The 230,686-nt window shown below is 46.7% G+C and carries 207 protein-coding genes, 4 tRNA genes and 1 other RNA gene (2 of these 212 only partly in view); 98 read left to right on the forward strand and 114 right to left on the reverse strand.

The annotated features are described in order from the left end of the window. The 3 genes in view from hisF to hisH are tightly spaced (at most 1 nt apart) and all read right to left on the reverse strand, a layout consistent with a single transcriptional unit that may run on beyond the window. Positions 1 to 650: the 5' portion of an imidazole glycerol phosphate synthase subunit HisF gene (hisF, locus tag J0M30_11180; GenBank protein ID MBN8668057.1), read on the reverse strand. Its footprint begins 142 nt before the window's first position; only the first 650 of its 792 coding nucleotides appear in the window; the start codon lies at positions 648 to 650; the stop codon falls past the left edge of the window. Then, positions 650 to 1,363, reverse strand: a complete 714-nt coding sequence (gene hisA, locus J0M30_11185) for a 1-(5-phosphoribosyl)-5-[(5-phosphoribosylamino)methylideneamino]imidazole-4-carboxamide isomerase (protein ID MBN8668058.1) — start codon at positions 1,361 to 1,363, stop codon at positions 650 to 652. Before hisA ends, hisF begins: the two co-directional genes overlap by 1 nt. Before the next feature lies 1 nt (position 1,364). Continuing rightward, positions 1,365 to 1,958, reverse strand: coding sequence for an imidazole glycerol phosphate synthase subunit HisH (gene hisH, locus J0M30_11190; protein ID MBN8668059.1), 594 nt, complete (start codon positions 1,956 to 1,958; stop codon positions 1,365 to 1,367). A 21-nt stretch (positions 1,959 to 1,979) separates the two neighbouring features. Here hisH and J0M30_11195 point away from each other — a divergent pair. Beyond that, positions 1,980 to 2,052 (forward strand) — tRNA-Gly (locus J0M30_11195). Positions 2,053 to 2,115: 63 nt separating this feature from the next. Here J0M30_11195 and J0M30_11200 read toward each other — a convergent pair. From J0M30_11200 to J0M30_11255, 12 genes are all read right to left on the reverse strand, one after another. Continuing rightward, positions 2,116 to 2,898, reverse strand: coding sequence for a tryptophan synthase subunit alpha (locus J0M30_11200; protein ID MBN8668060.1), 783 nt, complete (start codon positions 2,896 to 2,898; stop codon positions 2,116 to 2,118). A gap of 12 nt (positions 2,899 to 2,910) precedes the next feature. Beyond that, positions 2,911 to 3,273, reverse strand: coding sequence for a hypothetical protein (locus tag J0M30_11205; protein MBN8668061.1), 363 nt, complete (start codon positions 3,271 to 3,273; stop codon positions 2,911 to 2,913). 41 nt (positions 3,274 to 3,314) lie between these two features. Further along, positions 3,315 to 4,502, reverse strand: a complete 1,188-nt coding sequence (gene trpB / locus J0M30_11210; GenBank protein MBN8668062.1) for a tryptophan synthase subunit beta — start codon at positions 4,500 to 4,502, stop codon at positions 3,315 to 3,317. Continuing rightward, positions 4,489 to 5,184 (reverse strand): phosphoribosylanthranilate isomerase, encoded by a 696-nt coding sequence (locus J0M30_11215; GenBank protein ID MBN8668063.1) that lies wholly within the window; start codon positions 5,182 to 5,184, stop codon positions 4,489 to 4,491. Before J0M30_11215 ends, trpB begins: the two co-directional genes overlap by 14 nt. Positions 5,185 to 5,265: 81 nt before the next feature. Then, a complete protein-coding gene (gene trpC / locus J0M30_11220; GenBank protein ID MBN8668064.1) occupies positions 5,266 to 6,072 on the reverse strand; it encodes an indole-3-glycerol phosphate synthase TrpC in 807 nt (268 codons plus the stop codon). 60 nt (positions 6,073 to 6,132) lie between these two features. Further along, positions 6,133 to 7,128 (reverse strand): anthranilate phosphoribosyltransferase, encoded by a 996-nt coding sequence (gene trpD / locus J0M30_11225; GenBank protein ID MBN8668065.1) that lies wholly within the window; start codon positions 7,126 to 7,128, stop codon positions 6,133 to 6,135. Positions 7,129 to 7,186: 58 nt separating this feature from the next. After that, entirely contained in the window at positions 7,187 to 7,759 is a 573-nt protein-coding gene (locus J0M30_11230; GenBank protein ID MBN8668066.1) for an aminodeoxychorismate/anthranilate synthase component II, read from the reverse strand. A gap of 2 nt (positions 7,760 to 7,761) precedes the next feature. After that, positions 7,762 to 9,180: an anthranilate synthase component I family protein gene (locus J0M30_11235; GenBank protein MBN8668067.1), complete on the reverse strand. Its 1,419-nt coding sequence runs from the start codon at positions 9,178 to 9,180 to the stop codon at positions 7,762 to 7,764. Positions 9,181 to 9,404: 224 nt separating this feature from the next. After that, a complete protein-coding gene (gene hisB / locus J0M30_11240) occupies positions 9,405 to 10,547 on the reverse strand; it encodes a bifunctional histidinol-phosphatase/imidazoleglycerol-phosphate dehydratase HisB (GenBank protein MBN8668068.1) in 1,143 nt (380 codons plus the stop codon). Between the two features lie 13 nt (positions 10,548 to 10,560). Further along, a complete protein-coding gene (hisC, locus tag J0M30_11245) occupies positions 10,561 to 11,613 on the reverse strand; it encodes a histidinol-phosphate transaminase (protein ID MBN8668069.1) in 1,053 nt (350 codons plus the stop codon). A 110-nt stretch (positions 11,614 to 11,723) separates the two neighbouring features. Then, on the reverse strand, positions 11,724 to 13,004 hold the full coding sequence (gene hisD / locus J0M30_11250; protein ID MBN8668070.1) for a histidinol dehydrogenase: 1,281 nt from the start codon (positions 13,002 to 13,004) through the stop codon (positions 11,724 to 11,726). Positions 13,005 to 13,015: 11 nt separating this feature from the next. Continuing rightward, a complete protein-coding gene (locus J0M30_11255; GenBank protein ID MBN8668071.1) occupies positions 13,016 to 13,906 on the reverse strand; it encodes an ATP phosphoribosyltransferase in 891 nt (296 codons plus the stop codon). A 212-nt stretch (positions 13,907 to 14,118) separates the two neighbouring features. On the opposite strand from J0M30_11255, the gene J0M30_11260 reads away from it, so the two are divergent. The 4 genes from J0M30_11260 to J0M30_11275 all read left to right on the forward strand — a co-directional run bounded on the left by J0M30_11260 (position 14,119) and on the right by J0M30_11275 (position 17,244). After that, positions 14,119 to 14,901 carry a glycoside hydrolase family 16 protein gene (locus J0M30_11260; GenBank protein MBN8668072.1) on the forward strand — a complete coding sequence of 261 codons (783 nt, stop codon included), beginning with the start codon at positions 14,119 to 14,121 and terminating at the stop codon, positions 14,899 to 14,901. A 270-nt stretch (positions 14,902 to 15,171) separates the two neighbouring features. Continuing rightward, positions 15,172 to 15,435 (forward strand): hypothetical protein, encoded by a 264-nt coding sequence (locus J0M30_11265; protein MBN8668073.1) that lies wholly within the window; start codon positions 15,172 to 15,174, stop codon positions 15,433 to 15,435. A gap of 60 nt (positions 15,436 to 15,495) precedes the next feature. Next, on the forward strand, positions 15,496 to 16,191 hold the full coding sequence (locus tag J0M30_11270; GenBank protein ID MBN8668074.1) for a DUF953 domain-containing protein: 696 nt from the start codon (positions 15,496 to 15,498) through the stop codon (positions 16,189 to 16,191). Between the two features lie 3 nt (positions 16,192 to 16,194). Next, a complete protein-coding gene (locus J0M30_11275) occupies positions 16,195 to 17,244 on the forward strand; it encodes an oxidoreductase (GenBank protein ID MBN8668075.1) in 1,050 nt (349 codons plus the stop codon). 235 nt (positions 17,245 to 17,479) lie between these two features. On the opposite strand, the gene J0M30_11280 is transcribed toward J0M30_11275, so the two are convergent. Next, a complete protein-coding gene (locus J0M30_11280) occupies positions 17,480 to 18,064 on the reverse strand; it encodes an AhpC/TSA family protein (GenBank protein ID MBN8668076.1) in 585 nt (194 codons plus the stop codon). Positions 18,065 to 18,171: 107 nt separating this feature from the next. Here J0M30_11280 and J0M30_11285 point away from each other — a divergent pair, with 107 nt between their 5' ends. Continuing rightward, positions 18,172 to 18,423: a hypothetical protein gene (locus J0M30_11285; GenBank protein ID MBN8668077.1), complete on the forward strand. Its 252-nt coding sequence runs from the start codon at positions 18,172 to 18,174 to the stop codon at positions 18,421 to 18,423. Positions 18,424 to 18,425: 2 nt separating this feature from the next. Here the strand turns inward: J0M30_11285 and smc are convergent, their stop codons facing one another. Next, positions 18,426 to 21,956 carry a chromosome segregation protein SMC gene (gene smc, locus J0M30_11290; protein ID MBN8668078.1) on the reverse strand — a complete coding sequence of 1,177 codons (3,531 nt, stop codon included), beginning with the start codon at positions 21,954 to 21,956 and terminating at the stop codon, positions 18,426 to 18,428. 203 nt (positions 21,957 to 22,159) lie between these two features. Here smc and J0M30_11295 point away from each other — a divergent pair, with 203 nt between their 5' ends. The 3 genes from J0M30_11295 to J0M30_11305 all read left to right on the forward strand — a co-directional run bounded on the left by J0M30_11295 (position 22,160) and on the right by J0M30_11305 (position 25,851). Beyond that, positions 22,160 to 23,605: an amidinotransferase gene (locus J0M30_11295; GenBank protein ID MBN8668079.1), complete on the forward strand. Its 1,446-nt coding sequence runs from the start codon at positions 22,160 to 22,162 to the stop codon at positions 23,603 to 23,605. A gap of 3 nt (positions 23,606 to 23,608) precedes the next feature. Beyond that, on the forward strand, positions 23,609 to 24,529 hold the full coding sequence (locus J0M30_11300; GenBank protein MBN8668080.1) for an amidinotransferase: 921 nt from the start codon (positions 23,609 to 23,611) through the stop codon (positions 24,527 to 24,529). 173 nt (positions 24,530 to 24,702) lie between these two features. After that, positions 24,703 to 25,851, forward strand: coding sequence for a T9SS type A sorting domain-containing protein (locus J0M30_11305; GenBank protein ID MBN8668081.1), 1,149 nt, complete (start codon positions 24,703 to 24,705; stop codon positions 25,849 to 25,851). Positions 25,852 to 25,902: 51 nt separating this feature from the next. On the opposite strand, the gene J0M30_11310 is transcribed toward J0M30_11305, so the two are convergent. From J0M30_11310 to J0M30_11320, 3 genes are read right to left on the reverse strand one after another with little or no spacing between them, the layout of a single operon-like run. Beyond that, positions 25,903 to 27,207, reverse strand: a complete 1,305-nt coding sequence (locus tag J0M30_11310; GenBank protein ID MBN8668082.1) for a hypothetical protein — start codon at positions 27,205 to 27,207, stop codon at positions 25,903 to 25,905. A gap of 56 nt (positions 27,208 to 27,263) precedes the next feature. Then, the gene (locus tag J0M30_11315; GenBank protein MBN8668083.1) at positions 27,264 to 27,791 is read right to left on the reverse strand and encodes a DUF4331 family protein; all 528 of its coding nucleotides are present in this window, start codon (positions 27,789 to 27,791) and stop codon (positions 27,264 to 27,266) included. Between the two features lie 19 nt (positions 27,792 to 27,810). Then, positions 27,811 to 28,479 (reverse strand): DUF4331 family protein, encoded by a 669-nt coding sequence (locus J0M30_11320; protein ID MBN8668084.1) that lies wholly within the window; start codon positions 28,477 to 28,479, stop codon positions 27,811 to 27,813. 183 nt (positions 28,480 to 28,662) lie between these two features. On the opposite strand from J0M30_11320, the gene J0M30_11325 reads away from it, so the two are divergent. Next, positions 28,663 to 30,924, forward strand: coding sequence for a TonB-dependent receptor (locus J0M30_11325; GenBank protein ID MBN8668085.1), 2,262 nt, complete (start codon positions 28,663 to 28,665; stop codon positions 30,922 to 30,924). Here J0M30_11325 and rfbD read toward each other — a convergent pair whose 3' ends face one another. Further along, positions 30,925 to 31,824: a dTDP-4-dehydrorhamnose reductase gene (gene rfbD, locus J0M30_11330; GenBank protein MBN8668086.1), complete on the reverse strand. Its 900-nt coding sequence runs from the start codon at positions 31,822 to 31,824 to the stop codon at positions 30,925 to 30,927. 205 nt (positions 31,825 to 32,029) lie between these two features. Between rfbD and pfkA the strand changes: the two genes are divergently transcribed. Both pfkA and pyk read left to right on the forward strand, forming a co-directional pair. After that, the gene (gene pfkA, locus J0M30_11335; protein MBN8668087.1) at positions 32,030 to 33,013 is read left to right on the forward strand and encodes a 6-phosphofructokinase; all 984 of its coding nucleotides are present in this window, start codon (positions 32,030 to 32,032) and stop codon (positions 33,011 to 33,013) included. 24 nt (positions 33,014 to 33,037) lie between these two features. Then, positions 33,038 to 34,528, forward strand: coding sequence for a pyruvate kinase (pyk, locus tag J0M30_11340; protein MBN8668088.1), 1,491 nt, complete (start codon positions 33,038 to 33,040; stop codon positions 34,526 to 34,528). A 415-nt stretch (positions 34,529 to 34,943) separates the two neighbouring features. Here pyk and J0M30_11345 read toward each other — a convergent pair whose 3' ends face one another. From J0M30_11345 to J0M30_11360, 4 genes are all read right to left on the reverse strand, one after another. Next, the gene (locus J0M30_11345) at positions 34,944 to 35,714 is read right to left on the reverse strand and encodes a DUF1080 domain-containing protein (protein MBN8668089.1); all 771 of its coding nucleotides are present in this window, start codon (positions 35,712 to 35,714) and stop codon (positions 34,944 to 34,946) included. A 1-nt stretch (position 35,715) separates the two neighbouring features. Continuing rightward, complete coding sequence (locus J0M30_11350; protein ID MBN8668090.1) at positions 35,716 to 36,111, reverse strand: c-type cytochrome; 396 nt, start codon at positions 36,109 to 36,111, stop codon at positions 35,716 to 35,718. A 36-nt stretch (positions 36,112 to 36,147) separates the two neighbouring features. Next, positions 36,148 to 37,203, reverse strand: coding sequence for a sugar phosphate isomerase/epimerase (locus tag J0M30_11355; GenBank protein ID MBN8668091.1), 1,056 nt, complete (start codon positions 37,201 to 37,203; stop codon positions 36,148 to 36,150). Between the two features lie 82 nt (positions 37,204 to 37,285). Beyond that, positions 37,286 to 38,452, reverse strand: coding sequence for a Gfo/Idh/MocA family oxidoreductase (locus J0M30_11360; GenBank protein MBN8668092.1), 1,167 nt, complete (start codon positions 38,450 to 38,452; stop codon positions 37,286 to 37,288). A gap of 108 nt (positions 38,453 to 38,560) precedes the next feature. Here J0M30_11360 and J0M30_11365 point away from each other — a divergent pair, with 108 nt between their 5' ends. Genes J0M30_11365 through J0M30_11380 form a run of 4 tightly spaced genes read left to right on the forward strand, consistent with a single transcriptional unit; the run spans position 38,561 to position 42,719 of the window. Then, positions 38,561 to 39,451: a TIM barrel protein gene (locus J0M30_11365; GenBank protein ID MBN8668093.1), complete on the forward strand. Its 891-nt coding sequence runs from the start codon at positions 38,561 to 38,563 to the stop codon at positions 39,449 to 39,451. Positions 39,452 to 39,487: 36 nt separating this feature from the next. Next, on the forward strand, positions 39,488 to 41,167 hold the full coding sequence (locus tag J0M30_11370; protein ID MBN8668094.1) for a GMC family oxidoreductase: 1,680 nt from the start codon (positions 39,488 to 39,490) through the stop codon (positions 41,165 to 41,167). 17 nt (positions 41,168 to 41,184) lie between these two features. After that, the gene (locus tag J0M30_11375; GenBank protein ID MBN8668095.1) at positions 41,185 to 41,757 is read left to right on the forward strand and encodes a gluconate 2-dehydrogenase subunit 3 family protein; all 573 of its coding nucleotides are present in this window, start codon (positions 41,185 to 41,187) and stop codon (positions 41,755 to 41,757) included. Positions 41,758 to 41,789: 32 nt separating this feature from the next. After that, positions 41,790 to 42,719, forward strand: a complete 930-nt coding sequence (locus tag J0M30_11380) for a sugar phosphate isomerase/epimerase (GenBank protein ID MBN8668096.1) — start codon at positions 41,790 to 41,792, stop codon at positions 42,717 to 42,719. An 87-nt stretch (positions 42,720 to 42,806) separates the two neighbouring features. Here J0M30_11380 and J0M30_11385 read toward each other — a convergent pair whose 3' ends face one another. The 3 genes from J0M30_11385 to J0M30_11395 all read right to left on the reverse strand — a co-directional run bounded on the left by J0M30_11385 (position 42,807) and on the right by J0M30_11395 (position 45,229). Further along, positions 42,807 to 43,535: a copper homeostasis protein CutC gene (locus tag J0M30_11385; GenBank protein MBN8668097.1), complete on the reverse strand. Its 729-nt coding sequence runs from the start codon at positions 43,533 to 43,535 to the stop codon at positions 42,807 to 42,809. A gap of 112 nt (positions 43,536 to 43,647) precedes the next feature. After that, positions 43,648 to 44,667 carry a N(4)-(beta-N-acetylglucosaminyl)-L-asparaginase gene (locus tag J0M30_11390; protein MBN8668098.1) on the reverse strand — a complete coding sequence of 340 codons (1,020 nt, stop codon included), beginning with the start codon at positions 44,665 to 44,667 and terminating at the stop codon, positions 43,648 to 43,650. 97 nt (positions 44,668 to 44,764) lie between these two features. After that, complete coding sequence (locus J0M30_11395; GenBank protein ID MBN8668099.1) at positions 44,765 to 45,229, reverse strand: nuclear transport factor 2 family protein; 465 nt, start codon at positions 45,227 to 45,229, stop codon at positions 44,765 to 44,767. Positions 45,230 to 45,380: 151 nt separating this feature from the next. On the opposite strand from J0M30_11395, the gene J0M30_11400 reads away from it, so the two are divergent. From J0M30_11400 to nagB, 4 genes are all read left to right on the forward strand, one after another. Then, positions 45,381 to 45,944, forward strand: coding sequence for an NAD(P)H-dependent oxidoreductase (locus J0M30_11400; protein MBN8668100.1), 564 nt, complete (start codon positions 45,381 to 45,383; stop codon positions 45,942 to 45,944). A 38-nt stretch (positions 45,945 to 45,982) separates the two neighbouring features. Beyond that, positions 45,983 to 46,693, forward strand: coding sequence for a pirin family protein (locus tag J0M30_11405; GenBank protein MBN8668101.1), 711 nt, complete (start codon positions 45,983 to 45,985; stop codon positions 46,691 to 46,693). A gap of 65 nt (positions 46,694 to 46,758) precedes the next feature. Further along, on the forward strand, positions 46,759 to 47,637 hold the full coding sequence (locus J0M30_11410; GenBank protein ID MBN8668102.1) for a pirin family protein: 879 nt from the start codon (positions 46,759 to 46,761) through the stop codon (positions 47,635 to 47,637). Between the two features lie 33 nt (positions 47,638 to 47,670). Continuing rightward, complete coding sequence (gene nagB / locus J0M30_11415) at positions 47,671 to 49,581, forward strand: glucosamine-6-phosphate deaminase (GenBank protein MBN8668103.1); 1,911 nt, start codon at positions 47,671 to 47,673, stop codon at positions 49,579 to 49,581. Between the two features lie 309 nt (positions 49,582 to 49,890). Here the strand turns inward: nagB and J0M30_11420 are convergent, their stop codons facing one another. The 5 genes from J0M30_11420 to J0M30_11440 all read right to left on the reverse strand — a co-directional run bounded on the left by J0M30_11420 (position 49,891) and on the right by J0M30_11440 (position 56,061). Then, a complete protein-coding gene (locus J0M30_11420; protein MBN8668104.1) occupies positions 49,891 to 50,517 on the reverse strand; it encodes a response regulator transcription factor in 627 nt (208 codons plus the stop codon). Continuing rightward, positions 50,517 to 54,383, reverse strand: a complete 3,867-nt coding sequence (locus J0M30_11425; GenBank protein MBN8668105.1) for a PAS domain S-box protein — start codon at positions 54,381 to 54,383, stop codon at positions 50,517 to 50,519. The genes J0M30_11420 and J0M30_11425 overlap by 1 nt, the downstream gene beginning before the upstream one ends. 52 nt (positions 54,384 to 54,435) lie before the next feature. After that, positions 54,436 to 55,068, reverse strand: coding sequence for a response regulator transcription factor (locus J0M30_11430; protein MBN8668106.1), 633 nt, complete (start codon positions 55,066 to 55,068; stop codon positions 54,436 to 54,438). A 113-nt stretch (positions 55,069 to 55,181) separates the two neighbouring features. Then, positions 55,182 to 55,631 (reverse strand): SRPBCC family protein, encoded by a 450-nt coding sequence (locus tag J0M30_11435; protein MBN8668107.1) that lies wholly within the window; start codon positions 55,629 to 55,631, stop codon positions 55,182 to 55,184. A gap of 25 nt (positions 55,632 to 55,656) precedes the next feature. Further along, positions 55,657 to 56,061, reverse strand: coding sequence for a glyoxalase/bleomycin resistance/extradiol dioxygenase family protein (locus J0M30_11440; protein ID MBN8668108.1), 405 nt, complete (start codon positions 56,059 to 56,061; stop codon positions 55,657 to 55,659). A 142-nt stretch (positions 56,062 to 56,203) separates the two neighbouring features. On the opposite strand from J0M30_11440, the gene J0M30_11445 reads away from it, so the two are divergent. After that, positions 56,204 to 57,181, forward strand: coding sequence for a helix-turn-helix domain-containing protein (locus J0M30_11445; GenBank protein MBN8668109.1), 978 nt, complete (start codon positions 56,204 to 56,206; stop codon positions 57,179 to 57,181). A gap of 58 nt (positions 57,182 to 57,239) precedes the next feature. On the opposite strand, the gene J0M30_11450 is transcribed toward J0M30_11445, so the two are convergent. Next, positions 57,240 to 57,313, reverse strand: a tRNA-Arg gene (locus J0M30_11450). Positions 57,314 to 57,384: 71 nt separating this feature from the next. On the opposite strand from J0M30_11450, the gene J0M30_11455 reads away from it, so the two are divergent. Together J0M30_11455 and J0M30_11460 are read left to right on the forward strand one after the other, a co-directional pair. Next, entirely contained in the window at positions 57,385 to 57,858 is a 474-nt protein-coding gene (locus J0M30_11455; GenBank protein MBN8668110.1) for a 23S rRNA (pseudouridine(1915)-N(3))-methyltransferase RlmH, read from the forward strand. Between the two features lie 30 nt (positions 57,859 to 57,888). Further along, on the forward strand, positions 57,889 to 58,503 hold the full coding sequence (locus J0M30_11460; protein MBN8668111.1) for a rhomboid family intramembrane serine protease: 615 nt from the start codon (positions 57,889 to 57,891) through the stop codon (positions 58,501 to 58,503). Positions 58,504 to 58,523: 20 nt separating this feature from the next. Here the strand turns inward: J0M30_11460 and tilS are convergent, their stop codons facing one another. Further along, the gene (gene tilS / locus J0M30_11465) at positions 58,524 to 59,816 is read right to left on the reverse strand and encodes a tRNA lysidine(34) synthetase TilS (protein MBN8668112.1); all 1,293 of its coding nucleotides are present in this window, start codon (positions 59,814 to 59,816) and stop codon (positions 58,524 to 58,526) included. Between the two features lie 109 nt (positions 59,817 to 59,925). Continuing rightward, on the reverse strand, positions 59,926 to 60,243 hold the full coding sequence (locus tag J0M30_11470; protein MBN8668113.1) for a tetratricopeptide repeat protein: 318 nt from the start codon (positions 60,241 to 60,243) through the stop codon (positions 59,926 to 59,928). 95 nt (positions 60,244 to 60,338) lie between these two features. Here J0M30_11470 and J0M30_11475 point away from each other — a divergent pair, with 95 nt between their 5' ends. The 5 genes from J0M30_11475 to rocD all read left to right on the forward strand — a co-directional run bounded on the left by J0M30_11475 (position 60,339) and on the right by rocD (position 64,993). Then, positions 60,339 to 61,082: an electron transfer flavoprotein subunit beta/FixA family protein gene (locus J0M30_11475; GenBank protein MBN8668114.1), complete on the forward strand. Its 744-nt coding sequence runs from the start codon at positions 60,339 to 60,341 to the stop codon at positions 61,080 to 61,082. Positions 61,083 to 61,113: 31 nt separating this feature from the next. Then, complete coding sequence (locus tag J0M30_11480; protein MBN8668115.1) at positions 61,114 to 62,073, forward strand: electron transfer flavoprotein subunit alpha/FixB family protein; 960 nt, start codon at positions 61,114 to 61,116, stop codon at positions 62,071 to 62,073. Positions 62,074 to 62,167: 94 nt separating this feature from the next. Next, positions 62,168 to 62,767, forward strand: coding sequence for a bifunctional nuclease family protein (locus J0M30_11485; protein ID MBN8668116.1), 600 nt, complete (start codon positions 62,168 to 62,170; stop codon positions 62,765 to 62,767). Continuing rightward, entirely contained in the window at positions 62,764 to 63,591 is an 828-nt protein-coding gene (locus tag J0M30_11490; GenBank protein MBN8668117.1) for a 4-(cytidine 5'-diphospho)-2-C-methyl-D-erythritol kinase, read from the forward strand. The genes J0M30_11485 and J0M30_11490 overlap by 4 nt, the downstream gene beginning before the upstream one ends. A gap of 175 nt (positions 63,592 to 63,766) precedes the next feature. Then, the gene (rocD, locus tag J0M30_11495; protein MBN8668118.1) at positions 63,767 to 64,993 is read left to right on the forward strand and encodes an ornithine--oxo-acid transaminase; all 1,227 of its coding nucleotides are present in this window, start codon (positions 63,767 to 63,769) and stop codon (positions 64,991 to 64,993) included. A gap of 21 nt (positions 64,994 to 65,014) precedes the next feature. On the opposite strand, the gene J0M30_11500 is transcribed toward rocD, so the two are convergent. The 5 genes from J0M30_11500 to J0M30_11520 all read right to left on the reverse strand — a co-directional run bounded on the left by J0M30_11500 (position 65,015) and on the right by J0M30_11520 (position 70,710). Then, positions 65,015 to 65,413: a hypothetical protein gene (locus J0M30_11500; protein MBN8668119.1), complete on the reverse strand. Its 399-nt coding sequence runs from the start codon at positions 65,411 to 65,413 to the stop codon at positions 65,015 to 65,017. Positions 65,414 to 65,540: 127 nt separating this feature from the next. Then, on the reverse strand, positions 65,541 to 66,881 hold the full coding sequence (locus J0M30_11505; protein ID MBN8668120.1) for a chloride channel protein: 1,341 nt from the start codon (positions 66,879 to 66,881) through the stop codon (positions 65,541 to 65,543). A 77-nt stretch (positions 66,882 to 66,958) separates the two neighbouring features. Then, on the reverse strand, positions 66,959 to 68,371 hold the full coding sequence (locus J0M30_11510) for an amino acid permease (protein MBN8668121.1): 1,413 nt from the start codon (positions 68,369 to 68,371) through the stop codon (positions 66,959 to 66,961). A gap of 308 nt (positions 68,372 to 68,679) precedes the next feature. Beyond that, entirely contained in the window at positions 68,680 to 70,314 is a 1,635-nt protein-coding gene (gene groL, locus J0M30_11515) for a chaperonin GroEL (protein MBN8668122.1), read from the reverse strand. A 114-nt stretch (positions 70,315 to 70,428) separates the two neighbouring features. Then, on the reverse strand, positions 70,429 to 70,710 hold the full coding sequence (locus J0M30_11520) for a co-chaperone GroES (GenBank protein ID MBN8668123.1): 282 nt from the start codon (positions 70,708 to 70,710) through the stop codon (positions 70,429 to 70,431). A gap of 273 nt (positions 70,711 to 70,983) precedes the next feature. Between J0M30_11520 and nusB the strand changes: the two genes are divergently transcribed. The 5 genes from nusB to J0M30_11545 all read left to right on the forward strand — a co-directional run bounded on the left by nusB (position 70,984) and on the right by J0M30_11545 (position 74,460). Then, on the forward strand, positions 70,984 to 71,907 hold the full coding sequence (gene nusB, locus J0M30_11525) for a transcription antitermination factor NusB (protein MBN8668124.1): 924 nt from the start codon (positions 70,984 to 70,986) through the stop codon (positions 71,905 to 71,907). A 414-nt stretch (positions 71,908 to 72,321) separates the two neighbouring features. After that, positions 72,322 to 72,783 carry a DUF1573 domain-containing protein gene (locus tag J0M30_11530; GenBank protein MBN8668125.1) on the forward strand — a complete coding sequence of 154 codons (462 nt, stop codon included), beginning with the start codon at positions 72,322 to 72,324 and terminating at the stop codon, positions 72,781 to 72,783. 28 nt (positions 72,784 to 72,811) lie between these two features. Beyond that, the gene (yajC, locus tag J0M30_11535) at positions 72,812 to 73,147 is read left to right on the forward strand and encodes a preprotein translocase subunit YajC (GenBank protein ID MBN8668126.1); all 336 of its coding nucleotides are present in this window, start codon (positions 72,812 to 72,814) and stop codon (positions 73,145 to 73,147) included. Between the two features lie 7 nt (positions 73,148 to 73,154). Continuing rightward, positions 73,155 to 73,751, forward strand: coding sequence for a dephospho-CoA kinase (locus J0M30_11540; protein ID MBN8668127.1), 597 nt, complete (start codon positions 73,155 to 73,157; stop codon positions 73,749 to 73,751). Beyond that, positions 73,744 to 74,460 carry a CPBP family intramembrane metalloprotease gene (locus J0M30_11545; protein ID MBN8668128.1) on the forward strand — a complete coding sequence of 239 codons (717 nt, stop codon included), beginning with the start codon at positions 73,744 to 73,746 and terminating at the stop codon, positions 74,458 to 74,460. Before J0M30_11540 ends, J0M30_11545 begins: the two co-directional genes overlap by 8 nt. 16 nt (positions 74,461 to 74,476) lie before the next feature. Here J0M30_11545 and J0M30_11550 read toward each other — a convergent pair whose 3' ends face one another. Further along, positions 74,477 to 75,616: a pyridoxal phosphate-dependent aminotransferase gene (locus tag J0M30_11550; GenBank protein MBN8668129.1), complete on the reverse strand. Its 1,140-nt coding sequence runs from the start codon at positions 75,614 to 75,616 to the stop codon at positions 74,477 to 74,479. 308 nt (positions 75,617 to 75,924) lie between these two features. On the opposite strand from J0M30_11550, the gene secDF reads away from it, so the two are divergent. After that, the gene (gene secDF / locus J0M30_11555; protein ID MBN8668130.1) at positions 75,925 to 78,984 is read left to right on the forward strand and encodes a protein translocase subunit SecDF; all 3,060 of its coding nucleotides are present in this window, start codon (positions 75,925 to 75,927) and stop codon (positions 78,982 to 78,984) included. Between the two features lie 87 nt (positions 78,985 to 79,071). Here secDF and J0M30_11560 read toward each other — a convergent pair whose 3' ends face one another. Then, entirely contained in the window at positions 79,072 to 79,416 is a 345-nt protein-coding gene (locus tag J0M30_11560; GenBank protein MBN8668131.1) for an iron-sulfur cluster assembly accessory protein, read from the reverse strand. 56 nt (positions 79,417 to 79,472) lie between these two features. Between J0M30_11560 and J0M30_11565 the strand changes: the two genes are divergently transcribed. The 4 genes from J0M30_11565 (at position 79,473) to J0M30_11580 (ending at position 85,172) form a co-directional block, all read left to right on the forward strand. Next, positions 79,473 to 79,988: a hypothetical protein gene (locus tag J0M30_11565; protein ID MBN8668132.1), complete on the forward strand. Its 516-nt coding sequence runs from the start codon at positions 79,473 to 79,475 to the stop codon at positions 79,986 to 79,988. A gap of 76 nt (positions 79,989 to 80,064) precedes the next feature. Next, positions 80,065 to 81,627, forward strand: coding sequence for a methylmalonyl-CoA mutase (locus J0M30_11570; protein MBN8668133.1), 1,563 nt, complete (start codon positions 80,065 to 80,067; stop codon positions 81,625 to 81,627). 43 nt (positions 81,628 to 81,670) lie between these two features. Next, positions 81,671 to 83,632 carry a glycoside hydrolase family 97 protein gene (locus J0M30_11575; GenBank protein MBN8668134.1) on the forward strand — a complete coding sequence of 654 codons (1,962 nt, stop codon included), beginning with the start codon at positions 81,671 to 81,673 and terminating at the stop codon, positions 83,630 to 83,632. A gap of 22 nt (positions 83,633 to 83,654) precedes the next feature. Beyond that, complete coding sequence (locus J0M30_11580) at positions 83,655 to 85,172, forward strand: serine hydrolase (protein ID MBN8668135.1); 1,518 nt, start codon at positions 83,655 to 83,657, stop codon at positions 85,170 to 85,172. 59 nt (positions 85,173 to 85,231) lie between these two features. On the opposite strand, the gene J0M30_11585 is transcribed toward J0M30_11580, so the two are convergent. Beyond that, positions 85,232 to 85,612, reverse strand: coding sequence for a hypothetical protein (locus tag J0M30_11585; protein MBN8668136.1), 381 nt, complete (start codon positions 85,610 to 85,612; stop codon positions 85,232 to 85,234). A 119-nt stretch (positions 85,613 to 85,731) separates the two neighbouring features. Then, positions 85,732 to 87,411, reverse strand: coding sequence for a glutamine--tRNA ligase/YqeY domain fusion protein (locus J0M30_11590; protein ID MBN8668137.1), 1,680 nt, complete (start codon positions 87,409 to 87,411; stop codon positions 85,732 to 85,734). Positions 87,412 to 87,515: 104 nt separating this feature from the next. Here J0M30_11590 and J0M30_11595 point away from each other — a divergent pair, with 104 nt between their 5' ends. From J0M30_11595 to J0M30_11610, 4 genes are all read left to right on the forward strand, one after another. Next, the gene (locus J0M30_11595; protein MBN8668138.1) at positions 87,516 to 87,917 is read left to right on the forward strand and encodes a hypothetical protein; all 402 of its coding nucleotides are present in this window, start codon (positions 87,516 to 87,518) and stop codon (positions 87,915 to 87,917) included. Between the two features lie 46 nt (positions 87,918 to 87,963). Further along, positions 87,964 to 88,845, forward strand: a complete 882-nt coding sequence (locus tag J0M30_11600; protein MBN8668139.1) for a hypothetical protein — start codon at positions 87,964 to 87,966, stop codon at positions 88,843 to 88,845. 155 nt (positions 88,846 to 89,000) lie between these two features. Beyond that, positions 89,001 to 89,453, forward strand: coding sequence for a hypothetical protein (locus J0M30_11605; protein ID MBN8668140.1), 453 nt, complete (start codon positions 89,001 to 89,003; stop codon positions 89,451 to 89,453). 34 nt (positions 89,454 to 89,487) lie between these two features. Next, the gene (locus J0M30_11610) at positions 89,488 to 90,717 is read left to right on the forward strand and encodes a TCR/Tet family MFS transporter (protein MBN8668141.1); all 1,230 of its coding nucleotides are present in this window, start codon (positions 89,488 to 89,490) and stop codon (positions 90,715 to 90,717) included. A 12-nt stretch (positions 90,718 to 90,729) separates the two neighbouring features. On the opposite strand, the gene J0M30_11615 is transcribed toward J0M30_11610, so the two are convergent. The 6 genes from J0M30_11615 to J0M30_11640 all read right to left on the reverse strand — a co-directional run bounded on the left by J0M30_11615 (position 90,730) and on the right by J0M30_11640 (position 96,309). Then, positions 90,730 to 91,263 (reverse strand): hypothetical protein, encoded by a 534-nt coding sequence (locus J0M30_11615; protein MBN8668142.1) that lies wholly within the window; start codon positions 91,261 to 91,263, stop codon positions 90,730 to 90,732. Between the two features lie 48 nt (positions 91,264 to 91,311). Then, on the reverse strand, positions 91,312 to 92,064 hold the full coding sequence (locus J0M30_11620) for a response regulator transcription factor (GenBank protein MBN8668143.1): 753 nt from the start codon (positions 92,062 to 92,064) through the stop codon (positions 91,312 to 91,314). After that, entirely contained in the window at positions 92,048 to 93,139 is a 1,092-nt protein-coding gene (locus J0M30_11625; GenBank protein ID MBN8668144.1) for a histidine kinase, read from the reverse strand. Before J0M30_11625 ends, J0M30_11620 begins: the two co-directional genes overlap by 17 nt. 59 nt (positions 93,140 to 93,198) lie before the next feature. Further along, entirely contained in the window at positions 93,199 to 93,849 is a 651-nt protein-coding gene (locus J0M30_11630) for a YggS family pyridoxal phosphate-dependent enzyme (GenBank protein ID MBN8668145.1), read from the reverse strand. 96 nt (positions 93,850 to 93,945) lie between these two features. Continuing rightward, positions 93,946 to 95,100, reverse strand: coding sequence for an acyl-CoA dehydrogenase family protein (locus J0M30_11635; protein MBN8668146.1), 1,155 nt, complete (start codon positions 95,098 to 95,100; stop codon positions 93,946 to 93,948). 87 nt (positions 95,101 to 95,187) lie between these two features. After that, positions 95,188 to 96,309 carry a hypothetical protein gene (locus tag J0M30_11640; protein MBN8668147.1) on the reverse strand — a complete coding sequence of 374 codons (1,122 nt, stop codon included), beginning with the start codon at positions 96,307 to 96,309 and terminating at the stop codon, positions 95,188 to 95,190. A 113-nt stretch (positions 96,310 to 96,422) separates the two neighbouring features. Between J0M30_11640 and J0M30_11645 the strand changes: the two genes are divergently transcribed. Further along, positions 96,423 to 97,691, forward strand: a complete 1,269-nt coding sequence (locus tag J0M30_11645; GenBank protein ID MBN8668148.1) for a HAMP domain-containing histidine kinase — start codon at positions 96,423 to 96,425, stop codon at positions 97,689 to 97,691. 14 nt (positions 97,692 to 97,705) lie between these two features. Beyond that, positions 97,706 to 98,392 carry a response regulator transcription factor gene (locus J0M30_11650; protein MBN8668149.1) on the forward strand — a complete coding sequence of 229 codons (687 nt, stop codon included), beginning with the start codon at positions 97,706 to 97,708 and terminating at the stop codon, positions 98,390 to 98,392. A 1-nt stretch (position 98,393) separates the two neighbouring features. Here J0M30_11650 and J0M30_11655 read toward each other — a convergent pair whose 3' ends face one another. Further along, positions 98,394 to 99,131, reverse strand: coding sequence for a hypothetical protein (locus J0M30_11655; protein MBN8668150.1), 738 nt, complete (start codon positions 99,129 to 99,131; stop codon positions 98,394 to 98,396). 167 nt (positions 99,132 to 99,298) lie between these two features. Between J0M30_11655 and J0M30_11660 the strand changes: the two genes are divergently transcribed. Next, complete coding sequence (locus tag J0M30_11660) at positions 99,299 to 100,444, forward strand: phospholipase (GenBank protein ID MBN8668151.1); 1,146 nt, start codon at positions 99,299 to 99,301, stop codon at positions 100,442 to 100,444. 213 nt (positions 100,445 to 100,657) lie between these two features. On the opposite strand, the gene J0M30_11665 is transcribed toward J0M30_11660, so the two are convergent. Together J0M30_11665 and J0M30_11670 are read right to left on the reverse strand one after the other, a co-directional pair. Continuing rightward, the gene (locus tag J0M30_11665) at positions 100,658 to 101,674 is read right to left on the reverse strand and encodes a metal-dependent hydrolase (GenBank protein MBN8668152.1); all 1,017 of its coding nucleotides are present in this window, start codon (positions 101,672 to 101,674) and stop codon (positions 100,658 to 100,660) included. A gap of 17 nt (positions 101,675 to 101,691) precedes the next feature. Beyond that, a complete protein-coding gene (locus J0M30_11670; protein ID MBN8668153.1) occupies positions 101,692 to 102,420 on the reverse strand; it encodes a hypothetical protein in 729 nt (242 codons plus the stop codon). Between the two features lie 138 nt (positions 102,421 to 102,558). On the opposite strand from J0M30_11670, the gene J0M30_11675 reads away from it, so the two are divergent. The 6 genes from J0M30_11675 (at position 102,559) to rnhA (ending at position 107,663) form a co-directional block, all read left to right on the forward strand. After that, positions 102,559 to 103,056, forward strand: a complete 498-nt coding sequence (locus J0M30_11675) for a dCMP deaminase family protein (protein MBN8668154.1) — start codon at positions 102,559 to 102,561, stop codon at positions 103,054 to 103,056. Between the two features lie 65 nt (positions 103,057 to 103,121). Continuing rightward, the gene (locus J0M30_11680) at positions 103,122 to 104,747 is read left to right on the forward strand and encodes an acyl-CoA carboxylase subunit beta (protein MBN8668155.1); all 1,626 of its coding nucleotides are present in this window, start codon (positions 103,122 to 103,124) and stop codon (positions 104,745 to 104,747) included. 99 nt (positions 104,748 to 104,846) lie between these two features. After that, a complete protein-coding gene (locus tag J0M30_11685) occupies positions 104,847 to 105,608 on the forward strand; it encodes a choice-of-anchor J domain-containing protein (GenBank protein ID MBN8668156.1) in 762 nt (253 codons plus the stop codon). 30 nt (positions 105,609 to 105,638) lie between these two features. Continuing rightward, positions 105,639 to 106,367: a choice-of-anchor J domain-containing protein gene (locus J0M30_11690; GenBank protein MBN8668157.1), complete on the forward strand. Its 729-nt coding sequence runs from the start codon at positions 105,639 to 105,641 to the stop codon at positions 106,365 to 106,367. A 67-nt stretch (positions 106,368 to 106,434) separates the two neighbouring features. Then, complete coding sequence (locus J0M30_11695) at positions 106,435 to 107,199, forward strand: hypothetical protein (GenBank protein ID MBN8668158.1); 765 nt, start codon at positions 106,435 to 106,437, stop codon at positions 107,197 to 107,199. Positions 107,200 to 107,201: 2 nt separating this feature from the next. Further along, positions 107,202 to 107,663, forward strand: a complete 462-nt coding sequence (rnhA, locus tag J0M30_11700) for a ribonuclease HI (GenBank protein ID MBN8668159.1) — start codon at positions 107,202 to 107,204, stop codon at positions 107,661 to 107,663. Positions 107,664 to 107,743: 80 nt separating this feature from the next. Here the strand turns inward: rnhA and J0M30_11705 are convergent, their stop codons facing one another. Together J0M30_11705 and manA are read right to left on the reverse strand one after the other, a co-directional pair. Next, complete coding sequence (locus J0M30_11705) at positions 107,744 to 108,313, reverse strand: hypothetical protein (protein ID MBN8668160.1); 570 nt, start codon at positions 108,311 to 108,313, stop codon at positions 107,744 to 107,746. 54 nt (positions 108,314 to 108,367) lie between these two features. After that, positions 108,368 to 109,549 carry a mannose-6-phosphate isomerase, class I gene (manA, locus tag J0M30_11710; protein MBN8668161.1) on the reverse strand — a complete coding sequence of 394 codons (1,182 nt, stop codon included), beginning with the start codon at positions 109,547 to 109,549 and terminating at the stop codon, positions 108,368 to 108,370. Positions 109,550 to 109,580: 31 nt separating this feature from the next. Here manA and J0M30_11715 point away from each other — a divergent pair, with 31 nt between their 5' ends. Beyond that, positions 109,581 to 109,937, forward strand: coding sequence for a YraN family protein (locus tag J0M30_11715; GenBank protein ID MBN8668162.1), 357 nt, complete (start codon positions 109,581 to 109,583; stop codon positions 109,935 to 109,937). Here the strand turns inward: J0M30_11715 and J0M30_11720 are convergent. Further along, positions 109,912 to 110,427, reverse strand: coding sequence for a YkgJ family cysteine cluster protein (locus J0M30_11720; GenBank protein MBN8668163.1), 516 nt, complete (start codon positions 110,425 to 110,427; stop codon positions 109,912 to 109,914). The two genes, J0M30_11715 and J0M30_11720, sit on opposite strands and share 26 nt — an antisense overlap. Before the next feature lie 93 nt (positions 110,428 to 110,520). On the opposite strand from J0M30_11720, the gene J0M30_11725 reads away from it, so the two are divergent. From J0M30_11725 to J0M30_11745, 5 genes are all read left to right on the forward strand, one after another. Further along, a complete protein-coding gene (locus J0M30_11725; GenBank protein MBN8668164.1) occupies positions 110,521 to 111,168 on the forward strand; it encodes a hypothetical protein in 648 nt (215 codons plus the stop codon). Positions 111,169 to 111,239: 71 nt separating this feature from the next. Beyond that, a complete protein-coding gene (gene xerD, locus J0M30_11730; GenBank protein MBN8668165.1) occupies positions 111,240 to 112,139 on the forward strand; it encodes a site-specific tyrosine recombinase XerD in 900 nt (299 codons plus the stop codon). Positions 112,140 to 112,407: 268 nt separating this feature from the next. Continuing rightward, positions 112,408 to 112,980, forward strand: coding sequence for a sigma-70 family RNA polymerase sigma factor (locus tag J0M30_11735; GenBank protein MBN8668166.1), 573 nt, complete (start codon positions 112,408 to 112,410; stop codon positions 112,978 to 112,980). Positions 112,981 to 113,131: 151 nt separating this feature from the next. Next, the gene (locus J0M30_11740) at positions 113,132 to 114,445 is read left to right on the forward strand and encodes an energy transducer TonB (GenBank protein ID MBN8668167.1); all 1,314 of its coding nucleotides are present in this window, start codon (positions 113,132 to 113,134) and stop codon (positions 114,443 to 114,445) included. Between the two features lie 38 nt (positions 114,446 to 114,483). Next, the gene (locus J0M30_11745; GenBank protein ID MBN8668168.1) at positions 114,484 to 115,320 is read left to right on the forward strand and encodes a DUF2911 domain-containing protein; all 837 of its coding nucleotides are present in this window, start codon (positions 114,484 to 114,486) and stop codon (positions 115,318 to 115,320) included. Positions 115,321 to 115,367: 47 nt separating this feature from the next. On the opposite strand, the gene J0M30_11750 is transcribed toward J0M30_11745, so the two are convergent. The 4 genes from J0M30_11750 to J0M30_11765 all read right to left on the reverse strand — a co-directional run bounded on the left by J0M30_11750 (position 115,368) and on the right by J0M30_11765 (position 122,526). After that, positions 115,368 to 117,068 carry a sodium:solute symporter gene (locus J0M30_11750; protein ID MBN8668169.1) on the reverse strand — a complete coding sequence of 567 codons (1,701 nt, stop codon included), beginning with the start codon at positions 117,066 to 117,068 and terminating at the stop codon, positions 115,368 to 115,370. Between the two features lie 124 nt (positions 117,069 to 117,192). Further along, positions 117,193 to 117,354 (reverse strand): hypothetical protein, encoded by a 162-nt coding sequence (locus tag J0M30_11755; protein MBN8668170.1) that lies wholly within the window; start codon positions 117,352 to 117,354, stop codon positions 117,193 to 117,195. An 81-nt stretch (positions 117,355 to 117,435) separates the two neighbouring features. Then, positions 117,436 to 119,934 carry a PIG-L family deacetylase gene (locus J0M30_11760; GenBank protein ID MBN8668171.1) on the reverse strand — a complete coding sequence of 833 codons (2,499 nt, stop codon included), beginning with the start codon at positions 119,932 to 119,934 and terminating at the stop codon, positions 117,436 to 117,438. Between the two features lie 78 nt (positions 119,935 to 120,012). Further along, the gene (locus tag J0M30_11765; protein ID MBN8668172.1) at positions 120,013 to 122,526 is read right to left on the reverse strand and encodes a zinc carboxypeptidase; all 2,514 of its coding nucleotides are present in this window, start codon (positions 122,524 to 122,526) and stop codon (positions 120,013 to 120,015) included. Between the two features lie 91 nt (positions 122,527 to 122,617). Between J0M30_11765 and ggt the strand changes: the two genes are divergently transcribed. Both ggt and J0M30_11775 read left to right on the forward strand, forming a co-directional pair. Beyond that, on the forward strand, positions 122,618 to 124,336 hold the full coding sequence (gene ggt / locus J0M30_11770; GenBank protein ID MBN8668173.1) for a gamma-glutamyltransferase: 1,719 nt from the start codon (positions 122,618 to 122,620) through the stop codon (positions 124,334 to 124,336). 56 nt (positions 124,337 to 124,392) lie between these two features. Next, positions 124,393 to 125,034 (forward strand): PorT family protein, encoded by a 642-nt coding sequence (locus J0M30_11775; protein MBN8668174.1) that lies wholly within the window; start codon positions 124,393 to 124,395, stop codon positions 125,032 to 125,034. Positions 125,035 to 125,097: 63 nt separating this feature from the next. Here J0M30_11775 and bshB1 read toward each other — a convergent pair whose 3' ends face one another. The 4 genes from bshB1 to J0M30_11795 all read right to left on the reverse strand — a co-directional run bounded on the left by bshB1 (position 125,098) and on the right by J0M30_11795 (position 129,609). After that, complete coding sequence (gene bshB1, locus J0M30_11780) at positions 125,098 to 125,835, reverse strand: bacillithiol biosynthesis deacetylase BshB1 (GenBank protein MBN8668175.1); 738 nt, start codon at positions 125,833 to 125,835, stop codon at positions 125,098 to 125,100. Between the two features lie 50 nt (positions 125,836 to 125,885). Continuing rightward, complete coding sequence (locus J0M30_11785; GenBank protein MBN8668176.1) at positions 125,886 to 126,392, reverse strand: DUF4294 domain-containing protein; 507 nt, start codon at positions 126,390 to 126,392, stop codon at positions 125,886 to 125,888. 256 nt (positions 126,393 to 126,648) lie between these two features. Further along, on the reverse strand, positions 126,649 to 129,192 hold the full coding sequence (gene ccsA / locus J0M30_11790) for a cytochrome c biogenesis protein CcsA (protein MBN8668177.1): 2,544 nt from the start codon (positions 129,190 to 129,192) through the stop codon (positions 126,649 to 126,651). After that, positions 129,193 to 129,609: a cytochrome c maturation protein CcmE gene (locus tag J0M30_11795; GenBank protein MBN8668178.1), complete on the reverse strand. Its 417-nt coding sequence runs from the start codon at positions 129,607 to 129,609 to the stop codon at positions 129,193 to 129,195. A 94-nt stretch (positions 129,610 to 129,703) separates the two neighbouring features. Between J0M30_11795 and J0M30_11800 the strand changes: the two genes are divergently transcribed. The 6 genes from J0M30_11800 (at position 129,704) to J0M30_11825 (ending at position 136,213) form a co-directional block, all read left to right on the forward strand. Further along, positions 129,704 to 130,747 carry an agmatinase family protein gene (locus J0M30_11800; protein ID MBN8668179.1) on the forward strand — a complete coding sequence of 348 codons (1,044 nt, stop codon included), beginning with the start codon at positions 129,704 to 129,706 and terminating at the stop codon, positions 130,745 to 130,747. A gap of 214 nt (positions 130,748 to 130,961) precedes the next feature. Next, positions 130,962 to 131,513 carry a hypothetical protein gene (locus J0M30_11805; GenBank protein MBN8668180.1) on the forward strand — a complete coding sequence of 184 codons (552 nt, stop codon included), beginning with the start codon at positions 130,962 to 130,964 and terminating at the stop codon, positions 131,511 to 131,513. Between the two features lie 19 nt (positions 131,514 to 131,532). Beyond that, positions 131,533 to 132,837 (forward strand): radical SAM protein, encoded by a 1,305-nt coding sequence (locus J0M30_11810; GenBank protein MBN8668181.1) that lies wholly within the window; start codon positions 131,533 to 131,535, stop codon positions 132,835 to 132,837. 89 nt (positions 132,838 to 132,926) lie between these two features. Further along, a complete protein-coding gene (locus J0M30_11815) occupies positions 132,927 to 133,859 on the forward strand; it encodes a DMT family transporter (GenBank protein MBN8668182.1) in 933 nt (310 codons plus the stop codon). A gap of 113 nt (positions 133,860 to 133,972) precedes the next feature. Beyond that, complete coding sequence (locus J0M30_11820; protein ID MBN8668183.1) at positions 133,973 to 134,878, forward strand: hypothetical protein; 906 nt, start codon at positions 133,973 to 133,975, stop codon at positions 134,876 to 134,878. Between the two features lie 30 nt (positions 134,879 to 134,908). Further along, positions 134,909 to 136,213, forward strand: a complete 1,305-nt coding sequence (locus J0M30_11825) for a bifunctional folylpolyglutamate synthase/dihydrofolate synthase (protein ID MBN8668184.1) — start codon at positions 134,909 to 134,911, stop codon at positions 136,211 to 136,213. 223 nt (positions 136,214 to 136,436) lie between these two features. On the opposite strand, the gene J0M30_11830 is transcribed toward J0M30_11825, so the two are convergent. The 5 genes from J0M30_11830 to fbp all read right to left on the reverse strand — a co-directional run bounded on the left by J0M30_11830 (position 136,437) and on the right by fbp (position 139,859). Next, positions 136,437 to 136,982 (reverse strand): NUDIX hydrolase, encoded by a 546-nt coding sequence (locus J0M30_11830; protein MBN8668185.1) that lies wholly within the window; start codon positions 136,980 to 136,982, stop codon positions 136,437 to 136,439. Positions 136,983 to 137,094: 112 nt separating this feature from the next. Then, positions 137,095 to 137,634: a putative metal-dependent hydrolase gene (locus J0M30_11835; protein MBN8668186.1), complete on the reverse strand. Its 540-nt coding sequence runs from the start codon at positions 137,632 to 137,634 to the stop codon at positions 137,095 to 137,097. Positions 137,635 to 137,639: 5 nt separating this feature from the next. Further along, entirely contained in the window at positions 137,640 to 138,077 is a 438-nt protein-coding gene (locus J0M30_11840; protein MBN8668187.1) for an FKBP-type peptidyl-prolyl cis-trans isomerase, read from the reverse strand. An 11-nt stretch (positions 138,078 to 138,088) separates the two neighbouring features. Then, positions 138,089 to 138,847 (reverse strand): ABC transporter ATP-binding protein, encoded by a 759-nt coding sequence (locus J0M30_11845; protein ID MBN8668188.1) that lies wholly within the window; start codon positions 138,845 to 138,847, stop codon positions 138,089 to 138,091. A gap of 1 nt (position 138,848) precedes the next feature. After that, a complete protein-coding gene (fbp, locus tag J0M30_11850; GenBank protein MBN8668189.1) occupies positions 138,849 to 139,859 on the reverse strand; it encodes a class 1 fructose-bisphosphatase in 1,011 nt (336 codons plus the stop codon). 156 nt (positions 139,860 to 140,015) lie between these two features. On the opposite strand from fbp, the gene J0M30_11855 reads away from it, so the two are divergent. Continuing rightward, positions 140,016 to 141,287, forward strand: a complete 1,272-nt coding sequence (locus tag J0M30_11855; GenBank protein MBN8668190.1) for an aspartate kinase — start codon at positions 140,016 to 140,018, stop codon at positions 141,285 to 141,287. A 20-nt stretch (positions 141,288 to 141,307) separates the two neighbouring features. Here the strand turns inward: J0M30_11855 and J0M30_11860 are convergent, their stop codons facing one another. From J0M30_11860 to hppD, 3 genes are all read right to left on the reverse strand, one after another. After that, on the reverse strand, positions 141,308 to 141,979 hold the full coding sequence (locus J0M30_11860) for an alpha/beta hydrolase (protein MBN8668191.1): 672 nt from the start codon (positions 141,977 to 141,979) through the stop codon (positions 141,308 to 141,310). 5 nt (positions 141,980 to 141,984) lie between these two features. Next, a complete protein-coding gene (locus J0M30_11865; GenBank protein ID MBN8668192.1) occupies positions 141,985 to 143,166 on the reverse strand; it encodes a hypothetical protein in 1,182 nt (393 codons plus the stop codon). Positions 143,167 to 143,275: 109 nt separating this feature from the next. Then, positions 143,276 to 144,409 carry a 4-hydroxyphenylpyruvate dioxygenase gene (hppD, locus tag J0M30_11870; protein MBN8668193.1) on the reverse strand — a complete coding sequence of 378 codons (1,134 nt, stop codon included), beginning with the start codon at positions 144,407 to 144,409 and terminating at the stop codon, positions 143,276 to 143,278. A 481-nt stretch (positions 144,410 to 144,890) separates the two neighbouring features. Between hppD and J0M30_11875 the strand changes: the two genes are divergently transcribed. From J0M30_11875 to purE, 5 genes are all read left to right on the forward strand, one after another. Then, positions 144,891 to 146,009: a 5-(carboxyamino)imidazole ribonucleotide synthase gene (locus J0M30_11875; protein ID MBN8668194.1), complete on the forward strand. Its 1,119-nt coding sequence runs from the start codon at positions 144,891 to 144,893 to the stop codon at positions 146,007 to 146,009. 265 nt (positions 146,010 to 146,274) lie between these two features. Further along, positions 146,275 to 147,219, forward strand: coding sequence for an efflux RND transporter periplasmic adaptor subunit (locus tag J0M30_11880; protein ID MBN8668195.1), 945 nt, complete (start codon positions 146,275 to 146,277; stop codon positions 147,217 to 147,219). Between the two features lie 20 nt (positions 147,220 to 147,239). After that, positions 147,240 to 150,368, forward strand: a complete 3,129-nt coding sequence (locus J0M30_11885; GenBank protein ID MBN8668196.1) for an efflux RND transporter permease subunit — start codon at positions 147,240 to 147,242, stop codon at positions 150,366 to 150,368. A 16-nt stretch (positions 150,369 to 150,384) separates the two neighbouring features. Then, on the forward strand, positions 150,385 to 151,701 hold the full coding sequence (locus tag J0M30_11890; GenBank protein MBN8668197.1) for a TolC family protein: 1,317 nt from the start codon (positions 150,385 to 150,387) through the stop codon (positions 151,699 to 151,701). A 50-nt stretch (positions 151,702 to 151,751) separates the two neighbouring features. Next, positions 151,752 to 152,279 (forward strand): 5-(carboxyamino)imidazole ribonucleotide mutase, encoded by a 528-nt coding sequence (gene purE, locus J0M30_11895; GenBank protein ID MBN8668198.1) that lies wholly within the window; start codon positions 151,752 to 151,754, stop codon positions 152,277 to 152,279. Here purE and J0M30_11900 read toward each other — a convergent pair. Next, positions 152,276 to 153,757 carry a glycosyl hydrolase family 32 gene (locus tag J0M30_11900; GenBank protein MBN8668199.1) on the reverse strand — a complete coding sequence of 494 codons (1,482 nt, stop codon included), beginning with the start codon at positions 153,755 to 153,757 and terminating at the stop codon, positions 152,276 to 152,278. The two genes, purE and J0M30_11900, sit on opposite strands and share 4 nt — an antisense overlap. A gap of 102 nt (positions 153,758 to 153,859) precedes the next feature. On the opposite strand from J0M30_11900, the gene J0M30_11905 reads away from it, so the two are divergent. Then, the gene (locus J0M30_11905) at positions 153,860 to 156,022 is read left to right on the forward strand and encodes an HAD-IIB family hydrolase (GenBank protein MBN8668200.1); all 2,163 of its coding nucleotides are present in this window, start codon (positions 153,860 to 153,862) and stop codon (positions 156,020 to 156,022) included. A 31-nt stretch (positions 156,023 to 156,053) separates the two neighbouring features. Here the strand turns inward: J0M30_11905 and bshC are convergent, their stop codons facing one another. The 4 genes from bshC to J0M30_11925 are packed head-to-tail and all read right to left on the reverse strand — an operon-like array spanning position 156,054 to position 160,851. Next, the gene (gene bshC, locus J0M30_11910; GenBank protein MBN8668201.1) at positions 156,054 to 157,652 is read right to left on the reverse strand and encodes a bacillithiol biosynthesis cysteine-adding enzyme BshC; all 1,599 of its coding nucleotides are present in this window, start codon (positions 157,650 to 157,652) and stop codon (positions 156,054 to 156,056) included. A 35-nt stretch (positions 157,653 to 157,687) separates the two neighbouring features. Beyond that, on the reverse strand, positions 157,688 to 158,506 hold the full coding sequence (locus tag J0M30_11915; protein ID MBN8668202.1) for an ATP/GTP-binding protein: 819 nt from the start codon (positions 158,504 to 158,506) through the stop codon (positions 157,688 to 157,690). Between the two features lie 36 nt (positions 158,507 to 158,542). Continuing rightward, on the reverse strand, positions 158,543 to 159,796 hold the full coding sequence (locus J0M30_11920) for an FAD-dependent oxidoreductase (GenBank protein MBN8668203.1): 1,254 nt from the start codon (positions 159,794 to 159,796) through the stop codon (positions 158,543 to 158,545). 11 nt (positions 159,797 to 159,807) lie between these two features. Then, positions 159,808 to 160,851 carry a 4-hydroxyproline epimerase gene (locus tag J0M30_11925; GenBank protein ID MBN8668204.1) on the reverse strand — a complete coding sequence of 348 codons (1,044 nt, stop codon included), beginning with the start codon at positions 160,849 to 160,851 and terminating at the stop codon, positions 159,808 to 159,810. A gap of 56 nt (positions 160,852 to 160,907) precedes the next feature. Here J0M30_11925 and J0M30_11930 point away from each other — a divergent pair, with 56 nt between their 5' ends. Beyond that, positions 160,908 to 162,173: a sterol desaturase family protein gene (locus J0M30_11930; GenBank protein ID MBN8668205.1), complete on the forward strand. Its 1,266-nt coding sequence runs from the start codon at positions 160,908 to 160,910 to the stop codon at positions 162,171 to 162,173. Positions 162,174 to 162,280: 107 nt separating this feature from the next. On the opposite strand, the gene J0M30_11935 is transcribed toward J0M30_11930, so the two are convergent. The 3 genes from J0M30_11935 to J0M30_11945 all read right to left on the reverse strand — a co-directional run bounded on the left by J0M30_11935 (position 162,281) and on the right by J0M30_11945 (position 165,193). Then, entirely contained in the window at positions 162,281 to 163,765 is a 1,485-nt protein-coding gene (locus J0M30_11935) for an aldehyde dehydrogenase (NADP(+)) (protein ID MBN8668206.1), read from the reverse strand. 76 nt (positions 163,766 to 163,841) lie between these two features. Continuing rightward, the gene (locus tag J0M30_11940; GenBank protein ID MBN8668207.1) at positions 163,842 to 164,732 is read right to left on the reverse strand and encodes a dihydrodipicolinate synthase family protein; all 891 of its coding nucleotides are present in this window, start codon (positions 164,730 to 164,732) and stop codon (positions 163,842 to 163,844) included. A gap of 119 nt (positions 164,733 to 164,851) precedes the next feature. Then, positions 164,852 to 165,193 (reverse strand): hypothetical protein, encoded by a 342-nt coding sequence (locus J0M30_11945; GenBank protein ID MBN8668208.1) that lies wholly within the window; start codon positions 165,191 to 165,193, stop codon positions 164,852 to 164,854. A 149-nt stretch (positions 165,194 to 165,342) separates the two neighbouring features. Here J0M30_11945 and J0M30_11950 point away from each other — a divergent pair, with 149 nt between their 5' ends. Further along, on the forward strand, positions 165,343 to 166,134 hold the full coding sequence (locus J0M30_11950) for a S1/P1 nuclease (GenBank protein ID MBN8668209.1): 792 nt from the start codon (positions 165,343 to 165,345) through the stop codon (positions 166,132 to 166,134). 285 nt (positions 166,135 to 166,419) lie between these two features. On the opposite strand, the gene rimO is transcribed toward J0M30_11950, so the two are convergent. The 5 genes from rimO to rpmB form a co-directional block, all read right to left on the reverse strand. Next, positions 166,420 to 167,727 carry a 30S ribosomal protein S12 methylthiotransferase RimO gene (gene rimO / locus J0M30_11955; protein ID MBN8668210.1) on the reverse strand — a complete coding sequence of 436 codons (1,308 nt, stop codon included), beginning with the start codon at positions 167,725 to 167,727 and terminating at the stop codon, positions 166,420 to 166,422. Between the two features lie 19 nt (positions 167,728 to 167,746). Next, positions 167,747 to 168,709, reverse strand: coding sequence for a signal recognition particle-docking protein FtsY (gene ftsY / locus J0M30_11960; protein ID MBN8668211.1), 963 nt, complete (start codon positions 168,707 to 168,709; stop codon positions 167,747 to 167,749). Between the two features lie 86 nt (positions 168,710 to 168,795). Then, complete coding sequence (locus tag J0M30_11965) at positions 168,796 to 168,969, reverse strand: DUF4295 family protein (protein MBN8668212.1); 174 nt, start codon at positions 168,967 to 168,969, stop codon at positions 168,796 to 168,798. Positions 168,970 to 168,990: 21 nt separating this feature from the next. Continuing rightward, positions 168,991 to 169,173 carry a 50S ribosomal protein L33 gene (gene rpmG / locus J0M30_11970; protein ID MBN8668213.1) on the reverse strand — a complete coding sequence of 61 codons (183 nt, stop codon included), beginning with the start codon at positions 169,171 to 169,173 and terminating at the stop codon, positions 168,991 to 168,993. Between the two features lie 21 nt (positions 169,174 to 169,194). Continuing rightward, on the reverse strand, positions 169,195 to 169,431 hold the full coding sequence (rpmB, locus tag J0M30_11975) for a 50S ribosomal protein L28 (protein MBN8668214.1): 237 nt from the start codon (positions 169,429 to 169,431) through the stop codon (positions 169,195 to 169,197). Between the two features lie 301 nt (positions 169,432 to 169,732). On the opposite strand from rpmB, the gene lpdA reads away from it, so the two are divergent. Further along, a complete protein-coding gene (gene lpdA / locus J0M30_11980; GenBank protein MBN8668215.1) occupies positions 169,733 to 171,136 on the forward strand; it encodes a dihydrolipoyl dehydrogenase in 1,404 nt (467 codons plus the stop codon). Positions 171,137 to 171,312: 176 nt separating this feature from the next. Here the strand turns inward: lpdA and J0M30_11985 are convergent, their stop codons facing one another. Then, entirely contained in the window at positions 171,313 to 172,341 is a 1,029-nt protein-coding gene (locus J0M30_11985; protein MBN8668216.1) for a T9SS type A sorting domain-containing protein, read from the reverse strand. Here J0M30_11985 and J0M30_11990 point away from each other — a divergent pair. Continuing rightward, a complete protein-coding gene (locus J0M30_11990; protein ID MBN8668217.1) occupies positions 172,336 to 172,593 on the forward strand; it encodes a hypothetical protein in 258 nt (85 codons plus the stop codon). The two genes, J0M30_11985 and J0M30_11990, sit on opposite strands and share 6 nt — an antisense overlap. A gap of 274 nt (positions 172,594 to 172,867) precedes the next feature. Further along, positions 172,868 to 173,668, forward strand: coding sequence for a glutaminyl-peptide cyclotransferase (locus J0M30_11995; protein ID MBN8668218.1), 801 nt, complete (start codon positions 172,868 to 172,870; stop codon positions 173,666 to 173,668). A 13-nt stretch (positions 173,669 to 173,681) separates the two neighbouring features. Here the strand turns inward: J0M30_11995 and J0M30_12000 are convergent, their stop codons facing one another. The 4 genes from J0M30_12000 to J0M30_12015 are packed head-to-tail and all read right to left on the reverse strand — an operon-like array spanning position 173,682 to position 180,012. Then, positions 173,682 to 174,590 (reverse strand): class I SAM-dependent methyltransferase, encoded by a 909-nt coding sequence (locus J0M30_12000; GenBank protein MBN8668219.1) that lies wholly within the window; start codon positions 174,588 to 174,590, stop codon positions 173,682 to 173,684. A 30-nt stretch (positions 174,591 to 174,620) separates the two neighbouring features. Further along, positions 174,621 to 175,244: a hypothetical protein gene (locus J0M30_12005; GenBank protein MBN8668220.1), complete on the reverse strand. Its 624-nt coding sequence runs from the start codon at positions 175,242 to 175,244 to the stop codon at positions 174,621 to 174,623. Positions 175,245 to 175,302: 58 nt separating this feature from the next. Continuing rightward, entirely contained in the window at positions 175,303 to 176,949 is a 1,647-nt protein-coding gene (locus J0M30_12010; protein ID MBN8668221.1) for a hypothetical protein, read from the reverse strand. Between the two features lie 30 nt (positions 176,950 to 176,979). Continuing rightward, positions 176,980 to 180,012 (reverse strand): tetratricopeptide repeat protein, encoded by a 3,033-nt coding sequence (locus J0M30_12015; protein ID MBN8668222.1) that lies wholly within the window; start codon positions 180,010 to 180,012, stop codon positions 176,980 to 176,982. Positions 180,013 to 180,168: 156 nt separating this feature from the next. On the opposite strand from J0M30_12015, the gene J0M30_12020 reads away from it, so the two are divergent. The 3 genes from J0M30_12020 to J0M30_12030 are packed head-to-tail and all read left to right on the forward strand — an operon-like array spanning position 180,169 to position 182,002. Then, a complete protein-coding gene (locus J0M30_12020) occupies positions 180,169 to 180,579 on the forward strand; it encodes a DoxX family protein (protein ID MBN8668223.1) in 411 nt (136 codons plus the stop codon). After that, positions 180,579 to 180,989, forward strand: a complete 411-nt coding sequence (locus J0M30_12025; GenBank protein MBN8668224.1) for an acyl-CoA thioesterase — start codon at positions 180,579 to 180,581, stop codon at positions 180,987 to 180,989. The genes J0M30_12020 and J0M30_12025 overlap by 1 nt, the downstream gene beginning before the upstream one ends. After that, positions 180,986 to 182,002 (forward strand): hypothetical protein, encoded by a 1,017-nt coding sequence (locus J0M30_12030; protein MBN8668225.1) that lies wholly within the window; start codon positions 180,986 to 180,988, stop codon positions 182,000 to 182,002. The genes J0M30_12025 and J0M30_12030 overlap by 4 nt, the downstream gene beginning before the upstream one ends. Here the strand turns inward: J0M30_12030 and dacB are convergent, their stop codons facing one another. Next, positions 182,003 to 183,406 carry a D-alanyl-D-alanine carboxypeptidase/D-alanyl-D-alanine-endopeptidase gene (gene dacB, locus J0M30_12035; protein ID MBN8668226.1) on the reverse strand — a complete coding sequence of 468 codons (1,404 nt, stop codon included), beginning with the start codon at positions 183,404 to 183,406 and terminating at the stop codon, positions 182,003 to 182,005. Positions 183,407 to 183,467: 61 nt separating this feature from the next. On the opposite strand from dacB, the gene J0M30_12040 reads away from it, so the two are divergent. Both J0M30_12040 and J0M30_12045 read left to right on the forward strand, forming a co-directional pair. Continuing rightward, a complete protein-coding gene (locus J0M30_12040; GenBank protein ID MBN8668227.1) occupies positions 183,468 to 184,715 on the forward strand; it encodes a competence/damage-inducible protein A in 1,248 nt (415 codons plus the stop codon). 156 nt (positions 184,716 to 184,871) lie between these two features. Further along, complete coding sequence (locus J0M30_12045) at positions 184,872 to 186,212, forward strand: 2-oxo acid dehydrogenase subunit E2 (GenBank protein MBN8668228.1); 1,341 nt, start codon at positions 184,872 to 184,874, stop codon at positions 186,210 to 186,212. A 112-nt stretch (positions 186,213 to 186,324) separates the two neighbouring features. Here J0M30_12045 and J0M30_12050 read toward each other — a convergent pair whose 3' ends face one another. The 6 genes from J0M30_12050 to J0M30_12075 form a co-directional block, all read right to left on the reverse strand. Next, the gene (locus J0M30_12050) at positions 186,325 to 186,816 is read right to left on the reverse strand and encodes a histidine phosphatase family protein (GenBank protein MBN8668229.1); all 492 of its coding nucleotides are present in this window, start codon (positions 186,814 to 186,816) and stop codon (positions 186,325 to 186,327) included. A 3-nt stretch (positions 186,817 to 186,819) separates the two neighbouring features. Continuing rightward, positions 186,820 to 187,335: a hypothetical protein gene (locus J0M30_12055; protein MBN8668230.1), complete on the reverse strand. Its 516-nt coding sequence runs from the start codon at positions 187,333 to 187,335 to the stop codon at positions 186,820 to 186,822. Between the two features lie 68 nt (positions 187,336 to 187,403). Beyond that, the gene (locus J0M30_12060) at positions 187,404 to 190,160 is read right to left on the reverse strand and encodes a S9 family peptidase (GenBank protein MBN8668231.1); all 2,757 of its coding nucleotides are present in this window, start codon (positions 190,158 to 190,160) and stop codon (positions 187,404 to 187,406) included. Between the two features lie 47 nt (positions 190,161 to 190,207). Next, positions 190,208 to 191,086 carry a DMT family transporter gene (locus J0M30_12065; protein ID MBN8668232.1) on the reverse strand — a complete coding sequence of 293 codons (879 nt, stop codon included), beginning with the start codon at positions 191,084 to 191,086 and terminating at the stop codon, positions 190,208 to 190,210. A 173-nt stretch (positions 191,087 to 191,259) separates the two neighbouring features. Next, positions 191,260 to 192,024 carry a polyprenol monophosphomannose synthase gene (locus J0M30_12070; GenBank protein ID MBN8668233.1) on the reverse strand — a complete coding sequence of 255 codons (765 nt, stop codon included), beginning with the start codon at positions 192,022 to 192,024 and terminating at the stop codon, positions 191,260 to 191,262. A 69-nt stretch (positions 192,025 to 192,093) separates the two neighbouring features. Beyond that, complete coding sequence (locus tag J0M30_12075) at positions 192,094 to 192,861, reverse strand: 3'-5' exonuclease (GenBank protein MBN8668234.1); 768 nt, start codon at positions 192,859 to 192,861, stop codon at positions 192,094 to 192,096. Positions 192,862 to 193,151: 290 nt separating this feature from the next. On the opposite strand from J0M30_12075, the gene ytxJ reads away from it, so the two are divergent. Next, positions 193,152 to 193,493, forward strand: coding sequence for a bacillithiol system redox-active protein YtxJ (ytxJ, locus tag J0M30_12080; GenBank protein MBN8668235.1), 342 nt, complete (start codon positions 193,152 to 193,154; stop codon positions 193,491 to 193,493). Positions 193,494 to 193,497: 4 nt separating this feature from the next. Here the strand turns inward: ytxJ and J0M30_12085 are convergent, their stop codons facing one another. From J0M30_12085 to J0M30_12105, 5 genes are read right to left on the reverse strand one after another with little or no spacing between them, the layout of a single operon-like run. Further along, positions 193,498 to 194,520: a glycoside hydrolase family 43 protein gene (locus J0M30_12085; protein MBN8668236.1), complete on the reverse strand. Its 1,023-nt coding sequence runs from the start codon at positions 194,518 to 194,520 to the stop codon at positions 193,498 to 193,500. A 10-nt stretch (positions 194,521 to 194,530) separates the two neighbouring features. Beyond that, entirely contained in the window at positions 194,531 to 196,000 is a 1,470-nt protein-coding gene (locus J0M30_12090) for an MFS transporter (protein ID MBN8668237.1), read from the reverse strand. 37 nt (positions 196,001 to 196,037) lie between these two features. Continuing rightward, a complete protein-coding gene (locus J0M30_12095) occupies positions 196,038 to 196,781 on the reverse strand; it encodes an SDR family oxidoreductase (GenBank protein MBN8668238.1) in 744 nt (247 codons plus the stop codon). Positions 196,782 to 196,805: 24 nt separating this feature from the next. Continuing rightward, a complete protein-coding gene (locus J0M30_12100; GenBank protein MBN8668239.1) occupies positions 196,806 to 198,935 on the reverse strand; it encodes an alpha-glucuronidase in 2,130 nt (709 codons plus the stop codon). After that, positions 198,935 to 199,957 (reverse strand): LacI family DNA-binding transcriptional regulator, encoded by a 1,023-nt coding sequence (locus J0M30_12105; protein MBN8668240.1) that lies wholly within the window; start codon positions 199,955 to 199,957, stop codon positions 198,935 to 198,937. Before J0M30_12105 ends, J0M30_12100 begins: the two co-directional genes overlap by 1 nt. A gap of 499 nt (positions 199,958 to 200,456) precedes the next feature. Between J0M30_12105 and J0M30_12110 the strand changes: the two genes are divergently transcribed. From J0M30_12110 to J0M30_12155, 10 genes are all read left to right on the forward strand, one after another. Beyond that, complete coding sequence (locus tag J0M30_12110; GenBank protein MBN8668241.1) at positions 200,457 to 201,971, forward strand: carbohydrate kinase; 1,515 nt, start codon at positions 200,457 to 200,459, stop codon at positions 201,969 to 201,971. A gap of 29 nt (positions 201,972 to 202,000) precedes the next feature. Next, a complete protein-coding gene (gene xylA / locus J0M30_12115) occupies positions 202,001 to 203,329 on the forward strand; it encodes a xylose isomerase (GenBank protein ID MBN8668242.1) in 1,329 nt (442 codons plus the stop codon). A 65-nt stretch (positions 203,330 to 203,394) separates the two neighbouring features. After that, on the forward strand, positions 203,395 to 205,023 hold the full coding sequence (locus tag J0M30_12120; protein ID MBN8668243.1) for a sodium:solute symporter: 1,629 nt from the start codon (positions 203,395 to 203,397) through the stop codon (positions 205,021 to 205,023). Positions 205,024 to 205,048: 25 nt separating this feature from the next. Then, complete coding sequence (gene uxuA, locus J0M30_12125) at positions 205,049 to 206,209, forward strand: mannonate dehydratase (GenBank protein ID MBN8668244.1); 1,161 nt, start codon at positions 205,049 to 205,051, stop codon at positions 206,207 to 206,209. A gap of 27 nt (positions 206,210 to 206,236) precedes the next feature. Then, complete coding sequence (locus tag J0M30_12130; GenBank protein ID MBN8668245.1) at positions 206,237 to 208,855, forward strand: glycoside hydrolase family 3 C-terminal domain-containing protein; 2,619 nt, start codon at positions 206,237 to 206,239, stop codon at positions 208,853 to 208,855. Positions 208,856 to 208,870: 15 nt separating this feature from the next. After that, the gene (locus J0M30_12135; GenBank protein ID MBN8668246.1) at positions 208,871 to 209,923 is read left to right on the forward strand and encodes an NAD(P)-dependent alcohol dehydrogenase; all 1,053 of its coding nucleotides are present in this window, start codon (positions 208,871 to 208,873) and stop codon (positions 209,921 to 209,923) included. Positions 209,924 to 209,933: 10 nt separating this feature from the next. Beyond that, positions 209,934 to 211,478, forward strand: a complete 1,545-nt coding sequence (locus J0M30_12140; GenBank protein MBN8668247.1) for an alpha-N-arabinofuranosidase — start codon at positions 209,934 to 209,936, stop codon at positions 211,476 to 211,478. A 79-nt stretch (positions 211,479 to 211,557) separates the two neighbouring features. Next, complete coding sequence (locus J0M30_12145) at positions 211,558 to 212,607, forward strand: AI-2E family transporter (protein ID MBN8668248.1); 1,050 nt, start codon at positions 211,558 to 211,560, stop codon at positions 212,605 to 212,607. Positions 212,608 to 212,618: 11 nt separating this feature from the next. Next, positions 212,619 to 212,984, forward strand: coding sequence for a phage holin family protein (locus J0M30_12150; GenBank protein MBN8668249.1), 366 nt, complete (start codon positions 212,619 to 212,621; stop codon positions 212,982 to 212,984). After that, entirely contained in the window at positions 212,971 to 213,222 is a 252-nt protein-coding gene (locus tag J0M30_12155; GenBank protein MBN8668250.1) for a hypothetical protein, read from the forward strand. The genes J0M30_12150 and J0M30_12155 overlap by 14 nt, the downstream gene beginning before the upstream one ends. Positions 213,223 to 213,415: 193 nt before the next feature. Here J0M30_12155 and ssrA read toward each other — a convergent pair. Further along, positions 213,416 to 213,791: a transfer-messenger RNA gene (gene ssrA / locus J0M30_12160) on the reverse strand. 107 nt (positions 213,792 to 213,898) lie between these two features. On the opposite strand from ssrA, the gene J0M30_12165 reads away from it, so the two are divergent. Continuing rightward, entirely contained in the window at positions 213,899 to 215,701 is a 1,803-nt protein-coding gene (locus tag J0M30_12165; GenBank protein ID MBN8668251.1) for a hypothetical protein, read from the forward strand. A gap of 79 nt (positions 215,702 to 215,780) precedes the next feature. On the opposite strand, the gene rseP is transcribed toward J0M30_12165, so the two are convergent. From rseP to J0M30_12180, 3 genes are read right to left on the reverse strand one after another with little or no spacing between them, the layout of a single operon-like run. Continuing rightward, positions 215,781 to 217,133, reverse strand: a complete 1,353-nt coding sequence (gene rseP, locus J0M30_12170) for an RIP metalloprotease RseP (protein ID MBN8668252.1) — start codon at positions 217,131 to 217,133, stop codon at positions 215,781 to 215,783. 55 nt (positions 217,134 to 217,188) lie between these two features. Then, positions 217,189 to 218,358: a 1-deoxy-D-xylulose-5-phosphate reductoisomerase gene (locus J0M30_12175; protein ID MBN8668253.1), complete on the reverse strand. Its 1,170-nt coding sequence runs from the start codon at positions 218,356 to 218,358 to the stop codon at positions 217,189 to 217,191. A gap of 9 nt (positions 218,359 to 218,367) precedes the next feature. Further along, entirely contained in the window at positions 218,368 to 219,864 is a 1,497-nt protein-coding gene (locus J0M30_12180; GenBank protein MBN8668254.1) for a GH3 auxin-responsive promoter family protein, read from the reverse strand. 164 nt (positions 219,865 to 220,028) lie between these two features. Between J0M30_12180 and rplU the strand changes: the two genes are divergently transcribed. The 3 genes from rplU (at position 220,029) to J0M30_12195 (ending at position 222,611) form a co-directional block, all read left to right on the forward strand. Then, a complete protein-coding gene (gene rplU / locus J0M30_12185; protein ID MBN8668255.1) occupies positions 220,029 to 220,331 on the forward strand; it encodes a 50S ribosomal protein L21 in 303 nt (100 codons plus the stop codon). Between the two features lie 34 nt (positions 220,332 to 220,365). Beyond that, positions 220,366 to 220,629 carry a 50S ribosomal protein L27 gene (rpmA, locus tag J0M30_12190; GenBank protein ID MBN8668256.1) on the forward strand — a complete coding sequence of 88 codons (264 nt, stop codon included), beginning with the start codon at positions 220,366 to 220,368 and terminating at the stop codon, positions 220,627 to 220,629. Between the two features lie 302 nt (positions 220,630 to 220,931). Further along, positions 220,932 to 222,611: a DNA polymerase/3'-5' exonuclease PolX gene (locus J0M30_12195; GenBank protein MBN8668257.1), complete on the forward strand. Its 1,680-nt coding sequence runs from the start codon at positions 220,932 to 220,934 to the stop codon at positions 222,609 to 222,611. Between the two features lie 34 nt (positions 222,612 to 222,645). On the opposite strand, the gene J0M30_12200 is transcribed toward J0M30_12195, so the two are convergent. From J0M30_12200 to J0M30_12210, 3 genes are read right to left on the reverse strand one after another with little or no spacing between them, the layout of a single operon-like run. After that, positions 222,646 to 226,392 carry a HAMP domain-containing histidine kinase gene (locus tag J0M30_12200; protein ID MBN8668258.1) on the reverse strand — a complete coding sequence of 1,249 codons (3,747 nt, stop codon included), beginning with the start codon at positions 226,390 to 226,392 and terminating at the stop codon, positions 222,646 to 222,648. A 1-nt stretch (position 226,393) separates the two neighbouring features. After that, complete coding sequence (gene mazG / locus J0M30_12205) at positions 226,394 to 227,167, reverse strand: nucleoside triphosphate pyrophosphohydrolase (protein MBN8668259.1); 774 nt, start codon at positions 227,165 to 227,167, stop codon at positions 226,394 to 226,396. A 9-nt stretch (positions 227,168 to 227,176) separates the two neighbouring features. Further along, a complete protein-coding gene (locus J0M30_12210) occupies positions 227,177 to 228,253 on the reverse strand; it encodes a DUF3667 domain-containing protein (GenBank protein MBN8668260.1) in 1,077 nt (358 codons plus the stop codon). A 90-nt stretch (positions 228,254 to 228,343) separates the two neighbouring features. Between J0M30_12210 and J0M30_12215 the strand changes: the two genes are divergently transcribed. Then, positions 228,344 to 229,192 (forward strand): hypothetical protein, encoded by an 849-nt coding sequence (locus J0M30_12215; protein ID MBN8668261.1) that lies wholly within the window; start codon positions 228,344 to 228,346, stop codon positions 229,190 to 229,192. Positions 229,193 to 229,271: 79 nt separating this feature from the next. Here J0M30_12215 and J0M30_12220 read toward each other — a convergent pair. From J0M30_12220 to J0M30_12235, 4 genes are all read right to left on the reverse strand, one after another. Next, positions 229,272 to 229,357: transfer RNA gene (locus tag J0M30_12220), tRNA-Leu, on the reverse strand. 52 nt (positions 229,358 to 229,409) lie between these two features. Further along, a tRNA-Gly gene (locus J0M30_12225) sits at positions 229,410 to 229,482 on the reverse strand. A 105-nt stretch (positions 229,483 to 229,587) separates the two neighbouring features. Further along, positions 229,588 to 229,806 carry a hypothetical protein gene (locus J0M30_12230; GenBank protein MBN8668262.1) on the reverse strand — a complete coding sequence of 73 codons (219 nt, stop codon included), beginning with the start codon at positions 229,804 to 229,806 and terminating at the stop codon, positions 229,588 to 229,590. A gap of 40 nt (positions 229,807 to 229,846) precedes the next feature. Continuing rightward, positions 229,847 to 230,686 carry the 3' portion of a glycosyltransferase family 2 protein gene (locus J0M30_12235; GenBank protein ID MBN8668263.1) on the reverse strand. 219 nt of this gene lie beyond the right edge of the window, so 840 of the gene's 1,059 nt are visible here — the last part of the coding sequence; its start codon lies beyond the right edge, outside the window; its stop codon occupies positions 229,847 to 229,849.

Here is a 230,686-nt window from a genome sequence, read left to right on the forward strand (position 1 = left end):
CCTCCTCCCGAGGCGATCACCGGAACCGGAAGTGTGGTGGAAAGTTGACGGGTAATATCCAGTGCAAACCCCGATTTGGTTCCGTCATGGTTCATCGAGGTAAGCAATATTTCTCCTACACCCCGGTCGACGGCTTCTCTGGCCCAATCAACACATCGAATTAGCGTACGTGTTCTGCCCCCGTGCAGGTACACATACCATTCCCCATCCTCTTCCTTTCGGGTGTCAATGGCCAGAACGACAAACTGGCTACCAAATTCCCGGGCAAGATCACCAATGAGAGCGGGGTCGTTAACGGCCGCTGTATTGATCGATACCTTATCGGCCCCATTATCCAACAAAAGAGAGGCATCTTCCACCGAACGTACACCACCACCCACCGTAAAGGGAATATTGACATGTACCGCAATTTGTCGCACCAATGCACTCAGGGTTTTGCGTTTTTCCACGGTAGCAGTGATATCCAGAAATACCAGCTCATCCGCCCCTTCCCGTGCATAGAGGGCACCCAATTCTACCGGATCACCGGCATCGCGGAGGTCAACAAAATTGGTACCCTTTACGGTTCGTCCATCGCGGATATCCAGACAGGGTATGATCCTTTTGGTGAGCCCGGATACAGGGGTTGTTATTGTATTTTGAATGGTCATTAGAATCTTTTTAGGTCCTCCAGGGTGATCCGGTTTTCATAGATCGCCTTTCCCACAATCGCGGCCCGGCATCCTGCTTCCTGCAGGGCATCCAGGTCGGCCATGGAGCTCACTCCACCACTGGCGATAAAATACAGCGATGGAAATTTTGATACGATATTTTTATATAGTTCCACAGCTGGTCCTTCCAGCCGTCCATCCTTGCTTACATCAGTACAAAATAGTTGAGAGATGCCTTTCTGTATATATTTTTCAATCAGGTCGTACACCCAGATCTCCGTAGTTTCCAACCAACCTCCGATCGCAATTTTTTCATTCTTCACATCCGCACCCAATAAAAATTTATCGGCGCCAAACTGAGTTAACCAACCTGAGAATATATCCTCTCCTTTTACAGCCAGGCTTCCTACCGTTGCCCATTGAGCGCCTGAATTAAAAACGATCCGTACATCTTCTTCCTTTTTCAATCCTCCGCCAAAATCTATTTGCAGCTTTGTCTTTCCGGCCAGTTGCTCCAGTACCTTCCAGTTCTTTACTGCACCCGCCTTTGCCCCATCCAAATCCACAAGGTGCAAACGTGTGAGCCCGGCATCTTCAAAACGAAGGGCCACTTCCAATGGGTTTTCATTGTACACTTTTTTTTGGGCATAATCTCCTTCCGTTAACCGGACACATTTGCCTTCAATGATATCAATGGCAGGTATGATCTCCATACTATAAGGCTATAAAATTCTTTAAAATAAGTTCACCGACCTCCGCGCTTTTTTCCGGGTGAAACTGTACACCGTAAAAATTATCCCTTGCCAGGGCCGAACTATAGGGGGTAACATAATCGGTTGAAGAAATGGTATGTTCTCCCAGGTCGGCATAAAACCCATGTACAAAATAACAATAGGAATGCTCCGGCACCTGATGAAACAACTTTGATTTCAATCCGTAAATTTTATTCCACCCCATTTGAGGAATCTTGATGGATTGATCCGGGGAGGGGGCAAATCTTTTTACGCTTTCCTCAAAAATACCCAGACAGGGCGTATCGTTTTCCTCCGAGTACCGGCACATGAGTTGCATACCAAGACAGATACCCAATACAGGTTGTTTAAGTCCGATGATCAGTTGGTCAAGACCTCTTTCCTTCAGGTACCGCATGGCTGAACTGGCCTCACCTACCCCCGGGAAAATGACCTTATCGGCCTGCCGGATCTGATCGGGATCATCGGTTACCACAGCCTCCACACCAATTCGCTCCAGGGCAAAAAGTACACTGCGGATATTTCCAGCGTTATATTTTATAATTACTAAATTCATGTCCTATTTTTGTTGCCCTAAGCGGAAGTAGCTCACCTGGTAGAGCGACAGCTTCCCAAGCTGTAGGTAGCCGGTTCGAGTCCGGTCTTCCGCTCGCTTTTCTTCCAAAAGTTTCTCGCAGCGTCCGCAGCGCTTCTTTGCGAGCGCGGCGAGAAACCTAATAAATAATTCCCTCTATAAATTCTTCTGCTTTTGTAAGGCCTTTTTCCACCTGTTGAATATAGGCTGTTCCAATTATAGCCCCTGCCGCATGGCTGGCAGCACGTTCAAAACTCGCTTTGTCCTTGATTCCAAAGCCAACCAGGATGGGATTTTTCAATGACATTTTATTCAATCTTGCCAGATAATCTTCTACCGGTGACATTTCCTTGTCCGATCCTGTGGTGGAGGAAGAAGAAACAGCATAGAGGAAACCGCTGCTCAGTTCATCCAGTTCGCGGATCCTTTCTTCACTGGTTTCCGGCGTAACCAGAAATATAAAATCAAGTCCATACTTTCTGATCACTGACCCATATTCCGACTTGAACTCAAAAGCAGGAAGGTCGGGAAGAATAAGACCATCGATTCCCACGGCCGCAGCATCGGCACAAAACCGCTCAAACCCATATTGAAGCACCGGGTTCATATACCCCATCAAAACCACCGGCATTTCATGCCCGATACCACCTTGGTCCGGGGAGTGTCGCAATACTTTCAATTGATCAAATAATAACTGAATCGTCATTCCATTGGCCAAGGCCCTGGCACTGCTTTGCTGAATGACGGGTCCATCGGCCAGGGGATCGCTATAAGGCATTCCCAATTCCACCAGGTCCACCCCAATGGCGTGCAATGACCGTATCACCTCAAGGGTGCTGTCGCGTTCCGGAAACCCAGCGGTGCAATAGACATTGAGCACCTTATTTTTCTTTCGCTTGAATAATGCATCTAATCGGCTCATGAGTGCTGCTTACTAATTGGTGGTAGGAATAATGGAAAAGGTCTCCCCGTCAATGGTGAGAAAATTATACCGGGGATAACTGTCCACATCAATAATCAGATCAAACAGGGCCTGTTGCTTACCAGCTGTACGGGTAAATTTCAAGATCACCGTATCGCCCTGGCGAATAGAGGACAATTGCCCTTCGTTAAAATCGGTATCCAGACAGCGTTGAAACTCATACCGCTCTCCGTTGAGGTTTGAATTCATTTTAAAGGCAGCACTCATTCCCTGGCAATCTTCTTTCACTTTGGAAAATTTCATTTCATGTTTGGTATAGGGTTTGGTTTCACAACTCAACACCCCAAACAATAAAAAAACGAGAAGATATTTCATATGTTAGTGTTTAAATAATTCATTTAACTGCTCTTCTGCGATCAGCCTAACCCATGTTTCATATAGGTCCCCAGGTCCTTATCCCCTCTTCCACTCAGGCAAACCACGACAATATCTGATTTATTCCATTGAATTTGTGCCAATGCGGATAAAGCATGAGCCGTTTCGAGAGCCGGGATAATGCCTTCAAGCCTGGCGAGTTGAAGAGCGGCTTCAAGGGCCTCTTCATCTGTGGCAGATAAAAACCTTGCCCGTCCGGAATCAAACAGATGGGCATGCAGGGGGCCGATTCCCGGGTAATCCAATCCGGCCGAAATGCTATGAGGTTCCACTACCTGACCATCGGCCGTTTGCATCACCAGGCTTTTACTCCCGTGCAGAATTCCCATGGTTCCCAATTGGGTGGTAGCGGCCGAATGTCCGGATTGCACCCCCATACCGGCTGCTTCTACCGCGACCAGGTTTACAGCGGCCTCTTCCAGGAAATGATAAAAGGCACCAGCTGCATTGCTTCCCCCACCTACACAGGCCACCACATGCGTAGGTAATTCACTGCCGGTCTTTTCCTTCAATTGCTTTCTGATCTCCTCACTGATCACACTTTGAAACCGGGACACCATATCCGGATAGGGATGTGGCCCTACCACACTGCCAATAATGTAATGCGTATCATCGGGGTGGTTGATCCAATCGCGAATGGCTTCATTGGTCGCATCTTTAAGGGTTTTGCTTCCCGAGGTAGCAGGAACCACAGTGGCGCCAAGCATTTTCATTCTGGCCACATTCGGAGCCTGTCTTTCGATATCTTTCTCCCCCATATACACAATACACTCTATTCCTTTAAGGGCACAGACCGTTGCGGTTGCCACTCCATGCTGTCCAGCTCCTGTTTCGGCGATGATGCGTTTCTTTCCTAATCGTTGCGCCAGCAATATTTGTCCAATGGTATTATTGATCTTATGTGCTCCTGTATGACAAAGGTCTTCGCGCTTGAGATAAATTTGCGCACCGAAACGGGCGCTTAACCGTTCAGCCAGGTATAAAGGCGTAGGTCTTCCAACGTAGTCACGCAAGAGTGCCTGAAATTCCTGTTGAAAATCCGCCTCGCCCATGATAGTCAGGTATCGTTCTCTCAGTTCCTCCACATTGCGGTGAAGCATCTCTGGTATATAGGCGCCGCCAAATTTTCCATAGTACCCTTGTTCTGTCGGCTGTTTATACATTACCATCTCTTAGATTATTGATAAATGAACTTATTTTTTCCATATTCTTTACCCCGGCACTGATCTCAAACCTGCTGTTGATGTCCACCGCAAACAGTTTTTTACCTAATTGACCGGCAGCAAAGTCCTTTAATTTTTCTTCATCCCCGGGTTCGATCCCTCCACTGAGAAAAAAGATCTTGTCGATCTGTTTATCGGCCAATAGGCCCCAGTCAAATTTCTTGCCTGTTCCGCCATATCCGGCACCGAGTGTATCAAACATATACATATCGCAACACTCATCATAAGCCCTGACCATCCATTCAATAGGATCATTTTCACCTAAGCGAAAGGCTTTGACAACGGTGACATAATTCGCCACCTTTTCACAAAACCGCTCCGACTCATCCCCATGCAATTGTACCATATCCAGCCGGTAATCTTCCACCGTACGTAACAAGGTTTCATAATCCTCATTGACAAAGACCCCTACCTTTCCGATTCGCCCTCCCGTTTTTTTCATTTTCTCGGGCGATATCTTGTTCCGCACATAACGGGGTGACTTGGGGTAAAAAATAAAACCCGCAAGTTCTACCCCCAATTCCTCCAGCGCATTGACCTGGTCGGGAAGGGTCATACCACATACTTTGACGCGAAAGGGTGCGCGTCGCGATGTGGCGGGGTTATCAGTCTTGTGGAGCTCGTTCATATTGCTGCATTTTAAGTGTGTTCACTCCGCAAGCATCGTTTTTTTGGCTGCTTTCCTTTAAAAGCTAATGGGTAATAGCCATTAGCTTTTAGCTATTAGTTCCTTTGTTTGTACCCATTCGCTGCTAAACCGCGCAAAAGCTTCAACGGGGTCATGCTCCTTCATAAAGTTCTCCCCGATCAGAAATCCACGAAACCCATGTTTATAAAATAATTTCAATGTGTCTACCTGACTTATCCCGCTTTCAGCCACTTTAACAGCGTCATTGGGAAGTTGTTCGGCCATCCGCAGGCTTCGGTCGAGGTCTACGGAAAATGTCTTTAGGTCACGGTTGTTTATACCAATGATCCGCGTTGCATCACCTGCATGTCCAAGTTCTTCCTCATCATGCAACTCAAGTAAAACCTCCAGTTCCAATTGTCGGGCCTGTTGTGCAAGTTGTTTTACTTCCTGCGGACTTAAGCAGGCAGCGATCAGCAGGATCACGTCTGCTCCGAGGCTCCTGGCTTCGATCAATTGGTATTCATCTACAATAAAATCCTTTCGCAGGATCGGTATCGGATTTATACGGGCTTGTATCAGGTCGTCATAACTACCTCCAAAAAATTCGGTATCGGTCAAAACGGAAAGACATGCAGCTCCATGCCGGGTGTATCCCTTCGTTACTTCTACCACATCCGCCTCACCATTGATGATCCCTTTTGATGGCGACTTACGTTTAAATTCAGCTATGATGCCAGAACTACTTTTTTTCATCAATGAATCATATAAGGATATCCGCTCCCGGTTGAAAAGCGGACTTCTTTCCAATTCCTGAATGGATATTGCAGTCTTGCGTTGCGCAACCTCTTCCTTTTTTCTTGCTATGATTGTATCCAGAATCGTCATTTATTTATTTTATATTCTCTAACCTACCCGGTTATAACCGCTGCGTAAGCTGTAAGAGATTCAAACTTGTAACGAAATCAACCTGGTCAAACTATCGTACGCCTTTCCGCTATCCAGACTCTCCACAGCGGCAGCATAGGCCTCCTGGTAATTGGCATATTTCCCGGTGGAGGACAGCGCCATGGCCGCATTGGCCAATACCACAGCATTTTGGGCAAAGCTACCCTCCCCTTTCAGAATACGGATAAATAGTCTGGCCGCCTCTTCCACCGATACCCCACCATAAATATCCGAAGCCTGTACCATTCGTTTTCCCAGTTCCACAGGTGTCATTACCTGTTCCCCCTGTGGAGTGATCACCCGGGCATCTGCCGTAAGGGAAATCTCATCATATCCATCCAGGGTATGTACAATGGTAAATGGAATATCTGATCCCTGCATCAGGTAGTTATATATCCTCGCCATTTCCAGATTATAAACACCAATGAGTTGAAAGGCAGGGCGCGCAGGATTGACCAGTGGGCCAAGCATATTAAAAAAAGTACGCATCCCCAGGTTGCGCCGGATAGGGCCAACCGTTTTCAACGCCGGGTGAAATAAGGGGGCATGCAGGAAACAGATCCCGGCTTCCTCCACTTCCTTTTTCAATGACCCACTATCCGGTTTGAACTTATAACCCAGTTGTTCCATCACATTCGAGGCCCCACTTACCGAGGATGCTCCATAGTTGCCATGTTTAGACACTTTCTGCCCGGTGCCTGCCACAATAAAACAACTAAGTGTGGAAATATTGAAGGTATTCTTTCCATCTCCGCCCGTTCCCACGATATCGATCGTGGCATGGCCATTCAGGTCAACCGGTACACAGAGTTCCAGCAAGGCATCTCTAAATCCTTCCAATTCCTCAATGGTAACACTTCGCATGAGATAGACGGTCATAAAGGCCGTGATCTCATGTTCATTATAAACCCCCTTCCCAATATTCACCAGTACCTCTTTGGCCGTAGACCGGTCGAGGGATTTGTGTTCGAAGAGGTACTGTAAGATTTTTTTCATTTTTATCGAAGTTATTTTTTTCAACAGCTAATCGCTTTTAGCTGGTAGTTTTTTGCTTTTATAACTGCACCCAGTTTCTCATTAGTTCTTCGCCGATTGGTGTCAACACGCTTTCGGGGTGGAATTGGACACCTTGCACATCAAATTGGCGGTGTTGCAGCGCCATGATCAGTCCGTTCTCATCGCGGGCTGTTATTTCCAAATCAGCAGGGAATCCCTCTTCACTTACTACCCAGGAATGGTACCTGCCAACTTCCAGGGTTTTTGGCAATCCTTTAAAAAGTGGGCTCCTGGGTTGGGTAACCGTAATGGGTGTGGCAACACCATGGTACACGGTAGATAGGTTGATCAGCTTTCCGCCAAATGCCTGTCCGATGGCCTGATGACCCAGGCATACCCCCAGGATGGATTTAGTGGCCGCATACTCACGGATCAAAGGCAGAAGCAAACCCGCTTCTTCCGGAATACCAGGGCCGGGAGATAAAATGATCTTATCATAGGCTTTTACCTTTTCCAGTGGCAACTGATCATTCCGAAACACATCCACTTTTCCGTGAATGATCTTCTGTACCAGGTGAACCAGGTTATAGGTGAATGAATCGTAGTTATCAAAAACGAGTATGGATGCCATCCTTATTGTTTATGTAGGTTTTCGGCCAATTCAACCGCCTTCTTCAGGGCGCCGAGTTTATTATTTACTTCCTGCAATTCCATTTCTGGTTGACTCGCGGCTACTACCCCTGCACCAGCCTGACAGATCAGGGTATTATGCCGGCTTAAAAATGTACGGATCATGATGGCATGATTACAGGACCCATCAAATCCCAGAAATCCCAGGGCCCCACCGTAATACCCTCTTGCCGATGGTTCATACTGATCGATCAGTTCCATGGCTTTTACCTTGGGTGCGCCGCTCAGGGTACCGGCCGGAAAGGTATTGGCGAGGAGTTCATAAGGTTGGATCCCCTCTCTCACCTTACCCACCACTTCGCTGACCAGATGAATGACGTGGGAATAATATTGCACCTGGCGGTAATGCGCAACGCCCACCTCATCACAAACCCGGCTCAGGTCATTTCGTGCCAGATCAACCAGCATCACATGCTCGGCATTCTCTTTGGCATCCTTGAGCAACCGCTCTGTCTCCTGCTGATCATACGCATCATCTCCTGTACGGCGAAACGTTCCGGCAATAGGATGTACGATCGCTTTTTGTTGTTGTACGATCAATTGGGATTCAGGGGAAGAACCAAAGAGTTTATAATCTCCATAGTCAAAAAAGAACAGATAAGGAGAAGGGTTCACACTGCGCAATGCCCGATACACATTGAACTCATCACCCTGAAAGGATTGTTCAAAACGACGGCTCAATACGATCTGAAAAACATCACCACGATGACAGCTCCGGATGCCCTTTTCCACCATGTCCTTGTATTCTTCATCGGTCATATTTGACGATTCGGCACCGCGGGTCTTAAAAGGAAAAGCCGGCACGTCCCGGTTACGGATCAGGGATTCGATCAATCCGACTTCCGATTCCAATCCGGCCACCCGGTTCTCGCAAAGGATCAATTCATCCCGGAAATGATTAAACGCGATCACATACTGGTAAAGACGATAACGAAGAAGTCCTACCCCTGCGGAAGGTGCATGCGTGAGTTTAACGGATTCAAAAAACTGGACCGCATCAAAGGAAGTATATCCATAAAGCCCCTGGGCAAACCGGCCTTCCCTGACCTGTGGTGTGGCCGCATCAAACCGGTCGGTGAATTCACCGATAATGCCGGGAACTTCCAGTGGGTCTTTGATGGACTTTGTTTCGGGTGGAAGCCCCGGCAATTTGAATTCAAGCCGGTGGGCATCGAGCACTTCGATACCCGCTATCGCATTGATACAGATAAACGAATAACTGTTCTCTGCCGCATGATGATCGGTGCTTTCCAACAGAATGGTATCCCTGAACCGGTCGCGCAGACGCAGGTAGATCCCCACCGGCGTGTATACATCCGCCAGCAGTCGCTTACCCGTTGTTTCTATCCTGATCTTCTTCATTTGAATAAAATAAAAAGCCCCGCAAATTTGCGGGGCCCAGTTATGTTATGACAAACACAGTTATGACATTACATGACCCCGGAAGAGTTTGTATGCCACCACCACTGTTTGTTATTGACTTGTTGCATATTGCAAATATGGTGATGGTTAATCATAAAAACAAATTTTATTTGGGAAGTCCGGGGTCGGGGGACCGGAATCCGGACCTCTGACTACCAGCACATCTACAGCACCCCCTTTGTACTAGGCAGATAGTTACTCATGGGGTCGCGCTTAACAGCCATCCGAATGGCCTTGGCAAAGGCCTTAAAAATGGCTTCGATCTTGTGGTGTTCATTATCCCCCTGGCATTCAATATGGAGGTTGCATCGGGCTGCATCGGAGAATGATTTAAAGAAATGAAAGAACATCTCCGTTGGCATTTCTCCGATCTTCTCCCGTTTGAATTCGGCCTTCCACACGATCCAGTTCCGCCCTCCAAAATCGATCAACACTTTGGCATCTGCCTCATCCATTGGAAGTGCAAACCCGTATCGCTCCATACCACGTTTATCAGTAAGCAAACGGCCCATCAGTTCCCCCAGGGCAATGCCTGTATCCTCTATGGTGTGGTGTTCATCAATATGCAGGTCGCCCTGTACTTTTATATCCAGGTCTATCTTTCCATGCCGGGCCACCTGATCAAGCATATGGTCAAAGAAACCAATACCGGTGGAAATAGAGGACCTGCCGGAGCCTTCGAGGTTCATGTCGATCATGATCTTTGTTTCACTGGTATTGCGTTCATGTACCCCCTGCCGGGTGCCCAATTTCAGAAAGGCATATATCTCGCTCCACTCCGTGGTTTCAAGCGCCACCGTACTGCCTCGCAATTCCTCGGCTTTGTCTTTTATCTCTCCTTGTCCCAGGCTGGGGTCCAGATTGAGCCAAATACCCTTGCACCCAAGGTTTTTGGCCAGTTGTATATCGGTAATGCGGTCGCCGATCACATAAGAATTGGCTATATCATAATCCGGATTGTCCAGGTAGTCTGTCAGCATCCCGGTTCCGGGTTTACGTGTGGGTTTGTTCTCCTCTGGAAAGGTCCGGTCAATGAATACTTTGGAAAAATGAATTCCCTCCCCTTCCAGACTTTTCATAACCAGTTCATGCAAGGGCCAGAAGGTATTTTCGGGAAAGGAATCTGTACCAAGCCCATCCTGATTGGTCACCATGACCAGTTCATAATCCAACTCCTGTGCTATACGGCGCATGTATTCGAACATGTGCGGATAAAATTGAAGCTTTTCAAATGCATCCAGCTGATAAGTGGGCGGGGCCTCCATAATCAGCGTGCCATCGCGGTCAATGAATAATACTTTTTTCATTCCTGTTTGATCTTTATGGTTCAAACCGGGATATTTCCCGGATCAATTCCTGGTTTTCCTTTTCCGTTCCCACTGTGATACGCAGACATCCTTCACAAAGGGTGACCTTACTCCGGTCGCGTACCACAATGCCTTTGGTCAGCAAATATTGGTAGATGGCTTCCGGATCGGTTACACGTACAAGGATGAAATTCGCATCGGAGGGAAAGATATGCAATACCTGGGGCAGCGGTTCCAATGCCGATACCAGCAGATCCCGCTGTTGTACAATTTCCAGGATCATGTCATTTACCTGCCCCACTTCCTCCAGGGCCTGTAATGCTAACTCCTGAGACGCCAGGTTGATATTGTAAGGTGGTTTGATCCGGTTCATGATCTGAATGATCCCTTCGCCGGCAAATCCCAATCCAATGCGTAAGGCAGCCAATCCCCAGGCTTTTGACAAGGTTTGCAAAACCACCAGTTGCGGGTAATCCTGCAATTCAGCGATCGCCGAACGTTGCCGGGAAAAATTGATATACGCTTCATCCACCACCACCAAACCAAAGTAATTATTAAGCAATACCTCAATATCTGCCGGATCCAACGAATTTCCAGTGGGGTTATTGGGAGAACATAAAAAGATCATTTTGGTATGATCGTCAATGGCCTGTTCGATTGCTTCAAGGTCCAATTGAAAGGCCGGTGTGAGTGGCACTTTCCGGGCTTCCACATTATTGATCCCCGCGCTTACCTCATACATGCCATAGGTGGGCGGACAAATGATCACATTATCAATTCCGGGTTCACAAAAGGCCCGAAAGAGAATATCGATACATTCATCGCTTCCATTGCCCACAAAAATGTTTTCCATCGCCACCCCCTTGATCGCCCCGATCTTTTCCTTTAACCGCTCCTGTAACGGATCAGGATAGCGGTTGTACCAGCGGGTAAGAGGTGAACCCAGACTGTTCTCATTGGCATCGAGAAATATCCGTGCCTCCCCTTTGAATTCATCCCGGGCGGAGGAATAGGGTTTTAGTTTTTTTATATTTTCCCGTATCAGGTTGTCCAGATCGAACGACATGCTTTATCTTTTTTCTAAAATTTATTGAAACCACATTTAATTGTTTCTCGCAGCGACCGCGACGTTCTTTGCGGTCGCTGCGAGAAACCTAATTTTGAAAAACTTTTATTTTATTTTTCTATCAATCTTACTTTAACCGCTTCCGCATGGGCTTGCAGGCCCTCGGCTTCCGCCATGGCGATCACCGCATTGCCAATATGCTCCAATCCATCTTTACTCAGTTGTTGGAAGGTGATCTTTTTGACAAAGCTATCCACACTCACCCCACTATAGGCCTTTGCATAACCATTTGTGGGTAAGGTGTGATTGGCTCCACTGGCATAATCACCAGCGCTCTCTGGAGAATAATGCCCAAGAAAAACGGAACCCGCCTGTAGAACCCGGGTGGCCATCTCTTCGGCACCGGTACAAGCCAGGATCAGGTGTTCAGCGGCATATTGGTTTATAAAAGCAAGCGATTCTTCGCGGTCTTTGAACACAAGTATCCGGCTGTTATCAAGTGCTTTTTCAGCCAGTTCTTTCCTGGGTAAATTTTCCAATTGCTTTGCAAGGGCGGTGGTGACCTTTTTAGGCAATTGTTTATCAGTAGTCACCAGTATGGCCTGGCTGTCTATGCCATGCTCGGCCTGACTTAATAAATCGGCAGCAATAAAGGAAGCATCTGCCGTTTCATCGGCAAACACCATTACCTCGCTTGGACCGGCCGGCATATCAATGGCCATGCCTTCCTGCTGAACCAGCTTTTTTGCGGCTGTGACATATTGGTTACCCGGGCCAAAAATTTTATTTACGGCAGGAACTGATTCTGTGCCATAGGCCATGGCGCCAATGGCCTGAATACCCCCGAGTTTGTATACAGCGGTCACCCCAGCCAGCATGGCGGTGTACAGAATAGCAGGATGAAGTTTCCCTTCTTCATTGGGAGGGGAGCAAAGTATGATCTCTTTGCAACCGGCCAGGGAAGCAGGTACGGCGAGCATGAGGATGGTGCTGAACAAGGGTGCAGTTCCTCCCGGAATATAGATCCCGACTTTTTCTATCGCCCTGTTTTCGCGCCAGCAGCGGACACCCGGCATGGTCTCCACCGGTTTTGGTGTCTCTATCTGGGTTTGGTGAAACCGTTCAATATTGAAGCGCGCCAGTTGAATAGCCGCTTTGAGTTCTTCCGATACCTTGTTATCCGCAGTGGCGAATTCTTTGGCTGTAACCTTAAACTTCTTTATCCGGGCTCCATCAAATTCACGGGTATAACGACGCAACGCCCGGTCTCCCTTGCGACGCACGGCATCCAGCACCCGACTCACTTTTTTGTCCAGCGAGGCTGCATCCATAACCGGTCTTGCCAGTAAAGCAGGCCATTCAGCAGGCTCGGGTTGATTAAATATTTTCATACATGACTATTTTAAATGACCATTTTTTCAATGGGCACTACGAGAATACCCTGTGCGCCCGCTTCTTTAAGTTGTTCGATCTTATCCCAAAATTCATCCTCACTCAATACCGTATGCACACTGCTCCAACCAGTCTCGGCCAGGGGCAATACAGTTGGGCTTTTCATCCCCGGTAGCAGAGCTATGATCTCCTTTAATTTTTCATTGGGGGCATTGAGCAAAATATATTTATTGCGTTTGGCCTTTTTGACCGCATTGATCCGGAAAAGCAGTTTCTGTAACAGTTTACCTTTTTCCCCATTGAAACTGCGGTTGCGGATAAGCACCGCTTGTGAAGAAAGGATTGTTTCCACTTCTTTGAGCCCGTTCAATAACAGGGTGGAACCGCTGCTGACCAGGTCACATACCAGGTCGGACAGACCGATACCCGGAGCAATTTCAACAGAACCACTGATCTCGTGTATCTCCGCCTCAATTCCTTTTTCTTTCAGGTATTGACCAACCAATCTTGGGTAGGTGGTGGCGATCCGTTTACCCTGAATACTCTCCGGTCCTTTAAATTCATGATTTCGAGGAACGGCAAAAGACAAACGGCATTTTCCAAATCCCAGTTGCTCCACGATATCCACTTCCTTTCCCTTTTCATATAAAACATTCTCTCCCACAATACCAATATCCGCTACCCCATCCGATACGTATTGCGGAATATCATCGTCCCGCAGGAACAGAACTTCCAGTGGAAACGTATCACTCGTGGTCTTCAACCGGTCCTTTACATTGCGTAATTCAATGCCACATTCTTTTAGCAGCTGGACCGAATCTTCGTAAAGTCGCCCGCTTTTCTGAATGGCAATTCGCAATCTTGTATTTACTTCTTCCTTGTTTTGTTGTGTCTCTTTCATGACGGTTCAAATGATTGAAAAAAATAAGGGCTTACCAGTGGTAAGCCCTCAAGAATTTATGTTTTAGCACATAACACCATCGGCTCACCCCGCGAGGTAAGAGGTATGATGATGGATATGCAGGTTGATCTTCATGACAGGGCAAAAATAGAAGGGTTACCGGGAAAAACCAAATTCACTTTCCCCTATATTTACAAAAACCGTTGCGTGTCATGAGAAATTACCTGGGATTTGCTGTCCTCACCTTTATTTTATTCTCTTGTACTGATCAGGGAAAACCCTCACGTAAATTGATCTGGAGTGATGAGTTTGACAAGGCCGGTTTACCCGACACAACCAGGTGGGCCTATGACCAGGGAGGCCATGGTTGGGGAAATAATGAATTACAATTCTATACCACAGCAAGGGCTGAAAATGCCCGGATAGAAGATGGTCATTTGATCATTGAAGCCCATCGTGAACCCTGGGAAGGGAAGGAATATACCTCCGCCCGTTTGGTGACCCGGGGAAAAGCGGAATGGCAATACGGAAGGATCGAAGTAAGGGCCCGCATACCTGAGGGTTTGGGTACCTGGCCGGCCATCTGGACCCTGGGAGCTACAAAACCTTTTGTTTGGCCAGACGATGGAGAAATCGATATCATGGAACATGTGGGGTTAAATCCTGGTTTTGTCCATGGCTCCATACACTGCAAGAAATACTACCATAGTATCGGAACCCAGAAGACCGATACCCTATTTGTACCCGATTTCTCCAAGGCTTTTCATGTGTACGCGGTGGAATGGACCCGTGATTCCATTTCCACTGAAATCGACGGGAATACCTATTTCCGTTTTGCCAATGAAAAAGCAGGATATGAGTCATGGCCATTTGATAATAAAATGTATCTGATCCTCAACCTGGCCGTGGGTGGTAATTGGGGAGGAATGAAAGGGGTGGATACAACCATCTGGCCCCGAAGAATGGAAGTGGACTATGTGCGGGTTTATGAATAGAAAAGTTGTTAAATTATTAATTATTGATTATTGATTATTAATCAGTTAGGAAATTATAACCGGCCAAAATATTACCTGCGTTTTCCTAAATAATTAATAATCAATAATAAATAATCCCACCCCCCTTCCGTGGTAAATACGCCCTGAAAACCCCTGCCCTTACTCCCCGACGAAAAGTGTAAATTTGCAGTCCTTACTGACCGTACCCATTAAATTCTTCACTGCCCATTACCAGCCGATATTGTTTGATCTAAAAAAGAGGAGAAGGTTATGTATACGTATGCATTACTTGAGCCGGGTTGTTATTACCTGGTACAGGAGAAGATCAATAGTCCCATCACCCTGATCAAGGCCTCGGTGGAAACCGACCATTGTCTGTTTGTGACCCGTTATGAAGAGCCGTTGGTGACGGAATGGAAACGAAAGAATGACCCCATTCACGATATTATTGAATGTCTGAGCGATGAAACCGCCAGTGAGTGGCAAAAATTCTATTATAACGAGGATGCCTATCATGAAGAGGATGATGAGTAGCCCTTGTATCATTTGTCACTAATCCATTTCCTGAATCTATTATTTTTACGCAAAAAGCACATGAGGATCCCTTTATTTGTCCTTACCCTGTCTTTATTCATGGTTGCCTGTACGGCACAACAAGGGAGCATGGGCAGGCTATCGGCCGATGAATTTGAAAAAGCCGTGACCATGGGTAAGCAGCAGGTATTGGATGTCAGAACGGCTGGGGAATTTGCCAATGGCCATATACCGGGTTCCATGCAAGCGGATTGGACCAACCGGTCGCAATTTGCCGACCGGGTGCAACACCTCGATAAATCAAGACCAGTTTATATCTATTGTGCCAGTGGCCCCCGGAGTACATCGGCTGCCATATGGTTAAGGGCTAACGGTTACCAGTCAGTCATTGAACTGGAAGGTGGATATATCAGTTGGAAAAGAGCCCGCAAACCCGTGGAGGCAACACAGGCCCAGCGACCCATGAGTTTGGAAGAATATAAAATGACCATACCGGCCACTGGTACAGTTTTGGTTGATTTTGGTGCGGAGTGGTGCCCTCCCTGTGTAAAAATGGAGCCGGTATTAAAGGAACTCATGGGTGAATTGGCCGGATCGGTACAATTGATCAAAGTGGATGTAGGTATTCATACTTCGATCCTGGAGCCACTTCAAATCAATAGTTATCCTACCTTTATTGTTTATAAAAATGGTCAGGAAACCTGGCGCCAGAGTGGTATAGTGGAAAAATCCACCCTGCTGGCCCAATTGAAATAAATCATGAATCAATTTCAACTTCGTGTAACCGCAATTTTATCCCTTTTCTTTTCCCTGTTTTTTACGTCGTCCCAGGCTCAACGAAATTTTCCAGAGGTCAGGATGCTGGACTCGGGTACAAAAACGAGTCTGCGTGGCCTTAGTGTAGTAAACGACAATATCATCTGGGCCAGTGGCAGCAATGGCATGGTGGCCCGGTCGAACAATGGGGGGAAAAACTGGAAATGGATGACGGTGACCGGATTTGAAAAAACAGAATTCAGGGATATCGAAGCCTTTGATGCCAGTACGGCTATCATCATGGGGATCGGCGATCCGGCCTATATCCTCAAAACCACCGACGGAGGCAATTCCTGGAAGATCGTATATGAGAATACCACCAAGGGCATGTTCCTGGATGCCCTGGACTTTAGCGACCCGAAGAATGGGGTCGTGATCGGTGACCCAGTGGACGGTCATTTCTTTATGGCAAAAACAACAGATGGTGGGGATAGCTGGCAAGCGTTGGATATCAGCAAACGCCCTTTGGCCGATAGTGGAGAAGCATTTTTTGCCGCCAGTGGCACCAATCTCGCGCGGTTGTATTTCCATGACCTGTACATGGTCAGTGGCGGAATGGAATCCAGGTTATTTATCAACGGCGAAGCCTTTGATCTTCCGATCCTGAAGGGGAAGGAAACAACTGGCGCCAATTCACTGACGGTTTGGGATGAATACACGCACAATACCGGGAAACATATTGTGGTGGTTGGTGGAGATTTCAATAACCCGGATAGCTCGAATATGAACTGCCTGATATCCCATAATAAAGGCCGATCCTGGCAAACACCCAATACTCCCCCGCATGGTTACCGGAGTTGTGTAGAATACCTGTCAAAGAGTAACCTGGTAACTTGTGGATTGACCGGCGTGGATTATTCCATTGATGGAGGAAAGAACTGGAAATGGATCAGCAAAACCGGATTCCATACCTGTCAGTTCGCCAAATTTGGCACTTCTGTTTTTCTCGTGGGGAATAATGGACGGATTGCGAAGTTGTATTGGGAGAGGTGAGGCGTGAGACGTGAGGCGTGAGGCGTGAGGCGTGAGATGTGAGACGTGAGTTTCGTGAGGCGTGAATGGTGAATAGTGAATAGTGAAACTTAAAAACTTTAACTTACAACCCAAAACTTTTTCTCACGTCTCACGTCTCACGTCTCACGTCTCACATCTCACGTCTCACGTCTCACGTCTCACGTCTCACGTCTCACGTCTCACGTCTCACGTCTCACGTCTCACGTCTCACGTCTCACAAATTGTCAACAATCTCCTTCACCGAAGGCCGCTTCTTATAATCTGCATCAAAATACCGATAGGTGATCGTGCCCTCTTTATTAATGATATAAATGGCCGGAACCGGAAGGAAAGCTCCATTATCGCCATTATTGCCCTCAATATCTATATCAAAACTCTTGTATCGCTTGATCGTTTTTTCATCAAGGGCAAAGGAGACATCATAGGCCTTCATGATTTTTTGCTTCTCGTCAGAGAGGATCGTAAAGGTGGCCCCGGTCTTTTCGCGAGTCTTACTGACAGATTCCGATTTTTCAGGTGTAATGGCAATCAATTGCGCGCCTTTCTCTGTGATCAACGAAAGCGAGTCCTGAAGACGGCGAAGGTGTTTATTGCAATAAGGACACCATTCTCCTCTATAGAATACCAGAACCACCGACCCTTTTTTTAGCTGGTCTTTTAACCGTACCTCTTTTCCATCCTGGTCCTTTCCCTTGAAATCAGGCGCCTTGGAATTGATGAATAGACCTTCAGGTTTTTCCTGCGCGTAAATCGTCAGGGAAAGAAATAAACCAAGAATACTAAGTAAGGCCTTATTCATGTGTTTGATTTGAAGGATAAAATTAAAAAATATCCCCCGCAAAAAAGCCCCGGGTACAAGATTAACAATACATTGATTATCCTTACATTTATCGAAATTTATAACCCATGGCCAGCAACCATTACGACCAATGGATCTTTAAGTCCATCCTGGGATTCACCCTTATCATTGCCTCCGTCTTCCTCACCTTTTATTCGATTGCTTACCTGAAAGATACTTCCCGCTGGGTTCTTTATGCCGTATTAGTCTCCGTTACCCTTGGCATAGGTGTCTCCTCCGTTTGCAGTGCTTTTGTGCATAAAATGAAACACGATATCCGCCATCGGCAGAAGGCGCATGATCATCAGAAAGAAAGCTGACCTTAATTCTGACTGAGGTTCCTAAAATCCACCGACACCAGCTTACTCACACCAGGCTCCTGCATGGTCACCCCATAGATCACATCTACGGTGCTCATGGTTGTCTTGTTGTGGGTAACAATGATAAATTGGGAGTTCTCGCTAAAGTTGCGGATCATATTGGTAAACTTACCCACGTTGGCATCATCAAGCGGTGCATCCACCTCGTCAAGGATACAGAAGGGGGCTGGTTTAATCAAATAGATCGCAAAGAGCAGGGCCGTTGCCGTAAGTGTGCGCTCTCCCCCACTCAATTGGGTGAGTGAAGTGGGACGTTTACCCTTGGGTTTGGCAATTACATCAATGCCGGTTTCGGCAAGGTTCTCGGGGTTCTCGAGTATAAGGTCACACTGGTCATCTTCGGTAAACAGGGTCTTAAAGACCTTATGGAAGTTCTCCCGTACTGCATGAAAGGTTTCCAGAAATTTCTGGTTGGCGGTCGCTTCCACTTCCTGGATCGTTTGCATCAGGCTCTCCTTGGCAGACACCAGGTCATTCTTTTGCTCCAGGATGAAATCATACCGCTTTTTCATTTCCTGAAAGGCCTCAATGGCGGTAGGGTTTACTTCACCCAGGTTCTCAAGCCGGCGTTTCATCTTGTCCACTTTTTCCTGGAGTTCCTCAACAGGTGTTTCACCGGTTCGGGCTTCGTCCAGTATATCTTCCAGGTTGATCCTGAATTCCACGCTCAAACGCTCTTTCATACCGGCCAACTGAAGTTTCACTTCATTCAGGCGGTCTTTGATCTCATTGAGCAGGTGTTCAACCTGTTCTTTCTCCTTGGTCTTATGTCTTAGTTCACTTTCTTTTTCGGAAAGTTGGTTCCGCCAGTTATAATAAGCTTGGTCGGCCTCATTGAGTTTTCTCTCTTCTTCGTCTTTTTGCCTGATCAGGGTCAGCAGCTCTTCATCCAATGCGGTCAGTCGCGCCTGTGATTCGGCGATCTCAGTCGTGGTGGCTTCCAGTTGGGCTCGGTTGCCTTCCACCTGTTGCAGGAGTTCGTTGAGCTGGTTGGTTTTGAATTCTCTTTCCTGTTTCAAGGCGGCGATCTTGCTCTGCTGTTTGGTCACCTGCAGGTTGAATTCATTATAACGGGCCAGGGTATCGTTGAACAAACCTTCTTCTTCTTTATATAATTCCTCTGCCCGGCTCAGGGATACCGCGCTTTCATTCAACTGTTCCACAAAACCGGCTAGTTCTACCCGTACCGATTCCAGTGATTGCTGGGATTGTTGCAATTGCTGGTTCAATTCACCCAGGCGTGCCTCGCTTTGTTGTTGCATGGCCTGCAGGTTCTCCAGTTTGTTTTGGAGGGAGAAAACGGTATTGGTAAGCTGTTGAATCTCTCTTTCTGTTTCCCGGATGGCATTCTCACGCAGGTCTTCATTAAAAGCGATCACTTCATTGTGTCGTTGCTGGATCGTTTCACGGAGGGCATTCACCACAATGGCCTGTGCATCGATCTGCTCGGCCAGTTTTTCGAGATTCTTGGCCCGTCCGATCTTCTTTCCTTCAAAGAGACCCACACTACCACCGGTCAGGGAATATTTCCCTTTTACATAGCGGCCCTCTTTTTCAATCACCACGAATCCGTTGGAATTATTTAGCGCTTCCTCATTATCCGCAATGAAGACATTACCCAGGAGGTGTTCCGCCAGTTTACGGTAACGGCCTTCCACTTCCACCACCTGAAGAGCCGGAATGGCATGTGAGAGTGTATGATCAGAAACAGTGGCTGCTTTATCTTCAAACTTATCCAGCAGGAAGAAATTAGCCTTCCCTTTTTTGTTGGCATCCAGCAGGTGAACGGCTTTCAAACCATCCTGCAGATTATTTACCACATAATAACTGAGGTAAGGTTCCAGTACATTCTCGAGGGCAGTACGGTATTCTTCCTTCACATACAGGATATCCGACAGAATGGGGGCTGTATAACCCAGTTCAGGGTTATTATGCAGGTACTTCACGCTTTCAGGATAGCCTTCCATGGTATCGATCAGGCTCTTCAGCAGGTCGTACTCATTTTTGCGTGAATCCAGTTTGCGGTTTTCTTCCGCGAGTTCGCTCCGCAGCCCTTCAAGGACTGACTGGGTTTGTAATATCTGTTCTTTAGTATAATCGTGGTGCTGCTGAAGTTGCTCCAGATCGGTCTTCTTGATTTGAAGCTCTTTCTCCTTCACCTGTACTTCCTCTGAGAGCTGGTGCCGCTGGTCCTCCCGTCTGGCCTTTTCCTCTTCAACCTGGGAGAGCGCGCGTTGAATATTCTGAATGGATGTTTCAGAAACCGCAGCCTTTTTCTCTGATTCAAATTGTTGCCGCTGGGTTTGCTGGTGAGCAGAACGGAGCAGGTCAAGATTATTCCGCTTTTCCCCGAGCTGACCACGTTGCTGGTCCACTTGCTCGGAAACCAGGGAAAATTCATTGTTCAGTGTTTCAAATCCTCCTTCTTCCTCATTCACCTGTAATTCGGTAAAAGAAATGCTTTCTTCAATGCCTTTGATCTGTCCATCGGCGCGTTGAAGAAAATCCTGTAACCCTTTTTCTTTTTCCTGGAGGTATTGCAGTTTCTGTGCCGCCAGGTTCTTGTCATTCTCCCGGGTCCGCACATTTTGTTGTAATTGGTTAAAGGCATGCTGCATGGACTGGAGCTCCTTCTCCTTTTCCACAAAACCCGACTTCTCTCCTTCCAGGGAGGCTTCCTCTGTTGCGATCACAGCTTCCAGTTGCAGGCGTTTATCCGTTTCTACCTGGTGTTGTTCATTCAGTTCTTTAAACGTGATATTGAAGCCTTCGAGAGCGGCCTTGGCCAGCTCAATGCTGACTTCCCGGTACTCTTTTTTAACCTCGAAATATTTCTCGGCTTTACGGGCCTGGCTTTCGAGGCTTTTCAACTGGTTGTTGATCTCGAACAGGAGGTCCTCAATACGGGCCAGATCCTGTTCGGTCGCATCCAGTTTAAGTTTTGCCTCTTTCTTTCTGGTTTTGTAAATGGATATCCCAGCAGCCTGCTCAAGCATACGGCGGCGGCTATTGTCCTTGTCTTTGATCAGGTCATCCACCATGCCCAATTCGATGATGGCATAGCTGTCGGTGGAGACACCGGTATCCATGAAAAGGTTTTGGATATCTTTTAACCGGCACTGCACATCATTCAACCGGTATTCACTCTCGCCACTTTTATAAAATTTCCGCGTGATCGTAACCGTATTAAATTCGGTGGGGAGCAGGTTCTTGGTATTCTCAAAAGTGAGGCTGACCTCTGCCAGACCACTGGCACTTCTGGATTTGGAGCCATTAAAGACAAGGCTCTCCAGGTTCTCTGATCGCAGGTGGCTGATCTTTTGTTCGCCGATCACCCACCGGATGCTATCCACAATATTGGATTTTCCACATCCATTTGGTCCCACGATTCCGGTGATACTCTCATCAAAATTGATCAGGGTCTTGTCCGCAAAACTCTTGAAACCCTTGATCTCTAAACTTTTTAAACGCACGTTTCCTCCTGTTTTATAGCGGCGAATATAGGTGATTGATGGTACATAAAAGGATTGGTAATAAACGATTTATTCACATCTGTTGGGATAAAATTTTAAGGACATTTGTCGATTTTGACAGGATTGGAAAAGAGCGGGTTGGCCGCAATGTGCTAATTTTGCTTACAACTGTTCATATTCCCTTGCGGAAAAATCCAGCGATCATGAGTAAAAACAAATCTAAGATCCAGGTCGGTTCAGAAATAGGCCGGTTACGACGTCTTCTTGTGCATAGTCCAGACAGCGGTTTGGGAAAAGTGGTCCCTTCCAAGGCTCAGGACTGGCTTTTTGAGGATATCGTACACCTGGAAACGATCCGCAGAAAGGAGTACGATTATTATACCAAACTTTTGCTCTATTTCCTTGACCCGGAAAAGATCAAAGGGCGGTTAACCGAGATCGATGCGCTGGACAACAGACGGGTATTTTATAAACCGGATAATGAAAATTTCTTTCGGTCCGACAAGGTAATCGAGATCCAATGGCTTTTAAGTGAAATTTTAGAAGATCGCGAGATTCGATTGAAACTCATAGCTTCTGTGTGTGCAGTAGAAGGCTGTTCTTATGAAACACAAACTGGTCTGACCGGACTCAGTCCTACCCAACTGGCCAAGGCCTTTATCAGTGGTACGCTGAACGAAAAGGAAATGATCTTTGCCCCCATCCCCAATTTTATCTTTACCCGGGATATCGGGATCGTCATCAACCAATTCATCTTACTCAACAAACCCGCCAAAAAAGCCAGGGTGCGTGAGGCCCTGTTGATGAAATACATCTTTTTTAATCACCCCCTGTTTAAGGATTACCATGACAAGGTGATCGAACTTCCGGACACCAGTTACCATTTTCTGATGCCCCGGGACGCCGACGATAAGAAAGTGACCCTGGAGGGAGGGGATGTGATGGTTGTAACCCCTGACCATTTATTGATCGGGGTCAGCGAACGGACCTCAATGGAAGCTGCCCACCAGGCCATCAACCTGTTGTTTGAAAAAGGCGTGGTCAAAAAGATCACGGTGGTACGTATTCCCCGCAAACGGGATTATATGCATATCGATACGGTCTTTACCCAGGTAAAAAGAAATGTATGGGTCATGCTCGGCATTTTCTCCAAAAAATCCATCCGGAAGGAGGATGCCGACCCGGTACAGAAAGTTCTGGATATGCCCCGGAAAGAAGAAAAGATCAAAATAATTCAGTTTCGGAAAAAGGACATTGCCAATCCGGTTCCATTTGAGAGCCTGGAGGAACTGCTGATCGATATCAGCAAGAATGACCTGAAGTGCAGCGACAAGGTGCGGTTCATCTATTCAGGTAATAATGAATTTCCTTTTGATGCACGGGAACAATGGACAGACTCCTGTAACCTTCTGGCCTTGAAAGAGGGGGTGGTTTTAGGATACGACAGGAATGATAAGACCGTGGAAGCCTTCCGCGAAAATGGATTTAATATCCGCGAAGCTGCGGAGTTGATCCAGGATTTTGAGTCTGGTGCCCTGAAACCCGATGACCTGGAAGACACCCTGATCCTGATGCCATCGGCTGAATTGTCAAGGGCCAGAGGTGGTTTCCACTGTATGAGTATGCCTATTTTACGCGATGAAATCTAAGCCATGCAAACAACATCCCACATATTGATGATCCGACCGGTGCGTTTTGGGTATAACCCCGAAACAGCCGTGAACAATGCGTTTCAACAAGCCCCCAACGAAGAAGCCGCGGTGATTCAGCAAAAAGCACTGGTGGAATTTGATGGCTTTGTGGACCTCCTCCGAAAAAATGGCGTGGACGTAACCGTGGTACAGGATACCGATACACCCCATACTCCCGATTCAATATTCCCCAATAACTGGGTGTCTTTTCATGCGGATGGATCGATCTATCTCTATCCCATGTTTGCCCTCAACCGGAGACAGGAGAGAAAACCAACCGTGCTGGAGGCGATCGGGAAAAAGTTTGAAGTAAAAACCAAACATGACCTGACTGGGTATGAGAATGAATCTGGTTTCCTCGAAGGAACGGGAAGCATGGTACTCGATCGCGAAAACAAGATCGCGTATGCCTGTCTTTCTGAAAGAACCCATCCCGAAGTCCTCCAATCGTTCTGCGAGATCAGTGGATACCGACCTGTCGCCTTTTATGCTTTAGACCAGGAGGGAAAACCCATTTACCATACCAATGTGATGATGTGTGTGGCAGATAAATACGTGGTGATCTGTTTGGATGCCCTACCCGATCCAACCGAAAAAGAACTGGTCCGTTCCGTGATCCTGGCCTCTGGAAAAGAGATCCTGGAAATTGACCTCAACCAAATGAACCATTTCGCCGGAAATATGCTACAGATAGCCAATCAGGATGGTGAAAAATTACTTGTCATGTCCTCCCAGGCTTTCCATTCCCTGCATCCGGCCCAGGTCGAAAAACTAAGTAGTTATAACCGGATCCTCCATGCCCCCCTCGACAGTATTGAGGCGAACGGAGGCGGCAGCGCCCGCTGTATGATGGCAGAAATTCACAATCCTACCCTACAGTAATTCTTTAAATTACAAATTTAATTTTTTATTCAATCGACTGGTTTTCAGTTGATTGGGAATAAAGAGATATTCTTCTCTTTTTATTGGATGAAATAAGTGCATACACTTATCGTTATTTGTTTGCATTTACTAGGTTAACTAAGTATTTTCACCTATTAAATATCCAATACCCCATGATGAGAATTGTACCCCTATTCCTCCTTTATTTACTTGTCAATTCCCATTTGGCACTGGCTCAATGCAGTGCAAGCGGAAATTTTGTAGGCTCTACCAGCCTGGTCACCGGCCAGGGTGACGGCACTCCGGCAAATCCATATCGTCCAGGTTCTGTGGTCAGAGTAACCGCCACGATCAGTGGTACATATAGCCGTTCCGGTTCAAACTGGTGGCATGGTATTCAGATCAACCTCGGAAGTAATTTCAGTTTTGCCACTCCTTTGAATTTCACGCGTACCGGTTTTCCTGGAAATGCCCGATGGATTTGGAGTAATGGCCATGCTGGATCCGGTCCTGGTACTGCTGGCCCCGGCATATATTATGACGACGACTCAAATGGTGATCCCTCCGATGGATATGGACGAAACACCGGTTCTCTTGCAGGAACCTTTTCCTTTAATATTGTAGTAGGCAATAACGCGACCACTTCCGCCACCATTTCTGCCAATATTTTACCGGATGGATTTTCCGGAAACTTTAGCAGTTCTACCTGTGACAGTGATGCGAGCCCCGCTGCCGCAAAAACTATCTTCAACAATGTTGCCCTTCCAGCCACATTGATTTCGTTCCGTGCACAGAAGACAAATGACAAGGATATTCAACTTATATGGCAAACAGCTACTGAACAGAATGTATCGCATTTTGAAATTCAGTATAGCGCTGATAGCCGCACCTGGTCAACCATCGATTCTAAACCAGCCGTTGGAAATTCAAATACTGTTCAAACCTATACCTATACCCATACCCAGGCGATAAGTGAGGACAACCTGTATCGTATCCGCGTTGTAGACCGGGACAACAGAGTGGAATACTCTCGTGTAGTATCCATTAAAAAAGATTTCAAAGCTACCTTTACCATGCAGAAACCCTACCCCAATCCAGTGACGGATAAGGTGAGTTTCCGGTTGATAGCACCCGAACAAGGCCAGGGAGAGATCGGGGTTTATAATACTGCTGGTAATCTGGTAACTAAAATGACTGTAGACGTGGAAAAGGGATTGAATGAGTTTTCGCTCAATGCCAGTTCCTGGCCTGCGGGAGTTTACCTGGTGCGGTTTAGCAACACCTCTACGGTGCTTTCGGAAAAATTCTTAAAAAACAATTAGTAGCCATACACGGATAACGCATCCCTGCCAGCGTACTGGCAGGGATTTTTTTTATATCCGTTTATTCAATTTTTCCCATTCAGCCTGTTTCAGGGGCCCCCACTCCCATTCGGCTCCATTGCATTGGGCCAGGATATCTTTCGCTTTCTTTTCCTGTCCGTCCTCTGCATAGATCATGGCCATTTGCAACAGTACATGCGGTTCAAAGGTCATTCCTTCTACCTGGCTCTTAAGCAGATCGACCGCTTCTTTGGTATTATTCTTTTTAAAATAACACCAGGCCAGCCAGGATGCTGTTTCGGGCGTCGCCCGGTTCTTTCGTTCAGTAAGCGCCATTTCAAGGGCAACATCAAGTGTCGATGAATCTTCCGCAAAACAATCGATCAGGTATTTGGCATACATGGGACGTTGAAATGAGTCATCCACCTTTTTAATAAACATGGAACGGAAAACCTGGGCTGAATCATGTTCCCCTTGCCAGTCTTTGATTTCCGCAAGCTCCAGATAGAGCTCGGGCATAGTATATTGCTGCTGCAGGTAACGGAGAATCGATTCTGCGGCTTTTGCATTTTTATCATGAGAAAATGCGACCCAGGCCAATCCACGAAGTGCATGGATATATTTTCCATCCTGGCGCAGTACTTCCTTATACCCTTTCACCGCTTTATTGGGATATCCATTGTGCAAATACATATCCGACAGATTTGACAAGCCCCACAGGTGAAGAGCTGTAAGTGCCCTTCCCTTTGCCCAGTCCACCGCTTTTTCCATCCATTCAATGGCTTCATCTCCATTCCCCCGATGATCTTCCCATCGTGACCGCCGGATAAAATAGTCAAAGGACTCCTTATCGGCGATCCGGTCCAAGGAGGCATTGGCTTCCTTGAATTGTCCCAATTCCATTTGGGTGTCAAAGGAAACCAGGTTCACCAGGTGTCCTGCCCCACCGGTCATTCGGGCCTGATCCAATAAATAGGAGGCCTGGTTAAACCGATGACAGGTAATCGCCTGCTGAGAAAGCAGGACAAGAAATTCTGGATCATCCTTTCCTAAAAAAGCAAAGACCCGATTGAGCAATGAATCCGCCCTTTGCAAATAGGCCATCTCCCCTGTTAGCTGAAATAGACGGTTCCAGCGGTTGGCCAATTGCATTTGATCGATGTAGTTTCCTGTATCCCGCTGAAGCCTGTTTGCCCAAAACTGAATATCGGTCTCCATTTCCGCAATAGCCTTCTTTACCGGCTCATCCTGTTGAATAAGGTGTAAATAATCCTGCTCCTGAACGAGTTTCTCATCTTGACGGCAGCCAATCAAAAGAATAACCGAAAGCAAACTGAAAATAATTGCATTTTTCATAACCTGTATAAAAAATACACCGCATCATGGATGCGGTGTATATGATTAAAATGGGATTAGAAAGGAGAAGCCAAATAGGGGAAGGTCCCACTAAAGGCCTTATCATTGGCCCCAACATTATCCGAGGTAAGTCCAGGATTGGATGCTCCTGTGGCACCGCCAAAGATGAGCAGTAATTCCACATCGATCACATCATCCGCCAGAGCTCTTCCGGTCAGTACATTGGTACCATCGAAAAAGGTGGTGGTGCCGCTCGTTTTTACATTAAGCACATCCGTAGCCAGCAAACCGGCAAAGGTGGCCTTATCCTGACCCAACGCATTTTGCATATACCCAAATCCGGTCAATACAGACTGAAATTGCGTATTGAAGGCGGCATTTTGTAAGGCAGGAGTAGTTGTATTGAACTCGTCTTTCCGGGCAGAATTGACAAATACGGTATTGACTGCCGGACGAGCCATTTGGTCCTTTTGAACATAGGTACCAGAGGTATCAAAGTTATCTTCGTTTTCGTCCTTATCACAACCTGCGAGCAATAGCGCTCCGAGGGAGAACAATAAAACTCCTTTATTCAAATATTTCATGATCTTATTATTTAATTGGTTATTTAGTTTTTGATTCGGCCCATACGTTCAGGGTAGCCGCTGAACCCAGCAGGTTCTTCGGAACTTCGACCACGATCGACATTACATTCGTACCGGCAAAAGCATCTACACCCGGGCTGCGAAAACCTGTTTGTGTACCAGCCAATATTTCCTGAAAGCGTACGAGGTCAAAGAAGAATGGATCATCACGGGGACCGGCAAAAACACGGATACCATTGTTAGTTCCCACATTCAATGTAGACGCGCCATAGGCAGTCACATCGGTTTCGGTCATTGTGCCATTGGTCATCACCATGCTATTGAGACCAGGAGCTGAAGGGGCAACGGGTCCATATACCCGAAGCTTATTGTTCTTGACAAGACACTGAATCACGAGATCTTCCACATTATCACCGGAGTTGTCGATGTTCATTTCATACATGACATTGGATGGAAAACTGGCCGAAGAAGTGGCAGTTGGAGAAAGCAGACCCTGGGTATTGATCACAAATACCATCTTGCTATTGTCAGCAGGGCTTTGAAAAGCATAGATGTCCGTAATATCAGTACCCAGACTTGCGCTGGATGGGCCGGTTACGGCGGGTGCGTCGATATGATCCGCGGCAAATAGAATACCGCCTGCTGCCAGCAACCCAAGGAAACCAGTCCATAGGAATTTCTTTTTCATAAATTGAGGGGTTTGATTTGTTCAGAAAATGTTCTGATAAATAGAATTACAAGTTGATATACGGAGTTGGAGAAAGAATGGATTTATACCATCCAAATAAATAGCGTCAACCACTCAACATATTTAATATAGGAGAATAGAGAACTGAATTTAGTTTTATCTCGTATTTACCAAAAAGACCGTATGGCAACTGCTTTAAGGACCATTTTATCAATACTTATTCTCACCATCTATTGCACCTCCTTTGCGCAGACAGGCGAGATCGTAGGATGGATCAGGGACAATGAATCCAAAGAAGCCCTGTCGGGTGCAAGCATTGCCTTAGCAGATGGTCGTAATGAACATACAGATGACCTCGGAAGATTCAGGATCAACACGGTTGCCACCGGAAAATACGAAATGGTGATTTCCTATATTGGTTACCGTACGACCATTGTTCCGGTAGAAGTGAGGGAAAAAGAGAAAACAGAAGTATTGATCGATCTGTTTCGCGCAAATCTTGATCTGCGGGAGATACGGGTCAATAGTCGTAAGCAAAGTGCATTGCAAACCATCAGTGCCGTGGATATCATGTTGCGTCCCGTTAATACTTCACAGGATGTATTACGTATCGTACCCGGGCTCTTTCTGGCACAACATGCCGGAGGAGGTAAAGCAGAACAGATATTCCTGCGTGGATTTGATATAGACCACGGTACGGATATACGACTCTCGGTAGATGGCATACCGGTGAATATGGTGTCTCATGCGCATGGACAGGGCTATGCCGATCTGCATTTCCTGATTCCCGAAACGATCGAAAAACTGCAATTTGATAAGGGGCCTTATCAATCTGATCAGGGTAATCAGGCCACTGCAGGGTTTGTAGCCTTCAAGACCAGGGATTTCATTCGGGAGAATTTATTGAAAGCGGAGGCCGGTCGTTTTGGACTGCAACGTTACTACGGACAACTCAAAGTCATTGATAAGGAGAGAGGCGAAACCAAACAACAATTCTACATCGCTTCGGAATATGCACGTAACAAGGGCTATTTTGAAAGCCCCCAGGATTTCCATCGTTTTAATGTTCTGGGAAAATATCATTTGCAGCAGGGGAATAAACGTCAATTAACAATTCTGGCCTCTGCATTTGACAGTAAATGGTTTGCCTCTGGACAGATTCCTGACCGGGCGGTACAATCAGGACTTATATCCCGGTTTGGAGCCATTGATGATACGGAGGGCGGAAATACGAGCCGTATCAATACCAGTTTACAATACCAGCATCGGTGGAATTCTGGCTGGATTTCCTCCGATCAGATTTATTATACACGATATCATTTCAATCTTTTCTCCAATTTCACTTTTTTCCTGAATGACCCGGTTGATGGCGATGGGATCAATCAACGGGAAAGTCGTGATCTTTTTGGATATAATGGTTCTCTTGTCCGTCAGGGCCAATTGGCGGGTAAGCCCAGTACCACCCGGATCGGATATGGCTTCAGAGCGGACAGGGTACATGATATTGAATTGACAAAATCCGTGCTCCGCCGTAAAACAGATCCCATTCAACGGGGTGATGTACGCGAGAACGATATTTTCATTTATGGAGAAAAGGATATCCGATTGGGAAACCGTGTACAGATAAAGGCCGGCCTTCGTTTTGACCAATTGCAATTTGCCTACCGTAATACCTTGACAAATGAAACGAACTATCGGAAACAGGCACGAGCTACCCTCAACCCGTCACTCCGTATCCAATATACGCCCAGCGCCGGATTACGGTTATACGGAAACGTTGGTACTGGTTTTCATTCAAATGATACCCGGGTGATCCTGGACAATCTGGCCAGGGAAATTTTACCCAAAGTATATGCGGTTGATGCCGGTGTGGAATTAAAACCAACCCGGGGATTATTGATACATGCCGCTTCCTGGTACCTGATGTCTGAACAGGAATTTGTATATGTAGGCGATGAGGGTATCATTGAACCCGGTGGAAGGACACAACGGATGGGGCTTGACCTGATGATCAGATACCAAATGAATAATTGGCTTTTTGCCGATATGGATCTTAACCTGACCCGTGCCCGTTCGCTGGGTGTGGCCAAGGAAGAGGCGTATGTGCCATTGGCTGCCGCATTCACCAGTTCAGGCGGACTCAGTGTTAAACCCGAAAAAGGGCCAACGGCTTCTTTGCGCTATCGGTGGATCACCTCCCGACCGGCAAATGAGTTCAATTCGGTACGCACCGAAGGTTATTTTCTGCTTGATGCGGTGCTCTCCTACCCCTGGAAGAAATTGGAATTTAATCTGTCGGCCGAGAACCTACTCGATGCAGATTGGCGCGAAGCCCAGTTTGATACAGAATCCAGGTTAAGAAATGAAACGACACCTGTTTCGGAGATTCATTACACCCCTGGTATGCCATTCTTCATAAAAGCAGGTATTAGCCTGCGTTTTTAATCAACCCCCGGAGGGGAACATCGAGCGGAAGCCTTCTTCAAGATCGCGGGGAGCATATTCTAATTCAGATTTCGCTTTCCGGATCTCAAAGCCGGTCTTGGGAGGACGACGACCAGGTTGAGTGAAGTTTTCAGCTGTTACACGTTCGATCAGGGAAGTGGTCAAGCCAAAATGAGTTGCCACCCTGGAAGCAAATTCAAATGGACTCATACCCTCTTCGCCGGATAAGTGATAAGTGCCCGTTGCTTTTTTTTGAATGATGAGGGCAATGCCCTTCGCCAGGTCCTCCACATAAGTGGGCGTACGCCATTGGTCATCCACTACCCGGATCGGTTGCCCGGATTCAAGACTGTTCTTTACCCAGGTAAATATATTCGATCGTTTTCCATGCAGGGGTTGCCCATATACCAGACAAGTACGTACGATGGCAAAGGGAATGGCGCTTGTTTCCGTGATGGCCTCGGCCTGGAGTTTGGTGAAACCATAAAAATTCACCGGATTGCATTCATCTGTCTCCACATACATTCCTTTTTCCCCATCAAAAACGAAATCCGTAGATACATAAATGAAGTGTGTAGAGATTGCTTCGGCATTTACTAACACCTGGGCAGTGCCTTTTACATTCACGGCTTCGGCCCGTTCGGGGTCCTTTTCACAATCATCCACCTGGGTCATGGCCGCAGCATGTACCACCACCTCAGGTCTTTCTTTTTCCATCACCTGATTAACCGTGGGTTCGTCGAGGATATCCATATCGTAATACACAAAGCAGTTTAGTGCCTCCACCGGATGGCGATTCTCGCCTTTTCCGGTGGCCACCACAAAATATCCCGCATGAAGCAGCTGTTTGACCAGGTATTGGCCCAATAAACCGTTCGCACCGGTGACCAGGATTTTCATACCGCAACTTTACACCATTTAGGGCTGAATAATCCAGAATCCAGTATTAATAATTCCCCACCTGATTGGGCAGTTGGCAGAATACATAACTACCAATCGTTATCAAAACAATCCCTTATTTTTGGTGGATTTTTTGAACGGAACCAATGATTTATTCAACGATTACGGCCTGAGAATGAACATTTTCAATTAAAAGGAACAGAGAATGGCAAAAAAAGTTTCTAAGATCGGGGTATTGACATCAGGCGGTGACGCCCCGGGAATGAATGCCGCGATCAGGGCGGTGGTACGGACAGGCCTTTATTATGGTTTAGAGGTATACGGCATCATGCGCGGATACCAGGGTTTGATCGAAGACGATATTGTGCAAATGGACTCCCGGTCCGTGGCCAATATCATTCAACGCGGAGGTACCATATTAAAGACCGCCCGTTGCAAGGAATTCTATGAACCGGCCGGGAGAAAAAAGGCCTATGAGATCCTGAAGAAAAAAGGGATCGACGGGCTGGTTATCATCGGCGGAGATGGTTCTTTCCGGGGTGCGGTAAAATTCAGTCAGGAATTTGATATCCCCTGTGTGGGATTGGCCGGCACCATTGACAAAGATATTTATGGCACCGATTTCACCATTGGGTTTGATACCGCGGTCAACACTGCGGTAGAAGCCATTGATAAAATCCGGGATACCATGGATGCGCACGACCGAATCTTTGTGATCGAAGTAATGGGACGTGACGCCGGATATATCGCCCTGCATTCGGGTATCGCCACAGGAGCGGAGAATATTCTTATCCCTGAACGCAAGACCGATATCGAGGATGTGATCAAATCACTCAAAGAGAAAGAAAGAAGGAAAAAACTGGTGAACCTGATCGTTGTGGCAGAAGGAGATGATTTTGGCGGTGCCGATGAGGTGCAGAAAGTAATATCCGGGCAATTGCCCAATGCCGAGATCAGGGTTTGTATCCTCGGTCATATTCAACGGGGAGGTTCACCCTCCTGCCTCGACAGGTTGATCGCCAGCCGCATGGGCTTCCATGCTGTGGAAAGCCTGATCGAAGGCCGTCACAATGTATTTGTAGGAATCCTTAACAATAAGATGCATTATATTCCGCTGGAGAGTGCCGTAAAGAACAAGGCCAAGATCAGCGATGAATGGATGCGGATCGTAAAAATTCTGGCGAGCTAATACCAACGAAAACTGGCTGTCACTATGGCTAAACATGCAGATAAGTATTTCCACAAGGAATTTGATAAGGAAGCAGGCAGACAGCACGCCTCCAAGCGAACCAAGATCGTAGCCACAGTCGGACCCGCCTGTGACAGTTACGAACAACTACTGGAACTGGTAAGGGCCGGAGTAAATGTCTTTCGCCTGAATTTCTCCCATGGCACCCATGAGGACAAGGCCCGGATCATAGGCTTTATCAAAGAGATCAATGTAAAGGAGCCTTATAATATCTCGATCCTGGCTGACCTGCAGGGACCCAAACTCCGCGTAGGCGAAATAGAAAATGGATCCTTACCTCTCGAAGAAGGAGATATCCTCACTTTTACCAATGAAAAATTGGTAGGTAACCGGGAAAAAATATTTGTTTCCTACCCGGATCTCCATAAGGATGTACAACCAGGAGAGAAGATCCTGATCGATGATGGAAAGATCGAAGTGGTGGTGCGTGAAATAACGCCTGACAAGATGGTCAGAGTAGAGGTAACCCTGGGGGGTATCCTCCTGCCTAAAAAAGGTGTAAACCTGCCCGATACAAATATCTCCCTCCCTTCTCTGACGGAAAAGGACCTTGCTGACCTGGAGTTCATAATTGCGCAACAGGTGGATTGGGTTGCTTTATCCTTTGTGCGGAAAACAGTCGATATCGTTGACCTGAAAAAGCGGTTAAAGAATGCGGGCTGTAAATCCAAAGTGATCGCCAAGATCGAAATGCCCGAAGCCCTTCGCAATCTGCGGGATATCATTTTGGAAAGTGATGGTGTCATGATCGCCCGGGGTGACCTCGGGGTTGAACTACCGGTGGAAGAAGTACCATTGATCCAGAAAGATATCATTAAAAAATGCATCCATCGGGCCAAACCCGTGATCGTGGCAACGCAAATGATGGAGAGCATGATGGAAAGAACAAAACCGAACCGGAGTGAGATAACGGATGTGGCCAATGCGGTGCTGGAAGGTGCCGATGCGGTTATGCTCAGTGGAGAGACCGCCACCGGGAAATATCCCAAACTGGTGGTGGAAACCATGACCAAGATCATTCTGGAAGTGGAACACAAAGCCTACGATTATAACCGGGAGGAAATGTTGAAACCCCTGCCCCACTCTCCTTCTTTCCTGAGTGACGCCATTTGTTACAATGCCTGTAAACTGGCCGATGATGTAAAAGCCAATGCACTGATCGGGATGACACAGAGCGGATATACAGCCTTTATGCTGAGCAGTTATCGCCCTCACTCCCCTGTCTATATTTTTACCAAAGAACGCTCACTGGTGAACCAACTCAGCCTGAGCTGGGGTGTACGCGCCTTTTTCTATGATGAAGAAGAAAGCCTCGATGAGATCATCTTTGATCAGATCGATATTTTAAAAGAAAGAGGATTTATCCGTAGTGGTGATGTGGTAGTGAGTACGGGAAGTACTCCGGTGGCCTTGCATTTGCCAACGAATATGTTGAAGATAACTACGGTGGCGTAGGGGGTGAGGAGAGATGACAGATGACGGAGGACAGACGACGGAGGACAGATGACAGATGACAGATGACGGATGACAGATGACGGATGACGGATGACGGATGTTGGATGTTGGATGTTGGATGTTGGATGATAGTAGTTTAAATAAATAATTTAAGATTAAATAGTAAGAGGGGCCTGAAGAAATTCAAGCCCCTCTTTATTTATCATTAACTTTAAATCTTAATCACTATCATCCAACATCCAACATCCAACATCCAACATCCAACATCCATCATCCATCATCCAACATCCAACATCCAACATCCAACATCCAACATCCAACATCCATCATCCATCATCCAACATCCGTCATCTGTCATCTGTCATCTGTCCTCCGTCCTCCGTCCTCCGTCCTCCGTCCTCCGTCATCTACCTCCCTACAAACTCCTAACCTTTACATTCCTAAACCACACTTTATTCCCATGATCCTGTAACCCGATCCGGCCTTTTTTATAGGTACCAAACTCTGGCATGTTGATGAATTTACTACCCGCCACGAGTTTCTTCCAGTTATCATCCCAAAGCGTTGTTTGCACCACTTTGGTACCGTTGAGGAATAACTCCAATGAACCTTTATTGGCGATGATCTCTACCTGGTTCCATTCACCGGCTGGTTTAACTGTTTCAGGGGAAGAACTGATCAGGTCATAAAGGTCACCTGCACGATGTTTGCCATTATTGGCATCACCATGACGGACATTGTCAAGCACCTGCATTTCAGGACCGGTGTACCAGGCATATTTATGTAAACTGGTATCCGGGCTTTCATGGATATAGAACATCACACCGCTGTTTCCGGCCGTGTCGATCTTCCAATCCAGTTTTAAATGAAAATTCTCGTACTCGGCATCGGTGACGATATCTCCACCGCCTTTGGTTTGCCATTCGATCATTTCCTTGGGATCCAAATGAAGGGTCCCGCTGTCAATAACCCAGGCCGAACCATCCGACACGGCATTGTACACATGCCAACCCGTTTTGGTACTTCCGTCAAAAAGCAGTTGCCAACCATCAGCCTTTTCCTGTTCGGAAAGGGTATTATCGGCAGAAGCGACAGGGGTAGGTGTTTCTTTTTCTTTTGTTGACGCTGTATCATTACAGGAGGTCAAGAGAAAGAATGAAGCAAAGGCAAGAATCGTCTTTTGCATATTATTTTCCTTTAAATGTCAGGATATATTTAACAATGGCTTTGGCATCCTCTTCGGGTAATTCAGGATGTGCGGCCATGGGTACTTCACCCCATACACCCTGACCACCTTCGATTACTTTTTTGGACAGCATCGCTACTGTCGCATCATTGTTCTCGTATTTATTGGCAATATCTTTATAAGAAGGCCCGATGAGTTTTTCATCGATCTTATGACAGGTATTACAATTCTGTGTGACCTCGATGGCCAATCCTTTGTCATAATCCGGATTGCTCTTGGGTTCTTCTTTCTTTACTTCGGTGGCAGCAGGTGTTTCAGCAGAAGTTGTTTTGGTTTCACCACTGTTACAAGCAGTCAGGGTGGCCATTGCGGCAAGTACGATCCATGTCTTTTTCATATACTAAAGGGGGTTTGTTTTTGGTGCCCAAAGGTATTACTCTATTCCTAAAACCGTACGGTTAAAGGCATCATTATTTCCTGTACTGGCAAAATCATCAAACGCTTTTTCGGTAACACGGATAATTCGGTCTTTTATGAAAGCGGCACCTTCCCTGGCACCATCTTCAGGATGTTTGATGCAACACTCCCATTCCATCACGGCCCAGCCTTTGTAATCATAGGCAGCGAGCTTACTGAAAATGGACTTGAAGTCAACCTGTCCATCCCCGAGTGAACGGAACCGGCCTGCCCGGTTGATCCAGGATTGAAAGCCGCCATATACACCTTGCTTTCCGGTGGGGTTGAATTCTGCGTCCTTCACATGAAAGGCGCGTATCCTTTGATGGTAGTGATCAATGTATTGAAGATAATCAAGACATTGCAGCACGAAATGCGAAGGGTCATACAACAAACAGGCTCTTGGATGCTGGTTGACCTCTTCCAGGAACATTTCATAACTCACGCCATCATGCAGGTCCTCTCCAGGATGGATCTCATAACACACATCGACCCCGCAACGATCAAATTCATTCAGGATCGGCATCCACCGGTTTGCCAGTTCTTTAAAACCAGTCTCCACCAACCCGGCGGGCCGTTGCGGCCAGGGGTAAACGGTATGCCAGAGCAAGGAACCGCTAAAGGTAGCATGGGCATTCAATCCCAGGTTTTGCGAGGCTTTTGCAGCCCATTTTAATTGTTGAACCGCCCATTCGGTACGGGCCTTTCCATTTCCGCGAACTTCTTCCGGCGCAAATCCATCAAACAAGGTATCATAAGCCGGATGAACGGCAATCAGTTGTCCTTGCAAGTGAGTAGACAATTCAGTGATCTCTAATCCACATTCATTGATCAACCCCTTTAATTCATCGGCATAGGTCTTACTCTCCGCAGCTTTCTGCAAATCGATACAGCGGGCATCCCAGGTTGGAATTTGTACGCCAACAAATCCAAGTTCCCGGGCCCATTTACAAATGGATCGCAGGTCATTGAATGGAGGTTTGTCTCCCAGGAATTGTGCAAGAAAAATACCAGGGCCTTTTATTGTTGTCATTTCTATAAGATTAGTTGTAAATTATTGATTATTATCTGATGGAAGAAGTAGCTGCATCTTAGAAAAAATCAATAAGGAATTATTAAACAACATGATCCACCCACTTCATTTCCGAGGCAGCCGAAGCCACCACATTATCAATAAACGCCATTCCGCGTATTCCTTCTTCTACTCTTGGATAGTCCAACATTTCAGGGGTTGGGTTTTCTCCACTCAGGCGGCAAGCCAGTGTTGCGGCAAAATTCTTATAGATATTGGCAAAGGCTTCGAGGTATCCTTCCGGATGGCCACCGGGGGTCCGGCAATTGGAAGTAGCAAAAGAACTCAACCGGTCTGTATAATTGCTACCGGCGCGTAACACCTGCATGGGCGCATCCAGCCATTTCACCCAAAGCGTATTAGGTTCCATCTGCGACCATTCCAATCCTCCTTTTTCTCCATAAACGCGTAGCCGCAGATTATTCTCCTCTCCTGCTGCGATTTGTGTCGCGATCAATACACCCGCTGCCCCATTCTCAAATTTCAATAACACATTTCCATCATCATCCAATACCCTGCCTTCGACCATGGTATTTAAATCGGCACAGATCCTTGTGATCTTTAATCCGGTTACATATTCTGCCAGATGAGCGCCATGGGTTCCAATGTCTCCCATCACCGCACTCTTTCCTCCCTTCTTGGGGTCCGTTCTCCAGGCTGCCTGTGCATTCCCTTCACGTTCACTCAACCGGCTCAACCAGCCCTGTGGGTATTCCACCCATATCTTCCTGATCTTGCCCAATGCACCACCCTGAACCATTGAACGGGCTTGTTTCACCATTGGATATCCGGAATAGGTATGGGTCAAACATAATAAAAGACCGGTTTCATCTACCTTTTTCTTCAGTTGTTTGGCTTCATCAAGGGAAAAAGTGATCGGCTTTTCGATCACCACATGAAAACCATGCTCAAGGGCCATCATCGCGGGTGCAAAATGGGCAAAATTGGGGGTAACAATGGTGACAAAATCCATCCGGTCACCTTCAGGCCGTTGGGCCTCTTTTTTGATCATATCCTCATAGGTCAAATAAATCCGGTCAGCGCTCAAAAACAAGGCCTCGCCTGATTTCTGGGCTATTTCCGGGTTAATGCTTAAAGCTCCGCAAACGATTTCGGTTTTGCCATCCATCCAGGCCGCGTGCCGGTGAATGGCCCCAATAAAGGCATCCTGTCCTCCACCGATCATTCCCATGCGTAATTTCCTATTCATAGCAGTGAATTGATATTTGATAATTTTTTTACAAACGAGCTAATTAAAGTGACTAAAAATAGTACATTTAGTTTTTACCAATTGGTAAATTTACCGACACGCTTGATCATGGAAAAAACCAATCGCAGGGACCTCTTGAAAAAGATCGCCGTGGGCTCCTTGGCCCTTACCGCAGGACAAACCATTCCTGCCCTGGGAAATGTAATCTCCCCTTCTGATAAATCATTGAAAGGAAATATCCATCATTCCGCTTGTCGCTGGTGCTATGACAGTATCCCCTTCGAAGAACTCTGTATTGCAGCAAAAAAGATTGGCCTGGTTGGAATCGACCTGGTGGGTCCTGCCGATTGGCCCACGCTAAAAAAATATGGTTTGATCTCCACAATGTGCAATGGGGCTGAGATCAATTTGGTGGATGGATGGAATGATACAAAATTTCATCCCCGATTGATCGAGAGTTATAAAAAACACATTGACCTGGTGGCCGATGCGGGTTATAAAAATCTCATCTGCTTTAGTGGAAGCCGTCGGGGCAAGGATGATGAAACGGGTTGGAAGAATTGTGTGGAAGGATTGAAACAGGTGATCGGCCAGGCAGAAAAAAGAGGCGTTACCCTGGTGATGGAATTACTCAATAGTAAAGTGGACCATAAGGACTATCAATGTGATAAGACTGCCTGGGGCGTGGAATTGTGCAAACGATTAGGATCCCCCAACTTCAAGCTACTATATGATATTTACCATATGCAGATAGATGAAGGGGATGTGATTCACACCATACGCGAATACCATCCCTATATTGCCCATTACCATACCGGAGGTGTCCCGGGACGAAATGAGATCGATGAATCACAGGAATTGTATTACCCTGCCATCATGAAAGCCATCCTGGCCACCGGATACCAGGGCTATGTGGCGCAGGAGTTCATTCCAACACCAGCGGATACAGCCGGAAAATTAAAATCGCTTAAGAAGGCTGTTCAAATTTGTGATATCTAATAAGTGCTGAAATAAACGAAACCCAACATTGCTTTTATGCCAAACAATCATTACGATGCCATTGTCGTCGGTTCAGGGATCAGTGGAGGCTGGGCCGCCAAGGAACTGACCGAAAAGGGGCTCAAGGTTTTACTCCTCGAAAGAGGACGTGACATCAAACATGTTAAAGACTACGCGGAAGCCAATAAACCGATCTGGGAATACCCCCACCGTGGCGACCGTACCCAACAAATGATCGAGGACTATCCCAACCTGAAAAGGGATTATCCACTGAATGAGCGTAACCTGCATTACTGGGCTTCTGATAAAGATTGTCCGTTTACAGAATCAAAACCTTATGCCTGGTTCAGAGGATACCATGTCGGAGGTCGCTCGCTGATGTGGGGCCGGCAAAGTTACCGCTGGTGTGAAGAGGATTTTGAAGCCAATGGACGGGAAGGTATTGGTGTTGACTGGCCCATTCGCTATAAGGATGTTGAATCATGGTACACCTATGTGGAGAAATTTGCCGGTATCCAGGGTTCCTATGAGAATCTTCCCCAACTACCCGACAGTCATTTTCTTCCGGCAATGGAACTGAATATTGTGGAGAAGGATGTGGCTGCGCGGATCAAAAAACATTATAATAATCTTCGGACACTCATCATTGGGCGTTCGGCGCATATTACCCAAAAGATACCCGGACGTGAACTTTGCCAGTACCGTGACATGTGTTGGAATGGTTGTCCTTTTGGTGGGTATTTCAGTACCCAATCTTCCACCTTGCCAGCTGCCGAAGCAACCGGTAACCTTACACTCCGCCCCTTCTCTCTTGTAAAAGAGATCATGTATGATAAGGATACAAAAAAAGCAAAGGGTGTAGTCGTTCTCGATACTACCGATAACAAGACCTACGAATTCACGAGTAAGATCGTTTTCCTTTGTGCCTCTTCTTTTAATTCCACCTGGGTATTGATGAACAGTGCCACCGATATATGGCCCGATGGGTTGGGAAGCAGCAGTGGCGAATTGGGGCATAACGTGATGGACCACCATTTCCGTTGCGGCGCAGGCGGACAGGTAGAAGGGTTTGATGACAAGTATTATTATGGACACCGTCCAACCGGGTTCTATATTCCCCGCTTCCGGAATTTTGGCGCTGATAAGCGTGATTACCTGCGTGGATTTGGTTACCAGGGTTCAGCCAGCCGTCAGGGTTGGGGACGCGAAGTAGCCGAACTCAATATAGGTGGAGAATTTAAAGATGCCCTGAGTGAACCTGGTGGATGGTCCATTGGAGCCAGTGCTTTTGGTGAGATTCTGCCTTACCATGATAACGTGATCAAACTTAATCGTAATACCACCGATAAATGGGGCCTGCCTGTTCTCGATATGAGTGTAGAGATCAAAGAGAACGAAAAGAAAATGAGAAAGGACATGCAGGAAGACCTGGCCGAAATGCTCAATATCGCCGGTGTAAAGAATGTGCGGACCTACGATAACGAGTATGTTCCGGGTATGGGAATTCATGAAATGGGTACTGCCCGTATGGGTCGTGACCCTAAATCATCTGTATTGAATGGCAATAACCAGGTATGGGATTGCCAGAATGTATTCGTTACGGACGGTGCTTGTATGACATCGGCCTCTTGTGTTAACCCTTCACTTACCTACATGGCATTGACTGCCCGTGCAGCTGATTTCGCCGTGAGTGAATTGAAGAAAGGAAACCTCTAACCCAAAATGCATTTGACATGAACAGAAGAGAACTTATAAAAATGATCGCCACTCTTACAGGTGGCGCTGTGATCGGCGGCGAATTCTTCCTGGCCGGTTGTAACAACCCCGATAAAGGAGTCATGCTCGCCTTTACTGCCGATGATACGGCTTTCTTGGATGAAGTGGCAGAAACCATTTTTCCCAAAACCCAATCAGCGGGTGCCAAGGAAGCCAAAGTGGGTGATTTTATGACGCGGTATGTAACCGACTGTTATACCCAGACCGAACAGGAAGCCTTTCATAAAGGCATGGATTTGATCAATGCGGCCTGCAAGAAACAGCACGGACATGACTTCATGAAAGCAACCCCCGAACAACGTACGGCTTTATTGATCACGATTGACAAGGAACGGGTAGAATATCAGAAGAACAAAAAGAAAGAAGACCCCGCCCATTATTTTCAATCATTCAAACAACTGACCATCCTTGGTTATTTCACTTCAAAGGAAGGACGCACCACCGCCACCCGGTATGAACCTGTACCCGGAAAGTACATCGGAGATTATGACTATAAAAAAGGCGATAAGATCATTACCAATTTTGATTAATATTTATTAACCCTCAACGAAACCGCTTACATATGAGTTACGATCGGAGAAAATTCTTACAAACCAGCGGGCAATTTGCCGCCGCACTGGCCCTTGGTCCTGTAGCCTGCAAACTGGCCCCCAAAGAGGCAAAGACCGGAGCTGGGGCCGGAACCGAAACACCCGTGGAGAAACCTCTCGGTGATTTTGGGATTCAATTATATACACTCCGTGAAGATTTTCCCAAAGACCCCAAAGGTGTGTTGAAACAACTGGCTGATATGGGGTACAAGCAGATCGAAAGCTTTGAAGGCGGAAAAGGTATGTTCTGGGGTATGACCAATACTGAATTCAAAACCTACCTGGATTCGCTGGGATTGACCATTGTATCCAGCCACTGTAATATCGATACCGATTTTGAAAAGAAAGCTGAGCAGGCTGCTGCCATTGGTATGAAATACCTGATCAGCCCCTGGGTGGGATTGATCGATAATAAAACACAGAAACCTCGTACACTTGACGATTTTAAAAAGATCGCGGCTGATTTTAATGCCAAAGGCGAGATCTGTAAAAAGAACGGAATCCGCTTTGCCTACCACAACCACGATTATTCCTTTAAACCCCTGGAAGGTCAATTACCCCAAAATGTGATGATGGATAATACAGACCCTTCCCTGGTGGATTATGAAATGGATATTTACTGGGTTGTAGCCGGCGGACAGGATCCGGAAGAATGGATGAAGAAATACAAAAACCGTTTCCGGCTTTGTCATGTAAAAGATCGTAGCAAAACCCCCGGTACCGATAATGGCAAGAATTCAATTGACCTCGGCACCGGAAGTATTGATTTTAAAAAGATCCTCAGGACGGCCAAAGAAAATGGCATGGAATATTATATCGTAGAGCAGGAATTCTATCCCAATGGCACTCCGTTGCAGGCAGTAAAGGTTTGTGCGGATTATATGAAAGGGATGAAAGTATAGCTGCTTAACCGCGAAGACGCAAATACACAAGGGGCGCTAAGTAATCTTAGTGCCCTTGTGTATTTGCGTCTTTGCGGTTATAATTAGCTACAATAACCCCTCCCTTAATTTCCTTACTTCCTCCACCTCAATGGCATTGTTCATATACGATTCTGGCGAACCGGCAAAGGAAGGATGTACAAATTCCATCAGGGAATTCTTCTTGCCGCGAAGCGATGAATGAAATTCCTTACACCCTGTTTTTTCTGCCAGCATTTTTATATTATCTGCCCTCACCCCACTGCCCGGCATAATGATAATACGATCATCTGCGGCTTTATTCAAGGCGGCGATCAATTCTGCCCCATCTGGTGCAGCCGGTTGTTGACCGGAAGTCAGAATACGTTCTACCCCGATCCCGATCAATTGTTCCATGGCCTCAAATGGATCAAGACAACGGTCAAAGGCCCGGTGAAAAGTGACACCCAGCGGATAGGCAAGTTCTGCCAGGATATGTGTTCGTTTGATATCAATGGCACCATCCTTATTTAACAAACCGATCACCACTCCATCGCAACCCAATTCTTTGCATAGCAATACGTCCGCTTTCATGATCTCAAATTCCTCGTCGGTATACAGAAAATCCCCTCCCCGTGGCCGAATGATCGGAAACAGCGCCACAGAGAATGAATCCCGGCATTTCCTGATCGTTCCCAGGGAGGGCGTAGTACCCCCTTCAGCCAGATTGGCACATAATTCAATACGGTCAGCACCTCCTTCAACAGCTGATTTGGTTGTAGTAAAATCGGAAGTAGCGATTTCTATTTTGTAAGTCATGATGTAAATTTTTCCCGCAGAGCACACGAAGAAAGCTGCGGACGCCACTGCTTCAAAATAATAGACGGCCAATGCGATCGCTTTATACTCTGCGTCCGTAGCGTGAACACTATCAAAAATAACTTTTCGATCGAACCAGTTCCTCTACACCTTCCCGGCGCAGCGCGTAACTAAACCCCGGGTGAATGGAAAAGGCGCCTGCCTCACCATTCTTACCCAATGCCAGAAAAGCAACTTGGATCTCCTTCACCTTATCTCCTTTAATCCGAACGATCCGTTCAATGATCTTTTTGCAGGCCTCTTCGGGTGACATCCCTTGCCGCATACATTCCACCACAGAATGGGAACCGGCGACCCGGATAACATCTTCGCCCTGACCAGTGGCGGTACAGGCCCCCACCTCATTGTCTACATACAAACCGGCACCAATGATGGGCGAATCACCCAAACGTCCACGCATTTTAAAACCAGCCCCGCTCGTGGTACAGCTACCACTCAGGTTTCCCCTGGCATCCATTGCTACCATGCCGATGGTATCATGGTTCCATTCGCCATTCTCCAGTTTGGCCGGAGCAAAGGGTCCATGCCCCTGTTTATTCTCTACATTTATTTGAGGTGGTTTGTATTCAGATCGCTTGAGCCAGTTCTCATAGGCCTTCTGTGCCTCCGGAGAAAGCTTGCCATCCTCAAGGGGAAAGCCTTCGGCTACCGCAAATTGTTGCGCCCCCGCCCCTACCAACATCACATGGGGAGTTTTTTCCATTACCCTTCTGGCCACGGAAATAGGATGTTTGATCCTTTCCAGAAAGGCCACACTCCCGCAATTGAAATGCTCATCCATGATACAGGCATCCAGTGTAACAAATCCATCACGATCGGGATTTGCACCAAGACCTACACAACAATTCTGGGAATCCTCGGTTACCATTACCCCCTGTTCAACCGCATCAAGTGCACGCCCCTGTTTACTCAATACCTCCCAGGCCGCTTTATTGGCTGCAAGCCCTGCATCCCAGGTTGAAATAACAACAGGACCGGTATATGTATTGGGTGATGCCTTTAGTTTAGTACTTAACGCCACTCCGAGACCACCTAAGAAGGTGCGATGGAGAAAATTTCGTCTGTCTTGCATGGGAAAGAATTATTTTTTTGGTTTCTCGCAGCGCACGCCAAGCATCAGTCGGCCGCTGCGGCCTTACTAAACTTAACGAACGTTGCGGGAAACTGTATTAGCGATTCATAAATTCATTCAACTTTTTTACAGCATTCCGATGAATGGCCCGCTGGAAAAACCCCGACCAGCCAAACAACACTCCCTTCCAACCCATTGCCTGACGGGTCCAACCATACAGGCTAAACGCATCTGAATGTTCAATGATCTTTCCCTCGCCAAACTTCATATAGGCTTTTATCCTGTTCACAACACGTCTCTTGGTCTTTGAAAAAGTATAGACCGCCGTCCACTCACAGGTGCCATACTCATCGGGCGAGTCGGGGTCCGAAAATTCTATGGAAAGATCTTTGCTGCTTTTGATCAGCATCTCCCACATGGCCCTTACCTGCTCGGCGTTTAAAAGCCCAAAAACAGGATCGCTAAATACCGCGTCGTCATGGTAACAGGCCTGCATAGCCCTGAAATCCTTTTCCTGAAAAGCCGTATAGAACCGGCTCATTAATAGTTCATTGTCATTCATGGGGAAAAATTACGGGTTTCGTCTGAATTATCACCAACCTTGTCCTGACATTCTTGTTATCTCTCTGACATTCCGGCTGAAAATAAGGTTTGGAAATAAATTTGATGTTTAAACATTGATTATATATCTTTACATTCTAAACAAGTAAAAAATGAGAATAGAGATCATATCCGGAAGCCCCCGTTTAGCGAGTGTAACCCGCCGGGTGGCCCTGCATCTGCTGAATGAGTTTAAGCAAAAAACCGAGCATGAAATCGGGTTGATTGATATGCGTGACTGGAACCACCTGCCCCAGGTTCAAAACGTTTTTACCTCCATTGAAAAGACGCCGGATGCGTTCAAACCGCTGGCTGAAAGGATTTTTCAGGCAGATGCATTTGTACTGGTTTCACCGGAATACAATGGCAGTTATTCACCAGCACTTAAGAATATGCTGGATCATTTCCCCAAGCAAGGCCGAAAAGCCTTTGGCGTGGTAACGGCATCTACGGGAGCCATGGGAGGCATGCGTGCATCACAACAATTACTGTTGTTGGTTCCGGCCTTCTTTGGCATTGCCTCTCCTTCTATGTTGATCACGCCTTTGGTGGATAAAAAGTTCAATGAAGAAGGGGAATTGCTGGATGATAATTTCCGGAAAAGTATCGATGGATTTTTGAATGAGTTTATCTGGCTGGCAGAGGCTGTTTCCAGTAAGAAATTAGTAACGGCGTAAAATCTGGTTTCGCGCAACATGAATTAAAATAATGAATGATGAATACACTACTTCACACCGCCGATTCGCGCGGTAAAGCCGACCACGGGTGGCTAAAGAGTTTTCATACGTTTAGCTTCTCTTCGTACTACAATGCAGAGCGTGTCCATTTTGGTGCTTTGCGGGTATTGAACGATGATACAGTAGCGCCAGGTATGGGTTTTGGCACCCATCCTCATGATAATATGGAAATCATTTCCATCCCACTTGCTGGTGACCTGGAACACCGGGACAGCATGGGAAACACAACCATTATCCGGGAAGGGGATGTACAGGTAATGAGTGCAGGTACGGGTATCCGGCACTCCGAAATGAATCATAACAAGGATAAGGAAGTACGTTTTCTCCAGATCTGGATCATTCCGGAAAAGAAAAATGTGGAACCCCGGTATGACCAACAGAATTTTAGCGGGGCCGATAAAACCAATCGATGGCTGACTGTAGTATCCCCGTTGGGTAAACCGGACGGAGGCGTACAGGTTCATCAGCAAACCTGGTTTAGTCTGTCAAAACTCGAAGCCGGTAAATCCCTGGAATATTCATTACACCGAAAAGGGAATGGCGTTTATCTTTTTATATTGGAAGGGACCGCTGAAGTAAATGGACAAGCATTGGCCCGACGGGATGGTCTGGCTATTACCAATACCGATCAGCTCTCTGTTTCCAGCGCCAGCGGTGCGGAGATCCTGCTGATGGAAATCCCGGTTTAATTCATTTTTTCACCCAGCGGGCGTCCTTAACTTAGCGACCCTTGCGGGAATCAAAACAAAACATCATGAAAAATAATAGATCCATCGAAGCCATCATTGCCCCTCCTCCACCCCATATGGTGGGCAATGGGTTCAGGGTGCATAATTTCTTTCCCAACAGCCGTTTTATTGATAAAAAACGGATGAGCCCCTTCTTTCTGCTGGACTATAATTCAAAAGTAGATTTTGCCGCTACGGACGAACCCCGGGGTGTAGGCGTTCATCCGCACCGGGGCTTTGAAACGGTGACCATTGCCTACCATGGGCGGATCGCGCATCATGACAGTGCGGGCAATAGCGGGGTAATTGGTGAGGGTGATGTACAATGGATGACCGCTGCATCCGGTTTACTCCATAAGGAATATCATGAGAAAACTTATAGTCAGACAGGTGGCCCTTTTCAAATGGTACAGCTTTGGGTGAACCTGCCGGCCAAAGACAAAAAGAGCCCGCCCAAATACCAGGAAGTGCTTCGTGAAAAAATGGGCAAACACCTTCTTGACGACAAGATCAGTGAGGTGGAAGTCATTGCAGGAAGTTATGGTGAGGTCAAAGGCCCGGCTTCAACCTTCACCCCAATGCACGTTTACAACCTGCGGTTAAAAAAAGGGGCCAAACTTCCCCTTTCCTTTCCAACAGAATACAATACCGGATTATTGGTAATTGAAGGGGCTGCCCAGGTGAATGGACAAGCCGCCGGCCCGGATCATTTTATTTTATTAAAAAATGATGGGGAATCCTTTGAAGTGGAAGCTACCGAAGACCTGGTGATGTTGGTCCTCTCCGGCCAACCCATTGATGAACCCATTGTAGCCTATGGCCCATTTTTGATGAATACATGGGATGAAGTAGAACAGGCCATAGAGGATGTTAATAAAGGTAAATTCGGCATATTGGAAGATTAATAATTATATTCGGGCACCAAATCACCGCGTGCTATGAGTATGGTTGATTCATTTGAAAAGATCCCGGTCCATATATTCCCCGATCTCAAGAAAGGCTCTCAATATGTGGCCAAACTGATCGCAGACCTGATCCGAAAGAAACAGGCAGAGGGAAAAAAATGCGTCCTTGGATTAGCTACCGGCTCCACTCCCAAAACCCTCTATGCCGAACTGGTACGGCTGCATAAAGAAGAAGGGTTGAGTTTCAAAAATGTTGTCAGTTTTAACCTGGATGAATATTATCCCATCGACAGGGATGCCATGCAGAGTTATTACAATTTCATGCATCGGTACCTCTTCAATCATGTGGATATAGATCCGGCGAATATTCATCTCCCAAATGGCGAGCTCCCCAAAGACGAGATCAAAAAACACTGTCTGGATTATGAACAAATGATCCAGGATGCCGGTGGTATCGATCTGCAGATTCTCGGTATCGGAAACAATGGACATATTGGCTTCAACGAACCAGGGTCAGGGCTTTATTCCAAGACCCGGATGGTGACACTCGATACATCCACCCGTCTGGCCAATGCCTATGAATTTGCCAATATCTCGGAAGTACCCCGGTTGGCCATCACGGTAGGTATCAGTACCATCCTGAAGGCCCGGCAGATCGTATTGATGGCCTGGGGGCCTGGTAAAGCACCTGTGATACAAAAGGCCTGCGAGGAAGATGATACCGAACAGGTGCCTGCTTCGCTGCTGCAAAACCATGATGATGTTCGGTTCGTGATCGATGAATCCGCATCCGGTGAGCTTACCCGGTTCAAATCGCCCTGGCTGACGGGAGAATGTGAATGGACACCGGCCATGATCAAGAAGGCGGTGATCAATATGGCCTTGAAACTAAAGAAACCCATTCTTTCCCTGACCAATAATGATTACAATGAGTACGGGCTGGGTGACCTGATCGTGGAGAAAGGGGATGCGTATGAAATAAATCTTCAGGTCTATTATATGCTCCGGGATTCCATTACTGGATGGCCTGGTGGTAAACCCAATGCTGTTATACCCTCACACCCGGAACGAAGCAATCCCTATCCAAAAAAAGTTGTGATCTTCTCCCCCCACCCGGATGATGACATCATCAGTATGGGAGGAACCTTCCAACGCTTACATGATCAGGGACATGAAGTTCATGTAGCTTATCAAACCTCTGGCAATATCGCCGTAACCGATGAATTTGTGACCCGGATGCTTGATTTTGCCGTAGGCTTTGAGGAACTCTCCGGTATTGATACCCAAAAATCAGCCGGGATACTCAACAATGCCCGAGACTTCATTCAATCCAAAAGAAAGAACCAGGTCGATACGCCGGAGGTTCGGTCCATTAAGGGACTGATTCGCCGCTGTGAAGCCAGAGCTACTTGTCGCTATGTTGGGCTAGGTGATCACCAGGTACATTTTCAGGATCTTCCTTTCTATGAAACAGGTACCATCGAAAAGAACCCGATGGGCGAAGAGGATATCCGGATCACCATTGAACTGCTGCGGCAGATAAAACCCCACCAGGTCTATTGTGCCGGTGATTTTGCCGATCCACATGGCACCCATATTGTTTGCTTTAATGTGGTATTGGAAGCCTTAAAAAGAATCAAAACTGGCGGCAAGGATCCCTGGATCAATGATTGCTGGCTTTGGTTGTACAAAGGAGCCTGGCAGGAATGGAACATTGAAGAAATTGAAATGGCCATTCCTATGAGCCCCGACCAGGTCATGAAAAAACGCTTTGGCATCTTCATACATCAATCGCAAAAAGATATGGTTCCCTTCCAGGGCAGCGATGACCGGGAGTTTTGGCAAAGGGCAGAAGAGCGAAACGCGGCAACGGCCAAACTCTATGCAGACCTGGGATTAACTCATTATGCGGCTATGGAGGCGTTTGTGAGGTGGCATTATTAGCGTTGGAGGACGGAGGACGGAGGAAGGATGACAGATGACGGATGTTGGATGTTGGATGTTGGGTGTTGGGTGTTAGATGACAGATGACGGATGACAGATGACGGATGTTGGATGTCGGATGTTGGATGATAGTGATTAAGATTTAAAGTTAATTATAAAAAGAGAGGGGCTTGAATTTCTTCAGGCCCCTCTTCCTATTTAATCTTAAATTATATATTTTAACCACTATCATCCAACATCCGTCATCTGTCATCCAACATCCAACATCCGTCATCTGTCATCCGTCATCCGTCATCTATCCTCCGTCCCCTAAATCAACGAATTCTCCAACGCATACCTTGTCAAATCAGCATTGGTCTTCATTCCCATTTTCTCCAATATACGCGATCGGTAGGTGCTGATGGTGGTGGCACTGAGGTTGAGTTGTTCAGCGATCTCGGAAACAGATTTTCCGGCAGCGATCATTTTAAAGACATCGAATTCCCGGTCGCTCAGAAATTCATGCATTTTTTTCTGTGAATCATATCCCAGCGCATTGGCCAGTTTTTCGGCGATAGAGGGCGTAATGAACTTCCGACCCAGGCGAATGGTTTGAAGTGCCCGGATCAGGTCATCATGCACGGTGTCTTTATTCAAATAACCCGAGGCCCCTGCTTTTAATACACGTAGTGCATATTGATCTTCTGAGTGCATGCTCATGATCAAAACAGGAAGATCTGGTTTTATTTGTTTGATTTGCTGAAGCGCTTCCAGGCCACTACGACCGGGCATAGTAATATCACAGATCACGACATCCCAATCTTTCTTGATGATGTACTCGATCAGCGTTTCCACATCGCCCGCTTCACCAAATTCGGCGGAGGGATATTCTTCAGAGATTAATTGCTTAATTCCCTTTCTGACGATGGCATGATCATCTGCGATAATAATTCGAATCATCCTTGTGTTTTGTGACTGGCATGAACCATACCGTGAACCGGTACTACAATGCGGATGCTGGTGCCCTTTCCCCTTGTGCTGGCAATTTCAAAACCTCCACCCAACATCTTTGCCCTTTCGCGCATGCCTAAGATACCCAATGTTTTTTTATTTTCAACAGTTGATGTCACAAAACCTTTTCCATTGTCCGATATAGTTAGTTCCATATTTCCTCTGTCATCGCGTAAAACTACGTTTACCTCAGAGGCCTGTGCATGCCGGGCGATATTGGTCAACGACTCCTGGTAGATACGGAAAAGCCCATTGGAAACCTTGGAGGGAAGTTTAATATCCTGCCAGTCGGAACGGAAATTGATCTGTATCCCTACCTTTTGCTGAAACTCCTGGCTATGCCATTCCAAAGCCGCCACCAGGCCCAGATCATCCAGCATGCTTGGCCGGAGTTCCGAAGATATCTTTCGAACGGTTTTGACCGTTGTATCGATCAGTTTTAAGAGATTCTGCAATTTTTCCCGTACAACTTCATCCTCTGCATTCAGGCGCTTATGCAACCAGGATACATCCATTTTCAATACGGTCAATTGTTGTCCCAATTCATCATGGATCTCCCGGGCTACATGCATCCGTTCTTCTTCACGTACATTCTGCAGGTGACCGGTTAGCTCCCTGAGTTGTTCAGACATCAACCGGTGTCGCTCCTCACTTTCCCGAAGTCTTTCTTCACTCACTTTTCGCTCGGTTACATCCGACATGGAACCCAGTATCTTGACCAATTGGCCTTCGCGATAATAGAAGAAGACCCGGTCGTTCACATATTTATACCCCCCATCGGCAAGCCTGAACTTGTATTCCCGCTCCCAATAGGACAGCTTCCGTTCGATCGCTGAATCAAAATCGCTGATGATCCCTTCCCGTTGGTCAGGATGTATCCGCTTCTCCCATTCCTTGAGATCAAGAGGGGGCAGTTCAGGATTATGCCCATAATACTGGTAGTGCTTAAGATTCCACCAGGTGGAATTGGTGATCATGTCCTGTTCCCACAAAGCATCGTTGGTAGCCACCGCAATCTGTTCATATCTCTCCTTGGCCAATAATATTTCCTGTTCGGCCTTCTTCCGCTCGGTGATATCCCGAACGAACCCGATGATATAGTTTCTGTCGCCGATCCGGATCAGACTGGTCTTGATCTCCACCGGGAATACAGATCCGTCTTTGCGACGGTGGATGGTCTCAAGCCTGACCGGCTGATTCGGTTTGAGAGATTTCCAGAAATTGGAAAGTTTATCCCAACTGGCAAAATCCGAATCCAACTCCGTAACACGCCGGTTATACAGTTCGGCAGCAGTATAGCCCAATTGCAGTGTAGCCACGGGATTGGAATCGACTATTCGTCCCTCTTCGGGTTCACAGAGATAAACGGCATCGGGTGCCTGTTCAATGATCGCTTTTAACCGGGCTTCACTCTCGGCCAGTTTCATGCTCGAATCCTTGATCTTCTCCTCTGCCTTGATCCGGTCCGTTATATCGGAGATCGTACCAATATACCCGGCCAGATCACCATTTTTATTGTTGAGAGGTACCACCTTCCCGGATATCCAGGCCAGTTCACCCCCCGGACGAACCACCCTGAATTCCTCAATGGATTCCGATTGTTTTCTGAACCAGTTATTGACCACTCTGTCCCGGTCGGCCGAATGCACCACCTTCTCCCAACCCAGGTTCATCAGGTCATCTGATGCCATCCCTGTTGTCTGAAGAAAAGATTCATTGACATAAATGGTTCGCCCTTCCACGTCACATTGAAAAATACCCACGGGGGCATTCACCGTTAGGGTACGAAAACGAAGTTCGCTATTGATGATTTCTTCCTCCGCCCTTTTGCGAATGGATATATCACGAATAAATCCGATCACGGTATTGAAAGAAGTCAGTTTGGCATTGATTTCGATATCCACCGTGCTCCCATTCTTTCGCACCAATTTTCTTTCAAATACCTGGCTGTGGTCGGTATGAAGATTTTGTGGAAAAGGTGAATGGGAAGCCGAATGTCCGTCGATCAATTGCCCGAAGGAGAAGTTCAGAAGAATATCTTCCGCATAACCGGTCAGGCCCACCATGCTTTTATTCACCTGAAGTATGCGTCCGTCCCGTTCGCAGATCACAATTCCATCCGATGCCTGTTCAATCAACGAACGATACCGCTCTTCGCTTCTTCGAATGGCCAGTTCGGAATTCTTTTTCTCGGTGATGTCACGGGCGATGGCCATGATATGCCCATCGGGTAAAATTTTGGAATGAAGTTCAGCGATAAAACCCGAACCATCCTTTCGCCTGATCCGTCGCTGGTCGGTGACGGAAGCACCACTACGGAGTTCTTCAAACCGCAAGGGCATTTGTTGCAGCTCTTCGGCAAAAAGAAAATCCGTTATGCGCAAGTTGGCTACTTCTTCTTTTAAATATCCCGTATAACGTAAAGCCGATTGATTGAACTCCAGCATTCGGCCACTCTGGTCATACACCACGATGGCATCGGATGCCTGTTCGATCAGGGTACGATATTTTAATTCACTTTGTCGAAGCGCCTCTGCAGCCAGTCGGCGATCGGAAATATCCCGGGTAATGATATTGGCCCCTGTGATCTTACCCGATTCATCATAAACCGGAGAATAATTTACCACCCGCCAATGTTGTTCCCCATTCATAACCACTTCCACTTCATATTCTATCCGTTCTCCGGCAAATACCCGGTCATAGTTCTTTTTAATCTCCATCGCACGTTCCTCCGGCAACACATCAATGATATAGGTACCTGAAGTGATATTAACGCCCCAGGACTTGAAAAGATTTTCATGGGCTGAGTCATTGATCAATCTGACCTTGTACGATTTGTCAATGACATAATAGTCATCCGCCATACTCGCCATGATCTGGTGCAGGTTCTCCCGATTGGAAACCAGCTCGGAAGTCCGGATGTCCACCAGTTCCTGTAATTCCATCGGTCGTTTGGTGACATAATAGGTGAGCAAACCGACAAAGATGGGCAGGAAAAAACCGAGCACCATCAAGGGAACCAACCCCGGGAAAAAAGATGATTCAATTGGAGCAACTGATAGTATCCACTCTCCTTCACTCACCTCCACCTTGGAGGTTACCGTTCCGGGTGCAGTGGCTCTCACAGGCAGGAAACATTCTTCCTTTCCCAGACTGTGATTCATTTTACAAAGTTGAAAATAAAATCCACTGGCGCCGGAAGAATCGATTCCGGCAGAGGCCAGTAATTTTTCAAAACTGATGACCGCCGCCGAAAAGCCCCAAAATTTCCCCCCATGGAAAATAGGGATGCGACCAACAACACCCACCCCACCCTGACGCAAATTCAGAGGGCCGGCGAAATACAAGCGCTTTTCAAGTTTGGCCCTTAAGGCCTCCTCTCTTCTCTCCGGGTCGGTCAATATATTATAGCCCAATACCGACTCATTTCCTTTTAATGGATAAACATAGGATATGACTCCATTGGGTACCAACTCCAGGGCGTCAATATGGGAATTTGTTTCGATCAATGAAGCCGCCACAGAATCAAAATTCTGTGGTTGACCATCCTTGTCTATAATAAAGGAAAGGGCCAGCGTAGCGGTAAACGTTTTTTCTAATACTTGTTCCAGTTGATTGGAAGCGAAGAAAAGGGCTTCTTCCGCCCGGTGACGGGCTTCTACTTTGAGTATCTGGTAACGAAGAAAAATGAGTGTGGAAGTCAGAAAAAGAACGAGCAAAAAGGCAATAACCCCGCTCCAGGCAGGTCTGTTAAAAAACCATCCGGTAATCTTCGGCGAAATGGCGGTATTCTTCATAGTGGTTTGGTCCATTGGACTGGGTACAAAGATTACCAAAAAAATGAATGCGATACTTCAAAGAAATTCAAAACCCATTATGGTTCATGAAATTGATCAGAACCGCTGAATTTTTCATATTCAATTTTTTGAGAATATTATACCGATGTACTTCAACAGTCTTGAGGGAGAGTCCCAGCTGAGAAGAGATTTCCTTGGAGGATAATCCGTTCTTAATGAATTTGACCACTTCCAGTTCGCGCTTGGAAAGCATGTTGATATCCGGTCCGTTGTCAGTTTCAAACTCCCGGTGGCTTAATACCTCTTTAATTTCCTCACAGATATAGGTTCGGCCATTGTAGACCTCCAGAATGGCATGTATGAATTCTTCCCGGGAAGAGTTCTTTGTTACATAGCCCTTTCCTCCCATTTTAAAGAGGCGTTTTGCATAAGCGGGCATCGAGTGCATGGATACACCGATGATCTTGGTCTCTGGCAGGTTGGCCAGGATCTTTTCTGCGGCATCAAAACCGGACATCGTGCCCATATTGATGTCCATTAAGATGATATCTGGTTTTACAACGAGGGCTTGGTCAACGGCCTCCTCCCCTGAAGAAGCAATGGCCACCACATCAAAATGCGGGTCCGAGGTCAGCATAAAGGACCACGCATCACGAACCAGTTTATGGTCGTCGGCTAAGAGGATGGAAATTTTTTCCATAGATTTCAGGTTTTACTCCTACAAAATTCCATCCTATTTCCTTAGCAAGATGTAGTGAGGGGGGGTAAATATTGTAGTAGTTTGGCTACAAGTATCTACTTAGTTCCTGCAAATCAGGCATCGGGTATAACCGGTTCAACCAGTTTTTTCAATTTCTCCAGTGATTCCTGCCAACCGAGATAACACATTTCGGCAGGTATCATTGCGGGAATCCCCTCCTGGGTTATATGAATCTCCGTACCACAACTTACTCCGGTAAACCGTACCGTGGTGATCATCTCACCCGGAAGATTGGGATCGTCAAATTTGTCACTGTACCGAAGTAATTCATTCATTTTGACCTCCAGGTATTCACCACCAAAGGAATGCCCATGTCCGGTGGAAAAGTTAACGAACGACATTTTGAAACTACCTCCTTGCTTGAATTCCATATGATGGACCTTACAGGTAAAGCCATATGGGGGTATCCAGGAGGCCATAGCGTCCGGATCGCTAAAGGCTTTGAATACTTTTTCCGGAGGTGCAGTAAATACGCGGTGAAGCGATACTGAATTTGTAGACATATCTCGTGGTTTTAATTTGAAAAAATCAGGCTGGCAGCTTACTCATATCGACATAAACGACACCCCATAAATGCCCATCGAGGTCATGAAAGCCCCTGTGCTGCATAAATCCATAATCTTCGAACGGATGGGGCTCTACACCACCGGCACTTATTGCGGCATCTACCATTTTATGCAGGTCATCCAGGGTTTCCAGGGATAATGTATTGATGACGCCTGCTGAGTTTTGTGAATCAATGATTTTTTTTGGTGTCAAAGTGGAAAACTTCTCATGGGTCAATAACATGACACTGATTTCTTCCGACAACACCATACATGCCGATGTATCATCAGAAAAGGTCGCGTTATTGGTGAACCCGATTCGTGTATAGAAATCCCTGGCCTTGCTCAGGTCTGTAACAGGTAGATTGATGAAAATTTTCTTTGCCATCGGAGTAAATTGATTGTATAGATAATTGCTGTTTACAGGTCAAAGATGGGAAGAAGGAACCAATTGCTTGACCTGTAAAAACGCCATCTTTGGGGGGCGATTATGACAAATAGCCTATCTTCGAGAATATAAAAGACTATGTATGCGTGTTAGTGTATTTGTTCCAGAATTTGGGGTGATCGAAGCGATCACACCACCCTACCGTTCCTTTCTGACAGCCAATGATTTTTTGGCCGCCAATGGGAAGAAACCCGTTTTTGAGGTGGAGTATGTGGGACTGAATCAATATGTCCCGGCCAATGATGGAGAATACATGGTAAAAACAAACAGGTTATTAAAAGAATTGGATGAAACAGATCTTTTGTTCATTCCGCCCACCTTTGGCGACACTACCAGGGGTTTGGAAGCCAACGCGGAAGCCATTCCACTGTTCAGGAACCTGTATGAGAAAGGGGCAAGTTTGGCCAGCCTTTGCATTGGCGCTTTTCTATTAGCTGAAACGGGGCTGTTAAATGGTAAGAAGTGCTCCACTCACTGGGCCTATATAAGTGAGTTCAGAGAACGATACCCCGATGTGGAAGTGGTCGATGGTGCTGTTATTACTGAGCATGATAATATTTTCAGCAGCGGAGGGGCCAATAGTTTATGGAACCTGGTTTTATACCTGATAGAGAAATATGCAGACCGGGAAACAGCCATCATGATCGCCAAATTCTTTGCCCTGGATATTGGTCGTGACAGCCAGACGCAGTTTGCCATTTTTAAAGGGCAACGCAATCATCCGGATACTGATATCCAAAAGGTACAGGAACATATCGAAACCAACTTTGAAGAAAAAATGACCATTGAGGATCTTGCCGCTGTCATTCATACCGGTCGTCGCACATTTGAAAGAAGATTTAAGCAAGCCACGAACAATACACCCATTGAATATATCCAGCGTGTAAGAATTGAAGCAGCCAAAAAATACTTTGAAGGCTCCCGAAAATCAGTCACCGAGGTCATGTTTGAAGTGGGCTATTCGGATACCAAGGCCTTTCGGGATATATTTAAAAAGATCACCGGACTAACACCAATCGAATACAGAAATAAGTTTGCCAAAGTGATATATGCGGTTTAGCCTTTTTAAACAAAAGCCCCCGCAAACTATTCATTTGCAGGGGCTTATTTTAGGTTAGTGACCCCGTCAGGATTCAAACCTGAAACCTTTTGATCCGTAGTCAAATGCTCTATTCAATTGAGCTACGGGGCCGTTTTGTGGGGTGCAAAAATAAGAGAAAGTCCATTAACTACCAAAGAAAGTCTCCCCCCTAACTTTGTTCCATGAAGATTCAACTCTGGGCCATTGGAAAAAACCATGAGGCCTATGTCAAGGCTGGTGTAGAGGACTTTACCAAACGCATTGGGAATTACTACCCCGTGGAATGGACCATTTTACCAGTACCTAAAAATGCAGGTATGATGAGCGAAATGGACCTGAAAAAGAAGGAAGCCGGGATGGTGCTCGACTGGCTGGATAAAGATGACTACCTCGTAGCCCTGGATGAACGCGGTAAACAAATGGGGTCCGAAGAACTGGCGGGTTTTATACAGGAATGTTCAAACAGGAGTACCCGAAAGCTGGTATTTCTGATCGGTGGAGCCTTTGGCCTGGATGAAACCATCCTGAAAAGGGCACAATACAAATGGAGCCTTTCAAAACTCACTTTCCCCCACCAGTTGGTACGTCTGTTGCTGGCAGAGCAACTCTATCGCGCATGCACGATCCAACGCGGTGAAAAATACCACCATAAATAAGATTTCCCCTACAGGACTTATCTTTGAAAGATGGAATTCAGCCTAACGATACTTATCATCGCCATCACTGCCGCCATCTCGATCTCCGCTTTTTCCCGGCCTCAGATCACCAATGACCTGATCTTCTACCCTGCTGCCATGAATGGTGGTAAACAATTACACCGTTTTATTACACATGGATTGATCCATGCTGACTTCATGCACCTGTTCTTTAACATGTTCACGCTTTATTTCTTTGGGCGGTTGATTGAATCGGTGTTTACGCTTTGGACAGGCTCCGGACTTGTCTTTTTACTCTTCTATTTTTCAGCTATCCTGGTGGCCTCCCTGCCAGATTATTTCAAGTACAAAGACCAATATCATTATCGTTCCCTGGGTGCATCAGGTGGGGTAAGCGCTGTATTGTTTTCCTTCATCTTATTGGCTCCCTGGGAAACATTGTATATATGGTTCATTCCCATGCCATCCATCGCGTTTGCCGTACTGTATGTGGGCTATTCGGTATATATGAATAAACGAGGAGGAGATAATATCAATCACGGAGCCCATCTTTGGGGTGCGTTGTATGGAGTGGTTTTTACCATCATCGTGAAACCTCAAATTCTTTCCTCTTTTTTCAAACAACTCACAAACCCACCCTTCTAATTCCGTGTTTCGAAACCGGCTTAAAAGCGGCTGTCTTTTCTGAATCCGACCACCCAGATTATTTTCTTTTCGGATTCAAGCACCCACACTTTTTCTTTCCCGGTCTTTGATAGTTTAAGATCGATGAGAAATCGCGCTACCTTTTTCTTTTTACCCCCCATACCCTCCGGGTAAAAATAATCCCCGGTCTTCCAGGTGCGCAATACCAGCGGAAAAGATATTTTTTTTCTCTCCACAAGAATATCGTGCTTCTCGCCCGTTTGGGCTGTAAAAAAAATAGAACACTCCTCATCACTTTTTCCTTTCAATTCCAATTTCCCCTGAGGAAAATTATAAATCCCGGTGCCTTCCACCAGGATGGTTTGCGCCTGTTCGCCAGCCAGGGGCGCTAAAACCAGCCATTGCCGGTGCTGGATCAACCGATGTGAGGAAGAGGCTACATACTTTCCGGGTTCCGCATCCAATAAATGCAGGAGATCGGGTAATTGCGCGGAATGAAATCCGAAATCCCGCACAATTTCCCACAACAACAACCTTCGGGGTTCTGACTTCTTTAGAAGTTGAACCGGGATATGTACCTCATTCCCCTTTAGATGGACCAGTCGTTTTAACTGTTTATCCAATGCCTTTTTGTAGAGCATTTCCGCCTCCCGCATATGATGGATCGTATCCAGTATGTTTTCCTCGGTGGCTGGGAACTTTTTTTGAATTGATGGTATCAACTCTTTCCTGAAATAATTTCGGGTAAATTCCAGTTCCTGATTTGATGAATCCTCCACAAAATTCAGACCTTCCCTGGTAGCCCATTCTTCAATCCCGGCCCTCCGGATCAAGAGCATTGGCCGTACATGCCGGCCCTTCTGTGGCAACATTCCCCTCAATCCCCTGATCCCCGTGCCCCGGAAAAAATGCATCAACACGGTTTCAATATTATCATCGGCATGATGCGCGGTAAGTAAGCGGTCATATCCATGCTCGGTTATCAATTGATCAAACCAGGCGTACCGGAGATGACGGGCCGTTTCTTCAATGGAGGTTCCGGCTTTCCGGGCCTCTGGGGCTGTATCAAAACGGGTAAGATGAAGGGGTATATTCTTTTTTGCAGCAAGCTCTTTCACAAAAGCTTCATCGCGTTCACTCTCCTCTCCACGTAACTGAAAATTGCAATGTGCCAAAGCCATAGTATATCCAAGGCGATGACAGAGCTCGGTCAATACCACGGAATCCACTCCACCGCTGATGGCGATCAATAGCCGATCAGTTGTTTTGAACAACTTCTCTTCCTCAATATGCTTTTTGAATTCTTCTACCATGTATTCGTTGTGCCCTTCGTGTCTTCTTTGTGTTCTTTGTGACCTTTACGTCAGTCTTGCGTAGGAGGTCACAAAGAAAACTAAGAAGACACAAAGAACACGAGGTTATTTAAAAAGTAAGTTCCTCCAAGGCACTTCGAAGCTCTCCATACGCATGATTGTCCCCAACCTTTTTCGCCTCTTCCATCCCCTTCTCATACACTTTTATGGCTTCTGCTTCTTCACCCTTTCGCTCCAGCAATTTCGCCAGGTGATAATAACTTCCCACATATCCGGGATCGCGGGACAATAATGCCTCAAATAATTCGCGGGCCTTATCCTCCTCTCCCGCCTTTATATATTCCAATGCCAGGGCATGTTGTATAAAGCTATCTGCCGGGTTCTGGTCTAAAAACTCCAACAATTTCCCGATCCTTTCCTTGTTCATAAAAAATTCCTGTGAATACTAACAGTTAATAGTTTATACCCTTATCTTTGCTTTAGTTGCATAAACAACTATCTACTTGAACGAAATACCTTTGCATGAAGATCCTCGTATGTATCAGTAAGACGCCGGACACTACGGCAAAAATAGCTTTCACCGACAACAACACGAAATTCGACACCAATGGGGTGCAATGGATCATTAATCCGTACGACGAATGGTATGCCCTGGTGCGTGCCATTGAGTTAAAGGAAGCTGATCCCGCTACTGCGATCCACCTGGTAACCGTTGGAGGTCCGGACGCTGAACCCATTATTCGTAAGGCCCTGGCCCTGGGTGGGGACGAAGCGATCCGGGTGAACGCAGAAAGTCATGACAGCTATTATATCGCCAGCCAGATTGCTGCCATTGCCCGCGAAGGCGGATATGACCTTGTGTTTACAGGTAAAGAAACGATTGACTACAATGGTTCTTCCATTGGCGGCATGGTAGCGGAGCTGTTGGATATGCCTTATGTTTCACTTGCTACCCATTTTACTTTGAATGGTGGTCAGGCTTCGCTCACACGTGAGATCGAAGGGGGTGAAGAAGTTTGTGAGGTTTCCCTGCCTCTGGTAGTAAGTTGCCAGAAAGGAATGGCGGAGCAGCGGATTCCCAATATGCGTGGTATCATGGCCGCCCGGACCAAACCCCTCAAGGTTGTGGAACCAGCTGCTGTAGACGCTTTTACTGAAGTGGTTGGTTTTGAGTTACCCCCTGCTAAAGCGGGTGTAAAACTTGTTCCCGCCGACCAACCGGAAGAATTGGTCCGGCTGCTGAAAGAAGAGGCCAAAGCCATTTGATCAACCTTATTTCATTCCCAAAAAAGAAATTATGTCAGTATTAGTTTTTATAGACCAATCCGAAGGTCATCTCAAAAAATCCTCCCTGGAAGCCATGAGCTATGGCGCTGCTTTAGCCGCCCAATCGGGTACCGAAGCCGAGGGGGTAGTACTTGGCCCCACGCAGGAAGATCTGTCTTCCCTGGGCAAATACGGCATCAAAAAGATTCACCATGTTAATAACCCATCCCTGAGTGGATTTGATGCCCAGGCTTATACCCGGGCCATAGCACAGGTGGCTGAGAAAACGGGGGCTAACATGATCGTGTTCTCCAACAACGTGGATGGTAAGGCGATTGCCCCCCGATTATCGGTAAGGATGAAAGCGGGTCTGGTTTCCGGGGCTACCGGATTACCGGAAACCGGAGGGGATTTTATTGTAAAAAAGACTGTTTTTTCCGGTAAGGGTTATGCCCGAATAGCGGTTAAGACCCCGGTAAAGATCATTGCCCTTAATCCGAATGCCTTTACGGTGACCGAGGCCGGTGGAACTGCAGAAGTGCTGGCCTTTGATGCCCAGATCGATACCCCGAAGATAAAAGTGACGGCTGTAAATAAGGTGAAAGGTGAAATACCCCTGACCGAAGCGGATATTGTCGTGAGTGGTGGCCGGGGATTGAAAGGACCCGAACATTGGGGCATTCTGGAAGACCTGGCTAAGGCCCTGGGTGCCGCGACTGCCTGTAGCCGCCCTGTATCTGACTCCAACTGGCGCCCCCATCATGAGCATGTGGGACAAACCGGTATTGCCATTGCCCCCAACCTTTACATAGCCATTGGCATTTCAGGCGCCATTCAGCACCTGGCCGGGGTCAACCGAAGCAAGGTAATTGTGGTTATTAATAAAGACCCTGAAGCTCCTTTTTTCAAGGCAGCGGACTATGGAATCGTCGGGGATGCCTTTGAGGTGGTTCCCCGGATCACCGAGGCTGTGCGCCGGTTAAAAGGGTAAGCATAACACATTCACATACACATGAGAAATACCCGGAGCGGTCGAAATGACCGCTCTTTTTTTTTGGTAAAAAACCTTAGTTTCGTGGCACGTTATGAAGAAGATCGAATTGGAAATAGTGGCGCTCTCGCATAGCATCACCCAAACACATTCATATGCCGTGGTTCTCGGTGAGGTCAATGGCCTCCGCCGTCTTCCCATTGTGATCGGCGGGTTTGAGGCCCAGGCCATCGCTGTAGCCCTGGAAAAGATGCAGCCCAGCCGTCCCCTGACCCATGACCTGATGAAGAATTTCATGAACGCCTTTGCCGTGGAATTGCATGAGATCATCATTAATGACCTGCAGGAAGGGATCTTCTTCTCCAAACTGGTATGTTCCTCTGATAATGACACGGTTGAAATAGATTCCCGTACCTCCGACGCACTGGCCCTGGCCGTTCGTTTCGGTTGCCCGATCTACACCTACGAGAATATCCTGGAGAGTGCCGGTATTCAGATGGAAGAAACCACCGGCAAAAAGAAAAAGACAAAGGAAACAGTGATCGAAGACGAACCCTCTCAGGCCAATGATGACCTGAAGACCATGTCGCTCGAAGAATTGAATGAATTGCTCAACGATGTGCTCGAGCATGAGGACTATATCCGGGCCATTGCCATTCGCGATGAGATCAATAGCCGAAAAAGGAATAAGTGATCGTTTTCCCCAATGCAAAAATTAACCTGGGTCTTCACGTGGTGAAAAAAAGACCCGACGGGTACCACGACCTGGAAACCATTTTTTTCCCGATCCCTCTTTGTGATGCACTGGAAGTTATTACCCGGAAAGAACAAGATTCCTCCGGTATAGCATTTCATTTATCCGGGCCTGTTAACCCCGGCCCCGATGCCGATAATATTTGTGTTAAAGCCTGGCATCTTTTAAAGAATGACCACCCGGGCCTGCCATCCGCATCCATCTATTTACATAAAGCGATACCTACGGGAGCAGGATTAGGGGGTGGAAGTGCGGATGGCGCTTTTATGCTGTCCCTCCTTAATCAAAAATATCAGTTAGGCCTGACCGAAGAGCAATTGTTATCCTATGCCCTTCAGTTGGGAAGTGATTGCCCCTTTTTTATTCGCAACAAACCCTGTTATGCAACCGGGCGCGGGGAGATCATGGAACCGGTTTCCCTTTCACTTAAAGGATATCAACTGGTTTTGGTCAATCCCGGGATTGAGGTATCAACAGCACGAGCCTTTTCAACACTTCAACCCTCCCCTTCCCCCAAAGACCTCCGAACGATCATCCAACAACCCATCACCACCTGGCGGAAAGAATTGGGTAATGATTTTGAACGCTCTGTTTTTGAAGCTCATCCCCTCATTGGCGAATTAAAGGATCAACTTTATGAACAAGGGGCGATCTATGCCTCGATGAGTGGAAGCGGATCTACGGTGTTTGGACTATTTGAAAATCATGGGTTTGATATTGGCGGGGTTTCCGATGCCTTTTTTACAAAAGTTATTGAATTGTAATCGAGGATTTACCGCCAAAAAAAAATTGTATCTTTACGTTAATGTCACTCAGGAACGCCATACCATTCTTTCTTGATAAGAACCTTGATCTGCTGAACCACTAAGTGGTCCTTCCACCGGGCGTTGAGCCCATGTATCTGCATTTTCTTTTTCATCATCGTTTAATCGTACTACCATGATCCAGGTTTCGGATAACAGTAAATATTATTTGTCTCTTGAAGAAAAATATGGTGCCCACAATTATCATCCCCTGCCCGTGGTGTTGGAAAAAGGTTCCGGGGTTCATCTATGGGATGTAGATGGGAAAAAATATTATGATTTTTTAAGTGGCTATTCAGCCGTAAACCAGGGGCATTGTCATCCGGAGATCCTGAATGCACTGACGCTTCAAGCCCAGCGTCTGACATTGACCAGTCGTGCTTTTCACAGTAACCTGCTGGGTGAATATGCACGCTTTATTACCGATTTTTTCGGCTACGATAAAGTACTGCCAATGAATACAGGAGTTGAAGCCGTGGAAACGGCGATCAAACTTTGCCGTAAATGGGCCTATGAAGTAAAAGGAGTACCGGAAGGCAAAGCAAAGATCATCACCTGTCACGGCAATTTTCACGGTCGTACAACAACGGTGATCTCCTTTAGCAGCGATCCTTCTTCCAATAAGAATTTCGGGCCATACACGCCCGGGTTCATAGGCATACCCTATAATGACCTTGACGCACTGGCCACGGCCCTGAAGGATGATCAGGTGGCGGGTTTTCTGGTAGAGCCCATACAGGGAGAAGCCGGCGTGGTGGTGCCGGATGAAGGATATCTGGCCAATGCAAAAACTTTGTGCAAGCAGGCCGGCGTATTGTTTCTGGCGGATGAGATACAAACAGGTTTATGCCGTACCGGAAAAATGCTGGCTTGTGATCATGAAGAGGTACGTCCGGATATACTCATCTTGGGAAAGGCCTTGAGCGGAGGCATGCTCCCCGTAAGCGCGGTATTGGCAGACGACTCAATTATGCTCACCATTAAACCCGGTGAACATGGTTCTACTTACGGAGGAAACCCATTGGCTTGCGCGGTGGCCATTAAAGCACTACAGGTACTGAAAGACGAGAAGCTGGCAGAAAACGCGGAGAAGATGGGAGAACTTTTTCGAAAGGAAGTGGCCAAACTTCAATCGCGCCATATCTCTTTAATCCGTGGAAAAGGATTATTGAACGCGATCGTAATACAACACGGGGATAAGGATGCCGCCTGGGAACTTTGTCTGGAATTAAAAGAAAACGGATTGCTCGCCAAACCTACACATGGCGATAAAATCCGGTTTGCACCTCCCCTGGTTATTACCCATGACCAAATAATCGAGAGTGTGGAGATTATCGGGCAGAGCCTTGAGCGGCTTGATTAAATAGCGAAAGGCAATTAGCTTTTAACTATTAGTTTCTCCGGGAAGTTTCATTTGTGGAAATAACCCCGCTACCAACATCGCTAAGGAGGAAAAGGCCATCAGGTATAAGCCTATTTCCCTGTCTGGACATATTCCTCCGGAGCAGGCCGGGATCAGCAGAAAATTACGCAGGGCCCAACCGGTATTCAGACCTATCACCAGCAAATTCCATCGCTTGGCCCAGATCCGGGGGATGAAGTTGAGCAATAAAAAGAAGGCAGCATTTAAGAAATGAAAATAGCCGGGCTTCCCAAAATTGGTCCCTGTGGTATCGACTCCTGTCAATTGAATATTCCTGAAAGGAATGGTGATCCATGGAAGAAAACAACTAATGACGAGCAGAACTGCAGCCAGGGCACCGGCCCACTTGAGAAAACGCATGTGAGATATTTTGGGGCAAAGTTAGGGGATGGAGTTTGGATGTTGGTGGTGGGATGTTTGATGTTGGATGATGCCAACTAAACTAAATGCTATAGGCTAACAGCTAAAAGCGAACAACCTTCCCTCCCTATCCCAACTCCTTCACATATTCTTCCTTCAACCGCTCGTACAGAGAACGTTTATCAATAAAATAAGAGACCAGGGAGGCGATCATGGCGGCAAGCATCAGGTGGAAGATTACACTATGTCTATCAGTCATTTCCAGCACCAATATGGCCGACGTAAACGGACTGCGGGTGACACCGGTAAGAAAGGCCACCATGCCTGCAAGTATTAGCAGGTTCGATTCTGTATCGGGTAAATGAAACAAACCGCTGATCACGGAACCTATACTCGCCCCTGCACTTAATGATGGGGCAAAAACCCCACCGGCAGCCCCGGTGGTAAAGGAGAGGATCGGTCCGGCTATCCGCAGAAACGGAGAATAAGCAGGTAAATGCTTTTGATCTGAAAATAATGTTTCGGTCATCAGGTCCTTACCTGACCCCATAATTCCGGGATGAAAAAAATAAGCGATACCAACTAATATAAAGGCGCAGGCAAGTACATAGAACACATGATGATGTTTGAACCGGAATCCTGATTTCCATTTCAGTAATTTGATGATAACCCGGGCCATCAGGCTACCTCCTACCCCGCTCACCAGGGCAACCAGGATCACCAGGAGGAATACATAGGCCGAAAGATCTCCCACATTTGGATAACCCAGATAGAGGTAAGGCCCCAACAAACCCTGCGCTGTAAGACCGGCTATGATCACAGCGGTAAACAAGGCGGTCTTAAAATAATTGATGTGCGTCTTGGCCAATTCCTCCACGGCAAATACGATTCCACCCAATGGGGTATTAAAGGCTGCCGCCAAACCTGCCGCCGATCCGGTCAGGATCATATTCTTCTTGGAGATCTTTGGCCACCAGCTGGGTAACCATTTATTGACCAAACGAAAAATGGATCCGGCTATTTGTATGGTGGGTCCTTCTCGTCCAATAGCCCCGCCACCAAAAACCATTACGAGACTGGACGCTATTTTAATTAAGATGACGCGTAAGCTGAGAAGTTTATTGACCTTATTCAGGTTTGCCGGTGAGATGATATCCACCGACGCCATTACCTGGGGAATTCCACTTCCTCTGGCAAAGGGGGCAAACCTTTTTACAAGCCACCAGGCCAGAAAAAAACATACAGGCGTTATAAGAAAGAATGACCAGCTATAGGACGTATAAATTGCATGTGCTCCCTGCTCTGCCCAGGTAAAGAGTTTTGTATAGGCCACAGCGATCAACCCGGTGAATAATGAGGCTATCCAGAATGGAAGGGCAAGCATCAGGTTTTGCTTCAGGTCCTCATTTCGGATCCGGTCGAATAGGCGCTTGAGGGAATCTTTTACTGAGTAGTAAATTTTTTTCATTGTGCTTTAGAGAAAGAGACATCCGAGGATGGCTAAAGAAATGATGGGACAAAGGTAGGGAAACCAAGTGGGCGATACTACCTTTTCCTGCGATGTAAATAAAAATAAACAGGCACACCAATAAACGTTAGGAATAATCCATATACGGACTGAATGAATGGCGTCTTTCCCTGTAAATAATTATGTATATCGGTGTAGAGGGTCAGAAAAAAATAAAAAGCGGCAAACAGGATAAATATGGCTGGGAGAATGGGATAACCCCACACTTTATAGGGTCGCTCTGTATCCTTCATTTTTTTGCGCAGGATAAATAATCCAATTGCGCTAAATCCATAAAACAACCAGGTTATAAATACAAACAGGTCGGTCAGCATGTCAAAGGAGCCGGTGATAACAAACATGCTCGTCCAGATCAATTGCAGGATCAACGCGTTTCCGGGTGTTTGAAACCGGGGGTGGACTTTCCCAATGTGTTTAAAAAAATTTCCTTCCTCGGCCATCGCAAATTGAATACGAGCGCAGGGGAAGAGGTTTCCATTTACGGCACCAAAGGTCGAGATCATGACCAAAATGGCGATCAACCCGCCACCCGTTAACCCAACTGTGGTCCGTATCGCATCGGCTGCCACCAACGATGATTTACTCATCCTGTCGAGTGGTAAGGCATAGAGGTAGGCCAGATTGGTGATTACATACAAGACCATGCATATACCGATTCCCAGAAAGAGGCCACGGGGAATATTTCGGCGCGGATCCTTGATCTCCCCGGCCATGAACCCAAGATTGTTCCATCCATCAAAAGAAGCCAGGGCCCCACTCATCGCTGCGATGATGCCCATCACCAGGGTCCATCCGGATTTTTGCATGACCGGATCTGTTCGCGTCCAATTACCAATATCTCCATTTCCGGAGGCAAAGATCAATACACATAGCAGGATCAAAGAACCGATCTTCAGGAAGGTGGAACCCACCTGTACCCAGCTACCAGCTTTTACACTTATATAATTGATCAGGGTAAGCAAGACAAGTATACCGATAGCGAGGACCTTTACCCCTGCATTCTCCAATGGAAATAAATTACCTAACCCGGGAAGATGCAAGACAAAGCTCTTTTCAACCTCCGGCGAAAAACGGGGAAGACCGATAAAATATTCCGAGTATTGGGCGAAAACAAAAGCAATGGCCGCAATGGCGGCTGTATTGATCACGATGAACGCTGCCCATCCATAGATAAAGGCAAAGAAATCACCGTACATTTTTTTAAAGAAAACATATTGCCCGCCCGTCTCCGGAAGAATGGTTCCAATCTCGGCATTGATCATTCCTCCAATAAAAGAAACCAGTCCGGCGATCAACCATACGGCGATCAACCACACCGGTGACCCCACTTGTTGTGCCATAACCGCCGGCTTCATGAAAATACCACTGCCTATGACTGCACCAACAACAATAGAAAAAGAAGCGTATAATCCGAGACGACGGGGAAGCATGTCGTAAAATAGATAAAAAAACCGCTTCTATTGAAGCGGTTCAAAAACTTTGTTTTCAAAAAGTGGCGTCAACCCGAATATTCACCGGGGGTGAACATACGCTTTGCCCAGGATTATGTTTTTCTCAAAGCGATTAACAGGCAAGGGAAGGAATTGGACTTCGGTTGCTTGTGGGTGCTAATGTAGAAAAACAGACCTGGATTTGCAAGATGAACAGGATTATTGATTATTAATTATTGACTATTAACCAATTAACTGAGATCTTCGATAAATAATCCATAACCAATAATCCCATTCTACTTGTCAAATTAGTACCCCATTCCACCCATATCCGGAGCACCACCATGAACATGGGGTTCTTCCTTCTTGGGTTTGTCGGCGATCACACATTCGGTGGTCAGCAGCATTCCGGCAATGGAAGCGGCATTTTCCAGGGCGATGCGGGTCACCTTCGTGGGATCGATAACACCTGCTTTGTACAGGTTCTCGTATTGTTCGGTGCGGGCATTGAAACCAAAATCAGCTTTACCTTCTTTTACTTTTTGCACGATGATGGAACCTTCAATACCGGCATTGGCTACGATCTGACGAAGGGGTTCTTCGAGGGAACGTTTAACGATGGCGATACCTGTTGTTTCATCCTCATTGGCACCTTTTAATTTTTCCAGGGATTCGATAGCGCGAATGAATGCGATACCACCACCGGGAACAATTCCTTCTTCAACAGCGGCACGAGTGGCATGGAGGGCATCATCTACACGATCTTTCTTCTCTTTCATTTCCACTTCGGTAGCGGCTCCCACATTCAGTACGGCTACACCACCACTCAGTTTGGCCAGGCGCTCCTGAAGTTTCTCTTTATCGTAATCGGAAGTGGTGACTTCGATTTGGGCTTTGATCTGATTAACGCGGGCAGCGATATCATCTTTCTTGCCTTTTCCACCTACGATTGTCGTATTGTCTTTATCAATTGTAACCGAAGAAGCCTGACCAAGATAGGTAAGGTCTGCATTCTCCAGTTTGTATCCTTGCTCTTCGCTGATCACAGTACCTTTTGTTAATACAGCGATATCCTGGAGCATTTCCTTACGGCGATCACCAAAGCCGGGGGCTTTAACGGCCGCTACTTTAAGCGTGCCACGCAGTTTGTTTACAACCAGGGTGGCGAGTGCTTCCCCTTCAAGGTCTTCGGAGATGATCAGGAGCGGGCGACCACCTTGGGCCACTTTCTCCAGAATATGCAGGATATCCTTCATGTTGCTGATCTTTTTGTCATAGATCAGGATAAAGGGGTTATCCAGTTCAGCGTTCATCTTCTCGCTGTTGGTCACGAAATAGGGAGATACATATCCGCGGTCAAACTGCATACCTTCTACCACTTCTACAGTGGTTTCAGTACCACGAGCTTCTTCCACAGTGATCACTCCTTCTTTTCCAACCTTCTTCATGGCTTCGGCGATCAGTTTCCCGATCTCGTTGTCATTGTTGGCAGAAATAGAGGCTACCTGCTGAATCTTGCTGTTGTCACTTCCAACAGTTTGAGATTGGCTTTGCAGGTTCTCTACTACTTTGGATACTGCTTTGTCAATACCACGCTTCAGGTCCATCGGATTGGCACCTGCGGCTACGTTCTTTAATCCTTCTGTAATGATTGACTGGGCCAAAACAGTAGCGGTAGTGGTTCCGTCGCCGGCTACATCAGCCGTTTTAGAAGCTACTTCTTTCACCATTTGTGCACCCATATTCTCGATCGGGTCTTCCAGTTCGATTTCTTTGGCTACGGTAACACCATCTTTTGTTACACCGGGTGCACCAAATTTCTTTTCGATCACCACATTCCGGCCTTTGGGGCCCAGAGTCACTTTCACCGCATTGGCGAGAGCATCCACACCTTTCTTCATCCGGTTGCGGGCCTCAATATCAAAGAATAATTGCTTTGCCATTTTTCTATGTTTTATTTTGTTGGTTCTTGAATTGTTGGTATTTCATTTGAAGCGAATACTAGCCAGTGGCTAATGGCTATTCGCTATTAGCTTTTAGCATTTCGTATTCAGCCTTTAGACGATGGCCATGATATCGCTCTCACGCATGATCAGGTAATCGTCCCCATCGATCTGGATCTCGGTACCAGCATACTTGCCATAGAGGACAGTGTCTCCGGCTTTAACACTCATGGGTTCATCTTTTTTACCAGGACCAGCGGCTACTACGAGGCCACGTTGTGGTTTTTCTTTTGCAGTATCAGGGATAATGATTCCGCCTGCGGTTTTCTCTTCAGCAGGTGCTGCTTTTACAATTACCCGGTCGTGTAGGGGGGTAACACTAAGCTTCTTAGCCATACGATTATGATTTTTTAAATGTTGTGAGATTACTGTCCAATTTCCCCTTTTGCAGGGGCAGCAAAGCTAAACGATTATCATGCCATTTGAACAGGACCGGAAATTTTTTCAGTTTTGGGGGTCCGGATCACCTGGAAACCGGGTAATCCAGGGCTTTTTTTCAGTCAGGCTGTCAAGTTTTCACCTAAATCCTTTGGTAACAATTCCTTAGCCTAAAACCTGTCCCTGTCGGCCTGAATCACTTATCTTCGCAGGCCAAATAGCTCTTAATTCATGATCAGCAGACGTAATATCCGGGTGAAAGTGATGCAGACCCTTTACACCCAGGCCAGCTCGGAAGGTACCCCCGTACCGGCCTCCTACCAGAAAGTCCTGCAATCCCATTTTGAACTTACCCGCAGCCTCCTACTCTACCTCACCTATTTTCTTGGACAGATCGCCCGTTTTTCGGAAAAAAACGCGCATCAACGTGCCTCCAAGCATTTACCAACGGCCGAAGACCTGAAAGTAAATATCAAGATCGCCGGGAATAAGATCCTTTGGAAGATATGGGAGGATGAAAGCTATAAAAAAGCCGTTTCAGCGATAAAACCAGGCCAGTTTTTGGATGAAGAACTCGTAAAAAAGGCCTATCAAAAGCTGTGTGAATCCCCCGAATACAGGCAATATATTAGCGAGGAATCGCGGGAAAACAAACATGAGAAAGAGATCCTTGAATTCATGCTCGAGAACCTGATGCTGAATGACGATGATTTTATCAATCATATTGAGGAACTGTTTAGCAACTGGAGCGATGATGGGGAAATGATCGTCCTTTTGCTTGACGGATTCCTGAAAAAAACCTCGCATATCAATTTTACCCAGATGCTGGGTGACGATAAGGCTGAATTTGCCCGGATCTTGCTGCAAACTGTGGTTGAAAAGTCGGAACACCTGGAAAGCCTGATCGTACCGAAATTAAAAAACTGGGACCCCGAAAGGATTGCCCAACTGGATATGATCCTCCTGAAAATGGGTGTAGCTGAATTCCTCTATTTTGAAACCATTCCCCCCAAGGTTACCATTAATGAATACATAGACCTGGCCAAAGATTACAGCACCGCCCAAAGCGGACAGTTTGTCAATGGCATACTGGATAATATACATAAGGAACTGGTTCAGGAGGGAAAGATGGTGAAGGTGGATTTTAGGAAGTAGCTTGGGAGATGACGGAGGACGGAGGACAGATGACGGAGGACGGATGACAGAGGACAGATGTTGGATGTTGGATGTTGGATGTTGGATGTAGGATGATAGTGATTAATATTTAAAGTTAATTATAAAAGAAGAGGGGCTTGATGAAATTCAGGCTCCTCTTCCTATTTCAACTTGAATTATATATTTAAACCACTATCATCCAACATCCAACATCCAACATCCAACATCTGTCCTCTGTCATCTGTCATCTGTCCTCCGTCCTCTGTCCTCCGTCCTCTGTCCTCCGTCATCTGTCATCCGTCATCTGTCATCCGTCCTCCGTCCTCCGTCATCTATCATCCGTCCTCTTTCCTCCCCCCAACGCCCATTTCTCCAATATTCCCTACATTTGTCCCTCGCAAAAATTCCTGTATCATGAAAAGAATATTCTTACTTCTGGCGGTTGGATTGAGCCTGGGTGCCTGCAAGATGGGAACGGCAAAAGACGAACCCAAAGTGGAACATGGTGCTGACCTGGAAAAAAGACTGGCTGCCCTGAAGGACACAACTAACCTAACCACCATTGAATGGCTGGATTCAACCTACATTGAGGTAGGTAAAGTAGTCAAAGGGCAAGAAGTAGATGTAGTATATCGTTTCCGGAACACTGGTGACAAACCCCTGATCATTGCCCAGGTAACTGCCGGATGTGGTTGCACCATTCCCGAAACACCCAAGGAACCCTATGCCCCGGGTGCAGAAGGCGAGATCAAGGCCCGGTTCAACAGTGCCAACCAGACCCTTGGTGGTCATCGCAAATCGGTATATGTAACAGCGAATACCAAACCCAACAGCTATAATATTTTAGAGTTCAATGTAGATGTGACCGAACGATAATTTTCACAACCAATCATTACAAACAATCATGCAATTCTTTCTTTTACAACAAGCACAACCTTCAGGCCCTCTGGGTAGTTTTGGTGGATTCTTTTTCATGGGAGCAATCCTGATCGTTTTCTGGCTGTTCTTTATACGTCCGCAGGCCAAAAAACAAAAACAACAAAAGAAATTCATTGAGGAAGTTCAAAAAGGCGATAAGGTTGTTACCATCGCCGGTATTCATGGCAAGGTGAATAAAGTGAATGAAGACAGTACCCTTCAGCTCGAAGTAAGCCCCGGCAGCTATATCGTGATCGAAAAATCTTCGGTGAGTATGGAGATGACCCAACAGGTCAATAAGGTCACCACACCCAAGGCTTGATCCCTTTATGATTCGGGTTGGCTTAACTGGCGGTATAGGTAGTGGGAAATCCACCATCGCCCGGATATTTGAAGTACTCGGTATTCCGGTTTATTATGCCGACCCGGAAGCACAACAACTTATGCACAACGATCCGGACCTGAAAGCGGCGATCATTCGTCATTTCGGTCCGAATTCTTATTCAGGTGATACACTCCACCGCGCCTATCTTTCCCAACTCATTTTTTCACAACCGGAAAAAAGGGAATTACTCAATGGCCTGGTACACCCGGCTGTGAAAAAGCATGCGGAGGAATGGATGCGTCGACAATCCACGCCCTATGCCATTCACGAAGCCGCCCTCATTTTTGAAGCCGGGGTCACAGATCGGCTCGACCTGGTGATTGGTGTATATGCTCCTGAATCCCTTCGGCTGTTGCGGGCAACCCGGCGGGATAATTCCAGCATCGAAGAGATCAAAAAAAGAATGAAGGGTCAGATCGAAGAGGAGATCAAAATGAAACTATGTGACCATGTGATCGTCAATGACGAACAGCAGGCGGTCATACCCCAGGTATTGGCCCTTCACCAGCTATTGCTGGAAAAATCCGGAACCCATGGTTGATCAACCTACTATTTTTGATCATAGCCTCGCTATTTTATTTGGCATTTATATACCTCTTGTTTCCGGATTCAGGAGTGCACGTCAATTCAAACACCTCCACCTCGGAAAAGCGGAACGGTCCCGGTTCTATCTGGTCAATAGCGCATTTCTTGGAGGGATGGGACTGATCGTGCTGGGTAATTGGTTACTCCATGGACGTTCTCTCCCTGATATAGGACTGACCCGGATGCCACAATTGAATTTCCATACCCTGCTCTACACCGGTTTATTCCTTGTCTTATATATTGGCGACCTGCTGAGCAATACCAGCTCTGAAAAAAGAAAGGCAGATACCCTGGAACACTGGAACCAGCATACTCCATTTTTGCCAAGATATGGTTCGGAATTACCCGTCTATACCCTCATGTGCCTTGCTGCGGGTATTGGAGAAGAAATCGTGTTCAGGGGTTTTATGATCCAATATGGTTTGTCGCTTTTTTCTAATTTCCTACCTGCGCCGGAAACCTGGGCGGTTGTACTACCTGCATTGATCTTCGCCATAGCCCATTATTATCAGGGGTTCAAGGCTGTGGTTAAAATCGCCGTTCTTTCTGTACTATTTGGATGGATATACCTGTACTCCCAGTCGCTCTGGATCGTCATGGCCCTTCATTTTGGCGTTGACTGGTTGGGTGGTTATTTGAGTACGAGAATGGAGCGGGAGGAATAATTTATAAATACATAAACTATTTCAGTTTCGCCAGCGCCGCTTTCACACGCTCCATTGCTTTTTCGATCTTTTCCATGCTATTGGCAAAGGATATCCGAATACAATCGGGTTCACCAAAGGCACGTCCGGTAACGGTTGATACATGGGCCTTATTCAGGAGATACATACAAAGGTCATCGGCATTGTGGATGGTTTCTTCCCCATCGCTTTTTCCAAAATACTTATTGACAACGGGAAATACATAGAAAGCGCCATCGGGTTCCACACAGGAAATGCCCGGCATTTCGTTGAGAAGCCCGAGTATACGTTCCCGGCGACGGGCGAATTCTTCGGTCATTTCGCGGCTGGGACGCAGGTCAGTGGTCAAAGCAGTAATAGCGGCACGTTGGGTCACCGCGTTTGCACCACTGGTGATCTGCCCCTGGAATTTTTCACAGGCTTTGGCCACCTCCGCACTCGCTGCAATATACCCCAGCCGATAACCGGTCATGGCAAAACCCTTGCTTAAACCATTGATGATAATAACCCGGTCCTTAATATCGTCAAAGCTGGCAATGCTTTCATGTTTGCCCACAAAATTGATGTATTCATAGATCTCATCTGAAATGATGGATACCTGTGGGTATTTTCGGAGAACCTCTACCAGTCCTTCCAGTTCCTGCCGGGAATAAACCGAACCGCTGGGGTTACAAGGCGAGGAAAACAGAAATACACGGGTATTATCTGTGATCACCTCTTCGAATTCCTGGGGTGTGATCTTAAACCCATTCTCTGTTGAGGTACGCACGATCACAGGTACACCGCCCGCGATCTTCACCAGTTCTGAATAGGAAACCCAGAAAGGGGCCGGAATCACCACCTCATCCCCTTCATCCACCAGCACCATGATGGCATTGGCCAGGCTTTGCTTGGCTCCGGTAGATACCACAACATTTTCAGGTTTATAATCCAGGTTATTGTCTCTTTTTAATTTTTGGCAAACGGCTTCCCGCAGGTCGGGGTAACCTGCCACAGGAGGATAGTGGCTCCAGTTATCATCGATGGCCTTTTTGGCGGCCTCTTTAATGTGCATGGGGGTATCAAAATCGGGTTCACCCAGACTCAGATCGATCACATCGGCACCTTTGGCACGCAGTTCACGCCCCAGTTTGGCCATTTTAAGGGTTTCGGGCTCTGCAAATCGGGTCAGGAGGGAGGAAAGCTGGAGGGTAGCTGCTGCTGTTGCCATTTTTTATCAGTTTTTCTTCAATGCCCGCAAAATTACTCAATAATATCACTAACAGCTGTTTAAAAATGATCCCCGCGGAGAATTTTGATCCGGTTCACCCCCGAAAACCCTTTGTGGCGAAACACCTGCCATTTATTCTTTTTTTGCTTGAAAAGGCTATCTTTGCCGTCCTTAAAAATACCCTTGGATAGCCAATTTTGGCGGTTTCCGGGAAGTAAACAGAAAATACAGATTGTATGCAACTGAAAGGTTTGGTTAGTTTTTTCACGGTTCTTCTGATCGCGATCTGCGCCTGGCAGCTCTCCTTCACTTGGTTTGTGCGCAGCCATGAGAATAAAATGCAGTCCCGTGCCGAGAAGCAGGTAAGCGCCAGTTTGGCCACCCCTGTTGCCAAGTATCCCGGCGATCTCGCCAGTCAGAAGGTTTACAAAGAAGACACCTTCGATGTAGCCGTGAAAGAAAGACTTAGCGCATTGCTTGACAGCACCAAGGAAACGAAAGTAACCTGGTGGGGGACATCCTATAAAAAAGCCCGGGAATCTGAACTCAACCTGGGTCTTGACCTGCAAGGCGGGATGAACGTAACCATGGAAGTGGAACTGGTGGGCTTATTGAAATCCATGGCCAACAATTCCAAGGACCCCAACTTCCTGAAATCCCTGGAGAATGCGAATGCACGCAAAGCCAACAGCAATGCGGATTTCATTACCCTCTTTTCGGAAGAATACAAAAAGCTTGCGCCGAATGGTCGCCTGGCTTCCCTTTTTGCTTCCAATAATCAGGGAAAGATCAAGGTGGATGATGGGAATGATAAAGTGATCGCCGAGATCAGAAGCGAAGCGAAAGAAGCGATCAATCGTACCTATCGAATCCTGAGCAGCCGTATTGACCAATTTGGTGTGGCCCAACCTAATATCAACCTGGAAGAGGCAAAAGGAATTATTACCGTTGAGCTTCCCGGTATTGATGATGAAGAGCGGGTACGTAAATACCTGCAAGCTTCGGCCAACCTCCAATTCTGGGAAGTATACAAGCCCGAAGAATTAAATAACTCATTGATCGCGGCACAAACCGCTTATGATAATTTTATTAAAGGGATCAAGTCAGATGACACCACCGGAAAAATAGATACTGCTGCTGGTAAACAACAAACACTGGCCGAGCAATTGGGCGGTGGGGCTACCACCACGACTGCTACTGCACAAGAAGGAGCTAAAACCCTTTTTGATATGACCGGAACTGGCGGTGGATGGATCGGTGGACCCAACGAAAGCGGGGCCTTCGGTTCTGTTGCCATTAATGATACCGGCCGTTTCCGTGATGTGTTGGAAAATCCTGTTTTCCGGAACAAACTCCCCGGCGATGCCAAATTTGTTTATGGGCTTGCTCCGCGGTTAGACAATGGTAAAACCAGCGATCGCCTCCCCATCTATGCACTCAAGACCTATGGTCGTGAAGTAGCTCCATTGGAAGGAGATGTGGTGACCGATGCGCGTCCCGATTTCAACCCCACCACCAATCAACCCATCGTATCGATGTCGATGAACAATATTGGTGCACGTGATTGGGCGAAACTGACCAAGAAAAGTCATGAAGGACAAATTCCCATCGCCATCGTATTGGATGATATCGTTTATTCAGCTCCGGTTGCGAACGAAGAGATCACCGGTGGAAATTCACAGATCACCGGACGCTTCAATGTTGAAGAAGCTACCGACCTGGCGAATATCCTGAAAGCCGGTAAACTCCCCGCCCCTGCCAAGATCGTTCAAGAGCAGGTAGTTGGACCTACCCTTGGCGAAGATGCCATCCTGGGTGGACGCAACGCCTTCCTTATCTCCTTTGCTGTGATCTTCCTGCTGATGCTGGTGTATTATAACACTGCCGGTTGGATCGCCAATATCGCGCTTATCCTGAACCTGCTGTTTACCATTGGTGTGCTGGCCGCCCTAGGCGCCACATTGACCGCACCGGGTATCGCTGGTCTGGTATTGACCATTGGTATGGCAGTGGATACCAACGTAATCATCTATGAACGGATCAAGGAGGAACTGACAAAGGGCAAGGCCTATTTGCCAGCCATTTCCGATGGTTACCGGCGTTCATTGCCTCCGGTACTGGATGCCCACGTGACCACCTTGCTTACAGCGATCATCCTGTTCTATTTTGGATTAGGTCCGGTAAAAGGTTTTGCCACTACACAGATCCTGGGTATCATTCTTTCCCTGTTCTGCGGTATCCTGGTGAGCCGTTGGGTATCTGATATGTTTACGAACCGGAAACGCCACCTCGAATATTTCACCGGTGTTTCCCGTCGGGTATTCAAACATGCAGCAATTAAATTCATTGAATACAGAAAGGTTGCTTATGGCATCTCTGTTGTTGTGCTATTACTCGGAGTTGGTGCCGTTGTGAATGGTTTCGATCAGGGTGTGGAGTTCAGCGGTGGACGTAGCTATCAGGTCCGGTTTGACCAGTCCATCACCTCTAAGATCGAAGACATGCGGAAGGACCTCGAAGTTTCTTTTGGGGAAAATCCCGTGATCAAAACCCTGGGTGGAAACAATCAGGTGGATATCACAACCTCCTACCTTATTAAAGATACCCGTCCGGGTGTAGATTCCATGGTGTCGCGCAAACTTTACGAAGGTTTGAAGAAATACCTGCCACAGGATTTGACATTTGAGAAGTTCAATACGACCAAGCAATACAAACTCGGTTCCAAGACCGTGTTACCCACCATTTCGGATGACCTGAAATCTGGGGCCATGTGGGCGACTTTCTGGTCGCTTCTGGTGATTGCCCTGTATATCTTTATCCGTTTCCGCGACTGGAGATACTCATTGGGTACGATCGTGGCCTTGCTGCATGACGTGCTTGTCATCCTGGCCGTATTCTCCTTCCTGAAGGGCGTTGTTCCTTTCCCGCTGGAGATCGATCAGCACTTTATCGCGGCGGTACTGACCGTTATCGGTTTCTCGATGAACGATACGGTGATCGTATTTGACCGGATCCGGGAAGACAGCCGGTTAATGCCCAATGCCCCAAGGGCACAGGTCATCAACCGTGCCATCAATGAAACCCTGAGCCGGACTGTAATGACCTCGCTGACCGTTTTCCTGGTAATCCTCATCCTCTTCCTCGTAGGAGGTGAAGTAACCCGCGGATTTGCGTTTGCCATGTTGATCGGTATCGTAACGGGTACTTATTCTTCCATCTTCGTGGCGGCTCCGATCCTGGTTGACCTGGGCGGAAATAAGCCTTTGGGTGGCAAGGAGAGTGTCAAGGTTAAATAATAAAATACTACAGAGACACAGAGGCCGCAGAGAGAAATAAAATTCTCTGCGGCCTCTGTGTCTCTGTAGTATAAATAATTGCTTTAATCAAACAGCAAAGCTCGTCCCGCACCCGCAGGTACTGCTCGCATTCGGGTTACTAAAGGTAAACCCGCGGTTCCCCAATCCATCCTGCCAATCGATCTCCATACCATAGAGGTAAATTTCATGGGCTTTCTTCATCACACAGGGAATGCCTTCGATGGAAAAGGCGTGATCGTCTGCTTCAGGTTTGTCAAAACCCAGCACATAGGTCATACCCGAACAACCACCTCCCTTCACTCCCACCCGAAGGCGTTGGGAAGCATCAAAATCGGGGGCCTGCATCAGTTTTTTCAGCTCCACCAGGGCTCCTGGGGTAAAGCTGACCGGATTTAATGTACTTGTTTCCATATAATAAATACAAAGTTATAGCCTGCGGGTTTATTTTTGTTGTTAAAATCTAACCCATGGATATGAATGTCCTTAGCCTCATGATCTCGATCATCGCCCTGGTCGTGTCTGCTTTTACCTTTGTTTTATGGACCAAAGAAAGGAATAAACCGGCAAAAACCCCTCCGGTGGCGGAAGAATCCACCCGCCCGCTTCAGCTCCAGGCCTATGAGCGAATGGTGTTGCTGACCGAGCGTATAGCCCTTCCCAACCTGGTCAGCCGGGCCAACCAGTCGGGACTTGGTTCCGCCAAGGAGATGCAGATTCTCCTGCTCGAAAGTATCAAACAGGAGTTTGAATACAATGCCTCCCAGCAGATCTATGTCAGCCCCGTGGCCTGGGAAGCCGTAAAGAACCTGAAAGAACAGAACATGCTGATCATAAACCAGGTGGGAGCGGTGATGCCCGAGGGTGCTACCGGGCTTGACCTGAACAAAGCGTTGTTGGATTTCTCGATGCAACAGCAAAAAGCGCCCCTGCACACAATCGTCCTGGAGGCCATCAATTACGAAGCCCGAAAACTGGTGAAGTAAAGCAGGTCACCAACCAACCAAAATCATTTTCCGTTACGGCACAACGGTATACTTTCGACCCACTAATCCTGGTTTTATGGAAGAAAATAAACGGTTCACTGATTCCGGAATAGAGATCAAACCCCTGTATACGGCCCCCGATGGCGCTATCCCTGTTACCTCTGAATTACCTGGCTCCTTCCCTTATACCAGAGGCGTTCAGGCAGACATGTACAGGGGAAAACTCTGGACAATGCGCCAATACGCGGGGTTCTCCACCGCCGAAGAAAGCAATAAACGTTACCATTACCTGCTTTCCCAAGGGGTGATGGGACTGAGCGTAGCCTTTGACCTGCCTACACAGATCGGATATGACAGCGATCATGCACTCGCAGATGGAGAAGTGGGAAAGGTGGGTGTAGCGATCGATAGCATCGATGATATGCAGGCCCTCTTCAAAGGCATCAAGCTGGAAGAAGTTTCAACCTCCATGACCATCAATGCCACCGGTTTTATTCTGCTGAGCTTGTATGTAGCCCTCGCGAAACAACAAGGAGCTGATCTCAAAAAGATCGCCGGAACCATCCAGAATGATATCCTGAAAGAATATGCCGCACGGGGTACCTATATATATCCGCCGAAACCTTCCATGCGCATCATCACGGATATCTTCGAATGGTGCAGCCGGGAGGTTCCCAAATGGAATACGATTTCCATTTCCGGTTACCATATCCGGGAGGCCGGTAGTACCGCTGTACAAGAGATCGCTTTTACCCTGGCCAACGGTAAAGCCTATGTAAAAGCCGCCCTGGAAAAAGGGCTTGATATCAATGTATTTGGTAAAAGGCTCTCCTTCTTCTTCAATGCCCATAATAACCTGTTTGAAGAAGTGGCCAAATTCAGGGCCGCTAGACGTATGTGGGCCCAAATGATGAAGGATCTGGGTGCCACCGACCAAAAGGCCATGATGCTCCGCTTCCATACGCAAACTGGTGGCAGCACACTCACGGCCCAACAACCTTTGAATAATATTTCCCGTGTTACTATTCAAACATTGGCTGCCGTAATGGGTGGAACACAAAGCCTCCACACCAACGGTTATGATGAGGCCCTGAGCCTTCCCACCGAAGAAGCAGCACGTATTGCCTTGCGTACGCAACAGATCGTTGCCTATGAAAGTGGTGTGGTTGATACGGTAGATCCATTGGCTGGAAGTTTTTATGTGGAATCACTGACCCGCGAGATCGAAGAAGCTGCCTGGAAACTGATGGAAAAGATCGATGCGATGGGTGGCAGTGTGTCCGCCATTGAACAGGGCTTTATCCAGGAAGAGATCGCGAAAAGCGCTTACGCCTATCAACGGCAGATCGAAGAGAATGAAAAGATCATTGTCGGTGTAAATAAATTTGAAAGTGGTGAGGCTGAACATATCCCCATTCTTAAGATCGATGACAATATCCAAAAACAACAGGTAGCCAAACTCACCGAATTTAAAAATAACCGCGACCGCGCCCGGGTTGATCAATGTCTGCAAGACCTGAACGATAAGGCCGTTAGCGGAGAAAACCTGTTGCCTGTAGTGATCGAGGCTGTAGAGAACAAATGTACATTGGGCGAAGTGGCAGATGAACTGAGGGGTGTTTTTGGGGAATACCGATAGAGGGTGAATTTACCGCCAAGGCCGAAATTCTCTATCTTAGCCCATGCGCTTCACAATTCTCTTTTTCCTTTTTCTCCCGCTCTTTAGCCTGGGTCAGGTAAAAGAACTTCAGTCACCGGACAGGACGATCCGCGTTTCCATTTCCATTTCAGATTCGATCGCCTATAAAGTGGAGGTAGATGGCCATCAGGTATTGAACTATTCTGCCATGGACATGATCGTATCGGGAATGCCACTGGGAAAAAAAGCAAAACTTAAGAAAACACAATACCGCGAAGGCCGGGATACTATCCTCTCCCCAGTTCCTGAAAAAAGAACCCGTATTCCGGACCGGTACAATGAACTCTCCCTTATTTTTTCCAATGGGTTTTCGTTACAATTCAGGGCCTATGATGATGGCGTGGCCTATCGCTTTCAATTACAAAAGAAGGACAGTGTCTATATCCAGTCCGAACGAGCTACCTATCAATTCCCGGAAAATCATCTTGTATATTACCCGAGGGTCGTAAAACGGGATAACTTGGATATTTTTCACACCAGCTTTGAGGAGCCTTATCAGATCAAAGCGATGGATAGTGTTCCCGCAGAGGACCTGGCCTTTAGTCCGGTACTGGTGAAACCGGCCACAGGCCCTAAACTCCTGCTCACTGAATCCGATCTCGAGGATTATCCGGGTATGTTCATTTCCCGGGGGGAAGGCCTTTCATTAAAAGGCGTATTTGCCCCTTTCCCGTTGGAAGAAAAAATGACGGAGGGAGAATTTCCCCAGTACGTGGTCACCAAACGCGCGGATTATATTGCCTATACCAATGGCTCCAGGTCCTTTCCCTGGCGGGTGATGGTGATTGCTCGTCATGATAAAGAACTACCCGGAAATGATCTCGTATATCGCCTGGCACCTCCTTCCCGGATCGGGGATGCATCCTGGGTCAAACCCGGCAAGGGTACGGATGAATGGATCATCGGTATCAATCTATTTAATGTGCCTTTTAAAGCAGGGATCAATACTGCCACCTATAAATTTTATATTGATTTTGCCAAGCGTTTTGGGTTTGAACGCATCATGATGGATGCAGGCTGGAGTGATTATAAGGACCTCTTCAAGATCCATCCGGATATTAATATGGAAGAGATCAGCCGTTATGCCCGCGAGAAAGGGATCAAACTCAGTATGTGGACATTGGCCCTGACCCTGGAAAAACAACTGGAACCCGCCCTGGAGCAATTCAACCGCTGGGGGGTGGATTTTATCATGACCGATTTTATGGACCGGGATGACCAATCCATGGTTGGATTTTATCACAATATAGCCAAGGCTTGTGCCCGGCATAAGATCATGGTCATGTTTCATGGTGCTTTCAAACCGGCAGGGTTTAACCGGACCTACCCGCATGCGGTAACACGCGAAGGGGTATTGGGTTCGGAATACAATATCTGGAGCGAGAAAGCCACACCGGATCACAATCTGCTTCTCCCCTTTATCAGGATGGTATCAGGACCTATGGACTATGAACCCGGTATCCTGGACAATGCGACCAAAGAAACCTTTCGGCCCATTGGGAATAAGGTAATGGCCCCGGGAACTCGTGCCCACCAACTCGCTATGTTCGTGGTATATGAAAGTCCCATTCAGATCTTTTCCGGTAATCCTTCGGCCGGTCTTTTAGAGCCTGCCTTTATGGAGCTACTGGGAAGTATCCCTACAACCTGGGACGAAACGATTATACTGGACGCAATATTGGGAGAGTACATCATCACCGCCAGACGAAAAGGCAATGATTGGTTTATCGCCGGAATGACCAATTGGACAGCCCGGGACCTGACCCTGGATCTGGGTTTCCTCGATTTCAGAGAATATGATATAACCGTCTGCCTGGACGGGGTGAATGCAGACCGGTATGCTTCAGACCACATCCTCAAGCAGTACCGCGATTACAGGCCCGAAAAATTAACTTTACATCTCGCCCCGGGTGGGGGATTTGTTTTTCGAATAAGAAAGCCATAGACCCAACTACACAATAATTTTTATGAAAAAAGTATTTCTCTTCGGATTACTCCTTATAGGTTTTTCTGGCCTGCAGGCCCAACTACCTTCCTTTATAAACGACAGTCTGGATGCCTATGTCGGGCGCGGGCTTAAAGAATGGGACCTGCCAGGATTGGCCCTGGTGATCGTTAAGGATGGCCAGGTGGTCATGATGAAGGGATATGGAGAGCGGGACATCAACACCCATGAACCGGTGAATGAGCATACCCAGTTCATGATTGCCAGCAATACAAAACTTTTCACCGGTATAGCCCTCGCCAATCTCGCCTTTGAAAAAAAACTATCCCTGAATGATAAGATCACTAAATATTACCCCTGGTACCGGCTGTACGATAGTCTTTCTTCTGCTTCAGTGACCATCCGGGATATGCTTTCTCATCGGTTGGGTACCAAAACTTTTCAGGGTGACTTTACTTTTTGGAACAGCACCTTAAGCCGGGAGGAGGTCATGCGGCGGATGCGCTTGCTGCAACCGATCGGTCTGTTTCGCCAGGACTATGGTTATTGCAATAGTTGTTTCCTTACGGCCGGTGAGGTTATTCCTAAAGTAACGGGTACCCCTTGGGAAACCTACATCACAGAAAAACTTATCAATCCCCTCGGCATGACCCGTACCACGGCCATTTCAAGGGGCATGGAGACCCGGGAAAATGTTTCCCGGCCCTATACCACCAGCTATACCGGAACCCTGCAACGCGTTCCTTACGACCAATGGGATAACCTGGGGCCTGCAGCCAGTATTGTAAGTACGGTAAATGACTTGTCCCATTGGCTCCAATTCCAACTCGATAGCGGGAAATACCAGGGAAAACAAGTACTCCCCTTTCAGGTGCTCCTTTCCACCCGGGATGTAAATATCAGTACGGGTAGTCGTCGCTCTTCTGCCTTCCCCATTCATTTCCGGGGTTATGGACTGGGGATTTTTGCAGCCGATTATAATGGCCGGCAAATTTACTGGCATACCGGCGGTGCAGCGGGAATGGTAAGTAATGTTTGTTTTGTGCCCGAAGAAAATCTGGGAATTGCCATCCTGACGAATAATGACAACCAGTCCTTCTTTGAAGCCCTCCGGTACCAGATACTGGATGCTTATCTTAATGTACCGTATGTAAACAGAAGCCATCAATTCCTGACGGGCGCTAAAGCGGAAGCCAAAGCACAATTGGACCAGATTGCTCAATGGAGGGCCCGGATCATGGGTAAACAACCCGAACTTCCCTTGGAAGAATATGCAGGGCATTATACGCACCCCCTGTATGGCGATCTGCAAATAAAAGCCGAAGGGGAAGGTTTAGCAGCCGTTTTCAAAAGTCACAAGGACCTTGTAGCAGGCATGCGGTACATGGATAACGGAGAGTGGTTTATGCAATACAAGAATATCGAATACGGCATTTTTGCCATTTCGTTCCATATCGAAAACAAGAAAGTAAAATCGGTGGAAATGCGGGCCAATGAATTCGTAGAATTCGATGCCTATGTCTTTGAGAAGGTCAAATAAAACTAAAAGCTAATAGCTATTGGCTATTAGCTTTTAGTTAATGCAGGAACTCCCTGGTCTTACATCCACTTGGCCAGGTAATCATTGAATTCGTGCCGAAGGCCATTCATCACGCGCTCAAAATCCTCGTACTTTTCTTTTAGCACTTTTTTCTCCACCACAAGCAGGTCATTCACATGACCGGTGTGGTGCAGCACATCGTGGTTGACCTCATCGGCAAAATGGTTCATTTCGTGCTTTAGTTCATCGATATTGTTCCGCTGCACGATAAACTGGTTCTGGAAATGTTCGATACCCTGGCGGGCCTCGAAGCTGGTGTTTTTGGTTGCGACCTCCGTCAACCTGGATTGGAGGTTGCGGATTTCTTCCTTATAGAATTCAAGGCTTTTTTGCCAGACTTTATGATCGCTGCTGATACGGGTGATACTGGAGTAACTCATACCGGGTAATTTTACTTAAAAGTATTATCCCAATATGGCTTTACCGATGAGCGTAGTCACAGAATTGACTGATTGTTGTAACCAATCACATGATATACACACATGACAAATATCCTTGTCTATGACTTGGATACTTCCCTGGCCCAACCATCTTTCAAGGTCACGGTGCGGTTAAAGATGAGTTTATCCGATGTGGCATCCTTGTCAAGGCAGTAGTATCCTTTCCGTAGGAATTGAAAGCGATCCTGGAGATTGGCCGTGCGAAGCGAAGGTTCTGCATAGCCCTTGACTACTTTCAATGAATCGGGATTGAGATACTCTTTAAAATCTCCTTCTTCATCGGTAGGGTCCTCCACGCGGAACAGGCGGTCATACTCCCGCACTTCCACTTCCACCGCATCGGGTGCATTCACCCAATGCAAGGTGCCTTTAACTTTTATCCCACTGGTATCGGATCCGCTACGGCTGTCCGGCAAATAGGTACAATGCAGTTCCTGAATGGTTCCGTCGGCCGCCTTGATCACCTCTTCGCAGCGGATGATATAAGCCCCTTTAAGTCGAACCATCTGGCCCGGCGCCAATCGAAAATATTTCTTGGGTGGATTCTCCATGAAATCTTCCCGTTCGATCAATATCTCGCGGCTAAACCCAATGGCCCTGTCACCGGTGGAGGGATCCTCCGGATTGTTTTCTATTTGAAGAGTCTCGGTACCCGCCCCTTCCGGCCAATTGATGATCACCACTTTTACAGGATCAAATACCACCATTCGCCGAAGGGCGATTTTATTCAGGTGTTCCCGCACACAAAACTCCAGCACACCTACATCCACCAGGTTATCTCTTTTGGCAATACCGATACGGTCACAAAAATCGCGTATGCTGTCGGGGGTATACCCTCTCCGGCGCAACCCGCTGATGGTGGGCATACGGGGGTCGTCCCAACCACTCACATATTTCTCGTTTACTAATTGCAGCAATTTTCGTTTACTCGTTACCGTATAGTTCGTATTCCGGCGCGCAAATTCATATTGATGCGATGGATAGATCTCCAGTTTTTCGATCAGCCAGTCATACAATTCCCGGTGCGGCACAAACTCCATCGTACAAATGGAATGTGTCACCTCTTCAATGCTATCACTTTGCCCGTGGGCAAAATCGTACATCGGATAGATACACCATTTATCCCCTGTCCGGTGATGATGGGCATGTTTGATCCGGTACAATACAGGGTCACGCATCAGCATATTGATATGCCCCATATCGATCTTTGCACGAAGGGTCCGGCTTCCATCGGGAAATTCTCCATTCTTCATCCGGGTAAAAAGGTCCAGGTTCTCCTCCACTGACCGGTCACGCCAGGGGCTGTTCTTACCCGGCTCGGTCGGGGTTCCTTTCATAGAAGCCATTTCCTCACTGGTGCTGTCATCCACATAGGCCAGGCCTTTTTTAATCAGGACAAGGGCATATTCGTAGAGGGAATCAAAATAATCGCTGGCATACCGCTCATGCTCCCAGGTAAAACCCAGCCAGCGAACATCTTCCTTGATGCTATCCACATATTCAGTCTCTTCCGTAGTGGGATTGGTGTCGTCAAACCGGAGGTTGGTATAACCGGGAAAGGTCTTGGTGAGCCCAAAATTGAGACAGATGCTACTGGCATGGCCGATATGCAAATAGCCGTTGGGCTCAGGGGGAAAACGGGTGACGATCCGGGTATATTTCCCGCTTTTCAGGTCATTCTCAATGATTTCTTCGATGAAATTCAGGCTCCGTTCATCATTTTTGACTTCTTCGCTCATAGGTCTACAAATATATGAAAAAGAGGGCCTCCTGTTTCAAATACCGCCTTCCGGGTATTGCCAGACCCGGGACAGGGAGTAGATTTGACCCAAAATCACCGATCATGAAACTCAAGCTCCTGTTCCTGCTCGCCATTCCCTTTATCATGTCCTCCTCTTTTGTTAAAGCCAAAAAAGGAAAACTGACCATCACCTATACAACCGTAGGTACAAATGAAGGCTATTCCTATGTTTCCAAAATGAATGTTTATATCGATGGCACCCTGGTATCCACCGGACCTGAGAAAGACCAGCAGCAGAAGAACAGCTTCTCCATCACCGTACCGCAGGGTTCACATGAAATCAAATGCCTGCTCCTCGCCCTCTATGAAGGCAAATGGGAAGAACGCACCGTAGATAATAACTACAGTTTTGATTGGACATATGAAGGCACCCTTGAATTCAAGAAGAAAAACACACTCGACCTGGAGTTTAATATTACCGAGAATAAGGTGGTGGTGAAGTAACCGATTGGGGAGTTTGAAAATTCGCGCGGCTCCCTATCTTTACTCTATGATCACCTACAATCCCAAAGACTGGTTCACTTTCATATTCCGCCTCCACAGGTCCGACACGATCCGGAAGCTGTTTCCTATGATCCTGGCCATGGCGGCCTACAGTTGGCTGGTGGCCTATCTCGAACTCGAATATTGGGATCTTTCTAAAGATAGTTATGTCCGCAACCTGACCCTGTTACACAACCTCCTGGGCTTTGTCCTCTCCATGCTCCTTGTCTTCCGCACCAACACGGCCTATGACCGCTGGTGGGAAGGTCGTAAACTCTGGGGCAGCCTCGTGAACAATAGCCGAAACCTGGCCATTAAGATCAAAAGTTTCCTGCCGGAGGACAAGAACACCCTGCAGTATTTTCACAAGACCCTCTCTCTTTATGCCTCCACGCTGGCCCACCACCTGCATGCGGAGAAGACAAGACTGGCCCTGGATGAAAAGGATCATCCTGAATTGGAGACGATTGATGTATCCAAACATGTACCCAACCAGGTGGCCCTGCTAATGATGCAACGGGTTACGCGTCTTTATAAGGAGCAAAAGATCACAGGTGATCAGCTTATCGTGCTGAATGAAGAGCTGCGTTCTTTTACAGATATCTGTGGGGCCTGTGAGCGTATACGAAATACCCCTATCCCCTACTCGTATAGCGTGTTCCTGAAAAAATTCATCTTCTTCTATATCATGTCCCTGCCCTTTGGCTTTGTCTTCAGCCTGGGGTATTATGTTATTCCCGTGGTAACATTTATATTCTATGTTCTTTCCAGCCTTGAATTGATCGCCGAAGAAATCGAAGATCCTTTTGGAAAAGATGCCAATGACCTGCCAACCGAAAAAATTGCGGCAAATATCAAGGTACACACCGGCGAAATCCTGGCCTCCTAGCCTTTTTTCTTCGTGATCTTCGTGTACCCTTTGTGTCCTTCGTGTCCTCCTACGCCAGACTTGCGTAGGAGGACACGAAGGACACGAAGGACACAAAGGGAGCACAAAGGACACGAAGATCACGATGGGAATTTTGTAACTTGGCAAAAAAAAGCATGAAATCCCTTTCAGCCCTCCTGCTTTGTCTGTTTCTTGCTGCCTGTTCCGGAAATTCTGTAAAAGAAAAAACAAAGGAAGCCATCAATAAAACCGGTGAAACGGTTGGCAAAGGGGCTTCCGAATTTTTTGATGGGGTGGCCGATGGTGTTTCAGACCGGTTCAAATGTAAAGTGGAACTGACTCCGGCTATTTTGGGAAGGGGCCTGGAGATTGGAAAAGTACGGATTAATGGAAGCGATTCCGGCTCAGCTCATATATTGAGTGTTTATATGGTTTTCAATAATGATGTGGACCAGCCAGTAATGATCAAGGCATTTGACGAGGAAAATAAAGAATACGGCCGCATCAATGGAAGAATAACCGGTAAAAAAGGAGATGCCCGGTTTGTGGATTTTGTCTTTGATAAATCGGCTTCGATTGAAACGAATAGCCTGTTCAAATTTGAATAACCTTCTCGCAATAAAACCAACTGAATAAAATAATATGGCCCGGTCCAGAAAAGCCGCCATCGGCTTCATATTCGTCACCCTGCTGATCGATGTTACAGGTTTTGGGATCATCATTCCGGTGATACCAAAACTGATCTCCGAAATGCTCCATATTCCCGTCAATGAGGCGAGTGCGTATGGAGGCTGGCTGACGGCTGCTTATGCGGTGATGCAATTTATTTTTGCCCCCGCATTGGGAAACCTGAGCGACAAATATGGCCGCAGACCAGTTCTGTTATTTTCCCTTTTTGGATTTGGTGTGGATTACCTGGTGACTGCCCTGGCCCCCAGTTTTGGCTGGCTTTTTCTCGGCCGCATACTAGCCGGTATCACCGGTGCCAGTTTCTCTACAGCCTCAGCCTATATTGCCGATGTGAGTACAGCTGAAACAAGGGCCAAGAATTTTGGAATGATAGGAGCGGCATTTGGCCTGGGCTTTATCATTGGCCCACTTCTGGGAGGACTGCTTGGCGAATTGGGAACAAGAGTGCCCTTTTATGCCGCCGCCGGCCTGGCCCTGTTGAACTGGCTATATGGATATTTTGTCCTGCCAGAATCACTGCCTCCGGATAAAAGAAGGGCTTTTAACTGGAAGACAATCATTCCTGGTGTGTCACTTGTCAAACTCAAAAAATACCCTTCCATCATCGGCCTGTTCTTTTCCTTTTTCTTTATCAGCCTCGCTGCCCATGCAGTGCAAAGTAACTGGAGTTTCTATACGATCTATGTTTTCAATTGGAGTGAAGGGATGGTAGGGATCTCGCTCACCGTAGTGGGGGTGCTAATCGGTCTGGTACAAGGGTTACTGATCCGCGTTATCAATCCCAAATTAGGAAATGAAAAAAGCGTTTATATCGGATTGGTCCTTTACTCGGTTGGGATGCTGCTCTTTGGCATGGCGTCTGAAGGATGGATGATGTTTGTCTTTCTTATCCCCTATTGCCTGGGAGGTATTGCAGGCCCGGCCATTCAGGCCATCATGGCCAAACATGTTCCATCCAATGAGCAGGGTGAGTTACAAGGGTCGCTGACAAGTACCATGAGTCTGACAAGTATTTTCGGTCCGGTATTAATGACCGGTCTCTTTACGTCGTTTACACAGGCCAAAGGATTCTGGCATATTCCAGGCATGCCCTTTTTTGCCGGCGCACTTTTCATGTTTACCAGTGCCGTACTCGCCTGGTGGGTGTTACGAAAAGAAAGTCAGCCGGTAGTACAAGTGTAGAGAAGGAAATAATTATTGCTTGGCTGGTTTCCAGGTATCATTCAATAGCGGAGTCGAAGATTCGAGAATACAGGAAACGATCCGTTGGAAAGTATCCTGCTCTTCCGGACCCAGGTTAACGATCTTCTCTTTATTATCCTTCATGGTGAATTTCAGGCTAATGACCTTCTTTGTAGCCAGGTTCTTTAATGTAGCGGGTTGATTGGCCTGGTTCTTAAAAATGATGTGAAAATATCCCTGGCAATTTTCAGCCCCTCCATTTCGAAAGATGTTCTTTTGTTTACCTCCTTCAAAAATGGCTTGAACGCGGGCATATTCATCAAAGCAAAGACCACTGCCTTCAAGTACAAAAAAGAAATCCAATTCCTTTTTGTCTACTTCTCCCGACATCATGAAGCGGTCACTTCCCCCACCCATTTTCTTAAACCCGGTGGAAAGTCGGGTTTCCTGATTGAGGGGATCCTTTACATCCTTGAGCTCACATTCCTGGGCTTGCATAAGACCCGACAATGACAAAAAGAAGAGCAGGTAAAACGATCTTTTCATGGAATAAAAATAATCATTCCGGCGGGAGAAACATGTTAAAATTCAGGGTTATCGCTTTAGAAATTTGCCTTTCAATAATTTATCCATCACCTCGTCCTTCAGATTGCGGCTGATGGGGATATAATGCTCCCCGATCCGAATATCATTTCCTTCGATGCTATCGATTCGGGAGGCAGAAACTATATACGATTTGTGCACCCGGATAAACCGGTCGGCCGGGAGATAATCCTCCACTGACCGAAAGGTCAGGTAGGTGATATATTTCTTTGACACCGTATGCAGCGTAACATAATTCTGTAACGCCTCCGCGTACAGGAGGTCATCAAACAGGATACGTACCAGCTTATTATCTGACTTGATAAAAAAATGGTCCTGCCCGGGTATATTCACCGCCTTATTACTTTGTTTAAGTTCAAAAAGTTCACGTGCCCTCCACACGGCTTTTACAAAACGCTCGGACCCGATGGGTTTAACGAGGTAATCCACCACTTCCAATTCAAACCCCTCCACGGCATATTCAGAATAAGCGGTGGTCAGAATGGTAAGAGGTGGGTCTTTTAGTGTCCGTAGCAGATCAAGTCCCGACAGTTTGGGCATCTGGATATCTAAAAATAGTAAGTCGATCTGGCCACTGTGAAGAAGTTCCATGGCCTTGAGCGGGTTATCGAATTCACCTGCCAGCTCCAGAAAATCATGTTCCGACACATACTCGCGCAGGCCTTTTCGAGCCAGGGGCTCGTCATCAATGATCAGACAACGGAGAACCGTTGATGATTTGGCTGGTTCAGTTTGCGGACTCATGTGCGGTCAATTTTGATTGAACAGGAAGGCTCAAATTCATTTTGAATACCCCTTCCGTTTGGCTGATATCCAAAACATGCTGACCGGGGTACAGCAACTCCAATCGGCGTTTTACATTTTGCAGCCCGATTCCCGAATAGGGTTCTTTGCCGGCAGCCTTAATCTCATATGAATTGGTTACCGAGAAATTCAAGTGGCCATTTTGCCGGTCGGCATGAATATGAATAAAATTGGGAGCATGCCCATGATGCGAAATATGCTTGAACGCATTCTCTACAAAAGGGATCAGGATAAGCGGTTCAATGGAAAAACCAGACAGGCCCTCCCCTTGTTTAAAATCCACCTCATACCCTTCCTCTTTGCGTAATTTTTGAAGGTCCACATAATCCTTTAAAAATCCCATTTCCTTTTCGATCGGGATACGATCACCATCTGTTTCATACAGTTGGTACCGCAGCATGGTGGAGAATTTATGCAAGGCCTCCCTGGCTTCTTTATTTTCCTTATCAATAAGAAAATAAACCGAGTTAATAGAGTTGAACAAAAAATGCGGGTTGATCTGTGATTTGAGAAAGTTCAATTCTGCCACAGCATTCTCCTTGGCCAGATCAGCCAGCCGTTTTTGCTGACGAATATAATCAATCACCAATTTGACCGTGGCGCCGGCCGTGACCAGAAAGATATGGGGCAAAAGGTTATCATAGATCCGGTCACGCCAATGAAGACGAAGGTCAAATAGACCGGGGTTATTCAGCAATTGCCCGATGACCTTCATTTTCACATAACTACTAACAAGTATCATTCCCAGATAGACCAGAGAGAAAAGAATATACCGCTTCCGGTAAAGCAGCCTGGGGATCAGTAGGTAATTGGTGAGATAGACCAATAAGGCCAGGTCTGCGACTTTTAGCAGCGTGATCTGTGAGGCTAATTCGGGACTGGGATAGTCATCTACCCGCAGGTAGTACCAGACAAGATATACCAGAACCCAGATAAGGATGTGGTGCAGTCGATATTTGGTAAAGGCAATGGGCATTTTCAATCCTAAACTAAATGTACTGATTTGGAGGGGCAAAACCTTTACACCAGCAGCACAAAATCAGTGACGAAATGCAAAAAAGGAAGAATGGTCACCTAATTTCTGGACCCAAAAAGCAGGCTGCCTATCCGGACAAGGGTGGAACCTTCTTCGATAGCAATCGGATAATCAGCGGACATTCCCATTGACAAAATGGACCATCCCCTTTCCTTCCCATATTTTTCAAATAACACTTGCAAGGTTTTGAATTCACCCCGTACTAACTCAGTATTATCAGAGAAACTGGCCATCCCCATCAATCCCCGTATCCGCACATGGTTCAATCCTGATAAAACAGGATCTATCAGCAAGATGGCGAGCTCGGTTTCATCCAATCCAAACTTGGTTTCTTCCTGCGCAATATGAATCTGGAGCAGGCAATCGATCACGCGCTCATTTTTTGCCGCCTGCTTGTCGATCTCCTTTAATAATTTGAAACTATCCACCCCGTGAATCAGATGGACAAAAGGGGCAATGTATTTTACCTTATTACTTTGTAAATGCCCGATAAAATGCCAACGAATATCAGTAGGCAGTTGTGCAGCCTTGTCTACAAGTTCCTGGACATAATTCTCTCCAAAATCCCGTTGCCCAAGATCGTAAAGGGCCTGGATATCCTCGATGGGTTTGGTTTTGGAAACAGCCACCAGCGTGGCATTTTTACCAAGTCTTCTGACTAAATCGGTGTAACTCACTTGATCGATCATACCACGAAAATAGTGAATAGGTTTTACCGCAGGGGCACAAAGGCGCCAATGGACGCAAGGAATAAATGCTAAAAGTTAATAGCCATTAGCTATTAGCTATTTCAATATGCTTCTGCTGATAACAATCCGCTGTACCTCGCTGGTGCCTTCATAGATCTGGGTGATCTTAGCATCCCGCATCAGGCGTTCAACATGGTATTCTTTTACGAATCCGTACCCCCCGTGGATTTGAACGGCTTCGACAGCGGTCCACATGGCGGTTTCGGAAGAAAACACTTTGGCCATGGAGGAGCTAACTGTGTAGTCCATCTGATTGTCCTTTTCCCACGCGGCTTTCAGACAAAGCATCCTGGAAGCTTCGATACGTGTAGCCATATCGGCGAGTTTGAAGGCAATGGCCTGATGGTTCATGATCTCCGTACCAAAGGCCTTACGTTCCTTGGAATATTTGAGCGCGAGTTCATACGCTCCGCTGGCAATACCCAGGGCCTGTGAGGCAATACCGATACGTCCACCTGCCAGGGTTTTCATCGCGAATTTGAATCCAAACCCATCCTCCCCGATCCGGTTCTCCTTGGGGACTTTTACATCCGTAAACATGATGGTATGGGTATCGGAACCCCGGATGCCAAGCTTATTCTCTTTGGCAGCAACGGTCACACCGGGCCAATTTTTTTCCACAATGAATGTATTGATGCCTTTGGAACCTTTTGCGGCATCTGTTTGGGCCATTACGAGGTAGACGGAAGCGCTGCTTCCGTTTGTGATCCAGTTTTTGGTCCCGTTCAACAGGTAATGGTCACCTTTGTCCTCAGCTGTGGTACGTTGGGAGGTAGCATCGCTTCCAGCTTCCGGTTCACTCAACAGAAAAGCACCGATATACAGATCTCCATCCTTTTTTCCCTGAGCAAGCGGAGTCAGGTATTTCTGTTTTTGCTCTTCTGAACCAAATTCCTGCAGGCCATAACAAACCAGGCTATTATTCACACTCATACATACACTCACACTGGCATCGATCTTACTGATCTCTTCCATGGCAAGTACATAACTGATGGTATCCATGCCAGCGCCACCATACTCGGGTTTAACCATCATACCCATAAAACCAAGTTCGGCCAGTTTCATGATCTGTTCACGGGGAAACTGTTGTTTTTCGTCACGTTCGATCACTCCAGGCAGGCATTCATTGCGGGCAAAATCACGCGCTGCCTGCTGGATCATGAGATGTTCTTCGTTCAGTTGAAAATGCATGGAAAATGTAATTTTTATACCGTTTTCAGGCGGCACAAATATACTGTTTTAGCTCACTTTTGCGAACAATTGTTAGTATAAAATCCCTTACTGGGACACCTTTCCTGAAATTTTGATCTGCGGGTGTTTGCCTGGGGCAGTCACCCCATTGAGGACCTCAAAAGCCAGTTCAACATTTTCCAGCCTTTTCAGGGTTTTTACCTGAAGGGTGTTCTCCTCCCCTGGCTTTAGGGTAACCAGGTCGCTGCTATTGTGGAAAGTGTACCCACTCTTGTTCTGCAAGGTATAATCGACGGAAGACTGGTTGCTGAATACGATCTCGAGTACATCGGAACGGCCTATGTATTTGGCAGATTTGATGGACAGAGAGGCATTGATGAGCGGAACCAGTTGCTCCTCGCGCCCGATCAGGAGATTATTATAAAAAACGACCGTCCTTCGGTTCATCAACCCTTCTTTGATCCCTTCCTCGGTCCTGGTAGTGGCAAAAACAAGGGTGATGGGTCGGTGCCCGCCTTTGGGTACTTTAAAATCCCAGTCGATCAAACCATGAATATCCGAAGTACCCATGATGGTGAGGTTATTGTCCAACGCGATCTGGAGAGCCTCATCGGAATAGGTCTGATCATTCACTACTTCAATTCCATCCAGCAGTTTTTCCTTGATCAATACCCGGTGCATATCTGTCAGGGTAGCTATTCCATCCCGGCGCTGACTCACCCAGTTGGGGTGGTTCCAGAATACAAAAGCCCCTTGTTTTTTTGCTTCGCGAAAAACGGCAATCGAATCATCGATCAGCAGTTTATTGGCATCGGTAATAAATACGGCATTACTGTGCCCGGGAGGCATCCGCCGGGTGATCTCCGATCCGCGGATAATGAGCAGGTCATGGCTTTTTGCTTCTTTTAAAGCGATCTCATAGGACCTGTTACGGTCCGGATGCGGCAGATCAGATTTATGCGGCTGGTATTCCAGATGTTCGGTCAGGGAAATCGCATCCAATCCATCCATCAGGGCTTCCATCACACGGATATCGGGCCATACACTTCCATCGGAAAAAACAGTATGCTGGTGAAGGTCACATTTCAGGGTTTTATATTCAGGTACATCCGGAAATTTGATCACACGACCCAGGGCATGGGAATGGGGTTGCTGAGCCGAAGTGATTAATACAATGAAGAACGGAATCAAAAGTAGAAGCCTTCTCATGTGGTGGGGTTTTGCTGCAAGATATTAAATGTAGCCAGTTCATATATTATTAAAAAATTAATCCTTGGATGCCATTTTCCTATATTTATCCTCTGACCAATTTATAACCTGATATGGCGCTACGCTCCAATACGATTCGGATCGCTGTTGTACTTTCCTCGGTACTCATCGGCACCATACTTGTTATCCAGGTTTTTTGGTTAAAAAAGGTATACGAATTAGAACAGCGTGTTTTCAATTCAAAGGTCATGCGGGTGATTGAAGGATATTACGAGAGTTCCGGAGACACTATTTTTTCATCCACAGACCACCTGAGCAAATTGGTCAACCATCCGGAGCCTTTTGTATATATCGCCCGACTGGGTCAGTTTCCCGACACCAACCAGATCATGCATATCCTTCGGGAGCAATTCACCCAAAACGAGATCTTTACTATCTGTGGTGTATCCCTGCAAATGGAAGGCGAAAAGGAGGTCAGATTCAGGGAGGTCATCCCTTCGGCCAATGCGGCAAGGCAAACAATCGATACCTGGCCAAAGAATGAAACGCCATACGGCCATTTGGGATTATACTTTCCCAATCGCAATAAGTATGTCTTGCTGCAAATAAACTTTTGGGTCATCTCCATCATTGCCTTACTTGCCTTTATCATTTTATTTAGCGTAGGAGTATATCTCATTTTCCGGCAGCGTTTTTTGCATGAACTCCAGAAAGATTTTATTCACCAGCTAACCCATGAATTCAAAACCCCTGTATCGGTACTTACCCTGGCTTCAGACGTTCTTCAGAAACCGGAGATCGCAAACCAGCCTCAGAAACTGGCCACCTATGCAGATATTGTCGGGCAACAGACCAGATATCTGGGTAACCAGTTGGAAAGGCTTGTTCTCTTAGCTTTTACCGATTCAAAAGGGATCGAACTCAAAAAAGAAAGGATCCTGGTTGAACCCCTGATCCAGCGTGCAGTTGACAGCCTGCATCCGCTGATCGAACAGAAAAAGGCCAGGATCATTTGGGAATTAAAAGGGACACAGCCAGAGATAAAGGCAGACCCCGATTACCTGTTTACCGTAATCGTCAATCTGGTAGACAATGCCCTTAAATATGCCAAAGACCCGGAAATAAAGATCAATACCCGGTCGGATGAACGTTGGTTCTATCTGATGGTGGAGGATAATGGGATCGGAATGGAAAAGACACAATGGAAAAGGATTTTTCGTAAATTTTACAGGATCAATACCGGTGATGCCCATGAAGCAGAGGGAATGGGTATTGGCCTGAGTTTTGTAAAGATGATCGTAGACGCGCATAAAGGACAAATTCAGATACTGAGCGAACCCGGAAAGGGTAGTCTTTTTACCATCACCCTACCACTTGATTAAAAACTATTGAGACCATGCGAAAAACGCGGGTATTATTGGCCGAGGACGATACCCAACTGGCCTTTGTGATCAAAGACAACCTGGAAGAAGCCGGGTATGAGGTGGTTTCCTGCTCTAATGGAGAGGAGGCCCTGGACCAGTTTGCGCGTACCAATCCCGACCTTTGCCTGCTGGATGTGAATATGCCCCAGCGGGATGGATTTTCGCTGGCTAAAAAAATCCGCCAGAAAAGTGATGTGATACCGATCCTGTTCATCAGCGCGCGATCCCTGGAGGATGATAAACTAAAGGGATTTCAAACCGGTGCAGATGATTTTATCACCAAACCCTTCCATATCCGTGAATTATTGATGCGGATGCAGGTATTCATCCGTCGAAACAAAATGCTGCGCCCCGAGACCCCATTGGAATTCAGGCTTGGTGACCTGCGCTATGTGCCTTCTGAGCTACGGCTTATCGGAGATAAAGATCAGAAAATACTCACCCAACGCGAAGCGGAATTACTGACCTTTTTTTGCCTGAACCCCAATAAAGTGCTGAAAAGGGAAGATGTGCTGACAAGCGTATGGGGAAAAAGTGACTTCTTCCTTGGACGGAGCATGGATGTTTTTGTCACCAAGCTTCGGAAATACCTTTCCTCCGAAAAGAACATCACCATCGAAACGATACACGGCATTGGGTATCGTTTTGTAACAAGATGAACTACCACTGCATTAATTCACTACTGTTGAATACCCATTCCGGTGTATAAATTTTACCTTTGTCGGACACAGGAATCCATGGACTTTCCATCGTTGAAAGCGGGTTTTTGACTATATGAATGTCCTGCGCCGGCATATAACTTTGGGCAAGTAAGATCTTTTTTTCTCCCCTGGCATTGACTGCAACATCCATTACCAGCATGGCATGGCCAGGAAACCCACCCCGAATAAAGACATCCCCCGGCATGATTTCCAGAACAGATGTTCTCTGTTTCATTTGCTTTGCCAGCGAAGCTGTACCACACATACCAAATACCCTGTCCAGATAGTGTTGCCAATTTCTTCGATCTGCGCCTTCCTTCCATTTATATTCTCCGCCTTCGTTATCAAAAAAAACAATGGAATCATATAAATGATGTTCAAATAAAAATTCGGCCCTTAACCGCATCACGGCATCAGCGCATTGTTGAAGGTCTTTTTTACCAACGGACCAGTTTAGTACCGCATAGTGCAGGTCCTGCTCAGGTTTTGGAGTTCCGTTATATAAATAGACCGTATTATCCTTTCGAAATGCCTGCCCCCTTAGCCATTGGCCAAAACTTTGCGAAGGCAGGGTTACCCGATGGAACCCTTCCGGCAATGGGATGGAATCGACATGTGTAAAAGCTGGCTTAATGGGCAACGGATCATTATTACAAGAAATGATGAGATAGGTGAAGAAAAACCCAAGACGAAACATGGTTTACATTTTCCTTTCAGATCCTTGAGGATGGCTTTTCCATATAAGGGAATTCCATTATTGAACCATTTAACAATTTTTTCAGGAATACCACTACCTTCTTTTTCCGTAATCTTGTGTATTGAAAGACAGTGATGAGCAAGCCAAAGAAAACCGGGCGCAGGAAAATGTTGGAGAAGAACCGCGTCAGGTTGATCTCCGGAGGAAGGCCCTATTTCGATACACTGAACAGGTTGATTTCCCAGGCGCAACATACCCTCTATTTTCAGTTTTATATTTTTTTGGATGATGACACCGGCAACGAAGTGGTGCATGCACTGTGTGCAGCGGCTCAACGAGGGGTGGCCGTTTATTTGCAATTGGATGGATATGCGTCACAGAGCATGCACCGTAAAACAGTGCAACACCTGCGGGAGCAGGGAGTAAAAATTAAATGGTTTGAACCACTATGGAGAAGTCGCCGGTTTTATTTTGGCCGTCGGCTGCATCACAAAGTGGCAGTGGCCGATGGCTCCTACGCGCTGGTGGGTGGACTAAATATTTGTGACCGGTATAATGACCTGCCCAATGACCCGGCCTGGTTGGATATGGCCATTTATACAGAAGGAGAAGCCGCCCATTCGCTCGAAACAGGCTGTATTGAATTATGGGGCAACAGAAAAGAAACCACCTCAACCCCCGAACATATCTGGTATTCCTTTGCCGAAAAAATTCCGCCGAATGAACGGGTACCAGCCCGTGTCATCCGAAATGATTGGGTAAAACGCCGCAAAGAGATCTGGGGCGCTTACCTCTATCAATTCAACCATGTGGAAAGGGATTTGACCATCATGTGCAGTTATTTTTTACCGGGACGTATCTTCAGACGCAAACTGGCACAAGCGAGTAAGCGAGGTGTGCGGATCAGGGTAATCCTTGCCGGGGTATCGGATGTGAGGATAGCCAAACATGCCGAACGATACCTCTACCGTTGGCTCCTTGGGAATAAAATAGAGGTTTATGAATACCAACGTACCGTGCTCCATGCCAAGGTAGCTGTAGCCGATGGTAAATGGGTAACCGTGGGCTCTTACAATGTAAATAACATCAGTGCTTATGCCAGTTTGGAAGTAAACATTGAAGTGGAACATGAAACCTTTGCGGAAGAAACCAATAAGGTACTCGACGAGATCATTTTGAAGGATTGTCAACGGATCACCCTGGAAAACTATGAGGCCCACACGAGCTGGTTGAAAAGGCTATGGCAACGCACCTGTTACCGGTTTATCAATAACGTCTTGAATTTGTTTACGTTTTATTTCAGGCAGGAATGAGGGGCGTGAGGCGTGAGGCGTGAGGCGTGAAGCGTGAAGCGTGAGGCGTGAGACGTGAGGCGTGAGGTGTGAGGCGTGAGACGTGAGACGTGAGACGAGAGAAGAGTCATGGGAAATAAGTTCTATGTTTTAATTTTCACTATTCACCACTCACGTCTCACGTCTCACGCCTCACACCTCACGCCTCACGTCTCACGCCTCACGCCCCACGCCTCACGGTTGCTTCCCCCCCATCCTCCTCCACAACGATTTCACGGTTTCGCGATTCCATCGGGCAAAGCGGCCGCGTTGTACCACAAACTCATTGGCTGAAGGGTGTTGGAGATAGTAATAAAAAACAAAGGGCGCCTGAGGATCTGACCAACCCGCCATTTGTCCAAACCGCAGATCATTAAAGACCAGTGAATCCGATCTGTTTTCAATGGTGTAATAGCCTTTGGAAAAACGGATCAGCCTTTGAAGGTCCTCCTGATCGCTGACCTGCTTTAATAAATGCGCCTGCCTTGGGAAATATTGCAGACTAAGTGTATCTGATTTGTCCAGTACAGACCGATACCCCACCTGGTAACCTGAATCATAATCTGCCACTACGTACCACAGCATATTGTTCAGGGCCGTTGGAGTGGTGAAGTAATTATTGGGGAGGCCTTTTTGTTTTACCAACATGGACCTTACCTCCCGATCGATCTGCATTTTATTGATCCCGCATAGCACCAGATAGAGTGTGCTCAATCCCATTCCAAAGATCACCCATTTCTTTCTTCGATAATCTTTCCGGGGCAACCACAAGAGCATGATCAGTGCCAAACCCGGCCAAATGGAATAGAGAGGATCAGCCACAAAGATCCAGTTGTATGCCACACGATGGTGATGAAAGGGTTCAAACCACCCTACCCCATATACATTCATGCCATCAATCAACAGATGAATCAGGGCCTGGACCAGAAAAAACAGTGTCCATTTTCCCCAGGTAATGTCATGTGGCCGACGCCATCGCTCGGCCAGGAGACCCAGCACGGGGCTGACCAATAAGGCAAACAGGATTGAATGTGTAAAGCCCCGGTGCGCCAGCAGGTTTTCGCTTGTTCCCATCCAAAAAGAAGTAATGAAATCAATATCAGGCACACTTTGGGCAATTGCTCCAAGCAACATGGCCCGCTTACCGATCTGTTTACCGGCAAATAATTCGCCCATGCAGGCGCCAATGGCAATATGGGTCAGCGAATCCAAATCTTATACTTTGTGGCTCATTTCTTTCCTGTCGCCTGCTCCAGCATACCTGAAATCCCATTTATCAGATCGGCATCCGGGCCGGCCGCAGCAATTTTATTACGTATCTCAGCCTTTTGTTCAGGGGTAAGCATGGCAAATATATCCCATAAGAGTGAGGTAAGCTTGCGATAACCATTTTCAAGGAAGCCGATACATTCCTTGTCCAGATTTCGTCGAACCCGCTTCGAAGGTTTGTCCTGCACCATGTTGATCAAATAATCCCGGAAAACCAATTTCATTTTCTCCAACCCTGGCGCTAATTTCCCCATAGTGGAATCCTTCATGGCATTGATTTTTACCATTTGCGGACTGGGCTGGGAAGGCGGAGAAGGGGCTTTAAACTTTTCTATGGTATCTGAAATGATGAGTCCGGTTGTGGCGTAAAAACGGCGATTTGAAATGGCACTATCATTCATAGCTAATTCTACCCTGCCCCAGTTTCCCAAGGAATACTTGTACTCATATCCCATGTTCAGAAACACCGGTATCTCTGTTCCATACCAACCTCCCCCTTCGGGTCTTAACTGGTACAAGGAGTCTTTCGTATGCCAGTAGTTAAAGCTACCTGCGAGGTAGATTTTTTGACTATCCGGAAAGTTGGGGGGCGCGAGTGTACGAACCTTTACCGACCCAACTTGTGAAAAACAAACGAGTGGAAGGGCTGCTATTATTAGCATCCAGCTCAGACCAATAACCTTTTTCATAATGAGGAGATTTGCGTAAAGCTAAAAAGAGCATTCAGGTTACAAACTGACGCCGGTCAATCAGGTGGGAATTTCAGGGGTAAAACGATAATTTCGCAGGGACCGGCTTTATTTTTTAATAGTATAAACCCATCTGAATTGAAGAAAAGACCAGATTATATTTCCTGGGATGAATATTTTATGGGCGTTGCGCTTTTATCGGCCCGGCGCAGCAAAGACCCCAGCACACAGGTGGGTGCCTGTATTGTCAACAACCAGAATAAGATAGTGGGGGCAGGTTATAATGGACTTCCCATAGGCTGTGATGATGATGAATTCCCGTGGCAAAAAGAAGGCGGTTTTCTGGAAACCAAATACCCTTATGTCTGTCACGCCGAACTCAATGCGATCCTGAACAATATCGGTATCGACCTGCATGGATGCCGGATCTATACGGCACTCTTTCCCTGCAATGAATGTTCAAAGGCCATCATTCAGGCTGGTATAAAAGAAGTGATCTATCTCTCCGATAAATACAATGGGAATGATGTATTCAAAGCCTCTCGTCTGATGCTGGAAAAGGCAGGCGTACAATTTCGAAAGGTAGTGGCAAGGATCGAAAAGCTGGAGTTGTCATTTCGGGAAGAGGATGTTTAAGGAAATTGAGAAATGGGGAATTTCCAACAGGCACATCGCCTATCTTTGACGAACAACCCGAATCCATGGATCTTGAATTCAATAAAAACGAAGACCGCTTTCGGCAATCCCTTTCTGACCTGCGTCAGAAACTGGGTAAGATCCGTGAGGGCGGCGGGAAAAAAGCCCAGGAAAAACAGCGGGAGAAAAATAAACTGACCCCTCGGGAAAGGATCGATTATTTGATTGATAAGGATTCTGTCTTTGTCGAGATCGGGGCCTTTGCGGGATATGATATGTACCAGGAGCAAGGGGGCTGTGCTGCCGGAGGTACGGTAGCGGGGATCGGTTATGTAAGTGGCCGACAATGTGTGATACTTGCCAATGACCAGACCGTTAAAGCGGGTGCCTGGTTCCCGATCACTGGGAAAAAGAACCTGCGGATGCAGGAGATCGCTATGGAGAATCACCTGCCCGTGATCTACCTGGTGGATAGTGCAGGTGTGTTTCTGCCTTTACAGGATGAGATATTCCCCGACAAAGAACATTTTGGCCGGATCTTTCGCAACAACGCCCGTATGAGTGGCATGGGTATTACCCAGATCGCTGCCGTAATGGGGCCCTGTGTAGCCGGAGGTGCTTACCTCCCGATCATGAGTGATGAAACCCTGATGGTGGAAGGCAATGGATCCATCTATCTGGCCGGACCTTATCTGGTAAAGGCTGCCATTGGTGAAGAAGTGGATAATGAGACCCTGGGTGGGGCTACCACACATACTGAAATTAGCGGCATCGCGGATTATAAATTCAAAACCGAACAGGAATGCCTCGATCATGTAAAGCGCATGATGGGTATGTTAGGTTCGTCCCCTAAAGCAGGCTTTGACCGGACCACCCCGGCTCCGCCAAAAAAGAATCCCGAAGAAATCTATGGCCTGTTCCCTACGGAAGGAAAACCTTACGATGTGGTGGATATCATTGAACGATTGGTGGATGATTCTGCATTCGAACAATTCAAGGAAGACTATGGCAAAACCATTGTATGCGGCTATGCACGTATTGATGGTTGGGCGGTAGGTATCGTCGCCAATCAACGGAAGATCGTTAAAAGCAGGAAAGGTGAAATGCAGATGGGCGGTGTTATCTACAATGACAGTGCCGATAAGGCAGCAAGGTTCATTCTCAATTGCAATCAAAAAAAGATACCCCTTGTCTTTCTCCAGGATGTAACGGGTTTTATGGTGGGTAGCCGCAGTGAACATGCCGGCATCATAAAGGATGGCGCCAAGATGGTGAATGCCGTGGCCAATTCCGTTGTTCCGAAAATCACCATCATCACCGGACATTCCTATGGGGCGGGTAACTATGCCATGTGTGGAAAGGCCTACGATCCGCGATTTATCTATGCCTGGCCTTCGGCCAAGATCGCTGTCATGAGTGGGGAATCAGCCGCTAAAACTTTATTACAGATCGAAGTCGCTGCCAAAAAAGCAAAAGGTGAAACAATCAGTCCGGAAGATGAAAAAAAACTGCTGGACATGATCAAACAACGGTACGAAAAACAAAGTTCACCCTATTATGCCGCCGCCCGGTTATGGGTTGACGACCTGATCGATCCCGCAGAAACCCGAAAATATATCTCCGAGGGGCTTCGGGCAGCCGATCACAACCCGGTCATCCCCGACCTGAAAACAGGGGTGTTTCAGGTCTAGTTTTTCGACATAAAATGTTGATTTTCTGGGTAAATATTGTTTTTTTTGGATTACTTTTTTTTACCTAATTTCACTCCCTAATTAACTAACTGTTCTATTATGAGAAAATCTACCCTGCTTGGATTTTTATCTTCTTCTCTTTTATTGACCACCTTACTTACATCCTGTGTTGATGATTCGCACCTTACGGCCGAACCACCAATACCTGATCAGTCTTTTGTTGAAGAGTTTGATACAGCCAATTCAGCCTATGCGCGTGGATGGCGCTATATCAACAAGAGTGTGGCATTGGGTCGTCGCAATTGGCAGAATCCCAACGCAGATAATTACATTCCCTTTCAACCTTATTCCACCTACGCTGCCGGTAACGGATATCTTTGGGCCGATTACCAATCTACCTCTTCGGCATCCGGTGTGATCAGTAACTGGGCCGTATCTCCCCAGGTATGGATGAAAAATGGTGATAAGATCATTTTCTATACAAGGACCGAATTGTACAGCTTCAACGGTGACTCTACCGACTTTGTAAACCGTATGCAGGTACGTATCAACCCCACAGGTTCACTGAACTGCGGAGAAGGTACAGATCCGGGAGATTTCACCACCACACTGGTTGATATCAATCCCTTCTACTATGAGTTTCTGTTAAATGACTACAACATCGCCAATCCCAATGACCCTGACCGGATCAAAGCGCGTAACGCCTACCCTCACCGGTGGACTCGTTACGAAGCCACCGTATTTGGTTTGAGCAAACCTGTTCAAGGCCGCTTTGCCTTCCGCTACTTTGTAGAGGGCGCAGGCAGCAACGGATTTGGTTCCTCAGTCGGTATTGATAGCGTAGCCTATATCAGCAAATAATTCATCCCATCACTTATTACAAAAGCGATCATGAAAAATAAATTCACCCTTGTCTTTTCCCTCAGCATAGTATTCGCCCTCACCTTTTTACTTTACTCCTGTAAAGAGGAGAAAATAAAAGAAGGCCTCGAACTCGCCACCGATGATTTCTCCTACTCTGAGTCCTTTGACTCGATTGGGAAAGTGATCAGCAATGGCTGGAGAGCTATTAACCGGAGTGCTCCTGCCGGTGATGAGAACTGGCAGCAGGGTTCCTATATCGCCGATAATATCAAAGGCGGACCCTTCTTCTCGAATATCGAGGCACACTCTTCTACCGCCAGTGCAAGTGAATATGCACTTTGCCCCTATACAGTAGGAGATGGCCTTTCGTTTATCAATTGCTGGCTCATTTCCCCAGCCCTGAATATGCGTAATGGTGACCGCTTCTCTTTCTGGACCAAAACATCCAGCCCGGTAAGCTTCCCCGACCGTATGCAGGTGTGGATGAATATGACCAACGATGGATTGAATGTAGGTAGCGGCCCCGGCAATACCGGAGATTTTACCAAAATGCTGGTGGATATCAACCCCACACAAACGGCTTCCGGGTACCCCACTACATGGACCAAATATGAGTTTACCATCTCTGGTTTACCGGCTAACACCTATAAGAAATTGCGTATCGGTTTCCGTTATTATGTGGAAGAAGGCGGCCCCAGTGGCAACAATTCCAATGAGATCGGTATTGACGACTTTGAATTTGTAAGCGTTCAATAAATTAATTCCTTCACCGGATAAAAGAATCCAGCCATTAAACAGGCTGGATTTTTTATTTTTACCCCGCATGAAAATTAATCACCTGTTATACCTGGTATTTGCCGGGCTGATTGTCACCGGATGTAAAGACTCGGATTCAACACCCCAACCCATCCAGGTGGCTGCGGCCGATATCCCTAAGCGATGGGAAATAGTACACAACGCGATTGACAGTATCCGTGAAGGTGACCTGGTGCTGCGTTGCGGGAATGATATGACCAGTTATATGCTCAAGGACTTTAGCCAGACCGACAAGGTCTTCTCCCATTCCGGGTTGGCCTTTAAATGGAATGACAGCCTCTATGTTTTTCACAATATGGCGGGCGACCTTAACCCCGATGAAGTGATGCGGAAAGACCGAATCGATTCCTTTCTGACCCCCGTTTCCAATATGGGGTTTGGGATCTACCGGTATGACCTCGACAGTCAGGAATTAGCGGCCTTAAAACAAAAGGTAATTCAGCATTATGAAAATAAGCTTCCCTTTGATATGAGTTTTGACCTTTCCACCGATGATAAAATGTACTGTGTGGAGATGATCGCCAAATCAGTGGAGGAAGCATCCCGGGGCAGAATTCAGTTTACCCGGAGTATTGTCAATGCTGACCTCAAAAGAAAGTACCTGAAAATGGCTCTTCAAAAAAAGGTATTACCCTCCCGGGAAAGTGCTAACCAACGCGAATACCTGGCGATCGATAATCTCTATATGACCCCGCATTGCCGGCCTGTTACCAAAACCATTTTTGAAACCAATAACGGTCCTGTCCGTATACCCTCCGGGGATAAGGAATAAATATGAGCCATTCTTCCATTACCATTTACACCGATGGCTCCTCCCGGGGCAATCCTGGAAGAGGTGGCTATGGGGCTATCCTGATGAGTGGCTCGCTCAAAAAGGAGATCTCCCAAGGCTACCGCCATACCACCAATAACCGGATGGAGTTGATGGCCGTAATCGCCGGCCTGAAAGCCTTAAAAAAACACGGGCTGAACGTGACCATATACTCAGATAGTCAGTATGTGGTCAATGCTGTGGAAAAAGGCTGGCTTACCAAATGGTTACGCACCAATTTCAAAGGGGGCAAAAAGAATGCTGATCTATGGAAGGAATATCATGAACTGGCCCAAAAACATCATGTTCGATTCAAGTGGGTAAAAGGCCACGCAGAAAATCCATTTAACAACCGATGTGATGAATTGGCTACTGGCGCCGCTGATGGCGGGGATTTGCTGGAGGATGAGGGGTATGAAGGCTGAGTGTTCAGATGACTGATGACAGTTGACGGAATTTCGCTGTGCGAGACCTCAGTCATCTGTCATCTGTCATCGGTCATCCATTATCCGACAACCACCTTCCACTTCCTCACCACCATTGCATTATAAACAAGCGCAATAGCAGGCAGGAAGATCGCGGTAGCGATCAGTGAATTTTTATAAAAAGGCAAACCGGCATTGATACAGGTTAACCAGCCGGAAAAATCATTGGTGTAAGGAGCTTCTTTTACACCGGCCCAAACGATCGTATTGGAAATAAGGAAATAAACGGTGGGGGCTACCAGTGCATTGGTAAACAGGTTTCCCAGTTTGTTGCCTTTGATCGTCCATCCAATGATGGCAGTAAGCAACAACAGGAGATAGTTGACCCATTGGCCTTTATAAAAACCGGCATAATCAAACAATCCCTGCCGGTGCAACACTTCGATCACGGCATCACTCGCCAGGAGCGCCACCAAAGGAAGCAGGAAGGAATAATCCTTTCGAAATACGATCATTCCGGAAAAAACAGCAATGGCCAGTATTGGAGAGAAGCCCGACATTTCGAGGTTCGGACCAAAAAAGTATTTGCAGGTGACGGTTATCGCTACCAGGAACAGGGTGAACAAAACCAGTCTAATATTGAATCGCATAACCAATGTTTAATGAGGCAAAATTAATAGAAATCGATCAAATGCCGGGGCAACTTATTCACCCTTTGTGGAATGAGGCAATCCGGCCTTAAACAATCGGGAGCCGGTGGCACTCAGAAGCGTATAAGCCATTCCGGGTTCTACATAAACCGCTTCCCCCTTTTGTACCGTTAATTCACGTTCCTGACAGGTAAATTGGGTACTACCTGACAGATTGAACCAAATCTCCGGCCCCTGAGAGATAAAGGTCTGCTCCTCTCCCCCAGCATTCAATCGCACCTCCGATAATTGAAAATCCGGTGCCGGGGTTTCAAATACCTTCTCCGCCCCATTGATCCAGGCTCCGGGTAATTTCTTTGGTTCCAGCGGTTCACATTTTACATGTTTCATCAATTCTTTTACATCAATGTGTTTGCTGGTCAATCCACCCCTCAATACATTATCCGAATTAGCCATTAGTTCCATACACTGGCCAAAAAGATAGGCATGGGGAATCCCAGCGTCCTGAAAAATGGCCTCTCCTGGCTCCAATTTGACAATATTGAAAAAATAAACGGAAAAGATCCCCCGGTCACATTGCCCGTTCCGGTTAAAGGTAATGGCGGCCCGCGCAGCCCAGTAGTCTTCTTCCTCCCGGTGTAATACACCCTTTTCGTACAGGGGAACAATCCGGTCAAGCAGGGGTTGCAGGAGGGTGTTTACCTCGTCCTGGGGCATACCCATGACCTTTTTATATAGTCCCAGATAACCCTCCCTCAGGAACCAATCGTGCAGACCGGCAAATTCAGGAACGGCCCGGAGAATAGCCAGCAATTCATGTTCGGGTTTAAAACCATGCAGTAACCAAAACTCACTCAGGGCATAGGCCAGCTCGGGTTTATGGTTCTCGTCCCTATAGTTTCTTTTGGGGGAATCAAGAGGTATCTTTTCGCTGTTTTCCCGGGCGAATTCAAGCTCTGCAGCGGCTTTGGTGGGATGAACCTGGATGGATAACATATCATGCACATCCAGCACCTTAAAAAGAAAAGGTAGCTGTACCCGGTCGGCCAATGACCGATTACCATTCTCCGTGATCAACTCCGATGGTGATTTGGGATGGCTTCCCATCCAGTACTCGGCATAAGGTTTTTTGGCGGCATTTACCTGCCCAAGTAATGCGGGAATGAAATCCGTCCCGCCCCAATCATAGTGTTGAACCACGCCTTTGATCGCATAAACACCCTGTTTTACCTGCATCGTCCAGTCTAATTTGCCATAAAGATAATATATGGCAGCACACAATGAATTAGGCAAAAAAGGCGAGGAACTGGCCGCGGTTTACCTGGTTTCGCGGGGGTATGAGATCCTGCACCGGAATTGGGTCTATGGGAAAAGAGAAATAGACATCATTGCCCGAAAAGGAAGGTTCCTCCATTTTATAGAGGTAAAGGCAAAAAGGTGGTCACCGGAAGGCTATCCGGAGGATAATGTAACCCGCACCAAATTCAGGAACCTGTTAAAGGCAGCGGATGAATACCTGGCGATCCATCCTGGCAACCGGTATATCCAGTATGATATCCTGGCCATTACATTTCACAAGGAAAAGGAGCCGGAGTTCTTTATGCTTGAGGATGTGTTTCTTTGAACTTATCCATCAGTTTTTCCACCATGGTATAGGTGGCAGGGCAGTATTCAATATTTTGTTTGTGCACATGCATATAATCCACCATTTTCTTTTTGGGTAAATGGGGAAAGCCGGCGCAATCGGCTGGCCGGATGGCATAGATGCTGCATTTATTGTCCTTGAGGTTAAGGAACTGACAGGGGTTGAGCCGGTTCATCCAGTCCCCATTGCTGCGGTCCTTCTTCAGCCACTTCTTCTTAAACGCGTTCACCGACATGCCCAGGTGTTTGGAAATCCGTTTCATGTCCTTGCCTGTATAGGTAGGGGTCATGGACTTACAGCAATTGGCACAGGTAAGGCAATCCACTTCCTTCCAAACCTCTTTTTCAGCCGCGGCGGTCCATTTGTCCAGTTCACGGGGTGTGTTCTTTTCCAGGCGGGTAAGGAAACGTTTATAGGCTGTCTTTCTGTGTCTGACTTTCTGTTTAAAGGACCGAAGGTTTACCGACATAAAGGGGGTTGCTTGTTAAAACGCCGAAGATAACAGAAAAAACTTTTTATAAGCTCATTCCTGTCTATTTTTGCCCGGTTCAAACCCTTAATTATGAAAAAGATTTTAGGTCTTTTAGCTATTGTAGTCCTCCTTGTTGCTTGTAACAGTAAAGAACCCGCGCCGAAAACCTTGTGTGATAAACCCTGTGTTTCCGATACATTGAATTTCACTTTACAGGGAAATGAATTTGAGCCTTATGTAAAATTAATACCCGGCAATTGCTTGGTTGATACCGTGGTTTGGAGCAGCAAGGTTATTCCTTCCAAACGCAAGATCCATCTCTCCACGATTCTTGGAATGATCCCTGCCATTGACAAATCGACTGTCAAATGTTATATCAAGGATACAAGCTATGCCTTTCTGTTATTCAATGACTGTCTTACCCGTCGGGGCTTTTGGCTAAAACTTTCGCTTGGTCAAACCGAAGCAATAGAGAAATCACTCTCTGCATTCAATACAGCCGACCCACGCTACTCCATTGAGGAAGGCCTGATCTGCTATAAGGCCAACAATACCTTTTTTGTACAGGAGATCATGACCGGAAAAAAAGCGTCGGTTGACCTGCCCTCCCCTACGCTTGAGTTTGAAACCATGTATGATGTGGTTGATTCCGTCAATGTATCCCGCGGTCGCCTCTTCCTGAACCTGAAAGATGGTAGCAAGACAAAGGCTTTTGAGAAGAGTATTGAGTTGAAGTAGCAGGGAGTACCTAAAAGCTCTTAGCTTTTAGTTATTAGCCGTTAGCCAACTTCAATCAGCAATTTTCGCCTATGTGGCCTTCCTACAAATCCGGATTCAAAGCCTACCTCCAATTGGAGAAATCACTGGCAGACCATTCGGTGGCGGCCTATTTGCATGACCTGGATAAACTGACCCAATATCTGGAAACACTCCCGGCCCGACCGGGACCTGCCGATATTACGCTGAAGACCTTACAGGGTTTTGTAAAATGGATCGCAGAACTGGGTATGACCGCCCGTTCACAGGCCCGTATCATTTCCGGAATAAAGGCCTTTTATAAGTATTGCTTACTGGAGAACATCGTCACCAAAGACCCCAGCACCCTGCTTGAAGCACCCAAGCTAAAGAGAAGTTTGCCCGATACCCTCAGCTTTGAAGAGATCGAACAGATTATTCTCGCTATTGACCTCAGCAAACCCGGTGGTACGCGAAACAAAGCCTTACTGGAAATACTTTACAGTTGTGGTTTACGGGTAAGTGAAGTGGTCAATCTCCGCATCTCCCAATTATATTTTGATGTGGGTTTTATCCGCGTTACAGGTAAAGGTGACAAGGAAAGACTGGTTCCCGTGGGCAGTACGGCCATCAAACATGTCAAGATCTATTTGAAGGAAGTAAGGGCACAACAGGTTGTCAAACCCGGATGTGAGGATATTGTCTTTCTCAATAAAAATGGCACTGGTTTGAGCCGGGTCATGGTCTTCTATATCATCCGCGATGCCGCCGCTCAGGCAGGAATCAAAAAAACCATTTCCCCACACACGTTCCGTCATTCCTTTGCCACACACCTCGTAGAGAATGGGGCCGATCTGCGCGCAGTACAGGAAATGCTTGGTCATGAAAGCATCACCACCACCGAAATATATACCCACGTAGACCGGGCATTTTTAAGAAAGACATTGGAGAAGTTTCATCCGGGGTTTCGGTAGTGTCGTGAGGCGTGAGACGTGAGGCGTGAGTTTCGTGAGGCGTGAGGCGTGAATGGTGAATAGTGAATAGTGAATAGTGAATAGTGAATAGTGAATAGTGAATAGTGAATAGTGAAACTTAAACCCTATAACTTACAACCCCAAATATATTTTCTCCATTCACTATTCACTATTCACGCCTCACGTCTCACGTCTCACGAAACTCACGTCTCACGTCTCACGTCTCCCGAAACTCACGTCTCAATTCAAAAATTACTATCTTAGTAACGTGACCTTCCTCACCTCCTCCCATACCACCACCGAGTCCGATGCGGAATTGGTTTTACAATTCAAGCGGGAGGGTGATTTGAAAATCCTGGGTAAATTATACGAACGCTACCTCGATCTGGTTTATGGGGTGTGTTTGAAATATTTAAAAGATCCCGAAGCAGCTAAAGATGCGGTGATGCAATTATTTGAGGAGCTCCCGGCCAAGGTCAAAAAACATGAGGTAGCCAATTTCAGGGGTTGGTTGTATCAGGTCGCCCGAAACCAGTGTCTTATGGCCCTACGAAGCCCCAAAAACCTGAAAATCATTGACCTGGACCCTTCTCTTATGCAAAATTCCGAAAACGGGCATCTGAATAGTGTAATGGAAAAGGAAGCCGACCTGATGAAAATGGAAGATTGCCTGGAAACCCTGCCACCCGACCAGCAGCAAATGATCCGTCTTTTTTACCTCGAAGGAAAATGCTATAAAGAGATCGTTGGCCTGACCGGAATCGAATGGAACAGGGTCCGCAGTCATATTCAGAATGGAAGAAGGAATTTGAAGAGTTGTATGGAGAGCCAAAGCTTTTAGCTATTAGCGGTTAGCTATTGGCTTTGAAGAGAATGAAATAAGGAATAAGAAATATAAAATAAAGAATAAAAAAGTTTAAAGATAAAAGGCTAAAAGCTAACAACTAAAAGCTAATAGCTAACAGCTTCTGGCCAGAAGCGTCTTCAAAGGAGTGAAATACACACAGAACGATATCGAAAAATACTGGAAAGGCCAGCTAAGCCCGGAGGAAATGAATGCCCTGGAAAAAGCGGCTTTGGATGATCCCTTCCTGGCCGATGCCATGGACGGTTACCAGCATGCTGTATCGCCTGCGATGGAGTTAGGGGAATTGCGTAAACAACTTGCTGATAGAGTCAGCGGCACTCCTTCCCTTCCGCAAATACACCCGGCCAAAACCTATTGGTGGAAGGTGGCTGCATCGATCGTAGTAGTGGGCGGACTGGGTTATTTAGCCTATCAATTTATACCTGGCCAAAAAAATGAAGCCGTAGCGGTGGAAGAGAAAATCACTGTCAATCCCTCCCCTGCACAAATACCGGATACTGCAGTAGATGCAATCGTTGAATCAAAGCAAAAAACGGTCATCAACAAAAAAGAAACAGAGGACCTCGGAAATATTGCCACCCCGCTGAATTCTGATACCGCCAAGGATAAATCCCTTTTAGAGTACAAGGAACTGGAAATGAAGGATGAATCCATAGCCTCTGCAGCGGGAGAAACCCGATCGGCACCCGCAAAAACAGATACACTGGTTTCAACCCTCTCCAAACCCCGTTTACAGGATATCGGAAAACAGGGAAATACCTCCTTACCGCCTGCTTCAAAGAAAGATGAAGGATTTATAGGCTACGAGAATACCAGTAAAGGAAAAGTCTCAGATAGCAAAGGCAAGAAAACACGTCCTATCATCTATAGAGCGCGTGTGGTGGACAACAATAACAACGCAATCGCCTACGCCAATGTATTCAACCTGGAGAATGAAGCAACCTCCCTGGCTGACAAAGATGGGTACTTCACCATTCCCGCTACGGAGGATTCATTGGTCTTACTCAATGTAAGCTCCCAGGGTTTTACATCGCGTGAGTTCCGGCTCAATCGATTTAACCGCAAGGCGGAGGAACTTGTTCTCTACGAAACACCCGACAACTCCGAACCCGCTGAAGTAACCGTTTCCGCCGAACTGGAAGAACCCGTTTTATTGGAAAATGATAAAAAGGTCAGCATGCCAGTTCCCCAAACAGGCTGGTCACTCTACAATCAGCAAATTGCCAATAATCTCACCCGTGACCGGGAATCCTTATCCCGGGGAGAAGTAATTCTGGCCTTTACCATCAGTAAATCAGGCAAACCGACCAATATCCGGGTGGTACGCTCGCTGCAAACCCCTAATGACCAGGAGGCTATACGTCTCCTGCGGCAAGGTCCCGACTGGTCAGGAAACAGCCGCTCCGGGGAAGTACGGATAATATTCCGGTTCAGATAAAGAAGGGTATCTTTGGCTCCTTAAAAAAAATCCTTGTCATGCTTAAAAAATTATGCCTTGCCTTAGGCCTGCTGGTCAGTGTTTACGCTGTTGACGCACAGAACCTGAACACCCCCCAACCCAGCCCCACGCAAACCATCAAACAAAATTTCGGACTCTCTACCATTGAGATCAATTATTCTCGCCCCAGCAAAAAAGGCAGAGAGGTATTTGGAAACCTGGTGCCCTACGATATGGTATGGCGTACAGGCGCAAATGCCGCCACCACCCTCACCTTTGGTGATGAAGTAAAGATCGGTGATACCAAAGTGCCTGCCGGTAAATATGGATTGCTGACCATCCCCGGTAAAGACAATTGGACAGTGATCATTTCCAAACAAACCGATGTTACAAGTCCCGCTGCCTACAAACAGGATATGGATGTTGTACGGGTAACGGTAAAACCGGAAATGCTTCCTTTCTCCATTGAAACGTTTACGATCAATGTGGATGAGGTGAAAAGCAATAGCTGCTTAGTAGGTATCCTTTGGGACAATGTCTATGTTGGCCTGCCTGTATCTACCGATATCGATTCCAAGATCATGGCCCAGATCAAAAGTGCCATGGAGAATGATAACAGACCTTATTTTGCTGCCGCCATGTACTACATGGAAAGCGGAAAGGATCTGAACAAAGCGCTGGAATGGCTTACCAAAGCAGCTGATCAAAATCCAGGTGCATTTTGGGTATTGTATCAAAAAGCCAGCTGTCTCGCTAAACTCGGTCGCAAATCTGAAGCCGTTGAAACAGCGAAGAAATCAATGGACCTGGCGTCAAAAGCACAAAACGGGGATTATGTAAAACTGAATGAAGATCTGATCAAATCTCTAAAATAAGATTAATAGAAATTACACTTTAACCGCGGGTCAGGCCCGCGGTTTTTTTATGCACGTTGAGGAGAGATGCGCTGTCCCAACCAACTGAAGAGAATGACCCCAAAAGCACCGATCGGGTTCAACCACAGAAACCCGAGTTTGATATACTCCAATTTGATCATGGTAAAAATAATGAGAATGATCAGCTCTGCTCCAATGGCTGACCAGAAAACAATGCTTCCATTTCGTATTCTTTTCATAAACAAGGCCACCAGAAATACCCCCAGAATGACCCCATAGAAAAGCGAGCCCAACACATTCACTGCTTCGATAAGGCTATTTCCCAGGTCATAGGTGAACATGGCAACGATTATGCTGAATACACCCCAACCGAGGGTGTACCATCTTGACAAACGATATTCATTTTCGCCACTGGTCTTGTCTTTCCATATCCGCTTATGTACATCCACCATGGAACAGGAAGCCAGCGAGTTAAGGGCGGCGGCAATACTACCCCAACTGGCCAGAAAAATGATGGCGATCAGAAGGCCAACCAGTCCGGCTGGCAGATGATCCACCACAAAGCGGATAAAAACATAGTTGGTGTCCTTGGTGTCCGCACCAGGCACCGCCTTCTCCATCACGCCCCGGTACTCCTTCCTTAACCGGTCCATATTCTGCTGCGTAATATGCAGGCTATCGCGAAGCCCGGGTTGCTTCTGTACCTCAATCTGCAAAGCGGGTAACCGCTCCATGAGAAAATTATATCTGCCTTCAATTTGTCGTAAAGAATCTCCATATTGGGTTTGCTCCGCTTGCTTGGCAAGAGCATCATTAAAAAAGACCGGGGCTTTATTGTATTGATAAAAAGTAAAGACCAACGCTCCCACCAGCAGGATCAAAAATTGCATGGGAACCTTTACAATCCCGTTCATCAACAACCCCATCCGGCTTTGCCGGAGAGAACTTGCCGTAAGATATCGACCTACCTGACTTTGATCCGTACCAAAATAAGAGAGGGCCAGAAAGAAACCCCCAATGATACCGCTGAATAAATTGTAATTATCACTCCAGTCAAACCCATTCCCTTTTTCAAACCCTGTGGTGATCACATTTAATTTACCAGCGCTCCCACTCACTTCCAGCGCTTCCTTGAATCCGATACCCTCTGGTAAAAGATGTACGGCCATATAGGCAGCCAGAAATATTCCGGTAAAGATGATGATCAGTTGCAACCGTTGGGTATAGGCCACTGCCTTGGCGCCTCCACTGACGGTATAGATGATCAATAATCCGCCCATCAACAGGTTGGTGATATATATATTCCAACCCAGCAAAGAAGATAGGATCAAAGAAGGGGCAATGACACTAATACCGGTTGACAGCCCGCGCTGCAATAAAAATAAAAAGCTGGTCAGGGTCCTGGTCTTTCCATCAAACCGGCCTTCGAGGTATTCATAGGCAGTGTACACTTTCAGCCGTCGAAAGACCGGAACAAAGAAAAGGGCAATCACCACCATGGCAATGGGCAGCCCAAAATAATATTGGAGAAAACGCATCCCGTCTGAATAGGTTTGACCAGGAGCGGATAAGAAAGTTATGGCACTGGCCTGGGTACCCATTATGCTTAATAACACCAAACCCCAGGGTAAGCTTCTGTTGGCCAGCAAATACCCGTCCAGGTCATGCGTACTTCTTCCTTTCCATAATCCATAACCGATAATGATCAGCAGCGTAACGATGAGTATGATCCAATCGAGCTGGCTCATGAGAAGTAGCGGGTAAAATAGGTGAGCAATAATATCTCTGCCACCAGTAAAGCCAGTACCAGAATGTACCAGCCTTTCCAGCTTTTAAATAAAGGGGCCTTATCGTCTTCTGCTTCTTGCATGGCTATCTTCTGCGCAACATGGCGGAGGCCGCCAGTCCAATACCCAGGCCGAGCAATAACCCGACATGTAATCGTTTAATTAAAAAACCCAATCCCAACCCGATCAGGATCGTGATCACCAGGGCCATATCTGTACGTGTTCTGCTCGGTGCTTTTTTTTCCATAGAAATAATGATGTTCCTGTATTTTACTAAAAGCTAATAGCTATTAGCCTTTGACTTTTGGTTAAACGTTTTTTATCCAGACTAAAAAGGTTTGATCTGGTTCTGCCCGATCAGGTTGGCCAACAACCGATATGCCCCTGGATTTCCTGCAGGTAACTGGCGAAAGAAAACCAATCCGGTGTACACAAATTTCCCCTTCCCATAGTCTGTTACGATCAGGCTTCCTTCATCCGACTTTTCACCCGGGTCATTCATGGTCAGAAGTGGCTGATATTTTTTATCCCAATTCAGGGCATCATATACACTTCGTTCCTGCACCCAGCCTTTAAAATCTTCAGCGGTAATGGTATTTGGAAAATGAAATACAGAGTGTTCAGGTTTTAAAAACGATACCGGAGCAGCTTCATTGGTTACCCTGTTTCGCGAAATCGAGAAGGGATAGGGACCGATCTTGGAAGCAATGCTGGAAATAAAATTATTGGTATTGTATTGAATGATCAGGTTGCCCCCATTCTCCACATACTTCATCAGTTTATCATAAAAGCCACCCATCCATTCATTCGTATTGTAGGCCCGGATCCCTGTCAGGATCGCATCAAAGCGGTCGAGGTTATTGCGGGCCAGTTCCTTTTCGGTCAACATTGTCACCTCGTATCCCATTTGTTCCAACGCCTCAGGCACTTTGTCCCCGGCACCCGGAATGTAGCCGATCTGTTTCCCGGCAGTCTTCAGGTCTACCTTCACATAACGGTTAATAGCCTCGGTAAAATAGGTCTGGGTGGGGATATGATCGTACCGGATAGTGGTTTGTCCCAAGGCAGGTTGCCCCGCCTTATCATAAAAATAGGCTGACCGGTATTGAAAATTCGCATCAGCATAGGCATGCCTGCTTGAATCCACCGGACTGGCTATATCAAAGAGTGAACTCCAATTGCGTATTACCCCCTTTTGTGTAAAAGGCCCGGCATCAATGGCATTGCCATTTTCATCATAAAGAAGGAATTGTCCATTGGTCTTATTCGACTTGAATTGCAAGGCTCTTTTCCAATCGGCCCCGTTTTTTAACACATATAATTCCTGTTCGGGTTTGACCGAAAAAGGAGGAATGACAACCATGGGTTGATACAATTCACCCCGTACCGGATCGGTAAACCGATAACGCACCGGTAAGGAATAATTGATCGCCAATCCTTCAATCGTGAGATCAAATCGGACCTCGTAGGCCGGACTCGCATCCGGCTGGCCGATCTTTTGCTGATCCGCCACTGTATAGGTTCCCTCCTCCATCGGCTTCTCTAACCAATAGGGCTGTGTCACCGGTTTGGTAAGGGGCACATAAAAGGTTTTCGAGAATGACTGGTTCAGGTTTTTGCCCAGGTTGGCAGCCAAAGTGGTATCAAACTCATCCACAGAAATTCCACGCCATTGAATAGCGGCGCCCAATCGGTTATTGACCGCTATATTGATCTTTACCGAATCAGTTTGAACAGCAAACGCGTCGGTGGTATAAGCATCCATCCATAACCCGCTACACTGGGCAATGAGGTTTTTGACCTCTTTCAATTTTTGGCCGGTCCATACCGAAGCTGGTAATTTCTCAATGGCTTTGTATAATTCAACCAATCCTTTTACCGATTTCTCCGGATGAAGCAGGTCGAATTGTGACAATACCCCTGCGATCATTTTTTCAATACCGGCCCCACCTTTGACGCGGCTCCAACCCGTATTCACACCATCCGTCAACTCGTTGGCTGGCGCTTCACCTTTGGTGGTTTGAAAGAACTCAAATGATTGTCCGCGTGAAGCAGGTACACCAAATCCCTGGCTCTTGTGCTGGCTTCTGCTTTCTGCTGCGATCTCCCCATAGCTTTTTCCCAGCAAGGGGTTATACGCGCCCACATCGATGCGAAACTGATCATCACGAATGGTATTGTTGCCTCCAAAATTGAAGGTATTCCACAACACTCTTTTTACCTGCCAGGTACTTACATATTTTAATTGTTCGGGAAAGCGACGCGGATCAGCCGCTGCCGCAAATGCCTCATTGGCCAGGATGGCCGAGGCCGTATGATGTCCATGCCCCCCTTCACCGGTCACCGGAAAACGGGTAACCACAACATCCGGTTGAAATTTTCGGATCACCCATACTACATCCGACAATATTTTTTCCTTGGTCCATTTATCAAAGGTCTCTTCGGGATTCTTGGAAAAACCGAAATCAAAGGCGCGGGTAAAGAACTGCTCTCCTCCATCCACACGACGGGCCGAAAGCAATTCCTGGGTACGAATCAATCCCAGATCAATTCCTTGTTCATCACCGATCAGGTTTTGCCCGCCATCCCCACGCGTGAGGGAAAGATAACCCGTGCGGTACAATTTTTCTTTGGATAAAAAAGTAATCAGTCTTGTGTTCTCATCATCCGGATGAGCCGCTACATACAACACCGATCCCAGTACATTCAATTTCCGAATGGCCAGATACATATCCGCCGAAGACATGGTCGCCGGCGATTGAGCACGGATAAGAACGGGCCAAATAATTAGCAGACACAAGGAAAAACAGGCAATGGATCGTTTCATTAAAATGTTTCTTTACAAAAGAAAAAATGTATATAGAAAGACTTCAAGCTAAAAGCGAATAGCTAATAGCTTCTCCTTCTACTGTCCCACCAGGAAAACCGCATTACACATCAACAATTTCCCATTTTCCCAAAAATTCCGGAACATGATATTATCGGCAAAGTAAACAATGTTTCCTCCACCTACCTCCTGAACTCCGAAAACCATCCCATCCTTTAACTTTTCTTTCAGGTTATTACCAATAAAACCAGCCACTGCAGCTTCTTTCTTGATCACGCCTACATTCCATCCGCCTTCGATGAATTCATACATATTATCATCCTGTTTCAGGGTAAAATAGGTTGTGGGATATCCAAAGGCCAAAGGATGGGTATTATCTACCTCTACCTTAAAAATTGATCCGGGGATATAGGAACTGAGATAATTGGATTCCCTTTCCTCATACACCTGCAAGGCATCATAGGTGCCGGGTTTGGGGTCATCTCCTTTCTTATTCTTGATCCCCCAATCCATTCGGGCGATCTGTCCAACCGTACGGTCAAGCGCAATCAATCGACCTCCTTTACTGATCCAATTCTTTAGATCCTCCGCAGCAGACTTATCATTCAGGAACGAATAATTGCCGGCAGGCAGGATGATCACCTGATAATCTTCTTTTTTTATGCGTCTAAAATCATTGGCATTGATCAACGTCACCGGATATCCCAGGTCCCGCTCAAAGAAATGCCAGAGCTCTCCTGCATCCGAACTGGAAGTACCTTCTCCGGTGATCAGGGCTACTTTAGGTGCATGAAGGAAACGAACTTTATCACTTCCAAAATCAAAACCCTTGTCAACAAAACCTGTGTTGACCGTAGATACCTTCACCTGGTTATCGTTGGCGTATTTGCTTACCCAGGCAGGCACATTATGCCAATTCGCTTCATTTCCTTTACGGATCACGATCAGCGAACCTCTGTCAAATGACTGGCCACCGATCTCAAAAGGACGTTCTGCCACACGCACATTCACCCCGGCCTGCATCAACTGGCCCAGTGTACGTGCACTGGCTACACCCTGCCAGGGAATTACGTACCCATAGGCGGGGTTCAATTCATTATTGATCTTCGCCGGACGTGCACCTCCGCCAGCGATCTTAGTCTTACTGGCAAAAGCTGTAACGCCATACACATAGGGCATGGCCCAGGCTGTGATATCATAGGTAGCCGAATCCACCAGTTTACTTCGTGGTTCAAATAAAACCTTGAGTAAGGTGGAATGTGGTTGCTGACTTTGAAGCAATATATCCCCGGCTTCCGGGGTAAAAGCCTGGTCTTTTCCTGTGGCATAATTGAATCCGGTTACTGCGGTCTTCCCGGCTGAGGCATATTCATATTGAATGCCATTCCTGTCCATCAAGCGAAGCAAAGAAGAAATCCGTTGCTGGTCGGCTTCTTTATTCTTGATCACATATGTTTTATACTCCCCCGTTCCGGTGGAGACTGCTTCATTAAAAAATTTTCTAAATTCCCTGACCAGTTTACCGGCATTCAGCGAGGAAGCCTCGATCGTACTCAGCGAAGTGGTAAAGTGGTGCCGGGCCCGGTCAAGAAGGGTGAGCGTATCTCCTTCACTGGTAATGATCCCTGCTCCGCCCCGAGGGCCTCCACCCTGCTCATAGGTCATGCCGATGGCACCATTATAGATTGGATAGGTATCTCCATAGGAAGGGTAAAAAAGATCAAATACTTCTTTGGTAAAAAACAACCATCCTTCCTTGTCAAAATATTTGGCATGATTTCTCCCCAGTGTCACCTGAAATTCGCGCTGCCAGGAGGTGATCACTTCATGATAGGGTTGCGCTGCCGGCGCAAAATAATAAGGTTCATTTATCCCTTGCTCATGATAATCCACATGCACCTGGGGCAGCCATTGGTGGTAAACTTTTATCCGTTGTTGTGACTCCACCTGTGTTTGCCAGGCCCAGTCACGGTTAAGGTCAAAATTATAGTGATTGGTACGACCACCGGGCCAGGGTTCATTGTGTTCACGTGCTTCGGGCAATACATTGATCTTATCCCCTCTTACGGAGTTGAACCAATTCACATACCGGTCGCGGCCATCGGGGTTGATACAGGGATCAATAATCACCAAGGTATTCTTAAGCCATTCTTTGGTTTTGGTTTCTGTGGGGTCCACCAAAGCATAGATCGTCATCATAGCAGCCTCTGAGGAAGAGGTCTCATTGCCATGCACATTGTAACTCAGCCAAACGATCACCGGGGCATTTTCCTCCATGGGCGCCATCCGGTCAAGCGCGGTATTGGCCAACCGAAGGTTATTTTTACGGATATTCTCCAGGTTTTGTATGTTCTCCGGAGAAGAGATAAAGGCCAGCATCAGCGGGCGGCCTTCATTGGTTTCTCCATATGACTGCAGCTTTACCCGATCTGGCGCTGCAGCCGCAACGGATTGAAAATAACTGACCACCTTCCAATGCGGGGTATATTTTTCACCGATGGAATACCCAAGAAAGTCTTTGGGCGACTTTAGTTGAGAAAAAACGGAAAAGGAAAGGGATAGCAGCAGCAGTGCAGCCAGGATTTTTCGCATGAGTTGTTTTTTAGTACGGCAATTTAAGAAATAGGGTAAGATTTACCATATCCATTTCTTTATGTAATTTCCTTGAAATTATCCCTCCTGCATGCGAAAGTTATTATTTTATCTCCCTATATGGATAGCCCTGGGCTTATTGGTACAATCCTGCGATTCAACCCAGCGCCTCACCCCTGCTTCATCACAGCCTGTGATCCAAAAAAAGGTCCTTGTGCGCAAGGGAGCCGTGGTCTCCGCCCATGTGCTGGCCAGTCAGGTAGGTGTGGAGATCATGAAGAAAGGTGGGAATGCCTTTGATGCGGCCATTGCTACTCAACTGGCCCTGGCGGTGGTATATCCCAATGCGGGCAATTTAGGTGGGGGTGGTTTCATGGTGGCGCGAACGGCAGCAGGGAAATTAATCGCCTTGGATTACCGCGAAAAAGCCCCATCCGCCGGACATAAGGATATGTATCTGGATGAGGCAGGCAACCCACGTACCGACTGGAGCCAGGATGGTCACCTGAGTGCCGGAGTACCCGGAACCGTCGCCGGGTTATTTGCAGCCCACCAGTTCGCTAAGCTTCCCATGAAGACTCTCATTCAACCAGCGATCGAATTGGCAGCGAATGGATTTCTGATCTCTGAAAGAGAGGCCCGTTCTCTCAATGGTCTACAGGAAGAATTCAAACAGTTCAATACCATACCCCCTGCTTTTATCAATGAAAAAGGCTGGAAAGCACAGGATCCGCTGATACAGAAAGATCTGGCAAATACCCTGAAGCGTATCCGTGACCATGGAAAAAAAGGATTCTATGAAGGAGAGACAGCCCGCCTGATTGTGGAAGAAATGAAAAGAGGAAAGGGCCTGATCAGTTATGAAGATCTCAAAAATTACGAGGCCAAATTTCGCGAGGCACATGTGTTTATGTACAAAGAATACCAGGTGGTGGGCATGCCCATGCCAAGCAGTGGCGGATTATTGGTACATCAAATGATGAAAATGGTGGAGAGCAAGCCACTGGGTGAATATGGTTTTCTCTCCCCGGAAGCCGTACAATTGATGACCGAGGTGGAAAGAAGAGCCTATGCCGACCGGGCCGCCTATATGGGCGATGCCGATTATTATCCGGTACCGGTAGCCGAACTTTCTTCGGAGGATTATTTAAAAAAACGCATGAACGATTTTGTACCCAATAAAGCCGGGAACAGTCAGCTTATACAGCCAGGAACCATAGTCGGTAAAGAAAGTGAGGAGACCACTCACTTAAGTGTGATTGATGAAGAAGGCAATGCTGTTTCAGTCACCACCACCTTGAATAATTCGTATGGCAGCCGCACAGTAGTAGGCGGAGCAGGTTTTCTTTTGAATGATGAAATGGATGATTTCAGCATCAAACCGGGTGTCCCCAATATGTATGGGGCCATTGGAGGAGAAGCGAATGCCATTGCCCCTGGCAAGAGGATGTTGAGCTCAATGACGCCCACCTTGGTTATCAAGGAAAACAAACCATTTCTTGTGGTAGGTACTCCCGGTGGTACCACCATACCTACTTCGGTATTTCAAACCCTGGTGAATATCCTCGATTTCAACCTTTCTACGGAGGATGCCCTGTATAAACCCAAATTTCATCACCAATGGTTACCCGATGAGATCCAGGTGGAAAGAACATTCCCCCTTCCTCTTCGTAAGCAATTGGAAGACATGGGGTATAAAGTAAAAGAACGGGGAACCATCGGACGTACCGAGATCATTCGTGTATGGGATGATGGCTCTATTGAAGCGGTGGCCGATAAGCGAGGGGATGATGCAGCGGTAGGATATTGAGAAAATATATGGTACTTTTGCCCGCCTCCTATAAAAGCCGCCCCTAATACCACTTCATGAAAAAATTCGCTTTGCTCCTTATTTGTGGGTCATTTTTTGTCCTGCAAGGAAATTCACAAGTTAAAACACACCTCTACGCGGGACCTCAACTCAGTTCAGCCAGTTATAAGGTTGGAGATGAAAAACAGAAGACCAGTTTCAAGCCAGGATTTCAGGCAGGTGTTGGATTAAAAGTACCTTTTGACAATCAACTCTATTTTGCCCCCACCCTATTTTATAGTCTCAAAGGGTACAAAGTAACCCTGGACAATGCTGCTTTTCCCCCTGATACTATTGCTATCAATAACAATGTTACAGTTCATGCCATGGAGGTTGGTTTTCTCCTTCACCTGGAACTGTCAAAATCCACAAATCATCTATTTCTCCGGGCAGGGCCCTCACTGGATTTTGCCTTGATCGGTCGTGAAAAGTTTGATAAGAAAAATGGAGGAGGAACTGTGAACCGACCTATGAAATTTGGGTTTGGTGATTATGGGCGTTACCTGGCATCGGGAATAGTCCAATTTGGGTTCGAAACTCCCACATATTACATCATGGCACAATACCATGGCACTTTAGGTTCGATCAGTAATGCAGATGACGGGCCAAAGATCAAACACCGGGTGGTGGGGCTTTCAGCCGGGTTTTATTTGAACTAAATCCTTTTTACCACAGAGACACAGAGGCACAGAAAAATATTTCTCTTTGTCTCTGTGGTTGATTCATGTTTCTATGAGTAAGAATGCATCCATATCCTGAATCCCCAAACTCTTCTCCGAAACAAAGCCTTCCCCATATTGTACACCGATCTTCTTTCCCATCATACGCGCACGCCCAATGACAGAATCAAAGAATGTGGGTGTGGAGATATAGGTCTGAGGTCCGTCTGATTCATTATCGGGGTTGTAAAATTGGGTCGTATAGGCCTTGATGGATTCCATTCTTTTTTCAAAGACATCGGTAATGTCCACCACAAAATCGGGTTCAATATAGCGGTCCTGTATATAATGAAAAACATACTTGGGTCTCCAGGCCTCCTGAGGTTCTCCGCCATCACCCACTGTTTCGATTTTTCGAAGGCCGGCTAAAAAGCAGGCATCCGCGATCAACCTGCCTGCGCGACCATGATCGGGATGACGATCTTCCAGTGCATTGGCCATCACGATCTCGGGTTGGTATTTTCGGATCATCCGTATCAATTTCCGCTGATGCTCTTCATCATTGCTGAAAAAGCCATCCGCCATCTTCAGGTTCTCCCGGGCTGAAATACCCAATATACGCGCCGCTTCCGCAGCCTCCTGGTATCGGGTCTCCACGGTTCCCCGGGAGCCGAGTTCTCCTTGCGTAAGGTCAACGATTCCTGCCTTCTTCCCACGCGCGATCTCCTTCAACATCCATCCGGAGCAACCCAGTTCAACATCATCGGGATGCACCCCAATGGCTAATATGTCCAATTTCATACGTAGAATTTGTGGCAAATTTAGGGACTTCCCCTTTGTATATTGGAGGGCTAATTTTTCACCGCCTGTCTGTACGGCGTATTATACCAGGTGGCATCAATCTCCCGGACAATGCTTTCGATCTGCCAATCCACTTTATCCTTCAGGTCCCAACCCTGCTTCAGGCTACTCCCAAAGAAGAAGGCAACGGTTTGATACAGTCGGGCTGTTACGCCACCCCTGAATTCCTTGACGATCTCGTAGCAGTTATTCCCGGTTTGGCGATTGATCAGTTTCATCAGGATCTTTCCTTGGTAAACGGATAAATTCGAAAGCGGATCGGCAAACTGATCCTTTAACTCTTTTTCGCGCGACTTGATGTATTTCTTTCTTTCTTTTTTGGAACTTATTCCCTCCAATTTCGCATTGATATCATTCATCAACACGCCGGCAGTCCTGGCATATGGGTAGGTTACATAAACGGCATTGCGTAAGCGGGTCCATTCGCGAATGAACTTTTCCAGTTCCTTGTCAGACATTTTGGACACCCATACCATTTCATTTTCCGTATAACTCATCCATTCATTATAGGGCCCCCATAGATAAATGGCAGAGGTAAGAATGGTATCATTAGGTCCCCAACGGGAAGGGTCAATGGGTGGTGGTGGGCCAAATACAGAGTCCTGCTCAAATTGAGCAGCGCCAGGCAGGGCGATCAAAAAGACAAGTCCGGCCAATAGGGATCGGTATAATTGTGACCTTTTCACTACCTCTAAAATACATTAAAGAGACAACGGAATAAAGCCTTTCGCTGTATGTATTGGTTAAATCTTCTTAACCCTTTTTTGCCCTGATCCGGTTTATCCCACTGATAATGAAGCCAATGACCATCAGGACGGTACCCAGCCACAGTACATTGATAAAGGGAAACCGATAGGCCTTTAAGGTCACATATTGCATGGCCGAATTGGACTCCTTCAGACCAATATCCGCATGTCCCCCTTCATTTTTTTCCAGGCGTAGAATGAGGTTCTCCATCACTACAGTGTCGGGGTTAGACAATCGTCCGGCACTGGCTTCCACCAAAATCGGCCGGGAAGTATAAGAATCTCCCTGCTGTGGTTGCACTTTTAACGTGGCGATATAGGCCTTATCCCCTTTCTGAAAGCCCGGAAGTGGAATAGTATCTATGGTCTGAATGCTATCCAATACAATGAACCCACGGGAATAATAAGCTGTATCCTTTAGGTTCATATGCCTTGTTTCGAATACCGATGTATCGGCATTCTTTTCCGGATCAGGCAGGGAGGTTATGTAAGTAAAAATATCATGGTCCCAAAAATGCTTGGAATCCGGGTTGGCCAGCAAGCCCTCATTGCCGTTGTGGTTGATGAACGCATTGGGCCGAAGGCTGAATCCACCTTGACCAGAGCTGTCTTTAAATTCTAGATTGTAATACCAGAGCGCTTTTTGGGGATGTTTCACTTCCGATTGGTAGGTCACATCATATTTACCCATCCGGGTTGGAACACCCCTTACCAGGGTCAGGTTCTCTCCCGGTTTTTCTTTACTCTCCTCTCCCAGCGGCACAAAAATGCCACTTGTATTGTAGGATAACACCTGCTTCTTGGATGAAGAAATAAGAATGCCCACCAGCATCAGACCAAATCCCAGGTGGGTGATGGAAGCTCCGGCATTTTTCCATTTCCCTTTCACACCGATCCAGATATATGCCGCATTAGCCACCACGGTGTATATACTGCTCACCAATGCAAACCAAATAGCAGCCAGAAAACCGGCACCATGTTCATAATAGTCCACTTTCCCAAAAGCCAGGATCAACCCTGACAGAACAAGGGAAAGAATGGTAGGCCATAATATCCTGGGTAAAAAATAAGAACGTGGTGTTTTCTTATACTTTAAATATTGGGTAATGGCGGTAAGTAAGCCAAGGATGATGGCCACAAAAATGATCACCCGGTTATAGGCAAAGAGGATATCATCGCCCATGGTAAATCCACTGCTCATGAATTTGGCGAACAGTTTGTTTACCACCGGAATGCTGGTGGTGACAATGATGTACCCGGCACTGATCACCAGCACCAGTGATCCGATAAACATCCAGAACTCCCGGGAGGAACTTTCTTCTTCCTGGGTAATGGTAGGCACCTTTTTTAAACCGATATAGAGAAAATAAAAGGCCGCTAAGAATGATAGCAGTGTCAACAAGGGGACAAAATAACTGGCCACTAATGTTACGAACAAAACCATCGCTGCCAACCATCTTTTGTTGCCATCCGATACAAGAAATACGGGAAGCCAGAGCGAACCCAAAAGGAAAAGGTAGAGTTGGGTATTCATTCCCAGATCTGCAAAAGAGTGTACCGAGGTATCGCCTAATATCCCACTCCGGGTAAGGAAGGTAGAATAGATGATCAGAAAATAAGTGATGATAAAAAACAAATGCGTGGTGCGTAAGGATCGCCCGGTATGTTTATAAATAAGCAGGGTATGGATTCCTGCCACCAGGGTCATCCAGGGAACCAGGGAGGCATTTTCTACCGGGTCCCAGGCCCAATACCCTCCGAAATTCAATGACTCATAGGCCCAGGCGCCTCCCATCATGATGCCTAAACCAAGCACTCCTCCGGCGATCAACGACCAGGGCAGGGCTGGTTTTACCCAATCACCATATGCACGTGTAAAGAGCCCGGCCAAACTATAGGCAAATGGAACGATCAATAAAGCAAAACCAAGAAAGAGCACCGGAGGGTGGATCACCATCCAGTAATTCTGTAACAACGGAGAGAGGTCATTCCCATCGGTGAGGCGTGATATATAATTTTCGTTTGCAAAAAGAGGAAGTTCCGGCATCTGGTTTCGAAAGAGCGCAAAAGGTGAACTCCCGATTTTCAGGTCGAAAAAGTAGAGGCCAAGCATCATGGCGGCCAAAGCCCATTGTGCCAGGGAAACCGTCATCATCACCGGTGCCTCCCATTTACCGGCAGTACGGATGAGGATCAAACCCAACACCGCATGCCAGAAGGTCCATAATAAAAAACTGCCTTCGGATGCACTCCAGATGGCGCTAAAGATGTATTTGAATTCAAGACTGTTACTCGAATTCTTATACACATAAAAATATTCGTAGCGATGAGAGTAGAACAGAAAAAAGAGAAGACCAAAGATGGCAAAAACCGCAATAGCATCCAGAATAAAACCCCAACGAGCCAATCGCAACCACCCCTTTTTATCTGCATCGGTGGCATGGGTGGCTTTAAAATAGGCAAAGGAGGCCAGCAGGGAACAAACAAATGACAGCACGATCAGAAACTGCCCCAGGTTTCCGGGGATCAGGTGTTCACCAGTATAATCCATTTAGTTTGATTGCAGTTTTTTATTGACACTTTCCTGAACACGGGCGGGGTCATCAGTATACTTGGAAGGACATTTCATCAGGATCTCCTGGCAGGCAAAATGATCATTTTCCATTTTCCCTTTTAAGACCAGCCGTTCACTGTGCTCCAGATTTTCGGGTTTGGCATTGTTGTACACCACTTTTACCGACTGACCCAGGGAATCGATGGCCATGAAACTCAGGTAATTTGGGTTATTGATGGCATCATACTCCACAGGTTGCGCTTTATCCAACTTAGCGATCAGGTGAACGTATTTTCCTTGCTTTTCCCGGGCGGAAGCAACGGTTTCATAGGTGCTCAGCGTGGGCAACAGACTGATCAACACGGCAATGGCTCCTACAATGAGTACCAGGATGATTATATGGGTCTTCTTCATACGTGTGTGTTAACAGGCAAAATTAGGTAAAAGTTCTGTTGTGCCCCAAATTGCTCAGGGCTTCGTAACTTGCACCGTAGCACAGTAAAACACCATGACAGACCTCTCTCAATTCGACCCCAACAAAGTGGGGAACCCTAAGAATAACATATTCGGTCTCCCCTTCACGGAAGAAGATGCCCAACTGATCATTTTACCCGTTCCCTGGGAAGTGACCGTAAGCTATGGTGCAGGAACTTCCCGAGCCCCTGATCATGTCTTATCCGCCAGTTTGCAAGTGGATCTGTTTGATTGGGATGGACCTGAAATTTGGAAAAAAGGGTTCCACATGCTCGAAACTGACCGGAAGTTGTTGATGAAAAGTGACTACCTGCGCAAAGAAGCCGAACTCTACATTGATTATATCTCTGAAGGGGAAGACGTGAACAATAACCAATTCATGTGCAAAACCCTGAAGGAAGTAAATGAAGGAAGCCTTTTTTTAAATGATTGGGTCTATAACCGTACCAAGTCGCTGATGGCCGCCGGCAAACAGGTAGGCTTGCTGGGAGGTGACCATAGTATTTGCCTGGGCTACCTTCGGGCCCTTGCGGAAACACATTCCGAATTCGCTATCCTGCAGATAGATGCCCATTGTGACCTACGTGAATCCTATATGGGATTTAAATATTCACATGCAAGCATCATTTACAATATTCTCAAGGAAATCCCACAGGTAGAACGTGTAGTGCAGGTTGGTATCCGTGACTATAGTGAGGCGGAATGGCACTATATTTTTAATAGCAATTACCGTGTGGTCACCTATTTTGACCGTGAACTGAAAGACAGGATCTATGACGGACAAAGCTGGCGTGAGATCGCTGAAGAGATCGTAGAAAAATTGCCACAGAAAGTCTACATCAGTTTTGATGTGGATGGTCTTGATCCTAAACTATGCCCCAATACCGGAACCCCGGTTCCCGGAGGTATGGAAGCAGAACAGGTATTTTATCTGTTTAAAAAGATCGTACAAAGTGGCCGGACCATCATCGGCTTCGACCTGAATGAAACAGGCGTTGGCGAAAATAATTGGGATGCAAATGTGAGCGCCAGGTTGTTGTTTAAATTATGTAATATTTTGGCGTCGGCGAAGGCGTGAGTTTCGTGAGTTTCGTGAGACGTGAGACGTGAATAGTGAATAGTGAATAGTGAAACTTAAAATCTTTAAATTACAACCCAAAACTTTTTCATGACTAACGACTAACGAATCACAACTCACAACTCACAACTCACGTCTCACGTCTCACGTCTCACGACTCACGACTCACGACTCACGTCTCACGAAACTCACGCCCCACAAAACCCACGACCTAATGTCTCCCCGCACCAACTACACACTCTATCTTCGCAATGAGAAAAAGAATTTGTACCAGCGTATGGGGTTGCTTCTTTCCCTGATCAATTTTTTTGGGTTGCTGATCGCTTTATTTCCCAAGGCGCAGGAAAAAGGGTTTCAGATGGTCATTATTGCCACCATCCCGGTGTATGCGTTGTACTGGTTTTATCGCGCGAAATTCTACAAGAAAGCAAGGGCCTGGGAACGGGTGGAATACCTGATCGCCCTGCTTTGGCTGGCTTCCCCCTATCCCTGGATGACCGCTGTATTTATTGTTCTTCAATTTCTTTATCAATTATCCGTGGGCGATCCTGCCGTTCGGGTAGCACAACACGGTATTACCTATGGTAATCGTTTTGCCCGCCGCTTTGCCTGGAAGGAACTTTCGAATGTGGTATTAAAAGATGGTTTGCTCACCCTTGACTTCAAAAACAACCGGTTATTCCAACAATATATCAGTGAGGAAAGTGGAGTAATCGAACAGGATTTTAATGGGTTTTGCCAGGAGCAACTGGCAACCAATGCCTGATTTTACCGACATTTGCCGGATGAAACCGATCACCCCCTTTGTGCTTTATTCTGACGGGCAGGGTAATATCTTCGAAGATACCAGTCTCTATGCCATCGGCCGAAGTGGATGGGATGCCTATCCAGTGGATAGTGGCGACTGGATTCCGCTGCCCGATGGCGGCACCCTGTATGAACTTCCTGAACGCAAGGCGATCGGTGTAGATGTGGTTTCAGGTGAAATGCGACTATGTGATAAGGGATGGGCCGTTGCCGCCTTTATTCCACCGGCACATACCGGCCTGTATCTCGCTGCCTTTGAATCCGCCAAGGATGCCCCCGTACTGCCATTGTTCTGTTATACCGCCGCCGGATGGTGGGATGGACAGTTTTATGTAACCGCCCTTCGCATAGAACAGGATATACGCCAGGAATGTGCCGGCTATGATGACGAAAAGATCGAAGCCGGGGCCATGCACCTGTTAAAAGCATATCCACATAACCGGCTTGTCAAACACCTGATGGAGAACTGTTGCCAGACCTATACCTGTCCGGCCGCCCGAAATTTTGCCATGGGCCGATGGGAATGCCCTGTCCCCTCTTCCCCAGCCTGTAATGCCAACTGCATCGGTTGTATTTCCTTTCAACCGGAAGAAGAATCGATAGGTTCCACGCAGGACCGGCTCCACTTCAAACCCATGCCGGAAGAGATCATCGAATTTACGGTCCCTCACCTGGAAACAGCCCCCTTCCCTATTGTAAGTTTTGGTCAGGGATGCGAAGGCGAACCCCTGTTGATGTGGGAAACCATTCGCGAAGCGATCATTGGTATGCGAAAACACACCAAGAAAGGGAGCATCAATATCAATACCAATGGCTCTAAACCTGACGCCGTCAAAGCACTTTGCGAAGCGGGTCTGGATAGTATTCGGGTGAGCACAAATTCAGCCAGAAAATCGATTTACGAGAAATACTACCTGCCCAACAATTACAGCTTCGAGGATATAGTGGAAAGCCTGAAAGTAATGCGGGAATATGGTGGTTGGTCTTCCATCAATTATTTTGTTTTTCCAGGCATGACCGATTCAGTTGAAGAATATGAAGCCCTGCGAAAACTGATCCGGGAAACCGGACTCTCCATGATCCAATGGAGAAATTTTAATATTGACCCCGACTGGTACCTGGGAAAGATCGGTGTTACTGAAACAGGTGAATGCCTGGGTGTCAAACAAATGATGACCCTGATCCGCGAAGAATTCCCCGATCTAAAATTCGGATATTTTAATCCCCCCATGGAGCGGATTAAGGGGGATTTTGCGTTGGATTTTGCGGGGGGAGTATTGTGAGACGTGAGGCGTGAGACGTGAGTGGTCTCACATCTCACGCCTCACGCCTCACGTCTCACGTCTATCTAAACTCACAAACTCACACCCCAATGCCCCCTCTAAAAGAAAATAAATCTCTCTACGGTGCGCTGCTGGCGATTCTTGCCACCATCATCTGGTCGGGGAATTTTGTGATCGCAAGAGGGGTAATCAAGGATATTCCTCCTGTAACACTTTCCTTTTATCGATGGTTAACGGCAACAGTCATCCTTCTTCCTTTTGCCTACAAATATTTTTTTAAAGAATGGAGGTTGGTCTGGAAATATCCCATTCTGTTTTTTTTAGCCGCCGCTTTTGGCATCAGTCTATTCAACACCTTTGTCTATGTGGCCGGTCACCATACCAGTGCCGTAAATATGGCGCTGATCGGAACCACTTCTTCACCGGTGATGTCAGTTGTGCTGGCACGTATATTTTTAAAAGAAAAGGTCACCACCCTGCGTGTCACCGGTATGCTTGTCTGTATTCTGGGTATCCTGCTCCTGTTGAGTAAAGGACATCTCGAAAATATCCTGACCCTATCATTTACCGAAGGGGATTACTGGATGCTTGCCGCCGCCTTTTGTTTTGCGGTGTATAATATCTGCGCCCGTAAAAGACCTCCGGAAATGAACCCTGTCAATTTTCTGTTCACCGTTTTCGCCATTGGTACTTTGATCTTGCTACCAGCCTATATCATGGAATATAAAAGCCAGGGTGGAATCGTCGTTAACTGGGCCAATACCGGGGCCATCCTCTATCTCGGACTGGGAGCTTCGGTCATCTGTTTCCTCCTTTGGAATATCGCCATCCATCATCTGGGTGCCGGACGCACCTCGCTATTTGGTAATCTTATTCCTGTCTTTAGCACACTCGAAGCAGTTTGGCTGCTGGGGGAAAAGGTACAATGGCTTCATGTGATCAGTTTTGCCCTGGTGGTACTCGGATTGATCATCGCCAACACCTCCCGAAAGCATTTTCCCTCCCGATCAGCCAAACTTTAACACTATTTAACGCTTTCCTTATGCAAGTCGCACCAGATTTGCATCGTTATAGTATGCAAAAGCTATTAGCTGTTAGCTATTAGCCAATAGCCGGAAAAAATAAATACCTTTACATGAATCAAGAGACCCTCTATATGTCCGTTGAGTTTGAAAAGCAGAAAAACCTACGGGCTTCCCTGATCACGGGAGGCATCGCCGGGGCAATCATCCTGATCTTCTTCTGGATCAAAATGGAGATTCCGGTGATTTTTCCGCCACTCCCTGAAACAGCGGTAGAGGTTGAACTCAATCTCCCCCCCGATCTGGAAGGACTACCCGATGGCTCCGGTGTTGGTGGCGGTGGTGGAGGCAACCCGGTTCAGGCTGCCGGACCTGCCGGTGAATATGCCAACCAGCCTCTCGAACCCTCTCCCCCTACAGATGATGCAAAAGATATAGAAACAGATGAAACCGAAAATACACCGGCTATCCTGAAACCCGTAACGACTAAACCTACGGCAACAAAGACAAACACCAGTGTTAAGACCATCGAGAAAAAAGATACAGAGAAGCCTGCTGTAGCACCTGCCCCTCCCAAGCCTAAAGTACTCATGGGTCAAACCCGCGGTGGTACTGCAACGGGTGGAGGTGGAACCTCTACTACCTATGAACCTGGTGGTGGAACAGGAACAGGCTCTGGCACCGGAAACGGAAGTGGTTCTGGTACGGGTACCGGAACGGGAACTGGCTCAGGCAAAGGTTCCGGTGTGGGTAGTGGCATTGGGCCCAAAGTAACCCGTGGTGACCGGATCATCGTAAAGACCTATTCATTCTCGGGTGACCTCCCTAAGGCCACCATCTATGCAGATATACGCGTATCCCCCGATGGGATTGGTACCTTCCTTCAATTTTCCAGAGGCTCTACCAGCACCAGTTCGGACTACCGGAACGCGATCAATCAATACCTGCGCAATATCCGGTTTGATAAATCGGATCATGAATCAACCGTAACGGTTTTATTCAATTTCAAAGTTTCCTGATCCATTCCCGCATCCTACTTTTGTGGTGGAATGAATTATCAGGACACCATCGCCTATCTTTTCACCCGCTTGCCCATGTTCAGCCGGATAGGGCCTGCCGCGTTCAAAAAAGACCTTACAAATACCCTTGAATTATGCGCCTTTCTGGATGACCCGCAAAAGAAATTCAAGACTATACACATAGCTGGTACCAATGGCAAAGGATCGGTTAGTCATATGCTCGCCGCCATCCTTCAAACCGCGGGGTACAAAACAGGACTTTATACCTCTCCCCATCTGGAAGATTTTCGGGAACGGATACGCATCAATGGGGAAATGATCAGCGAACAGGAAGTGATCGATTTCACCCAAAAGATCAATCCCCGGATTGAATCCATCGAACCCAGCTTCTTTGAGATCACGGTCGCTATGGCCTTTGATCATTTTGCCCGCCACCAGGTGGATATCGCTGTCATTGAAGTGGGTTTGGGTGGAAGACTGGATAGTACCAACGTGATCAACCCCGAAATATCCGTCATTACCCAGATCGGGTACGATCACATGAACATGCTGGGGGATACGCTGGAACAGATAGCTACCGAAAAAGCCGGGATCATTAAGCCAGGCATCCCGGTTGTGATCGGTGAAAAACAATCAGAACTCCTGCCCCTTTTCCAAAAAATAGCAGAGGAACGAAGTGCCCCACTCTTTCTGGCCCCGGAATATTTCCAGGTGGCAGACTATGCATGGATAGGGCACGAACTAATGATTGAAATTGAAAATCCCCACGAAACAGACCACCTGAAATATCACCTGGACCTGACCGGGATCTATCAATTAAAAAATATTCTTCCCGTACTCGAAACCTGTCGTTTGCTACGGGAAAAAGGCTGGAATACAGATCATCTGCAAATTGCAAAGGCACTTCGTCAGGTCAAATCCCTTACCGGTTTACAAGGCCGATGGGATATCATCCACCAGCATCCCACCATCATTCTTGAAGTGGCGCATAACGAAGATGGCATACGCCAAATGTTGCAGCAGCTTGAAACCATAAATTACCAACACCTGCACATTGTTTTTGGAACAGTAAAAGACAAGGACCCTGAAAATATCATTCAACTACTACCCCTTCAGGCCCGGTATTATTTTTCTCAGGCCCATATTCCCCGCGCCCTCGATGCTAACGAATTAAAGAACATGGCCCAAAAAAGAGGATTAACCGGAAAAGCCTTTTCAGATGTAAACGAAGCCCTTAAAACCGCCCGCGAAAATGCCCATAAAGATGATCTGATTGTGGTTTGCGGGAGTATTTTTCTGGTGGCGGAAGTGAGGGGCGTGAGGCGTGAGGCGTGAGGCGTGAGACGTGAATAGTGAATAGTGAATAGTGAATAGTGAATAGTGAATAGTGAATAGTGAATAGTGAATAGTGAAACTTAAACCCTATAATTTACAACCCCAAATATATTTCCACCATTCACTATTCACTATTCACTATTCACGCCTCACGTCTCACGAAACTCACGTCTCACGTCTCACGCCTCACGAAACTCACGCCTCACATCTCACGCCTCACGCCTCACTCCCCTCCCCGCATCTTCTCCAACGCATACCACAAAGTTGTTACATGCATCGACTGAATGATCTCATTACGTTTGATCATGCCGATCACTTCATCAATGGAGTATAATTCAACCTGAATTTCCTCATTGGGATCCAGGTTCTGGGTGCCCGTCAATTTCCCTCCGGTTGCCAGGAACATATGCATGAGGTTATTATTGGTAGAGGGATTGGCGGAGGTACGCCCCAAATAAGTGTATTCGGAAAATGAGTACCCCGTTTCTTCCATCAATTCGCGGGCAATGGCCGATTCCAATGAGGGGTCTGTATCATCCACACATCCCCCCGGAAGTTCGATACAGGTTTCGCCCAGTGCATGCCGGTACTGCCTGACCATGACGATCTGATTGTCTTCGGTAACTGCAACTGCATTGACCCAGGCTGGAAACTCATACACATAATAGGGGGAAACAATTTTCCCGGCAGGTGTTTGACAGGTTTCCTTTCTTACTTTAAACCATAGGTCATTGAAGAGATATTCGGAGGAAAGGGTGGTCCATTTCATAACAACAAAGATAGACCAGGATTAAAGGATTTTTAGATTCAAGGGATAAAACATCAATCAAACCCAAAACCTAATCATCCAAAATCTATAAATACTTTAATCCTGATTGGTACTATTTCCAGCCCATCCGCTCCCGCAAACTTGTTATATGTGCCACATGGTGTTTGCCATGCCAGGCGTACATACCCAACAAGAACCAGAGACGCATGGTCTTTTTGCTTTCGGGGTGGTAGACGGTCCGGTTATTCCATTCGTCATCAGCGATGGACTTCAGTGTTTCATGCCAACGGATATGCAGGGCATGAAGCAGCGTGATGGAAATATTGACGGGAAGCTTTTTTACATCATACAATTCAGCCCAGGCCTTTTCATCATAAGGTCGGATAGCCGGATTATTTTCTTCGGTTAACCCGATCCGAAACCGGCAATAGGCGTTCATATGGCTATCGGCCACATGGTGTACAACCTGGTTGAGGGTCCAACCACCCTCCCGATAGGGGGTGTGAAGTTGTTCTTCGTTCAGGTTCAGGATCGAGTTTTCGAGCAGCAGCGGAAGAAATTTGATATCCGCCAGCCATTCGATTTTTTGCTCGATGGAAAATGGTTGGGGTTCGTATTTCCCAATGGGATAACGCAGATCAATAGTGTCCATGTAAATTAATTAAGGATTTCGATCAGTTGTACATCAAAGATGAGGGTAGCCCCACCGGGAATATCCCGTCCGGCTCCCCGGTCGCCATAAGCAAGATCCGAAGGGATCCACAGACGCCAGGTACTCCCTTCTTTCATTTGAGGTATGGCGATCTGCCATCCCTTGATCAGGTTGCGCAAAGGGGCAGAGAAGGGCTGTCCTCTTTCAAAGGAACTATCAAATACTTTTCCATTTAATAAGGCACCCCGGTAATGGGCCTTTACTGTACTGGAGATGGCTGGCTGACGCCCCTGCCCTTCTTCCAGTACTTCATACTGTATGCCACCTTCCAGTTCTTTTACTTCAGGTCGCTTTTTGTTTTCTTCCAGAAAGGCCACTCCGGCTGCTTTCTCTTCGTCGAGTTTGCCCGACATAAATTGTTTCAGTTTGTCCTGTATGCTCATGTTAAGTATTGTCAGTTTTCACGGAGTGAATGACCCGTAAGATGTATAAATACATCTTCCAGGTTTGCTTTTTTAACCTCCTTGGGGCGTTCAAACCCGGATGCTACCAGTTCATCAATCAGTTTATCCGGCGATTCCATGGCAACGATCCGTCCAGAATCAATGATCGCTACCCTGTCACAGAGATATTCAGCCTCATCCATGTAATGAGTGGTAATGATCACCGTGGTTCCGCGCTCGCGTATCTTCCTGACCAATTCCCATAAATTGCGACGGGCCTGAGGGTCCAAACCGGTTGTTGGCTCATCCAGAAATATGATCCGTGGATCATTGATCAGCGTCGTGGCCACAGAGAATCGTTGCTTTTGTCCACCACTTAATTCTTTGTATTTGGCTTTTGCTTTCTCCAGCAGATTGACCATTTCCAGCAATCCGGTCGGGTCTACCTGTTTGTTGTACAACCCATTAAAAAGTTGGATCAATTCGGTGAGGTTGAGGTTTGGGTAATAGCCACTTGTTTGAAGCTGAACCCCGATAATTTTCTTGATCTCTTCCGGGGAACGATCCAGGTCAAATCCATCAACGGTCACCTCTCCGCTGGTTTTCTCACGAAGGGTTTCTATGATCTCCAAGGTGGTCGATTTTCCGGCCCCATTGGGTCCCAATAAACCAAAAATTTCCCCCTCACGCACCTCAAAACTGATGCCTTTGACAGCCTGAAAATTTCCATAATTCTTTACCAGGTCCTTTACCGAAATGATCGTCTTCATGTTATGGTGTTAAACAGGTTTCCAATTCTTCCATCATGGTCCGACTGCCCACAAAAAACGGTGAGCGCTGGTGGAGCCGTTGAGGTACCACCTCCAGTATCCTTTGTTTGCCATCCGTGGCCTTGCCTCCGGCAACTTCCACGATAAAAGCAAAGGGATTGCACTCATATAAAAGTCTCAATTTACCCTCCGGTTTATCCGAGGTCCCCGGGTACATAAATATACCACCTTTGATCAGGTTCCGGTGCACATCCGATACCATACTTCCAATATATCGCTGGGTGTAAGGCCCCCCGGTCGCCTTGGTCTTGGCCTGACAGACCTGAATATAGTCCTGTACCCCTTTTTCATACCGGAAAAAATGGCCATGATTCACCGAGTAGATCAATCCCGCTTCAGGACATTTTATATCCGGATGGCTTAAACAAAATTCCCCGATGGAAGGATCCAGCGTAAACCCGTTCACCCCACGACGGGTGGCATACACCAACATGGTCGATGAACCGTAAACAATATACCCGGCAGCCACCTGTTTGATACCCGGTTGCAGGAAATCCTCTCGCGTCACCGGAGTCCCCAACGGACTTATCCGCTTGTAAACACTAAAAATTGTTCCGATGGATACATTCACATCGATGTTCCCACTGCCATCCAACGGGTCAAAAAGACATACATACTTTGAATCCTTACTCACCTCATCTTCAAAAGCTACAAAATCATCGATCTCCTCACTGGCAATACCCGCGCAACTGATACCATGATGCAAAACCCCGGTAAACTGGTTATTCGCAAATACATCCAATTTCTTTACATCCTCCCCTTGCACGTTCACTGAACCATGGTCACCCAGAATATCCACCAACCCGGCTTTATTTACCTCTACATTTACCCGCTTTGCGGCCAGCCCAATATCGCGCAACAAACTGCTCAACTCACCGGTGGCCTGGGGAAAATTGCGCAACTGCTGGATCGTGAATTCATCCAGGGTCAGCACCTTTCTGTTAACTTGCATGCGTTGGGATTTTGAGTTTTCGTTAGATGGAGCAAATGTAAGCTACAAGCGAATAGCGAGCAGCTTTTCACCGCCAGCTTTTTTCCGAAAACAATTAGTCCTGAATAATCAATTATCCTAAATACCTTTGCCCCGCAATTAAAATGTACATTATACATGAAGGTTTTCAAATTCGGTGGTGCCTCCGTAAATAGTGTTGAAAGGATTCAAAAGATACCCCAAATTATACGCGAAAATAACCAGGGGCCACTGGTTGTGATCATTTCCGCCATGGGGAAAACAACCAATGCACTCGAAAAAGTGGCGGAGGCTTTTTTTGCAGGAAAAACCGATGAAGCCCTCTCGCTTTTTGAGATCATCAAACAACAACATCTCCAAACCGCAAAATACCTGTTGGTCACCCATTACTTAGATTGTGAAACCAGGCTGCGTAGTTTTTTTACCGAAGTGGAATGGTTGCTGCATGATAAGCCCGTGCGGGATTATGACTATTATTATGACCAGATCGTATGCAGTGGCGAATTGATGTCAACCGCCATCATTAGTGCTTATCTCAACGAAACCGGTCTGGGAAATACCTGGCTGGATGTACGGGATATCCTGAAGACGGATGATCATTTCCGCGATGCGATCATACATTGGGAGGAAACGGCGAAGCATGTGCAGGAAATCGTAAGACCCGAATTAGCCCGGAAGGGTATGGTCCTGACCCAGGGATTTATCGGCTCTACCGATGAAAACGAGAGTACCACCCTTGGCCGGGAAGGTTCGGATTACAGCGGTGCCGTATTTGCCAATTTACTCGATGCGGAAAGTCTTACCATTTGGAAGGATGTACCCGGGGTAATGAATGCCGACCCCAAAAAATATCCGGAGGCCGCTGTCATTTCGGAGCTGAACTATACAGAGGTCATTGAAATGGCCTATTATGGGGCTCAGGTTATCCATCCCAAGACGATACAGCCCTTACAGAACAAGGAAATACCACTCTATGCCCGCTGTTTCCTTGATCCGGCCCTGCCTGGGACCGTTATTCGGAAACAGGTTCTTAAAACATTGCCTCCGGTGATCGTGCTCAAGGAAGACCAGGTGTTGATCGAAATGAAGGCGCGTGATTTTTCCTTTGTGGAAGGAAAACCCCTTCGCCAGCTCTATCAGTATTTTGAAGAGTTGAATGTAAAACCTAACCTGACACAGAATGGTGCCATCACCTTTTTGTGTGTATTGGATAACCGTGTTGACAAAATAGAAAAACTCTCCCTGGCAGCCTCCACCATATTTGATGTGCAGGTGATGAAAGGCCTTCAGTTGGTGACCATACGACATTATCACCGGGAAATCTTCGAAAAGATCATAGGAGAAAGAAAAGTGTTGCTGAGGCAGCAAACGCCGGAGACGATACAGGTTTTGGTAACGACAAATAGTTAAAAAAGAGAAAGTTATTTTTTTTATTTCTTATTCCTTATTTCCTCCCCCATCCTATTCAAAACCTCCTCCAATATTTTGCTAACCTCTTCCCCCCTGTTCATCACCAGCAAATGACCTCCTTTTTCAATCCGATGGGTAGGTTGGGTGTATTTAACAGGCAATAGCTCATCGCGGGTACCATGAATATGCACCCGATCGGGGAAAGGCTCCTCCATTTTCCACCCAAGGATCGCTTCGAGTGACCAATAGATGAATTTGGGGTCGACATCACGTATCATCGCCTTGAGCATTTTTTTATCTTCCGGTGTTTCGGTGGTAAAAAAACGTTTCATCACCGCCATGGATTTGAACAGGGAAATGGGAATGAGTTTTTGCAATTTTAAAGCCGCGGCCTTACGATAATATCCGGGCAAATGCGAACTGCATGGGATGGAGGAGATCAGAACCAGCAAGGCCGGAGGGTGTTTCTGTGCGATCTCAGAGGCGATCATCCCACCCATGGATAAACCGACCAGGATGTAAGGAATTTGAGGATTTAGGCCTTTATGTACCCTCTCAGCATAAGCGGCAAGGCTCTCTCCCTCCAGGGGTTTAAGCCAATCGACATAGACAGGTTCATAGCCAGCAGGCAGGGTGATGTTTTTAAACACCCGCCGGTCGGCGCCAAGACCTGGAATGAAATAGACTTTCACGATGATTACTCAGTGCGAAGGATCTCGATGTTTTGCTTCATCAATTTGGCCACGGCTTTGTTGTGCAATACTGCCGGTTTCCATTTGACCATGGTTTCTTCCAGCAGGGTGATGAGTTGATCATCAAAATCGGGGTCAATACCCCGCAGCACTTTAAAATTGACCGGCATGCCATCAGAATCGATGATAAATTCAACCTGGACAAAAGCGCGGTTTACATTTTCCGGGAGTTGGTCACCCATCTTCTTCCCTACTAATTCCAGCATGTCGAGCATGACCTGTCCCCCACCGGGATAAACGGGCCATTGGTGCACCACATCGGCCATTTCGGTCACTTTACGAACACGATGAGGGAGGGCTATTCGTTCAGCTTTGGGGGCCGGTGCCACTTTCTCTTTTACATTGGCCACAAAATACCGGCCTTTTTCATCCGACATCACCACCGGTAATTGCCTGGTCTCTTCAAAATAAGAGAAAGCATCCTGCAGTTGGAGTGCAAAATCGCGCAGGCCTTCATCATTCTTGGTAAGCTTAGCCAGATAATCCACGCTACGCTTCACATTATAGCGGATTGGGAAGATGTGCACCGGTATAAAATCCTGACCTGCATTTTGCGCATGTGCCGCCAGAATGTACACTTCTTCGATCATTGGATCAGTAAGTGGGATACATCCTACGGTCACACAACTTCCATGAATATAGATATCGCCACCCGGACGATAGGTATCACTGAGAATTCGGTCTGAGATATTGGGGTAATTGATCCCAAGCGAAAGATGATACTCGCTTGTGGGATTGAATTCATTGATATAATAAAACCCTTCCGGGACCTGGTAATCCCCTTCGAAGCGTTTGGGGCCCAGCGTTCCAGCGAGGGCACAAACCTTGTACTTCTTGAAAAGTTTAAACTTATCCTTCAGGTCATTCTTAACCCATATCTCCAATTCACTGTCGTATTTGAAGGAACGGATATAGATATATTTCGCGGGCCATTCCAGCTTTTTTTCGGCAAATTGTTTTTGGAGTGTATCCTCTTTTCGTTTGAGCGCATCTCCGGGCCGGGGAAGCGTGCGTTGAATATCAATGAATGAAGATGGCGAGGCAAAGGAAGCACCATATCCTCCATTTTGGGCCATTAGTCCGGAAGCCAGCAGGGTCAGACAAAGGAAAAGGGTCAGGTTTCTCATTATAAATATTCAGTGGTAGTAACGTCTTTATTGTTGTTGATGGTGCCCACCAGGGCCTAAAAATACGATAAATTAAAAAACCCCTTGATTCCAAGGGGTTTAAATATTTCTAAAGATTGCCTCTTTCTTCCTGTTCTCTTTCGATCGCCTCAAAAAGGGCCTTGAAATTCCCTTTTCCAAAGCTTTTGGCCCCCTTTCGCTGTATGATCTCAAAAAACAGGGTTGGCCGGTCTTCTACAGGTTTACTAAATAACTGAAGCAGATACCCCTCCTCGTCTCTATCAACAAGTATACCCAATTCCTTTAATGGCTCCAGATCCTCATCTATTTTTCCCACACGGTCCAGAAGATCGTCATAGTACGTAGTGGGAACCCGAAGGAACTCTACTCCCCGGTTACGAAGTTCAGTAACGGTTTTCACAATATCATGCGTGGCCAGTGCCACGTGCTGACAACCTTCTCCATTATAGAATTCAAGATATTCCTCAACCTGGCTTTTCTTTTTTCCTTCTGCCGGCTCATTGATGGGGAATTTGACAAACCCATTTCCATTGCTCATCACCTTGCTCATGAGCGCGGAGTATTCGGTTGAGATATCCTTATCATCAAAGGACAGGATATTCCGGAAACCCATTACCTGTTCATAAAAATCCACCCATTTATTCATCTGGTTCCAACCCACGTTGCCCACACAATGGTCCACATACAGCAACCCGGTATCCGCAGGTTGAAAATAAGGGTTACTCCAGGCCCGGTAACCCGGCATGAATGTGCCCTGATAATTTTTTCTTTCAATAAAAAGATGGATCGTATCCCCATAGGTGTGAATCCCACTCATCACCACTTCCCCTTGTTCATCCTTCATCCGTACAGGTTCCATAAAACTCCTGGCACCACGGCGCGTGGTTTCCTCCCACGCACATGTGGCATCCGGGACACGCAACGCCAGGTTTCTTACCCCGTCCCCGTGTTGATAAATATGATCCGCGATCGGATTATCCGTCCTTAACGGGGTGGTTAATACAAAGGTGAGTTTGTGCTGGCGAACAGCATAGCTCACATGGTCTTTTACCCCGGTTTCGGGACCCGAATAGGCCAGGGCCTGAAAACCAAAAGCGCTCATGTAATAATGGGCTGCCTGCTTGGCATTCCCTACATAAAATTCTACATAATCCGTCCCCTCAAGTGGGAGGAAGTCATTGGAAATATCTTTTTGTATGGAAGAGGTTGTCGTTTGTGACATGGACAATCGTTTTTTTCGTGAACAATAAAAATTGGAGGTAAAATAGCAGAATACAGAAACGATCAGGCACCCATGGCCAGGGTTTCCATCAGCAGGGAGTAGTTCCCACGGCGGTCATTGAACATTTTATGCGAATAGTCGGGGCGCATAATGCGAAGGTAGGGAAAGTTGGGGAGGATGGAGGATGGAGGTTGGATGTTGGATGACAGATGACGGATGACAGATGACGGAGGGCGGAGGTTTGCTGTGCGAGACCTCTGGTCTCGCACTTCCAGAAGGCCGCCTCTGGCGGCTTTCCTGACTAATATAAAAAAGAAGAGGTTTATGTTCGAGTCGCCAGAGGCGACAAGACAATCGTGCGAGACCAGGGGGTCTCGCACAGCAAACCCCTGTCATCCGTCATCTGTCATCTGTCATCCAACATCCAACATCCAACCTCCAACATCTGTCCTCCGTCCCCCAACTCCCCTATCTTTGCCGCATGAAAATCGGAATTCTCGGTGGTGGTCAACTTGGAAGAATGTTGTTGCAGGCAGCAGCCAATTATCCCGTTGAAACTTACGTGCTTGAAAATGACCCCCACTGCCCTTCCGCGCATCTCTGTCACCATTTTACCTGCGGAAGCATCCGCGATTTTGATACGGTCTATGCCTTTGGCAAAAACCTGGATGCCATCACCATTGAGATCGAAAATGTAAATATCGAAGCGCTGGAAAAATTGGAAGCAGAAGGAAAAAAAGTATTCCCAAAACCCTCTGTACTTCGCACAATCAAAAACAAGATCCTGCAAAAAGAATATTACAAAGAACACGATATCCCAAGCCCTGCTTTTGTGGTAACCCAAACCCGGGATGACGTATCCGCACATATAAACCTGCTCCCCGCCGTACATAAATTGGGTGAAGGGGGGTATGATGGCCGGGGCGTACAGCTACTTCATACCGAAGCTGACCTTGAAAAGGCCTTTGATGCTCCAGGGGTATTGGAAAAAATGGTGCGGATCGACAAGGAGATCGCCATCATCGTGGCCATCAATGATCAAAAAGAAACGGCGCTTTACCCACCGGTGGAAATGCATTTTGACCAGGACTTAAATCTGCTCGATTACCAACTTAGCCCGGCCGAACTCGGTCAGCAGGTACTTTGGAAAGCAGAAGCCATCGCGCTTTCGGTGGCCCGGCATTTTCAATCACCCGGGTTGTTTGCCGTGGAACTATTTTTAGACCGTGATGGAAATGTTTTTGTCAATGAAACAGCCCCGCGTGTGCATAACAGCGGCCATCATACCATTGAAGCCCATTATTGTTCGCAGTTTGATATGCTTTGGCGGATCATGTTAGGTTACCCGTTGGGAAATACCGATCCGATCCTCCCCTCCGTTATGGTCAATGTGATCGGAGAAGAAGGGTATTCCGGGCCTGTAAAATACGAGGGACTGAAAGAGGTTTTGGAGATCCCAAATGCCTTTGTCCACCTGTATGGAAAAAAGGAGACCAAGCCTGGCCGGAAGATGGGTCATATTACCGTAATAAGCCGGGATAAACAAGACCTGCTCCACCAGGCCAATAAGATCAAAAGGATCTTGAAAGTGATCGCCTGATCCCCCTTTATCCTGCTCCTGCACCGTTGATGGATTGGCCTTGATTTTTAGTTGCCTGTTCGAAGGTTTTTTGGGGAAAAGGAATCTAATTCCGTACCCGATTTTACCTGTAATTTTACCACCCAACCAATTGAATAATAACGTGAGAACAAAGACTGTCCTTTTTTCAGCATTTATCTTCCCTCTGGCGATCCTGGTACTAACGACCGGCTGTAAGAATAAAGAAGAGAATAAAGCACCAGCACCCGCCGCACAAGCCCGGAATATGACCATACGGGTGGACGCTTATATCGTAAAATCAGAATCCTTTGCCGAGAATATTGAAGTCCCGGGCACGATCGTAGCCAGTGAAGCTACAGAGATCCATCCCGAGGTTTCCGGACGTATCACCCAGCTCAACATTTCGGAAGGTCGTTATGTAAGCCGGGGTACCCTGCTGGTTAAACTCTATGACGCCGATCTGCAAGCGCAACTCCGCAAACTGGAGGTTCAGTTGCAGATCGCCAAAACAAATGAGGAGCGCTCCGCACAGTTGCTCAAGATTCAGGGTATCAGCAAATCGGATTATGACGCCAGTCTGTTGAATGTAAACAATATCCAGGCTGATATGGATATCATCCGGACAAGCATCTCCAAGACGGAAATCCGGGCTCCTTTTAATGGTAAATTGGGATTAAAGAATATCAGTCCCGGTGCCTATGTTACCCCTGCCACGATCATTGCCGTCATCAATCAGACCGATCAATTAAAACTCGATTTCACTGTTCCTGAAAAATACAGTGGGAAAATAAAGACTGGTCAGATAGTGAATTTCACCTTTGAAGGCTCCAATAAGGAAGGGAGCGCCAAAGTGGTTGCCACTGAATCTTCCGTAACGGAGAATACCCGAAGCCTCACTGTGCGATCGATCATTCAAAACAAGGACAACCTTTTACTACCCGGGGTATTTGCCAAGGTCAAACTTCAATTTGAACCAGATCCCAATTCACTTCTGATCCCCTCACAGGCAGTGGTGCCGCAGGCCCGGGGAAAGAAGGTAATCCTTTACCAGGGTGGGAAAGCCACATTTGTGGATGTTACAACCGGAGTGAGAGATTCAGCCAGGGTACAAATACTTTCCGGACTTAAGCCGGGAGATACCGTTGTTACAACCGGATTATTGAGTATACGGCCCGATGCTACGATAGCCGTTAATAAGATCATTAATTAATCGCCTCCGAAAAGCGAAGTATGAATATATCTGAACTGAGTTTACGCCGACCGATCCTGGCGATCGTAATGAACATCATCATTGTGGTGTTTGGGATCATAGGATTCAAATTTCTTGGGGTACGTGACTATCCGGCCATTGACCCTCCCAATATCAGCGTACGGACCTCCTATGCAGGAGCGAATGCTGATATAATCGAAACCCAGATCACAGAACCGCTGGAGAAAGCCGTGAATGGTATCGCCGGGATCAAGAACATTACCTCCAGCAGCAGCAATGGCACCAGCAATATCAATGTGGAGTTTGATCTGGAAATAGACCTGGAAGCCGCCGCCAATGATGTACGGGATAAGGTATCGCAAGCCATTCGCTCCCTCCCACCCGATCTTGAAGCGCCACCCGTGGTGTCAAAAGCCGATGCCAGTTCAGATGCCATCCTTTCCATGACCGTTCAGAGCAATACCCGCAACCAGTTGCAAATGACGGAATACGCCAACAATGTACTGGTAGAACGTTTGCAAACCATTCCCGGTGTATCAGGAATCCAGATCTGGGGTGAGAAAAGGTATGCCATGCGGATATGGATCGATCCCGCTAAACTTACTTCCTATGGGCTCACCCCGGGAGATGTACAATCTGCCTTGCTCCGGGAGAATGTGGAACTTCCATCGGGGAAAATTTCAGGAAATACCACCGAACTCACGGTCCGCACCTTTGGCCGTTTAAATACGGAGGAAGAATTCGAGAATGTCATTATTCAGAACATTGGTGGGGCCGATATACGGATCAAGGATATTGGCAATGTGATTCTTGGGCCGGAAAATGAAGAAACTGTGTTGAAAGAAAGCGGCATCCCCATGATCGCCCTGGCCATTGTTCCCCAACCCGGTTCGAACTACGTTTCCATTTCCGATGAATTTTACAAACGACTGGAACAGATCAAAAAGGATGTTCCCGAAGATGTTAAGATCAATATCGCGCTTGATCAGACCAAGTTCATCAAGCGCTCAATTGCAGAGGTAGAAGAAACGCTTATCGTTGCCATCGTATTGGTGATCCTGATCATTTATCTCTTCTTCCGGGATTGGATCATTGCCATCCGCCCCCTGATCGATATTCCTGTTTCGCTGATTGGCGCCTTCTTTATCATGTACCTAATGGGATATACGATCAACGTCCTTTCACTGCTGGCCATCGTTCTCGCAACAGGTCTGGTGGTCGACGACGGAATCGTTGTCACGGAAAATATTTATAAGAAGATGGAGAAAGGTATGGGGAAATGGCAGGCGGCCCTGGAGGGATCCAAAGAGATCTACTTTGCGGTCATCGCTACCTCCATTACGCTTGCGGTCGTATTTCTGCCGATCATATTCCTTCAGGGGTTTGTAGGAAGCCTGTTCCGTGAATTTGGTATCGTGGTAGCCGGTGCGGTATTGATCTCGGCCTTTGTGTCCCTTACCCTGACACCTGTACTGAACGTAAAACTGACCCGAAAAAATATTCACCAGCATTCCTGGTTTTACCGGAAGAGTGAACCCTTCTTCAGAGGCATGGAAAATGGATACGAACGGTTACTAAAAGGGTTTATGCGGATCCGCGGCGCGGCCATCGTTATCATTTTAGCCTGTGGCGCTACCATTTTTCTGATTGGAGGACAATTACAATCAGAGCTTGCACCCATGGAAGACCGCAGTCAGTTCAGGCTTCAGATGACCGCGCCGGAGGGAACTTCCTTTGACGCGATGGACAAATTTGTCGACCGTGTATCGGGTTTTATGCTTGACTCTGTACCCGAAAGGGAAGTAGTTTTAAGTGTTACTTCTCCAGGGTTTTCCGGATCAGGAAACGCCAATACCGGATTTGTCCGGGTTACATTAATTGATCCAAGTCTGCGCTCCAGATCACAAGGCGATATCGTCAATATGGTCAACCGTAACTTACCAAGGTTCAACGAAGGCCGTTCTTTTGCCATTCAGGAACAAACGATTTCCGTGAACCGCCGTGGCGGGCAACCCGTGGCCTTTGTGATCCAGAATAACAATTTCCAGAAACTCACCTCCATACTTCCCAAATTCATTGAAGAGGCCAATAAGAGCGATGTATTGCAACAGGTGGATGTGGACCTAAAGTTCAATAAACCCGAACTCCGTGTACAAATTGACCGTATCAAAGCAGCTGAACTTGGGGTTAGTGTCAACGCGATTTCAGAAACCTTGCAGTTGGCGTATTCCAACAGACGTCTTGGTTATTTTACAAAAGATGGTAAACAATACCAGGTAATGGGACAGGTGACCCGTGCTGACCGGGATGATCCCAATGACCTGAAAAGTTTGTTTGTAAGGAATAGCCGGGGCGAGATGATCAGTCTCGATAATCTGGTAAATGTGGCAGAGTCCAATACCCCTCCAACCATCTATCACTTTAACCGGTATAAGTCTGCTACGGTTTCCGCCGGGCTTCAACCGGGGAAAACGATTGGTGACGGGATCGAAGAGATGCAAAATATCGCCGATAAATTATTGGATGAAACATTTGCAACCTCCCTGTCAGGTTCCTCGCGCGATTTTGCCGAAAGTTCCAGCAATACCAGTTTTGCCTTTTTACTTGCGCTCGGTCTGATCTTCCTGATCCTGGCCGCGCAGTTTGAAAGTTTCATTGACCCATTGATCATCATGGTCACCGTACCTCTGGCCATCGCCGGAGCCGTTTTATCGTTGTGGATTTTTGGACATACCCTCAATATCTTCTCACAGATCGGGATGATCATGCTGATTGGTCTGGTGACCAAGAATGGTATCCTGATCGTTGAATTCGCCAATCAGAACCGGCTTAAAGGAATGGGTCGTACCGAAGCGGCTGTATATGCCGCTACGCAACGTTTGCGTCCCATCCTGATGACGAGCCTCGCTATGTCATTAGGCGCCTTGCCACTTGCCTTATCGTTAGGAGCTGCCGCTACAAGTCGTATCCCATTGGGTGTCGTTATTGTTGGTGGTATCCTGTTCTCTCTGATATTGACCCTCTTTGTGATACCGGCCATGTATTCTTTCCTGTCAACGAATAAGAAGGTCAGTGAGATTGAAAAGATCACGGCACAACAACATCAACAAACAACCCCTAATCCCGATCCGGAACCTGCCCATGTTTAAAAAGAATGGACTCACCATGAAAAAGTTTTTTGGAACCATATCCCTTTCCCTGTTCTCCCTGATTGCGCTTCATGCGCAACAAACGCTGCTATCCCTTGAAGACGCCATTGCACAGGCCCTGGAAAACAATTATGATATCCGCCTCTCCCGCAATGATTCTGCCGTAGCAGCCCTTGATTATTCCTTTCGCAATGCAGCCTTCCTTCCCCGGCTTAATGCCAATGCGGGCCAGGCCTGGAATAACAATGACCAGAAACAGGAATTTGCCGATGGAACAAAGCGGGAAAGAAATGGGGTGAAATCCAATACGCTTACCGCTTCCCTCTCCCTGAACTGGACCCTTTTTGATGGGATGAAGATGTTTGTGATCCGGGATAAGGCCGAAGAGTTTGTCAAATTAGGAGAGCTGGCGATCAAGAACCAGGTTGTTAATACCGTAGCAATGGTGATCACCAATTACTACAGCATTGTCAGGCAACAACAGCAACTAAAGGCCATCCAGGAGCAGATGTCGCTCAACGAAGAACGGGTGAAACTGGCCCAATATAAACTCGATATTGGCGTGGGCGCAAAACCCGATGTACTCCAAAGCAAAGTGGACCTGAATGCACAGCGATCTGCTATCCTGACCCAGGAGACATTGATCACCCAACTTAAACAGCAACTCAATCAACTTACCGGTTCTACCCGGACTGACTATGCTGTCTCCGATTCCATACCAGTGGATTTTGGGATCGTACTGGGTGATATCCAGCAAAATCTGGAACAATCCAATCCCCTTCTTCAGATCAATAAGAAGAATATTGATATTGCCCAATTGACCCTTAAGGAAAGAAAGGCCGACCGCTTTCCCATTCTTGGTTTTAACAGCAACTACAACTTCAACCGGACCGACAACAAGGCCGTGGTCAACCCGTTTCAACCACTCTTCAGCAGAAACAGGGGATTAAACTATGGACTTACTGCCACCATCCCCATTCTAAATAATTACAACACCAAACGCTTGATCAAGCAGGCCGAACTGGACATCGACTATCAGAAACTGGTGTATGAGAATCAACGCTCACTCATTAACCTGAGTGTGATCAATGCCTGGAAGGAATATGAACAACAGAAAAAAGCATTAGACCTGGAGGAAGCCAATATCTTACTCGCCAAAGAGAATGTGGACATTGTATTTCAAACCTACAAATTAGGCGCAGCCACCTTTATTCAATTACGCGAAGCGCAAAAGAGCCTGGAAGATGCCTATAACCGCCTGATCGCTGCCAGGTATAATACAAAAGTGGCCGAAACCGAATTATTAAGGCTGAAGGGGGATCTGGTGCGATAGGGTTACAGATAAAAGCCCCTAAATTTGCCCCTACTAACCGTCAAACATATATGCCCCAATCCTCTACGCCACCCCTTGTCGGCATCATTATGGGATCCGACTCCGACCTTTCCGTCATGCAGGCTGCATCCGATATCCTGAAGGAGTTTAAGATCGCTCATGAGGTAACCGTTGTTTCGGCACACCGCACCCCTTTACGTATGGTGGAGTACGCCCAAAAAGCCAGGGAAAGAGGCCTGAAGGTGATCATTGCCGGAGCCGGGGGTGCTGCACACCTGCCCGGTATGGTAGCCGCTATCACACCCTTGCCTGTGATCGGGGTTCCCATCAAATCTTCCAACTCAATTGACGGCTGGGACTCTGTACTCTCAATTCTTCAAATGCCCAATGGTGTCCCGGTGGCTACCGTAGCACTCAACGCCGCAAAAAACGCAGGCATCCTGGCCGCTGAGATCATTGGCGCTTTTGAGCCTGTAGTGTCCGCAGCAGTTACTTCCTATAAAGAAAAACTGAATAACGAAGTGATCGAGAAAGTGGAGAAACTGAAAAAAGATGGTTGGGAGAATAAATTTGATTAAACCGCTTTCTTTTCCGCCTTTTCCTGACTTGCATACTCATCGATCACAGCCGGCAAACTTCGAATTGTGGATTCCTCCAGGGAAATAACAGAAGATGCTGAGTACAGCCCAAATCCTGAACAGGACCATTGATAATCGATCAAGGTTATTTTCACAACGCCATCCACAGAGAGTTCGACATAATTCCCAAAAATGATTAACCGGAAATGGAATGATCTGTCATGCGGAACCACAATGGTGTTGGATTGAATATTTTCAAAAACAAAATTCTTCTTTTGATCATTCGCATTGTAACCCCAGGCACGGAATTGAACCAACCCATTGATTATATCAAAGGAAATGTAGTAGCCATTCGCTTCTTTATCCGTACAAACGGTGAGTCCAAATTTTCCCATACCCTCCACATTTAACCGGCCTTCCCATATGAAATTAGCAGAAGGCCTTGACCACCAAAAAATCTCATACCCGCTTCTGGCACCACAGGTCCATTTACCATCCTCATAAATCAATTGATTGGTTGGGTTTTCAAAAAGAGGACTGGGATGACCAAGCCCATCAAGTGCAACTGGTTTAGCCGCCATCTCATTCCAACGGTAATAGGATTTCAAAACAAGTCTCCCCTTTTCATCCGTCGCCAACTCCTTTGGTGGCGGAAATACCCGAAGGGAATTAACCTGACCATGGGTGTAAAAGAAATTGTATATCAGCAGATGATCTTCATCCTTCAAAATACGGGCGGCATAATTCCCCTGCGGCATGAGCACATCGGCGTGAAAACTATGATACTCTCCCATAAAAGAATCCGCAAACCAATACCTTATCTTCACATCCTCCCGAATTGAACCGATCAGATAATACCTGCCATTTAATTCAAACCCACATGGACATTCCACATCATCATAAGCCATTGGATGCATTAACGGAGGAAGAGCCAGATATCGTTCCCCAGACCACTTGAACAAACCAACACAACCACGCCGTGAAACAGGCCCTTTACCCACACGCGCACAAAGAAGTAAAAAAGATTCGTTGTCAACCTCCATATAAAAAGGATCCCTGAAACTCAACCAGTTTCTGGGATTGTTTGATAATGACTCATAAAATTCCCCTTCCTCAGATCCAAGTGGAAACCCCGGGTGTTCCACCTTTGTCCAACGCAACAGATCATCTGATTCAGCAATCCCAATCCGTGTCGCTACCCCTTTATCCTGGCGTCGAAGTCCTGTATAAAACATTCTATACTTCTCTCCCAACTTACAAACATGCATGGTCCATAACATATCATCATCCCATTCACCGGGATCTCCTACAAATAAGGCATTATTCACGCGCTTCCAACTTATCCCATCTGTTGATACAGCATGAGCGATATAATCATGATTCGGTATGATCAAATGAAATAAATGATAAACACCATTCTCAATAATCATTGTCACATCGCCTATTTCCCAATCACTATACCCTGAACCTGAGTACATAAAACATTTATTAAATTTTTGTGAATATGAATTATTTAAATATACAAAGGTATTTCTCAATCAAAATGGCTAACTTCAATTATTCGAAACTGTGAATAGGACATGAAGGGACTATACATACAATTATTTAGTCCACATGGACTGATACGCGTCAAACATCCTGAGATCGGAAGAGATCAGGACACTGGAGGGCAGGTTAAATATGTCCTTGAATTATTAAACGCACTTTCCACACATCCCCAGGTAAGGAAGGTTGATTTATTTACCCGTCGCATTATCGATAAAAAAGTAAGCGCCGATTATTCCCGGGAAGTTGAAGAAGTGAATGAAAAAGCGCGGATCATCCGGGTTAGCTGTGGTGGAAACAGGTACCGAAAGAAAGAAACCTTGTGGGATTTTCTTTCCGAATTCATTCAACATACAATTCAATTTACTGAAAGGGAAAATGAACATCCGGATATTTCGCATGGGCACTATGCTGACGGAAATTTCATTGCTCTTGCCATAAGCCAACATTGGAAAATACCGTTGATATCCACCGGACATTCATTGGGTCGGAACAAACTGAATATTCTCCTTCGACAGGGCATGCATGCAGAGAAGATCGAGCAGCAATTTCAAATGCAAAAAAGGATCGAGGTCGAGGAAATGGTGATAAAGGAGGCTGATCTTATCATAACCAGCACCCAGCATGAAATCGACACCCATTATACGCTTTACAAAAACAAGTCTTTAGGGAAATTCACGGTAATCCCTCCAGGCACTGACCGGGAATTGTTTTATCCATATTATCGCCAAAGCCTGTCTCACTTTACAATGGATCTGGAACAGGAACAAGCCTTACACCGGATCTCTTCAGAAATAAAACGATTTTTATTCAATTACGAAAAGCCACTGATTGTTTCCATCGGCAGGCCCGACAAGAGAAAAAACTTCGAAACGATCATTCAAGCCTACGGAGAAGACAAAGAGCTGCAGTCAATGGCCAATCTCGCCATCTTTGCCGGTGTCCGAAAAGAGATCAGCCAGATGCCGGATGATGAACGCGAAACACTCACCAATCTGCTTTTGCTGCTAGATAAATACGATCTGTATGGCAAACTCGCTATCCCAAAAAAGAATGATCCCCAGAAAGAAGTGCCGGAGATCTACCGGATAGCTGCCCATAGCAAAGGCGTTTTTGTCAATGGAACTCCTGGTGAAAATTTCGGGCTGACCATTGTTGAATCTGCCTCCTGTGGATTACCTGTCATTGCATCCCCCACAGGCGGCCCCCGGGAAATTATTGAATCCTGCCAGAATGGTATTCTCACCGATGTGGAAGATCCTGTCGCCATTGCACAAGCCATAAAGTCCATTATCAGTGATCAGGCAAAATGGCAATTATTTTCTGATAATGGGGTCTTAGGGGTAAATGATCTTTATTCCTGGGATGTTCATGCAGAAAAATATGTACAGCAAGCCCTTGCCCTCCTGCAACCAAAAAATAATAATATTCAACTCGACCCTAAAGAAAAAAAATGGTTTCTGGTTACCGACCTGGATGGCACCATCGCAGAAGGAGAAGATATCTATGGACTGAGGGAACTAACACATTGGATCAACGCCCATAAAATGGACTTTGCCTTTGGCATTGCCAGCGGAAGAAATTTTGAACTGACTAAAAAGGCGATCCTTGAATATGACCTGCCTGTACCCGATGCGCTGATCTGCTCCGCCGGATCGGAAATTTATTATGGCCATGATTTTGTCGCGGATAAAGATTGGGAAAAAAACATAGCCTCGCAATGGGACCGGGAAACCTTGGAAAAAGCGCTGCAAAAGATCCCGGGTATTCGCCTGCAGGAGCAGGAAGCACAGTGGCCCTTTAAATTGAGTTATTATACAGAACCTCGGTTTTCACTGGAATACTTGGCTATGATTGAAAAAGCCCTCGAGGAACGAAAACTTAGCTTCAAAGTATTATTAACCGAAAACCGCTATCTCGATTTTCTTCCTATGCGCGCTGGCAAAGGAAGTGCGGTTCAATTCGTAGCAGAAAAGTGGGGACTGAATCCGTCACAGGTTATTTCTGCCGGAAACAGCGGAAATGATATCGATATGCTCGTAGGAAAGACAAGGGGAATCGTAGTTGGTAATTATAGCCCCGAACTGGAAAGCCTTCGTGGCATGGAAGATATCTATTTTGCCAGGGAGAGATTATCCAAAGGCGTACTGGAGGGAATCAGATTCTACCTGGAAAAGAAGCCTGTTCTGGAGGTATGATTTAACAGCCAGGAAAAAAGAGTCCAAGCACTTACCTTTCTGTAAGAATGGTGAATTCCTGCTCGATGGTTTGCGTATGATCCAATAAGGCCTGAAGAAACCCCCTCCCCCATTTGGCATAGTAAGGAATAAAATTGTCGACGCGTTCCTGCAATCCTTCTCCGGGAAATAACCGGTCCTTGATAAAAGATAATTGTCTTTGCTGATCTGCAAATTTTCGTTTCTCTGCACGTAACATTTTCTTTTCAAGCTCCTTCAGCTTTTTAACCGCCTGTACCTTGATCGCTTCAGTGTGGTTAGCCAGTGTTGGATCAACAGCGCCCGCCTGTGATTTGATCCGGTCAAAGATGGCTTCCGTATCAGTCAAGGTACCATTTAATCGGACAACATTAATTGATGCCCGGGTTACGTAGCGATCCATCAATTCACGAAGGGGTTGAAAAAAATCAACCAGATCAAATCCGGTCTTGTTTATCTTTTCGACCCAAGATTTTTCCACCACCAAAAATGAATTGCGCAAGACCAGCATCGGATAAGGCACTTTATAATGCGTAAACAATTCCTTTAGCTGAAGCCAATAAGCCAATTCTCCTCCGCCACCTATAAAGGCAATATTCGGCAGAATGGTTTCCTGGTATAACCCTCGAAGAATGACATTGGGACTAAACCGCTCCGGGTATTGATCCAGTTCTTTGAGCAGGGCCTCTTTTGTAAACCTGATCTCTGTATCCACCACCTGAAAACCATCCGAACTTGTCTCGATCCGGTTGCGGATACCATCGACCATGTAGAACAGGTTTATAGCCCGTGGACTGGCCTGTACCTTATACTCCTTTCCCAACCTGGCAGAGCTTTGCTCCACGATCTGTGAAGGGGTTTGCGCCAACAGATCTTCCTGAAATACTGGGATCATTTTCTTCTTAAGTGCAGGCGCATCGGCGATCAAAACCACCAGGCCCCATTCCCCAAACAATTGATGAAGGAAATGAAATGTACCCTGCTGTATGGAAATATCCTGCTTAAAACACTGCTTCAGGATATCGACTATTTCAGCACCATAGGGTTGAACCCCTTCCTGCCCGGCAATCTGATCGATCAATTTCAACAAACCCTTGTCCACCTTCATGCGACCTACCGCACCGGTTTGCGTTGTATCCCAATTCAACTTCTCCCCGTTTAGAAATAGGTGCCCGAGTTCATCCAGGTCGGCATCCTCGGATCCCATATAATAAACCGGGATAAACTTCTTATCAGGGAATTGTTCGGAAAGATGCCTGGCCAATTGAATCGCATGCAGGATCTTATAGATCACATAGAGTGGCCCGGTGAAAAGATTGGGCTGGTGAGCCGTGGTTATCGTAAATGAATTGGCAGAACGCAGGTCCTCCAGGTTCCTGATCAACTTTTCAGAAATACTTAACCCTTTATACTGCTCCTGTAAATGGGAATACAGGGTTTCCCGGTCTGTGTGGAAAGATTGACGGGACCTGATGGCCGCTTCAAATCCTGCCCGTGAAACAGCATGTGCATAAAAGGGGCGAAGCGGTTCAGCCTGGTCAATATGATCCAGTACGATCCTGGAGAACTGCTTTGTTTCGCGGTAAGGGATTCGCTGTGACAAAAATTCCATGCGGTGAAATTATCAATTCCTGCGTTATAGATTTGTTACTTTAGTTCGTAAGCCACCACAGAATTTTTCCAAAAAGTTGGCACATAAACGATCCTTTTTTCGGGATCATACCCGATATCAGCAGAGTTGATCTTTCCCTGACGTCCATCTATTAACAGCTCTTTTTTCCCGGTCAGGTCTACAAAGTAGATCACGCCTGCCCAACAGGAAACGATGAACCCACCTTCTTTGACGGGTTCTATACCATCTGTAAATCCTTCCAGGCCATCAGCAATGAGTTTGGCTTCATCGCCTTCCACCTTATAAAGTCCGCCATCATTCAACAGGTAAACCTGTCCCTTGTGGCACAAAACCCCATTGGGACCTTTAAGGCCATCGAGCAAAACAGAAGGGGCTCCGTTTTTAACACGGTATAGTTTTCCTCCTTTTGAATCCGTCACATACACCACACCCTGCTCATCAATACTGATATCATTCAATCCCATGGCGGAGCCAATTGTAATACGTGAAACTTCAATTCCAATGGAAGGATCCACAATGACGATTTGATCAAGATCAGCTACATAAAGCATGCCTTCGAACATAGCCATGCCTTTGGGAGCATTCAACCCACCGATCCATTCTGCGGCAATGATACGGCCATCGAGCCCCATCATTCCCAAAGATCCTGCTCCATCTTTAGCCCAGGGGTCAGTGCCATCAATATTGCTTACATACAGCACCTGTTTTGTTTTATCAAAAAATACAGACTCAGGAACTTTAAAACGGGCTTCAGATTCCCATTTTTTGGTAAGGCTGTGCTGTGCCTGGATAGTAAAGGAAAATCCCAATATCAGAAGAAGGGATCCAATCATTTTATTTTTCATGACAAGTGGTTTGAATAAAGTTAATCATTTGCCTCCGAATCGCTCTACCTGAAACGCATCCAGGGGGATAGAGGTTGTTTTCTCGTTCAGTATTTCACTGACCAGTTTACCGGTGCCGGCACCAAGGCTAAGTCCCAGCATTGCATGCCCGGTGGCCACAACCAGGTTTTCCCATTTTTTTACCCGCCCAATATAAGGCAGCCCATCGGCCGAACAGGGCCGGTAGCCATACCAGATATTTTCCGGCTTTGGAAGAGGAATAACAAAGTCAGGGTAATATCGTTTGACGGCTTTCAAAATTCCTTCCACGCGGTTCATTCGTGGTGGCGTGGAATGGGAAGTGATCTCCATCGTACCACCAAAACGGATCTTATTCCCATCCATGGGTGTAATCGCCGCCCGCCCTTCAACCAATATGGAGGGGTAGTTTACCTTATAGGGTGAATCCTCCAGTGTCAGGGAATATCCCCGGCCAGGCATCAGAGGCAATCGCAGGTCAAGCCGTTTAGCGACCTCACGACTCCAGGAGCCGGTGGCCAGTACCACCGCATCGGTGGAGAAAGCGCTATTATTTGTCAAAACGGTTTGGATCTTCCCACCCTTTTTCTCAAATCCGGTCACCTCCTGATGGGGTTCCAGTTGTACCCCTTCTGCCAAAAGCATCTTACGCAAATTCAGCATCAGGGTATTTGGATGGCAGTGGGCATCACAGGCAAAAAAGATCGAACCCAATACGTTCAGGCGAACCCCTGGCTCAAGGGCTTCCGTCTCTTCTTTTGATAAGAATCTTGTATCGGTCAACCCAAGCGCATGGGCTTTTTCCACCACATGCCGGGCATGTTCTGCAACGGCTGCGGTTTGAAACAATTCAATCAACCCTTTGTGTTCATAGGCAAAAAACAATCCTTCCCGGTTCCAGGTTTCATATTCTTTCTGGCTGAGCAGGGAAATTTCACATAATGGAGCGGCCGCCCGGTCCACATGTTCCCTGGTTGCAGAGCGCATGAATTTCATCCCCCAATCGATCAGGTTTCTGTCCAAACGGGGTTGCACATAAAAAGGGCTGGTTGCATTCCACATCCATTTCAACCCTTGTTTGACAATACCCGGTGTGGCCAATGGTATAAAATGACTGGGACAGATATACCCACAATTTCCATAGGAACAATTGTCCTCAAAATCCCCTTTCTCCAAGACAGTAACTTCCCATCCTGACCTCTTCAAATACAAGGCGGAACTAAGGCCGATAATGCCCCCGCCGATGACGATACATTTCATTTCCTTATTTATTAAACCTGAAATCCATAGGCATATACATCATCCCCCGGATCAATGGTAATGCTGTTGGCTCCATAGATGCGCGCCCAACCTTCAATGGAAGGTCTTATTGCAGGTTGTCCATCAATCCTTGTTTCCTCCTCAATCCGCCCGATGAACTGACTACCGATAATGCTCTCATGAATAAAGAGATCACCCTTCTTCAATTTCCCTTTGGCATACCATTGCGCCATTCGGGCGCTGGTTCCGGTACCACAGGGGGAACGATCGATTGCCTTATCACCATAAAACACAGCATTCCTTGCCGTGGCTTTAGGGTCAATGACCTTTCCGGTCCAGAGTATATGCGAACAACCCTGGATCGTTGGGTTCAACGGGTGAACAAATGTATAGCGGGCATTGATATCCTTACGTAATTCCCTGGCCCAATAGATCAGCTTATCGGCGGGAAAATGCTCCAACCCGGGAAAGTGCTCCTGAACATCCACGATCGCGTAAAAATTTCCGCCATAGGCTACGTCCACTTTTAATTCCCCCAATTCGGGACAGGTAGCTATCAGATTTTCAGCCGCCAGGTAAGAGGCGATATTGGTCAGGCGTACAGACTTGCATTTATCCCCTTCCATAACATAACGCACTTCGACCAGTCCGGCCGGGGTTTCCAATCGGATCAGACCAGGCACCTTAGGATGTACCAGCCCCTTTTCCACTGCGATGGTGATCGTACCAATGGTACCATGTCCGCACATGGGAAGACAACCACTTGTTTCAATAAAAAGAACAGCCAGATCATTGGCCGGGTCATGCGGCGGGTAAAGAATACTCCCACTCATCATATCATGGCCACGGGGTTCAAACATCAACCCTTTCCGGATCCAGTCAAACTCCCGAAGGAAATGTTGTCGTTTTTCCGACATGTTATTTCCTTCCAGTACTGGCCCTCCGGACTGTACCAACCGAACTGGATTGCCACAGGTATGGGCATCAATACATTGAAAAACACCCCCTTTCCCGCCAAAGGGCGCCCCGGGAAGATTATAATTGATCAGGCTCATGTTAAGGATAAAGATATTGAGCGGTTTTGTATTTTTAATCAATAATTGCTGCTATTATGGAAACCTATGGTCGCATTCTGCTCATTGCCATGCCTGCCTTTCTGTTCCTGGTATTATTTGAAAAATGGTATGGCTGGCGCAAAGGTTATGATACGGTCCGGAACATGGATATGATTTCCAGCCTGAGCTCGGGCATCACCAATGTCACCAAGGATGTACTTGGCCTGAGTATCGGCATTTTGAGTTATGGCTGGATGGTCGATCACCTGGCTATCTTCACCATCAAAGCCAGCTGGCTTACCTATGTGGTCGCTTTTATCGTCATCGATTTTCAGGGCTATTGGGTCCATCGCTGGAGTCACCATATCAATCTGTTTTGGAACCGGCATATCATTCACCACAGCAGTGAAGAGTTCAACCTGGCCTGTGCCCTTCGGCAAAGTATCGCCTCCATTTTTGAATACTTTACTTTCCTTTTGCTTCCTGCAGCCCTGGTGGGTGTTCCACTTGAAGTGATCGCCATATTGGCGCCCCTGCATCTCTTTGCACAGTTTTGGTATCATACCCGCCACATTAACCGGATGGGTTTTCTGGAAAAAATAATTGTAACCCCTTCTCATCACCGGGTACACCATGCCATCAACCCGGAGTACCTTGATAAGAACCTTGGCCAGATATTTATTTTCTGGGATAAACTGTTTGGCACTTTTCAGGAAGAGTTGCCGGATAAACCACCGGTATATGGCATCACGAGGCCTGCTGCCACCTGGAACCCGATCCGTATCAATTTTCAGCATTTCTGGTTATTGGTAAAAGATGCGTGGAGAACCAATAATGTTTGGGATAAAATCCGGATTTGGTTTATGCCTACCGGTTGGAGGCCAGCAGATGTGGCCGAAAAATACCCGGTACCCAAGATCGAAGATGTGTATCATTTCGAAAAATATGACCCCAGGGCATCGAGAGGCCTGCATATCTGGAGCTGGGTTCAAATTGTTATGACCCTTTTATTTATCAGTTACCTGTTTGGAAATATTGCGAACATTGGTACGCCTGATATCTTTATCTACGGGGGATTTATTTTTTTAATGGTCTATGCCTATACCGAATTGATGGACCGAAACCCCTATGCCCTGATATTTGAAACACTAAAAAATACAGTGGGAATGGTCATCCTGTTACAGGAGGGAGATTGGTTCAAAGCAAGTACAATTATTCCAGGGATAGCGTATTTCCTGCTGGCCTATTTTGTGGTGGCCACTTTTGTTACCAGTTACTTTGTGTGGAAGCACAAAAGAGAGGATTCTTTATCAGCAGCATAACCTTACTATTAAATTAGAATTTTTTAACCACAGAGGCACAAAGTTTTTTCAATTATTCTTTGTGCCTCTGTGTCTCTGTGGTTTTATTTGAATTCCATAAATGATTATCAGATAACCCCGTTATTCCATTCTTCGTTCACCATCCGCCAAATACCCAGTGGATTACTATTCTTAAGTTCATCAGGAAGTAAGTGGTCTGGCCAGTTTTGAAAGGACTGCGGTCTGGCAAACCGTTTGATCCCATCTGCCCCTACTGCTGTATATCGGCTGTCTGTTGTGGCGGGATATGGCCCTCCATGTTGCATGGCCCAGCATACCTCCACGCCGGTAGGGACTCCATTCAATATGATCCTGCCACAAATGAGTTGGATGGCATTTACCACCTTTTCATGAGCAAGAATATCTTCCTCGGTAGCCATCAGGGTACTCGTTAATTGTCCTTCGAGGTGCGTGGCCACAGATAGCATTTCCTGACTGTCTTTGCATCGGACCACGAGGGAATAAGGGCCAAATACTTCCTGATGAAGCAAGGGGTTCTCTAAAAAAATCTTGCCTTCCACCGTAGCGATCGTTGGCAGGCCTTCTCCCTCCTTTACAGTGGTTTCGGATTCGGCAACCAGGTGAACGCCTTCCTGCAAAAGGGCATTTCCTTTTTTCTCTTTGTAGGCACCGACAATTCCGGGGTGCAGCATAGGTGCAGGCGCAATTTGCTGAATCTTTTTACCCAGGTCATGTATAAAACGTTGAAGTCCCTCGCTCTCGATACCAATGATCAGCCCGGGGTTGGTACAAAACTGACCAGCTCCCTGTGTGATGGAAGCGGCGTATTGTTCAGCAATGGCAAATGCATCCTTCTGTAGTTTATTTGGCAATAAGAATACCGGGTTCACACTTCCCATTTCCGCAAAGACGGGGATCGGTTCCTTCCGTTGCTGGCCCCAATCGAATAATTGCTTTCCTCCGGTAAATGAGCCGGTAAATCCAACTGCCTTAGTCAGCGGGTGTGTCACCAGCGCCTTTCCCACTTCAAAGGAAGCGCCGTGTAGGTGGGAAAACAAGCCTTGAGGTAATCCCATCTTTTTAATAGCGGAATGAATCGCTCCGGCAACCATTTCAGAGGTTTCAGGATGGGCTGGATGGGCTTTTACAATTACCGGGCAACCTGCGGCAAAAGCAGCCGCGGTATCACCCCCTGCGGTAGAATAGGCAAAGGGGAAATTGGAGGAACCAAAGACCACAACAGGCCCCAATGGTACCAGCATCTTCCGAATATCCGGACGGGGTGGATTACGCTCCGGGAGTGGCGTATCAATCCGTATTTCCAGCCAATCCCCTTTTTCGCAGGCATTGGCATAACTGTTTAATTGAAAAATGGTCCTGGCCCTTTCTGAACGCAGGCGGGCTTCAGGTAAATGCGTTTCGCGCATAGCGGTTTGGATCAACCGGTCACCACAGGCTTCGATCGCGTTAGCGATGGTACGCATGAATTCTGCTCTTTTAGCCAGGCTTTGTTGCCGATAAAACAAGAATGCCTCCCAGGCCATTTGTAAGGCATGGTCTATTTCATTGTTTGTTGCGTCCTTATATTTCATGCCGACTATATTTCGAGGTAAGGCTTCTCGCAGGGTTCGCAAAGAAGCGCTGCGAACGCTGCGGGAAACTTTAATATCACAACCTATTCGTCAGGGCTTCCTGTATCACAGCTTCTACCCTTTTTCTTTCGTCACCAACAAGCATCAGTCGGGGTGCACGCACATACTCACTTCCGATGCCGGTATGAGAGGCGGCCAGTTTAATATATTGAACCAATTTGGGGTGAATATCTAATTCAAGCAGGGGCATGAACCACCGATAAAGCTTCCGGGCCTCTTCCAATTTCCCTTGTTTGACGAGGTGATAGAGGTCCACCGTTTCCTTTGGAAAGGCTCCCACCAAACCAGCCACCCAACCATGTGCACCCAGGGCAAGCTCCTCCACTGCCAAAGTATCCACCCCACAAAGTATTTTATACCGATCCCCAAAGCGGTTGATCAATCTCGTTACATTCGTTACATCCCGGGTACTTTCCTTTATCGCGTTGATCTGGGGAAGCTCCGCCAATTCAGCAAACATATCCAGGGTAACCTCGATCTTGTAATCTACCGGGTTATTGTAGATCATGACGGGCAGGGAAGAAACCGAAGCTACAGTTTTGAAATAGGTCACCGTTTCGCGGTCATCACTCTTATAGCGCATCGGTGGCAGAAGCATAAATCCATCCACACCCCATTGAAGGCCCAATTCCGCCTGGCGTACTGCTTCGCGTGTGGAACTCTCCACTATGTTTAAAATGACCGGGAGACGGCCGCCAAGCTTATCCTGTGCCCTTTTCACCAATATTTCCTTTTCCGGCGTGGTCAGGGTACTGGCTTCACCCAGGGATCCACCAAGGATTATGCCATGGACACCTGCCTGTTCCTGTGCTTTCAGGCTTTTATCATACAGTTCGAGGTCAAGTTCATCGGTTGAAGTAAAAGGCGTGATGAGCGCCGGGAAAACCCCTTCCCATTCAAATTGCATAATGTAGTTTTTGGGAGGGGAAATTAGTCTTTTTATTGAATACACGGATTGCACAAATCACACAGATCCGTCAAATATGAATAATCTGTGTAATTCGTGCAATCCGCGTAATCCATTCCTTACCTGCGTGCCGAATTCCTCCGGCTATAAAACTTCGCATTGATCTTTCCGATCTCGAGGTCACGTTCGCGTTCGAGGCGGTTAATTTCATTGACCTTTTTATAGCGGCTGGCAAAAAGCCGGTTACCGGCAGAACGGATCTTTCGGGAGAACTTGCGGTACACTTTTGCAATGTCACGGTCGCGTTCCCGGGAAGAATAATGATAAGATTTCCCGATGTACTGTGAACTCCGGGTTGCTACCGGGCCATTTTGACGGCCGTAAGGATTCGGGCGGGGAGGCTGGGCCATAACCACAGTGGTGATACCGGCAAAAAACAGAAGAGTAAGTAATCGCTTCATACGTTTTTGATTTTACGGTTAACTTATACCGGAATAGACGCAATCTAAAGCCCAATAATTATTAATGCCCTGTTAAGCTATGGTTTGAGATTGTTAAGATTTTTACCAATAATTTTGCCCGGGTTATAATTGTTAAAAAAAATAAAACCATGCGCATTCGGAAAAGCTATTTTCTTTATTTACTTCTGGCCTGTCTGCCCCTTCAATCACTCGCTTGGGGCCAGTTGGGGCACCGGGTGGTAGGACAGATCGCTGACTCTTACCTCACCGCCAAAGCCCGCAAAAACATCAAAGCCATACTCGGTTATGAATCCCTTGCCATGGGAAGTACCTGGGCGGATTTTATAAAATCGGACCCGGCCTATAAAAACCTGGATAACTGGCACTATATTAACCTGAAGGACGGAATGAGTGAATCAGAAGTAAAAGCGTACCTGGAAAAAGATACCCTCACCGATGCCTATACCAAATTGAATTTCCTGATCGCCGAACTGAAGAAAAAAGACCTGGCACCGGATGTAAAAAAAATGTACCTCCGCTTATTGATCCATATCACCGGCGATATCCACCAACCCATGCATGTAAGCCGGGCCGAAGACCTGGGTGGTAACAGGATCTACGTCATGTGGTTCAATGAAAATACCAACCTCCACCGGTTGTGGGATGATCAATTGCTGGCATTTCAACAGTTGAGCTACACCGAATTTGCCCATGCAATAAATCATGCCACCAAAACCGACCGCAAAGTCTGGCAGGAACAACCCATGACCGAATGGTTTTGGGAATCCTACTCCACCAGCCAAAAGCTATATAAGGAGATCACCCAACCAGACCAAAAGCTGGGCTTCCGATACAATTTTGATCATGTAGAGGAATTGAACCAATGTTTGCTGAAAGCAGGCGTGAGGTTGGCCGGATTACTCAATGATATATTTGGATAAACAGGTCCTGTATAAACCAAACATCCCACCTGAAAAGGCGGGATGTCATAAACGTAAAGGACGATTGGTTTACTGCGGTTGCAGTGGTTTTTCACAGGATGCGGTTTTGTCGGTCTTTCATAGGAGGTTTAAAAATCAGAACCATTAACCTTGCTTTGCTGATACAAAGATGGTTTAGGTAAGGCTCCTAACAAATAGTAAATGATGGGATTGTGGTGTAAAAATGAATCTCCCTTTTTTGTAGTAGAAAATTGACTTTTTTAGAATGGGACACTTAGAAAGGAATCAGACCAATTCCCCTTCCAGGTCATAATCATAGGCTTTTACGATCCTTACCTGGACAAAATCTCCGGGGCGGAGACGTTGGGTTGTATTGATGACCACTTCGTTGTCCACTTCTACGCTGTCAAATTCGGTACGGCCAAGGTATCGTCCGGCCTCTTTCTTATCGACCATAACTTTAAATACCTTACCTATCTTATCCTGGTTCAATTCATAAGAGATCTCCTGTTGTACCTCCATGATCTCCCGGGCCCTTTCTTCTTTTTCCGCAGCTGGAATATCATCCACCTCGGAATAGGCCGAGGTACCCTCTTCATGGCTATAAGTGAATATACCTACGCGGTCAAATCGCTGGCGTTGTAAAAATGACTTCAGTTCTTCCACATCATCCCTTGTCTCCCCCGGAAAACCGGTGATCAGGGTGGTGCGTAAACAAATGCCCGGCACCCTTTCCCGTACGGCAAGGATCAACTCCTCCATTTCTTCGCGGGTAATATTTCGCTTCATGGCCTTCAACATGTTATTGGCTGCATGTTGCAAAGGCATATCGAGATAATTACAAATATTCTCCCTTTCGCGCATGACGTCCAGTACATCCAGTGGGAACTTATGTGGGTAGGCATAATGCAGCCTGATCCATTCCAATCCCTTAATGTCACTCAGGCGTTTCATCAATTCACCCAACATGCGCTGCTTATAGATATCCAACCCATAATAGGTAAGCTCCTGAGCGATGAGCATGATCTCCTTCACCCCTTTCTTTACCAGTGCCGTTGCTTCCGCCACGAGTTCTTCCATGGTTTTACTGACATGCCCACCACGCATCAGGGGAATGGCACAAAATGAACAGGTACGGTTACAGCCTTCGCTGATCTTGAGATAAGCATAATGCTGGGGCGTGGCCAATAATCGTTCACCAAGTAACTCAGATTTATAATCCGCTTCAAATTGTTTCAGGATCAGGGGAAGTTCCATGGTGCCAAACCAGGCATCCACTTCAGGGATCTCTTTTTCCAGATCATCGCGATAACGGTGACTCAAACATCCGGTTACATAGACCTTATCCAGTTTTCCTTTTTGCTTCAGGGCCACCTGGTCTAAAATAGTATTGATGGATTCTTCCTTGGCCTTTTCTATAAACCCACAGGTGTTTACTATGACAATATTGTGGTCTTTCTTCCCGCTCTCGTGTACCACATCGATCTCATTGGCCTGCAATTGCCCACTCAGCACCTCACTATCGACCATATTCTTACTACAGCCAAGTGTGATGATGTTCACTTTATCCTTATGTAATTTCTTTGCTCTCATGTAACACGAATTTCACGAATTAATTTCGTGTTTTAAATAAGGAATCCACAAACTCATGTTTATTAAACACCAGTAAGTCCTCCATCTTTTCTCCAACCCCGATAAATTTTACTGGTATATGAAACTGATTGGCGATGGCGAGTACCACACCTCCTTTGGCTGTACCATCGAGTTTGGTGATCGCCAGGGCAGTTACATCCGTCGCTGCTGTAAAATGTTTGGCCTGTTCCAAAGCATTCTGTCCGGTACTTCCATCGAGCACCAGCAGCACTTCATGGGGAGCATCGGGTATTACCTTTTGAATGACCCGCTTGATCTTACTCAGCTCGTCCATCAGATGGGCTTTGTTGTGTAAGCGTCCTGCGGTATCGATCAGAACCACATCACTGTTTCGGGAAACGGCACTTTGGACCGTATCGAAAGCCACGGCGGCAGGGTCGCTGCCCATGTCCTGTTTTACGATCGGTACACCCGCCCGTTCACTCCAGATGGTCAATTGATCCACCGCCGCTGCGCGAAAGGTATCGGCAGCGCCAAGCAACACCGATTTTCCGGCTGATTTAAAATTATGGGCGAGTTTGCCAATGGTGGTGGTTTTCCCCACCCCATTTACGCCTACCACCAAAATGATATAGGGTTTGGCTGGCAGTTCGGAATCGAAGGCATAACTATTTGCCGCGGGTGCATCTACCAGAATATGCTCAATCTCTTCCTGGAGCATCTTGTTCAGCTCCGAGGTATTCATGTATTTGTCCCGCGCAACCCTTTTTTCAATTCGTTCAATGATCTTAACGGTGGTATCAATGCCTACATCGGCACTTACCAGGGCTTCTTCCAGGTTGTCGAGTACCTCGGCATCCACGGTTGTTTTTCCTGCAACGGCTTTGGTGATACGGCTCAGGAAATTCTCCTTCGTCTTTTGCAGACCCTGGTCGAGGCTTTCCTTTTCCTTTTTCCCAAAAAGTTTATTGAAGAAACCCATAAGGATTGAATTGGGATTGATTATTTAAACAACAAAAGCCATTCGCGGTTACGAATAGCTTCTGTATAATTTGCAATGGCGCGAAATTATTTTTGAGCCAGATAATCCTTGATCTTATCCTTGTGAACGATGGCTTCCTTGAAGGTATAGGCACCGGTCTTAGGACTACGAACAGACTTGATCACTTTGGTCCAGTTCTTTGCTTCAGCGGCCGCACGGGCATCTTTACTTTTGATCGCTGTTTTTGCTGCTTTTGCCATATCTTAATGAGTTAAGGTCTCTTACTTAATTTCTTTGTGAACGGTCACTTTCTTGAGGATGGGATTGAATTTTTTCAACTCCAGACGCTCAGGGTTGTTCTTTTTGTTTTTCACCGTAATGTACCGGCTAGTACCGGGCTGACCGCTGGTCTTGTGCTCGGTGCATTCCAGAATTACCTGTACACGGTTTCCTTTCTTTGCCATGATTATTTACGTTTGATACGATTAAATGTGTTGTCCCTTAGACCTCAATTCTTTAACCACACTGAGAAGTCCGCGTTTGTTGATGGTTCTGATACCATCCGCAGATACTTTCAAAGTGATCCATTTATCCTCCTCAGCCAGGAAGAACCGCTTTGTCTGCAAATTCGGCAGAAAACGACGCTTGGTCTTGATGTTCGAGTGCGACACCTTGTTACCGGTCATCGGAACCTTACCTGTGATCTGACATACTCTTGCCATGACGATTCAAATTTTTGGGACGGCAAAGGTAGGGAAAGTACTGGAAATAAAGAAAAAAAGTCTGGGATTGTGGGAGAAATAGGTTGAAAGGGTAATCGTGAGGCGTGAAACGTGAGACGTGAGTGGTGAGTGGTGAGTGGTGAGGCGTGAGACGTGAGCAGGGTCCAATCTCACGTTTCACGTTTCACGTCTCACCACTCACGCCTCACGCCTCCCGCCCCACCTCTCCCCCATCCCGCCTTTTGCCAATTCCCTCATTTCAAATAACTTCGCTTCTCAATTCAAACTCAATCTACATCTTATGGCATACGATATCGTTGTAATTGGCAGTGGACCAGGTGGTTACGTGGCAGCGATCCGGGCATCCCAACTGGGGTTAAAGACCGCGATCATCGAAAAGGAAAGTCTGGGTGGAATTTGTCTTAACTGGGGCTGTATCCCCACCAAGGCCTTGTTGAAATCGGCCCAGGTGATGGAATATATCCAACATGCCAAAGATTTTGGGATCGAGGCAACGGGAACCCACCAATTTGATGCGGTGATAAAGCGGAGCCGTGGGGTGGCCGATAAAATGAGCAAAGGGGTTCAATTCCTCATGAAAAAGAATAAGATCGATGTGGTAATGGGCTATGGCAAATTAAAAGCCAAAGGCCAGGTTGAGGTAACGGCAGCAGACGGCAGCAAAACCGTGGTGGAAGGCCGTAATATCATCATTGCCACGGGTGGTCGCAGCCGCGAACTCCCTGCCCTCAAACAGGATGGCAAAAAGATCTTTGGTTACCGCGAAGCCATGTCCCTACCTACCCAACCAAAGAGCATGATCATCGTGGGCAGTGGCGCCATTGGAGTTGAATTTGGCTACTTCTATAATACCATCGGTACGAAAGTGACCATTGTTGAATTCATGCCCCGGATCGTTCCGGTAGAAGATGAGGATATTTCAAAAGAACTGGAAAAAAGCCTTAAGAAAAAAGGTATTGAGATCATGACCAGCAGCGAAGTGACCAAGGTGGATACAGCAGGCGCCGGTGTAAAAGCCACCGTGAAAACCGCCAGTGGCGAAGTCACACTCGAAGCAGATGTATTGCTGAGTGCTGTTGGTGTGGCCGCCAATATCGAAAATATCGGTTTGGAAACCCTGGGAGTAAAAACAGATAAGGGCCGGATCATGGTTGATAAATTTTATCAAACCAATATACCTGGTATCTATGCCATCGGAGACTGTGTTCCCGGGCAGGCACTGGCCCACGTAGCCTCTAAAGAAGGGATCATCTGTATCGAGAATATCGCCTTTGGCGAAAAGAAATATGCCCACAAACCCGAAGCACTCGATTATGGCAATGTACCGGGCTGTACCTATTGCGTTCCCGAGATCGCATCCGTAGGTTTTACCGAAAAACAAGCCAAGGAAGCCGGTTATGAAATCAAAGTGGGGAAATTCCCGTTAAGCGCCAGTGGCAAAGCCTCGGCTGCCGGTCATCCGGAAGGATTTGTAAAAGTGATCTTTGATGCCAAATATGGAGAGTGGCTGGGTACGCACATGATCGGTTACAATGTTACCGAGATCATTGCGCAAACTGTAACTGCCCGTAAACTGGAAACAACCTATCACGAAGTATTGAATAGCATTCACCCCCACCCCACCATTAGCGAAAGCGTGAAGGATGCAATTGAGGTGGCGTATGGAGAGGCCATTCATCTTTGACCAGGATTTAAAGATTGGAAGATTGCCAGGATTCATTGATGAATTGATTAAATAACTGAAGGATTGAGGGGTAAAATTTAATTTACCTCTCAATCCTTCAGTCATTTAATCCTGTAATCCTCTAATCTTTAAATCCTGGTCAAATCCTGGGCAATCCTTTAATCCTTAAATCAAGGTCAAAGCTTAATGAACTTCTCCCGCATTTTCTCTCCCTCCTTTTCTCCATCGATAAAGTAAACGCCAGGAGCAAGACGGCTGATATCAACCGTATGTATGGCGTGAGAGATTGTTGTGCGGAGGATAATCCGTCCGGAGAGGTCGGTCACACGCAATTCCTTTCCGATCCACCGAACATCATATTGAAAATTCATCGTCACCGTACTATTGGCTGGATTGGGATATAGCTTGATATGAAGCCATCTGGGCGTATTATCGGGGAGACTGCCTTCCTCCAGGATCGGGTCAGCCAACCCGCGTGAATTAAGGAATGAATGACGTGGCCCGCCTTCCTCAAATAGGGTTCGCATCCGCTGCTTCTGTCCGTAAGTGAACATATTTACACAGGCATCACTGGTAAAATCCATATAGTTCATGTACATATCCCCACCGTTCGATGCGTTGTTACAGGTTACTCTGACACCAGAGGGACAGCCGGGCGTATAGCTTCGTTGCGGAGGGGTATCCCCTACCAGGTCATCCCCGCAATCTGAGTCGCCCCAGATATGCCGTAGATTAAGCCAGTGACCCACTTCATGTACGGTGGTACGGCCTTTATTGTATTGCGAGAAATATCCAACAGGGCCAAAGGCCTTGTAATTGATCACGATGCCATCACGTTCCAGCGGGGTGCCGGGGAAACTAGCATAACCCAAAAGGTCATCCATATTACAAACCCAGATATTCAGGTATTGAGAGGCATCCCAGGCATCGGAGCCTAACTCGTCATCAAATTTTACCTTATCATCCATCTTCCACTTGGTAAGGGGAGAATATTTGCGCACCACACCTGATGTGGCCCTGCCTTTAGGGTCACTGGTTGCCAACTTGAATTCGATACGAATATCCGCAGACAGGTCAGCAAACCCACCAGGGATATTGGTGGTATCCGCATTCAGGCGTCGGAAATCACGGTTTAGTATTTCGATCTGGTCCCTGATCCGGGAATCAGGAATATTCTCGTCGGGATAGTGATAGATCACATGCACCACAACAGGTATGACCAATACAGGTTGATCCGCGGCGGATCCGGGCAGGTCATTGACCTCCACAGTACGATGGGTCAGTCGGTGCGTGAATTGTTCGATCTCGGAGATTCGTTGGGCAAAAGTGGGGTCTGTTTCAAGCATGCGTTGCACATACTCATGGCTCGAGCAATTTCGTTGAGCATGAATCAATTGTACAAGCAGAAAGGACAACACAAAGCCAGCCAGCTTTTTCATCATTGTTTCAAAAGGTAAAGAATGAAAAAAACGGCTCCACAGGGGGATTACGTGGTTTCTGCGGGAATTGGAATTAGCAGGGTATGATCAAAATGGTTATTGGGAAGATTTTTCCCGGATACGGAGGGCGAATTAGAAGTAAAAAGTTGATACCTAATCCACCATAAACATAGCCTCAATTTTCGGATTTTGCAAGCCGGCCACGAAAAAAGCAGGGAGATTGAAAAATTTAGCGAGGAATTAACCCCTTGGATTTTAAACATAAGTCTATCTTTGTCAGAATATTAGACCCATGCGCATAGCCATATCCTTACTCGCCGGATGGAGCCTGGTGGCATCGTGTAATGACCCGGGCAATGGGGGTGGAAATACCCCTGATCCTCAAAAACCGGATATTACCCGGCCCATGTCCTATTCGATTATTAAAGAATATCCCCACGACACCGCCTTTTTTACACAAGGCCTGGTATTTCATAAAGGAGACTTTTATGAAGGAACAGGCGAACGAGGGCATTCACGCCTCATGAAGGTAGAACTGGAAACAGGGAAAGTATTGAAACGGATCGATCTGGAACCCGAATATTTTGGCGAAGGCATTGCTACCTGGGGTGATTCCCTGTTTCAACTGACCTGGGAAGAACATAAAGTATTTGTTTACGATATCAACACTTTTAAAAAGATCGCTGAATTCCCCATCAATACCGAAGGTTGGGGCATCACCACCGATGGCAAAGAAATGATCGTGAGTGATGGAAGCAGCAATCTTTATTTCTACGACCCTAAGACCTTCCGCTTACTCCGCACGCAAGGTGTATATCAAAACGGAGAACTGGCCTATAACCTGAATGAACTCGAATTCATCAATGGGTATGTATATGCCAATCAATGGACCATGCCCTATATATTACGAATCGATCCTTCGAACGGACAGGTAATGGGCAAAGCGGATGTATCGGATATCTGGCAGCGGGTAAAACAGATCGACCCCCAGGTGGATGTACCCAATGGAATCGCCTACGATACGGTGACAAAGAAAATATTCATCACCGGGAAGAGATGGCCCAAGTTATTTGAGGTGCAGTTTGGAAACTAATAGCTAAAAGCTATCAGCTATTCGCCTTTTGTTTAAAAATGTAGGTGATCGAGCTGCATTTCTCCCGGTGGAAAAATGCTTTGATATTGGAAACAAAAGCGATAAGAAAGGCCGATAGCCAGGTTGTTTTCCCACTCTTGTATTTACTACTCAACAGACTCACGTAAAACGCATCAAAATACATAGGCCGCATTTCCTGCAATAAGAACCCACGTTCTTCTAATAAATGCTTCATGCTGGACGGTGAAAAATGATGAAGGTGCCGGGGCACATCATAAGCCGCCCAATCCTTCCCATATTTTCTTGCATCATGACTGGTATGATTGGGAACGGCAATGATCAAACGCCCTTCCGGTTTGAGCAGTTCATTAAACCGTTTTACATATCCCTCCAGGTCATGCACATGTTCCAGCACATGCCAGAGGGTGATCGCGTCATAGGTTCCAGGTGTCAATTGATATAGAGTATCCAATCCTTCGAGCTTTAACCCATTTGTGTCAAACGCAACAGCCCGCGCTTCCGCATCGGGTTCCAGGCCTGTAACCACCCATCCATTACTCTTCATTTCAGCAATAAAAAAACCGGTTCCTGCGCCAATGTCGAGGATAGCCCCCTTTTTCAATCCGGTGTATTTCTCTACCCAGCGGCGTTTCGAGCCAATGGTGTAACCCCTGACGATCTTGTACATCCGGTTGATCAACCCTTTTGAACTGTTGGTATGTGAAATGTAGGACTCCGCCTTGTAATAAGCGCCGATACGGTCGGGCCCGGGTACATCCTGCGTAAACCGATGCCCACATTCCGTACAACCCAGGATCAAAAAATCTTCCTGGCTAACGGTATGGTCGTGAACAGAAAAAACCGGTTGAAATCCATGGCCGCCGCAAACCGGGCAGGCCGTATAATGAACCTGTGCATCCATGGCCGCAAGGTAAAAGAAAATGAATAAAGATCAGGGGGTTGTCTCTATGGTTTGTTCATTGCCAAAAGCAGGCGCATTCAATCCATTTTTGGAGAAATGGTACCCTAAAAAAAGAAGGGATAGCCCCAATAATACCCAGGCAAGGATCATCGGCCAGTTGCGAGGCGTAGTTTCCTCTTCGAGCCAGGCCGTCATTTCCTCGCTGGTCTTCTCCTGGTCCCCGACAAGCATTGTATGGGAAGCATGAGCATGGATGACTTTCTCCGCTGGAACCGGACTCAAACCAAGTGGATTGATCTCCTCGGATTGAAAGGAAAGTACACCGGCCAGGTCTTTTTTAAACGCCCCTACCCCTTTCCAAATGGACTTGCGCGATTGACTCAATTCGTGTTTAAATCGATTGGCAAAACTATTCAGTGATTCAATCGCTTCACTATCCCCAATCCCTAAGGAAGAAGATAACCATTCAAATACCTGACCCGGAGATTGTTTCTCCTCTGGATCCAGCGAAAAATGATAGGTTGGCGGTAAAAACTGTTTCCCGGCTATATCGTAGGTCGCAGATTGCTGATTCACCCGCAACGTTCCCAAACCCGGTAAGGGCAGCGAACCAGTAGTGATGAGGTATTTATATAAAGTGGAGTCCAGGTTCATTTGGCAGGCAAATTAGGGATTTCTCCACTTTTCAATTAAAACCTTTTTTAAAAGATAGTTACATGGCTTTTTGCGTAAAGGAGAATATGATTCCAGCCTGGAAATTGAATCCGTATACAGGATATTGGTTCCAGCGCTGATATTCATTATTGAATAGATTATTGAATTGAGCCCAGAAGTTCAGGCTTTTTGAAAAACGAAACTCCAGACCCGAACTCAGGTCAAAGGCTCCCTTCAATTTATCGGCAGGTCCGGGTTGCGTCTGGTATTGGGGTCCGCTCCAGGCAAACAGATCGGTCTTTAACCAAAGGTCCTTTAACACCTGCAATCGCATGGCTGCCTTTACTTCCAACGGCAATAATCCCCAGGCCTTTTCATTTACTGTGAGTTTGGAATACTGGTTCAAGGTCATTCCAGCCAAAAGCGAAAACCGCTCCTGAACAGAGTAACCCACTTCTGCACCGAAATGCAATACATTCATGCTGGGTTCATACACTGTGTAAAATGATTTCCCATCAACCTTATCATTCACAAACAGGGGTTGATTCTTGATCCGGTTGAAACCAACTTTAGCACTATAGGAAAAATGATCACCCACCGAACCTTTGAATCCGGCATAGCGTTCATCAATTGCCGAGTTCAACAACTGATCAGGCACATACAACCAGGGGTTCTGCGAAGCCAGGTATTGATAAGAGGTCTTACGCAGGTATCCGATCCAACCAGCCTGGAAGGTAAACCGTTGGTCTTCGGTACCCACTTCGGCAGTGATATTCGGAAACATTCTAAAACTCTTGTTATCCCAGGATGGACGTATACCCGCCTGGATATTGATATTGGGTGTTTTGAACAGAACCGCCGGTGAAATATAATACAAGGTGTTGTTGATCGCGTCCTTGCCATTGGGTTTCAACCGGGTCAGATCAAAGGTGATACCGAGGTTGACGGCAAATACCTTTCCGATGGTCTTTTGCAAAGGAAGATTGAGAAAGGTATTGCTCTCTGTGGTTTTATGGTTGTCGGTAAAGATGTCGATCCGCAGATCCGGATTATAGGATATCCCGTATTCGGTCTTGTGGATGTTATGAAAACCGATCGCTCCGGATATGGTCTGGAAGCGGTTGCGTATGGAATCTTTATCAAATGTCAGGGTAGAAGGAAGGTATCCGTATTTATTATACCGCTCCTGTTCCATGCCTAATTTTGCATTCCATTCTATACTCTTTGCTGTCTGAAAGAAACCACTCAGGATTGCACGGGTATTGGAGAAATCCTGAAAATCCCGTTTTCCTTCTGCCGCCAGGTGTTTGGCATAGATATTCAAACCAGCGGTCTTGCCATCACCAAAGGAGAAACCTGCTTCCACCAACGGTGATTTAAGACTCCCGAATCCAGCCTTAATATAGCTGCTGTTATCCCATCGTCCGCCCGAATCGATATCCATGGCAAGGGGTTGCAAGGTCCCGGGTTGGTAGGCAAACAACAGATTCTGGTTGGGGATATTATAATTCAAAACCGGCCGGGTCGTGTCATTGGGGGCCGGAGATGGATTAAAATTGATCTTCGCTGATTCTTTCAGCACTGGCTTGAATTCAGATAGGATATCAACCGATTTCTTTTTGGTGGTATCCTGCGCCGATGCGGGAATAGCCATGGCCATTCCTGAAAAAATTACGATCGTGTAGAGGAGGGAGCCCTTCGTCATAGGTATTTCTTGAATGCGTTTTTACTTAAATTATCCGTTCACTTTGCTTTCCAATTGTTCTTCTTCCATCACTTTGGTCAATTTGGTCTGAGCCTCGGTTTTGAGGTCAGGGTTCAGGCTATTGTCCACAATGCTTTGGAAGGTCGCTTTGGCATTGAAATAATCCTTCTGTTTAAAAAATACATCGCCCAGTAATATATAGGCTTTGGTGACCCAATAATCATAGGAACCAGATTTATTGATCACTTCAAAAGCGGCCTTCTCCGCGTCACCCAGTCTGTTCAGGGCCAGCCAGCTGTTTGCGATCTCATATCGGGCCTCGGCAGCCAGAGCAGCTTTGTTGAGGGATACAACGGACTTATAATTTGCAATAGCGAGATCATATTGCCGGTTTACCTGATAGGATTTGGCAATAGCCATATTCGCCAGGGTCTTGTCATCTGTGCTACTCCCCTTTTCATTCACCAGTTCCTTGGCATTATCCAACGCTTCGGTCCATTTCTCCAATTGGTATTGGCTGCGGAGTAAGCCACGCATGGCTTCCAATTTATTCTCCTGATTGCTGGCCAGTTCCTTCAATTGTTTGAAGTAGGTCTCCGATTGCGCATAGTTCTTTAACTCAAAGAAAGAGATACGCGATAATTGCAGCACGCTGGCTTCTGCATATTGATTGGGAGCGCGCTCTGCTACGTAATCAAAACGGCTGATCGCTTCGGGCCATTTCTTCCGGTCGGCATATATGCCGGCGCTGTAAAAATTGGCCTCAAGGGCATGGGCGCCTGTCGGGAACCGTTGCAGATAGGTACCAAAGGAATTTAACGCAGCATCCTTATTGCCATTGGCATATTGTATCTCTGCCGCAGCCCAGGTCAGGGAATCTTCTGTGCTAACACTCAGTGGTCGTCCTGCCTGACGCATAAACCCGGCAAATTCATCCGGCTGTCCCTGCTCCACATAGATGGCGCGGATATTCCCGATCGCATCTTCCGCTTCCTGTGTATTGGGATAGGTGGACACCAGCTTTTTATAGCGGGTCAGCGCCTCATTGTTATTATTGACATTATAAAAGGCATTTCCCGATTTCAGGTAGGCCTGTGGTTTGAATCGTTCATCATTTCCACTGATCAATTTGTCGAGATAAGGAATGGCTTCGCTAAAACGTTCATCGGATAAGTAAGCATTAGCGATCTCAAGGTTTGCATCGTTTACCAACCCTGAACGCGGGAATTTCCGGGTAAGGTTATTCATCAGCTTCACCTTTTCCGATGTGTTTTTCACACCGGCCAGCATTGCCAGTTGAAAGGTTGCATAATCCTCCGCGGGCCAGGAATACTTGATCACATTATCATACATGGGTTTGGCCTTGTTGTAATTCCTTTCCATATAATAGCAATCTGCTGTCCGCAGATAGGCATCCTGGGTCAAAGGATCTGAATTCAACGCGGGATTTTTGGACAAGGATTCAAAGAAGGTAAGTGCCACCGGATAATTCTCCTTTCTCAGGTAGCAATATCCCAGGTTATACCGAACTGTATTAGCATTGGCCTCTCCATTGGTCGGGGCTCCGGCATCTTTATACCCATTATAAAACCGAATGGCATTATCCAGGTCATTGTTGCGATAAGCGATCTCCCCTTTCCAGAATTGTACATAGGGCAATACCCGTTCATTGTTGGGTGCCTTGAGTGCTTTGTCCAGCAGTGTATTGGCTTCGGCCAACTGTCCGTCATTGATCAATTCAGTGGCACGACCAAAAAGTATCTGGGGATAGAATCTTTTTGCATTGGGAGTTGGGTTCGACATACCTTCCAATAACACGAGGGCATCGCGATAATTATTGGTGTTGGCCAATACCCCTACCAGCAATTCTCTGGCCTCGGGGGTATAAGTCGATTGAGGGTAATCAGCAAGAAAGGATTGAAGGCTTTTTAATGCCTCATCCTGATATCCCAATTCATAGGAAAGCTTGGCATATTGGTAGCGGGAGATTTCTTTTTGCGAGGCATTGCTGCTATTGGAGGCACAAAACAGGAACGCACTCCGGGCATTTGCCTTTTCCCCTGTTTTGAGATAGGAATCACCCAACAGATACATGGCATGCTGGCTGAGTGAATCTTCCTTTCCGCCCAGTTGCTTGAACCCTTCAATGGCTTTCTTGTAGTTTTTCCCCTGATAATAGGAATAAGAAAGTTCATAGAGGTTCTCCCGCGTCACTTTGCTGGTTCCGGCCACATAGGACTCTAAATAAGGCAGGGCCTTGGCATATTCCTTTTTCTCGAAATAGGCATGCCCTAACAATTGTTTCAGTTCAAGGTCATAATACTGGGAATTGCCTGACTTGATCTTGTTTTCAGCATAGGCCAGGGCTTCATCCTTTTTACCCTGGATGTAATAGATCTGGGCGATATAATAGGGAACTACCTGTGCATATTGTTTCTCATTTTCCACGATCCGGAAGCTTTGTAATGCTTCGTTGTAGTTTCTGTCGCGAAAAGCAAGAAATCCATAATAGTAATTCGCATCGATATAGTTTGGATCATCCTTTAATACCCGCACGGTATTGAATAAAGGCTTGGCCTGATTGAATCGCTGCAGCGTGAAGTAAGAATACCCCTGGTGAAATTTCATATCCGCGATCTCGCGGTTGCTCAGGTTGGCTATTCCGGCCTGCTCATACAGTTGTACCGCCGTTGCAAATTCCTGCTTGCGGTAATGGTACTCTGCTAAATGAAATCCTAACTGCTGGATCCGGGGATTGTTCTTCTCCAGGTCGATGTAATCGCGGGCCATATCTACGGCCCTGTCCTCATTTTGTTTGAGGGCACATACCGTGAAATAGTATTTCACCTCCTGCGACATGATCGCTTCATTGGCCCGGACGGATTCGGTCAATCCCGATTCCAATTCCTTTAACAACGGATATGCCAGGCTGTATTGTTCTTTCTGAAAGAGGTCCTTGGCCAACTTGAATTTTTCTTGCGGATCAGCATTTACTGCTGTCTGTTGTCCATGCACCAAAAGGCCAGTAAATATGGCCGTAAATAAGAGGCTGATTTGCTTCATGCTGGATGTCCTTTTACCGTTGAAAGATAAACGTCGTAAATATTCAAAATATTTCTTCCGTATCCAAAGTTCGTTCCAAACAGGTGTGGAAAAGTGATTTAAGACCAATGATTTAACATAGTTTTGGGTAAAGGTGGTAAATTGCGGGGTATAATTATGAAAAAACTATTTTCCACCAAGTACACCGACCTTTCTTTTAACAGCATGATGTTTCTTTTGCGGGCGGGATTTGGCACTTTACTCTTTTTACAACATGGGCTTCCAAAGCTGATGGATTTTGCGGAAAGAAAGGATCGTTTCTTTGATCCTTTTGGGGTTGGCCCCACGGCGAGTCTGATCCTGGTAATCTTTGCCGAGGTATTTTGTTCCTTATTTCTGGTACTGGGGCTGTTTACGCGACTATCTGCCTTTATACTGGTCGTTCTTTTCCTGGTCATTGTATTTATGGCACACCGCAACAGCCCGCTTTCCAAGATGGAAGACGCCTTGCTATTTCTCTTTGTTTTCGCCGGAATATTGCTTTGCGGACCGGGAAAATGGAGTATTGACAACCTAATTGGCAAATAATGTTCACATCCAGTACGAATATCCGTGTTCGGTATGCCGAAACCGATCAGATGGGGGTAGTTTACCACAGCAATTATTTTCCGTATTTTGAATCCGCCCGGGCGGAAGCGATCCGGGAACTGGGATTCACTTATGCGGATATGGAAAAGGAAGGGGTCATCATGCCGATCATCGATGTTCACGCACGATTTATCCGACCGGCCCTGTACGATGACCTCCTCACTATCCGTACCACCTTAAAGGAATTACCGGTTCACCATAAGATCGAGTTTCACCACGAGGTATTCAACGAAAAGGAGGAATTGCTGACCACCGCCACGATCATTCTTTATTTCATGGATAAAAAAGAAATGAGGAAAACGACCATGCCGGAGGCCCTGCGAAAAACCCTCGAACCTTATTTTCAATGAGCCAGGAACCTTTGTTACCTTCTTCATTTGACCCCGATCCTTCTCCAGACAATGGGCCAGAGGAACAGGCTTTGCCCTTTCCTCCAAGACCTGTATTGGATGACCAATCGACCAATGTGTGGGTGAAATCCCTGAGTTCGCTCGCGCTTTACCTCGTTGTGGGTTATGTCATTTTTCAGGATTGGAAACTTTTATTGATCATCACCGGCATCGTGATCTTTCATGAACTGGGGCATTTCCTGGCCATGAAGGTGTTTAACTACAAAGAACTCGGAATATTCTTTATCCCTTTACTGGGCGCCTATGCCTCCGGAACCAAACATGAAGTGTCGCAAAGACAGGCCATTATCATCCTGCTGGCTGGTCCGCTTCCGGGTATACTTCTCGGGATCGTGATGTTTTTGTTTCAAGATCATTTCCATCATCCCCTGCTTCCAATGACGGCTACCTTGCTCCTGTTCCTGAACCTGCTCAATCTGCTGCCGATCTACCCGTTGGATGGTGGGCAGATCCTTCACCGACTTTTTTTAGATGAAAAAAATATCATCGGCCGCACCTTCATGATCCTTTCGGCCTTGTTCATGATCTGGTTCGACTGGAGTTATATTTATCCCAGCTCCCTGCTGGCCTTTGTGTTGCTATTGTACTTTCCAATCAATATCCTGCTTCGGTTGAAAGCGGATATTGATAATGATAAACTGATAAAAAAGATCGAAGCCGATGGTGTTGACCTCAATGTGGATTATGAGGAAATATCAGATGAAGGTTACTGGAAAATGCGCAATGTCTTTATCAAACATCACCCTGACCTGAAGGATATTCCTCCAGCCCCACCATACCAGTATGCCAACCGGGAAGATAAGGTGATCACCACCATGCAGGGTATGTTGCAGCGGCTCATCATCATGGACCTGAGTATAGTGGAAAAAATCGCTATTATTCTGCTCTGGATCGGATGCTTTGCTGCACCCATTCTGATGCATCTGAAGGTCAATCTTTTTCAGACCTTATAATTACTTCAGGTTATCTAAAACCTTATACATTTTCTTTACCAGCAAAGAAGAGGGGCCGTTATAATTGTTGACCAGAAAGGAGAATATATATTCTTTACCATTACTGGCTTTATGGTATCCGGTAAACCCCTTTACATCGCCAATGGTCCCGCTCTTCATGGTCATTTCGTTGTACAACGGGAAGGATTCTTTATAGGAATAAAACCAGGGTTGGTTTTTAGCATACCGCAAAATTTCCACTTGAGCATGGGTGGTGACCCGGTTGGCCGGGGAAAGACCCGAACCATCATAAAGATTCAACTCTTCCGCCGATATCCCCTTTCCTGTCCAGAAATCCTGCAATACTTTTAACCGGGCATCCGGATCCATATTCTCATGATTTTTAACCGGAAGGGTTTGCAGGAGCGCCTCTCCATAGAGGTTCACACTCTTTTTTAAATACCAATACACAATGGAATCCAGCGGTGGAGATTGGTGTAACCCGCCATCCAAAGCCGATGGAATCGTTCCTTCGCCAAAATAAACCTCCCTACCGGTGCGGATCACCGAATCAATATTAAGTCCTGCAGCCTTGAGATATCGGAAAAACTCCGTACCCAATGTATGTGCAGGGTCCGGACTTGCCCCGGATATAACAAATGAATCCTTTCCCGGGGGAATGGTACCCCGTATGGTGGCTTGCGTGGCGTAAGGCGGACAAAAGATATAGGCATTATCACCCGTACCCGGTTGCCCGCCGGTAACCAGACTATTGAACCGAACCTGGTCCTGCTTGGGATAAGTGCCCTGTACCATAACTGGAGCGTCGGTCATCTGGCTTTTCAGGTAAAGATCGTATTGATTCTCGCGCCAGTTTACAAAGGACCAACCCGCACCATAATAATTACCCATATCATCCCATACATAGCCGCCTGGAATGGACATAATATCTCCATAGTCCCTATCCAATATCCGGATACCGGTAATCCTTTTATCACCTAACTGGGATTTTACCAACCCGGCCCATTTTTTTAATAAAAGCGAATCCACTGTGCTTGCATACCGCCAGCTTCCCAGGGTAGGATCACCATTTCCCCCTATGGTCAGTTCCACTGTTTTTCCTCTTTCCCCTTCGGTCACCCATAACTCGGTCGTATACCTGAAATCCTTTCCCAACAAGGCATAGGCTGTAGCCGCGACAATCACCTTCTGGGTGGAGGCCGGTGCCAGACCGATCCGGCTGTTCTTATCAAAAACCACATGGCCCGTTTGTGCATCGATCACATAAAGTGAGGCGATGCCATGTTTCATCTGGGAATCCTTCTCAAAAACCGAAAAGGCCTGTTTTAATTTTTGGCCGGTTGATTGGGACTGTACATAAAACTGACAACCGATCAAACTCAATAAGAACAAAACTTTTTTCATACCCGCGGGGTTATTACTTTGCATTCAAATTACTGTTTTTATCCTTAATCGTTTTTAATTAATGGCTCACGCATCCATCATCACCATTGGCGACGAACTGTTGATCGGTCAGACCATCGATACCAACAGTGCCTGGATGGCCCAGCAACTCAATAAGGAAGGCATCTGGGTTCGATACCGGATCGCTGTGGGTGATGTATGGGACGATATATGGAGCGCCATTGACCAGGAACTGCAACGATCGTCGATCGTACTTATCACAGGTGGACTGGGTCCAACTGCCGATGATATCACCAAACCTCTGTTGGCCTCCTATTTTCAAGGCAAGATGGTTGTGAACGAAGAAGTGTTGCAACATGTAACGCAAATCTTTACCCGGCTTAAGAGGCCTTTATTGGAACGTAACCTGAAGCAGGCAGAGGTGCCGGATACTTGTACGGTTTTGCACAATGCCCGGGGAACAGCACCGGGCATGTGGTTTGAAAAAGGAGGAAATGTGGTCGTCTCCCTTCCAGGAGTGCCTCATGAAATGAAAGGACTGATGACCGAAGAGGTCATCCCCCGGCTGATCCGGCAATTTAAACTTCCGGCCATCCTGCACCGCACGGCCTTTACCGCCGGACAAGGTGAGTCTTTCATTGCAGAACGACTGAATGATTTAGAAAGCGCACTCCCACCCCATATCAAATTGGCCTATTTGCCCAATTATGGCATGGTGAGGTTGCGCTTAACAGCCAGGGGTGAAAACAAAGATGAACTGGCCGTTGAAATTGAAGATTGGTTTGCCCAACTCAGAGAAAAAGTAAAAGACATCCTGGTGAGTGACGAAGACAAAGGGTTGGAAGAAGTGCTGGGCGAATTACTAATGGAAAAAGGCAAAACCATGTCCACGGCCGAAAGTTGTACCGGTGGCTATATCGCCCACCTGATCACCAGCATCCCGGGTTCTTCTGCTTATTTCCAGGGCAGTGTGGTCAGTTATGCGAATTCAGTAAAAGAAGGGTTGTTAAATGTTTCCTCAGAAACCCTCACCACTCTGGGTGCAGTCAGTGAAGAAACAGTAAAACAAATGGTTGCCGGGGTGCTGCAAAAAACAAATAGCGACTATGCTTTGGCCACCTCCGGCATTATGGGACCAACCGGAGGGACTGCTGAAAAACCGGTAGGAACCGTTTGGATCGCTGCTGGTGACCGGGAAAACGTCATTACCAGTCAGTTGAAGCTTCGCTTTGACCGGAAAAAAAATATCGAGATTACTGCACAGATGGCGATGGATTTATTACGGCGATTTATACTAGGAAACAATTGAGTAAGTAAGTAATAGAAAAATCAAGTCTACCATCAGGCTAACACTTGTAAGGATTTGCAGGAAATTCCTAACTTTGCCCTGCCTTTTGCTAAAAGCTAAAAGCTTGCAGCTAATCGCCTTACCTTTGGATCATAACTATAAATTAAACTGAATAGCATGTCCCTCGTCGATCTCGTCATGCCCAAGCTTGGAGAAAGTATCATGGAAGCGACCATTCTAAAGTGGCATAAGCAACCGGGTGATAAGATTGCCATGGATGAAACCGTCCTGGAGATCGCCACCGATAAAGTGGATAGCGAGGTACCAAGCACGGCCGAAGGTGTCATCGAGGAGATCCTTTTCAATGTAAATGATGTAGTGCCCATCGGCACCGTGATCGCAAGGATTAAAACAAGTGCCGCTGAAGGTGCTGCCACCCCAGCTCCCATTGTCAATAGCCAAACACCCAGCCCTGTACCGGCTGCAACACCTGCACCAACTGTTACCCAGACCGTTCAGGTGGAATCAGCACCTGCGCTGACCAGCAGCAATGGACAGCGGTTTTACTCCCCCTTGGTCCTGAACATAGCCGCCAGCGAAGGTGTGAGCATGGCCGAGTTGGAACGGATGCCAGGAACGGGAAATGAAGGAAGAGTAACAAAGAAGGATATCCTGCAATATGTAAGTGACAAACGGGCAGGGAAAGTTATATCTGCTCCGGCTAAACAGGCTGCCTCAACCGAACTGACCGTCCCCATTTCCCGTATTGATTCCAGCTCCAGTGCCGTAGTGAATACAACTTATAGCGGCAATGTAGAGATCATTGAAATGGACCGGATGCGTAAGCTGATCGCCGATCACATGGTGAAAAGCAAACAAACCAGCCCCCATGTTACCAGCTTTACCGAAGCAGATGTTACGAATATCGTGATGTGGCGTAACCGGGTTAAAAAAGAATTTGAAAAAAGAGAAAACACCAAGATCACTTTTACCCCGTTATTCATCGAAGCGATCGTAAAATGTATCAAAAAATTTCCGCTGATCAACTCGTCAGTGGATGGTGACCGAATCATCATTAAGAAGGATATCAATATCGGCATGGCCACTGCCCTGCAAAACGGCAACCTTATTGTTCCGGTGATCAAAGGTGCCGATCAACTCAATCTCGTTGGTCTGACCAAAAAAGTGAACCAGTTGGCAGACAATGCCCGCAATGGTAAACTCAGTCCGGATGATACCATGGGTGGAACTTTTACACTTACCAATGTGGGAACCTTTGGCAGCCTGATGGGTACACCGATCATCAATCAACCACAGGTGGCTGTCCTGGCAGTAGGTGCAATTAAGAAAAGACCCGTAGTAGTAGAAACACCTCAGGGTGACAGCATCGCTATCCGCCACATGATGTATCTCAGCATGAGTTACGACCACCGCATTGTAGACGGAAGCCTGGGTGCTACATTCCTGACAGCCGTAGCCAAGGAATTGGAGAGCTTTAATGAGGAAAGGGAGTTTTAGCGGTAGATGTTGGATGTCGGATGTTGGATGTTGGATGTTTGATGTTATTTGATAAGAGTATAAACACTCCGGATCCAACATCCAACATCTAACATCCAACATCCAACAACACCTACTCGCTCTTCGCCCCGAATTTACGCCCAACAAAAATTTTCTTTTTCCCTTTCACTTTTACCTCATACAAATTATCATACTCTTTATCTCCAAGGTCTCCAGCGACCTTCGTTGCTCCACAAAGCATATTCACAATATCATCCACGGTATTGGAATGTCCCACTACCAGCAGGTTCTTCTTATGTGATAGAAGTTTGGAGATAAAAATGGAATCTGGTCTCGGTCCATACAGTTCGATAGCTACACCAAAATGATCGGCTGTGGGTGTGGCTGTTGAAACTGTTCTGACAGTTTGTGTGGAATAGACGATGGATATTTTTTTATCCTTTAAGACATTCATCAGGTCTTCTGCCCTTTGCTGTCCCGGGACAGAAAGCGGCACATCCGAATTCATGTTGGGACCAGCCGGAGCCTTCTCTGCATGCCGTACAACGTATATACTGTGCGAGCAGGAACTCAGGAACAGGAGAATAAATGGAAGCAAACGCATTTCCTAATCCACTTTTACTGACTGAAAAAACTTGTCCTTTATGGTATTCGAGGGGTTCAGGGCTGAGTAGGTAAAGCTATACACTTTGGAACCAACAAAAACAGAGTATACATACATCTTTTCCATTTCACCTGTTCCTTCACTTTTGTAGTTGAGGTCAAACAGATAGGTAGTAAATTTTTGAAGTTTACCGCGGGTGGAGGAGACCATTTCAGATCCTTCCATCTGGCCCATAAAACCGGTCTTGAATTGCTCTTCAAAAGCATCCGTATCAGCCATGGATTGGATCATAGCGGAATCCAGTCCGAAATTCACAAAATCAATAATGGTCACGGTATAGCTGGAAGAATCATCGGCAACCAATGTATAAACCTCCACTTGCTCCATGTCGATCTTCATTAATGAATCAGGAACCTGAAAGCTTACGCGCTCATCAAAAGTGAGCTTGACCCAAGGTGACTGGGAATAAGACAGAATGGACATGGCGAGGAAGGCCAGTGAAAAGAGGATTTTTCTCATGTTCGTTTTTAAATTTAATAGTGCAAAGAAAATAGGTGAAACCCGGAATTTATAGCCCGTTCGTATAATTATTTTTCGTTAACCTGCTCAAGCCCCCAATCCTTGCCTTTTTCCAGATAGGGTACACCCTCGGTGATCCACCGGGTAGGTCTATCGCCTTTAAGTATCCAGTCGAAGAATTGTTGCATACGAATCTGGTAATCCAGCCTGTCCTTCCTCACGGTCAACCCATGCCCTTCCCCATTGTAATTCAACATCCACACCTGTTTACCAAGGCGTCTCAGGGCCGTAAACATCTCAATTCCCTGGTACCAGGGTACTGCTCCATCGGCATCATTGTGCATGATCACCACCGGTGTTTTTACCCTGTCCATATAGAAAAGCGGCGAATTCTCGAGATAGAGTTGTTTTTTCTCCCAAAGGGTTGCACCGATCCGGCTTTGGGTTTTTTCATACTGGAATTGCCGGTTAAGACCTGATTCCCAGCGTATACCACCATAGGCACTCGTCATATTCACCACTGGAGCGCCCGACCAGGCAGCCTTAAATAAATTGGTCCGCGTAATAAGGTAGGCTACCTGATACCCACCCCAGCTATGTCCCTGAATCGCCATGCGGGTACTGTCCACATACCCTTTTCTTACCACCGCCCTTGCGCCACTCACCACATAATCATAAGCCCCTTGTCCGGGATACCCGATCTTGTATTTGATATCCGGAACGAAAATGACATAGCCACGACTGGTGTAAAAAGGTATATTGATGGCACTTCGGATGGGAGCCGGTGCATAGTAAGTATGAAGGGTATTGCTCATCTCCTCATAGAAGTAACAGATCATCGGGTACTTCTTTTTGGGATCAAAATTCTCAGGTTTATAGACGATCCCGGTCGCCTGTTTTCCGTTATAGGCTTTCCACGAAATCAGTTCTGCAGTACCCCACCAATAGTCCGACTGCTGAGGATTGATAGCAGAGAGCCTTGTTTCTGTCCCTCCGGATGCCTGGGTAAAAAGATCAGGCGATTCGCGAAAATTTTCCCGTGTAAATAAAAAGGTCTCGGCATCCTTTGCTTTGATTGGATTGCCATAATCATTTCCGGTATTCACAACAGGCAAAGCCTCGGGTTTGTTGAGGGATGATTGCCAGATTCGGAATGACTTGTTCTCTTCACTAAACAGGGAGAAAACCTGCCTTTCTTCAGGCTTGATGTATTTCTCTTCGCGGTCGGTTATAACCCGACGGATAACAATATTCTTCTTGCGTGGATCCTGGGTGGCAAAAACGCGCACAGGCGCGGCTTTGCCAGTAAGATCCAATTTCCAAATCTCAAAGCGATCATACACAAACAAGGCTGAATCGCCGGTTTGCCAGCCCATTCCGCCATAGGGAGAAGGTTCACTGGGACTATCATGACCCTCATCATATAATTTCACCTTAATACCGGCAGTAAGGTTATGGGCTGTATTGCCATCATGTACAAAATATGCCTTGCTCTTATAATCGTACCACGCTACGTATTTCCCGGAGGGGGAAACATAGCTTGGCGCGATCACTCCTTCCAGGTTCTCTTTGATAAGCCTGGCCCTTCCGGTATTGACATCGATCAGGTAGATGTCTTTTTTGGTATTGCCGGTCCATTGACTTTCCACCCTCTTTCCAAAATCGGTGATACCCACAAATTGGTCCCCATCCCCTTCATTGGTCATCATAACCGTGGGTAATTCACGGGAGGCAAGCTGTTTTACCCAGCCGGTTTCAATATCATAGACCGCGAGAAAACTTTCCCGCAGGTCACGGTTGGCACGCACCTGTTGTACCGTTTGCAGATAATCTTCCTTATAATGCCAGATATCCAGACTTACCTTATCGATATCCGGAATGGTCGTATCCTTTGGAGGCAGGATCGCGGAGGAACCAAAAAATAAACGATTATTGTTTTTGCTAAAACTTAAATTTCCAAATTCACTGACGGTCATACCCAGTTGCATCCCGGTGGATTTTCGGTTTACCACCAACTGGGCACTATCCATTCCCTCCCGATAGAACCAGAGTCCATAAAATTGTTGCAGGGCCTTCTCAGAGCTATCCCGTTGTGCAACATAGGCCACTTGTTTGCCATTCTCGGCTACCACAAAGTTCTTGAACGCGACTCCGCCCCTACTCAGGGTGTCGGTTTGATTGGAAAATATGTCATGATAAAGTACCATGGACATGCCAAGTGAATCCTTTGCTTTTTTGGTTTGATAAACCAAAAGCCGGTCGCCATTTTTATCAAACAGGTATTCAGCTACCTGGCTAAACTTGCGTGTTTCATTTTTAACCACCTGATAGAGCAACAGGTCTGCCCCATCCTTTTCACTGCCTTTTTCCTTTTCCAGCGTGTATGCTATCCAGCCATTAAACACTTCAGGGACTTTGAAACCTGCCACCAATGGTTTCTTCCACACGCTATCATTCCCAAGTACCACAATACCCAATGAATCCTTTGGAAATTCTTCGGGTTTCTTCTTTTTGATCTTTGCTTCACGGGTATCCTTAAATAACGGTTTGATCTTAAAAATCACATACCTGTTATCACTGGTCACCGTAGCATTATACCCACGAGGTATGGTGAGTTTACTTCGGGCATCGGATGACTGAATCACTAATTCATTGTCGCCTTCCTGCACATCGATGGTATAGACGACCCATTTACCATTGGGACTTATCTGTCGCTCCCCAATACTTTGCCAACCATCATAAACAGAATGGTCAAGCGGCTTTTTTTGGGCAAAAAGGGTCATAAGGGGTAACACGAAAAAGAAGGAAAAAAGGGCTTTCTTCATATCAATTAGTTAGGTCGTTTAAAGATAGGATGTTTCGGTATTCCGCCCTATGTTCCCTGAGGCTTATTCCGTAAAATTCGGGCCATCTGGAGGACGACGGAAAGTATGATCAGGAAAAGGCCGATGAAGAATCCCTGGTTCAGGTCCTTGTTTTCCCGAAAGAGAATAAAAGCCAGCAGGATCCCATAAACGGGTTCGAGGTTAAAGGAAAGATTGACTGTAAAGGCGGAGAGTTTTCGAAGGGCCGCCGTAGTTAATTGGAAGGCGATAACCGAACAAAACCAGGAAAGGATCAATAACCAGATCCAGTCATTGGTGGTGGGCAGGAATTGAGTAGCCGGGAAAAAATGCAGGTACACGGGAAGCAGAGCGGAAAGGGAAAGGAACCCACCACTCAATTGCCAGGTAAGCAGGGTTTCGGTATTGATGCGTGCCGCGAACTGGCGGATAAAAATCATTACAAAAGCCAGCAACAAAGCCGAGATCACACCCAGAATGATCCCGGTAGCATAACGTGTATCAAAATGAAAAATGATGAAAATACCCAGCATCACCAGTAATCCCAGGAAGAGATCAAATGGATCGATCCTTTTGCGGTAAAGGATCGGTTCAAGAATAGCCGTAAAAAAACCAACAGACGAAAAACATACCAATGCAACAGATACATTGGCGTATTTGATGGATCCAAAAAAACTCACCCAGTGCAAGGCTGCCAATAAACCAATTCCAAACAGCCCGGCTATATCCCGTAATGGTATCTTTTTGATCCTTCCCCGCAAAGAAAACAATATCCACATAGTTGCCGCACTGATCAGCAAACGATACCAAACCAGCATCGCCTCATTCAATGTGATGTATTTTCCTATGATCCCCGTAAACCCGGCGAGAAAGACTGAAATGTGGAGGTAGAGAAAGGCGTTGCGCATGGGGGGGGGTGAATCGTGAGGCGTGAGACGTGAGACGTGAGTCGTCAGTCGTGAGTCGTGAGTCGCGAGTTAGAAAATATTTAAAACTTTGATTATTTTTATATCTGTAAAATCCTCTCACGTCTCACGTCTCACGTCTCACGTCTCACGTCTCACGTCTCACGTCTCACGCCTCACGCTTCATGCATCGACATTCCCCCCACCTTCACTCTCTTTCTATAATTCGTGAACAGGCTATACCATCTGAGTTTTAATACACCAAGGATTCCTTCTTTTACAATTCCTTTGTTCATTTTAGAAGTACCTACGGTACGGTCGCGGAAGATGATGGGGACCTCGGTGATGGTAAATCCGAGTTTCCAGGCCACAAATTTCATTTCGATCTGGAATGCATAACCCACAAAATGTATCTGATCGAGGTTGATGGCCTCGAGTACTTTTCGACTATAACATACAAAGCCGGCCGTGGTATCCCTTACAGGTATCCAAAGAATTAACCGGGTATAGAGCGAGGCTCCTTTGGATAGCAGGATCCGGTTTCTTGGCCAATCCACAAAACCTCCCCCTTCCACATACCTGGAGCCTACCACTACATCAGCATTTTCTTCCTGTGCCGCTTCATACAATCGTTGAAGATCGCCGGGGTTATGGGAAAAATCGGCATCCATTTCAAAAATGTATTGATACCCTTTTTCCAGCGCCCATTTAAAACCATGTATATAGGCCGTTCCCAATCCGAGCTTACCCTTCCGTTCTTCCAGAAATAATACCCCGGGATACTTGGACTGTAACCGACGTACAATATCCGCGGTCCCGTCGGGAGAACCGTCGTCGATCACCAGTACATGAAAATTTTGTTGAAGGGAAAAGATGGCCAAAAGGATAGCATTGATATTATCCTTTTCGTTATATGTTGGTATAATGACTAACTTTTCCAAGAATGAGGGCAAGGGCAACGAATTTACATCTTTTGGTATGGAAACCTAAGGATTTTTGCCCAAAGGCTGTTAATTCTTTTTCAGAAGGGTGCGTGTATATATTTCAGTGAGTTTCTGTTTGGTATGACGGGGAAAATCGCCGCGCATCATCCAGTCATAATACTGCGGTTCGGCACGTAGTACATCGGAAACCGGTCTGCCTTTATGTTTTCCAAAATTGAAGACCTCTACCCCGTTTTCCACCCCAAAACGACGGGCAAAATCAACGATCACTTCTTCACCGATCGCCTTTAGTACAGAATCCACTGAATCGCCCAGTGAGGGGTACCGTTTGAGCTGAGATTCGAGAATTTCCGCCGTTGCCTGGGCATCTGCTTCGGCGCTGTGGGCATTCTCAAGGGTCTTATCACAATAAAATTTATAGGCTGCACTAAGGGTTCTGGGTTCCATGAGGTGGAAAATGCGCTGTACATCCAACATCCGGCGACCTTTCATATCAAAATCAACCTCTACGCGGATAAACTCTTCCACCAGCAGGGGAATATCAAACCGGTTGGAATTGTACCCGGCAATGTCACAGCCATCGAGCATTTGCTTCAATTCCTGGGCCACCTGCTTAAAAGTAGGGGCATCTTTTACCATTTCGTCTGTAATTCCGTGAATTTCAGTTGATTGAGCAGGAATTGGCATCTCGGGGTTAATGAGCCTGCGTTTCTGGCTACGATTTCCATCCGGAAGATGTTTAACAATAGCAATTTCAATGATACGGTCGGTGCCAAGATTCGTCCCGGTGGTTTCCAGGTCTATGAAGGCCAATGGTTTCTTAAGGTGCAACATCAGAACTTAACTGTTTTTTCAATTGGGTCGGTAAAGGTAGGGGTTTAGAAGAGGATTGAATACCTGTGTCGGACAAATTATTGCATTATATTTGCATACTATTTGTGGCCTTTGGCCGTTTTAACTGAAATAAATCCAAATTGAGAATGAAAAAGACAGCGATCCTCGCCCTCCTCCTTCTGGTCGCCACGGTTCTGATCAGCTCCTGTTATTCTTCCAAAAAATCAGGCTGCCCTGGTAATGTCAATAACTCCAGCAAACCTTTTCGCGCCTAAGACTGTTGTTGATCCATGAAATGGAATGTATTGACCGATGAATCCCAACTGCCTGGGATCATTGAGCGTTCGCATGTTCGTCCACAAGTAATCTATAAACACAGTTCCCGTTGTAATATCAGTTCCATCGCCCTTCGCCGGCTGGAAAATGAGCCATTCCCGGAAACGATCGACTTTCATTTTCTCGACCTGCTCTCCTACCGGTCGCTATCCAACAAAATTGCGGAACAATTCAAGGTCCACCACGAATCACCCCAGGTGATCCTGTTGCACAATGGTGAGGCAGTGTACGACGAAAGCCACCTGTCGATCGATATGCAGGAAATCGTCGAACAAACTACCTTACTGAGTAAGTAAGTCTTTAAGGGCGCCCATAGGGATCAATGGTCTTGATCCTCCCCTCTCCATCATATTCAAGCCTGGTCATTTTTACGCTACGCAAATGCGTGACGCCTTTGCTCAGGCTGCTGTCATGATAAAACAGGTACCACTCTCCTTCAAATTCCACTATGGAGTGATGGCTGGTCCATCCTACCACCGGCTCCAGTATACGGCCGGCATAGGTGAAGGGGCCATAAGGGTTGTCGCCAATGGCATAACAGAGATAATGGGTATCCCCGGTAGAATAGGAGAAATAATATTTCCCCTGGTATTTATGCATCCAACTGGCTTCAAAAAACCGCCGATCATTGTCACCAGCCAATAAAGGCCTGCCTTTTTCATCCAGTATCAGGATCTCTTTCACTTCCTCCGCAAGTTCAACCATATTGGATGAAAGTTTGGCCACCCGGGGGCCCAGTGCTATCGCATGTGGATCGGGTTCAAGGTTCTCAGGTGAATACTGGTTTTGCCGGTATGATTGTAACTGCCCTCCCCAGATTCCACCAAAGTACATGTAATAACTCCCGTCATCATCCTTGTACACTGCGGGATCAATGGAATAGCTCCCTTTGATTGGGTTTGGTTGTGGTACAAAAGGCCCTTCCGGGCGGTCACTCACGGCCACCCCTATCTGAAATATTCCATCTGGTTTTTTTGCAGGGAAATAGAGATAATACTTTCCATCCTTCTCTGCACAATCCGGCGCCCACATCTGCTTCTCTGCCCAAGGCACATCCTGAACATGAAGGGCAACACCATGATCGGTAACATGAGCGCCTGGCCTGGACAGAGAAAATACATGATAATCCTCCATAGCGAAATGGCTACCCAGGTCATCAAAAGGTATACCTGCCTCGATATCGTGTGAAGGATAAAAATAGATCCGCCCGTTAAATACATGGGCAGATGGATCGGCGGTGTAAAGATGAGTCACCAGCGGTTGGGAAATCGCCTTCTGGTCAAGTTCATTGAAGTTGATATGAACAATGCTGTCTTCAGGCATATAATTAGATTTAAGCGTTAATACGTTTTGTGCGGAGTTCATTTTCTATACGCACCTCCATCTTTTTATCAATGGCGTACCAGAATAAAAGAAGCGCTCCGCCAATAAAGATCAATCCGGGAACAAGGCTTACCAGGAATTGAATGGCCTTGATAGCGGAAGGGGTTTGAACAGCCGCATCCGCCACATACCCAAACCTTGATAATACCCAGGTGGACAGGGCCCCTCCTACACTTAATCCGATCTTCAGGCCAAAGATCATTGCGGAGAAAATAATAGCGGTAGCCCGACGGTTATTCTTCCATTCGCTGTAATCCGCCACATCCGCGATCATAGCCCAAAGCAGCGGAATGGTGATGCCATAAATAAACCCATGTAATACCTGGGTCAGAAATACCGCCATCACCGCGGTTGGGCCGAAGAAGAGAATGAGGATCAGACAAAGCGCCGACAGTGTTATAAAAACCCCGAATACATTTCTTTTCCCAAAACGATCGGCCAATGATTTAGAAAACAAAATACCGATGATCATGGCGATGGTACTAAAGGCACTGGTAAAACTGGAGGCAGCATAAGGCGCGCTTCCTGGTTTACTAAACTCGGCAAAAGCTTCGGCGCCAAAAATTCCACTCAACCAGTTAATGATCCGGTTAAATCCAACCTGGTCAAGGAAGGCCAATTGACTTTGTTCGGTGAGGTAATACTTAAAATAATAAATGTTCATACCGCCTTTTAAGGCCAGGGTGATAAACACCAGGATCGTCAGCACCAGCATGATAACCCAGGGACGGTTGGCAGCCAGGTCTTTCAGGTCCTGAAGAATGGGTGTCTTTTGTTCTTTGGGTGGAACGATCCGTTCGCGGGTGGTCAGAAACGTTATAAGAAAACAGATCACACCGGTGATGGCAAACACAAGCATCACCTTTTCAAACCCGGCGGCTTTGTCTCCATGGCCCACTGAAATAGCAATAGGTAACAAAAGCACCTGAATGATAAACTGCGCGATCATCACGGACACAAACCGGTAAGAGGACAAACTGTTTCTCTCCTTCATATCACCGGTGAGAACACCACTGAGCGCCGAATACGGAAGGTTGTTGGCCGAATAAACGATCACCAGTAGAAAATAGGTGATAAAGGCATAAATGACTTTCCCGCTTTCATTGAAGTTGGGAGTTGAAAATGCCAGCAGCGAAATCACGCCAAAGGGAATAGCGGTCCATAAAACCCAGGGACGAAATTTTCCCCAACGCGTATTGGTACGATCGGCTATGACCCCCATGATGATATTAAAAAAGGCACCAAAAATACCGCCTACCAACATGACCGCACTTGCCTTAGCAGGTGGGATATTGTAGATATCGGTATAAAAGAAAGCCAGAAAGGCCATAAGGGTTTGGAAAATAAGATTGGCGGCAAGGTCGCCAAGACTATATCCGACCTTTTCAAGTACAGATAGTTTTTGGGAATTTGTAGACATGATCAAAAGTTGATCGGTGATTAAAAGGGGATCAGGGTTAGAAACCTATGCTATTGCCACCATCCACGGGCATTACGATTCCGGTTACAAAAGAGGCACCTTCACTGGCCAGATAGAGAGCCGCATGCGCGATATCCTCCGGCTGCCCCATTTTACCCATAGGTGTGCGGCCAAATACTTTGGCTTTTCTTTCGGGATCACTATTCAGGGCCGCTGCAGTCATTTCGCTATAAATAAACCCGGGTGCGATAGCGTTGACACGTATACCTATGGGCCCGAGCTCCACCGCCATGGCGCGGGTAACGCCATCGATTGCAGTCTTGGACGCTGAATAAGCAATCACCTTGGGCAACCCGTATTGCGCGGCCATACTGGAGATATTAATGATGCATCCGGAGGAACGTTTAAGCATATCCTTCACCACTTCCCGACTGAGAGAGAATACAGCCGTAAGATTGGTGGTGATCACCCGCTGAAAATCTTCATCGGTCACTTCCACCAGGGGTTTTTTATGATTGATCCCGGCATTATTGACCAGGATATCCACTTTTCCAAAATCGCGGACAATGCCTTCAACGAATGCTGGCAGGGTGGCAAGGTCACTCACATCACAGGAGCGGGCATGACAGCCTTCCCCGATCTGGGCGCGGGCTTTTTCCAATTTTTCCATATCCCGGCCAACGATAATGGTTGTGATCCCATGCTGAACAAATTTCTGAGCAATTGCAAAACCGAGTCCGCTCCCGCCACCGGTCACAATCGCAATTTGAGAACTTGACATGTTGATTGATTTTAAAATGCCCGATCACCCATTACCTGGAGCAAAAGGGAACCGTAAACTTTTATAATAATCCAATGATTTTACAGGTTGCGGATAAGATGCCGGTATGGGTTCCCGGCTAAAGGTTTGAAAATAGAGCAAACAGGCCTCTCTCCACCATACTGCCTCCTCCCATTGTACCTTCAGCAGTTGTTTTACCTGTGAGAATCGTTCCTTGTCCACTTTCCCTTCGAGTGCGTTCCACTCCCGCATGATCCATTGTACACTATCGGCTCCTCCATAATAGCGATAACATAATTCATCCCATAAGGTCCTGCCGGTCACCAGCCTTTCCTTCCAACCTACATGATGAAACCACAACAAATAAGGTAATTCACACGTTGCTTTGTCTTCCCAGGCCTTACGGGCACCCGGATGATATTGCTCCAGGGCATTGCTTCCTGTTGCTGTACGATTGAAGCCTATGCCAATAGAATCCGCTTTGTGGTAATAGACCGGGTTCCATTCGGGTCTGGATTGATTGGAAACCCAGGGGGCAGGCCCGTAATGATGACCCGTGCCCATGATATGATGCAAACCAAGTGGGTTCATGTAATTGACCATGATCTCGCGGGTCCTTCCCATAATTCCCCGTATGGTCTTTACCAGTTTTGGATCATTGGAAAAACTCATCCGTATCCATTCGCCGGCTATTGAATCCGGAGAAAGCTGATGATCCCAGGCCAACCGGCCCAAGGCATACCAATTGGCTTGCGCCATGGGGTGGCCACACCAGTTTATATCATTTCCTATATTCGATACACCGGTCATACCTGTCAGTGTATGCCCTTCCAAACTACCATCGATCACTTTGGCCACCGTGCTCCCTTTTCCCTGCTGGTGCGTGTCTGCATCCAATACCTCTTTAAAAAGTGGCCCCAGATAAACCCAATTGGTGGCCTGTCCCAGGTATTCCTGTGTCACCTGAAACTCCATCATCAATGGGGTATTGGGCATGGCGCCAAATAAAGGATGAAAAGGTTCGCGGGGCATGAAGTCGATCGCTCCGTTTTTAACCTGGACCATGACGTTGGGTAGGAATTTTCCATCCAACGGTACAAAATCATCATAAGCCTGTTTGTGACGGTCTACCGGGTTCTCGGCCGCATATACAAATGCCCGCCAGATCACGATGCCGTTATGCGGTGCCAATGCTTCGGCCAGCATATTAGCGCCTTCCGCATGGTTTCGTTTATAGTCCTGTGGACCCGGTTGTCCTTCACTGTTAGCCTTTACAAGAAATCCCCCGAAATCAGGTATCAGGGCATATATTTCCCTGGCCTTTTCTGTCCACCATTGTTTTACCCCGGGGTCAAGCGGATCGGCCGTCTTCAATTTTCCCAATTCGATGGGCGCTGAAAAACGGGCCGTTAAAAATACCTTGATGCCGTATGGACGAAACAGATCGGCAAGGGCTTTCACTTTTAAGAGATAGGAAGGCGATAATACCGTCGCATTCGCATTCACATTGGTCAGCGAAACAGCGTTGATACCAATTGAAGCATTGGCCCTGGCATAATCAATATAACGTGGATCCAGATATCCGGGCAGGCGGTGCCAATCCCACAGGGAAAATCCAGCATACCCTCTTTCCACGGTCCGGTTCAGATTATCCCAATGGTTTAACATCCGAAGTTTCAACCGCGGCGTAGACAGGATGCTGAGTTTATCGATCCGCTGATTCGTTTGCAGTAGCCGGAGAAAATGGAAACTTCCATAGAGGATTCCTTTTTCCGTATTGGCCCTTACAACGATCTTCCCCCCTTTGCTGGTGATACCAAAGCCCTCCTCGCCCAATCCAGGTTCTGCTGTTTTATTTAATTGTACAAAAAAAGTAGAGCGGCTGGTAGGTGTTGTACGTAGTGATACGGTGGTTCCCAATAATCCGGTGAAAGCGTTCCTGAGCTCCGCCTTTGCCACATCAAGCATAGGACTACTGCCAGGAAAAACAGGATCCTCAATATACTGGCGGTAATGTTTTAACAGAACAGGGTCAGACACTTTGTTATACCGTAGCCAAAGATCATAACCCGTTTCAGCCCGAAGAGGCAATGTAAAAAGCAACAAAAATGATAGGCCGATGTAGTATGCTTGTTTTGGCATGTTGGAGCGCATTAACCCTTTTTCATAGAAGATCCCCTGATGATCAATTCTGATTTTACAATGATCGTATTGGTCTGCAAAAGATTGGTCTCTCCTTTAAGATGACCGATCAGGTTTCTGGCGGCAATCTCCCCCATATCAATACCGGGGTAATTGATGGTGGACAATTGTGGCTCTACGATCTTGCTGATCGCATCATTATTAAACCCTACGATCGCAATATCTTCCGGTATCCGCACCCCTTTTTCCTTGAGTGTTTGCAGACATACGGCGGCAGAAAAGTCATTGGTAATAAACAGCCCGTCGGGACGAGGTTTCATCTTCATTATCTCCTCTGCTGCCTCGCGACCACATTTCTCACTGAGGTCTTTGATCAACACCAGGTGTTGTTCAAAGGGCACCTTATGATCAAATAAAGCATCTTTATACCCACGGAAACGCTGGGCATATACGTTCCTGTTCAGGTTGGCTGTTACCAGCGCAATACGCCGGCATCCCTGTTCAATTAAATGCTGGGTGGCATGGTATCCACTCTTATAATTATCGATGATGACTTTGGGTGTATCTGAATTTTCTTCCACCCGGTCAAAAAAGATGACGGGTATCCCTTTGTCAAAATAGGCCTGAAAATGATCGAGTGACTTGGTATCAAAGGAAAGCGAAGCAATTAGACCATCCACACGCTTATGAAACAGGTTACTGGCATTGGAGGCCTCTTTTTTATAGCTTTCCGACGAGTGGGCGATGATCAGGTCATACCCTGCCTCCGTGGTCACTCGCTCAATACCCGCCAGCACCGAGGTAATAAAGTTGGAATTCAATTCATGGACCATCACGCCGATGGTATGGGATTTCTGCTTGCGGAGACTGCTGGCAAAACTATTGTGCCGATAACCCATTTCCTCCGCCTTGGCAAGAATGCGTTTCGTGGTTTCCTTGCTGATCCTCTTATTGTTCTGCAAACCACGACTGATCGTAGCAGGCGACAAATTCAATTCCCTGGCAAGGTCATAGATCGTTACTTCTTTCGACATGATGGTGGGATTATTTACCCTTGTCCTGCTAAAATAGTCCTTTTTGAAAAAAAATTGTGCAATCGGTTACACATTTTTAAAAAATACTCCTTACTTTAGCATCAGTGGTTCGAAAATAACCGGTTTGAAATGAAAAGTGCGAGGGTCCGGTAAATTTCGCTACAATAGTTTACTGACAAGGGTTTGACAGGATTTTGTCTCAATAAATTGATGACAGATCGCCTATGAAAGACAGAACATATATAGGTATTTGTAAATATAAACCGATTGCAATAACTGCCTGAGAAATGAATTGGCTGGCATACAAAAAAGAACCCCAGCCTGTCCAATCAAGCTACTACTCCAGACCGATTCACCTGATCGGGTAATTATTGTAAAAACGCATCAAAAGACTTAACCGTTTTCGTTTTTTGACAAGCAAGCTAAGCAGTACGGAAGGATGATTCTTCATCCTTCCCATTTTTTACAAAATGTATATTTGATAAGATAAAATTCGATCATGTTACTACTGGGTATAGACTTGGGCACTTCGTCGGTGAAGGTAACCGTGGTGGATGCCCATTCCCAACATATTTTATCTTCGGCATTCTATCCTGAAACCGAGGCGGATATACTTTCCCTGAAACCTGGATGGGCTGAACAAAGCCCTGATCAGTGGTGGGAATTTGTCAAACAAGCCATTCTCAAATGTCATGCACAGGGAAATTATGATCCATTCGAGATCGGTGCCATTGGTATCGCCTACCAGATGCATGGCCTTGTAATTACCGGCAAGGACAGAAATGTTTTACGCAATTCGATCATTTGGTGTGACAGCCGGGCGGTTTCCAAAGGCCAACAGGCATTTGAATCGATCGGGGAGGAAAAATGTCTTTCACACCTGCTCAATTCTCCGGGCAATTTCACAGCCAGTAAATTGGCCTGGGTTCAGGAACATGAACCTCAGACCTATGAACGTATAGAAAAGGTCATGCTACCCGGCGATTTCATCGCTATGAAGATGACGGAAGAGGTTACTACGTCCATTTCCGCTTTATCTGAAGGCATCTTTTGGGATTTCCGGGAGAACCGGTTGTCGGAAGATGTGCTGGGCTATTTTGGATTTGCTGAAAACTTTTTCCCGGATATACATCCCGTTTTTTCCCATCATGGGCAACTGACGGAAAAAACTGCGTCCCGTTTGCAACTGAAAGCGGGAATTCCTGTCACCTATAAAGCGGGTGACCAACCCAATAATGCCCTCTCCTTAAATGTATTTCATCCCGGGGAAGTTGCTGCAACAGCTGGTACCTCGGGTGTCATCTATGGGGTTACTGACCAATTACATTATGACCTTGAATCAAGGATCAATGGGTTTGCCCATGTCAACCACCAGGAGGACAATACGCGTATTGGCGTTTTACTTTGTTTAAATGGAACCGGCATATTTAACCGGTGGATCAAAAATATCGCCGGGGCTAACCATTCATATTCCAGTTTGAACGAAATGGCTGCCCAGGTACCTGCCGGTAGTAACGGTTTGATCGCCCTGCCCTTTGGCAATGGCGCTGAACGCATTTTCAATAACCGGATCATTGGCGCTCATTTTCACCAGATCGATCTTAACCTGCATGATACGGCCCACCTGGTGCGTGCGGTACAGGAAGGTATTGCCTTCTCCTTCCGGTATGGACTGGACATTATGCGAAGCAATGGCATGAACCCCTCCGTTGTACGTGCCGGCAAATCCAATCTTTTCCTGAGTGATGTCTTTACCCGTGCCTTTGCTAATGTGAATCAGGTAGCGGTTGAGTTTTACGAGGGCGATGGCAGCTATGGGGCCGCTATTGGCGCCGGCATTGGACTGGGTTATTATAAAAATGAAAAAGAGGCATTTGCCAATCGTCGCCCGGTACATACGGTAGAGCCGGAAGAAAAAGAATTGTATGAGGACCTGTACCAGAAATGGAATCTGCATTTGAACCAACACCTCCGGCCACAGGAAGAACTGGAATGGCTGGAACCCACATCATAATTATGTTTTTCACCTTTTAATGAATCATCATGAGTATTGTAACAGGCAACAAAGAATATTTCAAAGGCATCGGAAAGATTGCATATGAAGGTCCGGGATCAGATAACCCAATGGCCTTTCAGTGGTATGATGAAAATAAAGTGGTAGCGGGCAAACCCTTAAAGGAATGGCTTCGTTTTGCCTGTGCATACTGGCATTCCTTCTGTGGATCCGGCGCCGATCCCTTTGGAGAACCCACCCATCTTTTTCCCTGGAATGAAAAATCCGATGCGGTTGACCGGGCCAAAGACAAAGCAGATGCGGCCTTTGAATTTATCACCAAACTCGGTCTCCCCTACTATTGCTTCCATGATGTGGATGCCGTGGATTATACAAATGATGTAAAGGACAATGAAAGAAGGTTGAAAGCCATCACGGCCTATTTTGCCGAAAAACAAAAAGCCAGTGGCGTAAAACTGTTATGGGCCACGGCCAATCTGTTTTCCAACCGCCGTTATATGAATGGCGCGGCTACCAATCCCGATTTCCATGTGCTCACACATGGAGCCGCCCAGGTAAAGACCGCGCTGGATGCCACCATCGCACTGAATGGAGAAAACTATGTTTTCTGGGGTGGACGTGAAGGATATATGTCCCTGCTCAATACCAATATGAAAAGGGAAAAAGAACACCTGGCCCGTTTCCTCACCCTGGCGCGTGACTATGCACGGAAGAATGGTTTCAAAGGGAAATTCTTTATTGAGCCCAAACCCTGCGAACCCAGCAAACACCAATATGACTATGATTGCGAAACCGTGATCGGTTTCCTTCGTCAATACGATCTGCTGAATGATTTCAGTCTGAATATCGAGGTGAACCATGCCACCCTGGCGGGTCACACCTTTACACATGAACTTCAGGTAGCGGCTGATGCCGGACTTCTTGGAAGCATGGATGCCAACCGGGGAGATTACCAGAATGGCTGGGACACCGACCAGTTCCCCAATAATATCAATGAACTGGTTGAAGCGATGCTGATCATTCTTGAGGCCGGAGGCTTCCAGGGTGGTGGTATCAACTTTGACGCGAAGATCCGTCGCAACTCAACCGATCCGGAAGATCTTTTCCACGCACATATCGGTGGAATGGACAGTTTTGCCCGCGCACTGATCACAGCCGACAAGATCCTTCAGGGTTCCGATTACAAAAAACTTCGTGCCGACCGTTATGCTTCCTACGATTCCGGTAAAGGACATGAATTTGAACAAGGCAAGCTGAGCCTGGAAGACCTGATGTCCCTGGCCATCGAAAAAGGGGAACCAGAAACCAGAAGCGGGAAACAGGAATACATCGAAAATCTCATTAACCGGTATATTTAATTATTGCAGGGCCTGCCTGTGCAGGCCCTTGCTTCTCTTTTTTATTCGCCATTTAAAACTGCTATATGAACTTCCTCGGAACCATCGATTGGATCTTTGTCATCCTCTACCTTGTCATCATTGCCCTTGTCTCTGTATGGAGCATTCGCAAAAGCAAGGAAACCGCGTCCGATTATTTTCTTGCCAACCGAAACCTGGGTTGGTTTGTGATCGGTGCCTCTATCCTTGCCTCCAATGTAGGGAGTGAACATATCGTCGGGTTGGCGGGTTCCGCCGCAAGGTCTGGTACTGCCCTCGGCCATTATGAACTACATTCCTATCTGGTTCTGGTACTGGGTTGGGTTTTTGTTCCCTTTTATCTGCGCAGCTCTGTATATACCATGCCGGAATTTCTGGAACGTCGTTTCAACCCCCAGTCCAGAAGGCTATTGTCGATCATACAACTGTTTAGCTATATCATTGCCAAGGCATCGGTGACCATTTTCGCCGGCGCACTTGTATTCAATCAATTCCTGGGCGTTGACTTTTGGACAGGGGCCATCATTCTGGTGGTGGTTACCGGGGTGTACACCGTATTGGGTGGACTTCATGCGGTAATGTACACGGAAGCCATTCAGGCCATCGTACTTCTTGCCGGTTCAGGTGTGCTGCTATTCTTTGGCCTGCGTGAAGTAGGTGGTTGGGATGCCTTGATGAGTTCCATTCCCAAAGAGAAACTCAATATGTTCCGTCCCTTGAGTGACCCTGAATATCCGTGGGTCGCCCTCCTCTTTGCCTCGCCGATCGTGGGGCTATGGTATTGGTGTACCGATCAGCATATCGTACAGCGATGCCTCGCAGCAAAAAATGAAAAAGAGGCCCGTCGCGGTACCATCTTTGCCGCTTTTCTCAAACTCCTCCCTTTCTTTATCTTCCTGATTCCCGGATTGATCGCTTTTGCCCTTCATCAACAGGGAAAACTTCAATTGACCGATACCAATGCGGCCTTCCCGGAAATGGTGAAGCAGATCATGCCGGTTGGTCTTCGCGGAATTCTCGCTGGTGGTTTGCTGGCTGCCCTGATGAGTTCACTGGCCTCCGTATATAATGCCTGCTCTACCTTGTACACCATTGACATTTATAAAAAACAACACCCGGAAGCCTCTGAAAAACAATTGGTGCGGGTGGGACGTATCGCTACAGGCGTGATTGTGATCCTTGGTATGGTGTGGATTCCATTGATGGGACGTATCTCCAGCAGTCTCTATGATTATTTGCAGAGTGTACAATCTTACCTCGCGCCTCCGATCGCCGCGGTATTTCTGTTGGGCGTTTTCTTCCCCCGACTAAATGCCAAGGGTGCTTATACCGCCATGGTTGCAGGATTTGTGGTAGGAATGATCAAACTCACCTTGCAATTATTACAGGATAAACTTCCTGCTGGTATCTTATATGATTTTGCCCATATCAATTTCCTTTATTTCTGTATATACCTGTTCCTGTTCTCCGTGGTAGTGATGGTGGTGGTAAGTTTTGCTACGCCTCCTCCTTCAAAAGAACAAATCGAAGGGCTGACCTTTGCTACAACGGTTGATGCAGACAAAGCAGCCAGCCGTGCTTCGTGGAATGCATGGGATGTGGCGCTTTCCCTGATCGTTGTAGCCATCATTATTGGTATTTTCATGTATTTCTCTTCCTGGGGAATAGCAGGTTAAAATTGTAGGAGTACCTATGCTAAGAATGCATCAAACCATGCGATGGTTCGGGCCCAACGACCCGGTGAGTCTTGCTGATATTCGCCAGGCAGGTTGTGAGGGAGTGGTTACTGCTTTACACCATATCCCGGTGGGTGATGTATGGACCGTGGAAGAAATAGAGAAAAGAAAGGCCGTCATCGAAAAGGCGGGTATGAGTTGGACCGTAGTGGAAAGCCTCCCTGTGAGCGATGACATCAAACGACAGAGCGGGGATTATCTTCAGCATATCCAAAATTATAAGACAAGCCTTAAGCATGCGGCAGCTTGTGGACTAAAGGTCATTACCTACAATTTTATGCCGGTCCTTGATTGGCTGCGGACGCATGTGGACTATGAAATGGCCGATGGAAGCCGCGCACTTTATTTTGAAAGAAATGCCTTTGTGGCCTTTGACCTTTTTCTTTTAAAAAGACCAGGTGCGGAAAAAGACTATACCAAAGAAGAAATCCGAAAGGCCGAAGACCGTTTCAGGGATATGACCGAACAGGAAAAGCAAAGGCTTTACCACAATGCCATGCTTGGATTACCGGGTAGTGATGAGGCGTTTACTCCCGAACAGATCTTTGCTGAACTGGATAAATACAAACATATTGACGCGAACCAGCTTCGCAAACATTTACTTTTCTTTTTACAGGAGGTTGCTCCACTGGCTGAATCGCTGGGCATTGCCCTTGCCATTCACCCCGATGATCCTCCCTACCCGATACTCGGGCTGCCACGTATCGTCAGTACGGAGGCAGACGCGGCCGCGTTGTTAGAGGCTGTGCCTGTTACCGCCAACGGACTTTGCTTTTGCACGGGCAGTTTTGGCGCCCGCGCCGATAATGATCTGGTTAAGATGTTGCAGCGCTTTGGGGACCGTGTCCATTTCCTACACCTCCGCAATACCAAACGTGATCCACAGGGAAATTTTTATGAAGCGGATCACCTGGCCGGAGATACAGATATGTATGCCATTATACATGCAGTACAGGATATCCAGGAAAAAAGAAAAATATCCCTCCCCATGCGGCCTGATCATGGTCACCAGATGCTCGATGACCTGAAGAAAAAAACCTATCCCGGTTACTCTGCCATCGGACGGCTAAAAGGTTTGGCCGAACTTAGGGGAATAGAATACGCGCTGGTACGGGCGCGCGGGTAGTGACTTATTACATACAACGATTGAAATATGAGAATACTGTTTTCACTCTTCCTGTTCGGTATGGGTCTTTCCATCCAGGGACAGGATTATAAGAAATTCCCCATGTGGGACCATTCCAGAAAGATGGAAGACCGGGTAAATGACCTGGTCAGCCGATTGACTCTGGAAGAAAAAGTTCAACAGATGCTTAACGCGGCCCCCGCGATTCCACGACTTGGCATTCCTGCCTATGATTGGTGGAATGAAGTTTTACACGGTGTGGCCAGAACCCCCTACAAAACCACCTCCTATCCTCAGGCCATTGGTATGGCAGCAACCTGGGATACAGCTTCCCTGGCTTTGATGGCCGATTTTTCAGCCACCGAAGGAAGGGCTGTTCATAATCTTGCTACCAAACAAGGGAGAAATGGAGAACGCTATATGGGGCTCACCTACTGGACACCCAATATCAATATATTTCGCGATCCCCGTTGGGGACGTGGACAGGAAACATACGGAGAAGATCCCTTCCTGACCGGTCAATTAGGATATTCCTTTGTCCGCGGATTGCAAGGATCCGATCCACGCTACCTGAAAGCAGCAGCCTGTGCCAAACATTTTGCGGTGCATAGCGGACCCGAACCTACAAGACACAGCGATAATTTCAACCCCAGTACCTATGATCTCTGGGACACTTATCTCCCGGCATTCAAAGAACTCGTTGTTCACGCAAATGTTGCAGGGGTAATGTGCGCCTATAACGCCGTCAATACCCAACCCTGCTGTGCCAATGATCTGCTGATGACTGATATCTTACGCAAGCAATGGAAATTTACCGGCTATGTGACCAGCGATTGCTGGGGCCTGGATGATTTTTTCCGGTATCATAAAACGCATAAAGATTCCACTGCCGCGGCAGTGGATGCCCTTATACATGGCACAGATGTGGAATGTGGTGTAGCTGTTTATACCGCGCTGGTAGGCGCTGTAAAAGGCGGATTGATTGCCGAATCGCAGATCAATGAATCCGTCAGGCGGTTGTTCACCATCCGTTACCGGTTGGGCATGTTCGATCCCGCCGATAAGGTTCCTTTTGCCAATACCCCACCCTCCGTCCTGGAAGCTCCGGCGCATAAAGCCCATGCGTTAAAGATGGCGCAACAATCCATCGTCTTATTGAAAAATGAACAGAATACCCTCCCGCTTTCCAAAAAAATTAAAAAGATCGCGGTCATCGGACCCAATGCCAATAACCGGATCGCCGTATTGGGCAATTACAATGGTATTCCCTCACGCGTGGTGACCGTACTGGAAGGCCTGAAGGAGAAACTCGGGGAAAAAGTAGATATACAATATGAACTGGGCACCAATTTTACCAATGATACTTTATTGGTCTATTCTGAAAAGACCGGTTCATTCATGTGGAATGGCAAACCAGGGTTTTATGCGGAATATTTTTCCAATAAAGAATTGAAAGGAACACCGGTTGGATCCCGTATAGAATCCACGCTGGATCATTCCTGGCAAAGAGGCGATGCGATCATGAATGGTTTATTGGCCAATCAATTCTCGGCACGGTATACCACTGAATTTGTCGCCCTTACCGATGGGCCCATTACGCTTGAAGTGAATGCCGATGACGGCTACCGGCTGATGGTTGACGGAAAGGAAAAAATCAATGCCTGGACCCGCAACCGCTGGGGTGCAAGAACGATCACCCTGGATGCCAAAAAAGATACCCGTTACAAGATCGTGCTTGAATACTGGCAGGGGGATGATTTTGCAATCGTTTCGCTCCGCCCGGGCGTAAGGATGAAAAATGATTTTACAACCCTGGCCAACCGGGTCAAGGATGCAGACGCGATACTTTTTGTAGGTGGCATCTCTCCCCAACTCGAAGGGGAGGAAATGTCTGTCAATGAACCTGGTTTTAATGGTGGTGACAGAAGCAGCATCATGCTGCCCAAAGTGCAAACTGAATTAATGAAAGCCCTTCAAAAAACGGGTAAGCCAGTAGTATTTGTGATGATGACCGGTAGCGCGATCGCTATACCCTGGGAGGACGAAAATATTCCGGCCATTTTAAATACCTGGTATGGTGGGCAAAGCGCCGGCACTGCGATTGCTGATGTTTTGTTTGGTGATTATAATCCGGCTGGACGTTTACCGGTTACTTTTTACAAAGGAGATGAAGACCTTCCATCATTTACCGAATATGGTATGGACAACAGAACCTACCGGTATTTCAAAGGCACCGCGCTTTACCCATTTGGATATGGCTTGAGCTATTCAAGGTTTCAATATGGCGGATTATATCTGCCGGTTGAATTTCCCACGGGTCGCACCCTGGAGGTAACGGCCACCCTGAAAAATACAGGTCCCTATGATGGAGAAGAAGTAGCCCAATTGTATCTGTCTTTCCCTGATTTTAAAGGGAAGGCACCGCAAAAAGTATTGAAAGGGTTTCAGCGGATCTATTTGAAACGTGGTGAATCACGGGAGATTCATTTCACGCTGAGCCCTGAGCAAATGAGCCTGGTCAATCCTGAAACCGGAGAACTATTTCAACCAGCGGGTAAAATGGTGATCAGTGTCGGCGGCGGACAACCGGATGTTCCCAATAAATCGACGAGCAATGTCGTAACCAATCATGTTCAAATCAAATAGACTAATATTCACGCCATGGGTTATCCAACAAAAGCATATGCAGCCTACGATCCAAAGTCTCCGCTTTCTCCTTATCAGTTTGACCGGAGAGAGATCAGGCCGGCGGATGTGCGCATAGAAATTCTGTATTGCGGTGTTTGTCACAGTGACCTTCACCAGGTAAGAAGCGAATGGGGCAGTGATATCTTCCCTATGGTTCCGGGACATGAGATCATTGGCCGGGTGACCGCTGTGGGTCAGGATGTAAAAGGTTTCAAGTCTGGAGACACCGTTGGGGTGGGTGTATTTGTGGATAGTTGTCGCACCTGCAAAAATTGCCGGAGTGGATGGGAAAATTATTGTGAGGAAGGTATGACAGGTACCTACAACAGCTATGAAAGAGATGGGGTAACCATTTCACAGGGTGGATATTCCACCCAGATCGTAGTGGATGAACGTTATGTGCTGCACGTCGATGACCGACTGGACCTGAAAGCCACTGCTCCCCTGCTTTGCGCAGGCATCACCACTTATTCTCCTTTACGTTTTGCGGGTGTTGGGCCCGGCATGAAAGTAGGTGTGATCGGCCTGGGTGGGCTTGGACATATGGGTGTAAAATTTGCCGCTTCCTTTGGAGCCGAGGTAACCGTACTCAGCACCTCAAAAAATAAGGAAGCCGATGCCCGCCGGTTAGGTGCCCATCACTTCCTGCTGACCACCGATAAGGAAGCCATGAAAAAACACAAGAATCATTTTGATGTATTGCTCGATGCCGTTTCCGCCGATCATGATTATACTGTATATCTCGACCTGCTTGATCTCCATGGAAAATTATTGGTAGTAGGATTGCCTGTACATGAGCCCAAGGTTAGCCCCTTTTCCCTCATCAGCAATCGCCGGAGCATCATCGGCTCCATGGTTGGCAGTATTAAAGAAACCCAGGAAATGCTGGACTATTGCGCTGAAAAGAATATCACCTCCGATGTGGAAGTCATTCCCATCCAGGATATCAACCAGGCCTATGAACGCATGCTCAAGAGCGATGTCAAGTATCGCTTTGTTATTGACCTTTCCTCACTAAAAAATTAAATGTTCGGATATGAAAAAATTAAGTCTCCTCCCCCTGCTGATTCTGGTGATCACAGTGCAGGCACAAAACACGGTCACTTTATTCCCCGAAAAAGCCCGTGATACCATCAGCCGCCATATTTATGGTCATTTTGCCGAGCATCTCGGCCGCTGTATTTATGATGGTATCTATGTGGGAGAAGACAACAAAACCATTCCGCATAAGAATGGTATCCGTCTGGATATAGTACAGGCCCTTAAAAAACTCAAAGTTCCGGTGCTTCGCTGGCCAGGAGGCTGCTTTGCCGATACCTACCATTGGATGGATGGCATTGGCCCAAAAGACCAGCGACCCAGCATGCTTAATATCTGGTGGGGGAATACAAGAGAGGACAATAGTTTTGGTACGCATGAATTCCTCAACTTCTGTGAAGAGATCGGCGCCGAACCTTACCTCAGTGGTAACGTAGGTAGCGGCACCCCTCAGGAATTGGCTGATTGGGTAAAATATACAACCCACCCCAATGGCAGCAGTCCGTTGGCAGATCTGCGCCAGACAAATGGCAGAGCGACCCCCTGGAAAGTAAAATTCTGGGGATTGGGTAATGAAGCCTGGGGATGCGGCGGAAATATGACGGCCGATTACTATGCCAATGTTTACCGGCAATACGCCACCTTTATGACCAATTGGAATAACAGTGATGGCATTTACCGGATCGCTTCTGGCGCAAGTGGTGATGATTATAATTGGACCGAGGTGTTAATGAAAAATGTTCCACAGGGTATGTTCGATGCCCTCGGCCTGCATCATTACAGTGTGATCAGTTGGACGGCCAAGGGTTCCGCCGCCCAATTCACCGAAGAGCAATATTTCAAAACCATGAAGGAGGCTTTGAAAATGGAGGAACTGGTGAGCCGCCACAGCGCCATCATGGACAAATATGATCCGGCCAAGAAAAAAGCCCTTGCTGTGGATGAGTGGGGAGGTTGGTATGATGTGGAACCCGGTACCAATGGCGCCTTTCTTTATCAGCAGAATACCATGCGCGATGCTGTACTGGCCGGAAGTACACTCAATATTTTTAATAACCATAGCGACCGGGTGAAAATGGCCAACCTGGCTCAAATGGTAAATGTGCTGCAGGCAGTCGTACTTACTAAAGAGGAGAAACTGATCCTCACACCAACCTACCATGTAATGGAGATGTACAATGTGCACCAGGATGCAGTCATGATACCATTGGAGGTTCGTACGGATAAGTTCGTAATGGGGCAAGACACGCTGAATGCGATCAACGCCTCCACTTCCCGCGCCTCTGATGGAAGCCTTCATATTTCGATCGTTAATGTAGACAGCCGCCAGGCCAAAACCATTGACCTTCGGCTCGGAACTTTAAATTACCCTGTTTCCGAAGCAAGGATATTGCAATCCGGCCGGATTCAGGACCATAACGATTTCGAACATCCCGATCGGGTTAAACCAGCACCCTTTAAAGGTTATAAGCAAACAGGCAACCAGTTGAGCCTGACCCTGCCGCCTGCCAGTGTGGTGGTGCTTACCTTAAAAGGTCGCTAAATCGCATACGGGGCTAACCACGGTCATATGATTTAGTTTGGTAAAGGGGTATCTTACTGCGTCATCCAAGATCTGCAGTATGAATACCCCGGTTACCTTTAACCGTCAGGTCAAACAGGTGATGATCATTATCCTCCTGGTGCTGATGGTGTTTGTTGTGGTCAGGGAACTTCTCTACTTCCTTCCCGGTTTGCTCGGGGCTATCACCCTGTACATTCTGAGCCGAAACAGTTATTTCCAATTGGTCTATCACCGTAAATGGAACGGAGGCTGGGCAGCGGGGCTTTACCTTTTGATCTTTTTCCTGCTGCCACTATCCCTGGTGTATATAACCTGGCTCTTGTTAAAAGGACAGGTGCAACCTTTTTTCGCCGATCCGGCTTTTTTTCTCGCAAAGGCCAATCAGGCCATTCAAAAAGTACAACAGGATACGGGTTGGTTCCTGCTTTCAGAAGAAACACTTTCCAGTTTTCAGCATCGGATCGCAGGATTCTTACCCAAATTGGCGAATGACACTGCCAACCTCATCGCAAACCAGGCGCTTTTACTCTTCCTACTTTATTATATGCTGGTTCATGGAAAAGAAATGGAGCAATTCTTAGGGCATATCATTCCATTGAAAAAAAACAATGTGGAATTGCTGGCTTCTGAAACCAAACGGCTTGTCCGGGCCAGTGCGTTGGGCATCCCCCTGATCTCACTCATACAGGGAGTCACCGCCATGTTGGGATATATGATCTTTGGTATGGATGATTTTGTGCTGTGGGGATTTCTTACCGGCGTTTTTGCCTTCTTTCCTGTAGTAGGTACCATGACCATCTGGGTGCCTCTGGTACTTTTTATGTATGCCAGTGGCGATTCCTGGAATGCCACCGGTCTGATGCTTTATAGTTTTATCATTACGGGGAATGTGGATTATCTCTCCCGTATCACACTTCTAAAAAAATGGGGGCATGTCCATCCGGTGGTGACTGTGCTGGGAGTGATCGTGGGACTAAGCCTATTTGGGTTTATCGGATTTGTATTTGGTCCATTGCTTTTGAATTATATCATTCTCTTATTCCGTATCTACTCCAATGAATTTATACAGCACGATAGCGTAAACAAGGAACCCCTTCCAACACATTAAAAAATGGATTTATGGAAAAAGTATTCTCCAAAGCGGAGGAGCTGGCGGGTACACTCCGTGATTATTTAGACAACCGGATTGAAACAGCAAAATTGAAAACAGCCGAAAAAACCTCGCTGCTGGTAAGCAATATGCTGGCCTTTCTTGCTGTCGCCCTCGTCATCTTTCTGGGATTGACCCTGGGAAGCATTGGCCTCGCCTTTCTGCTTGGTATCTGGATCGGGTCTGTCTGGGGCGGATTTCTGATCATGGGCCTGTTTTATACCCTTCTTTCCTGGGGAATCTGGTCCGGTCGTGAAAGACTGATCCGTATTCCGATCATGAACTCCATCCTTCTTCATCTCTACCCAAAAGAAGAAGACCATGAAAAAGTTTAAAAATATAGCTCACCTCGAAGCTGAAAAGCAAAGACTGAAAGACAAACGCGAAGCCCTTGAAGTTAAAATGCGCCTGGATTGGTACTCCCTTCGGGATAGTATCAAACCCCTGAACATGGCCAAAGAAGCCGTTCAGGATGCGCTGCGCAAAAAGGCAGAAAAAGAAGTGGAGGAAGAGTCGGTTTTAAAGAGCGCATTGAATTATGCGCTGGGGCTTTTGTTGAGGAAGTTTGGTTAGGGGGATGTTGGGTGTTGGATGTTGGATGTTGGATGTTGGATGACAGATGACTGATGACGGAGATCGGGAGTCGGAAGTCAGGATTATCAATCCAACATCCATCATCCAACATCCGTCATCAGTCATCTGTCATCTGTCATCAGTCATCTGTCATCCGTCATCTGTCATCCAACATCCGTCCTCCGTCATCCCAAAGTGGAGGCGACCGGAATCGAACCGGTGTCCAAACATATTCCCCAAAAGTCTTCTACATGCTTATCCTGGTTTGGGGTGTCGGGTAATGACTGGAAAACCGGGCGACCGATCATTACCTTAGCTGTATAAGTCTTAGACCGCCGGCACAGCCTATGGCGATAGCAACCCGTTTTGGTTTTGAGTCGGCGGCGGAGCTTGGAAACGGATCAAACCTGCTCACGCGGCCCTAATGACTACTTAATCACTGATTAGGCAGCCATGGCATACTGAGTATTGCCATTTGTGTTTTGCGTATTCAGATTAGCCTGCTAATTACGCAACGCAGAACATGCTTACACTTTCAAAGATCTATGCTGTCAAAACCAAGCGCCCCCATTTGCGGAAAACCTATTCTTCCAAAAGCTAAAAGCTATTGGCTAATAGCTATTGGCTTTTAGTTCCCCGAACATGCAAAGATACAACATTTCCTTAGCTTTAACCCATGAACGGTTCGTTAAAACCCATTGATTACTACACTCAAAGAGTCATAGACGGGAAGGCTTCCCTTCTACCCCATTACCGGAAAAGAAGATTCCTGGGTTGGGCCCGATTGATCATGCTGCTGGCTGCCGGTGCTACTCTTTGGTACGCCATTACCTTCTCTCTCTCCCCGCTGATCCTTGTATCTGCCCTGCTTTTTGGCGGTTTTCTTTTTGCCCTTTCGGCAGACCTGGACAATGACAAAAAGATTCTGAATAAAGAAACCCTGGTCCTGGTTACGGAAGAAGAGATCCGTATTGCCGCACACGATTTTTATTTCAGGCCAACCGGAGAAGGTCATTTTTCCAAAGAACATGATTATGCCAATGACCTCGATATTCTTGGTCATGCCTCTTTGTTTCAATACATCAATCGCAGCGAATCCACATCGGGGCAAAAAAACCTGGTGCAATGGCTGCTTCATCCAGCCCCTGTTGAGCTGATCCGAAGCCGGCAGGATGCCGTAAAGGAATTAGCCACAAACCCTGAATGGAGGGCTCAATTTCAATCATACGGCCGATTGAACCAGGTAACCCTGAAAACGGAGATCGCTGTCTCTCGTTGGCTCGCCGAAGGCCACCAATTTCTGAACCATAAATTCTATGTCCTCCTTCGTTGGATATTGCCCATTTTATCATTGGGTAATTTGTTGGCCTATCTCACAGGGAACTTTACTTCCCAGCAATTCTATCCCCTGTTGTTCCTGTTCTTTATACTTTCCCTGTTAATTAGCCGAAAGGTCATGCCCGCCTATGTTCAATTGAATAAGGTAAATGAACAGTTTACCACACTCTCTCATTGCATAGGGCATCTCGAAGAACTGGCACCCCGTTCAACGCTACTGACCTCTTATATTGATAGCCTCCATCACGGGCAAGAAAAATCATCCACCATTATCAGCCGGCTGCGAAAGATCATGGACCGGTTGGATTATCGGCTCAATCCCCTTGTATTTCTTCCTTTAAACACCCTGCTTTTCTGGGACCTGCAACAGATTTTTGCCCTGGAAAAATGGAAATCCCAATATGGAAAAAACGCTTTATCCTGGTTCAGGGTGTATGGAGAAATGGAAGCTTTGTCATCCTTAGCTACTATTCGTTTTAACCATCCTGATTGGGCATTTCCGGTGATTGTAAGCGAAGAAGGAGTATTCCGATCTACGGAACTAGGGCATCCGTTGATCCCGGCAGGCAAGCGGGTTAATAGTTCAATCGAAGTATCGGGAAAAGGGCAATTGGCCCTGATCACCGGAAGCAATATGGCTGGAAAAAGCACCTTTCTCCGTTCAGTGGGCATCAACACCATATTAGCCATGTCCGGCGCACCGGTTTGCGCCGGCTCGCTTGAAGTATCACCCCTACGTGTGATGAGTAGTATGCGTGTCAGCGATAACCTGGAAGAAAGCACTTCCACCTTTTATGCGGAACTTAAAAAGTTAAAGACGATCATTGAAGCCGTAAACAGAAAAGAAAACATACTTATCCTGCTGGATGAAATTCTGCGGGGCACCAATTCCGGAGACCGGCACCAGGGCTCTGCCGCTTTAATACGTCAACTCATCCATCATCAGGCAACAGGACTGATCGCTACCCACGATCTTGAACTTGCTTCACTGACAAAGGAATTTCCCGGTCATATCCACAATTACCACTTTGATGTACAGGTGGAAGGGGAAGAACTTTTCTTTGATTATAAATTAAAGACAGGCGTTTGCACGAGCATGAACGCATCGTTGCTGATGCGAAAGATCGGCATCGAGATGTGATAATATATTTTATAAAAAACCACAGAGGCGCAAAGAAAAATTTTTCTCTGCGCCTCTGTGGTTTCAATACTATTATCCTTTACTTAAATATTCTCCAGATATCCAAGCCCATCGCATACGCCATCAGTCCCAGCAACAAGACCATACCCACCATTTGCGCGTATTCCATGAATTTATCACTGGGTTTGCGACCGGTGATCATTTCGATTAAGGTGAAGAGGGCATGACCACCATCCAGAGCGGGAATGGGTAATACGTTCATAAACGCCAGGATGATCGAGAAGATCGCGGTCAATTGCCAGAAGGACTGCCAATCCCATACCCCCGGGAAAATACCGCCGATGCTTAATACGCTTCCCAGGGACTCGCTCGCTTTGGCTTTTCCGGTGAAGAGTTGTTTCAATCCGGTTACATAGGCACCGAGGGTGGACCAACATTCTTTGAATCCGGCGGGTACCGCTTCGAAGAAACTGAATTCTTTTGTATGAAACTGGAATCCCAGTTTGGTCAGGCTTTGAAAATACAAACCCATTTGTCCTTTTTTATTCAAAGGAAGGGTGACTTGTATTGTATCGCTATTACGGAGCAGGGCTACCTGAATGGTTGTATCCTTTAACCCGGCAATCGCTTTGCGGAATTCATGATTATAGGGAGTCCATTTACCATTAACACCTATGAATTGATCACCGATCTGTACTCCGGCTGCAGCAACTTTTGAATCTTTTGCAAAGGAGTCCACGATGGATGGGAACCTGATACCGGTAAAGGCGGTTGCCTTCCGGGTATTGAGTTGTTTTACCAGCTCGGCAGGGAGTGGCAGGTTAAAAACGCTGTCTCCTCTTTTTACCGTCATCGACCGGGCCTCATTCAATACAATGCTACGGCGTATTTGTCCCTGAAAGATATCCTCTACCGAGGTCGTATCCACTTTCAGGATGATATCTCCATCCCGAAGCCCGATCGATTGGGAAAGGCTATCTGTTGTAATTCCATATTTCGCTTCAGCGGGTGGCAAATACTCTTTACCCCATATCCAGAGAATGAAAACAAAAATGATGATGGCCAGTATCACATTCACCGTAACCCCACCCAACATGATGATCAGCCGTTGCCAGGCTGGTTTGCTACGGAACTCATAAGGCTGGGCCGGTTCCTTCATTTGTTCCTTGTCCATGCTCTCATCGATCATACCGGAGATCTTTACATAACCTCCCAGCGGAATCCAGCCGATGCCATATTCAGTATCTCCTTTTTTCTTTTTAAACAAAGAGAACCAGGGGTTGAAAAAGAGATAGAACTTCTCCACCCGGCACTTGAACCATTTGGCGGGCAAAAAGTGACCCAGTTCATGCAGAAGGATCAGGATGGAAAAGGAAAGAATAAATTGTGCTGCTTTGATTCCGACAGTACTCCAATCGATGGCTAGTAGCATATTGTATTACTTCTTTTTTGTTTCTCGCTGCACACGCCTCGAGAAAGCTTAATATTTACAGTTTTATCAGGTCGGCGGCAAAGGTACGCGCCTCACCATCGCTGTCAAAATACTCTTCCAGGGTGGGTTTTTCGATAAAGGGGACATTCTCCATGGTCCTTTCGATCACATCCGTCATATCCATAAACCCAAGCCGGTTTCTTAAAAAGGCCCAGACAGCGATCTCATTTGCCGCATTCATCACACAAGGAAGGTTTCCTCCCTTATTCAGGGCATGCATGGCCAGGGCCAGGTTGCGGAAGGTGCGTGTATCGGGTTCTTCAAAGGTCAGGGTACCATATTTACGAAAATCCAAACGCGGAAATTGATTGGGTATCCGGCTGGGGAAGGCCATTGCATATTGAATAGGGAGTTTCATATCAGGTAACCCCATCTGCGCTTTGATGCTACCATCCTCAAACTGTACCATGGAGTGGATGATGCTTTGGGGGTGTACCTGGACTTGTATCTGGTCGGGACGCAGGTTAAACAGCCATTTAGCCTCGATCATTTCAAGTCCCTTGTTCATAAGGGTGGCTGAATCAACCGATATTTTGGCCCCCATTTCCCAATTGGGATGTTTCAGGGCATGTTCTCTTTTTACATTCACCAGGAAATTGGGTTTCTTTCCCAGGAATGGGCCGCCGGAAGCAGTCAGGATCACTTTTTCAATCCGGTTGCGAGTCTCTCCTACCAGACATTGAAAAATGGCGGAGTGTTCCGAATCCACCGGAATTATGGGCACTCTTTTTTCCACGGCCAGTTGCATCACGATATCGCCGGCCACTACCAATGTTTCCTTATTGGCCAGGGCGATGGCTTTCCCGGAACGCAACGCGCTGATCGTCGGTTTCAGTCCGGCATAGCCAACGATCGCTGCCAACATCATATCATATACATCCAGGGCGGCTACTTCTTCAAGGGCCTTGGCTCCGGTGAAAACCTTGGTATCGGTGGAAGCCAGGGCTTCTTTTACTTTGTTGTATCTGGATTCATCACCAATGACAACGATATGCGGACGAAACTTGAGTGCTTGTTTAATAAGCAGCTCGTCGTTGTGTTGTGCAGTCAGCACTTCGGCGGCAAAAAGATCCGGATTGGCTTCTATCACTTCCAATGCCTGTACTCCAATGGAACCGGTGGAACCAAAAAGAGCAATTCGTTTTATCGGCTTGTCATTCGTCATTCGTATGCATTAATTCATGGTCCAGGGACTCAGTTCTTCTGCAATGGTACGATCATTGCTCAACCGAGGAACCTTATTCTGCCCACCCAATTTCCCTTTGGATTTCATATAATCTATGAACCCATTCTTTTTAACAGGGGTGATCCGGAGGGGTGACAGGATATTCCCGGTGATCAGGTCATCGTAATATATATTTTTTTGGCGAAGGTGCTGATCTACTTTTTGTTCAAAGGCGGTAAGATCGGCAGGCATGTTTTCAAATTCGATAAACCATTCATGAAAACTTTTACCCTGGCCTTGCTGGATCAGGGGGGCTACGGTAAATTCTGTGATCCCCAGATTTTCCTCTTCCGCGGCCCGAAGCAGGCTGTATTCTACCTCCTCCCCGATCACATGTTCCCCAAAGGCCGAAATAAAATGCTTGATACGCCCTGTAACTATTATCCGGAAGGGGTCCAACGAAACAAAACGGACCGTATCTCCAATATTATAGCCCCATAACCCTGCATTGTTATTAACGATAAGGGCATAGTTCTCCCCGGTCTTTACCTCTGCCAGCGTAAGCCGGGTCGGATTGGGGTCAAATACCTCTCCTGCCGGGATGAACTCAAAGAAAATTCCGCTATCCGTATTGAGAAGAAGCCCTTCTTCCTCCTGTGAATATTGAAAGGCAAAGAACCCTTCCGACGCGGGATAGGTTTCGATGGTGTCTATTTTCTGACCAATGGTTTCAAAGAGTTTGGCCTTATACGGTTCAAAATTTACCCCGCCATGTACCAATACCCTGAAATTCGGGAATATCTCACGTATCTTCTTTTGTTTGATCGTGGAAAGCCTGTCAAAATACATTTGAACCCAGGGTGGTATTCCCGAAATCAGGGTCATATCCTGGTTAATGGTCTCTTCCACGATCCGGTCGAGTTTGGTTTCCCAATCCTCAATACAGTTGGTTTCATAGCTGGGGAGCTGGTTGGTCCGCAGGTAACGGGGGATATGGTGGTTGACGATCCCACTCAGTCGACCGGTGGGTATTCCGCCGATTCTTTCCAGTTCGGGCGATCCCGAAAGAAAGATCATCTTTCCGTTGGCAAAATCGGTATGTCCGGTTTCGGCCATATAACAAAGCAGGGCATTTCGCGCCGAATTGATATGATTGGGAATGGAGTCTTTGGTAATGGGAATGTATTTGACCCCGCTGGTAGTACCGGATGTTTTGGCAAAATAGATCGGTTTACCCTTCCACAGGATATTATCCTTTCCTTCCTTGATCTTTTCAATATAGGGTTTAAACTGCTCGTAATCCCGCACCGGTACAGCCTGCTGGAAGCCTTTATGGTCGTTGACCTGCTCAAGACGGTGGTCCTTGCCAAACAGGGTCACCCGACCCGTTTTGATCAGTTGGCGAAAAATCGCCTCCTGGTCCTGAACAGCGGTTAACATGCCCTTTTTCAGCGATTTATGCACATACCCGGCAAAGGGCTTGGCTAAGAAAGACTTGATTTTCATGGTATAAATGAATGGCTGGGGATAAGGGCTTACAAATATAAAGGATTGAGACGGTTGGAGGGGGTTAAAATTGTGTCATAAATCTTTGATCCACTGTTTTGCCGGTAATCAAAATACCCTTACCTTTGCCTCCCGTTTTTTGACGGATTTAAAACTTAGGAAACATGTTCGCAGTTGTTAAAATAGCCGGTCAGCAATTCAAGGTCGCCAAAGACCAAACCCTCTATGTACCCCACCTGGAAGGGAATGCTGGTGACAAAGTGGAATTTGCCGAAGTATTGCTGGCTGATGCCGATGGGTCTATCTCTGTAGGTAGCCAGGTAAAGGTTAAAGTTAAGGCCGAGATCGTTGACCACGTAAAAGGGGACAAAGTGATCGCCTACAAACAAAAAAGAAGGAAAGGGTTCCGTAAACTGCATGGTCACCGTACCCAGTATACCCAGATCCTTATCAAAGACATCAAATAATTTAAACCGACGTTAACTCAATAAACTTCTTCTCATGGCACATAAGAAAGGTGAAGGTAGTGTAAAGAACGGTCGCGATTCACAGAGCAAACGCCTTGGTGTAAAGATCTACGGTGGCCAACCTGCTACCTCCGGAAACATCATCGTTCGCCAACGCGGAACCGTTTATCACCCCGGTAAAAATGTGGGTGTAGGTAAAGATTTTACTTTGTTTGCCCTGGCCGATGGCCTGGTAGAATATAAAAAAGGGAGAAATAACAGGACCTTTGTTTCCGTAAGCGCTGTGGAAACGGCTTAAGAATATGTGGAAAAATTTTTTGACAGTTTAAATAATGTTTATATTTTTACTGTCGATAAGTTTTTTTACTAACCTTAAATTCTAAACAATGGCAACAAAGAAAAAAGCAGCTAAAAAAGCCGCTCCCAAGAAAAAAGCCGCTAAAAAAGCAGCCCCTAAGAAAAAAGCTGCTAAGAAAAAAGCCGCTAAGAAAAAAGCTGCAAAGAAGAAGTAAGATTAGCTTTTTAGATCGAATAGAGTCCTCCGGTAACCCGGGGGACTTTTGATTTTAACCCCTCCCCGCTTCCCCCTAAATTGCAGCCATGGATAACTATACCATTGCCGAGCACTTTTCCCTTCTCTCCAAATTGATGGATATCCATGGAGAGAACTCCTTCAAGTCCCGCACCTATTCGGCGGCAGCCTTCAATATTGAAAAACTCCCGGTTCAACTACAGGACGTTGACCGCTCCCAGCTATTTACCCTAAAGGGCATTGGAGACAGCGTGGGCCGGAAGGTGATCGAATTGCTCGACACCGGAGAACTCTCCGCTCTGAAAGAATTGGTGGAAACCACACCGGCGGGTGTAATTGAACTACTCCAGATAAAAGGCCTGGGGCCCAAAAAGATCCACATCATCTGGAAGGAAATGGGGATCGAATCCGTAGGCGAACTATTATATGCCTGTACCGAAAACCGGCTCACCCGCTACAAAGGATTTGGAGAAAAAACCCAACGGAATGTACAAGAGGCCATCGAATTCTTCCAACACCACCAGGGCCATTTCCTCTACTCCCAGGTCTTTGAGGTTTACGACCAGGTAAACGGATACCTGCAGAAATTATTCGCCCCACACCTCGTGGCAGTCACCGGAGCTTACCGCCGGCAAGATCCTGTGATCGAAGAACTGGCCTTTGTAGTGGATCAGTCAAATGAATGGATCAAACCCAAATTCCAGACTGCTCATCCGCCCGAATTATTGGAAGAGACCACCGACACACTATTATATAAACTACAAAACGGGCTCAAACTTCGGCTCCACACAGGGAAAGGTGCATTCGCCGAAAGACTGTTTCGTAGTTCGGGTTCGGCAGAATTCATTGAAGCCTTTACCCAAAAATTTCCCAATGCCCTGAATGGCGATACCTCCGTCAATAACGACCAACCGCTCTTTGAAAAAGTAGGCCTGCCCTATATCCCTCCTGCTGTTCGTGAAAAAAGCAGGATTATTGAAAAAGCAGCCAATGGCCAACTCCCGCAGCTTATTCAGGTAGGAGATATCAAATCCCTCATCCATAGCCATAGCAACTGGAGCGATGGAAGCAATACCATTGAGGAAATGGCCAAAGAATGTATCCGTCGGGGTTGGGAGTATATGGTCATCTCCGATCACTCCAAAGCAGCCGCCTACGCGAATGGATTGACCGAAGACCGTATCCGGCAACAACACAAACAGATCTTTGAACTGAACCAGCAACTGGCCCCATTCAAGATCTTTAAAAGCATTGAATGCGACATTCTCAATGATGGCAGCATGGACTATACGGATGAAATCCTGGCAAGCTTTGACCTCGTGATCGCTTCCGTGCACAGCAATCTTTCCATGTCAGAAGAAAAAGCCATGAACCGTTTGCTCAAGGCCATTTCCAATCCCTATGTCTCCATCCTGGGGCACATGACCGGTCGTCTCCTGTTAAGCCGAAACGGATACCCTGTTGACCATACCATCATCATTGAGGCCTGTATAAAAAACCAGGTAGCTATTGAGATCAATGCGCACCCCCGGAGACTGGATATGGATTGGAAATGGATCGACTATGCTTTAGAAAAGGGGGCCTTGCTTTCCATTAACCCGGATGCACATGCCCTGGATGGATTTGATGATGTTCGGTTTGGAGTACTGGCCGCTCAGAAAGGCGGATTGACGAAGGAAAAGAATTTGAGCAGTTTTACCCTGTCTCAGTTTGAAAAATACCTTGAGGGAATTAGAAATAAAAAATAAGAAATAAGAGACCATGGCCTCCAGTTGCTTATTCCTAATTTAACAAGGGCAATTCCACAAAAAACACCGTCCCTTCTCCTGGTACGGTTTCAAAGCCGATCTCACCGCCAGCCTGTTCTACGATCGTCTTGCACATGGCTAGTCCAAGCCCGGTTCCGGATGACTTCGTTGTAAAATTGGGAATGAAAATTTTCGATTGCATTTCCACGGGTACACCCTCTCCATTGTCACGAACCTTGACCGTAACCTTTCCTTCGCCAAGTTCCTCGGTTATGTGAATATGCGCCATTTCCGATGAGGCACTGGCCTCTATCGCATTCTGGAAAAGATTGGTGAATAAGCGGTTCATCTGGGTGCGGTCGGCTCTTACCAATAATTTCTGGTGGACCGGCTCCCATTCAAAACGAACAGCTGTATTGGTCTTATAGAGATCGCACAAAGGCGCCAGCACCTCATGCAGGTCAAAATACTCAATGTTGAGGTTGCCGATATTGGCGAATTGAGAAAAGTCGGCCGCGATCTTGGACAGGTGATCGATCTGTTCAACCAGCGTACGCGCTACACTGGCAGAAAGCTCCTTCACATTATCCGTATTGTTGTTAATGGCCTTTTGGAGATACTGGATACTCAGTTTCATGGGCGTGAGCGGATTCTTGATCTCATGCGCCACCTGTCGGGCCATTTCTCTCCAGGCCCCTTCCCGTTCGCTCTTGGCTAAGGCTGAGGCACTCTCTTCCAGTTTTTTCACCATCTTGTTGTATTCCTTCACCAGACCACCGATCTCATCGTCGCGCTTCCAGTCGATCTCCTCATTGGTTTTTCCCAGGTTGATCTCCTGCATCCGTTCGCTGATCAGCAGGAAGGAACTGGTGATACGGTTGGTGATAAATAACGCGATCGCTCCCGCGATCAGGAAGATAAAGGCATTCAGATTGATAATCGTGATCAGGAAATTCGAGATCTCCTGGTTCAATTCACGTTGTGAAAGAAAATAAGGGATATTCAGGTAGGACTCTACCCGGCCCGATTCATTTCTTACCGGCGCATAGATACTCGAATAACTCAGGGTCCCCAGTCTTTCACGCTGTACATAGGGTATCTGCTTTAACCTGCTGAGGTGATAAAAGGCAACCGGGTCCATCTTCTTGCTCAGGAAACCTTCATTGTACACAAGGGGTTGGGAGGTGACCGACAGGTTACCCCGCAGATCGTACACATTCACGTCCACATTGTGGATCTCCGCCACCTCTTTTACAAGGTCCTGAATACTGCTATTGGAAATGGAATCATCAATGGAGAGGACATCGTCAAACATCCGATGGTCCGCCAGTCTTTTTTGCATTTCCCTGACCATGATCCCCATCGTACGGCTGAGTTTATCACTATTGCTTCGTTCAAAACGGTTGATAAAAAACCGGATCGTCACGATACCGATCACCAGAAAAGAGATCAGGCTGATCAGGATCACGATGCTGTGTACCTGTGTCCGGATATTCAACTGGAACAACTGCTTGAGTTCCTTCCGCCGGTAAACGGCAATGATGAGCAGGCTGATCAACCGGAGCAGGCTTACCAGCAGGAGAAACACACAAAACAACCAGGAAAAAAGGGTGATACCCTCAATGATGGACTCCTGTTTGCGGGCAATGACCACCACCTTTTCCGCTCCTGCCCTGTACCATAACTCATCATAATCTCCGTTCACCCGTTCATCAAATTCGGTACGGGGGATCTCTGTATCAGACAGGGATGTGGGGAATGGATATTTATTAAATGGACTGATCAGGTTCTTTTGTTTATACACGGCATGGGGGTAGCCGGAATAATCCGATATGTCCTCATAACTCTTATCACGGAACAATTCAGGATAAAGGGCATCGGAACTATATTGCTTGGGATTGGAGACAATAAACATGTATCCTTCCAACTGCCCTTCTGGTGATGTGATCTCGCGACGAATGATATAGGTAAAACGGTCGTAAGAATTATCGTAATAGAAAAAACCGGGGGTATTGGTAGGTTTGGCCTGTACCGTAAAAATGGTATTGAGTGTGTTGAAGGGCTGGTTTTCCTCATTGTACAATCCCCTCCCCTGGTTATCGAACACAAACAGGCGGGTATCAAAAATATTGAGGTAGCCACTGCTTTTCAGGATGCTGTCCCGGAGATAGGCATTGTCTGTTTCATTAAAGAAACGGTTGAAATTCCGGGTCAGGAACTCGTTGTCGATATAGGTCAGGGCAATACTAAGGGTTCGTTCGGTGGTCGGGTCGGTAGTAATGGATATCCGCTGTGCGAGAGCCTTTCGTTTTTCAAATTCCTTTTTCGCATTTTCGGTCATCATGACCGCGGCATTCGATACGGAGAAAACAAATATCCAGAACAATACCCCGGCAATACTCACATGAAATCGGTTAAAGAAAAGGTCCTTTCGATAGAGCAGGTAGGCATACCCCACCATCCAGATCAGTGTTTTTAGATAAAAGTGCGTCAGGGGGTTGCCAAAACTGATGGTCAGGTACAATAATCCGGAAAAGGCAATGATGCCAAAAACAGCAAAGAACAATTTATCAAATACCGTATAGATATATTTGAACACCAATTTGCTCAAATAGAAATACCCCAGGGAAATGGCAGCGAGGATCACAAAACCGACAATGGAGTCTATGGTCAGGCTAAAGACATCCGTTACCTGAAAGGATATCTGTGAATCCGCGACCAGACTGCGGGTAACATTGGCTGTATAGAAAGTAAAGAATACAAATCCCGCGATGGCCAGGGTACCCCATACCCAATCCATTACAGACAGCGTCTCCTTTTTTTCCAAATTCCGCTCGCCGATCTTTGACCAGGTAAAAATCGATATCCACCAGAAAAGCACAGAGTTGATCAACAGATCCCCCAAGGATTTCATCACCGGGGTGGAGGCATAGGTGGCCGGGTCAAACAAAGGGAACTGACGCAACTGGAAAGGAAAGGGCGCGAAATAGGTGATCAGCCGCAGCAGTAGCAAAGAAGAAATAAAGAATACGATACCGACCCACAAGCCTTTCCGGGCAATCAATCGCTCGGCCATCAGGTAGCAATAGAGCAGCAAAAAGAATACAGCGGCAAGTCTTAATCCGATCAGCCATGCCGCATTGGGTACAATGATGGATTTAGTTTTGGCCTCCAGGTAAAACAACGGGTTTCCTGAAATCGAATTGACGGGAAAATCGGTAATACTTCCGGCGATCGAAATGCGCTCGTCCCCTTTTGGGCCAGTTACAAAATCCTGGGGCAGGTAATTATTCCGGACAAAATATTTGTACTGAACCGGGATCAGTCCATAGATCACGAGTGGCAGGCCGGCCTGGTTAAAACTCCGTTTGATACAAACATAATAGCCGTTATCCAACTGCCGGAAAAATCGTCCATCTGGAAGGGTGTGAAAAGAAGCAGGCGGCACCACCGATTGTCGGTTCCAAAAGGTCATTTCCCCGGTAGACTCCGTTGGCATGATAAACAGATAAACACCGTAGGGTTTATCTGTGAAATGATGCATATCGGCCAACTGTGTATTGCCGGCCAATAACCGGTTAAACCGGGCTGTATCTCCGAGGAGCATTTCAAAATCCCGCTCCTGTTTTTGTACGAATTCTTCTAATTTTTTTCTTTCCCGGTTGACCGAGGTTCTTTCAGAAATGGAGCCGACAAAAAGATAGGAGAGGCCAAATAGTGCCAGGGCAAAAAGGGGCAGATAAGGCCATTTGGATATAATATGGTCAACTTTGGTTCTCAACTCAGCGTGGCTGCTTTTTGATCTCGTCCCAGATCGCATCCATTTCCTGCAGGGACATGGTGGAAAGGTCAAGGCCTTTTGAAAGGGCTATGGTTTCCATATCGGTAAACCGTTTAATGAACTTTTTATTGGTCCTTTCGAGGGCATTTTCAGCATCGATCTGCAAAAACCGTGCATAATTGATCAGGGAGAAGATCAGGTCGCCAAATTCCTCCTCTATCTTTTCTTTTTCACCGTTGGCAATGGCTTCCTTTAACTCGGCCTCCTCTTCTTCCACTTTCTCCCATACCTGGTCGCGGTTCTCCCATTCAAAACCCACCTGTTTTGCCTTTTCCTGCAATCGCATGGCTTTAACCGTGGCGGGGAGGGATTTGGGCACGCCCCCGATAACTGATTTCTTGCCTTCTTTCAATTTGAGTTTCTCCCAATTCTTTTTCACCTCATCGGCATCTTCCACTTTCACATCCCCATAGATATGCGGGTGGCGGGCAATCAGTTTCTCCGATATCCCGTCAAGCACATCCCCCAATTCAAACTTCCCTTGCTCGGACCCAATCTTGGCATAAAAAACAAGGTGGAGGAACATATCCCCCAATTCTTCGCGTATGCCCTTCCAATCCTCCTCGGTGATCGCATCGGCCAGTTCAAAGGTTTCCTCAATGGTCATTTGCCGAAGCGACTGAATGGTCTGCTTTCGGTCCCAGGGGCATTTCTCCCGCAGGTCATCCATGATGGATACCAGCCGGAGAAACTTTTCGCCCAAAATATTACTCATCCGATTGAATTATATGGTGAAAATACTCAGGAAGAAGAACAAGGCCATCAAAATAATGTTAATCACCAGCGCGGAAAGGTTCAGTAACACATATTTCAATATGGTTTTCCCTCTACGCTGCTGGTAAAAATTGCGCATTCCTTTATACAGATAGAAGAACCAAAGCAACACCAGCAGGACGGCCCCAATAGTGAATACTCCCCAACCCGTTATATCCTCTAACTTGGAAAACCCCATGATAAAAAGGAGGTTGATAAAACTGAAAATATAATGGTGTACAGAGAAAATGGCATGATCGGCATAGTAATACTCTTTGTGCCGGATATAGAGCAACTTTAGTACAAAAGCAAACAAGGGAAGGGAGACAAATAACAGGTAGGGTAGCTTATGTAATACAGCATCGGCCACATCTTTCAATGCCTGCTTGGGACGATGTCGGTACCGGGCGTTGATCTCGATCTCCTTCTTTTGAATCTGTTTGCTGAACCAGCCATCCCTTTTCCCGGCAGGGAGCTTTTTTTGTGCCGAATCGTACTCCTCCACGGATTTATAATCATTTCCCGTTATGGATATCGCGCGAAAATCTTCACTGAGCTCCAGAAAATCGATGGACCGAAGCGGTTTGCTGGTATCCTTAAGTTGATCGACCTGTTTTAGCAGATATTCGTTACCCGGATTTGCCTTCAGTCTTTCATCCACTTTCTTCAGTATCGAATCCCGGCTATCCTGGGTGAGTATAACATCGTCATCCCATTTGATCGCCGAATCAGATTTAAAAAATGTAAAGAAAATAATAAAGAAGATAGCAGAGGTGAAAACATACATTCTTACCGGGTTCAGAAAACTGGCCCTTTTGCCCATCATGAAGCGCGAAGAAAGATAACCAGGCTTAAAGAGCAGATAACGAAGGGTATCAAAGAATTTCGAATCAAAATGGGTGATATCGGAAAAGAAATGGACCACAAGACTCCAAAAACTTTCCTTCGGCACAACGTTTTCCTGACCGCAAATATGGCAATAGCGACCTTGTACAGTGGTTCCGCAATTCAGGCAGTTTTTTTCGGTTCTTTCCGGAGCATGGGACATATCAGCCGTTTTGCTAAAAATAAGGAGATTTGCAGGAATTTGGCTAAAAGCTATTGGCTATTAGCTTTTAGCTTTTAGTACATTTGCTACATGATCCACACTCCCTTAAAAGCCGTTGGCCTTGCCTTTCTGATTTTCCTTTCCCCGGCGATACATGCCCAGCACTATTACCATGATATCATGGGTACCCGAGAAACCAATGCCCAAATGGAACGTTTGATCCGGGCAGGGGTCACCAGTGTATCTGCCACCGGGTTTAACCAGGACAACCGGCCTGAACCGGGGTTTTCTGAGACCCAGTCGATTCGCCCGGTTGCGCCGCAATGGACGATCACCCGGAGCCAGGATGAAAACCGGAGTTGGGAATACCTGGCCTTTAATTCTCAAAATCAATTGATCCGTTCGGTTGACTCTACCACCACCACCATTAACAGGACCTATTTCAGATATGATGAAGCGGGACGTATTGTTCTCCTTGAAAATTCAGCTTCGGATACGGCGATGGGTATTACAGAAATGGAGCAACATCATTGGTACTACGACCCTGCGGGTTTGCCTGAAAAAATGATCAGGGTAGTGAATGGAAGAGATACCACAGAGTTTCGGTTTGTAAAAGATGAAAATGGGAATGTGGCAGAAGAAACAACCTACAAACGCGGTAACCCCACTGAAACGATCTATTATTATTATAATGAAAATGGTCAATTGACCGATATTGTCCGCTATAATACCCGTGCTAAGCGGCTCCTCCCCGACTTTATGTTTGAATATGATGAGACGGGGCGGGTTATTCAAAAAATAACGGTGATGCCCAATCCTAAAATAGGGTATCTTATCTGGAGGTATCAGTATAATGAAAAGGGCCTGAAGGTCCGCGAAGCCAATTTCACACGCGAGAAGAAATTGATCGGGCGAATTGATTACAGTTACGTTGACTAGGTCTTAATCAAAGAATTCAAATAGCCGCAACGCCTGCCTCCTATTTGTAAAAAAACCAGCCATACAATGACTGGTTTTGTGCCCTGGGCCGGAGTTGAACCGGCACGGGCCTTGCGGCCCACAGGATTTTAAGTCCGGCGTGTCTACCAATTTCACCACCAGGGCGCTGATTCTTTTCCTAAATTAAAAATCCCCCCGTTTAGACAGGAGGATTTTGAGCGGAAGACCGGGCTCGAACCGGCCACCCCGACCTTGGCAAGGTCGTGCTCTACCAAATGAGCTACTTCCGCTGATAAAGAACTAATCTCTAATCACCTTCGCCAAAGCTATGGTAACCGAAGAGGGTTGCAAAAATAAGGAAATCAATCGTTCCTGAAAAAAAATTAGCCTAAAAATTACTTGTATTTGGGGGTATACAGGGAACTCTCCTGTACCGGGGCCTTGGTCTTTTCAAAGCGCTTGTTGTACAACATATAACAACCACCTAAGATAAAGGCCAGCAAACAGGCCACCTGAAGATAGAACAGGAAAGAGGACGAAGACACCCAGTTATGTGTGAAATCGCGGTCCTGTACTTTCTGGAGTTCCTCGTGATATTCGGCGTGTTGACTCATATGCTCAATTTGTGATGCAAAAATAATGGTTCAAAATCAATTACAAACCCCGGGGCTTTACAATTTCCCGGAAAATCCTCCTTTTCCTGACAAAATATTGCCAAACCAGGTTGCCGGGATAGACCCCCTCGGGTACCCCCCCTTTATGCTGGGGAAAAACACTGGCTCCCTGCTGAAGAATAACCCACTTAACAAAGGCTAAATGTGCCCGTATGACCGCCTTGAAATACCCCCCCTGCCCGGCTAATAAACCCTTCCAGGCAGAAACGCCATCCAGGGCCATCCGAAAGGGCAGTTTCCACCATTTTACTGTCCAGGGCCAGTTCTTATATAACATGATCAGGTTATTCCTGAAATTCAAGTAGGTCTTGAGGGTATTGCCATGTGGAAGGGTTCCGCCGCCAACATGATAAACCACCGATTCGGGACAGGAATAGATTCGATACCCTGCCAGGTGCATACGCCAGCAAAGGTCGATCTCCTCCTGGTGGGCAAAAAAGAATTCATCAAACCCCTTCATTTCATGGTAAACAGAAGCTCTGACAAACATAGCGGCGCCACTGGCCCAAAAAATGGGAGCTGCCTGATCATATTGTCCCTGATCCTCTTCCAATGTGTCAAATATCCGTCCCCGGGCAAAAGGGTACCCATATCCATCAATCCAGCCACCTGCCGCGCCCGCATATTCAAATAGCTTCTTATCATGGTAGGCTTTGAGTTTGGGTTGACAGGCAGCGATACCCGGATCTGATTCCAGTAAACGAATAACCGGTTGAATCCACCCCGGACTTACCTCCACATCCGAATTCAGCAACACATAATAATCAGCATCCACCAGCGCGAGGGCATCATTGTACCCTTTAGCGAACCCTCCATTTTT

The organism is Chitinophagales bacterium, from assembly GCA_017303415.1.
In the GTDB taxonomy this organism is placed as follows: domain Bacteria; phylum Bacteroidota; class Bacteroidia; order Chitinophagales; family Chitinophagaceae; genus SpSt-398.

Excerpts from the sequence above, each read along its gene's own strand:
- hisA (MBN8668058.1), bottom strand. The coding sequence starts at position 1,363 with ATGGAGATCATACCTGCCATTGATATCATTGAAGGCAAATGTGTCCGG.
- hisH (MBN8668059.1), bottom strand. The coding sequence starts at position 1,958 with ATGAATTTAGTAATTATAAAATATAACGCTGGAAATATCCGCAGTGTA.
- J0M30_11200 (MBN8668060.1), bottom strand. The coding sequence starts at position 2,898 with ATGAGCCGATTAGATGCATTATTCAAGCGAAAGAAAAATAAGGTGCTC.
- J0M30_11205 (MBN8668061.1), bottom strand. The coding sequence starts at position 3,273 with ATGAAATATCTTCTCGTTTTTTTATTGTTTGGGGTGTTGAGTTGTGAA.
- trpB (MBN8668062.1), bottom strand. The coding sequence starts at position 4,502 with ATGGTAATGTATAAACAGCCGACAGAACAAGGGTACTATGGAAAATTT.
- J0M30_11215 (MBN8668063.1), bottom strand. The coding sequence starts at position 5,184 with ATGAACGAGCTCCACAAGACTGATAACCCCGCCACATCGCGACGCGCA.
- trpC (MBN8668064.1), bottom strand. The coding sequence starts at position 6,072 with ATGACGATTCTGGATACAATCATAGCAAGAAAAAAGGAAGAGGTTGCG.
- trpD (MBN8668065.1), bottom strand. The coding sequence starts at position 7,128 with ATGAAAAAAATCTTACAGTACCTCTTCGAACACAAATCCCTCGACCGG.
- J0M30_11230 (MBN8668066.1), bottom strand. The coding sequence starts at position 7,759 with ATGGCATCCATACTCGTTTTTGATAACTACGATTCATTCACCTATAAC.
- J0M30_11235 (MBN8668067.1), bottom strand. The coding sequence starts at position 9,180 with ATGAAGAAGATCAGGATAGAAACAACGGGTAAGCGACTGCTGGCGGAT.
- hisB (MBN8668068.1), bottom strand. The coding sequence starts at position 10,547 with ATGAAAAAAGTATTATTCATTGACCGCGATGGCACGCTGATTATGGAG.
- hisC (MBN8668069.1), bottom strand. The coding sequence starts at position 11,613 with ATGTCGTTCGATCTGGACAACCTGATACGGGAAAATATAAAAAAACTA.
- hisD (MBN8668070.1), bottom strand. The coding sequence starts at position 13,004 with ATGAAAATATTTAATCAACCCGAGCCTGCTGAATGGCCTGCTTTACTG.
- J0M30_11255 (MBN8668071.1), bottom strand. The coding sequence starts at position 13,906 with ATGAAAGAGACACAACAAAACAAGGAAGAAGTAAATACAAGATTGCGA.
- J0M30_11260 (MBN8668072.1), top strand. The coding sequence starts at position 14,119 with ATGAGAAATTACCTGGGATTTGCTGTCCTCACCTTTATTTTATTCTCT.
- J0M30_11265 (MBN8668073.1), top strand. The coding sequence starts at position 15,172 with ATGTATACGTATGCATTACTTGAGCCGGGTTGTTATTACCTGGTACAG.
- J0M30_11270 (MBN8668074.1), top strand. The coding sequence starts at position 15,496 with ATGAGGATCCCTTTATTTGTCCTTACCCTGTCTTTATTCATGGTTGCC.
- J0M30_11275 (MBN8668075.1), top strand. The coding sequence starts at position 16,195 with ATGAATCAATTTCAACTTCGTGTAACCGCAATTTTATCCCTTTTCTTT.
- J0M30_11280 (MBN8668076.1), bottom strand. The coding sequence starts at position 18,064 with ATGAATAAGGCCTTACTTAGTATTCTTGGTTTATTTCTTTCCCTGACG.
- J0M30_11285 (MBN8668077.1), top strand. The coding sequence starts at position 18,172 with ATGGCCAGCAACCATTACGACCAATGGATCTTTAAGTCCATCCTGGGA.
- J0M30_11295 (MBN8668079.1), top strand. The coding sequence starts at position 22,160 with ATGAGTAAAAACAAATCTAAGATCCAGGTCGGTTCAGAAATAGGCCGG.
- J0M30_11300 (MBN8668080.1), top strand. The coding sequence starts at position 23,609 with ATGCAAACAACATCCCACATATTGATGATCCGACCGGTGCGTTTTGGG.
- J0M30_11305 (MBN8668081.1), top strand. The coding sequence starts at position 24,703 with ATGATGAGAATTGTACCCCTATTCCTCCTTTATTTACTTGTCAATTCC.
- J0M30_11310 (MBN8668082.1), bottom strand. The coding sequence starts at position 27,207 with ATGAAAAATGCAATTATTTTCAGTTTGCTTTCGGTTATTCTTTTGATT.
- J0M30_11315 (MBN8668083.1), bottom strand. The coding sequence starts at position 27,791 with ATGAAATATTTGAATAAAGGAGTTTTATTGTTCTCCCTCGGAGCGCTA.
- J0M30_11320 (MBN8668084.1), bottom strand. The coding sequence starts at position 28,479 with ATGAAAAAGAAATTCCTATGGACTGGTTTCCTTGGGTTGCTGGCAGCA.
- J0M30_11325 (MBN8668085.1), top strand. The coding sequence starts at position 28,663 with ATGGCAACTGCTTTAAGGACCATTTTATCAATACTTATTCTCACCATC.
- rfbD (MBN8668086.1), bottom strand. The coding sequence starts at position 31,824 with ATGAAAATCCTGGTCACCGGTGCGAACGGTTTATTGGGCCAATACCTG.
- pfkA (MBN8668087.1), top strand. The coding sequence starts at position 32,030 with ATGGCAAAAAAAGTTTCTAAGATCGGGGTATTGACATCAGGCGGTGAC.
- pyk (MBN8668088.1), top strand. The coding sequence starts at position 33,038 with ATGGCTAAACATGCAGATAAGTATTTCCACAAGGAATTTGATAAGGAA.
- J0M30_11345 (MBN8668089.1), bottom strand. The coding sequence starts at position 35,714 with ATGCAAAAGACGATTCTTGCCTTTGCTTCATTCTTTCTCTTGACCTCC.
- J0M30_11350 (MBN8668090.1), bottom strand. The coding sequence starts at position 36,111 with ATGAAAAAGACATGGATCGTACTTGCCGCAATGGCCACCCTGACTGCT.
- J0M30_11355 (MBN8668091.1), bottom strand. The coding sequence starts at position 37,203 with ATGACAACAATAAAAGGCCCTGGTATTTTTCTTGCACAATTCCTGGGA.
- J0M30_11360 (MBN8668092.1), bottom strand. The coding sequence starts at position 38,452 with ATGAATAGGAAATTACGCATGGGAATGATCGGTGGAGGACAGGATGCC.
- J0M30_11365 (MBN8668093.1), top strand. The coding sequence starts at position 38,561 with ATGGAAAAAACCAATCGCAGGGACCTCTTGAAAAAGATCGCCGTGGGC.
- J0M30_11370 (MBN8668094.1), top strand. The coding sequence starts at position 39,488 with ATGCCAAACAATCATTACGATGCCATTGTCGTCGGTTCAGGGATCAGT.
- J0M30_11375 (MBN8668095.1), top strand. The coding sequence starts at position 41,185 with ATGAACAGAAGAGAACTTATAAAAATGATCGCCACTCTTACAGGTGGC.
- J0M30_11380 (MBN8668096.1), top strand. The coding sequence starts at position 41,790 with ATGAGTTACGATCGGAGAAAATTCTTACAAACCAGCGGGCAATTTGCC.
- J0M30_11385 (MBN8668097.1), bottom strand. The coding sequence starts at position 43,535 with ATGACTTACAAAATAGAAATCGCTACTTCCGATTTTACTACAACCAAA.
- J0M30_11390 (MBN8668098.1), bottom strand. The coding sequence starts at position 44,667 with ATGCAAGACAGACGAAATTTTCTCCATCGCACCTTCTTAGGTGGTCTC.
- J0M30_11395 (MBN8668099.1), bottom strand. The coding sequence starts at position 45,229 with ATGAATGACAATGAACTATTAATGAGCCGGTTCTATACGGCTTTTCAG.
- J0M30_11400 (MBN8668100.1), top strand. The coding sequence starts at position 45,381 with ATGAGAATAGAGATCATATCCGGAAGCCCCCGTTTAGCGAGTGTAACC.
- J0M30_11405 (MBN8668101.1), top strand. The coding sequence starts at position 45,983 with ATGAATACACTACTTCACACCGCCGATTCGCGCGGTAAAGCCGACCAC.
- J0M30_11410 (MBN8668102.1), top strand. The coding sequence starts at position 46,759 with ATGAAAAATAATAGATCCATCGAAGCCATCATTGCCCCTCCTCCACCC.
- nagB (MBN8668103.1), top strand. The coding sequence starts at position 47,671 with ATGAGTATGGTTGATTCATTTGAAAAGATCCCGGTCCATATATTCCCC.
- J0M30_11425 (MBN8668105.1), bottom strand. The coding sequence starts at position 54,383 with ATGGACCAAACCACTATGAAGAATACCGCCATTTCGCCGAAGATTACC.
- J0M30_11430 (MBN8668106.1), bottom strand. The coding sequence starts at position 55,068 with ATGGAAAAAATTTCCATCCTCTTAGCCGACGACCATAAACTGGTTCGT.
- J0M30_11435 (MBN8668107.1), bottom strand. The coding sequence starts at position 55,631 with ATGTCTACAAATTCAGTATCGCTTCACCGCGTATTTACTGCACCTCCG.
- J0M30_11440 (MBN8668108.1), bottom strand. The coding sequence starts at position 56,061 with ATGGCAAAGAAAATTTTCATCAATCTACCTGTTACAGACCTGAGCAAG.
- J0M30_11445 (MBN8668109.1), top strand. The coding sequence starts at position 56,204 with ATGCGTGTTAGTGTATTTGTTCCAGAATTTGGGGTGATCGAAGCGATC.
- J0M30_11455 (MBN8668110.1), top strand. The coding sequence starts at position 57,385 with ATGAAGATTCAACTCTGGGCCATTGGAAAAAACCATGAGGCCTATGTC.
- J0M30_11460 (MBN8668111.1), top strand. The coding sequence starts at position 57,889 with ATGGAATTCAGCCTAACGATACTTATCATCGCCATCACTGCCGCCATC.
- tilS (MBN8668112.1), bottom strand. The coding sequence starts at position 59,816 with ATGGTAGAAGAATTCAAAAAGCATATTGAGGAAGAGAAGTTGTTCAAA.
- J0M30_11470 (MBN8668113.1), bottom strand. The coding sequence starts at position 60,243 with ATGAACAAGGAAAGGATCGGGAAATTGTTGGAGTTTTTAGACCAGAAC.
- J0M30_11475 (MBN8668114.1), top strand. The coding sequence starts at position 60,339 with ATGAAGATCCTCGTATGTATCAGTAAGACGCCGGACACTACGGCAAAA.
- J0M30_11480 (MBN8668115.1), top strand. The coding sequence starts at position 61,114 with ATGTCAGTATTAGTTTTTATAGACCAATCCGAAGGTCATCTCAAAAAA.
- J0M30_11485 (MBN8668116.1), top strand. The coding sequence starts at position 62,168 with ATGAAGAAGATCGAATTGGAAATAGTGGCGCTCTCGCATAGCATCACC.
- rocD (MBN8668118.1), top strand. The coding sequence starts at position 63,767 with ATGATCCAGGTTTCGGATAACAGTAAATATTATTTGTCTCTTGAAGAA.
- J0M30_11500 (MBN8668119.1), bottom strand. The coding sequence starts at position 65,413 with ATGCGTTTTCTCAAGTGGGCCGGTGCCCTGGCTGCAGTTCTGCTCGTC.
- J0M30_11505 (MBN8668120.1), bottom strand. The coding sequence starts at position 66,881 with ATGAAAAAAATTTACTACTCAGTAAAAGATTCCCTCAAGCGCCTATTC.
- J0M30_11510 (MBN8668121.1), bottom strand. The coding sequence starts at position 68,371 with ATGCTTCCCCGTCGTCTCGGATTATACGCTTCTTTTTCTATTGTTGTT.
- groL (MBN8668122.1), bottom strand. The coding sequence starts at position 70,314 with ATGGCAAAGCAATTATTCTTTGATATTGAGGCCCGCAACCGGATGAAG.
- J0M30_11520 (MBN8668123.1), bottom strand. The coding sequence starts at position 70,710 with ATGGCTAAGAAGCTTAGTGTTACCCCCCTACACGACCGGGTAATTGTA.
- nusB (MBN8668124.1), top strand. The coding sequence starts at position 70,984 with ATGATCAGCAGACGTAATATCCGGGTGAAAGTGATGCAGACCCTTTAC.
- J0M30_11530 (MBN8668125.1), top strand. The coding sequence starts at position 72,322 with ATGAAAAGAATATTCTTACTTCTGGCGGTTGGATTGAGCCTGGGTGCC.
- yajC (MBN8668126.1), top strand. The coding sequence starts at position 72,812 with ATGCAATTCTTTCTTTTACAACAAGCACAACCTTCAGGCCCTCTGGGT.
- J0M30_11540 (MBN8668127.1), top strand. The coding sequence starts at position 73,155 with ATGATTCGGGTTGGCTTAACTGGCGGTATAGGTAGTGGGAAATCCACC.
- J0M30_11545 (MBN8668128.1), top strand. The coding sequence starts at position 73,744 with ATGGTTGATCAACCTACTATTTTTGATCATAGCCTCGCTATTTTATTT.
- J0M30_11550 (MBN8668129.1), bottom strand. The coding sequence starts at position 75,616 with ATGGCCAAACTGGGGCGTGAACTGCGTGCCAAAGGTGCCGATGTGATC.
- secDF (MBN8668130.1), top strand. The coding sequence starts at position 75,925 with ATGCAACTGAAAGGTTTGGTTAGTTTTTTCACGGTTCTTCTGATCGCG.
- J0M30_11560 (MBN8668131.1), bottom strand. The coding sequence starts at position 79,416 with ATGGAAACAAGTACATTAAATCCGGTCAGCTTTACCCCAGGAGCCCTG.
- J0M30_11565 (MBN8668132.1), top strand. The coding sequence starts at position 79,473 with ATGGATATGAATGTCCTTAGCCTCATGATCTCGATCATCGCCCTGGTC.
- J0M30_11570 (MBN8668133.1), top strand. The coding sequence starts at position 80,065 with ATGGAAGAAAATAAACGGTTCACTGATTCCGGAATAGAGATCAAACCC.
- J0M30_11575 (MBN8668134.1), top strand. The coding sequence starts at position 81,671 with ATGCGCTTCACAATTCTCTTTTTCCTTTTTCTCCCGCTCTTTAGCCTG.
- J0M30_11580 (MBN8668135.1), top strand. The coding sequence starts at position 83,655 with ATGAAAAAAGTATTTCTCTTCGGATTACTCCTTATAGGTTTTTCTGGC.
- J0M30_11585 (MBN8668136.1), bottom strand. The coding sequence starts at position 85,612 with ATGAGTTACTCCAGTATCACCCGTATCAGCAGCGATCATAAAGTCTGG.
- J0M30_11590 (MBN8668137.1), bottom strand. The coding sequence starts at position 87,411 with ATGAGCGAAGAAGTCAAAAATGATGAACGGAGCCTGAATTTCATCGAA.
- J0M30_11595 (MBN8668138.1), top strand. The coding sequence starts at position 87,516 with ATGAAACTCAAGCTCCTGTTCCTGCTCGCCATTCCCTTTATCATGTCC.
- J0M30_11600 (MBN8668139.1), top strand. The coding sequence starts at position 87,964 with ATGATCACCTACAATCCCAAAGACTGGTTCACTTTCATATTCCGCCTC.
- J0M30_11605 (MBN8668140.1), top strand. The coding sequence starts at position 89,001 with ATGAAATCCCTTTCAGCCCTCCTGCTTTGTCTGTTTCTTGCTGCCTGT.
- J0M30_11610 (MBN8668141.1), top strand. The coding sequence starts at position 89,488 with ATGGCCCGGTCCAGAAAAGCCGCCATCGGCTTCATATTCGTCACCCTG.
- J0M30_11615 (MBN8668142.1), bottom strand. The coding sequence starts at position 91,263 with ATGAAAAGATCGTTTTACCTGCTCTTCTTTTTGTCATTGTCGGGTCTT.
- J0M30_11620 (MBN8668143.1), bottom strand. The coding sequence starts at position 92,064 with ATGAGTCCGCAAACTGAACCAGCCAAATCATCAACGGTTCTCCGTTGT.
- J0M30_11630 (MBN8668145.1), bottom strand. The coding sequence starts at position 93,849 with ATGATCGATCAAGTGAGTTACACCGATTTAGTCAGAAGACTTGGTAAA.
- J0M30_11635 (MBN8668146.1), bottom strand. The coding sequence starts at position 95,100 with ATGCATTTTCAACTGAACGAAGAACATCTCATGATCCAGCAGGCAGCG.
- J0M30_11640 (MBN8668147.1), bottom strand. The coding sequence starts at position 96,309 with ATGAGAAGGCTTCTACTTTTGATTCCGTTCTTCATTGTATTAATCACT.
- J0M30_11645 (MBN8668148.1), top strand. The coding sequence starts at position 96,423 with ATGGCGCTACGCTCCAATACGATTCGGATCGCTGTTGTACTTTCCTCG.
- J0M30_11650 (MBN8668149.1), top strand. The coding sequence starts at position 97,706 with ATGCGAAAAACGCGGGTATTATTGGCCGAGGACGATACCCAACTGGCC.
- J0M30_11655 (MBN8668150.1), bottom strand. The coding sequence starts at position 99,131 with ATGTTTCGTCTTGGGTTTTTCTTCACCTATCTCATCATTTCTTGTAAT.
- J0M30_11660 (MBN8668151.1), top strand. The coding sequence starts at position 99,299 with ATGTTGGAGAAGAACCGCGTCAGGTTGATCTCCGGAGGAAGGCCCTAT.
- J0M30_11670 (MBN8668153.1), bottom strand. The coding sequence starts at position 102,420 with ATGAAAAAGGTTATTGGTCTGAGCTGGATGCTAATAATAGCAGCCCTT.
- J0M30_11680 (MBN8668155.1), top strand. The coding sequence starts at position 103,122 with ATGGATCTTGAATTCAATAAAAACGAAGACCGCTTTCGGCAATCCCTT.
- J0M30_11685 (MBN8668156.1), top strand. The coding sequence starts at position 104,847 with ATGAGAAAATCTACCCTGCTTGGATTTTTATCTTCTTCTCTTTTATTG.
- J0M30_11690 (MBN8668157.1), top strand. The coding sequence starts at position 105,639 with ATGAAAAATAAATTCACCCTTGTCTTTTCCCTCAGCATAGTATTCGCC.
- J0M30_11695 (MBN8668158.1), top strand. The coding sequence starts at position 106,435 with ATGAAAATTAATCACCTGTTATACCTGGTATTTGCCGGGCTGATTGTC.
- rnhA (MBN8668159.1), top strand. The coding sequence starts at position 107,202 with ATGAGCCATTCTTCCATTACCATTTACACCGATGGCTCCTCCCGGGGC.
- J0M30_11705 (MBN8668160.1), bottom strand. The coding sequence starts at position 108,313 with ATGCGATTCAATATTAGACTGGTTTTGTTCACCCTGTTCCTGGTAGCG.
- manA (MBN8668161.1), bottom strand. The coding sequence starts at position 109,549 with ATGCAGGTAAAACAGGGTGTTTATGCGATCAAAGGCGTGGTTCAACAC.
- J0M30_11715 (MBN8668162.1), top strand. The coding sequence starts at position 109,581 with ATGGCAGCACACAATGAATTAGGCAAAAAAGGCGAGGAACTGGCCGCG.
- J0M30_11720 (MBN8668163.1), bottom strand. The coding sequence starts at position 110,427 with ATGTCGGTAAACCTTCGGTCCTTTAAACAGAAAGTCAGACACAGAAAG.
- J0M30_11725 (MBN8668164.1), top strand. The coding sequence starts at position 110,521 with ATGAAAAAGATTTTAGGTCTTTTAGCTATTGTAGTCCTCCTTGTTGCT.
- xerD (MBN8668165.1), top strand. The coding sequence starts at position 111,240 with ATGTGGCCTTCCTACAAATCCGGATTCAAAGCCTACCTCCAATTGGAG.
- J0M30_11745 (MBN8668168.1), top strand. The coding sequence starts at position 114,484 with ATGCTTAAAAAATTATGCCTTGCCTTAGGCCTGCTGGTCAGTGTTTAC.
- J0M30_11750 (MBN8668169.1), bottom strand. The coding sequence starts at position 117,068 with ATGAGCCAGCTCGATTGGATCATACTCATCGTTACGCTGCTGATCATT.
- J0M30_11755 (MBN8668170.1), bottom strand. The coding sequence starts at position 117,354 with ATGGAAAAAAAAGCACCGAGCAGAACACGTACAGATATGGCCCTGGTG.
- J0M30_11760 (MBN8668171.1), bottom strand. The coding sequence starts at position 119,934 with ATGAAACGATCCATTGCCTGTTTTTCCTTGTGTCTGCTAATTATTTGG.
- J0M30_11765 (MBN8668172.1), bottom strand. The coding sequence starts at position 122,526 with ATGCGAAAAATCCTGGCTGCACTGCTGCTGCTATCCCTTTCCTTTTCC.
- ggt (MBN8668173.1), top strand. The coding sequence starts at position 122,618 with ATGCGAAAGTTATTATTTTATCTCCCTATATGGATAGCCCTGGGCTTA.
- J0M30_11775 (MBN8668174.1), top strand. The coding sequence starts at position 124,393 with ATGAAAAAATTCGCTTTGCTCCTTATTTGTGGGTCATTTTTTGTCCTG.
- bshB1 (MBN8668175.1), bottom strand. The coding sequence starts at position 125,835 with ATGAAATTGGACATATTAGCCATTGGGGTGCATCCCGATGATGTTGAA.
- J0M30_11785 (MBN8668176.1), bottom strand. The coding sequence starts at position 126,392 with ATGAGTTATACGGAAAATGAAATGGTATGGGTGTCCAAAATGTCTGAC.
- ccsA (MBN8668177.1), bottom strand. The coding sequence starts at position 129,192 with ATGGATTATACTGGTGAACACCTGATCCCCGGAAACCTGGGGCAGTTT.
- J0M30_11795 (MBN8668178.1), bottom strand. The coding sequence starts at position 129,609 with ATGAAGAAGACCCATATAATCATCCTGGTACTCATTGTAGGAGCCATT.
- J0M30_11800 (MBN8668179.1), top strand. The coding sequence starts at position 129,704 with ATGACAGACCTCTCTCAATTCGACCCCAACAAAGTGGGGAACCCTAAG.
- J0M30_11805 (MBN8668180.1), top strand. The coding sequence starts at position 130,962 with ATGTCTCCCCGCACCAACTACACACTCTATCTTCGCAATGAGAAAAAG.
- J0M30_11810 (MBN8668181.1), top strand. The coding sequence starts at position 131,533 with ATGAAACCGATCACCCCCTTTGTGCTTTATTCTGACGGGCAGGGTAAT.
- J0M30_11815 (MBN8668182.1), top strand. The coding sequence starts at position 132,927 with ATGCCCCCTCTAAAAGAAAATAAATCTCTCTACGGTGCGCTGCTGGCG.
- J0M30_11820 (MBN8668183.1), top strand. The coding sequence starts at position 133,973 with ATGAATCAAGAGACCCTCTATATGTCCGTTGAGTTTGAAAAGCAGAAA.
- J0M30_11825 (MBN8668184.1), top strand. The coding sequence starts at position 134,909 with ATGAATTATCAGGACACCATCGCCTATCTTTTCACCCGCTTGCCCATG.
- J0M30_11830 (MBN8668185.1), bottom strand. The coding sequence starts at position 136,982 with ATGAAATGGACCACCCTTTCCTCCGAATATCTCTTCAATGACCTATGG.
- J0M30_11835 (MBN8668186.1), bottom strand. The coding sequence starts at position 137,634 with ATGGACACTATTGATCTGCGTTATCCCATTGGGAAATACGAACCCCAA.
- J0M30_11840 (MBN8668187.1), bottom strand. The coding sequence starts at position 138,077 with ATGAGCATACAGGACAAACTGAAACAATTTATGTCGGGCAAACTCGAC.
- J0M30_11845 (MBN8668188.1), bottom strand. The coding sequence starts at position 138,847 with ATGAAGACGATCATTTCGGTAAAGGACCTGGTAAAGAATTATGGAAAT.
- fbp (MBN8668189.1), bottom strand. The coding sequence starts at position 139,859 with ATGCAAGTTAACAGAAAGGTGCTGACCCTGGATGAATTCACGATCCAG.
- J0M30_11855 (MBN8668190.1), top strand. The coding sequence starts at position 140,016 with ATGAAGGTTTTCAAATTCGGTGGTGCCTCCGTAAATAGTGTTGAAAGG.
- J0M30_11865 (MBN8668192.1), bottom strand. The coding sequence starts at position 143,166 with ATGAGAAACCTGACCCTTTTCCTTTGTCTGACCCTGCTGGCTTCCGGA.
- hppD (MBN8668193.1), bottom strand. The coding sequence starts at position 144,409 with ATGTCACAAACGACAACCTCTTCCATACAAAAAGATATTTCCAATGAC.
- J0M30_11875 (MBN8668194.1), top strand. The coding sequence starts at position 144,891 with ATGAAAATCGGAATTCTCGGTGGTGGTCAACTTGGAAGAATGTTGTTG.
- J0M30_11880 (MBN8668195.1), top strand. The coding sequence starts at position 146,275 with ATGACCATACGGGTGGACGCTTATATCGTAAAATCAGAATCCTTTGCC.
- J0M30_11885 (MBN8668196.1), top strand. The coding sequence starts at position 147,240 with ATGAATATATCTGAACTGAGTTTACGCCGACCGATCCTGGCGATCGTA.
- J0M30_11890 (MBN8668197.1), top strand. The coding sequence starts at position 150,385 with ATGAAAAAGTTTTTTGGAACCATATCCCTTTCCCTGTTCTCCCTGATT.
- purE (MBN8668198.1), top strand. The coding sequence starts at position 151,752 with ATGCCCCAATCCTCTACGCCACCCCTTGTCGGCATCATTATGGGATCC.
- J0M30_11900 (MBN8668199.1), bottom strand. The coding sequence starts at position 153,757 with ATGTACTCAGGTTCAGGGTATAGTGATTGGGAAATAGGCGATGTGACA.
- J0M30_11905 (MBN8668200.1), top strand. The coding sequence starts at position 153,860 with ATGAAGGGACTATACATACAATTATTTAGTCCACATGGACTGATACGC.
- bshC (MBN8668201.1), bottom strand. The coding sequence starts at position 157,652 with ATGGAATTTTTGTCACAGCGAATCCCTTACCGCGAAACAAAGCAGTTC.
- J0M30_11915 (MBN8668202.1), bottom strand. The coding sequence starts at position 158,506 with ATGATTGGATCCCTTCTTCTGATATTGGGATTTTCCTTTACTATCCAG.
- J0M30_11920 (MBN8668203.1), bottom strand. The coding sequence starts at position 159,796 with ATGAAATGTATCGTCATCGGCGGGGGCATTATCGGCCTTAGTTCCGCC.
- J0M30_11925 (MBN8668204.1), bottom strand. The coding sequence starts at position 160,851 with ATGAGCCTGATCAATTATAATCTTCCCGGGGCGCCCTTTGGCGGGAAA.
- J0M30_11930 (MBN8668205.1), top strand. The coding sequence starts at position 160,908 with ATGGAAACCTATGGTCGCATTCTGCTCATTGCCATGCCTGCCTTTCTG.
- J0M30_11935 (MBN8668206.1), bottom strand. The coding sequence starts at position 163,765 with ATGAAATATAAGGACGCAACAAACAATGAAATAGACCATGCCTTACAA.
- J0M30_11940 (MBN8668207.1), bottom strand. The coding sequence starts at position 164,732 with ATGCAATTTGAATGGGAAGGGGTTTTCCCGGCGCTCATCACGCCTTTT.
- J0M30_11945 (MBN8668208.1), bottom strand. The coding sequence starts at position 165,193 with ATGAAGCGATTACTTACTCTTCTGTTTTTTGCCGGTATCACCACTGTG.
- J0M30_11950 (MBN8668209.1), top strand. The coding sequence starts at position 165,343 with ATGCGCATTCGGAAAAGCTATTTTCTTTATTTACTTCTGGCCTGTCTG.
- rimO (MBN8668210.1), bottom strand. The coding sequence starts at position 167,727 with ATGAGAGCAAAGAAATTACATAAGGATAAAGTGAACATCATCACACTT.
- ftsY (MBN8668211.1), bottom strand. The coding sequence starts at position 168,709 with ATGGGTTTCTTCAATAAACTTTTTGGGAAAAAGGAAAAGGAAAGCCTC.
- J0M30_11965 (MBN8668212.1), bottom strand. The coding sequence starts at position 168,969 with ATGGCAAAAGCAGCAAAAACAGCGATCAAAAGTAAAGATGCCCGTGCG.
- rpmG (MBN8668213.1), bottom strand. The coding sequence starts at position 169,173 with ATGGCAAAGAAAGGAAACCGTGTACAGGTAATTCTGGAATGCACCGAG.
- rpmB (MBN8668214.1), bottom strand. The coding sequence starts at position 169,431 with ATGGCAAGAGTATGTCAGATCACAGGTAAGGTTCCGATGACCGGTAAC.
- lpdA (MBN8668215.1), top strand. The coding sequence starts at position 169,733 with ATGGCATACGATATCGTTGTAATTGGCAGTGGACCAGGTGGTTACGTG.
- J0M30_11990 (MBN8668217.1), top strand. The coding sequence starts at position 172,336 with ATGCACCACAACAGGTATGACCAATACAGGTTGATCCGCGGCGGATCC.
- J0M30_11995 (MBN8668218.1), top strand. The coding sequence starts at position 172,868 with ATGCGCATAGCCATATCCTTACTCGCCGGATGGAGCCTGGTGGCATCG.
- J0M30_12000 (MBN8668219.1), bottom strand. The coding sequence starts at position 174,590 with ATGGATGCACAGGTTCATTATACGGCCTGCCCGGTTTGCGGCGGCCAT.
- J0M30_12005 (MBN8668220.1), bottom strand. The coding sequence starts at position 175,244 with ATGAACCTGGACTCCACTTTATATAAATACCTCATCACTACTGGTTCG.
- J0M30_12010 (MBN8668221.1), bottom strand. The coding sequence starts at position 176,949 with ATGACGAAGGGCTCCCTCCTCTACACGATCGTAATTTTTTCAGGAATG.
- J0M30_12015 (MBN8668222.1), bottom strand. The coding sequence starts at position 180,012 with ATGAAGCAAATCAGCCTCTTATTTACGGCCATATTTACTGGCCTTTTG.
- J0M30_12020 (MBN8668223.1), top strand. The coding sequence starts at position 180,169 with ATGAAAAAACTATTTTCCACCAAGTACACCGACCTTTCTTTTAACAGC.
- J0M30_12025 (MBN8668224.1), top strand. The coding sequence starts at position 180,579 with ATGTTCACATCCAGTACGAATATCCGTGTTCGGTATGCCGAAACCGAT.
- J0M30_12030 (MBN8668225.1), top strand. The coding sequence starts at position 180,986 with ATGAGCCAGGAACCTTTGTTACCTTCTTCATTTGACCCCGATCCTTCT.
- dacB (MBN8668226.1), bottom strand. The coding sequence starts at position 183,406 with ATGAAAAAAGTTTTGTTCTTATTGAGTTTGATCGGTTGTCAGTTTTAT.
- J0M30_12040 (MBN8668227.1), top strand. The coding sequence starts at position 183,468 with ATGGCTCACGCATCCATCATCACCATTGGCGACGAACTGTTGATCGGT.
- J0M30_12045 (MBN8668228.1), top strand. The coding sequence starts at position 184,872 with ATGTCCCTCGTCGATCTCGTCATGCCCAAGCTTGGAGAAAGTATCATG.
- J0M30_12050 (MBN8668229.1), bottom strand. The coding sequence starts at position 186,816 with ATGCGTTTGCTTCCATTTATTCTCCTGTTCCTGAGTTCCTGCTCGCAC.
- J0M30_12055 (MBN8668230.1), bottom strand. The coding sequence starts at position 187,335 with ATGAGAAAAATCCTCTTTTCACTGGCCTTCCTCGCCATGTCCATTCTG.
- J0M30_12060 (MBN8668231.1), bottom strand. The coding sequence starts at position 190,160 with ATGAAGAAAGCCCTTTTTTCCTTCTTTTTCGTGTTACCCCTTATGACC.
- J0M30_12065 (MBN8668232.1), bottom strand. The coding sequence starts at position 191,086 with ATGCGCAACGCCTTTCTCTACCTCCACATTTCAGTCTTTCTCGCCGGG.
- J0M30_12075 (MBN8668234.1), bottom strand. The coding sequence starts at position 192,861 with ATGTTGCACCTTAAGAAACCATTGGCCTTCATAGACCTGGAAACCACC.
- ytxJ (MBN8668235.1), top strand. The coding sequence starts at position 193,152 with ATGAAATGGAATGTATTGACCGATGAATCCCAACTGCCTGGGATCATT.
- J0M30_12085 (MBN8668236.1), bottom strand. The coding sequence starts at position 194,520 with ATGCCTGAAGACAGCATTGTTCATATCAACTTCAATGAACTTGACCAG.
- J0M30_12090 (MBN8668237.1), bottom strand. The coding sequence starts at position 196,000 with ATGTCTACAAATTCCCAAAAACTATCTGTACTTGAAAAGGTCGGATAT.
- J0M30_12095 (MBN8668238.1), bottom strand. The coding sequence starts at position 196,781 with ATGTCAAGTTCTCAAATTGCGATTGTGACCGGTGGCGGGAGCGGACTC.
- J0M30_12100 (MBN8668239.1), bottom strand. The coding sequence starts at position 198,935 with ATGCGCTCCAACATGCCAAAACAAGCATACTACATCGGCCTATCATTT.
- J0M30_12105 (MBN8668240.1), bottom strand. The coding sequence starts at position 199,957 with ATGTCGAAAGAAGTAACGATCTATGACCTTGCCAGGGAATTGAATTTG.
- J0M30_12110 (MBN8668241.1), top strand. The coding sequence starts at position 200,457 with ATGTTACTACTGGGTATAGACTTGGGCACTTCGTCGGTGAAGGTAACC.
- xylA (MBN8668242.1), top strand. The coding sequence starts at position 202,001 with ATGAGTATTGTAACAGGCAACAAAGAATATTTCAAAGGCATCGGAAAG.
- J0M30_12120 (MBN8668243.1), top strand. The coding sequence starts at position 203,395 with ATGAACTTCCTCGGAACCATCGATTGGATCTTTGTCATCCTCTACCTT.
- uxuA (MBN8668244.1), top strand. The coding sequence starts at position 205,049 with ATGCATCAAACCATGCGATGGTTCGGGCCCAACGACCCGGTGAGTCTT.
- J0M30_12130 (MBN8668245.1), top strand. The coding sequence starts at position 206,237 with ATGAGAATACTGTTTTCACTCTTCCTGTTCGGTATGGGTCTTTCCATC.
- J0M30_12135 (MBN8668246.1), top strand. The coding sequence starts at position 208,871 with ATGGGTTATCCAACAAAAGCATATGCAGCCTACGATCCAAAGTCTCCG.
- J0M30_12140 (MBN8668247.1), top strand. The coding sequence starts at position 209,934 with ATGAAAAAATTAAGTCTCCTCCCCCTGCTGATTCTGGTGATCACAGTG.
- J0M30_12145 (MBN8668248.1), top strand. The coding sequence starts at position 211,558 with ATGAATACCCCGGTTACCTTTAACCGTCAGGTCAAACAGGTGATGATC.
- J0M30_12150 (MBN8668249.1), top strand. The coding sequence starts at position 212,619 with ATGGAAAAAGTATTCTCCAAAGCGGAGGAGCTGGCGGGTACACTCCGT.
- J0M30_12155 (MBN8668250.1), top strand. The coding sequence starts at position 212,971 with ATGAAAAAGTTTAAAAATATAGCTCACCTCGAAGCTGAAAAGCAAAGA.
- J0M30_12165 (MBN8668251.1), top strand. The coding sequence starts at position 213,899 with ATGAACGGTTCGTTAAAACCCATTGATTACTACACTCAAAGAGTCATA.
- rseP (MBN8668252.1), bottom strand. The coding sequence starts at position 217,133 with ATGCTACTAGCCATCGATTGGAGTACTGTCGGAATCAAAGCAGCACAA.
- J0M30_12175 (MBN8668253.1), bottom strand. The coding sequence starts at position 218,358 with ATGACGAATGACAAGCCGATAAAACGAATTGCTCTTTTTGGTTCCACC.
- J0M30_12180 (MBN8668254.1), bottom strand. The coding sequence starts at position 219,864 with ATGAAAATCAAGTCTTTCTTAGCCAAGCCCTTTGCCGGGTATGTGCAT.
- rplU (MBN8668255.1), top strand. The coding sequence starts at position 220,029 with ATGTTCGCAGTTGTTAAAATAGCCGGTCAGCAATTCAAGGTCGCCAAA.
- rpmA (MBN8668256.1), top strand. The coding sequence starts at position 220,366 with ATGGCACATAAGAAAGGTGAAGGTAGTGTAAAGAACGGTCGCGATTCA.
- J0M30_12195 (MBN8668257.1), top strand. The coding sequence starts at position 220,932 with ATGGATAACTATACCATTGCCGAGCACTTTTCCCTTCTCTCCAAATTG.
- mazG (MBN8668259.1), bottom strand. The coding sequence starts at position 227,167 with ATGAGTAATATTTTGGGCGAAAAGTTTCTCCGGCTGGTATCCATCATG.
- J0M30_12210 (MBN8668260.1), bottom strand. The coding sequence starts at position 228,253 with ATGTCCCATGCTCCGGAAAGAACCGAAAAAAACTGCCTGAATTGCGGA.
- J0M30_12215 (MBN8668261.1), top strand. The coding sequence starts at position 228,344 with ATGATCCACACTCCCTTAAAAGCCGTTGGCCTTGCCTTTCTGATTTTC.
- J0M30_12230 (MBN8668262.1), bottom strand. The coding sequence starts at position 229,806 with ATGAGTCAACACGCCGAATATCACGAGGAACTCCAGAAAGTACAGGAC.